The 230686-nt window shown below is 38.1% G+C and carries 207 protein-coding genes, 2 tRNA genes and 2 pseudogenes (1 of these 211 running past the window's edge); 101 read left to right on the top strand and 110 right to left on the bottom strand.

All coding sequences use genetic code 11. The features are described 5' to 3' along the window. Positions 1–389 carry the 5' portion of a C40 family peptidase gene (locus tag ABD000_RS13065; protein ID WP_343768396.1) on the bottom strand. The gene continues 217 nt to the left of window position 1, outside the view, so only the first 389 of its 606 coding nucleotides appear in the window; its start codon is at positions 387–389; its stop codon lies beyond the left edge, outside the window. Between the two features lie 150 nt (positions 390–539). On the opposite strand from ABD000_RS13065, the gene ABD000_RS13060 reads away from it, so the two are divergent. Genes ABD000_RS13060 through tssO form a run of 5 tightly spaced genes read left to right on the top strand, consistent with a single transcriptional unit; the run spans position 540 to position 5509 of the window. Beyond that, complete coding sequence (locus ABD000_RS13060) at positions 540–971, top strand: GPW/gp25 family protein (RefSeq protein ID WP_343768393.1); 432 nt, start codon at positions 540–542, stop codon at positions 969–971. Between the two features lie 33 nt (positions 972–1004). Further along, on the top strand, positions 1005–2804 hold the full coding sequence (locus ABD000_RS13055; RefSeq protein WP_343768390.1) for a type VI secretion system baseplate subunit TssF: 1800 nt from the start codon (positions 1005–1007) through the stop codon (positions 2802–2804). 25 nt (positions 2805–2829) lie between these two features. Continuing rightward, positions 2830–3810 carry a PKD domain-containing protein gene (locus ABD000_RS13050; RefSeq protein ID WP_343768387.1) on the top strand — a complete coding sequence of 327 codons (981 nt, stop codon included), beginning with the start codon at positions 2830–2832 and terminating at the stop codon, positions 3808–3810. A 10-nt stretch (positions 3811–3820) separates the two neighbouring features. Further along, positions 3821–4972 (top strand): hypothetical protein, encoded by a 1152-nt coding sequence (locus ABD000_RS13045; protein ID WP_343768384.1) that lies wholly within the window; start codon positions 3821–3823, stop codon positions 4970–4972. 24 nt (positions 4973–4996) lie between these two features. Continuing rightward, positions 4997–5509: a type VI secretion system TssO gene (gene tssO / locus ABD000_RS13040; protein ID WP_343768382.1), complete on the top strand. Its 513-nt coding sequence runs from the start codon at positions 4997–4999 to the stop codon at positions 5507–5509. Positions 5510–5635: 126 nt separating this feature from the next. Here the strand turns inward: tssO and ABD000_RS13035 are convergent, their stop codons facing one another. Next, complete coding sequence (locus ABD000_RS13035) at positions 5636–7483, bottom strand: M61 family metallopeptidase (protein WP_343768380.1); 1848 nt, start codon at positions 7481–7483, stop codon at positions 5636–5638. A 228-nt stretch (positions 7484–7711) separates the two neighbouring features. On the opposite strand from ABD000_RS13035, the gene ABD000_RS13030 reads away from it, so the two are divergent. The 5 genes from ABD000_RS13030 to ABD000_RS13010 all read left to right on the top strand — a co-directional run bounded on the left by ABD000_RS13030 (position 7712) and on the right by ABD000_RS13010 (position 11691). Further along, positions 7712–8335 (top strand): Crp/Fnr family transcriptional regulator, encoded by a 624-nt coding sequence (locus tag ABD000_RS13030; protein ID WP_343768378.1) that lies wholly within the window; start codon positions 7712–7714, stop codon positions 8333–8335. 59 nt (positions 8336–8394) lie between these two features. Next, complete coding sequence (locus ABD000_RS13025; protein ID WP_343768376.1) at positions 8395–9201, top strand: sulfite exporter TauE/SafE family protein; 807 nt, start codon at positions 8395–8397, stop codon at positions 9199–9201. A gap of 91 nt (positions 9202–9292) precedes the next feature. Beyond that, the gene (locus ABD000_RS13020) at positions 9293–10624 is read left to right on the top strand and encodes an MBL fold metallo-hydrolase (protein ID WP_343768373.1); all 1332 of its coding nucleotides are present in this window, start codon (positions 9293–9295) and stop codon (positions 10622–10624) included. A gap of 93 nt (positions 10625–10717) precedes the next feature. Then, positions 10718–11275, top strand: coding sequence for a YeeE/YedE family protein (locus tag ABD000_RS13015; RefSeq protein ID WP_343768894.1), 558 nt, complete (start codon positions 10718–10720; stop codon positions 11273–11275). A 2-nt stretch (positions 11276–11277) separates the two neighbouring features. Continuing rightward, the gene (locus ABD000_RS13010) at positions 11278–11691 is read left to right on the top strand and encodes a DUF6691 family protein (protein ID WP_343768371.1); all 414 of its coding nucleotides are present in this window, start codon (positions 11278–11280) and stop codon (positions 11689–11691) included. An 80-nt stretch (positions 11692–11771) separates the two neighbouring features. Here the strand turns inward: ABD000_RS13010 and acs are convergent, their stop codons facing one another. The 9 genes and pseudogenes from acs to ABD000_RS12970 all read right to left on the bottom strand — a co-directional run bounded on the left by acs (position 11772) and on the right by ABD000_RS12970 (position 22704). Next, the gene (acs, locus tag ABD000_RS13005; protein ID WP_343768368.1) at positions 11772–13682 is read right to left on the bottom strand and encodes an acetate--CoA ligase; all 1911 of its coding nucleotides are present in this window, start codon (positions 13680–13682) and stop codon (positions 11772–11774) included. A 20-nt stretch (positions 13683–13702) separates the two neighbouring features. Further along, positions 13703–14068, bottom strand: coding sequence for a response regulator transcription factor (locus ABD000_RS13000; protein ID WP_343768366.1), 366 nt, complete (start codon positions 14066–14068; stop codon positions 13703–13705). 2 nt (positions 14069–14070) lie between these two features. Next, positions 14071–16752 (bottom strand): ATP-binding protein, encoded by a 2682-nt coding sequence (locus ABD000_RS12995; protein WP_343768363.1) that lies wholly within the window; start codon positions 16750–16752, stop codon positions 14071–14073. 316 nt (positions 16753–17068) lie between these two features. Then, on the bottom strand, positions 17069–18859 hold the full coding sequence (locus tag ABD000_RS12990; protein ID WP_343768361.1) for a sodium:solute symporter family protein: 1791 nt from the start codon (positions 18857–18859) through the stop codon (positions 17069–17071). Positions 18860–18940: 81 nt separating this feature from the next. Next, a complete protein-coding gene (locus ABD000_RS12985) occupies positions 18941–19204 on the bottom strand; it encodes a DUF4212 domain-containing protein (RefSeq protein WP_343768359.1) in 264 nt (87 codons plus the stop codon). A 16-nt stretch (positions 19205–19220) separates the two neighbouring features. Continuing rightward, positions 19221–20465, bottom strand: coding sequence for a hypothetical protein (locus ABD000_RS12980; protein WP_343768356.1), 1245 nt, complete (start codon positions 20463–20465; stop codon positions 19221–19223). Between the two features lie 287 nt (positions 20466–20752). Beyond that, positions 20753–20851: pseudogene (locus ABD000_RS14065) on the bottom strand (helix-turn-helix domain-containing protein); the annotation flags it as partial. A gap of 54 nt (positions 20852–20905) precedes the next feature. Next, a pseudogene (locus ABD000_RS14060) lies at positions 20906–20995 on the bottom strand (transposase-like zinc-binding domain-containing protein); the annotation flags it as partial. Positions 20996–21225: 230 nt separating this feature from the next. Then, entirely contained in the window at positions 21226–22704 is a 1479-nt protein-coding gene (locus ABD000_RS12970; RefSeq protein WP_343768351.1) for a helix-turn-helix domain-containing protein, read from the bottom strand. A 117-nt stretch (positions 22705–22821) separates the two neighbouring features. Between ABD000_RS12970 and aceB the strand changes: the two genes are divergently transcribed. The 6 genes from aceB (at position 22822) to ABD000_RS12940 (ending at position 30124) form a co-directional block, all read left to right on the top strand. After that, positions 22822–24420, top strand: coding sequence for a malate synthase A (gene aceB / locus ABD000_RS12965; RefSeq protein WP_343768348.1), 1599 nt, complete (start codon positions 22822–22824; stop codon positions 24418–24420). An 81-nt stretch (positions 24421–24501) separates the two neighbouring features. After that, a complete protein-coding gene (locus tag ABD000_RS12960; protein ID WP_343768344.1) occupies positions 24502–26133 on the top strand; it encodes an isocitrate lyase in 1632 nt (543 codons plus the stop codon). A gap of 375 nt (positions 26134–26508) precedes the next feature. Then, positions 26509–27336, top strand: coding sequence for a DUF2490 domain-containing protein (locus tag ABD000_RS12955; RefSeq protein WP_343768341.1), 828 nt, complete (start codon positions 26509–26511; stop codon positions 27334–27336). Positions 27337–27347: 11 nt separating this feature from the next. Beyond that, complete coding sequence (locus tag ABD000_RS12950) at positions 27348–28184, top strand: MORN repeat-containing protein (RefSeq protein WP_343768339.1); 837 nt, start codon at positions 27348–27350, stop codon at positions 28182–28184. A 176-nt stretch (positions 28185–28360) separates the two neighbouring features. Beyond that, complete coding sequence (locus tag ABD000_RS12945; protein ID WP_343768336.1) at positions 28361–29266, top strand: helix-turn-helix domain-containing protein; 906 nt, start codon at positions 28361–28363, stop codon at positions 29264–29266. A 90-nt stretch (positions 29267–29356) separates the two neighbouring features. Further along, a complete protein-coding gene (locus ABD000_RS12940; RefSeq protein WP_343768335.1) occupies positions 29357–30124 on the top strand; it encodes an SDR family NAD(P)-dependent oxidoreductase in 768 nt (255 codons plus the stop codon). Between the two features lie 68 nt (positions 30125–30192). Here ABD000_RS12940 and ABD000_RS12935 read toward each other — a convergent pair whose 3' ends face one another. From ABD000_RS12935 to ABD000_RS12875, 13 genes are all read right to left on the bottom strand, one after another. Continuing rightward, complete coding sequence (locus ABD000_RS12935) at positions 30193–30546, bottom strand: SnoaL-like domain-containing protein (RefSeq protein WP_343768334.1); 354 nt, start codon at positions 30544–30546, stop codon at positions 30193–30195. Between the two features lie 59 nt (positions 30547–30605). Continuing rightward, positions 30606–31226, bottom strand: coding sequence for an SRPBCC family protein (locus ABD000_RS12930; RefSeq protein WP_343768332.1), 621 nt, complete (start codon positions 31224–31226; stop codon positions 30606–30608). A 20-nt stretch (positions 31227–31246) separates the two neighbouring features. Further along, positions 31247–31750 (bottom strand): SRPBCC family protein, encoded by a 504-nt coding sequence (locus ABD000_RS12925; RefSeq protein ID WP_343768329.1) that lies wholly within the window; start codon positions 31748–31750, stop codon positions 31247–31249. Positions 31751–31924: 174 nt separating this feature from the next. Then, entirely contained in the window at positions 31925–32446 is a 522-nt protein-coding gene (locus ABD000_RS12920; protein WP_343768324.1) for a DinB family protein, read from the bottom strand. After that, positions 32446–33324 (bottom strand): RNA polymerase sigma factor, encoded by an 879-nt coding sequence (locus ABD000_RS12915; RefSeq protein WP_343768321.1) that lies wholly within the window; start codon positions 33322–33324, stop codon positions 32446–32448. The genes ABD000_RS12920 and ABD000_RS12915 overlap by 1 nt, the downstream gene beginning before the upstream one ends. 321 nt (positions 33325–33645) lie before the next feature. Further along, the gene (locus ABD000_RS12910; protein ID WP_343768318.1) at positions 33646–34644 is read right to left on the bottom strand and encodes an alpha/beta fold hydrolase; all 999 of its coding nucleotides are present in this window, start codon (positions 34642–34644) and stop codon (positions 33646–33648) included. A gap of 87 nt (positions 34645–34731) precedes the next feature. Next, positions 34732–35733: a zinc-binding dehydrogenase gene (locus ABD000_RS12905; protein ID WP_343768315.1), complete on the bottom strand. Its 1002-nt coding sequence runs from the start codon at positions 35731–35733 to the stop codon at positions 34732–34734. Positions 35734–35785: 52 nt separating this feature from the next. Further along, positions 35786–36298, bottom strand: coding sequence for an SRPBCC family protein (locus ABD000_RS12900; RefSeq protein ID WP_343768312.1), 513 nt, complete (start codon positions 36296–36298; stop codon positions 35786–35788). An 18-nt stretch (positions 36299–36316) separates the two neighbouring features. Further along, positions 36317–36679 (bottom strand): helix-hairpin-helix domain-containing protein, encoded by a 363-nt coding sequence (locus tag ABD000_RS12895; protein WP_343768310.1) that lies wholly within the window; start codon positions 36677–36679, stop codon positions 36317–36319. Next, on the bottom strand, positions 36680–37165 hold the full coding sequence (locus ABD000_RS12890) for an SRPBCC family protein (RefSeq protein ID WP_343768307.1): 486 nt from the start codon (positions 37163–37165) through the stop codon (positions 36680–36682). It abuts the gene before it with no gap. 54 nt (positions 37166–37219) lie between these two features. Beyond that, the gene (locus tag ABD000_RS12885) at positions 37220–37636 is read right to left on the bottom strand and encodes an SRPBCC family protein (RefSeq protein ID WP_343768304.1); all 417 of its coding nucleotides are present in this window, start codon (positions 37634–37636) and stop codon (positions 37220–37222) included. A 67-nt stretch (positions 37637–37703) separates the two neighbouring features. Then, complete coding sequence (locus ABD000_RS12880; RefSeq protein ID WP_343768302.1) at positions 37704–38186, bottom strand: DinB family protein; 483 nt, start codon at positions 38184–38186, stop codon at positions 37704–37706. Continuing rightward, positions 38186–38767, bottom strand: coding sequence for a TetR/AcrR family transcriptional regulator (locus ABD000_RS12875; protein ID WP_343768299.1), 582 nt, complete (start codon positions 38765–38767; stop codon positions 38186–38188). The genes ABD000_RS12880 and ABD000_RS12875 overlap by 1 nt, the downstream gene beginning before the upstream one ends. Before the next feature lie 148 nt (positions 38768–38915). Here ABD000_RS12875 and ABD000_RS12870 point away from each other — a divergent pair, with 148 nt between their 5' ends. From ABD000_RS12870 to ABD000_RS12860, 3 genes are all read left to right on the top strand, one after another. Then, positions 38916–39425, top strand: a complete 510-nt coding sequence (locus ABD000_RS12870) for an SRPBCC family protein (RefSeq protein WP_343768296.1) — start codon at positions 38916–38918, stop codon at positions 39423–39425. Between the two features lie 68 nt (positions 39426–39493). Next, positions 39494–40243, top strand: coding sequence for an alpha/beta hydrolase (locus ABD000_RS12865; RefSeq protein WP_343768293.1), 750 nt, complete (start codon positions 39494–39496; stop codon positions 40241–40243). Then, positions 40240–40851 (top strand): DinB family protein, encoded by a 612-nt coding sequence (locus ABD000_RS12860; RefSeq protein ID WP_343768290.1) that lies wholly within the window; start codon positions 40240–40242, stop codon positions 40849–40851. The genes ABD000_RS12865 and ABD000_RS12860 overlap by 4 nt, the downstream gene beginning before the upstream one ends. 14 nt (positions 40852–40865) lie before the next feature. Here the strand turns inward: ABD000_RS12860 and ABD000_RS12855 are convergent, their stop codons facing one another. The 10 genes from ABD000_RS12855 to ABD000_RS12810 all read right to left on the bottom strand — a co-directional run bounded on the left by ABD000_RS12855 (position 40866) and on the right by ABD000_RS12810 (position 51395). Beyond that, the gene (locus ABD000_RS12855; protein WP_343768288.1) at positions 40866–41741 is read right to left on the bottom strand and encodes a helix-turn-helix domain-containing protein; all 876 of its coding nucleotides are present in this window, start codon (positions 41739–41741) and stop codon (positions 40866–40868) included. A gap of 4 nt (positions 41742–41745) precedes the next feature. Continuing rightward, complete coding sequence (locus tag ABD000_RS12850) at positions 41746–42906, bottom strand: SRPBCC family protein (protein ID WP_343768286.1); 1161 nt, start codon at positions 42904–42906, stop codon at positions 41746–41748. A gap of 122 nt (positions 42907–43028) precedes the next feature. After that, the gene (locus ABD000_RS12845; RefSeq protein WP_343768283.1) at positions 43029–43556 is read right to left on the bottom strand and encodes an SRPBCC family protein; all 528 of its coding nucleotides are present in this window, start codon (positions 43554–43556) and stop codon (positions 43029–43031) included. A 265-nt stretch (positions 43557–43821) separates the two neighbouring features. Next, complete coding sequence (locus ABD000_RS12840; RefSeq protein ID WP_343768281.1) at positions 43822–44919, bottom strand: DUF2652 domain-containing protein; 1098 nt, start codon at positions 44917–44919, stop codon at positions 43822–43824. Beyond that, a complete protein-coding gene (locus tag ABD000_RS12835; protein ID WP_343768279.1) occupies positions 44910–45293 on the bottom strand; it encodes a hypothetical protein in 384 nt (127 codons plus the stop codon). Before ABD000_RS12835 ends, ABD000_RS12840 begins: the two co-directional genes overlap by 10 nt. Next, a complete protein-coding gene (locus ABD000_RS12830) occupies positions 45293–46498 on the bottom strand; it encodes a hypothetical protein (protein ID WP_343768277.1) in 1206 nt (401 codons plus the stop codon). The genes ABD000_RS12835 and ABD000_RS12830 overlap by 1 nt, the downstream gene beginning before the upstream one ends. A 200-nt stretch (positions 46499–46698) precedes the next feature. After that, positions 46699–47472 (bottom strand): outer membrane lipoprotein-sorting protein, encoded by a 774-nt coding sequence (locus ABD000_RS12825; RefSeq protein ID WP_343768274.1) that lies wholly within the window; start codon positions 47470–47472, stop codon positions 46699–46701. A 23-nt stretch (positions 47473–47495) separates the two neighbouring features. Continuing rightward, positions 47496–49859 (bottom strand): efflux RND transporter permease subunit, encoded by a 2364-nt coding sequence (locus tag ABD000_RS12820; RefSeq protein ID WP_343768272.1) that lies wholly within the window; start codon positions 49857–49859, stop codon positions 47496–47498. Between the two features lie 13 nt (positions 49860–49872). Beyond that, positions 49873–50766 (bottom strand): hypothetical protein, encoded by an 894-nt coding sequence (locus ABD000_RS12815; protein WP_343768270.1) that lies wholly within the window; start codon positions 50764–50766, stop codon positions 49873–49875. A 47-nt stretch (positions 50767–50813) separates the two neighbouring features. Beyond that, on the bottom strand, positions 50814–51395 hold the full coding sequence (locus ABD000_RS12810) for a TetR/AcrR family transcriptional regulator (protein WP_343768267.1): 582 nt from the start codon (positions 51393–51395) through the stop codon (positions 50814–50816). Positions 51396–51729: 334 nt separating this feature from the next. On the opposite strand from ABD000_RS12810, the gene ABD000_RS12805 reads away from it, so the two are divergent. Genes ABD000_RS12805 through ABD000_RS12795 form a run of 3 tightly spaced genes read left to right on the top strand, consistent with a single transcriptional unit; the run spans position 51730 to position 54302 of the window. After that, positions 51730–52206 (top strand): mechanosensitive ion channel domain-containing protein, encoded by a 477-nt coding sequence (locus ABD000_RS12805; protein ID WP_343768263.1) that lies wholly within the window; start codon positions 51730–51732, stop codon positions 52204–52206. A 2-nt stretch (positions 52207–52208) separates the two neighbouring features. Beyond that, positions 52209–53492 (top strand): magnesium transporter, encoded by a 1284-nt coding sequence (mgtE, locus tag ABD000_RS12800; protein WP_343768261.1) that lies wholly within the window; start codon positions 52209–52211, stop codon positions 53490–53492. 21 nt (positions 53493–53513) lie between these two features. Beyond that, positions 53514–54302 carry a Fic family protein gene (locus tag ABD000_RS12795; RefSeq protein WP_343768258.1) on the top strand — a complete coding sequence of 263 codons (789 nt, stop codon included), beginning with the start codon at positions 53514–53516 and terminating at the stop codon, positions 54300–54302. Positions 54303–54306: 4 nt separating this feature from the next. Here ABD000_RS12795 and ABD000_RS12790 read toward each other — a convergent pair whose 3' ends face one another. From ABD000_RS12790 to ABD000_RS12780, 3 genes are all read right to left on the bottom strand, one after another. Further along, positions 54307–56055, bottom strand: coding sequence for an FAD-dependent oxidoreductase (locus tag ABD000_RS12790; RefSeq protein WP_343768256.1), 1749 nt, complete (start codon positions 56053–56055; stop codon positions 54307–54309). A 24-nt stretch (positions 56056–56079) separates the two neighbouring features. Next, positions 56080–57444, bottom strand: a complete 1365-nt coding sequence (locus tag ABD000_RS12785; protein WP_343768254.1) for an acyl-CoA dehydrogenase family protein — start codon at positions 57442–57444, stop codon at positions 56080–56082. Positions 57445–57520: 76 nt separating this feature from the next. Then, on the bottom strand, positions 57521–58588 hold the full coding sequence (locus ABD000_RS12780; RefSeq protein WP_343768251.1) for an outer membrane beta-barrel protein: 1068 nt from the start codon (positions 58586–58588) through the stop codon (positions 57521–57523). Between the two features lie 424 nt (positions 58589–59012). On the opposite strand from ABD000_RS12780, the gene ABD000_RS12775 reads away from it, so the two are divergent. Beyond that, complete coding sequence (locus ABD000_RS12775; protein WP_343768248.1) at positions 59013–59558, top strand: DUF3124 domain-containing protein; 546 nt, start codon at positions 59013–59015, stop codon at positions 59556–59558. On the opposite strand, the gene ABD000_RS12770 is transcribed toward ABD000_RS12775, so the two are convergent. From ABD000_RS12770 to ABD000_RS12760, 3 genes are all read right to left on the bottom strand, one after another. Beyond that, on the bottom strand, positions 59555–60913 hold the full coding sequence (locus tag ABD000_RS12770; protein ID WP_343768245.1) for a TrkH family potassium uptake protein: 1359 nt from the start codon (positions 60911–60913) through the stop codon (positions 59555–59557). The genes ABD000_RS12775 and ABD000_RS12770 overlap by 4 nt on opposite strands. 122 nt (positions 60914–61035) lie before the next feature. Continuing rightward, the gene (locus tag ABD000_RS12765; RefSeq protein ID WP_343768242.1) at positions 61036–61824 is read right to left on the bottom strand and encodes a carbonic anhydrase family protein; all 789 of its coding nucleotides are present in this window, start codon (positions 61822–61824) and stop codon (positions 61036–61038) included. Between the two features lie 17 nt (positions 61825–61841). After that, positions 61842–62540: a DUF2490 domain-containing protein gene (locus ABD000_RS12760; RefSeq protein ID WP_343768239.1), complete on the bottom strand. Its 699-nt coding sequence runs from the start codon at positions 62538–62540 to the stop codon at positions 61842–61844. 386 nt (positions 62541–62926) lie between these two features. Between ABD000_RS12760 and ABD000_RS12755 the strand changes: the two genes are divergently transcribed. Further along, positions 62927–63982, top strand: coding sequence for an aldose epimerase family protein (locus tag ABD000_RS12755; RefSeq protein ID WP_343768237.1), 1056 nt, complete (start codon positions 62927–62929; stop codon positions 63980–63982). Positions 63983–64160: 178 nt separating this feature from the next. On the opposite strand, the gene ABD000_RS12750 is transcribed toward ABD000_RS12755, so the two are convergent. Together ABD000_RS12750 and galK are read right to left on the bottom strand one after the other, a co-directional pair. Beyond that, complete coding sequence (locus ABD000_RS12750; protein ID WP_343768235.1) at positions 64161–65201, bottom strand: UDP-glucose--hexose-1-phosphate uridylyltransferase; 1041 nt, start codon at positions 65199–65201, stop codon at positions 64161–64163. Then, entirely contained in the window at positions 65198–66337 is a 1140-nt protein-coding gene (gene galK, locus ABD000_RS12745) for a galactokinase (protein ID WP_343768233.1), read from the bottom strand. The genes ABD000_RS12750 and galK overlap by 4 nt, the downstream gene beginning before the upstream one ends. 92 nt (positions 66338–66429) lie before the next feature. Between galK and ABD000_RS12740 the strand changes: the two genes are divergently transcribed. Continuing rightward, positions 66430–67113 (top strand): NUDIX hydrolase, encoded by a 684-nt coding sequence (locus tag ABD000_RS12740; RefSeq protein ID WP_343768231.1) that lies wholly within the window; start codon positions 66430–66432, stop codon positions 67111–67113. 53 nt (positions 67114–67166) lie between these two features. Further along, on the top strand, positions 67167–68270 hold the full coding sequence (locus ABD000_RS12735; RefSeq protein WP_343768229.1) for a formylglycine-generating enzyme family protein: 1104 nt from the start codon (positions 67167–67169) through the stop codon (positions 68268–68270). A gap of 147 nt (positions 68271–68417) precedes the next feature. Here ABD000_RS12735 and lacZ read toward each other — a convergent pair whose 3' ends face one another. The 6 genes from lacZ to ABD000_RS12705 are packed head-to-tail and all read right to left on the bottom strand — an operon-like array spanning position 68418 to position 79013. Then, positions 68418–71624, bottom strand: coding sequence for a beta-galactosidase, LacZ type (gene lacZ, locus ABD000_RS12730; protein ID WP_343768227.1), 3207 nt, complete (start codon positions 71622–71624; stop codon positions 68418–68420). 9 nt (positions 71625–71633) lie between these two features. Beyond that, a complete protein-coding gene (locus ABD000_RS12725) occupies positions 71634–73055 on the bottom strand; it encodes a purine-cytosine permease family protein (protein ID WP_343768225.1) in 1422 nt (473 codons plus the stop codon). Between the two features lie 12 nt (positions 73056–73067). Then, a complete protein-coding gene (locus ABD000_RS12720; RefSeq protein WP_343768223.1) occupies positions 73068–74225 on the bottom strand; it encodes an alpha-hydroxy acid oxidase in 1158 nt (385 codons plus the stop codon). A 4-nt stretch (positions 74226–74229) separates the two neighbouring features. Beyond that, the gene (locus ABD000_RS12715) at positions 74230–75615 is read right to left on the bottom strand and encodes an FGGY-family carbohydrate kinase (RefSeq protein ID WP_343768220.1); all 1386 of its coding nucleotides are present in this window, start codon (positions 75613–75615) and stop codon (positions 74230–74232) included. A gap of 12 nt (positions 75616–75627) precedes the next feature. Then, positions 75628–76902, bottom strand: a complete 1275-nt coding sequence (locus ABD000_RS12710; protein ID WP_343768218.1) for a sugar isomerase — start codon at positions 76900–76902, stop codon at positions 75628–75630. A gap of 5 nt (positions 76903–76907) precedes the next feature. Then, the gene (locus tag ABD000_RS12705) at positions 76908–79013 is read right to left on the bottom strand and encodes a bifunctional aldolase/short-chain dehydrogenase (RefSeq protein ID WP_343768216.1); all 2106 of its coding nucleotides are present in this window, start codon (positions 79011–79013) and stop codon (positions 76908–76910) included. Between the two features lie 214 nt (positions 79014–79227). Between ABD000_RS12705 and ABD000_RS12700 the strand changes: the two genes are divergently transcribed. The 6 genes from ABD000_RS12700 (at position 79228) to ABD000_RS12675 (ending at position 92411) form a co-directional block, all read left to right on the top strand. Next, positions 79228–80274, top strand: a complete 1047-nt coding sequence (locus ABD000_RS12700; RefSeq protein WP_343768214.1) for a GntR family transcriptional regulator — start codon at positions 79228–79230, stop codon at positions 80272–80274. A 432-nt stretch (positions 80275–80706) separates the two neighbouring features. After that, entirely contained in the window at positions 80707–83937 is a 3231-nt protein-coding gene (locus ABD000_RS12695) for a SusC/RagA family TonB-linked outer membrane protein (protein WP_343768212.1), read from the top strand. Between the two features lie 10 nt (positions 83938–83947). Beyond that, entirely contained in the window at positions 83948–85411 is a 1464-nt protein-coding gene (locus ABD000_RS12690; protein ID WP_343768210.1) for a RagB/SusD family nutrient uptake outer membrane protein, read from the top strand. Positions 85412–85595: 184 nt separating this feature from the next. Beyond that, entirely contained in the window at positions 85596–86918 is a 1323-nt protein-coding gene (locus ABD000_RS12685; RefSeq protein WP_343768208.1) for a sulfatase family protein, read from the top strand. Beyond that, positions 86884–90090, top strand: a complete 3207-nt coding sequence (locus tag ABD000_RS12680; RefSeq protein WP_343768205.1) for a glycoside hydrolase family 2 TIM barrel-domain containing protein — start codon at positions 86884–86886, stop codon at positions 90088–90090. Before ABD000_RS12685 ends, ABD000_RS12680 begins: the two co-directional genes overlap by 35 nt. Positions 90091–90092: 2 nt before the next feature. Continuing rightward, a complete protein-coding gene (locus tag ABD000_RS12675; RefSeq protein WP_343768203.1) occupies positions 90093–92411 on the top strand; it encodes an alpha-L-rhamnosidase-related protein in 2319 nt (772 codons plus the stop codon). 5 nt (positions 92412–92416) lie between these two features. Here ABD000_RS12675 and ABD000_RS12670 read toward each other — a convergent pair whose 3' ends face one another. Further along, positions 92417–93862 carry a family 43 glycosylhydrolase gene (locus ABD000_RS12670; protein ID WP_343768200.1) on the bottom strand — a complete coding sequence of 482 codons (1446 nt, stop codon included), beginning with the start codon at positions 93860–93862 and terminating at the stop codon, positions 92417–92419. A 138-nt stretch (positions 93863–94000) separates the two neighbouring features. Here ABD000_RS12670 and ABD000_RS12665 point away from each other — a divergent pair, with 138 nt between their 5' ends. Together ABD000_RS12665 and ABD000_RS12660 are read left to right on the top strand one after the other, a co-directional pair. Further along, complete coding sequence (locus tag ABD000_RS12665; RefSeq protein WP_343768198.1) at positions 94001–95428, top strand: sulfatase; 1428 nt, start codon at positions 94001–94003, stop codon at positions 95426–95428. An 11-nt stretch (positions 95429–95439) separates the two neighbouring features. After that, entirely contained in the window at positions 95440–96258 is an 819-nt protein-coding gene (locus ABD000_RS12660) for an alpha/beta hydrolase (RefSeq protein WP_343768195.1), read from the top strand. A gap of 264 nt (positions 96259–96522) precedes the next feature. On the opposite strand, the gene ABD000_RS12655 is transcribed toward ABD000_RS12660, so the two are convergent. Beyond that, a tRNA-Arg gene (locus tag ABD000_RS12655) sits at positions 96523–96596 on the bottom strand. Positions 96597–96654: 58 nt separating this feature from the next. On the opposite strand from ABD000_RS12655, the gene ABD000_RS12650 reads away from it, so the two are divergent. Then, positions 96655–97170 (top strand): adenine phosphoribosyltransferase, encoded by a 516-nt coding sequence (locus ABD000_RS12650; RefSeq protein ID WP_343768192.1) that lies wholly within the window; start codon positions 96655–96657, stop codon positions 97168–97170. On the opposite strand, the gene ABD000_RS12645 is transcribed toward ABD000_RS12650, so the two are convergent. Beyond that, on the bottom strand, positions 97167–97274 hold the full coding sequence (locus ABD000_RS12645; RefSeq protein ID WP_343768190.1) for an SsrA-binding protein: 108 nt from the start codon (positions 97272–97274) through the stop codon (positions 97167–97169). The two genes, ABD000_RS12650 and ABD000_RS12645, sit on opposite strands and share 4 nt — an antisense overlap. Before the next feature lie 780 nt (positions 97275–98054). On the opposite strand from ABD000_RS12645, the gene ABD000_RS12640 reads away from it, so the two are divergent. From ABD000_RS12640 to ABD000_RS12615, 6 genes are all read left to right on the top strand, one after another. Continuing rightward, positions 98055–99002: a calcium/sodium antiporter gene (locus tag ABD000_RS12640; RefSeq protein ID WP_343768187.1), complete on the top strand. Its 948-nt coding sequence runs from the start codon at positions 98055–98057 to the stop codon at positions 99000–99002. A 73-nt stretch (positions 99003–99075) separates the two neighbouring features. Next, positions 99076–99330: an autorepressor SdpR family transcription factor gene (locus ABD000_RS12635; protein ID WP_343768185.1), complete on the top strand. Its 255-nt coding sequence runs from the start codon at positions 99076–99078 to the stop codon at positions 99328–99330. 2 nt (positions 99331–99332) lie between these two features. Beyond that, entirely contained in the window at positions 99333–99977 is a 645-nt protein-coding gene (locus tag ABD000_RS12630) for an SdpI family protein (RefSeq protein WP_343768181.1), read from the top strand. Between the two features lie 23 nt (positions 99978–100000). Continuing rightward, positions 100001–101113, top strand: coding sequence for an alpha/beta hydrolase family protein (locus ABD000_RS12625; RefSeq protein ID WP_343768179.1), 1113 nt, complete (start codon positions 100001–100003; stop codon positions 101111–101113). 348 nt (positions 101114–101461) lie between these two features. Next, positions 101462–103648, top strand: a complete 2187-nt coding sequence (locus tag ABD000_RS12620; protein ID WP_343768176.1) for a glutamine synthetase III family protein — start codon at positions 101462–101464, stop codon at positions 103646–103648. Positions 103649–103745: 97 nt separating this feature from the next. Beyond that, entirely contained in the window at positions 103746–104924 is a 1179-nt protein-coding gene (locus tag ABD000_RS12615) for an AIR synthase related protein (RefSeq protein WP_343768174.1), read from the top strand. Between the two features lie 484 nt (positions 104925–105408). Here the strand turns inward: ABD000_RS12615 and ABD000_RS12610 are convergent, their stop codons facing one another. Beyond that, positions 105409–106056, bottom strand: coding sequence for an ATP-binding cassette domain-containing protein (locus tag ABD000_RS12610; protein ID WP_343768172.1), 648 nt, complete (start codon positions 106054–106056; stop codon positions 105409–105411). A 346-nt stretch (positions 106057–106402) separates the two neighbouring features. Here ABD000_RS12610 and prfA point away from each other — a divergent pair, with 346 nt between their 5' ends. The 3 genes from prfA to ABD000_RS12595 are packed head-to-tail and all read left to right on the top strand — an operon-like array spanning position 106403 to position 109107. Then, positions 106403–107479 (top strand): peptide chain release factor 1, encoded by a 1077-nt coding sequence (prfA, locus tag ABD000_RS12605; RefSeq protein ID WP_343768169.1) that lies wholly within the window; start codon positions 106403–106405, stop codon positions 107477–107479. Positions 107480–107484: 5 nt separating this feature from the next. Next, positions 107485–108303 carry an orotidine-5'-phosphate decarboxylase gene (gene pyrF, locus ABD000_RS12600; protein ID WP_343768167.1) on the top strand — a complete coding sequence of 273 codons (819 nt, stop codon included), beginning with the start codon at positions 107485–107487 and terminating at the stop codon, positions 108301–108303. Between the two features lie 12 nt (positions 108304–108315). Continuing rightward, entirely contained in the window at positions 108316–109107 is a 792-nt protein-coding gene (locus tag ABD000_RS12595; protein ID WP_343768165.1) for an ABC transporter substrate-binding protein, read from the top strand. 2 nt (positions 109108–109109) lie between these two features. Here ABD000_RS12595 and ABD000_RS12590 read toward each other — a convergent pair whose 3' ends face one another. Together ABD000_RS12590 and ABD000_RS12585 are read right to left on the bottom strand one after the other, a co-directional pair. Next, positions 109110–109820 carry a DUF4197 domain-containing protein gene (locus ABD000_RS12590; RefSeq protein WP_343768163.1) on the bottom strand — a complete coding sequence of 237 codons (711 nt, stop codon included), beginning with the start codon at positions 109818–109820 and terminating at the stop codon, positions 109110–109112. 80 nt (positions 109821–109900) lie between these two features. After that, entirely contained in the window at positions 109901–110794 is an 894-nt protein-coding gene (locus ABD000_RS12585; protein WP_343768161.1) for a T9SS type A sorting domain-containing protein, read from the bottom strand. Between the two features lie 134 nt (positions 110795–110928). On the opposite strand from ABD000_RS12585, the gene ABD000_RS12580 reads away from it, so the two are divergent. From ABD000_RS12580 to ABD000_RS12570, 3 genes are all read left to right on the top strand, one after another. Next, a complete protein-coding gene (locus ABD000_RS12580) occupies positions 110929–114372 on the top strand; it encodes a methylmalonyl-CoA mutase family protein (protein WP_343768159.1) in 3444 nt (1147 codons plus the stop codon). Positions 114373–114592: 220 nt separating this feature from the next. Next, a complete protein-coding gene (locus ABD000_RS12575; protein WP_343768157.1) occupies positions 114593–114823 on the top strand; it encodes a hypothetical protein in 231 nt (76 codons plus the stop codon). A 68-nt stretch (positions 114824–114891) separates the two neighbouring features. Beyond that, positions 114892–115497 (top strand): DUF1684 domain-containing protein, encoded by a 606-nt coding sequence (locus ABD000_RS12570; protein WP_343768154.1) that lies wholly within the window; start codon positions 114892–114894, stop codon positions 115495–115497. On the opposite strand, the gene ABD000_RS12565 is transcribed toward ABD000_RS12570, so the two are convergent. The 4 genes from ABD000_RS12565 to ABD000_RS12550 form a co-directional block, all read right to left on the bottom strand. Next, positions 115494–116726 carry an ammonium transporter gene (locus tag ABD000_RS12565; protein ID WP_343768152.1) on the bottom strand — a complete coding sequence of 411 codons (1233 nt, stop codon included), beginning with the start codon at positions 116724–116726 and terminating at the stop codon, positions 115494–115496. The genes ABD000_RS12570 and ABD000_RS12565 overlap by 4 nt on opposite strands. Before the next feature lie 2 nt (positions 116727–116728). Further along, positions 116729–117067, bottom strand: coding sequence for a P-II family nitrogen regulator (locus ABD000_RS12560; protein ID WP_343768150.1), 339 nt, complete (start codon positions 117065–117067; stop codon positions 116729–116731). Positions 117068–117192: 125 nt separating this feature from the next. After that, positions 117193–117561, bottom strand: coding sequence for a fluoride efflux transporter CrcB (crcB, locus tag ABD000_RS12555; protein WP_343768148.1), 369 nt, complete (start codon positions 117559–117561; stop codon positions 117193–117195). 24 nt (positions 117562–117585) lie between these two features. Continuing rightward, positions 117586–118623, bottom strand: coding sequence for an SRPBCC family protein (locus ABD000_RS12550; protein WP_343768145.1), 1038 nt, complete (start codon positions 118621–118623; stop codon positions 117586–117588). Between the two features lie 84 nt (positions 118624–118707). Here ABD000_RS12550 and ABD000_RS12545 point away from each other — a divergent pair, with 84 nt between their 5' ends. Beyond that, entirely contained in the window at positions 118708–120735 is a 2028-nt protein-coding gene (locus tag ABD000_RS12545; protein ID WP_343768143.1) for a dipeptidyl-peptidase 3 family protein, read from the top strand. Between the two features lie 72 nt (positions 120736–120807). On the opposite strand, the gene ABD000_RS12540 is transcribed toward ABD000_RS12545, so the two are convergent. Beyond that, the gene (locus ABD000_RS12540) at positions 120808–121854 is read right to left on the bottom strand and encodes an Ig-like domain-containing protein (RefSeq protein WP_343768141.1); all 1047 of its coding nucleotides are present in this window, start codon (positions 121852–121854) and stop codon (positions 120808–120810) included. Positions 121855–122127: 273 nt separating this feature from the next. On the opposite strand from ABD000_RS12540, the gene ABD000_RS12535 reads away from it, so the two are divergent. Next, the gene (locus tag ABD000_RS12535; protein WP_343768139.1) at positions 122128–122514 is read left to right on the top strand and encodes a pyrophosphohydrolase domain-containing protein; all 387 of its coding nucleotides are present in this window, start codon (positions 122128–122130) and stop codon (positions 122512–122514) included. A gap of 50 nt (positions 122515–122564) precedes the next feature. Here the strand turns inward: ABD000_RS12535 and ABD000_RS12530 are convergent, their stop codons facing one another. Then, on the bottom strand, positions 122565–123380 hold the full coding sequence (locus tag ABD000_RS12530; RefSeq protein WP_343768137.1) for a T9SS type A sorting domain-containing protein: 816 nt from the start codon (positions 123378–123380) through the stop codon (positions 122565–122567). Positions 123381–123507: 127 nt separating this feature from the next. On the opposite strand from ABD000_RS12530, the gene ABD000_RS12525 reads away from it, so the two are divergent. The 7 genes from ABD000_RS12525 to dnaG all read left to right on the top strand — a co-directional run bounded on the left by ABD000_RS12525 (position 123508) and on the right by dnaG (position 132153). Continuing rightward, positions 123508–123636, top strand: a complete 129-nt coding sequence (locus ABD000_RS12525) for a hypothetical protein (protein WP_343768134.1) — start codon at positions 123508–123510, stop codon at positions 123634–123636. After that, a complete protein-coding gene (locus ABD000_RS12520; RefSeq protein ID WP_343768132.1) occupies positions 123629–126172 on the top strand; it encodes an alkaline phosphatase family protein in 2544 nt (847 codons plus the stop codon). Before ABD000_RS12525 ends, ABD000_RS12520 begins: the two co-directional genes overlap by 8 nt. 34 nt (positions 126173–126206) lie before the next feature. Beyond that, positions 126207–127184, top strand: coding sequence for a polyprenyl synthetase family protein (locus tag ABD000_RS12515; RefSeq protein WP_343768130.1), 978 nt, complete (start codon positions 126207–126209; stop codon positions 127182–127184). A 249-nt stretch (positions 127185–127433) separates the two neighbouring features. Then, positions 127434–127997 (top strand): RNA polymerase sigma factor, encoded by a 564-nt coding sequence (locus tag ABD000_RS12510; RefSeq protein ID WP_343768128.1) that lies wholly within the window; start codon positions 127434–127436, stop codon positions 127995–127997. Continuing rightward, positions 127984–128742, top strand: coding sequence for a hypothetical protein (locus tag ABD000_RS12505; protein ID WP_343768126.1), 759 nt, complete (start codon positions 127984–127986; stop codon positions 128740–128742). The genes ABD000_RS12510 and ABD000_RS12505 overlap by 14 nt, the downstream gene beginning before the upstream one ends. Before the next feature lie 139 nt (positions 128743–128881). Next, complete coding sequence (locus ABD000_RS12500) at positions 128882–129973, top strand: porin family protein (RefSeq protein ID WP_343768123.1); 1092 nt, start codon at positions 128882–128884, stop codon at positions 129971–129973. Between the two features lie 173 nt (positions 129974–130146). Continuing rightward, positions 130147–132153, top strand: a complete 2007-nt coding sequence (dnaG, locus tag ABD000_RS12495; RefSeq protein ID WP_343768121.1) for a DNA primase — start codon at positions 130147–130149, stop codon at positions 132151–132153. A gap of 9 nt (positions 132154–132162) precedes the next feature. Here dnaG and nadE read toward each other — a convergent pair whose 3' ends face one another. After that, a complete protein-coding gene (nadE, locus tag ABD000_RS12490; RefSeq protein WP_343768118.1) occupies positions 132163–132960 on the bottom strand; it encodes an NAD(+) synthase in 798 nt (265 codons plus the stop codon). 136 nt (positions 132961–133096) lie between these two features. Here nadE and gldB point away from each other — a divergent pair, with 136 nt between their 5' ends. From gldB to ABD000_RS12475, 3 genes are read left to right on the top strand one after another with little or no spacing between them, the layout of a single operon-like run. After that, a complete protein-coding gene (gldB, locus tag ABD000_RS12485) occupies positions 133097–134035 on the top strand; it encodes a gliding motility lipoprotein GldB (protein ID WP_343768116.1) in 939 nt (312 codons plus the stop codon). 32 nt (positions 134036–134067) lie between these two features. Beyond that, positions 134068–134388, top strand: a complete 321-nt coding sequence (gldC, locus tag ABD000_RS12480; protein ID WP_343768114.1) for a gliding motility protein GldC — start codon at positions 134068–134070, stop codon at positions 134386–134388. A 40-nt stretch (positions 134389–134428) separates the two neighbouring features. Then, on the top strand, positions 134429–134788 hold the full coding sequence (locus ABD000_RS12475; protein ID WP_343768112.1) for a GTPase: 360 nt from the start codon (positions 134429–134431) through the stop codon (positions 134786–134788). Between the two features lie 91 nt (positions 134789–134879). Here the strand turns inward: ABD000_RS12475 and yihA are convergent, their stop codons facing one another. Beyond that, complete coding sequence (yihA, locus tag ABD000_RS12470; protein ID WP_343768110.1) at positions 134880–135497, bottom strand: ribosome biogenesis GTP-binding protein YihA/YsxC; 618 nt, start codon at positions 135495–135497, stop codon at positions 134880–134882. A gap of 9 nt (positions 135498–135506) precedes the next feature. After that, positions 135507–136271 carry an alpha/beta fold hydrolase gene (locus ABD000_RS12465; RefSeq protein ID WP_343768107.1) on the bottom strand — a complete coding sequence of 255 codons (765 nt, stop codon included), beginning with the start codon at positions 136269–136271 and terminating at the stop codon, positions 135507–135509. A 326-nt stretch (positions 136272–136597) separates the two neighbouring features. Here ABD000_RS12465 and mraZ point away from each other — a divergent pair, with 326 nt between their 5' ends. The 15 genes from mraZ to ABD000_RS12390 all read left to right on the top strand — a co-directional run bounded on the left by mraZ (position 136598) and on the right by ABD000_RS12390 (position 152847). Continuing rightward, positions 136598–137065: a division/cell wall cluster transcriptional repressor MraZ gene (gene mraZ / locus ABD000_RS12460; protein ID WP_343768105.1), complete on the top strand. Its 468-nt coding sequence runs from the start codon at positions 136598–136600 to the stop codon at positions 137063–137065. Next, complete coding sequence (gene rsmH / locus ABD000_RS12455) at positions 137052–137957, top strand: 16S rRNA (cytosine(1402)-N(4))-methyltransferase RsmH (protein WP_343768102.1); 906 nt, start codon at positions 137052–137054, stop codon at positions 137955–137957. Before mraZ ends, rsmH begins: the two co-directional genes overlap by 14 nt. A 20-nt stretch (positions 137958–137977) precedes the next feature. Continuing rightward, a complete protein-coding gene (locus ABD000_RS12450) occupies positions 137978–138295 on the top strand; it encodes an FtsL-like putative cell division protein (RefSeq protein ID WP_343768100.1) in 318 nt (105 codons plus the stop codon). Positions 138296–138300: 5 nt separating this feature from the next. Beyond that, positions 138301–140283: a penicillin-binding protein gene (locus ABD000_RS12445; RefSeq protein ID WP_343768097.1), complete on the top strand. Its 1983-nt coding sequence runs from the start codon at positions 138301–138303 to the stop codon at positions 140281–140283. Then, on the top strand, positions 140280–141743 hold the full coding sequence (locus ABD000_RS12440; RefSeq protein ID WP_343768095.1) for a UDP-N-acetylmuramoyl-L-alanyl-D-glutamate--2,6-diaminopimelate ligase: 1464 nt from the start codon (positions 140280–140282) through the stop codon (positions 141741–141743). Before ABD000_RS12445 ends, ABD000_RS12440 begins: the two co-directional genes overlap by 4 nt. Before the next feature lie 11 nt (positions 141744–141754). Continuing rightward, positions 141755–142984 (top strand): phospho-N-acetylmuramoyl-pentapeptide-transferase, encoded by a 1230-nt coding sequence (gene mraY, locus ABD000_RS12435; RefSeq protein ID WP_343768093.1) that lies wholly within the window; start codon positions 141755–141757, stop codon positions 142982–142984. Continuing rightward, positions 142985–144316, top strand: coding sequence for a UDP-N-acetylmuramoyl-L-alanine--D-glutamate ligase (gene murD / locus ABD000_RS12430; RefSeq protein ID WP_343768091.1), 1332 nt, complete (start codon positions 142985–142987; stop codon positions 144314–144316). 3 nt (positions 144317–144319) lie between these two features. Beyond that, on the top strand, positions 144320–145537 hold the full coding sequence (locus tag ABD000_RS12425; RefSeq protein ID WP_343768089.1) for an FtsW/RodA/SpoVE family cell cycle protein: 1218 nt from the start codon (positions 144320–144322) through the stop codon (positions 145535–145537). Next, positions 145537–146631 carry an undecaprenyldiphospho-muramoylpentapeptide beta-N-acetylglucosaminyltransferase gene (murG, locus tag ABD000_RS12420; RefSeq protein WP_343768892.1) on the top strand — a complete coding sequence of 365 codons (1095 nt, stop codon included), beginning with the start codon at positions 145537–145539 and terminating at the stop codon, positions 146629–146631. The genes ABD000_RS12425 and murG overlap by 1 nt, the downstream gene beginning before the upstream one ends. Further along, positions 146631–147992, top strand: a complete 1362-nt coding sequence (gene murC, locus ABD000_RS12415; RefSeq protein ID WP_343768087.1) for a UDP-N-acetylmuramate--L-alanine ligase — start codon at positions 146631–146633, stop codon at positions 147990–147992. The genes murG and murC overlap by 1 nt, the downstream gene beginning before the upstream one ends. After that, complete coding sequence (locus ABD000_RS12410) at positions 147979–148692, top strand: cell division protein FtsQ/DivIB (protein ID WP_343768085.1); 714 nt, start codon at positions 147979–147981, stop codon at positions 148690–148692. Before murC ends, ABD000_RS12410 begins: the two co-directional genes overlap by 14 nt. Before the next feature lie 3 nt (positions 148693–148695). Next, positions 148696–150033: a cell division protein FtsA gene (ftsA, locus tag ABD000_RS12405; protein WP_343768083.1), complete on the top strand. Its 1338-nt coding sequence runs from the start codon at positions 148696–148698 to the stop codon at positions 150031–150033. A 90-nt stretch (positions 150034–150123) separates the two neighbouring features. Beyond that, a complete protein-coding gene (gene ftsZ / locus ABD000_RS12400; RefSeq protein ID WP_343768081.1) occupies positions 150124–152085 on the top strand; it encodes a cell division protein FtsZ in 1962 nt (653 codons plus the stop codon). 82 nt (positions 152086–152167) lie between these two features. Further along, positions 152168–152617 (top strand): GatB/YqeY domain-containing protein, encoded by a 450-nt coding sequence (locus tag ABD000_RS12395; protein WP_343768079.1) that lies wholly within the window; start codon positions 152168–152170, stop codon positions 152615–152617. A gap of 156 nt (positions 152618–152773) precedes the next feature. Next, positions 152774–152847, top strand: a tRNA-Arg gene (locus ABD000_RS12390). 783 nt (positions 152848–153630) lie between these two features. Here the strand turns inward: ABD000_RS12390 and ABD000_RS12385 are convergent. Beyond that, positions 153631–153879: a hypothetical protein gene (locus ABD000_RS12385; protein WP_343768077.1), complete on the bottom strand. Its 249-nt coding sequence runs from the start codon at positions 153877–153879 to the stop codon at positions 153631–153633. Positions 153880–154036: 157 nt separating this feature from the next. Further along, positions 154037–155470, bottom strand: a complete 1434-nt coding sequence (locus ABD000_RS12380) for an SLC13 family permease (protein ID WP_343768074.1) — start codon at positions 155468–155470, stop codon at positions 154037–154039. 179 nt (positions 155471–155649) lie between these two features. Here ABD000_RS12380 and ABD000_RS12375 point away from each other — a divergent pair, with 179 nt between their 5' ends. The 3 genes from ABD000_RS12375 to ABD000_RS12365 all read left to right on the top strand — a co-directional run bounded on the left by ABD000_RS12375 (position 155650) and on the right by ABD000_RS12365 (position 158023). Then, positions 155650–156633 (top strand): LacI family DNA-binding transcriptional regulator, encoded by a 984-nt coding sequence (locus ABD000_RS12375; RefSeq protein WP_343768072.1) that lies wholly within the window; start codon positions 155650–155652, stop codon positions 156631–156633. Between the two features lie 65 nt (positions 156634–156698). Continuing rightward, complete coding sequence (locus ABD000_RS12370) at positions 156699–157232, top strand: RNA polymerase sigma factor (protein WP_343768069.1); 534 nt, start codon at positions 156699–156701, stop codon at positions 157230–157232. After that, a complete protein-coding gene (locus ABD000_RS12365) occupies positions 157229–158023 on the top strand; it encodes an anti-sigma factor (RefSeq protein WP_343768066.1) in 795 nt (264 codons plus the stop codon). The genes ABD000_RS12370 and ABD000_RS12365 overlap by 4 nt, the downstream gene beginning before the upstream one ends. Positions 158024–158180: 157 nt before the next feature. On the opposite strand, the gene ABD000_RS12360 is transcribed toward ABD000_RS12365, so the two are convergent. The 7 genes from ABD000_RS12360 to ABD000_RS12330 form a co-directional block, all read right to left on the bottom strand. After that, complete coding sequence (locus ABD000_RS12360) at positions 158181–159029, bottom strand: RNA polymerase sigma factor (protein ID WP_343768063.1); 849 nt, start codon at positions 159027–159029, stop codon at positions 158181–158183. Positions 159030–159041: 12 nt separating this feature from the next. Next, positions 159042–159629, bottom strand: coding sequence for a hypothetical protein (locus ABD000_RS12355; RefSeq protein WP_343768061.1), 588 nt, complete (start codon positions 159627–159629; stop codon positions 159042–159044). 5 nt (positions 159630–159634) lie between these two features. Beyond that, the gene (locus ABD000_RS12350; RefSeq protein ID WP_343768058.1) at positions 159635–160630 is read right to left on the bottom strand and encodes a quinone oxidoreductase family protein; all 996 of its coding nucleotides are present in this window, start codon (positions 160628–160630) and stop codon (positions 159635–159637) included. 354 nt (positions 160631–160984) lie between these two features. Next, a complete protein-coding gene (locus ABD000_RS12345) occupies positions 160985–163204 on the bottom strand; it encodes a TonB-dependent receptor (protein WP_343768052.1) in 2220 nt (739 codons plus the stop codon). A 1-nt stretch (position 163205) separates the two neighbouring features. Beyond that, on the bottom strand, positions 163206–164486 hold the full coding sequence (locus ABD000_RS12340) for a tetratricopeptide repeat protein (RefSeq protein WP_343768046.1): 1281 nt from the start codon (positions 164484–164486) through the stop codon (positions 163206–163208). 114 nt (positions 164487–164600) lie between these two features. Next, positions 164601–165218, bottom strand: coding sequence for a DUF4331 family protein (locus ABD000_RS12335; protein ID WP_343768044.1), 618 nt, complete (start codon positions 165216–165218; stop codon positions 164601–164603). A gap of 23 nt (positions 165219–165241) precedes the next feature. Further along, entirely contained in the window at positions 165242–165937 is a 696-nt protein-coding gene (locus tag ABD000_RS12330) for a DUF4331 family protein (protein WP_343768036.1), read from the bottom strand. A gap of 156 nt (positions 165938–166093) precedes the next feature. On the opposite strand from ABD000_RS12330, the gene ABD000_RS12325 reads away from it, so the two are divergent. Then, positions 166094–167710 carry a SulP family inorganic anion transporter gene (locus ABD000_RS12325; RefSeq protein WP_343768890.1) on the top strand — a complete coding sequence of 539 codons (1617 nt, stop codon included), beginning with the start codon at positions 166094–166096 and terminating at the stop codon, positions 167708–167710. Positions 167711–167727: 17 nt separating this feature from the next. Beyond that, the gene (locus ABD000_RS12320) at positions 167728–168543 is read left to right on the top strand and encodes a mechanosensitive ion channel family protein (protein WP_343768034.1); all 816 of its coding nucleotides are present in this window, start codon (positions 167728–167730) and stop codon (positions 168541–168543) included. 45 nt (positions 168544–168588) lie between these two features. Here the strand turns inward: ABD000_RS12320 and ABD000_RS12315 are convergent, their stop codons facing one another. Next, positions 168589–168816 (bottom strand): DUF2905 domain-containing protein, encoded by a 228-nt coding sequence (locus tag ABD000_RS12315; RefSeq protein ID WP_343768032.1) that lies wholly within the window; start codon positions 168814–168816, stop codon positions 168589–168591. An 81-nt stretch (positions 168817–168897) separates the two neighbouring features. On the opposite strand from ABD000_RS12315, the gene ABD000_RS12310 reads away from it, so the two are divergent. Together ABD000_RS12310 and ABD000_RS12305 are read left to right on the top strand one after the other, a co-directional pair. Next, a complete protein-coding gene (locus tag ABD000_RS12310) occupies positions 168898–169356 on the top strand; it encodes a DUF2237 family protein (RefSeq protein ID WP_425545364.1) in 459 nt (152 codons plus the stop codon). A gap of 106 nt (positions 169357–169462) precedes the next feature. After that, complete coding sequence (locus ABD000_RS12305; protein ID WP_343768030.1) at positions 169463–170050, top strand: hypothetical protein; 588 nt, start codon at positions 169463–169465, stop codon at positions 170048–170050. Here ABD000_RS12305 and ABD000_RS12300 read toward each other — a convergent pair. Both ABD000_RS12300 and ABD000_RS12295 read right to left on the bottom strand, forming a co-directional pair. Continuing rightward, the gene (locus ABD000_RS12300) at positions 170047–171141 is read right to left on the bottom strand and encodes a heparan-alpha-glucosaminide N-acetyltransferase domain-containing protein (RefSeq protein WP_343768028.1); all 1095 of its coding nucleotides are present in this window, start codon (positions 171139–171141) and stop codon (positions 170047–170049) included. The genes ABD000_RS12305 and ABD000_RS12300 overlap by 4 nt on opposite strands. Then, positions 171141–172244 carry a serine hydrolase domain-containing protein gene (locus ABD000_RS12295; RefSeq protein WP_343768026.1) on the bottom strand — a complete coding sequence of 368 codons (1104 nt, stop codon included), beginning with the start codon at positions 172242–172244 and terminating at the stop codon, positions 171141–171143. The genes ABD000_RS12300 and ABD000_RS12295 overlap by 1 nt, the downstream gene beginning before the upstream one ends. A 121-nt stretch (positions 172245–172365) precedes the next feature. Here ABD000_RS12295 and ABD000_RS12290 point away from each other — a divergent pair, with 121 nt between their 5' ends. Next, positions 172366–173172, top strand: a complete 807-nt coding sequence (locus ABD000_RS12290; RefSeq protein WP_343768024.1) for a zinc-dependent peptidase — start codon at positions 172366–172368, stop codon at positions 173170–173172. Here the strand turns inward: ABD000_RS12290 and ABD000_RS12285 are convergent. From ABD000_RS12285 to rpsO, 7 genes are all read right to left on the bottom strand, one after another. Next, a complete protein-coding gene (locus tag ABD000_RS12285; RefSeq protein ID WP_343768022.1) occupies positions 173169–174155 on the bottom strand; it encodes a YpdA family putative bacillithiol disulfide reductase in 987 nt (328 codons plus the stop codon). The genes ABD000_RS12290 and ABD000_RS12285 overlap by 4 nt on opposite strands. Beyond that, positions 174152–174811: a ribulose-phosphate 3-epimerase gene (rpe, locus tag ABD000_RS12280; RefSeq protein ID WP_343768020.1), complete on the bottom strand. Its 660-nt coding sequence runs from the start codon at positions 174809–174811 to the stop codon at positions 174152–174154. Before rpe ends, ABD000_RS12285 begins: the two co-directional genes overlap by 4 nt. Positions 174812–174848: 37 nt before the next feature. Then, positions 174849–175250: a BLUF domain-containing protein gene (locus ABD000_RS12275; RefSeq protein WP_343768018.1), complete on the bottom strand. Its 402-nt coding sequence runs from the start codon at positions 175248–175250 to the stop codon at positions 174849–174851. Positions 175251–175408: 158 nt separating this feature from the next. Continuing rightward, complete coding sequence (locus tag ABD000_RS12270) at positions 175409–176272, bottom strand: sigma-70 family RNA polymerase sigma factor (protein WP_343768016.1); 864 nt, start codon at positions 176270–176272, stop codon at positions 175409–175411. A gap of 103 nt (positions 176273–176375) precedes the next feature. Next, positions 176376–177233 (bottom strand): putative capsular polysaccharide synthesis family protein, encoded by an 858-nt coding sequence (locus tag ABD000_RS12265; protein ID WP_343768014.1) that lies wholly within the window; start codon positions 177231–177233, stop codon positions 176376–176378. Between the two features lie 102 nt (positions 177234–177335). After that, complete coding sequence (locus tag ABD000_RS12260) at positions 177336–179564, bottom strand: polyribonucleotide nucleotidyltransferase (protein ID WP_343768012.1); 2229 nt, start codon at positions 179562–179564, stop codon at positions 177336–177338. A gap of 224 nt (positions 179565–179788) precedes the next feature. Further along, the gene (gene rpsO / locus ABD000_RS12255; protein ID WP_343768009.1) at positions 179789–180058 is read right to left on the bottom strand and encodes a 30S ribosomal protein S15; all 270 of its coding nucleotides are present in this window, start codon (positions 180056–180058) and stop codon (positions 179789–179791) included. Positions 180059–180204: 146 nt separating this feature from the next. On the opposite strand from rpsO, the gene ABD000_RS12250 reads away from it, so the two are divergent. After that, entirely contained in the window at positions 180205–181029 is an 825-nt protein-coding gene (locus tag ABD000_RS12250) for a hypothetical protein (protein ID WP_343768006.1), read from the top strand. Positions 181030–181074: 45 nt separating this feature from the next. Here the strand turns inward: ABD000_RS12250 and accD are convergent, their stop codons facing one another. From accD to tamL, 3 genes are read right to left on the bottom strand one after another with little or no spacing between them, the layout of a single operon-like run. Further along, positions 181075–181929 (bottom strand): acetyl-CoA carboxylase, carboxyltransferase subunit beta, encoded by an 855-nt coding sequence (accD, locus tag ABD000_RS12245; protein ID WP_343768003.1) that lies wholly within the window; start codon positions 181927–181929, stop codon positions 181075–181077. 40 nt (positions 181930–181969) lie between these two features. Next, complete coding sequence (gene fbaA, locus ABD000_RS12240) at positions 181970–183043, bottom strand: class II fructose-bisphosphate aldolase (RefSeq protein ID WP_343768001.1); 1074 nt, start codon at positions 183041–183043, stop codon at positions 181970–181972. Positions 183044–183089: 46 nt separating this feature from the next. Continuing rightward, a complete protein-coding gene (tamL, locus tag ABD000_RS12235) occupies positions 183090–185672 on the bottom strand; it encodes a translocation and assembly module lipoprotein TamL (protein ID WP_343767999.1) in 2583 nt (860 codons plus the stop codon). 37 nt (positions 185673–185709) lie between these two features. On the opposite strand from tamL, the gene ABD000_RS12230 reads away from it, so the two are divergent. After that, on the top strand, positions 185710–186429 hold the full coding sequence (locus tag ABD000_RS12230) for a TrmH family RNA methyltransferase (protein WP_343767996.1): 720 nt from the start codon (positions 185710–185712) through the stop codon (positions 186427–186429). Positions 186430–186431: 2 nt separating this feature from the next. On the opposite strand, the gene porT is transcribed toward ABD000_RS12230, so the two are convergent. Next, positions 186432–187142, bottom strand: coding sequence for a type IX secretion/gliding motility protein PorT/SprT (gene porT, locus ABD000_RS12225; protein WP_343767994.1), 711 nt, complete (start codon positions 187140–187142; stop codon positions 186432–186434). A gap of 4 nt (positions 187143–187146) precedes the next feature. After that, entirely contained in the window at positions 187147–187875 is a 729-nt protein-coding gene (gene ubiE / locus ABD000_RS12220; protein ID WP_343767992.1) for a bifunctional demethylmenaquinone methyltransferase/2-methoxy-6-polyprenyl-1,4-benzoquinol methylase UbiE, read from the bottom strand. A 117-nt stretch (positions 187876–187992) separates the two neighbouring features. Between ubiE and trkA the strand changes: the two genes are divergently transcribed. Further along, on the top strand, positions 187993–189342 hold the full coding sequence (gene trkA, locus ABD000_RS12215; RefSeq protein WP_343767990.1) for a Trk system potassium transporter TrkA: 1350 nt from the start codon (positions 187993–187995) through the stop codon (positions 189340–189342). After that, positions 189342–190838, top strand: coding sequence for a TrkH family potassium uptake protein (locus tag ABD000_RS12210; RefSeq protein WP_343767988.1), 1497 nt, complete (start codon positions 189342–189344; stop codon positions 190836–190838). The genes trkA and ABD000_RS12210 overlap by 1 nt, the downstream gene beginning before the upstream one ends. Positions 190839–191271: 433 nt before the next feature. On the opposite strand, the gene ABD000_RS12205 is transcribed toward ABD000_RS12210, so the two are convergent. From ABD000_RS12205 to ABD000_RS12195, 3 genes are read right to left on the bottom strand one after another with little or no spacing between them, the layout of a single operon-like run. Further along, complete coding sequence (locus ABD000_RS12205; RefSeq protein WP_343767986.1) at positions 191272–192075, bottom strand: M23 family metallopeptidase; 804 nt, start codon at positions 192073–192075, stop codon at positions 191272–191274. Positions 192076–192080: 5 nt separating this feature from the next. After that, entirely contained in the window at positions 192081–193265 is a 1185-nt protein-coding gene (locus tag ABD000_RS12200) for a pyridoxal phosphate-dependent aminotransferase (RefSeq protein WP_343767984.1), read from the bottom strand. Between the two features lie 14 nt (positions 193266–193279). Further along, a complete protein-coding gene (locus ABD000_RS12195; RefSeq protein ID WP_343767981.1) occupies positions 193280–194377 on the bottom strand; it encodes a fatty acid desaturase family protein in 1098 nt (365 codons plus the stop codon). Between the two features lie 152 nt (positions 194378–194529). On the opposite strand from ABD000_RS12195, the gene rsmG reads away from it, so the two are divergent. Then, the gene (gene rsmG, locus ABD000_RS12190; RefSeq protein WP_343767978.1) at positions 194530–195159 is read left to right on the top strand and encodes a 16S rRNA (guanine(527)-N(7))-methyltransferase RsmG; all 630 of its coding nucleotides are present in this window, start codon (positions 194530–194532) and stop codon (positions 195157–195159) included. A 110-nt stretch (positions 195160–195269) separates the two neighbouring features. Here the strand turns inward: rsmG and ABD000_RS12185 are convergent, their stop codons facing one another. The 5 genes from ABD000_RS12185 to ABD000_RS12165 form a co-directional block, all read right to left on the bottom strand. Continuing rightward, on the bottom strand, positions 195270–197429 hold the full coding sequence (locus tag ABD000_RS12185) for an HYR domain-containing protein (RefSeq protein ID WP_343767975.1): 2160 nt from the start codon (positions 197427–197429) through the stop codon (positions 195270–195272). 267 nt (positions 197430–197696) lie between these two features. After that, on the bottom strand, positions 197697–199325 hold the full coding sequence (pruA, locus tag ABD000_RS12180) for an L-glutamate gamma-semialdehyde dehydrogenase (protein ID WP_343767973.1): 1629 nt from the start codon (positions 199323–199325) through the stop codon (positions 197697–197699). A gap of 90 nt (positions 199326–199415) precedes the next feature. Then, the gene (apaG, locus tag ABD000_RS12175; RefSeq protein ID WP_343767969.1) at positions 199416–199802 is read right to left on the bottom strand and encodes a Co2+/Mg2+ efflux protein ApaG; all 387 of its coding nucleotides are present in this window, start codon (positions 199800–199802) and stop codon (positions 199416–199418) included. Positions 199803–199804: 2 nt separating this feature from the next. Further along, positions 199805–200917 (bottom strand): DUF3667 domain-containing protein, encoded by a 1113-nt coding sequence (locus ABD000_RS12170; protein WP_343767966.1) that lies wholly within the window; start codon positions 200915–200917, stop codon positions 199805–199807. A gap of 34 nt (positions 200918–200951) precedes the next feature. Then, positions 200952–202136, bottom strand: coding sequence for a type IX secretion system plug protein (locus ABD000_RS12165; protein WP_486323394.1), 1185 nt, complete (start codon positions 202134–202136; stop codon positions 200952–200954). Positions 202137–202367: 231 nt separating this feature from the next. Between ABD000_RS12165 and ABD000_RS12160 the strand changes: the two genes are divergently transcribed. The 8 genes from ABD000_RS12160 (at position 202368) to ABD000_RS12125 (ending at position 209759) form a co-directional block, all read left to right on the top strand. After that, positions 202368–203711: a Na(+)-translocating NADH-quinone reductase subunit A gene (locus tag ABD000_RS12160; RefSeq protein ID WP_343767961.1), complete on the top strand. Its 1344-nt coding sequence runs from the start codon at positions 202368–202370 to the stop codon at positions 203709–203711. Positions 203712–203725: 14 nt separating this feature from the next. Beyond that, positions 203726–204892: an NADH:ubiquinone reductase (Na(+)-transporting) subunit B gene (locus tag ABD000_RS12155; RefSeq protein WP_343767958.1), complete on the top strand. Its 1167-nt coding sequence runs from the start codon at positions 203726–203728 to the stop codon at positions 204890–204892. A gap of 1 nt (position 204893) precedes the next feature. Beyond that, positions 204894–205622, top strand: a complete 729-nt coding sequence (locus tag ABD000_RS12150) for a Na(+)-translocating NADH-quinone reductase subunit C (protein ID WP_343767956.1) — start codon at positions 204894–204896, stop codon at positions 205620–205622. Between the two features lie 10 nt (positions 205623–205632). Then, the gene (locus tag ABD000_RS12145; RefSeq protein ID WP_343767954.1) at positions 205633–206376 is read left to right on the top strand and encodes an NADH:ubiquinone reductase (Na(+)-transporting) subunit D; all 744 of its coding nucleotides are present in this window, start codon (positions 205633–205635) and stop codon (positions 206374–206376) included. Positions 206377–206395: 19 nt separating this feature from the next. Next, entirely contained in the window at positions 206396–207010 is a 615-nt protein-coding gene (nqrE, locus tag ABD000_RS12140; protein WP_343767952.1) for an NADH:ubiquinone reductase (Na(+)-transporting) subunit E, read from the top strand. 17 nt (positions 207011–207027) lie between these two features. After that, on the top strand, positions 207028–208317 hold the full coding sequence (nqrF, locus tag ABD000_RS12135; RefSeq protein WP_343767950.1) for an NADH:ubiquinone reductase (Na(+)-transporting) subunit F: 1290 nt from the start codon (positions 207028–207030) through the stop codon (positions 208315–208317). Positions 208318–208391: 74 nt separating this feature from the next. After that, positions 208392–208748, top strand: coding sequence for a Na(+)-translocating NADH-quinone reductase subunit F (locus ABD000_RS12130; protein ID WP_343767948.1), 357 nt, complete (start codon positions 208392–208394; stop codon positions 208746–208748). Positions 208749–208751: 3 nt separating this feature from the next. Continuing rightward, a complete protein-coding gene (locus ABD000_RS12125; protein ID WP_343767946.1) occupies positions 208752–209759 on the top strand; it encodes an FAD:protein FMN transferase in 1008 nt (335 codons plus the stop codon). Here ABD000_RS12125 and ABD000_RS12120 read toward each other — a convergent pair. The 9 genes from ABD000_RS12120 to gpmI all read right to left on the bottom strand — a co-directional run bounded on the left by ABD000_RS12120 (position 209749) and on the right by gpmI (position 219307). After that, the gene (locus ABD000_RS12120) at positions 209749–210522 is read right to left on the bottom strand and encodes a class I SAM-dependent methyltransferase (RefSeq protein ID WP_343767944.1); all 774 of its coding nucleotides are present in this window, start codon (positions 210520–210522) and stop codon (positions 209749–209751) included. The genes ABD000_RS12125 and ABD000_RS12120 overlap by 11 nt on opposite strands. Before the next feature lie 112 nt (positions 210523–210634). Beyond that, on the bottom strand, positions 210635–211453 hold the full coding sequence (gene map / locus ABD000_RS12115; RefSeq protein WP_343767941.1) for a type I methionyl aminopeptidase: 819 nt from the start codon (positions 211451–211453) through the stop codon (positions 210635–210637). After that, entirely contained in the window at positions 211450–211866 is a 417-nt protein-coding gene (locus ABD000_RS12110; protein ID WP_343767938.1) for a BT0820 family HAD-type phosphatase, read from the bottom strand. Before ABD000_RS12110 ends, map begins: the two co-directional genes overlap by 4 nt. A 36-nt stretch (positions 211867–211902) precedes the next feature. After that, on the bottom strand, positions 211903–213339 hold the full coding sequence (locus ABD000_RS12105) for a TolC family protein (protein WP_343767935.1): 1437 nt from the start codon (positions 213337–213339) through the stop codon (positions 211903–211905). After that, positions 213317–214672 (bottom strand): HlyD family secretion protein, encoded by a 1356-nt coding sequence (locus ABD000_RS12100; RefSeq protein WP_343767932.1) that lies wholly within the window; start codon positions 214670–214672, stop codon positions 213317–213319. Before ABD000_RS12100 ends, ABD000_RS12105 begins: the two co-directional genes overlap by 23 nt. After that, complete coding sequence (locus tag ABD000_RS12095) at positions 214665–216344, bottom strand: peptidase domain-containing ABC transporter (RefSeq protein ID WP_343767929.1); 1680 nt, start codon at positions 216342–216344, stop codon at positions 214665–214667. Before ABD000_RS12095 ends, ABD000_RS12100 begins: the two co-directional genes overlap by 8 nt. Positions 216345–216348: 4 nt before the next feature. After that, positions 216349–217020 carry a TetR/AcrR family transcriptional regulator gene (locus ABD000_RS12090; RefSeq protein ID WP_343767926.1) on the bottom strand — a complete coding sequence of 224 codons (672 nt, stop codon included), beginning with the start codon at positions 217018–217020 and terminating at the stop codon, positions 216349–216351. A gap of 122 nt (positions 217021–217142) precedes the next feature. Further along, positions 217143–217784, bottom strand: a complete 642-nt coding sequence (locus ABD000_RS12085) for a thioredoxin family protein (RefSeq protein ID WP_343767924.1) — start codon at positions 217782–217784, stop codon at positions 217143–217145. 5 nt (positions 217785–217789) lie between these two features. Continuing rightward, entirely contained in the window at positions 217790–219307 is a 1518-nt protein-coding gene (gene gpmI / locus ABD000_RS12080; protein ID WP_343767922.1) for a 2,3-bisphosphoglycerate-independent phosphoglycerate mutase, read from the bottom strand. Positions 219308–219939: 632 nt separating this feature from the next. On the opposite strand from gpmI, the gene ABD000_RS12075 reads away from it, so the two are divergent. Next, on the top strand, positions 219940–220344 hold the full coding sequence (locus ABD000_RS12075; RefSeq protein ID WP_343767920.1) for an ankyrin repeat domain-containing protein: 405 nt from the start codon (positions 219940–219942) through the stop codon (positions 220342–220344). 71 nt (positions 220345–220415) lie between these two features. Here the strand turns inward: ABD000_RS12075 and ABD000_RS12070 are convergent, their stop codons facing one another. From ABD000_RS12070 to ABD000_RS12050, 5 genes are read right to left on the bottom strand one after another with little or no spacing between them, the layout of a single operon-like run. After that, positions 220416–221183, bottom strand: coding sequence for a M48 family metalloprotease (locus ABD000_RS12070; RefSeq protein WP_343767918.1), 768 nt, complete (start codon positions 221181–221183; stop codon positions 220416–220418). Between the two features lie 34 nt (positions 221184–221217). Further along, positions 221218–221967: a M15 family metallopeptidase gene (locus ABD000_RS12065; RefSeq protein WP_343767916.1), complete on the bottom strand. Its 750-nt coding sequence runs from the start codon at positions 221965–221967 to the stop codon at positions 221218–221220. Between the two features lie 2 nt (positions 221968–221969). Beyond that, on the bottom strand, positions 221970–222911 hold the full coding sequence (locus ABD000_RS12060; protein WP_343767914.1) for a GNAT family N-acetyltransferase: 942 nt from the start codon (positions 222909–222911) through the stop codon (positions 221970–221972). Beyond that, complete coding sequence (locus ABD000_RS12055) at positions 222908–223198, bottom strand: GNAT family N-acetyltransferase (RefSeq protein ID WP_343767912.1); 291 nt, start codon at positions 223196–223198, stop codon at positions 222908–222910. Before ABD000_RS12055 ends, ABD000_RS12060 begins: the two co-directional genes overlap by 4 nt. Positions 223199–223215: 17 nt before the next feature. Then, positions 223216–223773 (bottom strand): ClpP family protease, encoded by a 558-nt coding sequence (locus ABD000_RS12050; RefSeq protein ID WP_343767910.1) that lies wholly within the window; start codon positions 223771–223773, stop codon positions 223216–223218. A 177-nt stretch (positions 223774–223950) separates the two neighbouring features. Between ABD000_RS12050 and ABD000_RS12045 the strand changes: the two genes are divergently transcribed. The 3 genes from ABD000_RS12045 (at position 223951) to ABD000_RS12035 (ending at position 226336) form a co-directional block, all read left to right on the top strand. Further along, a complete protein-coding gene (locus ABD000_RS12045; RefSeq protein ID WP_343767908.1) occupies positions 223951–224730 on the top strand; it encodes a hypothetical protein in 780 nt (259 codons plus the stop codon). A 126-nt stretch (positions 224731–224856) separates the two neighbouring features. Beyond that, positions 224857–225585 carry a peptidase associated/transthyretin-like domain-containing protein gene (locus tag ABD000_RS12040; protein WP_343767906.1) on the top strand — a complete coding sequence of 243 codons (729 nt, stop codon included), beginning with the start codon at positions 224857–224859 and terminating at the stop codon, positions 225583–225585. Beyond that, positions 225575–226336, top strand: coding sequence for a peptidase associated/transthyretin-like domain-containing protein (locus tag ABD000_RS12035; RefSeq protein ID WP_343767904.1), 762 nt, complete (start codon positions 225575–225577; stop codon positions 226334–226336). Before ABD000_RS12040 ends, ABD000_RS12035 begins: the two co-directional genes overlap by 11 nt. A 183-nt stretch (positions 226337–226519) precedes the next feature. On the opposite strand, the gene ABD000_RS12030 is transcribed toward ABD000_RS12035, so the two are convergent. Beyond that, entirely contained in the window at positions 226520–227839 is a 1320-nt protein-coding gene (locus ABD000_RS12030) for a sialidase family protein (protein ID WP_343767902.1), read from the bottom strand. A gap of 38 nt (positions 227840–227877) precedes the next feature. Between ABD000_RS12030 and ABD000_RS12025 the strand changes: the two genes are divergently transcribed. Next, the gene (locus ABD000_RS12025) at positions 227878–228378 is read left to right on the top strand and encodes a DUF6702 family protein (protein ID WP_343767900.1); all 501 of its coding nucleotides are present in this window, start codon (positions 227878–227880) and stop codon (positions 228376–228378) included. A 55-nt stretch (positions 228379–228433) separates the two neighbouring features. Continuing rightward, positions 228434–230686 (top strand): M1 family metallopeptidase (locus ABD000_RS12020; protein WP_343767898.1); only part of this gene is annotated, 2253 nt, incomplete at its 3' end.

The following is a 230686-nucleotide window of genomic DNA, read 5'->3' as shown; positions in this document are numbered from 1 at the left end:
TTGAAGAAAAGCAGATCTCCTTGTTCAATAAATTCCTGACCAAGGAACTTATCGGTATCTGGTGCATCAAATTGTTTTTGAGCTGTACGTTCTATGAGATTCTTATACACGTCATGATATAAATACTGTGTAAAGAAGGAACAATCAATCCCTTCTTTTGTTTCTCCTCCCATTTTATAAGGTGTATTGATCCATTCATCAATAAACTCAAATAATGCGATAGGTTCGATTTTTTTAGGCTCAATATTTAAGATCGTACCGTATTTGCGTTGTATAGGCAGCACAGTTTCTTTAGGTTCTGGAAACTGCGGGATCACCACATCTTTTGATGGGCATGCTGTTAATGTAAGTAACACAACAAGTAATATGGCATAGATTCTTTTGGGCATAGCGCAATCTTTACTGCAAATATAGCAAGATCAATGTTTTTTTAGGTATTTTAGTGAGTTACATCTATGTAGCTATTTAATTTGATGACGTATTCAATAAAAACAGTATAAATAAGTTTTAACTTTGACTACATTAATTCACGCGATACTATGAATTTTTCCTACTATGATATTCCCTTGTCGTTTGATAAGATGCTCTCAAAGAAAGAACCTGATCTTTGCTCAATAAAAGAATCTATCGCAAACTATATCCATCTTATTGCCACTTCTTATTTTGGTGAATGTACGTTTGATGAGCGTTTTGGATGTGCTATTTGGAATATTGATTTTGATAACCTCACGAGTGCAAATAAAATGAGGGATAAAATAGCCTCTTCTATCAGCAGCAGCATACGTCTTAAAGAAAAACGATTGAGTAAAGTAAGCGTTGAAGTATCTATTAAGCAAGAGGAGTTTACAAATAAAAGAAAACTAAACAGGATCAAAAAAAGAGTTGATATAACCATACACGGGACTGTAAAGCAAACTAATGAGCCTTTTGCGGCGCTTGAACAGTTTTACATTGCTCCATTATCCTATTGAATGATGGAAAGCAGTACGCAAATAAAAAATAGGATGATAAAAAAGGCCGCCCAATTATGGGGGGTTGCTCCTAATGAGATTGAATCTTCTTTTGATCCATTGATCTCATTACTCATTGAGGCCTGTGCAAATGAAATAGAGAAAATCTCACGCCAGGTGGGTAATTCGCAAACCAGGATTACAGAGCGTTTAATCGAGTTAATGACGCCAGAGACACTGTATGGCCCTAAACCTGCTCACGCTATCGCTCAAACTAAAGCAGTAGAAAAGGAGACCTTGATTGAAGAGAAAAAAATGTTCTACGTCAAAAAACGCGTTAAGAGCAAAGCGAATAAAACTGAGATGAAAAACATCTTTTTCTCACCAGTAAAACCAACTAAGCTAATCAACGCGAGTATTAGAAAAATGGTTTTCGCAGATCGATGTATAGCTAAAGCCGAAGGGAAGAAACAAGCCGAAGATTTAGTGATCTTACCAGGCAAACAACTCTCATTTAATACGCTTTTTTTAGGAATTGAAACCGAAGCGGAAGGAATTAACCTCAAGAACGTATCCCTGTACTTTGAATTTTCAGACTTGGAATTTAAGGATCTTTTTTACTACCAATTGGCTAATATACGAGTGTATTACAATGATAAATTACTTCAGGCTGAAAATGGATTTGATAAAGAAGAGGCGTTAGATCGTAATAACCTAGCTTCAGTATTTAAAAATATGTCCCGAAAGACGCTAACGGTTGAAACCCAGGTGATGGACTTATACAAAAAGTATTTCGTAACTCTTTCTTCTGCTCAAAAACTACACAAACAGTCAAAGTTGCCTAAAGAGCTTTTAGAATGTGTGGACGTAACCAAACATAAGGATTTTAATGATTTACACTGGCTTAAAATTGAATTCCCAAAGGTGATCTCGCCTAAAATGTTGGAGCAAACAGATTGTGCCTTGAATGTTTTTCCTATCCTTAATCGTAAAATAGAAACACTTTCCTATCAGCTCAAGAATTATATAAACATCATTCCTATTAGTACCACTCAATTATTTCTTGATATTGATGAAATTACAAATACTGCCGGTCAAACCTATAACGTGAGAGATTTTGATACTACAGATGATCAAAAGGGAACATACGTTTTGAGAAGGGATAATGTAGGTAAACTCGATTCTCGTAAAGCACAAGAATACTTGATGCAATTAGTAGAATTGCTCAAGAATGAAAGCGCATCATTTTCTTTATTTGGAAACGACTTTTTACAAGAAAATATTCAGGATCTCAATCAGCGTATTACCTTGCTTGAAAAGAAAGTGATGGACAGTACGGCTAAGACTATTGAAACTAATTATATTTCGGTTAAACCTTACAAAAAAAGAGATACCATACTGGTGGATTATTGGGTGACCAACGGGATAGATGCAAACGGAATAAAATCTGATACACCTCTACAAATCTACAAAGGCGCAGAGCTGGATCAAAAATTTACCAGGATTCGCAGCGTGTCTAATCAAGGTAAGGATGATTTAACTAGTGATGAGCGATTGTACGCCTATAGAAGAGCGTTACTTTCAAGGAACAGGATTGTTACTCGCGAAGATGTCAAAGCATTGTGCTATGAACTTTGTGCTAAAAAGATATCTCATGTTGAGGTCACAAAGGGATACAAGACAGATTTACATCTTGCCAAAGGTAAAATCCCGTGCATTATGATTAACCTAAAACAAAATAAAGCAGTTAAAACTAATGCAGAAGAGTGGGAATCCATAAAAAGTAATATTTTAACTATTTTGGCACAAGAATCAACGGCTGTTTTTCCGTATGAAATAAGAATAAACCACTAATTTTATCCTACGGAGTAATTGAAGAATGGAAGAATCAAAAAAAATAGGATCCTATCACATTGACAAGAACATCTTGTTGTTCTTTATTATAGTGATTATTTTGTCCACCAGTATTTTTGCTTATCGCTTCGCGGAATATCAACCTTGTGATACAGTAGATTTTAAGGTCATTGCAAAAAACTATAGAGCAGGCGAGATTATAAGGTTTAGAGATCTTTCTAACGAGAACTATACGAGAGAATGGGACTTTGGAGATACTACAAAGGTCACCGTAGGCGTTTCAACCTTTCATACCTACGACTCTCCTGGGCGTTATTTAGTTGCATTAACCGTTAACGGAAAATGTGAAGGCGTGCAGGAACTTACGATCCAGGAGCGTGTTTTTGTGATTGACTCCAGTAAAATACCTAAGATCAATGTACCGGCAAGTATTAAGGTAGGCGAGACCTTGAGCTTAAAAGATACGACAGCCAGAGCCACCAGTTGGGAATGGCGTTTTGGAGAAACAGCTTCAATCAATTCTACACGACAAAATCCCGCATATACCTACGAAACACCCGGATTAAAAACCATCACGCTCATTATTAACGGAGATCAAAAACATGCCGCCGTACGTAAAATAGACGTGTTGCCTAAAGAAAAGAAAGTTACAGGACCAGAGGAGTATACGTATACACCAGTCACCTCTGGTGGGATACCTTACGCTCCCACTAGTGAGACAGATAAGTTTAGCGATGAGTACACCGCACCAAATATATCAAAAGAGAAATTAGAGCAGCTCATTCTTTTGGTTTCTAAAGAAGAGGCGACCGCAAAGGATTTTGATGAATATATCTGCAGTAACTTTGATTTACCTGTTTACGCCAGTAAAAAGCGAATGACATTTTATGAATTTTGTCAACGTATCAAAGGAAAAAAGATTCGTATCAAAAGCATTCAAGTAGAACGTGCAGAAAATAACTGTATTAACAGAATGGCAATCGATTATTCCAAACGACTCCTTTAAGCATTGAACTATGAAAGACACGTATAATTTTAAAGTCAACTGGATTGATGGAATGAAAATCAATAAAGGACATTTTGTTGAAACAGAAAATGCCTTAATACAGTTTGCTCAAACGGCGGGAGCAAGAGATATCAATGTACTTAATTATGGATTACTCGCTCAGGCAGATGCATCTGATGCTGTTGAAATGATTCTTTCAATGGATGGGCAAGATACAGTGAATGTTACCCTAAATAAATGTAGAGCCATTACACCCGGTGGATATATTATTGATATAACCCCAGACATAGCGAGTCATCTCAATCAATTGGGAAGTGTTTTAGAATCAAACTATAAGCGTAAAGAAGAGGATGATGAATGTTATATTATTCTAGGCGTTAATCCTTATGAGCGTGTTCCTTTTGGTGAAGCAGATCCGCAGGAAGAACCACCAAGGCATCCCCATGTATTACCGGGATATCAATTGCATATTGTTTCTAAGGCAGAAATAAACAATGAAGAATTTGGAAAATATCATTTGACCATTGGAAAGATTTTATTTGAGGAAAATGGCGTCCAATTGGCCGCAGACTTTATTCCACCTTGTTGTTCTATTCAAAGTCATCAAGACTTGAAGTATACGTTTGCAGAGATTCACACCTTTTTTAATGCGATGGAAAAATATTCCATGGGAATCATTCAAAAAATTCATCAAAAAAAACAAGCCAATGATCTTGCCAGGATGGTAATGACCATTTCTGAGAATACCTTGCAGCATCTTGGAGGAATGATCCCCGCCTTTAGGACACATGATCGTCATCAGCCCCCTGTGGTTATGGTCACTCGCCTCATGAGTCTTGCTAGAGTTATTAAAAACAGTATTGACGTCTATGTAGGAACAGGTAAGGAAGAGCTGCTAAACTATCTTTCTGATTGGTGTGACCTAAATCAAGGAGCATTTGAGAATGTAATGGTAGAAATGATTGAGGTAGATTATCAACACACAGATATTAATAAAACGCTGTATCATATTTCAGATTTCACTAAATTGATGTTATCTCTCTTTAAAAAACTGCATGAATTAGATTATATTGGTAAAAAATCTGATTCTAATATTTTTGTAAAAGAAGAAATTTTAGCAAAACAGGATGTAAAGAACAGAAGGAGCTTTCTGTTGGACTAACGATTAATTTGAGTACCATCATATATGAAATCAAAAAATTACAAGGAGCGTAGGCAAAGTATTCTCAAGTTTGCCTTACTATTTATAATCACCATGGCCATCATTGTTACAGCTTTTTACTTTGACTTTGATCGTGTTCCTTTCAAGGAAAATAAATTATTGCGCGAACAGTCTGTAGCAATTCAAAATGAATTTCAATTTCAAGAAAAGTTCTCTACCGAGATGGAAGAAATTTCTTCTCTGTTAGATTCTTTAGATATTCCCGGACAAAATCTTTCGTATATCAATTATCAAATTGATACCAAAATAGTTGACCTGCAAAATTCAATTCCTAAAGAAGATAGCACCTATAGATACGATATGTATGCTAACATCGTCAATTCGTTCGTTAATATGCAGGAATACAAAAATAAGCTCAATGAATACAGTGACGTGGACGCACGTTTGGTAGAGTTCAAAGAGAAACTAGAAGAAGCAAGAGAAGACCTTACAGAATGTAATCGCACCTTAGATATTTATCGTCTAAAAAATAACTAAGCCGTTTTAGGATATTTGTTTTTAAAAGCATTAAGTATATAATCCGATGCTCAATAAAGTCAAAATTTTACACTACAACTAGTTAGGAGTAAAGGGTTCTCCCTTTTGTTTTGATCTAATAAAAGTTTAATTCTTTTCTTCTTCTTGAGGAACTTCAGTTTCTTCTGCTTCTACGATATTAAGCCACTTAGCTCTATTTAGGAGGGCTTTTTCAGTAGGTTTGGTATAAGGTACGATTTCTTTAGTGGGGTTTTCGGCTAAACGAACTTCGGCTTTCTTTTCTTCTCCCCTACGCAAATAGGTTACCATTACTTCTTTGCCCGGTTTTAGTCCCGCAAGCACTGCTTCGTATTGTTCTTGCGTAGAAAAGGTTTGATTGCCTATGGCCAGGAGTACGTCACCCTTAGTGAGTCCGGCTTTATAAGCGGGAGAGTTTTTCTTAACGTAATCTGTTATAACCGCCATGTCCTGATCATTAAACTTTAAAGCCAGACCCATATATGCTTTTTTTGCGTTCGACTTTAAAAAATACGCCATAGAATTTAAGCCTTTTTTAAGATTGGGAACTTTACTGTCATAAATATAATTTTCAAAGAAATTATCTGCCAATGTTTCACCCGCATATTCCCGAAGCGTTAAGTATAAATTTTCGATTGTATAAAAGGTGTTTGTTTTACCATATTTAGTCCATAAGAGCTTCATATAATCATCAAGTGTGAGCTCATCTTTATCTGATCTCAGGGAGAGATCTAATGCTAATGCGAGCATACTTCCATAAGAATAATATGATACAAAAGTATTGGTTCTATTCATGGCATCAATAGACGTAGCGGCATCATAAAAAGGAGCCTTTTTACTCATTTCAATGGGATTGTAGTATGCCAGAGCAGGAGAATTCCACACGTAGTTATACGTACGGGTTAAATTTTGTATGAATGTCTCTGGCGTAATGATACCTGCGCGACAAAGGACAAGGTCATCATAGTAACTGGTGAAGCCTTCTCCAAACCAAAGTTCACCTGATAGATTGGCTTCTTCATAATCAAAAGGTTCTAACGAACCAGGGCGAATTCGCTCAATGTTCCAGGCATGAAAAAACTCATGAGATACGGTCCCTAAATTTCGGTAGGTCGTGTCATTTGCTAATGCAGTAGTACTCGTTAAAACAGTTGAATTTCGATGCTCCATTCCATCTCCACTTACATGGGGTAGGTAACAGGCTAGAAAGACATATTCACCGTATTCAAAGTTAGGGAGATCACCAAAAATCTTTTGTTGTTCTAAAACCACCTGTTCAATTTGCGCTATGTATTGATCGGCTTCTTCTTCTGTACCTTCATGATGAAGCGCTAATTTTATCTCGTATTCGGCATTTCCAGACGTTACATTAAACGACCTAATCGTATGATTACTTAACTCTACAGGGCTATCCATAAAATAATCAAGATTTGGGGCTAAAAATGAATCGCCTCCTAGGATGATTAATTGCGTTGCAATTTTCCAGTTAAGATCCTGCCGATTGTTAAAAGTAACTTTTACAGGTCGTTCTCTCAGCATAGGCGCATACATAAAAGTCGCCGGGATGTTGAGATGTGCGTGAGTTTCATCAATTTGTGAATAGGTACCATCAGCGCGATCTCCAAATAAGGTATAGGTTACGATTACTGTGCCGTCATGTCCTGTGATATCCCATTGATGTAAATTTGGGCGGGTATACAAGAGTTCATTTCCGCTACCATCAGTTACTTTTACGTCGTACACATTTTTAGCAAATTCATGCAGTGCGTATCTTCCCGGTGAAGTTCTGCTCATACGCACACTAAACGTTCCCGGTTGGATGTTGGGGAAAGTGGCTTTAATCTGGGCTTCGTGGTGAACTGCATTCTCAAAAGAAACCACATATTCATTTTGAACCTGTGCATTAAGGATCTGTGATATAGATAAAAGAATAAAAGTTACTATTGAAAATTTCATATTAACATATATGTGTTGAGCGGATAATTTAGCAATGATCAAAAATACAATAATAGATTCAGAAAGAAAATTGATGTGTATTAATTCATTAAACGTACGATTTGAAACATTTCTCATAGGTTAGTTTGTTTGAACGTGTTATTTTCACTTTTGGAATGGTTAAGGACGACAAAATTCAAATGAACAAAATCTACGAAGGAAAGTAGCTTTAGGATATGTATTAAACGTATGAATGAACTCAAGCAGCAATTTGGAAAACAGTTTGAACCGGCACTTATTGAGGAGATGAATCGGGTGGGGACCTTTATGGAATTAGACGAGGGGAAAGATCTAATACGACCGGGGCAGTATATCAAATCCATGCCACTACTACTTAGTGGAAGTATCAAGATCTTGCGACCAGATGATGACGGTGAGGAACTTTTACTGTATCATTTAGAAAAAGGAGATACTTGCGCGATGACCTTAACCTACGGTTTAGAGACCACTAAGAGCGAAATACATGCAGTGACAGAGACACCCGTAAAACTTCTTATGATACCCTTAGGGAAAGGTGAAGAATGGGCGGGCAAATATAAATCATGGCGCACCTTTGTATTTTCTAGCTATCACGAACGTATGATGGAAATGTTGGAGAGTATTGATAATATCGCATTCAATAATATGGATGAACGTTTGCAAAAATTCCTTGAAAGCAAAATAGAGGTACTACATAGTAAACATATTTACATGACACATAAAGAAATAGCTGCAGATCTACACACCAGCAGAGTCGTGGTTTCCAGGTTATTGAAGAAAATGGAGAATGATGGTAAAATAAAGCTGCATCGTAGTTTTATTGAGGTACAGTAACAAGAGTTACACCCAATCGTATGTGCGAACATTAATTTTGCTTTCATATTGAATACATTATGGAAATTATTGAACTATTAGGATATATAGGCGCATTGCTTATTGGACTGGTATTAGGACTCATTGGAGGTGGCGGTTCTATTCTAACCGTTCCTATCTTAGTTTATGCACTAACACTAAATCCTGTTGTAGCAACAGCATATTCCCTATTTGTAGTGGGAGTCACTTCACTTGTAGGAGCAATAAAAAATATGCTGAAGGGAATGGTCGACTACAAAACGGCAATTATTTTTTCTATTCCGGCATTTATCGCAGTGTACGCAACCCGTAGATTCTTGATCCCAGCAATTCCTGAAGAATTATTTACGCTGGGTGATACGGTCATCACCAAGAATCTGGGGATCATGCTGTTCTTTGCGATCATTATGTTACTGGCTTCCGTTTCGATGATTCGAACCAAAAGAAAAGGAAAAACCAATGAAACTAGTGAAGTACATTATAATTATCCTTTGATTATCATAGAAGGATTAGTTGTGGGGGTTATCACGGGAATTGTTGGTGCGGGAGGAGGTTTTCTTATTATTCCGGCATTAGTTTTATTGGCTAAATTGCCTATGAAGAAGGCGGTCGCAACCTCCTTATTGATTATTTCCATAAAGTCCTTAATTGGTTTTTTAGGTGACGTTGAAAACCTTGATATCGAATGGCCTTTTTTGCTCACGTTCACTAGTATTTCGGTTATCGGAATTTTTATAGGAATATGGCTTAATAAATTTATCGCAGGAGATAAGCTCAAGAAAGCATTCGGCTGGTTTGTACTTATCATGGGAATATATATTCTCTATAAAGAGTTATTAAACTACTAATTTGTTTTCTTCATTAAACAATTAAAGGAGTGTATCAAAGGTTACCATTTATATGTTTAGGCTTTTGTATTTTTGAACTAAATTTTTACATATGCAAATCAAACAATTTGAATATAAGCCGTTGGCACATTACTCGTATGCGATTGTAAGCCAAGGTAAAATGGCAGTGATTGATCCAGAGCGTGATCCTATGCACTATTACGCTTACGCGGAAAAAAATAATGCAACGATAGTTGCCGTGTTAGAAACACACCCACATGCTGATTTTGTGAGTTCCCACCTTCAGATTCATGAAGAAACAGGAGCAACGATCTACTGCAGTAAAAAATTAGGAGCAGATTATCCGCATCAAAGTTTTGACGACGAAGATTCCTTTCAATTAGGTGGGGCTACTATTTCTGCTATTAATACCCCGGGTCATTCACCCGATAGCATCTCTATTGTAGCAAAAGAAGGCGATGAGGTAGCTGTTTTTACAGGAGACACCTTATTTATAGGTGATGTAGGTCGACCAGATCTAAGAGAGAACGTGGGTAATATGACCGCTAAGCGCCAAGAGCTGGCAGAAATGATGTATCACACCGTGCAACATAAATATAATGATTTACCCGATGATGCTATCGTATATCCGGCGCACGGAGCCGGTTCACTGTGCGGAAAAAACATGAGCAGTGATAATAGTAGCACAATGGGAAATGAACGTATGAGCAACTGGGCGTTTAAAGACCAATCTCAAGAAGAATTTGTCAATACGCTGCTTGACAGTCAGCCGTTTATTCCGTCGTATTTTGGATTTGACGTAGATGTGAATAAAGCCGGAGCAAAGAACCTGCGAAAAGCAAAGGCAAATGTGACGATAAAACTTCATGATAAAGCCGAAGGATTAATCGTAGACGTAAGAGATGAAGCTGAATTTAAAAAGGGACATCTCCCCAATAGCATTAATATTCAGGCGGTATCAAAAAATGCGAAGTTTGAAACTTGGTTAGGATCTGTAATTCAGCCCGAAGAAGCTTTCAGCATTGTTGTAAAATCTTCCGAAGAAATCGATTATATACTCAATCGGGTAGCAAAAATAGGCTATGAAGGTCAGCTTGACCAGATCATTACTTTAGGGGAGGTAGCACCAGAAAAAACACCAACCTTAGATCTTGGTGATTTTAAAAAGAATCCGTCTAAGTTTACGATTGTGGATATTCGAAATCAAAGTGAAATTAACGAAGGTAAATTCTTTGAGAACGCGTTACCCCATCCATTAAACGAACTACGCGATACAGCAAAAAATATACCAATTGATAAGCCTATCGTAGTGCACTGTGCCGGCGGTTACCGCAGTGCCGCAGGGAGTAGCATTTTAGAAACCATCCTTGACGATGTACAGGTGTATGATTTAAGTGATGCAGTAAAAGAATTTCAGGATTAAAAACCTGACAACATGATTTATTCCTACAAACGGTAACCTAGGTTACCGTTTGTAGTTTAACTACGTATCATCTTTGCATAAAAATTAAGCATGATGAATTGGATCGTAGAACCCTGGCCCTGGTATGTTGCCGGCCCATTGATTGCATTGACCATGTTTTTACTACTCTATATAGGAAAACAGTTTGGAATGTCCTCAAATTTAAGAACTGCATGTGCCGCTGTAGGTGGTGGTAGAGTCGCAGATTTCTTTAGGTTTGATTGGAGAGCCCAGCGCTGGAATTTAATCGTTGTTGTTGGAGCAGTTATTGGCGGATTTCTGGCCAGTGCGTACCTCTCAACGAATACTGTAGAAATCAATCCAGAACTAACCCAAAAGCTGGAAACTCAATATAATATTAAAAGTGCCGGCGAAGCTTATTTGCCACCAGAGCTTTTTGGCAATGAAGTCCTTACCAAGCCATTTAACCTGGCTATTTTACTTATTGGAGGTTTATTCGTTGGATTTGGGGCACGCTATGCAGGCGGGTGCACCAGCGGTCATGCCATTTCGGGATTGAGTAATTTACAAGTACCTTCTTTAATTGCGGTCATTGGATTTTTTATTGGTGGATTGGTAATGATCCATTTCGTTTACCCGATATTATTTTAGCGATGAGATACATAACATTTTTAGTAATTGGAGTATTTTTTGGCATTGTGATGTATAAATCTGAAGCTGCTTCATGGTTTCGCATTTATGAAATGTTTGAGTTTGGGAGTTTCCATATGTATGGGATCATTGGGTCAGCCTTAGCCATAGGAATCATTGGAGTACAAGTGATTAAGCGTAAAAACATTACTCCTATAAATGGGAGTGAGATGAGTCTAGCACCCAAAACCAAAAGCGTTGCCAGGTACTTGTTTGGCGGGATTATCTTTGGATTAGGCTGGGCACTCGCCGGCGCATGCCCGGGGCCAATGTACGTATTGGCAGGTGCAGGATACGCGTCTATTTTGATTGTGATCTTTGGAGCGTTAATAGGAACATTTTTATATGGACTACTCTGCAAGTATTTGCCGCATTAAAAAGCATTTTGCTTAGACATAACCTAACTCTTTCCTGTAATTTCCTAAGAAAGAGCATAAAGAATAAATGTAACGATCAGCTACACCAATGCATTATTTTTTATGCTTTTTACTACTTCGGGATTCAACAGCGTACTAATATCACCTAGATTCTCTGTATCCTTACCGGCAATTTTTCTTAAAATCCTGCGCATGATCTTTCCGCTTCTTGTTTTAGGTAAACCTTCAGTAAATTGAATTTTGTCTAATTTAGCTATAGGTCCAATTCTGGTTGCGATAAGTTGATTAATTTCGTTGCGCAGATTATCCTGGTCTCTGCCTTCTCCGGTTTCTTTTAACGTAATATATCCGTAAAGTGCGTTGCCTTTAATATCGTGAGGGAAGCCTACGATGGCACTTTCAGCCACTGCAGGATGTTCATTAATGGCGTCTTCAATAGGAGCTGTACCCAGGTTGTGACCACTCACTATAATGACATCATCTACTCGGCCAGTAATGCGGTAGTAACCTACAGCATCTCGTCTTGCGCCATCACCCGTAAAATACATGTCTTTATACGCGCTAAAGTAGGTGTCGCGGTACCTGTCATGATTACCGTAAATGGTTCGCGCAATAGAAGGCCAGGGAAATTTTATAGTTAGTCGACCTTCAACTTGATTTCCTTGGATTTCTTTTGCATTCTCATCCATTAAGGCTGGTTGAATACCGGGTAATGGTAGTGTTGCAAAGGTGGGAATAGTTGGGGTGGAATAGGGTATGGGGCTGATCATAATCCCACCGGTTTCGGTTTGCCACCAGGTATCTACGATTGGACTGTTTTTTTTACCAACATGGTCGTTGTACCAATGCCAGGCTTCTTCATTGATAGGTTCACCAACGGTTCCTAAAACTTTTAGACTTGAAAGATTATACTTTTCGACAAAATTTAAATTCTCTTTTGCAAGAGCACGAATTGCTGTAGGCGCTGTGTAGAACTGCGTAACCTTATGTTTTTCTACAATTCCCCAAAATCTACCATAATCGGGATAAGAAGGTACCCCCTCAAACATTACAGTAGTGGCACCGTTTGCTAGGGGACCATACACGATATAACTGTGACCCGTAATCCACCCTATATCTGCTGTGCACCAGTAAATATCGTCTTCTCTGTATTGAAATACATTCTTAAATGTATACGCTGTATACACCATATAGCCACCTGTGGTATGAACCATTCCTTTAGGCTTTCCGGTAGAACCAGATGTATATAAAATAAAAAGAGGATCTTCAGCATCCATAACAGTTGCCTTACAGACATCTTCGGCTTTATCAAATAAATCATCCAGCCATACATCGCGACCTTCTTTCATCACTACCGTTGTGTTGGTTCGCCTCACGACGAGAGAAGTTTTTACTCCAGGGGAATTTTCAAGTGCCTTATCTACAATGTCCTTTAAATCCAGCGTTTTGTTTCCTCTAAAGCTTCCGTCAGCACAAATGATAATCTTGCAATCACAGTCATTGATTCGTGTCGATAATGCTGAAGCAGAAAACCCTGCAAATACAACGGAATGCACGGCACCAATTCTGGCGCAAGCCAATACTGAAATAGCCAATTCTGGAATCATGGGTAAATAAATGCACACACGATCTCCTTTTTTTACTCCCTGTGACTTCAATACATTGGCCATTTTTGAAACTCTGCGATGCAAATCGCGATACGTGATATGTTCTGCTTTTTCATCAGGATTGTTAGGCTCAAACAGGATAGCTGTTTTATCGGCGCGAGAAGCTAAATGTCGGTCCAGGCAGTTTTCAGTAATGTTTAATTGTGCACCTTCAAACCATTTTATTTCAGGTTTGGAAAAGTCCCAGCTTAAAACATTATCCCATTTTTTTCGCCATAAAAAATGTTCTTCTGCAATTTCTTCCCAAAAGCTTTCAGGATTTCGTACAGATTTACGGTAAACTTGCCAGTATTCTTCTAAGTGTTTTATGTGATAATTACTCATGACTATAGATTTTAATGGTTCTAGTTTTTCAAAAGGTCGTTGACTGCTATGATTAATTTTTTAACTGAGAATGGTTTGGTAAAATAAAGGTCGGCCCCTAAACGTAGTCCTTTTTCAATATTTTTAGTTTTACTTTTTGCCGATAAGAATATGACTTTAATGTCATTGAATTTTGGATTTTTTTTCAATGTTGTTATCGTCTCATAGCCGTCTACTTTTGGCATCATGATATCTAAAACAACTAAATCTGGTAACTCATCATCGATGATTTTTATTGCCTCACTACCATCGCGTGCTATAAATACGAGATACCCTTGTTTTTTGAATGCATATTCAAGCGACATTACTATATTGGGTTCATCATCAACTATGAGTAATTTCTTCATTTTTACGTTATTCTTAATTTAATAATAAATCTCGCTCCATTTACAAACTGGCGATCTATGTAAATTATGCCATTATGACTTTCTATAATGTGTTTACTTATAGCTAGACCAATACCGCTCCCTAAGGGTTTTTTGATGGTTTGATTATTGGATTGGTAAAATTTATCAAAGACATAATCAATATCTTCTATTGGAATCCCTTTTCCATTATCTTCAAACGATAGTACTACAAATTCGCCGTCGATTTTTGAATTAATTATGATTTTTCCATTCTTTTCTGGAACAAATTTCAAACTATTGCTTAATAAATTAGTAAAAACCTGAAGGATGCGATCTTCATCGTACATGAGGTTAATATCTTCTACTATTCGTATTTCTACATCAACTCCTTTTTTTAATGCGAGTTGGTAGATACCGTCTTTGGCTTTATGAATAGTCATTTTGAGGGAATTTTCCGTTTTATTCATTATCTCGCGACCGCTAGATAATTTTTCCAAATCAAGAATATTGTTGATGAGAATACTTAGACGGTCTGCATCTTTAACGATATTGTTTAGGAACTTTTGTTTTAATTCAATTGGCATGTCATCACTATCTGCAATGACCTCACTGGCGGCACGAATAGATGCTGTGGGAGTTTTTAATTCGTGTGCTACAGTGTCTAGAAAGTCATCTTTTTGTTTATCTTGTTCTATCAGTTTGTTGTTAGCATCCTGTAGATTTTTGGTAAGGCGTTTCAAATCATAAGATTGCTGCTGTAGTTTTTTATTCGCATGTATCGTTTCTTTATTTTCTTCTAATATTTTAAGTACTTCAACTAGTGTTACAGGTTGCTCCTTTACTACACTACCGATCATTAGTTTTGCACTTGCTGCCCCAATCGAACCTGTCAAGAGTTTTTCTGAAAAATTTACTAATCTAGCGTCTCCTTGCTCCTGTTTTGGGTCAATTTTATATTTTCTAAAGAAGATGTCTAGAGCACGCTTGGTGCGTTTTTCTCCTAGAAATCTTGTGAGGACATTTTCAATATCAGATTTATTAGCTTGACCTTTCCAAACAAAAGCATTTTCCTGTAGTGCTCCATAGCTGGCAGCGTTTACAACCATTTCAGCATAGTTTCGTTCACGATAATTTCCTTTTTTTAATACTGAAAATATCATATAAAACATAACATTAAATACCATCGACCAAAAAAAGGCGTGTGTTACGGGAGGCATAAAATTTAGGCCCAATAACTGATATGGCTTTAACATTTCAATCCCAAAAGGACCCGCAGAAGTGAAGTTACTATCCTTTAGAAATACATCTGCAATAAAAGGTAATATTAATGTGTAAAATGCAATAAAAAAACCAGAAATGATACCTGTCTTAGCTGCTAAGGCGCTACCACGATTCCAAAATAATCCAATGAAAAATGCTGGTGCTAATTGTGCAATAATTACAAACGCAATAAGACCAATACTAAAGAGGGAAAGTTCTATGTTGAAGTTGAGGTAGAAAAAATATGCACCAATAATGAGTGTGAAAATTACTATTCGTCTGATATTCTTTATTCGTCGCGCATTACGTTTAGGATTTTTATCGTTTAAAGCCTTTAAAAATCCATATGGAAGAATCAAGTTATTACTAATCATAGTACTCAACGCAAGTGTACTCACTACAACCATCGAAATTACCGAGGATAATCCTCCCAAAAAAACGATTAATCCTAATAATTTTTCACCGTGTTCAAGCGGAAGATATAAAGTATAGTAATCGGGATTTAAATCTTCACTTAAAAGTAATTTTCCTGCCCAGGCAATAAATATGACAAAAACATTAAATAACAATAAATAAAGTGGAAATACCCAGCTTGCTTTTTTAAGGTGACTGGCAGATGTATTTTCAATTACGCTTACCTGAAATTGTCGTGGTAAAAGGAAAATCGCAAAAAAAGAAAGCGCAATCATAAAGTACCAATTGATAGTAGATTCTATATTTTGAAAAGTGATCAGTTTTTCAAAACCTTTTATGTCTTCCATCTTGTTATAGATATCAATTGTACCGTCAAAAAGATAAAAAGTCGTATAAATACCAATGATTAAAAAGAATACTAATTTAATCAGGCTTTCTACAGCCACAGTAAAAACAAGTCCGCTTCTACCTTGAGAAGCATCAACCGTTCGTGTACCAAACAATGCGACAAAAATTGCAAGTAAAATAGCAATATAAAAAGTGCTGTCGGTAAAGAGCGATTGACTTTCTTGCCCTGTACTTAAAATGCTAAAAGTTTCAGAAACTGCCTTTAACTGTAAAGCGATATAAGGTAATACTGCAATCACACAAATACCAGTAACAAGTGCACCAATGGAACGATTGTTTCCGTAGCGCAATGACATAAAATCAGCTATACTTGATACTTGATATTGTTTAGAGATAAGAACAACACGCTTTAAAACTATTATCCACAGTGGTAAGGCTACGACGGGCCCTAAATATGTTGTGAGAAAGCTTATCCCTTTAGTTGCGGCAATACCAACACTACCATAGTACGTCCACGCGCTACAATATACTGCAAGCGAAAGAGCGTATACCCATGGATTGTGAACCCAACGGGAAGAGGACTTTTTTTCGGCCCAAATCCCTAAACCAAAGAGCATGGTGAGGTACCCTACAATTACTGCTACTAATGCATAATTAGGCATGGCGTTTAATTATTATATAAGTAATGATAATACTAAAAAACCATACAACGAATAGATAGGTATATAGTACAGGAATTCCAAAAACTGCTTTGGGGATATTGAAAATAACTATAATAGGAACATTTAGTAGGATAACCAGCCCTATTGCTAAAATAACTAGCTTTTGTTGGTGTCGTTTCTTCATTTAGATGGGTACATTTCAATAAAAATAAGGGTTTCTTTCTTTCCTTAAGAATTATTTTAGTAGAGGGTGATTTATTTTAAACATTATAATGAGCTGCATTTCTTTATGGCTTGAAGAAACGCAGCTCATTCCTTAGTGTCCCGTCGCTTCACCTGCGCCGCTTGGAATACGAATATTTTCAACGATTTCCTGAACTTCTTCAGGTGGTGCGGTTGTAAGCTGGCAAACCACCAAACTAACAATAAAATTAATGATCATTGCAATACTACCAAAACCTTCAGGAGATATCCCAAACCACCATTCTTCTTTGCCCGGTAGGGTTTCGTCAAACCATCCTAACTTATATTTCATCATATAAATAAGCATGGTTAAAATCCCTGTAACCATACCAGCGATTGCTCCCTCCTTATTCATTCTTTTGTAGAATATTCCCAAAATAATGGCAGGGAAGAAAGAGGCCGCGGCCAGTCCAAATGCAAGCGCAACTACGGCGGCTACAAAGCCTGGCGGATTTATGCCAAAATATCCTGCAATACATACTGCTCCAACTGCACTTAAACGGGCTGCAACCAGTTCTCCTTTTTCTGAAATGTTTGGGTTGACAACCTTTTTAATCAAGTCATGGGAGACAGAGGACGATATTACCAGTAGAAGACCGGCAGCCGTTGAGAGTGCTGCGGCTAATCCACCAGCAGCAACAAGGGCGATGACCCAATCTGGTAAATTAGCAATTTCCGGATTCGCGAGTACCATAATATCCCTATCTACATAAAGTTCGTTGGCTGTTTTCATGTTTGGATTAGACGTAATGCGATTGCCAACTTCATTACGTAGTTTATCTTTAAAAACAGGTTTATTTTTATTTCCCTCAAAGGCTTCTCCTGGGCCATACTGTATTTTTCCGTCACTATTTTTATCATTCCAAGCAATAAGTCCTAAGCTTTCATAATTCTTAAGCCATTCTGGTTGATCAGCATATGATTTATTCACCACACTATCCATCATATTGGTTTTAGCAAATACAGCCACGGCTGGTGCGGTGGTATACAGGATGGCAATTAATAATAATGCCCAACCTGCACTTTTTCTGGCATCTTTTACTCTTTTAACTGTAAAGAAACGCACTATAACATGGGGCAATCCTGCGGTACCAACCATTAGAGCTAAGGTTATAGCCAAGACATCTATCATAGATTTAGAACCATCGGTATATGCTGCAAAACCTAGATCTATGCTCAAACCGTCAAGCTTATCTAGCAAGTAGGTACCTGAGCCATCGTTTAGGGTGCTTCCCATACCCAATTGAGGTATTGGATTTCCTGTCATTTGGATAGATATAAAAATTGCTGGAACCATAAAGGCGAATATTAAAACACAATACTGTGCTACTTGTGTGTAAGTTATTCCTTTCATACCGCCAAGAACGGCATAAAATAAGACGATGATCATACCAATGATAACACCTGTATTAATTTCAACCTCTAAAAAACGGGAGAATACTAATCCAACCCCGCGCATTTGTCCTGCCACATACGTAAATGATACGAGCAAAGCACAAAAAACCGCAACCAATCTTGCTGTTTTTGAATAATAACGGTCACCGATAAAATCAGGAACAGTAAATTTTCCAAATTTTCTTAAATAAGGTGCTAATAATAAAGCTAACAAGACATATCCACCTGTCCAGCCCATGAGGTATACAGAACCATCGTATCCTGCAAAGGCAATAATACCTGCCATTGAAATAAAAGATGCAGCACTCATCCAATCGGCAGCAGTTGCCATGCCATTGGCGAGAGGCGAAACACCACCACCTGCCACGTAGAATTCTTTGGTAGAACCTGCTCTCGACCAAATTGCAATGCCGATATAAAGTGTAAAAGTTAGTCCTACTAGTATATAAGTCCACATTTGAACATCCATAATATTTGATTTTAAGAGTTGATATTGAGTTTTACAAGTAGCTTACTTGTAAGGCTGTGTTTGCTCATTTTTTAGAAATTTTCATTCTTCGTCGAAACCGTATTTTTTATCTAGCTTATTCATGATTCGTACGTAAACAAAAATGAGTATAACAAAGACATAAATGGAACCCTGTTGAGCAAACCAGAAACCTAGCTTAAAACCACCAAGTCTGATTTCATTTAAAGCATCTTTAAATAATATTCCTGCGCCATAAGAGACCATGAACCATAGCGTTAATAAAATAGAGAGGTATTTGATGTTCTCTTTCCAATAGGCGATGGCTTTTGATTTTTTTTCTGACATAGTCAATAGTTTTTGATTAAAGGTAAATCATTGCTTGGAGCGTAAAAATGTCTACAGCATCAAGATTACCATATTGTTGATTTGAGTATTCTAAAGATAGTTTTGAATGATGACCGCTGAAATAAAGATTTCCTCCTATACCGAATCGATTAGTGTCATCATCGATAGCATTAATACTTCTGTTTGTGTACGATAAGTAAGGCTGAATTTTTAAAAGTTCAGATGTTCCGGGAATAACATACCCCACATGCCCGTAAAGCATAGAACCGCTTTCATACGTTTGACCAAAAGTGAAGTTATCACCATAATCATTATTTTGATAAACGGCATACGCAGTTATTGCTGCGCCTTTAGTACCTATTGGTGCGTCGTAAAATGCATCAATAGAGAAAATAGCCACGTCCTGTCCCTCAAAATTTTCACTTTCGTCTAAAATTGTACTTCCATTGGGATGATAGAAAAAGCCTGCTCCTACGTTAAAAACTTTTTTTCCTCCAATGTAAGAGCCTACTTTGTATGGCAGGAAGTTACTTTCCTGATCCAGAAAATTGTAATCAAAATACCCAGCAAAATTCTTACCGGCATTTTTACCTCCCAGTATGTTTCTCCCGCTATAAGTAGCATTGTTTTGTGTAGGGATGTTTTCTGCGTCTAAGCCATCATTTATTGCTTCATTGACTGAAACGCGGTATTGAAGTTTACCGAATTTACCCTTTAAATAAATTCCCATATGCCTGGCAAATTGGTCACTGAGACCTATTGTTGCCCAACTTTGCCGATTGTTATCCAGCGTAAGCATATTTAATGTGCTTTGATTATTTAGTCTTGAAATACCGTTCCAGTAATGTAATCCGCCACCGATGGAGTGATTTTTATTTAAAGCATATTCGCCCCACACATCATGAAAGAAGAGCTGTGAACTTTCGCTTTTTCCTACAGGATGCATATTGGCTGCATTTTGACTGTTTAAACCAAAATGGGTCAGGATTAAAAAGCGATTTGTAAGCTGTGCGTACATTAATATTCTTGCGCGCCGTATCGAAAAGTTTAGATCACTCTCCTCATTGCCAAAAGCATTAAGTGTTTCGTTATTATTGTATTGTGCCCAGAATTGTGCCCAAGAAATAATTCTAAAGTATTTTGTACCATCCTCATTAAGCTTAACTTTCATTCCGCCGGTGTATTCCGTAGATCCTTGCGCGAATGAAAGGTTAACGCCTATTAAAAAAAGTAAAAGCGAAAGGAAAAGATTATTTTTCATAAGATTAGTGATTAGTTGTTCCTTTTGTGATATTATATTGACAAATCACTCAGCTAACCTCTATAAAATCTTATGTTAAAAAAAATTTAATATATTTTTTTGTTAAATCTATACTTTCAGGCTTTAAAGCGCTCCCATTTGATTAGCATAAATTTATCACCGAGTTCAGTAACTACAGCCCCTGCACCTTTTAAATTATCTCGATTACCAAAATATTCAGAAAGTTCTAAAGCGTTTAGTATTTTATAAGTAGGATGGTAGTTAGAATTATAAGGTCTTTTGATGTTGTATTTTTTGACCCAGTTCATTACACTCACGTGAGAAACTCCTAGAATTCGTTCTATTTCGCGGTAAGTCAAGCCCTCTAGATATAATTGAAGCGCCTTGTTAACGTAGTAATCATCGATTTTTTTTCCTACTTTCTCAACACTAAAATAATAGCTGCATGCTTTACATTTATAACGTTGGCGATTGTTAACTATGCCACTTTTAATATTCTTATCACTTGAGCAATTAGGGCAAAATTTCATAAATATAATAATTTAGCATAAATATAGTAATTTAGCAGTAATTACGTTTTTTATAGAGATATCATTATTAGATGTTTATGAATAGTACTTGGTAACTATTCACAAAATATGTTTAAAGAATAGTTCTAAGATAAGTTATTGAATCTATGAACTTTACTATTATTTCAAGTAAAATAAGCTAGTTATTATTAAAATGATATTTTGATAACTTATTCTTGAATCTATAGTAACTACCTTTGAAATTTTGCGTTTAATTCATCCACTATTTTTGAGATTTCAAGGTCTTTTATGTGTTTGTCTATAATTTTGGCAGGCGCTTGTCTAACAGTGCAATCTGAGATAGAACAACGCTCACAGGTTACTCCGACTTCTCTTGTAGTGATATTGGAATCATTCAAAAAATTGATCTTCTGTTCTAATTGTTTGTTTAACAATAGCCCAATACTAACACTTCTGTATTTATTTTTAGTGAAAGGATCTGGAGTTGCCGAGGAAAAAACTAAGTATTTTTTCTTGACGTCAGGATAATACGAGAATTGAATATCGAATTCATGCTTTTTATTACTCAAACTTATATTATCAAGTGATTTTAACGAAACCCAACGTCTACAATAGTGCTCATGTACTTCATTGGCTTTAGGGGCATGATAGTGTGATAGGTGCAGTTCTTTTTCAAGCTCATAGCTTTTACTGTTCTTGAAATGCGAAAATCTAAGAAAAAAAAGATCTTTAATATTAAAGGCATGTGGTAATACGTTCGTCAAGCGCCTGTAAAAAGTTTCAGGCGAAGCATTAAAACTTTCTAAAGACTTTATGAAAAATTGCTTCTGAAATTTTTTCTTTTTAAAAATGACACGTAGTTTTTCAGTTAAGTTGTTTATCGGGATTACTAAAGCTCCCGCAAAATAAGATGCATAAAAATTATTTAAGACTTCATCAAAAATTTCAAATTTCACCCATGGAAAAGTATACAATCGCTTTTCAATGTTCATATAATTATAAGCTATTTCTTTAGCAAAAATAAATGTTCGCTGGGCTTCGTCAATATCATTGGCTAGAAGTAGCATTTTAGTTTTAGGAATAAAGATCGTCCTAAGACCAACAAGTGCTTTATAATCTGACAAACTATATTCATTAATACTGTAATGGTATTCTTTCATCAATATTTCCAGTAATTCATCAGAGTTGATAATATCATTAATGTCAAAATGATAGTCTTTACAGAACTGTTGCACTTTGGTTTCTATCGCATGAAAATAGTTGTTATTGGCTTCCTGAAAAGAGCGGACTGATGCTAAAAAAAAGCTCTCACGGCTTACATTGTAATGTTTAGTGATCTGTATGATCGTGCTAATAAAAGTATTAACCTTGATCGGAGCATTAGAAACAATATCTATAAGATCACTTTCTTGAATACCAAATAAGTCCAACGGAATTTCTTTGAGTATTCTAGAGCGCAATAACTCCCCCACCGGAGCAAGATTTTTGTCTAATTTAAGAGATACCAGCTGGTCATATGGCACTCCTAATTTTTCTGATAAGGTCAAAACCTTATCAGGCTTGGGATATTTTTTTCCTTTTTCAATTTCGTTAAGATAAGATTTTGAAAGTCCAGATAATTTCGATAATTCTAATAGCGAAAGGCTCTTTTCTGCTCTGATTTGCTTGAGCTTAAGTCCAAAAATAATTTTGATATACTCCTTTTCCATGGTAAATCAAATGTACTAAAATTTGAATATCTTCGTTAATAGCGAATAATTTTTATTAGCGAAAGTTCGCTAAAAGAAAAAAAATTTATATTATTGTACAATCAAAATAGCTTCATTATGGAAAATACAATTGAAAAACATCATCAAATCCGAGTGATCTCTGAGGCGAATGGGGAGTATCCCACAATTTTAAGCAGTAGTGCTTTAAGATTTATCACCTTACTTCATGAAAAGTTCAATGCAAAACGTTTACAACTTTTGTTAAATAGGGAAAATGAGCAAGAACTATTTGTCAAGGGTGACTTTCCACAATTCCCTGCTGAAACTAAACATATACGAGAAAGTAACTGGAAAGTGAAAGACATTCCCTGGGATCTTTTGGATCGAAGAGTAGAGATCACCGGGCCTGTTGATCGAAAAATGATTATTAATGCCCTAAACTCTAGAGCTAAAACATTTATGGCTGATTTTGAGGACAGTAATTCTCCTACTTGGGAAAACGTAATGAACGGTCAGCAAAATCTTCTTGATGCTAATATGCGTACCATCTCGCTGGTAGATAAGGTAAAAAATAAGTCTTACAGGCTTCATGAAAATCCTTCTGTGCTTTTAGTTAGACCTAGAGGTCTTCATTTAGAAGAGCGACACATATTAATAAATGAAGAGAACGCTTCAGGCTCTTTAATTGATTTTGGACTTTATGTGTTTCACAACGCACAAATCCTTATGGACAGAAATACCGCACCTTATTTTTATTTGCCAAAGTTAGAACATTATACTGAAGCGCGTTGGTGGAATGAAGTATTTACGTTTGCTGAAAATTATCTCAATATACCAACCGGCACTTTTAAAGCTACTGTGTTAATTGAGACAATCACGGCCAGTTTTCAATTAGATGAGATTATTTATGAGTTAAAAGAGCATATAGTAGGATTAAACTGCGGTCGATGGGATTATATCTTTTCATATATCAAAAAATTTAGGAATCATACGATTTTTTCTGTACCCAACAGAGATCAGGTTACTATGAGATCACCCTTTATGGATGCTTACTCAAAACTCGTAATTCAACGATGTCATAAAAGAGGAATCCTTGCAATTGGTGGAATGGCTGCGCAAATTCCTATCAAAGACAATCTACAAGCTAATAAGTCTGCATTCGAAAGTGTTAGGAAAGATAAGGAGCGAGAAGTTAAAAATGGTCACGATGGAACTTGGGTGGCACATCCTGCTCTTGTTGAAATCGCTATGTCAGAATTTAATAAGCATATGCGGTCGCAAAATCAATTGCATGTACTTAGAGAAGATGTAAATATTACTGCTAAGGATTTGATTGAAGTTCCTCAAGGAACTGTAACCGAGGATGGTATTAGAAAAAACATTAACGTAAGCATTCTCTATTTAGAAGCTTGGTTGAGGGGCCACGGTGCAGTAGCACTATATAATCTTATGGAAGATGCGGCGACAGCCGAGATATCCAGAACACAAGTTTGGCAATGGTTGAAAAATAATACGATACTACAAGACGGTCGAACGTTCAACGCTTCTCTCTACAAAGATCTTCTAAATGATGAAATCGAAAAAATCTTGAAAGAACATGGCGAACATACATTTGACCCGCAAACGTTGAATTTGGCAATTGAACTTTTTGACAATTTAGTAGTATCAGAAGAATTTCATGAATTTTTGACCCTTTCAGCGTATCAACATATATAAAAAAATAGTCTCGCAACTACTGCAATAGTCCGCGAGACCTAATTACTAATTTTAGAATAAAATAAATAATCAAACAATATCATGGAAAATTTAGCAAAGAGTAAATATAGTTCAGCATTAGAAACGGTCTTAGATTTAAAACAACGATTTGGCAAGACCTGGGACAGTATTAATCCAGAAAATGCAGCCAGAATGAATCTTCAAAATCAATTTAAAACTGGATTGGATATTGCAAAGTATACCGCAGCCCTCATGAGAAGAGATATGGCTCTGTATGATGCAGACCCTACTCAATACACCCAATCTTTAGGTTGCTGGCATGGATTTGTAGCGCAGCAAAAGATGATTGCAATTAAGAAGCATTACAATTCTACCAGTAAACGCTATTTGTATCTTTCTGGTTGGATGGTCGCTGCGTTAAGATCAGAGTTTGGTCCGTTACCGGATCAGTCTATGCATGAGAAAACTGTCGTGCCCGCTCTTATTAAAGAAATTTATGACTTTTTACGTCAAGCTGACGCTATTGAACTAAACGATTTGTTTCGAAGACAGAAAAACGGCGAGGACGTAAAGGCTCAAATTGATAATTTCGAAACGCATGTTGTGCCAATTATTGCAGACATTGACGCTGGATTTGGTAACGAGGAAGCTACTTATTTATTAGCAAAAAAAATGATTGAGGCTGGGGCTTGTGCCATTCAAATTGAGAATCAAGTTTCTGACGCTAAACAATGCGGACATCAAGATGGAAAAGTAACTGTTCCACATGAAGATTTTGTTGCCAAGTTAAACGCTGTTCGCTACGCTTTTTTAGAATTGGGTGTAGATGAGGGGGTTATTGTAGCGCGCACAGATTCTGAAGGTGCCGGTCTAACTCAAAAATTGCCAGTGAGTAAAGAAAAGGGCGATCTAGCTTCAAAATATCTAGCGTTTATAGAAGCTGAGCCAATAACTATTGAAAATGCAAAAGACGATGATATATTGCTTAAGCAAGATGGGCAGTTGGTTAGACCCGTAAGACTTCCTAATGGTTTATTTAAATTTAAAACAAATTCGAATATTGATCGTGTTGTATTGGATTGCATTACGAGTTTAGAAAATGGAGCCGATTTACTTTGGATAGAAACCCCCACGCCTGATATTAAACAAATAGCACATATGATTAATAAAATTCGAGAAAAGATTCCTAGCGCAAAATTGGTCTACAATAATTCTCCATCTTTTAATTGGACTCTTAATTTTAGAAATCAGGTTTTTCATGAGATGATGACAAATGGAGAAGATCTTTCGATCTACGATAGAGATAATCTAATTGATGCCAGATTTGATAATACAAAATTAGGTAGACTAGCCGATCAGCGAATTAAAAAATTTCAAAAAGAATCAGCGCAAAAGGCGGGAATATTTCATCACTTGATCACACTACCTACGTATCATACAACGGCGCTTCACATGAATGATCTTACAAAAGATTACTTTGGAGAGGATGGAATGCTGGCTTATGTAAAAAACGTGCAGCGTGAAGAGATCAGAAAAGGAGTGGACTGTGTTAAGCATCAACGCATGGCCGGATCAGACCTAGGAGATGATCATAAAACATTTTTTTCAGAGGATAATGCTTTAAAAGCAGGAGGTGAAAAAAACACGTCTAATCAGTTTGATATAAAAAACGTAAATAAAAGCGAAAAGCAAATGCTCAGAGCTTCTGCTTAACGGGCGCAATGAACGAGTCAAAAGAGGATACTACTGTATTCTCTTTTTTTATACCGTATTTTGTCATTTTGAAAATCATTTAAAAGTTCAATGCATTGACTCTCCACTAAGAACGACTGCTTTGTTCGATACTTTCACACAATCAATAGTTCATACGTATCTTATTTCTCAGGCAATGTTTACAATCTTTTCAATACGTTTACTTAAAACTTGAAATAAAAATGAGCTTTCCGTTCTTTATTAGTGTGGAGGTAAAAAAAACTTTATTTATTTGTGTATCTAAGTTTTAGACAACTATGATATTATTGCACTATAATAAAAGTAATAAAAAAACATTCTTAAAGTTTCTAAAAGGGATGATATTGACACTAACCTATGATTAACAATACCATATGCCTGCGTGCTTTATGGGTATGCACATTGATGTGTACAGCTATTTCTCTCAAGGCGCAAGAGGCTGAAACTCTTCCGGAAGAATCCATCTACAAAGATCCGGTATCAAAATATTGGATCAACACCTACGGAAACATTCGTGTTTCAAAAAAGCTTTTTTGGGTGGCACAAACTCATTTTAGATTTCAGGAAACCGAGGATGTACCCTTTGCAGGACAAGTAGCCCAAGTCTATAATCGTCATGCGCTGGGATATATTTATGACGAAAAAACCAACTTTGCATTGGGCGGTGTGCTACGATTAAATGCAAATACGAATGAAGAAGATGATGATAAAAGCCTGATCCCAGAATGGCGAATTTGGCACCAATATCAATTTGCCAGTAAGGTTGGTAGAGCGGTGATGTATAATAGGTTTAGAATTGAACATCGCTGGTCAAAAGATTTTGAAGAGGATAGCCAGTTTATCTTTAGAAATCGATGGCGTTATATGTTTCGATTAAAGATTCCTATCAATAAGCCTAAGATTACCTCTAAAGTATTTTATGTCGCACCCGAAGCTGAAATCATTATGCAAAGTGGCGAACCTGTCGTGGCAAGTCCATTAGAAGATTTACGGCTACACACTAGTTTTGGGTATATTTTCTCTCCTCAACTCACAGTCGCTACAGGATTAATGTATAATTTGGGACAAACACTCGATAATGGCGGTATTTACAAACAGGGCTGGACGATACGCATGCATTTGTACTTCTCGCCAGACTTTAGAAAAACTGAAAATAAATTACCCGAAGTTCACTTTAGGGATTAATGTTAAGTATTATGGCTGCAAAAAAAACTATCCTAGTACCTGTTTTAGCGTTAAGCACTCTCGTCGCCAGTGCTTGTGCTATCTATTTTGGTCTTAAAGCAAGTGAGGTTGATATGGTTCAATCTAAAAGCAACAAAGAAGAAATCATAACAAACCAAATAGAGAAAGAATCTGTCGCTAAGGTGGATTCTCTTTTTTTTAATGGTAATTATAAGGAAGCCGCACAATTGGCCCGTGAACTAAAACAAGGTCAACATTTTAGTAACGATAATTCATTAGCCTTACGAATTCGCATGGCCAATTCCCTTATGAAAATGGGAGGTGCAAACTCCTCATTAAGAGATCGATTTAATGAAAATGGAGATTCTATATCTGACTCTTTGAAGATAAAAACCCAAGAGGACTCACTCATCAATTTATTAAAAGATTCGCGAATTGAAGTGGCGCGTTTAAAACAACGTCTTAGAAAAAATCCCGCGAGTGATTATCTCTCTTTTAAAACCTCTAAAGGCACGTTACTTCATTATGTAGGAGCGGTAGAAAATGAGCAGGCCAATGGTTTTGGAATTGCTTTATTAGAAACGGGGAGCAGGTATGAAGGGCAATGGAAGAATAATCAACGCCATGGGTATGGCAAATTCTTTTGGGATGACGGCGAACAGTATGAAGGGGAGTATAAAAACGATAAGCGGGAAGGTCTAGGAACTTATTACTGGGATAATGGTGAAAAATACGTGGGAGAATGGAAAGATGATCGCCGCAATGGAGAAGGTAAATTTTATAATCGCCGTGGAAAACTTAAGACCTCAGGAATTTGGAAAGATGATAAATTGGTAGAAGAAAAGTAGACAACCTTTGGATGTTCAAATTGCTCAAGAGCAGTCTGTAAAATTTATCGAACTTATTTGTCGAATAAAGATGAACAACCGCGGATATCTCACACTTAATTCTCAGGAAAATTCGTTTTGCAGTCCATAAATTTATAACCGATTAATAGTACAAATCAATCTAGTTATATTTGTATATGGTTAAAATCAAATCATATAATTCACTAGCAGCACTTTATGATGATAACGAAGTGGCAAAACCTATAGAGCAAGCCATAGATTTTACTATTCATAGAATGGAAGAGGTGCATCCTAATCCAGTAATCTCACCAGTTTTTAGAGCAAACTATTTTTCGTTTTTGGTGATTAGAACTGGTGAGAGTTTCTATACTATTGACAGCCATAAGTTTGATGTAACTGCTAATACATTATATTTTACTAATCCCGGACATCTAAAATCCTTTGGGATAAAAAGTGTGGTGAAGGGCTTTATCATTACTACAAGTGAACAATTTTTAAAAGAAAATGTCAATAATGATGTCTTTAGTGAGTTTCAGTTCTTGCTTTCAGAAACCGTTCCACCTACCCAATTAACAGATTCTCAGCTGGAACGATTGCTCAGCTTTTGTGAACAACTAGAAACGGCTTATACTAATACATCTATCCTAAAGGATAAAATTCTGAGTTCACTATTTGTAGTTTTTCTGCTTAATATAAAAGAAATTTTGATGGCCAATGAGCAATTTGTTATAGCCCTTGATCGCGACAGTGAAATTGTACAACGGTTCAAAACAGATTTAGAACGTGTATTTCGGTCTAAAAAGTTACATCAAGATGAAATAAAGGTTTCCGCTTTCGCGGAAGCACAATTACTTAATGCTGCCTATTTTTCTACAGTTATTAAAACTAAAACAGGTCAAACAGCAAGCCATTGGATTCAACAAAAATTGGTGGAAGAGTCCAAAGCATTACTTAAAAATTCTACACAAACCATAAAAAGTATAGCGTATAAATTGGGATACAGTGAGCCAACGCACTTTACAAAATTCTTCAAAAAGGCTACTCAAACCACTCCGCGGCAATACAGAAGGTCGATTTCCTAAAAGTTCGTCGTTTTTCCTATAAATCGCGCCTTTAATTAGGCGTAGAATGTTTACATCTTTGTATCAAACAAACAAATAAAAAAAACTATTATGGAAATTACGAAAAACAAAATCGCATTAGTAACCGGCGGAAGCCGGGGATTAGGAAGAGATATGGCTTTATGTATTGCTGATAAAGGTGTAGACGTTGTAATAACATTCAATTCTAACAAAACGGCTGCGCAAGATGTCGTGAACTTAATTCAAGAAAAAGGCCGCAAAGCAGTTGCTTTACAGCTGGCAGTTGAAGACAGTAAATCTTTTACGCGATTTAAAAGTGACTTAGAACATTCTCTTAAAAATACGTTTGAAACCACACACATTAACTATCTCGTCAACAATGCCGGGATTGGAATACACGCAAATATTGCTGACACCACATTGGATCAATTAGATACCTTATACGACATACATTTAAAAGGACCATTTTTTCTTACTCAGGAATTACTTCCTCTGCTTGCTGATGGTGGTGGAATTGTAAATGTATCCACAGGGTTGACGCGATTTGCTCTACCCGGATACGGAGCATATGCTGCGATGAAAGGAGCCATGGAAGTCTTCACAAAATACCTTGCCAAAGAACTTGGCAATCGTAAAATCAACGCCAATATTGTGGCTCCTGGTGCTATTGCTACTGATTTTGGTGGTGGAGTGGTTCGTGATAATGAAGAGGTGAATGACTACATCAGTTCTACCATAGCCTTAGGGCGCGTGGGTGAAGCTTATGATATAGGTGGTGTGGTTGCTTTTTTATGTACAGATGAGGCAAAATGGATTAATGCACAGCGTATTGAAATCTCCGGAGGACAAAGTATTTAAAAGCGTCATTCATAAAACCCTGAAGCATTAACGCCTCAGGGTTTTTCAATCATGGTTATTTCCTACTTTTAATAGAAAAACTGTTCCGATAGGATTTTTGCGTTTTCAACCCTGTAAACGATAATCTCATCTAAGGGCCATTTGTTACCGTCTTTCAATATCACTGTCATCTTGTATGGAATTGCGATGTAATTTTTGGCAACGATAGCATCACCCACTTCTAGACCTTCTGCACCAGCAATATTTTCTTGCATTGCTTTATCTTTTGCTCTAATCGCTTCTAGGCCTTTTACATCTGCAAAATGCTCAGATTGCGGTTCGATGTGATGCGCATCTTCGTGAAAGAGTTCTTCATAAACGGTTTCAAATTTTCCTTCTCTTAAAAGGCTTACCAATCTATTTGCTACTTCTTGATTTGTCATTTTATTTCTGTTTTTAATTTTATTTAAATTGACCATTCTCAAATGTTGACAAATAACCATTATTTTGTTTTCAAAACGGTTGCCTTCGGATATTTATCCTTAATTTCTTTGTACTTATCCGTACCGCCTGTAACACGTTCTCCTGTTTCAATGTAATGTTTGAGGCCTACTAGCGTACCGGACATCTGTTTTTTAAATCCTCCTTTTGCAATAAAGCCTAAAATTGCTGGTTTTGTGCGAAATTGAAATTCGTAAGATGCTGTAGATGTACCATCTCCATTATTTCTTACGCGATAAAACGCTTGGGAATTATCAAAATTTAATGGCAGTTTTGCGCCGTCAAAAACGACATTTCGCATGACCATATTTTCCCTGTCTATTTCTACAATGCGTTCGTGAGACCATTGTGTTCCTTTTTCGTTGAAGTTGCACTTTCGCTTAGCGCCTACTTCTCCTTTTAGAGAACCGTTTGTGTATTCAGAAGTGTAGATGTAAGGAGAAAAATTTGATATTTCTCCGTAATCCAACACCATTGCTTCCCACACACGTTCTGCTGGTGCATTAATTTTCATTTCTACTTTTACGGTGCGGAAACTCTTTTCCATATTTTGTGCTGTTGCTACTGTGCTGAAAAGCGCCAGAACGGCAACTGCAACTACTGATTTTATTGTTTTATTCATCTTCATTTAATTTTAAAAAGTTATGCGGCTTTTTTGCCTTTTTTCTTGAAATATTTTGCGTCAGAATTGATTTTTACTTCAGATTGTTTTCCAGTTTCGATATAATATTTTAAATCCTCAAGGGTTTGGTAAATATCCTTTCGCATTTTTGGCCTGATCATCCATCCCATCAACAATGCTGGTATGGTTGCAAGTGTGACGTCTAAGTCCATTGTTACCTCTGATGCGTTAATGCTTGTTGGTTTAACCTTCCATTTTGCAGTCGCTGCCTTCATTATAAAAGGTGTGTCATCCAGGTGGTATTGTAGTTCCATCTTTTCTTCATCGGCTCTGTCAATGATTTCACTCACATCTCCAAAAACTGTTGAACAGGTTCTGCCTATGTAATCGCTACCGGCTACTTCACGTTCTTTAGACTCGTTAACCGTACTTGCCCAATGGCAGGCATCTCCATAATTGGTATAGAGCACTTCCCAAACTTTGCTGGCAGGTGCGTTTACTTGAAGGGTTTTGTTAATTTTCATTATTTTCTAAGTATTTATTTGCTTTCGCGAAAGCGTAATCTTCATTGCTTTTTGCGTTATTGTTTATACTTAGATTCAGAATATGTAATGGTGTGACAACTTTAGCCGAGAAATCCCATAAAAAAACCTGAACAAACGTCCAGGTATTTCGAATATAGGGTGACTATAAAATTATTACCAAGCGATATAGCTGGGTGCTTTTATTCCTTTCATTCGCAGATGAACGATTGCTTGAGCACGGTGATGTGTACAGTGATTAAAAACGATATTCAAAATCTTTCTACGACTCATCCGGCCAGCCCAAAAGGATGTGGTTTCTTCAAAATAAGACGCATCTTTGGTTTCAGCAGCCTCACTTAGCGCATTGTATTGCTTCTTGAGATAAGTGATAATAGCATCCTTATCATTCGTATTTGCGGGCTGCGGCACTGTCTGGAAATCCAAAGCTGAGTTTCCTATGTAGGCCATTCCCTCTCCTATGTGTACCATTTGCTCCCCAAAAGAACGAACGTCTTCTGTGGGCTTATAGCTATAGGATGATTCTGGCATTTTTTGGGCTACATCAATTGTATATTCCAGACTGTTTTTCCACTTCTTTGAAAATTCTTTCTTAAACGATGATTGTTGCGCTGTCATAGGCATCCAAGAGGTACATAATAAGGTTAGTATTGCAGCTATCTTTTTAGTCAATTTCATTAGTTCAATTTCATTAAATTCTTAATATGGTCATCATTTACGATGTCTGCCAAAAAAGTCTTTTTATCAAAATCTTTTTTATAAGGCAACTGCCCATAGAGTTCTGCATATTTGTCATCAATGATTTCCATCATATCATCGGCATCTCCTTTTATTTCATTTTTAAACTTAGAAAACTCTTCACGATTAAATAGTAGATTTTTACTATCAATTACTTTATTGTTTAAAGCAAAAGTTACCTTTTTATGACATCTGCAAGGATTTGATTTATTCACAAGCCCACATTTTTCATTCATAAAATTAAAGATGTCCTTACGCGCTCTTGATAAACGCTGTCTGAAATTGTCTTTTGAAATTTCAAGTATTTCAGAACCCAGATTATGGTCAGCATTAAACATCTCTCCCAATATATAAACTAATCGTTGCTCTCTAGTCAGGCAAAGTAACATACCGCTCATACAGCTGTAGTTCATTTCTTTGATGAACTCTTTATTTTCCTTTTGTTCCTGTTCAGTTAGTGAATGGTCTGGTGTCATATCGAGACCTTGCGCCATTTTATCGAAGCTCTCAAAAACAGACTCATTAGGGCGTCGTTTGGACATTAAGAAATGATTTGCCACTATTCGATACGCCCAAGTTCTAAACGAACTTTTACCCTGAAACTGAGCAAGGGTTGTAATAATTTTTATCGTAGCCTCTTGAGTTAGGTCTTCGGCATCAGAAGGATGACGCACCATTTTCCAAGCGACGTTATAGATATAGGGCTGATGTTTGAGAATGAGGTCTTCCAGCGCTTTTTTGTTGCCATTTTGCGCTTCTTCTACTAATTGTATATCAGTTTTGTCGCTTCTATATTCTTTTAAGAAAGGATTGTCCATAGAAATGTCTTTTTACTTAGATGCAGCTATTTGGAATATGTGACAACTTTTAGAAAAATCATTTGTAACATAAGTTGTCGACGTTCTTTCTTCAATAAATCTAGGTATCAATATATAAGAATCTTAAATTACATCATATAAAATTACTTTAATTCCGAGTAAAAGGCATCAGAAGTATCTTAAAAGCTTTTTTTTATATGAGCGTTAATTTTAAGAATTCAATCCTCATAGTTTGCGACAACAGGATCAAGGGTGATAGTTAAACAACTACAAACCAGAACCTTTATCAAGTTGATTATTTGCAGAATAATCTGATTCTAATTAAAACGCCTCATCCAAAAATTCCACAACCGCATTGATATACTCATCTGGTGCTTCTTCCTGGATATAATGTCCGGCATTAGGCACAATAGTAATTCTATTTTGTGGTACAGCAAATTGAGCTTCATAGCGCGCTGCCACAATATTGACATCGAAAAAGGCGTCATCTTGTCCCCAGATAATGGCAACGGGTTTATTAAAGTTTTGTAATAATTCATCTGTTCCTGATGGATCTCCTAAAATACCACCAATAGTTTTAAAAAAGTCAATGTAAGCTTGAGATGCACCCTCGTTAATGGGAATCGTGTAGGCTTCCAAAAATTCGTCAGTGATGAGCGCATCATTGGTAAGACCCATTATTAGAAATTCATTAGTGGTGAATTCTGCAAACTCATAATTATTTAATTGGGACCATACTTCTTCTGGAGTGGCTTGTCCTGAAAATATTTGGGCATTAGTAGCACTAGGTGTAACACCTTCGAACCAAACTGAAGTGTCGGCAACGATAAGTCCATCAATTCTCGATGTATCTTGTTTCATCATTTCAGTGCCTATGACACCGCCAATGTCGTGAAGTCCTAATACGAAATTATCGATATTAAGAGCATCTGCGAACTCGTACATCCGTGTGGCCTGAGCACTTAGCGTATACAAACCTGCTGTTTGTGGTTTATCGCTGGCGCCAAAACCTAAGAAATCAGGTGCAATCACTCTGTAACCACTCTGAGATGCTATTTGCTCTGCAACGTTTCTATAAAGAAATGATGATGTAGGAATCCCGTGAAATAGAATCAACACTTCACCATTAGTCGGACCATATTCTAAATATGCCATTGTATTACCGGATACTTCAACAGAATTTAGGTTAGCCCTATGCTGTAAAAGGAGTTGGTTTTCATTACCCGCATTATTGTCATCGTCGTCACTACAGGAAATTACGGCAAATGCACTGACTAGGATGATTATAAGACTTCGTAAGTTGTTTATTTTATTTTTCATTCTTTTGAATTTTCACTTTTACTATTGTAGCTATTTAGTAACTGAAATTTGCTAGCATTCCGCTTTCGCGAAAGCGGAATCATTATTTTAATCTATTTTGATGATAACCTTACCTTTTTGAACACCAGATTTCAGGTATTGATAAGCTTGTATTGTTTGTTCCAGCATAAAAACCTTGTCTAAAACAGGCCAATATTTCTTGTTTTTTAAACCGTCCAATATTTCTTTTTTGGCTTCTTCGAATATTCTGGGCTTTCTGAATAAATGAAAAACTACGTGAAAACTCGTCAGTTTTAAATTCTTCATTACCAAAGGAAAAAACGGGATTTGTGGAACTTCCATAGATAAAAGACCTCCAGCAATAATGGTTGCCTCAGTTGCGGCCGCGTTTGCAAGTTCCGCAGTAAAGTCTCCTAACACGAAGTCTATTGCAATATCAAATCCATCTTCATTTGTATATTCAAAGATTTTTTCTGTTAAGTTTTCAGTATCCGTATGAATTATAAAATCTGCTCCATTTTCTTTTAGAAAATCATCCTTTGTATCTTTTCTAGATGTTGCTATTACAGTTGCTCCATATCTTTTTGCCATTTGTATAATAGCAGCACCTATGGCGCTACTTGCGGCAGTCACCACAACTTTTTGATTCGCATTTTCTTTGAGACCACCGTTGATAACCAATGCACAATAGGCCGTGGACAACGACATCCAAATGGATGCAGCTTCAGTATAATCCAACCCTTCTGGGATGCTTACTACGGCTTCCTTTGGTGCCACTATATAGTTACCTAAAACACCATATTCATTCGGTAGCATATTTGGGGTAACGCAAACTTTATCGCCAATTTTGAAATCGGTAACATTCTTACCAACGCTATGAATAATACCTGCTCCTTCTGTTCCAATTTTAGAGGGGAATTCTGGCTGTATCACGTAAACTCCACTCATATACATATGTTCGGAACGATTGAGTCCGGCTGCTTTCATTTGTACGATAACTTCATCCTGACCAGGAATAGGAATCGCCTCGTTTATGGATTTAAGACTTTCCGGACCTTCAGCCTTGTTAAATTTTATGATAGTGTTCATAGAATTAAGATTAAAACAAAGAGGATGCTACAAACATCCTCTTTGACAACTATTACTTTGCAGCTACGGCCATATTACCCGTCCATTCTTGAATTGCGCCATCCATAAACGCAATAAATTGTTCTTCTGTCATTTGAGGATTTTCTACAAAAGACTCGTAATTAGACCACCATACAATCATACTCTTGTTATAGCCAAGGTCGACGACTTTAAAGTTATTGACCATATTTTTTGTCGGCGTACCTTCTACGATAGCATACGAGTAACTACGTTTATCATCATCAAACGCAATAATATTTTCTTTGAAAAATCCAGATTTGTCTGGTGTATAGCATACACGTGTGGCACCTGCTTGGTTTCCACCTTCGAGTGTTAAGCTTCCTATAAGCGACGAATGGTCTGCCACGGCATCAAGGTCGCGCACAACTTCCCATACGGCATCTACACTTTTGTTTACGATTTTAGTTTTAACTAGCCTAGCGTCTGGGTTTTGTGCATTCAATTGATTAAAACCGAATACCAACACTACGGCTATTAATAGGTTCACCATATTTACTTTTTTCATTTTACTTGTTTTTAATTATTATTTAGATTTTGCTTTCTGGGAAGTGACTAAGATTCCCAATTCATTTTGAATGGTCTCTAGCTCACTAACACATTTAGGGTTCTTTAAGTCGTTCCAATAAAACCACTGTAGTTTTTCTTTCTCGCGAAGTTGTTCTGGTACACAAGACACATAAATTCCACAACGCACAATGTACATCAGGGCGCGATTGCCTTTCTTACCAATTAATGTGTTATAGCGTTCGTACAATTCCTCAGCACTTTGAAACTTTAGGTCGCTTATCGAGTGAATTCCAATACGCCATAAAATACTGGCTAGTTTATCGCCTATACGTGGCAGGGTTTTTAACTCTTTGATGCCATCTTCACGATTGAAAGTCATTTAGCTTACTTTCTTGAGTTCTTGTTTGGTGATTTTTCGTCCTGTCTTAAGATAATGCTCCAATCCGTTTAGGAAATTCTCTGTTCCTTCAGTCATCTTCGGCTTTACCATTATCGGATTCATTATCTTACCCATCAACCCTTTAGTTTCATAGTGAAATGTAAAGGAAACATTAGTGCGATTGCCTACTTCGGTTAGCGTGATAACACCACCCATATTCTTAATTGGTGGTAGTTTAGCGCCGTCATAAATCTCAATGACCATTTTTTCGTTGGGAATATATTCCGTGATTCGTTCTTCAAATGAACCAAAAGGTGCCAGGTCGCAGTGTCTTTGTGCTGCTAAACCTGTTTTTTTGTCAGAAGATGTACTATAAGAATCCTTTAATCCTGGGTTCCAAATGTGGATATTGTCAAAGTCATCCAATACTGCCCAAACTTCTTCCTTTAAAAAGGGCATTGTAAGTGTTGCGGTTATTTTTTCCATTCATTTTGAGATAAATTACCGTCTACATTAAAGCAGACGGTATTTAGTTTATAATTATGCATTTGCAAATTCTGCAAGGCTTACTGCGGCCATTTGATAGATTCCCTCAATGTTTTTCTTTATTTCAGGAAAAGCTGGCTCATTTTCTTCAGAGATTTCAAAATCAACATCCCAATGCATCGTGGTATTGTCTCCATTTTCTCTTAGGGTAATGGTCCCTTCAATATCGCTTATAGGCATAAAATCTTGCTTGTCGATACTGTATTTAAAGACTTTATTTTCGGCATCGGCCTGAATAGTTTCATATAAAGTGGCACCTTCTGGTGTGGTACAAACGCGTTTGTTACCTTCTACAGAACAGGTTTCAATAATAGGCATCCATTTGTCCATATGGGTTCCTGGCTCCACTTTTGCCCATACTTTAGCTAATGGCGCATTGACTTGATTTACGGTTTCAATTCTTTTTTTCATTGTTTAAGATTTAAATTAGGATTAATTATATAGATTGGTCTGTCTAATTGAATAGTAAAAAAATATATTACCACCCCAGATACGATGGCGGTTTTACATTTTTCAGTCTTAAATAAACAACCAGTTGTCCTCTATGATGCGATAGATGATTGTCCATTACGTTGGCAATTTCATATCGCGTTCGTTTCCCATACCAAACATCGACTGTCTCGTTAAGTTGTTCATCGGTCATTTGCTCAAGTTTTTCTAAGAAAGCATCAAAAAATTCTTCTAGGGCTGTTCTGATTAAATCCTTTGAGGTGAGTTTCGCTTTACCGCTGCGCTCTCCCGTTGGTCGTGAATCTCGCAAACTCGATTTCGCGAAAGCGTTATCCGTTACAAATCGACTATGCGTGCGTAACCAACTTGTGATATGGCTCAATTGTGATTTATAGCTCTTTACTTCTGATGAAGGTTTAAAATCAAAATCCTCTTTTGGCAACGCATCCACAAATTTTAAGGTATAGCGTTTATTACCTTTCCATTTTCTGACTAATTCTTCGTTTCTCATTAGGGTTTCAGCATTAATTCCAATTGATTTTGAAACGCAATAAGCGGTTCTTCGTGCATTCCAGATTTCATCAATACCAGTGCACCGTTGTACATCGCAAGCATAGCAATCGTCAAACTTCTAGCATCTTGTGCGGTTGAAATAGTTCCATCTTGCTGACCTTCCTCAATACAGTCCTGAAAAACATAGATGAAACTTTCAAAATTGGTGGAGCAGGCTTCAGTCAACTTTGGATTGATTTGCCCAACTTCCTGACTCATTCCCACGAGCAAACAGCCCCATTTAAAATTATCTCGTTTGTAACCTTGAACGAATATATCGAACAGATGAATCAGTCGCTTTCTAGGATTTAACCTCTTATCACGCAATAATTCCTTCATATAATCGGTGCTCCATACGCCATAATAATCCAAAACCTGGGCACCAAAATCATCCTTATCCTTAAAAAAATTATAGAATGAACCTCTTGATATTCCAGCCGATTTCAAAATTTCATTTGTTCCGGTATTGTGATATCCATTAAGCCGGAAAAGCTCCATTCCCGCCTTCAAAACATCATCTTTACTGTGTTTTACATTCATACTACTTCAATTAGACCAATCAATCTATTTACAAATATGCACACAATTTTTCAATTAGACAAATCAATCTAATTAATTTTTTGTTCAATGTTGTCACAGCTTACATAATTCTGAATCTAAAGGGTATAATCTTTAAAACAAAAACAAGATGAAACGATTAAAAAATGTAATGGTCATTGCGATAGCCCTATTTGGATTCAACCAAATGAACGCACAAAACCCAAATGCAAAAATTACCAATACCTTAGTAGTTGAGGCATCTGCAGATGATGTTTGGGAAGTATTGAGAGAGCTTGATAATATTGATGAACTGTCAAGTTTAGTCGCAAAAGTTGAGTATACTGGTAACAAAGCTGTAGGTGGAACAAGGGTGTGTACGTCTCCCGACGGACAAGGTAAATTCAAGGAGAGTATAGTTGCTTTTGATGATGCTGGTAGAACGTATACCTATGCCGTAGTCGAAGGAGTCCCTGCAGCTGGAATGGTTAACAATTTTAAGGTAGTTGATTTAGGGTACAAGAAATCAATGATTGTATGGACGTCTACTTATGAGAAATTTATGAAGAATCCACAGATGAACGAAGAGCAGTTTAATGGTTTTTTAAATACGGCATCTAAGGAAATGATGGCCAATGCAGCAAAAATGGCTTCAAAATAGTATTAAGTCTATTTTCCAAGTATTCAAAGGGTTGTGCTAATCGTACAACCCTCATTTAAAATGATGATATGAAGTTTAGAATTGTAATGGTAGTGATAGCAGTAGTGCTTTCGGGACGATTGTTCAGTCAACCGGATACTGAAGATGACAAACTATCTTCCTTTACCATCAATAGTAATATTCTTTCCGAAAGCATTTCGGTAACAACGTATAATGCATTTTCCAATGACTACATATCGAACATTATTTACATCACAGATGGTCAAAAAATGATTGACAATGGTGCTTTGGATACGATAAAAACACTAACTGCAAAAGGAAAAATTCCGGAGGCTACCTATGTGTTTGTAAGTACTATTGATGCTCAAACAAAAGAGGATAAACGCAACACCTATTTTTTCTGTAATGCCGATTATATTCGTTTTTTTGAAGAAGAGCTAGTTCCTCAAATTGAAGGTACGCTTTCGCGAAAGCGAACACCAGAACAACGTAGCCTAATAGGTATTTCTTTTGGTGGATTGAGCGCTGCCTATTTCACGGGAAAGACTGATTTATTTCAGAATTATGCTTTGTTATCTCCCATTACCTATCCTTGTGATGATGCGCTTAAGGCCATCGCATTTTCAGAAAACAAAAACCTGAATATCCTAATTTCAACAGGAAAAAACGATGCTGAAAATTACGTGACACCGCTGACCAACCTATACAAATCAAAAGGATATACAGTAAAAAACATTACGACTAAGGGTGCTCACGATTTTGAAAATTGGAACCATCAATTAGAGGAAGTGTTGAATTTCTTAATTCAGAAAAAATGAAAGTATCACAGCTCATTTCTATAATCATTCTAAGTATACAGTCAATGGCTTGTCAAAATAACAAACCCATAAATCTAGATTCAAATATGTTAATCGATAGAATACCACGTAGCGAATACAATACGAATATGACTTATTATACTGATAAGTCATTGCCAGGCACTTCGCTTGAAGAAATGTTGAGTAATACAACTACCGAAATGATAGCATTTATCAATGCCATCCCTGAAGACAAGATCGATTATGCCTATGGTTCTTTTAAATGGACGGTTGGTGAGGTATTGCAACATATTATTTCATACGAAGAAATAATGCTTGAAGTTGCTTTATTGAATGCAGGGGTCATCTCAGAAAAAAAACATACCGTTTCTTACAATCAAAATACGACTGTGGCAGGGGCAAAGGATAAAAGTAAAGGCGATTTGCTTGCCGAATTTAAAAGTGTACGTCAAAAAACAGAAGATGCCTTTAATTCATTAACAGACGAACAGCAAAAGCGTATGGGTACTTTAGATGGAAATAAGACCTCGGTAAGGGTTATTGCATTCTGTATTTCAGGTCATCAAACGCATCATTTTGATGTGATTAGAGAGCGGTATTTAGATTAGCTACTAATTTACTGTTATTGAGCCTTCCAATCTAAAATTGTTTGGCTCAAGGTGTCATCCCGAAACAACGTAGGTGATTTTCCGTACTGCTTTTTAAATGACTTGGTAAAATAAGCTGGGTCATTAAAACCACAGTCATACGCAATTTCAGAAATCGATGCTTTAGATTTCTTTACTAATAATTCACTTGCCTTTTCTAAACGCCTTTTCATTACATACCTAGAGAAGGTTGTATCAAACTCTGCTTTAAATTTTCTTTTGAATGTTGATGCACTCATATTAGCAATGGCAGCCATCTCATCAAGTGATAGGTCTTCCAATAGGTTAGCATCTACAATCTGTTTTAAGGTGTATTTATCTTTTCTAAAAAGAGAAGAGAGCAACTCAATAATAGGATTTGGATTCCCGCTGTTGATGAGTAGTAAGGTAAGTTCTTTAATTTTTAGCTGAATCAATTCCTCTGTAGCCAACTCTTGATTGTCAAAGTAAAAGAACAAACCATCTAAAAATTTTGAAAGTAGCACATCCAATTCTACTACAGCATTCATTGAGTCTGCCGTTTCTTCACGTTCTAAGGGTGGGATTTTAGTAGATTCCAGAACCTTCTGCATAAGCACAGGATGAAGTCTTAATATCACAACCTCGCTTACTTTGTCTTCATCAATACCTTCCCATTTGTTTACATACGTCCCACACTTCATCAGCACGCCTTGTGAACTGGACACCTGTGTCTTTCCATCAGCACGATAAAGATTACCTTGGGTTTGTATAGGGAATATAAAACAGGCCATATTATCCAGATGAGCTGCGGCAATCAATGGCGGTGTAAAGGTGAAATGGCTGATAACAGCCTTTCCACCTAATTCTAAATGTCGTTGTGTTAAAATCACAATCTTACTTATATAAATGCTTTATTTCTTTCCACTTTTCTTCGTCAACAATCTCGCCCGTTTTGGCGTGATAGTCTATCCCGTAAGCGTATTTTTGAAATGCCTTTCGCATACTACCTTTGGCAAAACCTTTTAAAAAACGTGGTTTTGTAAGATAGTTAAAACGGATTTTTAAAATACTATTTTCAGAATCAATTTCCACTACATCCATATTTACCCAAGAGTATTCTACATTTAATGTTCCGAAACCTTCTTCGTTTGCAATCTCGATGGTGATATGTCTGTTTTCAGGGTCGTATTTTGCAATCTCGTCCACAAAATATTTATTGTCTCTTTTGTCTGTCATATACATTATACGTTTCGCACCAACTTCGGCGGTATCAAATCCTTCTGCCCATTCTGAGTAAGGGCAATCTGGGTTACTGTCCGAAATTTTTTCAAAATCCTCGCCGATGATTTGCCAGACTTTATCCGCAGACGCACCAATTTTTTGCTCAACTTCTACAGTAACCATTTTCTTGCGCATTTTGGCATCTTTTTTAGCTACTCTTTCGTTTGATTTAATTTTATCAGGATGCAATTCACCAGTTTCAACATAGTGCTTTAATTCACGAGTCATACTTTCTAATGCCTTGCGTGTTGCTCCTTTCATAATACCTTTCATCATCCATCCCATAACTCCAGTAGCACGCATCGTAGTTTTACCTTTGATGAGCGTGCCTTCTGCGGTTTCTTCCAGGGTCCAAATATTAATGGCATCCTTTACAAAACCTGGTAAGCCATCAGCAAGTTCATAACGGATTAAATAATTTTCAGCATCATATTCCAATATCTCTTCTTTGGTATCATCAAAGCCAGCAGCGGTAATTTCGCAAGCTCTAATGGTATAATCTGAGCCTCCAATTGGTTCTCCGAAACCTTGGGAATGCGATACACCAGACGACCATTTACCAATACCTGCCCAATCTTCAGCCAATACCGCCCAAACTTCATCTAAGGGCGCATTAATAACTTTTTCTGCGGTAGCAATAACATTAGGTTCTTTTTCATTAGTAATTGACTTATTTGTTTTTGCTGCAGCCTGTGCCGAACAGAGTTGAGGTACGAAAGCCGTATAACTTACCAACAGAAGTAGTAACATTGTATTTTGAAGTAACTTTTTCATGTGTTTGTTTTTATTGTTTTTTAATTGTCACATGTAACCTTTGATGATTCAAATAATCATTGCTCTGTATGCTTAAGGATTATTTTAATCATGTCGGTTTCATTTTTCTATTTTATAGGGTTTTATTTCTTTTTACGACTATACTTTGCTATTGCCTTTACCTTATTTAGGTGCGGTTCTCCATTCTCGACGTAATATTTGAGTTCCTCACACATTGCATTTAATACTTTTTGTGTGTTTTTGATCATAAAGCCTTTCGTTAGAGAGCCCATAAGGCCCGTCGCTCGCATTTCGGTATGAGCCTTTATGTGAGTATTATTATCTTTTGAAAAAAGTTGCCAGGTATTAAAGGCATCTTTTACGAAACCTGGAAGTCCGTGGAACAGCGTGTATTTTAAAAGGTGGCCATCCTCATCGTAGATAGTAATTCGCTCTTTGGTATCACTGAAACCTGTTGCATTGATTTTACAAACTCTTTCTGGACAGCTACTGCCATTAATAGGAGCACCTGAACCTTCTGACGCATCAACGCCCGATGCCCATTTGCCAATGTCACCGAATTCTACTGCAAGTACTTGCCATACTTCGTCTATTGGAGCATTGACTACAATTTCAGCCGATGCATTTACGTTTGGAATTTTATTCTTCATAGCCTTGAACCAGTATTAATCGCTGAATACAAAACTATTTCATAGGTGTATCTAAGGTTTGTAGTATTGGGTCATTAAATTGGAAAATAGGACCGTTTTCATTTTAAATAATGTCCAAAAAGGTCAGTATGCCACCTAATGTATTTCTGCTCATTGTAAATCCTAAATAAAGTTTTTTGGTATGATTCACATTGTACTTCTCCTCATATGGAACGTAAGACGAGTTCATTGAAATCTATATATGATAAAAAATCAAAAGGTTCATTTAATTCAAGGCGATTTGCCTTGAACTAATAAGTTGATATAGTTTATTTATAGATGTAGTTAGACCATTGCTGAATTGTTTTTTACCTACTAATGCCATAAGAATCTTTTGAAAAAAAGTCTTGGTTTTCCAGTATTGTTCTACTCGTAAAATAGAATGGTTTTCATCTATCGGCTCAATAATGTAAAACTGATAGAGCTTTTCTACAGGAGGTGGGTCTGTAGTGAGTTCGCCGTAAACTAACTGCTCCATAGGGACTTGTTTAATTACCGTAGTGAAGTTGAAATGCTTTCCATTAATCACGCATACGTGTTCTGTGCCTTCACGAGTTACTTCATTTTCGTTAAACTGAAATTCTTCTACTCCATCAACCCATATATGACGGTAACGGTAGTTTGTTATCAATTCAAATAGACTATAAGCATCAATCGGCATCTTACGTTTCAGCACGAAATCAGGTTCGCTCTTGGTAACGATAATCTCTGGCGGTTCAAAACCCAATAATTGAAGTTTGTTTGTATCTATTTCAGCAAATAGATATGAAATGTTTTTCCCATCGTAGGTATCTACGCTTTCGCGAAAAGTGAACAAATTACTTTCATACGTGGCATTAAGACCTATGACATTTGCCAGTTGCTCACTTATCAAAACGTAATTATCAGAATCGATTGAATTCTTGAGAAGTCTATGCGCTTGAATGACCATTTCGCCAAAAGGCTTTCTGTTTTTCTGAACAGTCATAAACTGAAGTTCGCCACAATGCAATACAATTTTTAATTTGAGGTTAGGTGCAGAAGCGCAAGCCCTACACGGACAGATTCTATTTGCTTCCATCATTTTTAAATGACTGTAGAAAGCGGTGTACATCGTTTCAATTTGCGCGAGCAATTTTTCTTGCGATGGAATTTGATTTTCTTTGTAAAACAAGAGCGCGTCGCCCTCAACTTCGGCTAGGCGCATTGATTGTGTGTTTGCAGAAATAAGAACTTCAAGAAGTTCTGCAATAACGTGTTCACTATGTCGTACCTCCGTGGTTTGAACAAAGTGTGTAAAACCAGAAATATCAGGAATAAATAAAAGCGATTTTTTTACATCCATTTTTCCACACGATATTTGAAGTCTAGCAATAACATTTGAGAACGATATTTTACAATAGGCTTAAAAGTAATATTATTGTAGAACTTTTCTATAACACCAATTTTATCTGACTCATAATCAATAATATAATTTAATTCGGTTTGATTCTTACTTTTCGAATGTTGTCTTGTGGTTACCGTTACAAAAGCCGAATTCACTTTGGGACATAACAGACTTATAGCAAATTGAGCAGAATGCTTATGGGAAAAAGGAAAATAATTGACAGTTTCAATCATTCCCATTTTTTTATGCATATTAAATCCTTCTGTAAGCGCTTCTTCAACTATTTTGATGGGCTTATTTATGGTTTGATTTATTTCAAGAAAACGTTCCATTAGAAAAATCTTGAGATACTTAAACGCAAGAAACTATCATCTTGAAAATTAGATAGAATTAATTCGGAAGTATCAATATCACTAAAGATCCGTGCTTCAACTTCGGCAGTCCAACTGTTTCCAAATCGTCTTGATGCCTCTACGCTGAAAATAGTACTCGACTGTTCCAAGTCCTTAATACCACCAAAAAGAATCGAAGTATCCTGAATATCATTAAAGGCTATTCGACTTCCGAAGAAAATATCATTCTGAAGTGCGGTAAGGGCAAGTTCATCACGTTCGTCATACAAGTATTCTGTCAATAACCCGATGTCCAAACCATTTCCATCGATATTAGCGAAGGTATATTCCAGTCCTGCTACTACTGCCAAAAAATCCTGTGTATCTGCGTTGCGATATATAGATTCAAATTTCCATAAAAAGGCGTTGTGCGTTATCTGTACGTCTAGTCCAGTTTGGTTGATTACAGGGTAAAAGGCATTGATATCTCCTGTTGATGTGAATACAAAAAGTGGCTCTCTGCCATTACCATAAAAGTGTGACAATCCTATGTCAAAAGCACCCACAAAATACTTCCACCGAACTGCAAAATCCTGTCGAAATTCTTCGGCGCTACTTTCATAATCTAAATCGTCTTTGTCAATGACAACACCAAAGCGTAATCTGCCTTCTTCACCCGGAAATGTCCTTTTCCTGTGATAGGGTAAATAGAAAAAATTAAATGTGCCCCATTTATCTGTAATCCAACTGAATTGCACCATAGGCTGCCCTAGTTTTTCTTCACCATCAAAAGTTTCTACAGCGTCGGTTTGATTGATAATGTCAACCAAATGGTTACTTTCAGCAACACCCCAATATATTTTTTTAAGTCCAACGCTAAGCTCCCAATTGTTCTGAGCCTTTTGATAATAAAGTTCCCTGATGTCCCAATGGGTACGAGAATCGTCTCTATCTAAACGGGCAAATCCTTTAAAGTTGATACTCTCGTAGCCTTTGTTCCAATCTATTGAATACTCTGGTCGTAGCGCGATGGATGGATAGTGATTTTCTTGTCCGCTAAATTGAGCTTCGTCAAAGAAATATCGATACTCCGCTTCGAGTTCAAATTGTAAATCTTGGTTGATGGTTTTGGAAGTATCAGATTGCGCTTTCGCTAAAGCGGAAACAATTAACAGAAGTATGTAGAATGTTTTAGTTTTATTCATAATTAGTATTGTGCCAAAGCATCACACCACCCATTAGAGTGATGTGATTTCTTTGGACTTGCTAGCAAAATAATGTTCAAGGGGATGAGATTGCTCTCTTTGTCAATTCTGCTATGTTATTTAAAGTTTTAAAACTGGCGATGTCATTTGCATTTTCTCACAGCAGTCGCCAGCCCTAAAAACTAACCATCTATAAACTCTTATTTACCAGCTCTTTTTAAGGCTACTTGGCTAAAGTCATCTTCAGTAAGCGCTACGTCAAAATCATAGTTACTGAATTCAAGAACAGTTTCTTTGTTGCTCTGATGATTCACCATATTAAAGGTACTTGCTCTCCAAAACTTGTCTTTATAAAGCTTGTAGTCGCTATAGGTCAAAGTTTTGAGCAATGCGTTTTTTCGGTCGTAAAATTCGATTTTTTCGATTCGGTATCCTTTGTCCTTATTGTAGGTTACCAACCTTCTTGTGTATCCAGATTTTGGGTCTACTGGGTCTTGCTCAACAATTAGATTACTACCATCTTCCTTGATGAATTTATAGGTGTATTTTTCAACTTCCTGCGAAGAAAGGTCTTCGTAAGCAAACTCACTACCCACAAATGGACCAGATTTGTTGTTTGAAGAAATACGTTTTACCCTAGCTATCGAAGGCAGGTACAACCATTGGTCGTCACTACCTACTTTATGAGTAAACGTCAGTGTAGCGGTACCTTTTACATCTTTTGGACTATTAAAAACGATAAGTGATTTGTCTCCATCTTCGGTAAGCTCCAGCGTTTTGTTTACTAGATAACGTTCACTGGTTTGACCATTCTTGTTCTTGAGAGTCATTTTGAGTTCTACTGTACTACTACCGAAGCCTAAATCTGCTTTTTCGGCAGCTTTGGCAATCTGTAAACCTCTTTCTTCAGCTGTTTGACCATACGAAACGATACCTGCAAGTATAGTTATTGTTGTTATAATTGATTTTTTCATTTTTATGTATTAGGTTTTGATAATTAATTTTTCGCTTTAAGCTGAATTTGACTTTCCTTTTTACTTGCTAGTATGAGAAGTGATGGGAGTAAGATGAAGTCTATAACGAGAGCAGCAATTATTATAATTAAGGTAATTCTGGCCATATAACTGTTAAGTGCAAATGGCGAAGTAGATAGAATGGCAAAGCCAGCTACGAGGATAATGGTTGTTGTAACTAAAGCTTTTCCTACCGTTTCAAAAGCGTATATCACAGCCTGTTTTGCATCGTAGCCCAGTTCTCTACGTGCTCGTAAAAACTTGCTCATAAAGTGTACGGTATCATCTACGATGATTCCGAGAGTCATCCCGAATACGATTACCATTCCTGTATTGATCTCTCCTTTATAGATCCACCATAAGCCAAAGCCTACCAATACCGGAGCCACATTTGGTATAATACTTAGAAGTCCTAGTTTAAAATTGCGTAAGGCTATCATTAAAATAATGGAAATGAGTAACAATGCAACGATGTTTCCATTGAACATACTATCTGCCTGACGAAAGCCAAGTTTTGAAAACATCAACGTGGGACTTACACCTAGGGCGTGCATAGGTTCTGGTGTATTTTCTTTAAGCCAGTTTTCTGCTCGTTCAGTAAATGCTATCATTTCAACACTTGATGTATTTTCTAAGGTGGCTGTAACTCGCGTTTCAGACTTATCTACATTAATTTGATTATTCAAGTCAAGACCGAAGGGTAAAGAGAGTTCATACAGCAACAAGTATTGCGCAGCTTCTTCTCTGGAATCTGGAATTCTGTAATAGCTTTCATTATCTCCGTGCATTGAACGATTCACTCTTCTGGCTACTTCGCTAAAGGCATTGGTATGAATAACCTCTGGTTGCTCATTCAACCAATTTTCAAAAGCATTTAGTTTCTGGAGATACTCTGGATTGTTAATACCACCGCTTTCTCCACTTCCTACGGAAAACTCTACATTATAGAAACCAGTAAGGTTTTCATTAATGAAGTCACTGTCTTGTCTAAATTTTACTGAAGTATCAAAATACTCTACAAACTCATCGTTGAATACATTAAATGTGGCTAAGTAGGTGAGGACTCCAATAAACACTAAGGAAATTACTGAAAGACGAACAGGTTGTTTAACCACCCAATGACCAAAGCGTGTGTACCAGCTATTTTCCTTTATAACATCACTAGTAACGTCCTTAGATTTCTTTCGTTTCCAAAGCGGCAAGACGGCCATAAAGGCTGGAAGGAACGTCGTTGAATATAAGAATGCCATTGTCATACCAAAAGCAACAATGTTTCCTAGATCCCAGAATGGTGGTACGTCTCCAAAGTTCATCGTTAAGAAACCGATAACGGTTGTGATACTCGTAATGAAAACAGGCATAAAATTTAGGCGGATACTTTCAATGATGGCGTCTTTCTTTTCATAACCTTCGTTGCGAGCTTTCTGTAGATATGTAATGAGAATGTGGATACTATCTGCTACTGCCAGCGTCAGAATCATTGTCGGGAATACTGAAGAAGGCGGCGTTAATTTAATACCCATTAGACCTATGAATCCAAAAGCCGACATTGCAGAGAACATAAATACGAGCATTGTAGCGAGCATCGCAAAAACATTCCGCGTAAGCAAAAACGTAAGCAGCAAGACTACCAGCACCATAAGGCCTACAAGCGCAAAACCTTTTTCAGAATATTCAAAAAAGGCCGTATTCAACGGAACTAAACCAGTTGTATACACATCAAAGTTGGGGTGCTTTTCTTGAAAATCTGCCACCATTTTTCGCGTTGCTGCTGTAACCTCTGGTATTTCTACAGCACTATCCTTTCCAGGTAGCCGAACAGTGATATTTATGGCGGTGACACTTCCTTCATAATTGATAATTCTATCCACGAGTAAGGGTTCCTTTAGTGCTTTTTCCTTGATTGCAAGAATTTCAGCATCTGTTTTTGAACCTGACTCGTAAGAAAGGTCATCCACATACAAATCATCTTCTTCAGCACTTGTATGTTGAAAATTCGTGACTGCATCTACACGCGATGAATAAGGTGTGTTCCAAGCTTCAGTAGTAAGCTCTTCGATAGCTATCAAATTTTCTCTAGTGAAGATATTCTTATCCTTAGGAGCAAGAACCAATACGATGTTATCATCCTTTGTGTACTTATCCTGAAGAGCATCAAAGGCTTCTAATTCTGGATTCGACTCACTAAAAAAGACGTGATAATCTCCGTCAAATTGCATTTTTCCCTGAGAGGCAAGTCCCATTGCGAGGACGATAGATAAGATGAGAACTGGCCATTTGTATCGGATAACGAATTCTGCCCAACGGGTTGCAAAAGATTTTTTGGAGTTTTGATCAGGTTGTTTCATTACAAAAATGTGTTTATTTATCGTTTAGTTTAGTAAATCCTATAGGTTCTATATCGTCTAAAGGATATAGGAGTGCTTTATCAAAAGCGTCGAACTTGTAATCACTCAAAGCAAAACTGTAGACTTTAGATTCTATTTTTTTCGGACCTTTTAATTGAATAGTGATGTTACTAGGCAAGAATGCACCTATGCTGGTTTCTTTTCGCTCGTATCTAGCAGTTGCATGCTGCAACCCTTTAGGCATTGGTAAAAAGAAATCGTTTATGGTAACTTCAAGTAAATCAATGAATTTTGTAGCAGGATTAATATAAGCTAAGAAGCGATCATATTTTTTATTAGGTACCTCGCTTCCCCAAGTGACATATACAGTTTCGTAATTAATTCCTTCAAGTTCTTTTTGTCCTGCATAGCGAATAATTTCTGCATCGGGCAAATGCATTGGTGCCTCTAGAAGATAATGATAAGTTGCTAAACCCCAAATATATCGGTCGTGTTCATGACGTTTTATATAATCGCTATTTGTTTCTTTTTTGTAACCTTGCCAAGACTGAACTCCCTGAATAGTATTTGTTTTTCTGCCTTCTAAATATTCTACCTGTCCATCAAAAGAATTTGTGGCCAGTCTTAATTTTAAAGCATTATTATTATTACCAGGAAATGCATTCATAGGCATTAAGAGCCATATACCTTTCCAGTTAAATAATGCATCAACTTCATAAACTTCTGTTTCTGAAAGCTTATCATAACCCATGGCTATTTTAGCTTCGTTAAGTAGATCTCTACCTCTTTGTTCTGGATTTGTAATAGAATCGGATTGCAAAAGTTCTGAGCGTAGATCTACAGATTTACAAGATTGTAATACACTTACAGCGATTACAATAATTAAAAATTTAAAAAGATATTTCATATAATAAATAAATTAGACTGTTCTGTTTATTTTAAGTTTAAATTTTTTTAGACTGCAATGAATTTAAATGTCATTTCGAACCAGATATCCATATATACTCGATTTCGAGTTACCTTGGTTCTAGTTAACACACCATAAAAGCCTGCATGCATATATTCGGCAAGTTCAAGTGCCGAAAAATCTTTTGTTATTTCTCCCGAGTTCTGGCCTTTTGTAATTTCCATTGCTAGGACATTGAGCCAGCCCATAAAATGCTGATTCGCCTCTGAACCTATGATGTCACTTTGTCTTCCTACTTCGATACTCATATTATTTACCAAGCATCCACCCTTGTATTCATCCTTTTCGTTCAAGCTTATCATAAACGTGTAAAAAGATTTTAAACACTCTATAGGCGACAAATCACAGTCTTTAAAAAAGTCCTGCATCCAACAGTAATTTGATTCCCCATACTGCTTAACAACCTGCTGAGCAAAATCTTCTTTGGATTCAAAAAAATTATAGAAAGAACCCTTTGGAATACCAGACTCCTTGAGTATTTGATTGATACCTACATTGTGATATCCATTCGTTCGAAAAACTTCGTAACCAACTTTTAGTATATCTTCTTTGTTATGTTTATAACCCATATCAGTGACAAATATATAAATTATTTTTAAATTAGACTGACTGGTTTAATTTTTTTCAAACATATCGCAACTAAAGATTAAATCCATCCCTACCTTGAAAATCTCATTTTAGTGATAATATGAATATTATCCAGAATCTTAGATCACCAGCAGTTACAATGTTATTTTTATATCATTAAATTTCTCTTAACTAATCCTTTTTCAACATTTAAATCAATTAATTTGTTATTCAATAGATGAAGATTATCGAAAGCATATTTGTATGGAATTATATTATACAAAGGTCATAGAATCAATTGTAGTTATCAGCATTTTCGTGGTGATAAGAATCATTATGACAAGGCTTATCGACAAAACTATTACCGATAAAGTAATTCAAAAATCCAGGATACAACTGATTAGAAGAGCGATCAATTTTATCATCTTCGTTATCGGACTCATCATCCTAATGATAATTTGGGGTGTTAAACAATCTGAGTTAGCCGTATTTGTAGGTTCTATTTTGACCATTGTTGGTGTCGCCTTTTTTGCACAATGGTCACTTTTATCCAATATTACATCAAGTATAATCTTATTTTTTGGACATTCTGTTAAGGTTGGGGATAGCATCATCATTATGGAAACAAAGGATTATGAGATACGAGGTGATGTTGTGAATATTGGGTTATTTTTTACAAAAATTAAATTAGCAGAGGTTGAAGATGAGATAACCTTACCAAACAATTTATTCATTCAAAAAACGGTAAGAAAAGTACTGGGCGTAAAGAATGAAGTGCAAAGCGAAGAAGAAATACCATTAGAACAGCAATAGTTATGTTAAACAAAGAATTCTCAGTAAAGACGCCAAAAGAGATAGCCACCGACTTAGAAGAATTAGGCACTCAAGAGATCATTTCTTATCTGGAAACATCAACAAAAACAATTGCTCAGCAGGTGTTTTTTGAATTCTCTCCTCATGTGATTGTAGATATTTTTCCGGCGATAACTGACGATTTATTTAAAAAAATCTTTACAAAGTCAGATACACATAAGGCTGCGCGAGTACTTTCCAGGCTTGATCGTAGTAGAGTTGAAAAAAGATTAGTAGTACTTCCTAGAGTTACATCCAGAGAGATTAACGACTTTTTAAGCTATAATGAGAACACCGCGGGATTCTTAATGGAAACAAATTTGCTTACAGGTTTCAAAGAGGATACCGTAGACAATATACTCTCACAGCTACGCAAATTAGGCGATAGAAGAATTCTTACAGTTTATGTAATCGATGACGATGATAAACTTATTGGTCGTGTACCGGTAAATTATATCGCCATCGCCACACCAGAGCAACAGCTTGAAGAATTAATGTATCAAGCGCCCAGCGTTCAAGCGATGGCGACGAGAGAAGAAGTAGTGAATGCCATTCAAACACATGCTCTTTTGCAGATTCCCGTGGTGGATATTCACAGTCATTTACTGGGAATTATTAGAAATGATACTGTTCTATCTGCTTCTAGAGAAGAATTAAGTGGAGATTTGCAAACGTTGTTTGGTGCTGGTAAAGAAGAACATGCTCTTTCTAAGGCTTCATTTGCGGTTAAAAAACGCTTACCCTGGCTTCAAATAAATCTTGTAACCGCATTCTTAGCCTCCATGGTAGTTGGTTTTTTTGAGGATACTATTGCCAAAATTACCATCTTGGCTATATTCCTTCCTGTTGTTGCGGGTCAATCTGGTAACACAGGTTCACAGGCTTTAGCAGTTACTATACGAGGTCTGGCACTTAAGGAAATTAGAATAGGGCAGTGGGTGCGAGTTGCAAAAAAGGAATTGTTGGTAGGTTTAGTGAACGGCATTGCAGTTGCAATCACCACAGGTATAGTAGTATTTTTTTGGGCTAACTCACTAGGTATAGCGGTAGTCATTGGAATTTCGATGATTCTTTCAATGGTGATTGCAGGTTTAGCAGGTGCAGTTATTCCTATCGGGTTGAAAGCAATAGGGCAAGACCCGGCAACCTCTTCATCTATAATTTTAACGACAGTGACTGATATCTGCGGATTTTTGAGTTTTCTTGGACTAGCCGCGGCTTTATCTTCGGCCTTAGGTATTGTCTAGCTGGGATAAAAAATGATGTAAATGATCTTACTTCCATTAAATATTCCAGAAATTAACGTATTAAAAATGAGTCAGATAGAGCTTGAAATACGTGCTATTTACAGGTTGATCACATTTAGTAGAAAACATCTCGCAGACGACTTATTAGATACTTTCCTATCACATACTCAAGACCTTAAAGAGCTACTTAGCATAAAGAACGCTCAAATGGAAGCACAGGATGAGGACGAAGCAAAAGAATATGTATTAAATCTCAATGAAACCTTGAGATTTGTCACACAAGAGATTAATAAGAACATCACGTTTTCTACACAGGTACAGCTTTTTCAACTTTTTAGACTAATTTCTCCAGAATCACACCGCGAACATCCTAATAAATTTAGAGGTACTCATGTACAGATTGGTTCATACCTATGCCCTGAGCCATCAAAACTAAACAGTTTAGTTGCGGATCTTTTTTATAGAATGCTGCAGATCAAACACCCTATTTTGAGAGCAATATATTTTCACCATGAACTAATTCGAATACATCCATTTACTGATGGAAACGGGCGTACTACTAGAATTGCAAAAAATTGGATGTTGATGTATAATCTATATCCACCAATTTTTATCAAGGACGACGAAGAAAAATACGAATATATTCAAACCTTAAGTGCTAGTTTTAGTCAGCTGGAAAAAAGTCCTAATCATTGGAATGAGCACACCATCAATTTCTTTAAGCAGGAAATTAATCGAATATACCGAAATACGAATATGATCTATAATAAAGTGCACCATATAGGCCACTTAAAATCTAATCTTTCCTAAGTGGCTATTCCAATAACTTACCTTTGAAATTCTTTATTTTTTCCGTATTCTCTATGACCTCTTTAAGTTCGCTGCTAATAGGTTCCAGTTCTTTTCTAGTGATCTCTAGTTGATGATTGCTATTTAATGTTGCAGTGAAGTTTATTTTCATTTCCTCCTTCATTTCGGTATAGTCTGTGCGTTGGTGAGCCCCACGACTTTCTTTTCTTTCAATCGCTCCTAAGATCGTTGCCTTTGCAGAAAGGATAGAACCCTCTAGATCAAAGGCTAACATGACATCTTCGAAACCTTCAGAGTCTGGTCTTACATCCAAGTGTTTTGCCGCTTCTTCAAGTGCATCAATCTTAGATAGACCTTCTTGCAATTTTTCTTCGCTTCGCACTACACCACAGTGCGCCCACATAATGTTCCTAAGTTCCCTTTGTAAAGGTCTGGCAACTTCACTCCCGTTTTTAATCAAAGAATTAATTTTTTCATGGGCGAGTTGAATGACCTTTCTAGAGCGGTACTGTACATCCATGTGTAGAGATCGTTCTGCGGCATACTTACCTGCTCGCTTCCCAAAAATTAATATTTCTGCTAATGAGTTTCCACCTAGTCTGTTCGCTCCATGTAATCCGCCCGTCACTTCCCCTGCGGCATACAATCCCTCAATTCCCGTAAAGTGATCATCGGCATGCACTAAGATGCCACCCATAGAATAATGAGCTGTTGGTGCGACTTCCATCGGTTGTTTAGAAATATCCAGCATCAACGTATCCAAATATTGGCGATACATTCTGGGGAGTTTCTCGATGATAAAATCTTTTGATTTATGACTTATATCCAAGTAAACACCCCCATTTTTGGTCGCACGCCCCTCCATAATTTCGGTATAGTTTGCCATAGCAACGCGATCGCGGGTAGAAAGTTCCATGCGATCAGGGTCATAATTTTTCATGAAGCGTTCACCGTTTCCATTGATGAGATAACCACCTTCGCCGCGCACAGCCTCCGTGACTAACGCACCGGCCATTTCTTCGGGGATGACCATACCCGTGGGATGAAACTGTACTAACTCCATATCGGTCAAGGTACATCCGGCTTTGAGACCTAAGTAATAACCGTCTCCTGTATTTTCATTACGCCGCGATGAGCTCTTACGCCAGATACGGGTATGGCCTCCGGCTGCTAATATTACGGCATCAGCCAAGAAAACGGTACGTTCTCCGTTTTTTATGTCAAAAGTCATTGCACCAAAACAAATTTCATTGTGTACCAGTAGCTCTGTTACGTATTGAGAATCATGTATAGGAATTTTAAGACTTTCAGCTTTTTTTATCAAGGCATATAAAATTGAACGCCCTGTGTAGTCACCAGAGTAGCACGTTCTACGATAGGTATGGGCTCCAAAAAAGCGCTGATCCAATTTACCATTGTCTAAACGGGCAAAATTGGCTCCCCATTCATCAATCTCTTTCACCAGTTCAGGACTTTCTTTAGCCATCAATTCAACCATTCTAGGTTCAGATAGTTCATACCCTTCTAGCATAGTATCTGCATAGTGCTGCTGCCATGAATCTTCTGGGTCGACATTGCCTAAGGCTGCATTAATTCCGCCAGCGGCTAAAACTGTATGTACATCTTCTTTTTGACGTTTTCCTATCACAGTTACTTCTACACCTGCTTTTTTTGCTTCAATAGCAGCTCTTAATCCTGCGCCGCCGCTTCCAATGACCAGAACATTGGATACGTTTGTGGTATGTGTATTCATCTTATTGGTTTTTAAATGTTATTCTTATACAAACGCACTATATCCTGTAATAGCTCTACCTACGATAAGTGAGTTGATTTCTTTGGTTCCTTCATACGAATAAATAGCCTCTGCATCGGCTACAAATCGCGCAACATCATATTCTAATAAAATTCCATTTCCTCCCAATACTTCTCTTGCTCTGCTCACCACATCGCGGGTTCGCATAGAGCAAAATACTTTAGCGAGTGAGGCATGTTCATCGGTAAGCAAGCCTTGGTCTTGCAATTCAGAAAGACGATAAACCATGGCTTTCATCGCGGTGAGGTTGGCCAACATTTCAACTAAATGATCTTGAATTAGTTGAAATTTAGCGATGGGCTTTCCAAATTGCTCTCTTTTTTTTGTATACTTTAATGCACTCTCATAGGCGCCTCGCGCACAACCCATTGCTTGCCACGCCACACCGGCTCTGGTCATTCTTAGTACTTTGGCTGTATCTCTAAACGAGTTAGCTTTTTGTAGTCGATCTTGCTCTGGTACTCGGCAATCTGTAAGCGTAATTAAGGCATTTTGTACGGTACGTAATGCCATTTTGTTTTCAATCTTTTCGGCTTTAAAACCGGGATTTCCCTTGCGCACTAAAAAGCCTTTTACTTGATCAGTTTTAATTTCTCTTGCCCAAATAATGGTCACGTCTGAAAATGTGGCGTTTCCAATCCATTTTTTTTGTCCGTTAATGATCCAGTGATCTCCTTCTTTTCTACAGGTGGTTTCAAGACCACCGGCAGCCCCACTACCCACATTAGGTTCTGTAAGACCAAAAGCTCCAATAGCTTCTAACCGCTGCATTTTAGGCAGCCATTCTTGTTTTTGTTCTTCACTGCCGCATAGATAAATTGATCCCATGGCCAGCCCGCTGTGTACTCCAAAAAAGGTAGAAATTGAAACGTCTACCCGTGCAATCTCTTCGGCAATAATTCCCTCCATCACAAAAGGTAAGTTTGGACAATCGTAGCCCTCATACGCGACACCGCAAATATTTAGTTTGGCGAGTTTAGGAATAATTTCCATGGGGAACTCAGCTCTATTCCAATATGTATTAGCGATAGGTTCAACTTCAGTTTCCATAAAATTTCGCACCTTAAGCTGTATGTTTCTTTGTTCTTGAGTAAGTTTTAGGTCATAGTCATAAAAATCACCATCGATGGGAGGTAATTTATGCTGTCCTTTTTTAGCTTTTTCAGTCAGCATCTTAGTCAATCCATTGAGTTGGGCATCATTTAATTCACCCACAGATTTCATAATCTTGGCTAGATCAATTTTTTCAGAAATCTCTACAAGTTGCTTAAAATCAACCTCTTTCATTAGGTTGATAATCTGCTTCATATTTTTGAATAGCTGTAACATATTTATTTACATTAAAATTAGTAGCGTTTTGTATTCTTTATTAGTGCGCTTCCGCGGAAGCGAAAAAAAGTAACATTTAAAAACCAAATAATTGTTCAAATGCAATGCCCATGGTAAAAAGAACCTCAAACCGATTATTTGTTAATTCGTCATTTTTCATGAAAATCTCCAGGTCGTCTGACGCACGTGTATTCCTAACTTCTGCCCGCAAGTAGGAATTCTCTAGGGGTCGATACTCTGTTCCCAAGGTAAATCCGGTTAATTCTATGCCAGCTTCGTTTCCATTCGCGTCTATAACAGTTCCACTTATGAAACCATTTTTGTCGTTAAAAATCTCTGCTCGCCCTGTTACACTAAATGTAGGGTTGAACTGGTAGCGTGCTGTTATCATACCACCGTACATTGAAGCAGTCTCATTTGTTTCTTGCAAGTCACTGTTGGTTTGAAAACCATAATCAAAACCTGCTATGAGGTATATTTTCTCATTCCAATGATGATTAATATAGATGTTTTGATAAAAGCGGTCTTGATCTATTGGGCTGCTGTCTTCACTTTCCCGACCGTAGAGGTTTGTGTAGGTTATCGAAGTATTTTTACTTATAGTATAGTTAATCAGCGTTCCCAGCGATTTAGCATCATTATTGTCCACAAAATTATTGTACCCGTTAAGGGCCCACAATTCGATATACCAGTTCTCCAGGGTGTCGTAACTTAATTTTGCTCCGGCTTGATAAAATGGTTCATTAAAGGTGAGGTACATAGTATGACTCAACAGGTTGTTTTTAGGTAAAAAACTTTCTGTCCCTATATGGGTTGCAAAAAAACCGGCATCCAACCACAATCCATCTATGATCTTAACCCCAACGTTAGCCTCTTGAATGGCGTTGAACTCATCAGACCAGGTAGCTTGCGGGATATCGCCGTAATGAAGAATAAAATTTCCACGAATCTTTTCGTGCATATAATTTAACCCGACTTGGGCAACATTGACCCCAAAGGTATTATCTCTTGCTCCAACAGTAATAAAGGGTTGAAATTCCTGTTGGTTAAGGTCATTATCATAGCCGGCAAAGTACGTATCAACGTAGGCCGAAAGGCTGAGTTTATGTTGAACAGAAGCATCCTTTTGGCCGAAAATTGACATTGAAAAAATTAGCAGAAGAAGAAAAAATAAAGTTTGGCGTATAGGTTTCACAAGTAGGAGTTATAGTACCTTATAAAATTAATCGTAATTTTAGGATCCAAACTAATTTTAAGGATTCGTTGGGATTATTTGACGTGATATGCAAGAAAATTTTTATGTATTTAATGATCCAGAAACTCGTTCTTACACATTGCAGCTTAGTACCCTAAGCTTTTTTTAAAAGCGATGTAACGTATTCACTATAAGGTTATAATCACACCAGATAATCATTGAAATTATCGCTTTTAGGTTAAGTGGACTTGTGAAGATCTATCGGTAGGATTCATTCTTGATGTTGATGAGAAAACAGATTTGGTCATGACCTGGATTAATTAGTTTAAGAAAGCTTAATTTTGGGAGATTCTTACCGATAATCATTTATCATATGAAAAGGTTTCTTCTTCTATTCTTGTTATTCATCACGACATTGAGCATTAGTTGCGTTGAATCTAACCCAAATCAACGTACCGAAGCTATTGTTGAAGCCCAAACATTACAGTATACAAACAATAAGGAAATTGATTCTACCTACCGCAAGCGTAAAATTTATGTTCCCATTTACTCTGACATATACCGAGGAACACGAGCAGAAAAAACTTTACTTACTGCCACACTCAGCATTCGCAACACCAGTGAAAGGGACTCGTTGTTTATTAATCGTGTAGATTATTTTAATACACAAGGTCAACTGGTACGTCAATACTTAAATGGTGAAATCTATCTCGATCCTTTGGAAACACTGGATTATATTATTGAGGAGAGGGATACTTTAGGAGGTTCTGGAGCAAATTTTATTATCGAATGCTATGGAAAAAAACATGTATCCCCTGTATTTCAAGCTATAATGATTGGGGGTTTAGGGAATAGAGTATTTGCGTTTACAGCTAACGGAATTGAAATTGAAGAGCCTTCACCTGCTCTGGAGGATTAAACTGCGATGTCATCTTCGGGGATTTCAAGATCATCAGATTCTTGATTGACGCGTTTAGACCAAATTGCTAAACCAAAGGTAAGTACTCCCAGACGACCAATAAACATTAAAAAAATCAAGGTGATTTTTCCTGTGATGGACAGATCACCGGTAATTCCCATACTTAATCCTACAGTACCTAATGCCGAGGCAACTTCAAAAATGATCTTTTCAAGGTCAAAACCTTCAGAAAAGCTAAGTATAAATACTCCTAAGAATATCAAAGACGTATAAAATATAAAAGAAGAAGTAGCAATATAAAGACGTTCAAAAGGTATTACTTTACCAAAAAACGTTATACGCTTACTGCCACGCAGTCTGCTTTTCATAATCGATAGGACTGCGGTGAGTGTAGTTATTTTCATTCCTCCCGCTGTACCCGAGGGTGATGCACCAATATACATTAAAAAGACTGTCGCGACCAGCATTGGCATGACAAATGTGCCAAAGTCAACTGTATTAAAACCTACCGTAGTCATAGCCGTCATAGATTGAAAAAATGCAGCGTATAATCTGGAACTTCCTTCTAAAGAGGTAACTGTAGGCTCATAAAAATAAAAGAAACCAAACCCAAACGATAAGAGAATTGCAAAACCAACGAGAACGATTTTTGTGGTAAAACTTATGCTGTGTGACTTGTTTTTAAACCACAGTACAAAATCTGTTACTACAATAAATCCAAGAGAGCCCGCGATGGCTAAAAATGATATAATAAAATTCACCAGCCCATTATCAACGTACTCTGTAAAACCACTATTGAACAAGCTAAAGCCAGCAGTGCAAAATGCACTAACACTATGAAATACTGCATTCCACAAAGCGTTTCCAGTTGCCATTCCTTCAACCTTAAACGCAATAAAAAATAGAATTGCTCCAAGAACTTCCATAATAGCTGTAAAAAGAATCACTGATTTTAGAAAGTCTTTAATCTTAATGGTTACGGGTAGAGTAAATTCTGAATTTAAAATAGACTTGTGCCAACGTGTAATTTTTCGTGTGGTCGACAAAAGCATAAATGTAGTAAATGTGAGGTATCCAATACCGCCTAGTTGAAATAACAGCATCACAATAAGCTGTCCTCCAAAATTATATGTATCAAATACGCTAATGGTGACTAATCCTGTTGTAGATACAGCAGAAGTAGCGATGAAAAGATGATCTAAAATAGAAGAAGAAGTTTTTTGAAAAAAAGGTAAACAAAGCAAAATACTGCCGATGATCACATAAGACAAAAAACCGTAAAAGAGATTTTGTTGCGGTGTTTTACCTAGTTTAAATCGCTGGTATTTTCTGGTTAGTTTTTTAAAGAGCTGCATATACGACCAATTGAATCTCGAATATAATAAAATGAATGTTTTGAAAGATATTATTTGCTACCAATATTTAAACCCCTTAAAGGTAACTCTAAGGGGTTGTGATAAACTGTTGTAATGAATATTTAATCCTTATTGAAGGAAACTTTTCCGGTTTCCATATCGTAGATGGCTGAAACGATAGCGATTTTACCTTCATCTTCCATTTTAGCCATTGTAGGAGAAGCATCTTTAATGTTTTTTACCGTCCTCATGGCATTCTTGGTAATCACTTCATTGGTGAACTCAGTATTTTTTGAGCTCTTTTCACCGCTGGTTTCCACACCTTCAATGGCAGGGCGTATTTCCTCCATAAGATCTGCTAATGAGTTCATGTTCATAGAACGCGCATCTACATTGTCAATGGTTGATTTGACTGCACCACAGGCAGTATGTCCCATTACAATAACCACTTTAGATCCTGCTACGGCGGTAGCAAATTCCATTGAGCCCACTATCGCCTCATTTTCAATGTTGCCGGCAACACGCGCTACAAAAATATCGCCTATTCCAAGATCAAAAACATCCTCTACAGGAACGCGACTATCAACACAGGATAATACAATGGCTTTAGGAAATTGACCAATCATGGCTTTTCTACGTTGCTCAGAGTGGTCGCGTTGAGTGAGATTATTATTCATAAAATTCTCATTCCCTTTTTTCAAGCGACCGATAATTTCCTGAGGAGTCATCTCGGCCTGCTCTTCTGCTGTAAGAATACTTTTTACCACGCGTTCGTCAACTAACTCTTGCTGAGTACTATCCGATTCTTGTTGATTTGAAGTTGAGGTGGTTTCATTTTCTTTGGCTTCTTGACAAGATGCCAAGCATAGAAGAGTTGATACTGCAAATAATGATAATTTAATTGATTTCATAAGTGTAAGAATTGTTGTTAAAAAGTATGGTGTAAACTAAATTGAAGCTGACCTTTTTGCCAATTGACTGTGGTTTGTTGCATCCATCCCAATTGTAGTCTAAGTCCGTCAGTAAGACTATAGCCTAATCCTAAATAAGTTCTGTTCCTATCAAAGTATTGTACGCTTGCTCCGTCACCAATATCACGTTCTCCATTGATAAAAAGTTCATTATATGTTGCCAGATATAACGCTCCCTTTGATAGATCAAGTTTATTGAACGGAACATTTACAAATAACATATAACGAAATCTGGTTCTAAAGTCTTGGTTTTCTACCCATCGTTGCTCATACCTCATTCGATGAGTAAGCAATAAGCGTTTTAGTAGCGTATTTGAAAATAACGCTTCTTGATAGATCCTGTTTTCAATCGAAGGATTGTCTCTTTCTGTCCCATATATCCCAGTTGATATATTCGCATACCCTAAAGTGAATTTTACATTGGATTCTGTGGGGACATACGTAAGACCAGAACGCAATAATAACTGTTCTCTGTCTCCAAGTCCGCGCCAATCCCGATATTGGAAATCTCCCTGAACGCCCCAATTCGAATCTTTAAACGTAGCGTTGTAAAAATACATATACCATGCACCTAGCTGATCTTCATCTGGACTTTGAGCCATAGATTGAGTTACACAGGCGATCGAGAAAACGAGTAATAAAAAATGTTTTTTCAATGAATTAGTTTTTGTTGTGCCAAATATATTTAGATAAAAACCAGGGAGATGTCAATTTAACAATTATTTAATAGCATTACTATTATTATAAATAAGTAAAGCTTTCAAATTTGTGGTTCATTACATTTAGTCTCCGCTAAAGATATTTTAAAAGTTATTGACAGGATCATGGGTTTATCAAAAATTTAACCTAGGTGATTTTTAGAATTTAAATTACTTCATTGAAATATTCTTTTATTTACAGGCATGTGAAAGAATAATAAAAGTATCTTTCATGCACTAAAGGGAGGTCGGAGCTGGCCAAAAGATTATCAATCTATGCCCATTGTTTTCATTATTGTTATATTACGATTTAGTATTTCAATCTTTCAAAATTCTTTTTTAAGGTGGCTTTTTCCATAGAAAAATTTATTCAGAATACTGAAAATAAATTAGTTGACGTCTTTACGCTTTATAATAGTAATGGACTTACCGCCACCTTTACTAACTACGGGCAACGACTTATTGAATTACTTACACCTGATCGTTATGGAATCTTTAAAACGATAGTACTTAGATATAATACATTAGAAGAATATTTAAATCAGGAAGAGAAGTATCTAGGGGCGGTAATAGGACAATATGCAAATAGGATTGCTAACGGCGAATTCCAACTAGATGATCAAGAAATAGTGCTAGATAAAAACAACCAAGGCAATCATCTCCATGGGGGAGAGCACGGTTTTCATAATACGGTTTGGGAGGTAATTGATCATGGCAAAAATTGGATTGAATTTGCAACGGAGTTCCCAGAAGATTTGAATGCTTACCCAGGAACCTTAAACGTAAAGACACGCTATACTTTGACAGACGAAAACGAATTGATTATTCAATACAGCGCAACTTCAGATAAAACGACTATCGTAAATCTAACGCATCATTCTTATTTTAACTTATCATTAGATACGAATAATTCAATTTTGGCGCATGAGCTTCAGATTAAGGCAGACAACTTTACACCAATTAAGGACAATCTAATTCCGACAGGAGAACTAAGATCTGTTGAGAATACACCTTTCGACTTTAGAAATTTCACGGCTATCGGAAAGCGAATTAATAACCAAGAGGAGCAGTTAAGATATGCTGGTGGTTATGATCATAATTATGTACTAAATTCAAATAAATCTAACGCCAAATCGTTGGTACATGCCGCAAGTTCCAGGGCAAAGGATAGTGGCAGAACGTTAGATGTTTTTACTGATAAACCTGGAATGCAGCTGTATACCGGTAATTTTTTAGAAAACTCAAGAGGTAATTCAATTCATAAAAACAGAACAGGGTTTTGTTTAGAAACCCAATATTATCCAGATTCCCCTAATCATCCAAACTTTCCATCTCCAGTACTACAGACTGATCAAAAATATGGATCTACGACTATTTACAAATTTGGGATTACTGAGTAGAGTTTCGTTTAACAAGATGAGTTTTGAGAATGCTGATGTTAAATTGGAAATCAGTATTGCTTTCTGCTGGTTCGATTAGGTTTGGTGTAAACAATACACCAAATTTTACATCGGGAATCATTCTTTAAGAGTAATTTTTATTTTGCATCGTCCTAAGTGGTTGATGAAAAAATTTGCACTATCTCTTTGTGTAATGCACATTAGATAGTTCTTTTAACCGGTTTGCAGCTTGCTCTGCTGTGATGTCACGTTGAGGTTCTGCAAACAACTCGTAGCCAACCATAAATTTCTTTACGATAGCTGATCGTAGTAGAGGAGGGTAGAATGACATGTGTAGATGCCATTCTGGATGATCTTCACCATCTGTAGGAGCCTGATGAATCCCGGCCGAATAGGGAAAACTGGTTTCAAATAAATTGTCATAAATCGTAGTGAGATGCTTGATGGCCTTAGCAAAAGATTTCTCCTGCGATGTGCTAAATTCATTGAGGTGAGCCACGCGTTTTTTGGGGATAATCATTGCTTCAAAAGGCCATACTGCCCAGTATGGAACGATGATCACCATATAATCATCCGCATACAACACACGCTTATCTTCTTTTAGTTCTAGGGAGAGATAATCTTCTAATAGATTTCTCCCAGATTCTTGGAAGTGACGCTTAAAATGAGTTGTTTTCTTTTGTACTTCTAATGGAACAGATTCTTGCGCCCAAATTTGCCCGTGAGGGTGAGGATTACTACAGCCCATCATTTGCCCTTTATTTTCAAATATTTGGACATGATTAATATCAACATGATCTCCAAGAATTTTGTACTCCTGCTGCCAAAGTTTGATAACCGCTGTAATATCTTCAACGCTCATGAGCGGTAGGGTTAAACTATGATCAGGTGAAAAACAAATTACTTTACATATACCGCGTTCACTCTTCGCTTTTAGTAGTTCCTGATCGTATTTTTGTTGCGGAGTATCGTTGAGTAAAGCCGAAAAGTCATTTACAAAAGAATACGGTGAGGTATAGTTAGGATTTACTTCACCACTTGTTCTTTTATTTCCCGGGCATAAGTAGCAATTCTCATCATGGGGAGGGCGGTGATCATCGATTTTCTTTTCTACTTTTCCTTGCCAGGGTCGTTTTGTGCGGTGAGGAGATACCAGTATCCACTCTCCAGTAAGAATATTAAAACGACGATGTGGGTGCTGATGAAGAGACATATTCATGAGTTTAGCTTTTGTATTCGTGTACCAGATGTTGGTTGTACAATCATTGAATCCAGTTTTAGGTTGAATTCTTTTTTATACGCGTTATAGGCTTGATCTATAAAGAATGACGAGATCCCTTTTTCTACTAAACTAATGGTACAGCCTCCAAATCCACCGCCCATCATACGGCTTCCAAGTACTGCTTTATTGTATCTACTAAAATCGACTAAAAAGTCCAGTTCTTTACAACTCACCTCATAGTCATGTTGTAAACCATTATGTGATTCGTACATAAGATTCCCAAGCGCATAGAAGTCTTTTTGATGTAATGTTTCTGCCGCTTTAAGAACACGAGAATTTTCACTAATGACAAACTTTGCTCTTTTAAATAAGGTTGGAGTAAGGTATTCTTTAAATTCATTCAGCATAGGTAGCGTTACGTCTCTTAGAGCATTAACGTCATCATATTTTTTTCGAAGAGTAGTAACGACTTTTTCGCATTCAGCTCTTCTGGTATTGTATTCACTTGACGCCAGTGAATGAGAGACTTTTGTATTGAGCAGCACCAAATTATAATTGTCTAGATCTACCGGGATATATGTAGCTGCTAAAGAACGACAGTCTAATAAAATAAAGGTGTTATCCTTACTCATAACAGATGCATATTGATCCATAACACCGCACTGAGTTCCCACAAAAGTTTGTTCAGCTTTTTGAGCCATCTTAACAATATCTTCTCTAGGGATATGAAGCTGAAACATTTCGTTTAACCCCATGCCTATACCACATTCCAATGCAGCCGAAGAACTTATTCCTGATCCAGAAGGGAGATCACTTTCAATACTAACATCAAATCCCTTTAGGTTAAATCCGTTTTTCTGAAGCTGGTCAATAACTCCTAAAACGTAGTTTTCCCATTCAACAGTACTCTTTTGTATGTTTGTAAGATCAAAAGAGAATTTCTTGTTTAATGATTGGCTGTATACACTGCAAATAGAGGGATGAGAATTTTCTTTAAAATAAAGCTTGATTTCTTTATTGATGGCCGAAGGTAATACCCATCCATCATTGTAATCAGTATGTTCACCGATCAGATTAATTCTTCCGGGGGAGTAAACAATATAATCTGCTGAGAGATGTTGAGTGAGCGACATACAAGAAATGAATTTACCTTTCAAATATAATAATTGTAATTTGTACTTTTATTATTATCGTCATCTAATTTTTCAGACACTATAAAATGACAATGTACCCACAAGTTTTAAAAACTCTTATCGCCACAGACTGTATTATTGTTGGGATCGAAGAGGGTACTTTAAAGCTTTTAGTTATAAAAAGACCCATTCCCCCGTTAAAAGATCGCTGGTCGTTAATAGGAACATTTTTGGGCATAGAAGAAACGGCTCATCAAGCCGCACACCGCGTATTATATTCTGCAACAGGATTGAATAATATCTATTTGGATCAATTGCACACCTATACGCGTCCAGATCGTGATCCCGGGGGTAGGGTCATTTCAATAGCGCATTTTGCCTTAATTCGTATTGCAGACTATCACAATAATTCGTCAAAACAAGTGGGGTCAAAGTGGTTTGCATTGAATGATCTGCCCAAGCTAATTTTTGATCATGATAACATGGTTAACGATGCGCTGGCAAAATTAAGAGAGCGTGCTAAATTTAATCCCATTGCATTTGAATTGCTCTCTGAGTATTTTACATTAAAGCAGCTACAAAATTTTTACGAGGAATTATACCAACAAAAATTTGATACCGCTAATTTTAGAAAGAAAGTGCTGTCGTATTCGTTTTTAGTAAAAACAAACAAAAAGGTAAAGGATACCTCAAAAAAAGGATCTTTTCTGTATAGGTATGATCGAAAAATTTATGAGGAGTTACGATCGAAGGAATTCAAGATTAGGTTTATATAACTGCTGTTTGGCTATGATTTTTTAATGAATAGGATTAATAAATAATTGCACGTATGAGAAGGTTTAAGCTTATTGCAGGAATGGTTGCACTATTTTTTTGTTTTAGTTGTAAGCAGAAAATTATGCCTAGTGAGGATGAATTAGATTCAAAAAAAACCTACGACATTATAATAAACCAGCCAGATTCAATTCAGACTCCGAAGGGAATGCAATGGGTACAAGGCAAAACTTTTATAAAGGGTGCAAAAGTAGGTGATGCGTACGCGATGGATCGGGAAAAACCGGCTCATAAAGTTATTGTCGATGGTTTCTTTATGGATAAAACTGAAGTAACTAATAGTGAATTTGAAGAATTTGTTACTGCTACCGGGTATGTTACTGTTGCTGAACGGCCTATTAATTGGGAAGAGATGAAAAAGGATTTACCACAGGGAACTAGAAAACCCGTTGATTCTTTATTACTACCCGGAAGCCTGGTCTTTAATCGAAACATCTCTGGTCGCCCAGATATGAGTAATTATGGGAATTGGTGGACTTGGAAAATAGGCGCAAACTGGAGGCACCCTCAAGGACCTAACAGTTCAATCCAAGGCAAAGAAGAATATCCGGTGGTCCATATCGCCTATGAAGATGCTCTGGCGTATTGTGCCTGGAAAAAAAGAAGATTACCTACTGAAGCGGAATGGGAAGCTGCTGCACAGGGGAATTTCACTCATACAATTTATACGTGGGGGAATGACCCTGAACAATTAAAAGATCATGCAAATACCTGGCAGGGGGAATTTCCAATAAAATCCACCACTAGAGATGGTTTTGAATACCTTGCCCCAGTTAAATCTTATCCACCCAATAGTATCGGTCTCTACGATCTTTTGGGTAATGTATGGGAATGGACTAGTGATATCTACAATCCTATGTACTATAAAAATTTAGAAGGTGATCAACCCATAGTTAATCCAGCAGGAGCTACTGAATATTATAATCCTCAAAATCCTTTTCAGGAAGAAATGATTATTAAGGGGGGGTCTTATCTATGTCATGCATCTTATTGTGCCAGCTACAGAATTTCTGCACGAATGTCTACAAGCCGAGATTCAGGGTCAGATCATGTAGGATTTAGAACAGTAGTTACACCAGCGATGATTGTTCAACAATGATGAGTTTATTTTGATTCCATCCTACACCGATCAATTAATCAACCATATTTTACACAATAAACGTCTCAATAAGACCCTCATTCTACATTGATCTTATACTTAAAGGAAGTCAAAATAAATCATATTTTAAAGCATCATTCAACTTTACTAGTTTTCTTGTGTTTGCAATCTGTGAGGCTCAGGATTCCCACTTACGGGTCGTAGTATAAAATGATAACTCTTGTTGGTTGGTTTGACCCTAAATTCAGGATGGGGTAGGGCATTTTTGGACCAGCTATCGTCTCCGCCTACACCCATGTGTTCCAAGTCAATATGTAGCATGATATGGTCAGATTCTTTTAAATCGTAGGTATGTAGCGCATCATCAATCATTTTCGTTGAGTAAGGGGATGGATTTACATGGAGCGTACCATCTAAACTATTCACTTCGAGTCCTTTGTTTTTGTTATTGATAAGTGCAAACCATTCGACATTAGAACGATTTCCACTTTCTTGAGGTCTTATATATCCTTTGTAATCGTCATATACATTCATAGAAAATTTATCCATATAGGCTCCATATTTACGATCTGGATAGGTTTCATGAGGTCCAAGTCCAAACCAGGTAAATGTATCTAAAGAGGTATGCATAGGGAATACCATACCATATCGCGGCAGCATTGGCAGATCTGCATTTTCCATAACATCGAATTTGTTTCTTATATGAAGTGCGCCATCACTATAAACCGTGTAGGTAATTTCTACTTTGGCCTTACCTTCGGCAAAACTTAATACACTAACAACTTCAAAACCTTGATCGTCCGAACTGTTCACTTCAAATTTCTCCAAGAAACGTTTTTCGCTGGCTTCTTTCCATACGTGTAGTGTTTTTGGTGTGCGCCCACCGCCGCGATCATTATCTGTAGTCGCTCTCCAAAAATTGGGGACAACCTCACCGTCAATAATATCTTTTCCACCGCTGGTATACTTTACTAAAGTTCCTGTAGTTTTATCAAACCTAACTGTAAAGGATTTCCCTGTGATTGTAACCTGTTCATTATTTTCGCTCTTTTCAAAACCTGCTTTTTTATTCTTTTTGAACACTACGGGCTGTGTATTGAGAGGTAACTCAAATTGACCCCAGGCTACTTCATGGCCTTTTTCAGCCCATTTCATTTCTTTATTTGATTGTGCAGATATAAACAAATAATAGGATTTTCCGGGCTTGGTCTTAATCGTTGAAAATGGTATTTCTACCGTGCGGGTTTCTCCTGCAGCTAAATTAATGAGATCAAGTGTGCCTTCTCGTATCGTTTTTCCGCTTTCTTCAATCTTCCAATGAAACTCGTACGCATTCAGTGAATTAAAATGGTGCCTGTTTTTTATGAGTACTTTCTTATTAGCCAGATCAATTGCTTCAAAAGCTAGAGGCTGAAAAATTTTCTTAACTTCCCATAAAGCAGGCTGTGGACTGCGATCTGGATTGACAATTCCGTTTAAGCAAAAGTTTTTATCGTTGATTTTAGTATCACCCATATCGCCACCGTATGCATAAAAGGATTCTCCCTTAGCAGTTTGTTGAAGCAATCCCTGATCTACCCAATCCCAGATGTATCCACCGATCATGCGTTTATTTGATCTTATGGCATTCCAAAATTTAAATAAATTCCCCGTAGAATTTCCCATAGAATGTGCGTATTCACACCAAATTACAGCTCTGTTATCATCAGGTAGATTGGCCAGTTTAATCATAGGTTCAATGGGCATATACATCCTGCTAATCATATCTACATACGGCGGATCTTTCAAAAAATCTTTTCCCTTATGATTTAGTGTTTGCGCACCTTCGTAATGAATAAATCTGGTTTCATCATAATTATCAATCCAGCCTGCCATGGCCTGATGATTAGGGCCAGATCCTGATTCATTTCCCAAGGACCAAAAAATAATGGAAGGGTGATTTTTATCACGTTCAACCATGCGTGTTGCACGCTCTAAATGCGCTGCACCCCATTCTGCTTTGTTGCTAAGAAAACCACCTAATTGATGCGTTTCCAGATTAGCTTCATCCATGAGGTATAATCCGTATTGATCGCAAAGTTCATACCATCTGGGGTCATTGGGATAATGCGATGTCCGCACGGCATTGATATTAAACTGCTTCATGGTTTTAATATCTTTGATCATCAATGCTTCTTCAATCACCTTACCGGTAACAGGATTATGATCGTGCCGATTGACGCCGTAGATCAAAACTGATTTCCCATTTACAAATAACTCTCCGTCAATTAATTCAACTTCTCTAAAACCTATTTTGGCACTGCGATATTCAACAGCTCTTTTATTCTGGTCTTTTAAGGTTAGAACAAGGGTGTAAAGGTTGGGTTGCTCTGCACTCCATTTTGAGGGTTTTTTGACGGTAGTTTCAATTAAACCAAACTTAGGCTTGCCACGTTGATTATAATATTCACGTAGGATTCCTTTGAGTGGAAGAGATAATACACTATCTAATACAGGCTTGAGATTTGCATCATACAACTGAGCTTCAAGTGTCCAGTCATCCACATTCGTTTGATCGTACCTTTTAATTTTGGGTCGTATAGAAAGTGTTGCATCCTCATAATTTGCGTCCAAATCTGTTTTAACAAAGAAGTCGTATAGCTGAACTTTCGGCGAAGCCGAAAGATACACATCCCGGTGAATACCGCTTAACCGCCAGTGGTCTTGGTCTTCAAGATAGACCCCGTCACTCCAGCGATAGACTTGTACAGCGAGTAAATTTACTCCGTTTTTAATATGTGAAGTAATGTCAAATTCTGAAGGCAGCATGCTATCCTCACCATAACCCACCTCTTTTCCATTCACCCAGACCTTAAAGGCAGAGCTCACTCCGCCAAAATTCAGGCTGATCTGTTGACCCTCCCAGTTTTGGGGAACAGTAAAGGTGGTTCTGTAGCTTCCCGTAGGGTTATCATCATCTGGTACATAAGGAGGATTTACCGGCTCAAATGGATACCTCACATTGGTGTAGATCGCGGTGCCATAGCCATGCAATTCCCAGTTCGATGGCACGGGAATGGTCTTCCAATTCTTATCGTTAAAATCTTGAGTGTAAAACTTTGCTGGGGCTTCTTCGGGGATAGGTACCCACTCAAATTTCCAATCTCCATTAATTGATCTGTAGCGGGTAGATTGTTTACGATCTGCCTGCAGTGCTTTTTCTTCGGAAGCATACGAAATGCTGGTAGCTTTTGCGGGCAAGCGATTAATTGCGGTCACCTTAGGATCTTCATAATAGTGATAGTCCTGCTGCTGAAAGGCTAACGCAGTATTGAAAAACAGAAGTAAGCTGAAGATAAAAAATAATTTTTTCATGCGTGTAGATTATGAATAGGCGTATGATTTTTTCTGAAGGAATTTGCTGAATACTAAATAGAATATTCCGCAGGATAGCCAAGCCGGAAGTGTTACAAAAGATAGAAAAATATCGAATTGTACCGAAATTCCGTAGAATATCATAAAACTGATCAGCCATGCTAGCAAAACTGAAAGATTAAAGGATTGATGCGCCTTTTCAGCATAAAAAGGGATAATCCCGGCTTTTTTGGCAAAAAAGTGATCAAATACAATAATGGCTCCTATAGGTGCGAGAATAAAGCCGTACAGTGCTACAAAGTTCAATAATTTCATGGCAAAGGCAGGAAAAATTCCCGCAATTGTGGCGATGCTACCTGCCAGGATGGTTACCCAAAACGTTGAGGCTTTAGGAATGATGGCTTGAAAAGCCAAACCCGCACGATACATAGTGGGATTTGCCGTGGTCCATCCTGCCAGCACAACGGCAATGATCCCAAAAATTCCAATCGCATTATACGCCAAAGGTCCCGGAGCTACCGGCGGAGCTTCACCATTAGTTAAAAATGCTTGAGCCTCAGGTGTTTTTAGATATACTGCGTATAATAATGCGGCAGCGATCCACGCCATATAGTGACCTACGTACATCCCGGCAGCGGTTGTCCATCCTGATGAGGAGCTCTTCGCAAATCTAAATACTGAAAGGTCTGACATCCCAATATGCATGGCAGCATTACAAAACCAGCTCCAAATTACTACGTGCCAAAAGGTAAATTTTGTTTGACCGGGGAACGGTGCCGATCCTTCTCCCCAGATATTCCAAAAGTCAGTAAAGTTTGAGACATTAAGTTGTCCCAACGCTACAATACCACAAGCAATAAAAGCTGTAACAATGACGGGAGACATCCAATTAGCGGCTTTAGAAACGGTATCGTAGCCGCTGCCGGCGATGATAGAGATCACCGCTCCAATGCTCAAGACAATTATGATCCAGGTCATACTATTGGGCATGGTATCAGTAAGTTTTGGCATTTCTATCTCAAACGGAATTCCTACTGCTGTGGCTGATACGGTTATCATGGCCCCGGCTAAAAAACAGAATAAAATACCATTGGCGAGATTATAAGCGGTAACTAATTTTTTACCACAAATTTTTTCAAAGTGGTAATACAAGGTAAGACGATGTTTTATAGCAATGCTAGCGGTCAAATATCTCCAGCTTAATACTGCCAAAAAGTTCCCGATTAATAATCCCACAATTAAGTCAAACGCACTTACCCCGGCGGTTAAAAATAGAGGTCCTATCATAAATTCAGTTCCTGCGGCATGTTCACCAGCATACATGCCTAAAAAACTTTTCCAGCCTTTTAGTGCTTTTTTAGGAACGGGAGTACGCTCATATTCACCCCCGGTAATTTCTTCTATTTCTTCTTCTATATTAAATTGAGACATTAAAGGAATGAGTTAAGGTGTGTGATCAATTAAATGTTCATAGAGATCTACTGTCTTTTCACAGCACAACTGTTCCATGACTTGTTGTAGTTGAGTTTTGAGAATACTTATGGTATGATTTCCTCCTTCTTTACCCAGAGCTGCAACGCCATACATAAAGGCACGACCCAAGAAGGTAAATGACGCTCCAACGGCAAGGGCTCTGGCAATATCAGGTCCTGATCGTAAGCCACTATCCATCATTACAGTCATTTTTGAACTATACTCTGCTGCAATTTCTTTTAGAGGTTTGATGGTTGATTCGCCTGCATCTAGTTGTCTACCCCCGTGATTAGAGACAATTATGCCATCCAATCCTAAGTCATATGCTTTTTGAGCATCTAAGCGATTGGCTACTCCTTTAAGAACAATTTTACCTTTCCACTGTTCTCTGATGGGTTTTATTTTTTCTTCATCCAACCTTCCTGAAAATGTTTGGTCCATAAACGCTCCTAATTGAGACATATCCAGATTATTCGGCATGTACGCTTTGAGGGTTTCAAAGTTGGGTTGACCGTGTTGTAAAGTTTTTAATGCCCACTCTGGTCGACCTAAGATTTGAAGAATATTGTTTAAAGTCATTCTGGGCGGCATGGATAACCCGTTCTTAATATCCCTGGGGCGATAGCCAAACGTAGGTACATCACACAACAACACCAAGACGTTGCATCCAGCATCCTGAGCGCGCTTTAAGATGTCATCCCGTAATGAATTCTCTGTTGGGTGATAAAGCTGAAACCAAAACTTTCCTTCGGTCAATTGAGCCGCACGTTCTATACTCGTGGTGGTTACGGTGCTTAATACAAAAGGGATGTTGTGTTGGTGAGCTGCTTTAGCTAGAATCTCTGCTGCATTAGGCCACATTAATCCCTGTAAGCCCACAGGTGCAATTCCAAAAGGTGCATCGTATTCATGACCGAATAATTGCGTTTTAAGACTGGAGCCTTTATGTTTTTTTAGGTATTGAGGTTTTAGCTGGACTTCTCTTATTTCTTGTGTATTTCTTCTTAGATTGACGTCATCGTTACACCCTCCATCCAGATACTCAAAGGCAAATCCGGGAATTTTTTTCTTCGCTTTAACCCGAAGGTCATCTACAGATGGATATGATGTATTATACACTAATTGCATAGGATCAAGCTGAAACTAGTTCAATTGGAACCAGTTTTTGCATTTTATAATTTTTCTTTAGAAATTTTTTAGGGAGTTTATCATCACTCATTACCATGGCTGCTCCTAAGGCAGATCCTAAGGATGAGATCGTAGTGCGTACTTTATAGGCAGAAAAATGATACGTAACTAAGGTGATAAATATATAATTGTCTGTAAATCCTCCGTCAATGTAAATTTTCTTTATCGTGCTTTTTTGAATTACATTTTTAAGCGCAAAGGTTTGTAACTCTATTAACTCAATCATTAATTGATGATAGGCCTCTTCAAACGATTCAAAATGTTCTAATGAAGTTTGCCCGGGAGAATCTCGTTTTAGAACTATGGTTTCAAACTTAAATCTTGACGCCTTTTGCTGGATTAAACGCTCATAGATGTCTTGATTAAATACTATATCACGATGATACCCATAAGGTTTTTTAAAATAGTGCGATATTTTTTCTACCTGAATTTTATATTCATTTCCCATAAAGAAGCGCGCCGCTTTTACACGCTCACCATTAACCTGCATATAATTGAGGCAATTATTCGCAAGATCATTTTTTGTAAGGGGTTGGTCGTTAAAAGGATTTAGGGCAATACTCCAGGTACCGGTAGATAGCAGGATAAAAGGTTTTTTATCACTTAATAAGTAAGGAAGCATCGCGGCAGAACTATCGTGTATTCCCACGCCAATCCTCATACGTTTGGTTTGATAGGTCATGTTAATACTGGTTTGAGCAGAAACTATGGGAGGAAGAATATGTGTAAGCTGTTCTTGATACACCCATTGGTGATAATCCTTTGTTTCATAATTCCACAACCCTGTGTGGCAGCCTATGCTGGTATATTCGCTTACAGCAATACCGGTAAACAGAAAAGATAAATACTGTGGAAAGCTAAGGGCATACTTTACCTTTTTGAAAACTTCGGTTTGCTCATACTTAAGCCAATATAATTGTAATCCGGCAGTAAGCATGGTAGGAGTTAGAGGAGTGCCAGTAGCGACTTCAAAGGAACCATCCTGAACATAGGTTTGCTTGAATTTTTCTAATATTTTCTTTGGAAGAGGTTTAGTGTAGTTGTAAAGTGGAGTTAGCAATTGATCATGTTCATCTAAATAGACCATGCTGGCTCCGTACGTACTAAAATTTATGGCAGTAATATCGTATTCTTCTGAAGCTAAAATGCGGTCAAAAAGATCTTTTAACCAATGTGATAAACCCGGTAAATCTTCCGTTGGGTAGCCGTCTTCATCTATAATCTCCTTAATATTGGTATACTCGCGCCATACTTCTTGATAGTTTGCATCAAAAAGGAAGAACTTTTTATTGGTTTTACCAATGTCAAATATGGCAGTAACTTGTTTCATTCGGCAGTCATCTTAAAGTCCGGTAGCAGCGGTTTTTAGACCACGTTCTTTGATTAACTGTTTTCTTACGTTAAGCGATCTATATGCTTCTAAGGGATGCAGCGCAGCACTTACATTTAACCGGGCTTGTTGAACGATGGGACGTACATCAGTAAGGTAGGCGTCTTTTAGGATTTCCTGGCAACGACTCACATCATTACTTTGTTGTGCTTCACTAAGTTTTTTTTGATCAATCAGCATTGCCTTAGCATAAGCAATCATGGCAGCATCCAGGCTTTGTAACAAATCTTCAAGCGGATCTTTTATATTATGACTTGCGTCAATCATCCACGACGGAGTTGGATTATTGGTGTTGTGTTTCATTCCATACACCAACTCATTAAAAATCAAGAAGAGGGCGTAGGGTTTTATCGCTCCAACGGTAAGATCATCATCGCCATATTTGCTATCATTAAAATGAAATCCTCCTAATTTACCGTGTAACATCAAGGTTGCAACGATTTGTTCAATATTGGTATTAGGTAAATGATGTCCCAAATCTACTAAGGTAAAGGCTCTTTCACCGCAAGCATTTGCCAGAAGGAGTGAAGTTCCCCAGTCCTGGATCACGGTGCTGTAAAAATTAGGTTCATAAGGTTTATATTCGATAAATAACTTCCAATCTTCTGGCATATAATTGTATATATCCACAATGCTTTCACGCGTATGGCTAAAAGCTTTTTGAAAATTATGTTGGCCGGGAAACGAAGATCCGTCAGCTAACCAAATGGTAAGGCTTTTTGAGCCTAATTTAGTGCCTATATCAATCACTTCTTTATTGTGGGCAATAGCTTGGTTACGGATATCCCGGTGTATGTGGCTCAAGGAACCAAACTTGTAACTATGTTGGGCATCTGGCTGATCTTGGAAGGTGTTTGAATTGACTGCATCAAACTCAATGTTATGAGAGCTTGCTATTTCTTTGATAGCCTTATAGTCTTCAGGGATATCCCATGGAATATGCAAGGATACGGCTCCTGCGCTACCTGTAAGCGAATGCAATACCCCAATATCATTCAGTTTTTGTGCTAATGTTGCAGGCTCACCACCAAATCGAAAACGACCAAAGCGAGTTCCACCGGCACCAAGTGCCCAACTGGGGATAGCAATTTGAAATTCTGCCAATGTGCTTATGATATCCTCTACATCAATATGTTTAATTGTTGACGCCAGGTGATCAAAGGCTTCGTTATGCTGTTGCCAAGACGTTTTATTGATAGTCGATATTTGATCCTGTTCTATTTTCATAGTCGTTATCGTACAAATGCATTAGGCATTCCTCCATCTACATTAATTGTGTTACCAGTGGATTTATCCAGAATAGCTACAAGAGCAAAAACTGCATTGGCAATGTCTTGCGGAAGAATTATTTCATGAAGTAAATTGCGTTTCGCATAGTGTGCTGGCAAATCTTCAACATTGATGTCGTGTGCTTTGGCCCTGCCTTCTGCCCAGTCTCCTTCCCATATTTTGCTACCTACGATGACTCCATCGGGATTTACCGTATTAACCCTGATTTTAAGTGAGCCTAATTCTGCAGCTAATAATCGGGTCATGTGCTGTTGTGCAGCTTTTGCGGTACCGTACCCCACATTATTTGGACCAGAAACTAATCCATTCTTGCTGGCAATGTGAATGAGATCACCTCCTAAATCCTGTTTCTTTAGGATATCTACGCTGTGTTTTGCCAGTAGGAATTGTCCCTTGACCAATACATTTTGAAGTAAATCCCATTCTTGGATAGAGGTAGTTTCCAGGGATTTAGAAATGGCCAAGCCAGCAGAATGCACAACAATGTCAACACCTCCATAATTCAGGCAAGCTTTTTTAAACGCTTCAGCAATAGAAGATGAATCTGTTACATCGCAGGAGATTGCGGTCGCCTGATCTAAAGAGTAATCTTTAATGGCATCATCCAGATTCTTTTGATCGAGATCTGTGATGATAGCATTGGCTCCTTCAGCAATTAACTTATCGGCAATAGCCTTTCCTATTCCTCCTCCGCCTCCGGTGATAAATGCAATTTTCCGCGAAAGCGATTGCTCTTTTGGCATTCGCTGTAATTTTGCCTCTTCAAGCAGCCAGTACTCAATATCAAAGGCTTCTTGGCGGGGTAAGGCGGTGTAGGATGAGATTGCTTCGGCACCACGCATTACATTGATGGCATTTACATAAAATTCAGCGGCAACCCGTGCAGTTTGCTTATTCTTGGCAAAAGTAAACATACCTACTCCCGGATAGAGGATGACAATGGGATTAGGGTCACGCATTGCCGGACTATAATCATGCTTATGTTTTTTGTAATATAAAACGTAATCTGTTCTGTATTGCTCAAATTGAGGAGTAAGCTGATCCATCACCAGTGTAGCATCGCTAAGATCTGTGTTTTTATCAAGATCCAGGACTAAAGGTTTGATTTTAGTCCGTAAAAAATGATCAGGACAGGAAGTTCCCATAGGCGCAAGACGGTTTAAATCCTTACTATTGATAAACGTAAGCACACGCTCCTGATCTGTAAAATGACCTATCATTCGTTGTTCACTACTGCATAAGCCCCTTAGGTAAGGAGATAATGAACTAGCTTGAGCTAGGCGCTCTTCCTTTGGTAATGCCTCTATTTTTTTACCTCCAAAAACGGATTGATTTTTTTCTATGTCTTTTTCAATATAAGCTGAAGCTTCTTCAATCACTTTCAAGCTATTCATGTAACATTCATACGAGGTATCTCCCCAGGTAAATAAACCGTGACTTTCAAGTATGATTCCTTTAATATGAGGATTTTTTGCATAGCATTGTTCCAGTTGGATTCCAAGATCAAATCCAGGACGTTGCCAGGGAATCCAGCCAATTGAATCTCCCCAGATCTCCTGAGCAATTTTTTTTCCATCTTTAGCGGCTGCTATAGCGATTAAGGCATCGGGGTGTAGATGGTCAATATGTTTAAAAGGCAGTAAACCATGTAAAGGTGTGTCTATAGAAGGTGCTTTGCTATCTAAATCGTAGAGGCAGTGATATAGTAGAGCGACCATTTCATCTTCATGTTCTAACCCACGGTAGACCTTCTTTAAGTCATGGAGTTTTTCGGTATAAAGACCGGCAATGCCATTTTTGGTAAGGGTTCCTATATCTCCACCAGATCCTTTAACCCACATGACTTCAACTTCTTCATGAGTTAGCGGGTCTTTTTCTAAGGTTTTGCAGCTTGTGTTTCCCCCACCATAATTGGTGATACGTAAATCTGAGCCCAGCAGGTTAGAGCGATATAAAAAAATTCCTACTTCGTCATGTTCAAAGGTTTTTGCCTTTTCGTGATCCCATAGATAATCGACGTATTTAAAATGTTGAGTTTTTGACGGCATAATGTCACATTAAAGTTGGCTAGCTTGAGAAATATTCTGAGACCAATGTAAGCACATCGCTGACAACGACTATCCTGTGCTATGCTGTTAAATTAACTTTTAATCTGATAATCTATTAAAAATTATGAGTAAACATTATAAATTTAGCGATATTGAGCGCTTAAATTAATAATTCAACAGAACAAAGAGCATTGTTCCTCATACTAAATAGGTTATGGAAGTAATGATAAATATAAAAATTGATCACAATTCACGAAAACCTAAATACAAGCAGATCGTAGATTCCATTATCGATGATATTGCCGCCGGAAATTTAGAAATAGGTCAAAAAATTCCCTCTATTAATATTATTAGTGCAGAGCTTTATTTATCGCGTGATACAGTTGAAAAAGCCTATAATAAACTTAAGGAGAAAAAAATTATCGAGTCGGTTAAAGGAAAGGGTTTTTATATTGTAAAGACAGATCTTGAACGAAAGCGGTCTGTATTCTTTTTGATCAATAAACTAAGTTCCTATAAAATGGCAATTTACAATGCTTTTGTAGATCAAATAGACAACGATACAACTATCGATCTTCAAATTTATTACTGTGACCAGGAGTTGTTCGTTAAACAAATAGAACAGGCATTAGGAAAGTACGACCACTATGTAATCATGCCGCATTTTAAAGATGCGTATCAAACCTATACCAGATTAGAAGACCGGGCACTAGAGGTAATGAAAAAAATACCTCATGAAAAACTCCTTTTATTGGACAATTTTGTACAACAATTCCCTGAAAAGGTCAGTCAGGTATATCAAAATTTTGAAGATGATATTTTTAACGCACTTCAAGATGCCGCGCATAAGCTCAAGAAATATAAAAAACTCATCTTGGTCTATCCCAGTAAGTCTATTTACCCTTATCCTAAAAACATCTTTATTGGGTTTAGAAAGTTTTGCGTGATTCATTCATTTGATTTTGAAGTATTAGATGTCATCTATGATGATATGGAACTTCAGCAAGGAGATGTATATATTACCATTACAGAAACTGATTTAGTTCATCTTGTGAAACAAATCAGAGAGACAGATCTAGTGAAAGGAAAAGATATTGGTATCATATCATATAATGAAACTCCCTTAAAAGATCTACTGGGAATTGCCACTATTAGCACAGATTTTAAACAAATGGGGCAGACTGCGGCAGAACTTATCCAGCTTAGTAAAAAGGAACAGTACGCAAATAGCTTTAATTTTATAGATCGAGAATCCATTTGATAGGAGTAGTATTCTCGTCCTGATATAATGAACAGTTGGTATATTCTTTTTAACTAGCGGGATAAAGTCAATTTATCTCCACAGGAAAAGTTCTTTTTTTTACTCAAGCACCTTAATTCATAACGTATTTCGTTCAAGCATTGGATTTTATTGTATCAAAGGCGAGGGTGTATGTGTTTATTCTTACAACATCCCTGTGAGCTTTTAGGTATTTATCAATAAACACCTTGAAATACTAAAAACATTGAATTAAATACGTGGTTAAATTATCAAATAAGTGATTTTTTATCATTTTTTACAGCATAGTACAGGATAGATAACTCTTAACCTTATCTTAATATTGGGTCAAATTCGTGTTGACGGAATATAGAATTACAACGATTTCGTAGCACCCTCACGAAGTATTAATTCAAACTAACTAATCTGTAGAGGATGAAAAAAAAGTTACATTACTCGATCCCCAAATGGAGAAGGCTTCTGATGATATGCGGATTACTCTTTTTAATTCCGTTAGGGACTTTTGCACAAACTAAAGAGATAACCGGTACGGTTACCGGGTCTGATGGGATCCCTATCCCCGGCGTAAACATGTTTTTAAAGGGAACTTCACGCGGGACGTCCACCAATTTTGATGGAGAATATTCCATTACTGTTCCTCAAGAAGGAGCCACGCTAGTATTCTCGTACGTGGGATTTAAAAAACAAGAAGTAGCCGTAGGAGAGCAAAATGTCATAAATGTTTCGCTTGAAGAACAAACCAATGCCTTAGATGAGGTAGTGGTGATTGGATACGGGCAGGAGGAGCGAGAAGATTTGATAGGTGCCGTATCTACTGTACAAGGAGAAAGTATTGAACGGCAACAGGTTGCCTCCTTTGAACAGGCATTAATAGGTCAAGTATCTGGCGTTCAATTTAGAGAAAACGGTGGGCCGGATGGTGGACCAGAGTTAATTATTAGAGGATTATCAACGTTTGGGAATAATACGCCATTGTACGTAGTTGATGGATTTATTATTGGAACAAATGTGGGCGAGCAGCGTGATAACTACATTTTAAATGCGATTAACCCTGCTGATATAGAGTCCATAAGTATACTTAAGGACGCTGCTTCTAAGGCGATTTATGGATCTAGAGCTGCGGCTGGTGTCGTTATAATAACAACTAAGAAAGGTGCGTTTAACCAAAAACCCACAATTACGTTTGGATCTAACTTAGGGATTCAATCCGTACCCGATTATGAAGCACCTCCTACATTGAATGCTCAAGAGCTTTATGAATATCAGCTTGACTTTTACGATGATATTGATTTCTATCCAAATATAAATCTAGGACCAGCGCAGCAGAATCAGCGGGCTTTTTTATTAGGTCTGGAGGACATAGGGCCAAATACTAATTGGTGGGAATTAATTACTCGAGATGCCTTAGTAGAAAATTATAATATTGGAGTACAAGGGGGAACTAATCAAAGTAGGTATAATATATCTTTGGCTACTCAGGAAAGAGAAGGTGTTTTAAAAAATACTGATTTTACCAGATACTCATTTAATTTTAACTTTAATACTCAAATATCCAAAAAATTACAGTTAGGCCTAAATATCGCTCCCACAAGAACAATAGGTACTGGTACAGGAACAAATTCAAACTCTGGTGATTTCAGAATTTACAGTGTTCCTGCTTTAGCCTATTGGACGGATCCAACGGCTGAAAATAGAGATGAAGATGGAGAATTAATTCCTGTCGCTCAAGGTAATCTAATTTGGCGCACTAGAAATGCAAATCCATTAGCAAAACTTGAGTTAAGAGAGGCGGAGCGTAGAAATGACTTATATAGGATTAGTGGTTTTCTAGATTATGAGATTTTAGATGGATTAAAATTTAGAACTTTCCCACAAGTTCAAATTATTGATCGTAGAATTACATTATTTACACCCTCTAGATTGCCAGGGGATAATCTATTTGTAAATCCTTTAGGTACACAACGTGCTTCTGCTAGTGTGGATGAATCAAATTTTGTTAATGCCATTTGGGAAAATACATTAACATATAATAAGCGTTTAGGTAGTGACAAGAAGCATAGTGTCAATGCACTAGCAGGTTATATACTAGAACATAGGGAGTCTAGAACTGCCAGAGCAGCTTCTAATTTTTTAGTAGATGAAGAAATTCAGCTTCCCAGTGCATCAAACTCTGTAGAACCTCAAAACTTTACCGGTGGATCTGGTGGAGAGGCAAACGCATTAATTACATACATGGGACGCTTAAATTACGATTTTGACCAACGGTATTATTTAACAGCTACCGTAAGAGTTGATGGTTCATCCAAGTTTGGTCTTAATAATCAATACGCTCTTTTTCCCTCAGCAGGTGTGGCATGGAGAGTAAGTAATGAGTCCTTTTTTAAGTCTATAAAGGAAACTTTTTCGGAGCTCAAATTGGAAGCTGGCTATGGAGTCAGCGGTAATAACAATATTGGAAACTATGTGTATCAGGGATCTGTTGGTGTAAATCAAGATTATAATTTTGGCGGCGTTAATGCTCCTGGAGCAACGGTAAGTGGTCTTCCTAATTTTGATACAGTATGGGAAGAAAGTAACGAAACCAATTTTGGAATAGATTTAGGTTTTTTTAATAATAGAATTTTTCTAGGTGCTGATTATTATCGCATTAATACAACTGATTTTCTTTTTCCTAGAGAATTACCAATCGTAAGTGGATTTGGATCGGTCATTGACAATCTTGGTGAAATTAGGAATGAAGGCTTTGAAATCGAATTTAAAGCCGAAATTATCCAAAAACAGGATTTTAATTGGTACGTAGGATTTAATTTCTTTACCAATGAGAATGAGGTCATTGATGTGCCGCAAGAATTAGGATTTTTCTTTCCTGCAGGAAGTGGTATGTCTGGTATAAATATCACAGAAGTTAGAGAAGGTCAAGCATTAGGGATATTTAGAGGTCTTGAAGTAACCGGCTTATTTACGCAAGAAGATTTAGATAATCCGGATCAACCTAAATATCCTGGCGATGATCAGGAAGTTGGCTCTCTAAAATTTAAAGATCAACTTACTATTGATACCGATGGTGATGGTATTCCTGATCAAGCTGATGGTGTATTGAATAAGCAAGACGTTGCTATTATAGGAGATCCTAATCCGGATTTTGTTTTCGGTTTTAATACACGTATTAATTATAAGAATCTGGACTTTAGTATTACTGCAGATGGTGCGATTGGTCAACAAATACTTCCCGGGCAAAATCAATATTTATGGAATCAGGATGACGGACAATTCAATATAGATCGCGCTATTTTGGATCGTTTTAGACCGGGAGACGATCCTACTACTAAAGTTTTTCCTGGAACGGGAAGTATTCAAAGTCGCAGATTCTTTAGAACTCCAAATACACTGTGGATTCAAGATGCAGACTATTTTTGGATAAGAAATATAACGTTAGGATATCGATTACAAGATAAAGTATTTGAAAAATTATTCAATTCTGCGCGTATTTACGTAAGTGCTCAAAATCCGTTTTTATTTACAGAATATGAGTATGGCGCGCCCACTGTAAATAGAGCCGCTGACGTGTCAGCCGTGCGTAATGTCGATAATGGAGCTTATCCATTGTCAAGAACGATCACCGTAGGTTTTGATGTAACTTTTTAATATAAACATGATGAAAAAATATATTATATTAACACTTTTATCTTTTATCGCATTTTCATGTGAAGATTTTTTAGATGAGGAACCCATTGGTTTTAGAACTCCCACAAGCTTTTACCAAACTGAAGACGAAATTGATAGAGCATTAGCCGGAGTTTACAAGCGACATAGAGACTTATATGGCGCTGGCGCAGGAACAATGTTGCGCTTTGGTGAGTCTAGATCAGACAATACGAATATAGAGATAACCGGAGATGGCGGTGGAATAGCAGAGGATGAGTTAAACGAATTCACTATGATTTCTACCAATGGAAATATTGGAACATTTTGGACTATAAGTTATAATGCTATTGCAAGAGTTAATTTCTTGTTAGCTAATATTGATAACGTAGATTATGTTGTAGAAGAAAGAAGAGACGCAAGACTGGGAGAGGCACTATTTCTTCGATCCGCTTTATATTTTAATTTAGTAAGAATTTACGGAGATGTACCATGCATTGTTAATCCAGGGCTAACCCCTGATCAAATATTATCTGATGAGTTCTTAGAGCGAGATCCTGAAAGTGAGATTTACTCAAGTATCCTCGAAGAAGCACAAGAAGCAATTGACTTTCTTCCTGTAACAACTGATGCTCCCGGTAGAGCTACAAGGGGTGCAGCCTTAATGTTAAAAGCAAAAATCCACATGACTTTACAGCAGTACACTGAAGCCCGATCTTTATTAGAAGAAATAACAACCTTAGGCTATTCACTTTTACCTAATTATTCAGATGTTTTTTTTACTAAAAATCATGCTGAGGGGATTTTTGAGCTTCAGTTTTCACCTGCCTTAGATCAAGGCGCAAACTATTTTTCTAATTTTGTCCCATTTTCTAGTGGTCAGGATATTTTAGGATCTAATTCAAATCCTAATAGTCGAGGAAATCAGTATCAACCTACGCAAAGTATTATCGATTTATACTCTGACGATGATGACCGTAAAGCTCACAATATTTCCAATTATATAGATGCTAATGGTATTGAATACCAATGGGTAAGCAAGTTTGCATTTCCGTTTGATCAGGTTCAATTTAATCAACAGAATATCAACTGGCAGATGTATCGTTATGCTGATGCCTTGCTTATGCTGGCAGAATGTTATGAGCAAGTTGGCGGAGGAGATCCGGTAGCCATTTTAGAGCAAATAAGGGAAAGAGCTGGCTTGGATGATCCTTCACTTGGTGCAGATGAATTAGCAGATCTGGAGCAAACCATTGCCGACGAGAGACGTAGGGAATTAGCTTTTGAAGCGCATCGCTATTTTGATTTGTTGAGGACAGGAAAATTAGTTGAAGTAATGTCTTCGCACGGTCAAGATCAGATCGCCCAAGGACAAACAGTTACCGCTAATGCTTATCAGGATATTAGAACAGTAATAGGAATTCCTTTTGCAGAGGTTGTTGAATTTGGAATGGAGCAAACTCCAGGATGGGAATAGTAAAATATTAAATTAGCCAAAGTCAAGGTGTTACTGGTTGTAAAAAAGCAGTAGCACCTTATTCATTAATGATATGATAAAGATTGTTAATTTTCTTTTTTTTGGATTGATGCTGATTTCAGCTTCGTGTAAAACATCCGTTGAGAAAAAAATCTCTGAGAAGAACAACTCAACTCAAACTACTATGCCAAACATCATCTTCCTGTTGGCAGATGATCAAAGGTGGGATGCATTATCTATTGCAGGAAATAAACATATAGAAACACCTTTCTTAGATAAATTAGCGAATCAGGGGACATACTTTACTAATGCTTATGTAACGACTTCAATCTGTGCCGTGAGTAGGGCTAGTATACTTACAGGTCAATATGCCAGAAAACACGGGATTTGGGGTTTCGATAAAAATATTGAAGGCGATCAGTTAACAAATACATATCCTCTACAACTAAAAAAACATGGCTATACGATTGGATTTATAGGGAAATACGGCGTAGGGTACGAATTGCCGTCAAAGCAGTTTGATTATTGGAAAGGATTTGGAGGACAAGGTTCGTTCAAGTCTAAAGACGATTTAGATCAACCAATCCATCTTACAAAAAGAATAGAAGGTCAAATCCTTGAATTTATCGATTTACAAAAAGATGCTCAAAAGCCCTTTTCTCTTTCGGTTAGTTTCAAAGCACCTCATGTAGAGGGAGATCCCGGCTATTTCTTACCAGATCAGCATTATGATTCCCTTTACAGTGATAATGAAGTGGCCACTCCGCCTACGTCTTCGTCAAAATACTTTGATCATTTCCCAAAAGAATTTACGCAAAATAATGTCGCCCGTAATCGATGGGAAACGCGTTTCGCCACAGATAGTATGCAGCAGGCGAACATTAAAAAATATTATCGATTAGTTCACGGTATTGATCAAACCGTTGGAGCACTTCTAAAGAAACTAAAAGAAACCGGATTAGATAAAAATACGATCATTATTTACAGTAGCGATAATGGATTTTATCTGGGAGAGTACGGATTTGCTGGTAAATGGTATGGAAGTGACCCGTCGATAAGGGTTCCATTAATTATCTATGATCCCAAAAATACTGAACGTACTCCTAAGCAAATCAATCAAAAAGCATTAAATATTGATATCGCCCCAACTATATTAGCAATGGCTGGGACACCAATTCCATCGAGGATGCAAGGAAAAGATCTTACCCGGTTGATAGCGGATACCACAATATCCTGGAGGGATAGATTTTTTTATGAGCATATATGGCAATCTTCAGAACGATATTATATACCCAGTACTGAAGGTGTGGTGGTTTCAGACAAAAAATACATGCGCTATTTTAAAGATAAAGATACAGCGAACATCATTTTTGAAGAATTGTATGATTTAAAACATGATCCCGAAGAAAAGAATAATCTTATCGGGAAAGAGGAGTTTTCAGCCTTAGAACAAGAACTTAAAAATACCTACCGTGAGGTCAGAGCATTCGCAGCATCAAAAGAGTAGAGGTCTACGTTACAACTTGTTAATCGTGGCGATCGTATCAGGATGCTTTTTAGGGTATGTCCAGAGGTTTCAGGCCCAAACCATCCCCCATTACCAAAATCCAGACGTGGTTAATGTCAACAAACTCCCGGCGAGAGCAACTTCTATTTCTTATCCTTCGTATCAATTAGCTTTAAAGGCAAACAGAGATGCATCGCCCAGAAAAATGTCCCTTAATGGTATGTGGAAGTTTAGCTTTGCAGAAGCTCCTGCCAAATCTCCTAAAGATTTTCAGCGTATCAATTATGCTGATGAATCCTGGGATGAAATTACCGTTCCATCTAATTGGGAATTACAAGGCTATGGTAAACCCTATCACCGTCTTACCCATCAGATCTGGGAGAAGCAGGGCATAGGTCCGCCCCAAATACCCACTGATTATAATCCCACAGGGAGTTATCGAAAACGAGTTAGGCTTCCCGCAGATTGGAACGGTATGCAAATTACCTTGCATGTAGGTGCAGCATCGTCAGCTTTATACGTTTGGGTTAATGGTCAAGAAGTAGGATACAGTGAGGATAATCGTTTACCGGCAGAGTTTGATATTACTCCTTTTCTTTCTGCAGGAGAAAACCTTATTGCGCTGCGAGTCATGCAATGGAGCGATGGGAGTTATATTGAAGACCAGGATCATTGGCGCATGAGCGGGATCACTCGTGAGGTGTATCTTGAAGCCGCGCCAAAGGTTCAGTTATATGATTTTGCCGTTAGAACAGATCTGGATGAGAATTATCAGGATGCGATGCTTCAGATAAGACCGAACATTAAAAATTATGATACCATTACTACTGATCAATGGAAAGTTTCGGCTCAGTTATACGATGCTTCCAATAATCCTGTTTTTTCGGAAGAAGAGGAACTTGCGGTCCAACAAATAACTTCAGAATATTATCCTCAGATTGGAAACCGACCTTTTTATAATTTGATGAATATACCTGTCAAAAACCCAAAAAAATGGTCAGCAGAGTTTCCTTATTTATACACCCTGGTGCTTTCGCTTACAGATGAGGATGAGAATCTAGTAGAAGCCCGAAGTACTAAAGTAGGTTTTAGAGAAATTGATATTGGTGATGGGCAATTTAAAGTAAACGGAGTACCGGTGCTACTTTATGGGGTAAATCGGCACGATTGGGACGCTGTAACGGGTAAAGCCGAAAATAAAAAAGCCATGGAACGGGATGCGCAACGTATGAAACAGCTTAACGTTAATGCATCACGATCCAGTCATTACCCTAATCCACCCTACTGGTACGAACTCTGTGATCAATACGGTATTTACGTGATGGACGAAGCGAATCTGGAAAGCCATGGTAAGGGATCCTTGTTTAGTAATCTTCCGCAGTGGCATACTACCTTTATGGAACGTGGCATTCGTATGGTAGAGCGAGATAAAAACTATCCCAGTATCGTGAGTTGGTCTTTGGGAAATGAATCCGGATTTGGTCCTAACCATGCAGCACTTTCCGCCTGGATCAAAGAATATGATCCTACGCGACCCATTCATTATGAGGGAGCACAACATATCTATGGCTATAACTGGCCTGATCCTGAACCTAAAGATAGAATGTATACCGATTTTATCAGCCGTATGTACCGGCCGGTAGAAAAAATGATTGCGTTAGCCGTTAAAAATGATGATAATAGACCCATCATTTGGTGTGAGTATGCTCATTCTCAGGGTAATTCAACGGGAGATTTACAAGGGTATTGGGATGCGATTTATACCTACCCAAGATTGGTAGGTGGTTTTGTATGGGATTGGCGCGATCAACTAGTAAAAAAAGAATCTACTGATCATAAACCGCTTTGGAAACATGGGCCTGATTTTAATCAGGATCAAGATGATCTAAACCCTGTGCAAAAGGGATTAATTTCTGCCGAAGGCAAAGTAAAATCGGGAGGATGGCAAGCAAAATATGTTTGGCAGCGAGTAAAAATTACAGCCGATTCTATTGGTAAAGGAAAGTTTACTGTATTTAATCGCCATGCGCGAACAAATTTAAATTACTATGATCTTAGGTGGGAAATCTTAGAAGAAGGTAAAGTTATTTCGAGTAAACAAATTGTGGCTCCAGATGTTCCTGCGGGAGAGAAAGCGCAGCTAAAGTTAGATTTACCTAACATCGACATTAAAGAAGGCAAGCGTTACCATGTCACAATACACGTTGTGTTAAAAAAGGATACACCCTGGGCTAAATCAGGTTTTGCTGTTGCGACAGAGCAGTTTTTGTATCAATACATTCCAAGATCCATAGATGCAGATACGAATAGCGCCTCGTATACAATCGATGAAACTGAAGCAATCCTCAAAGTGTCTACCGGAGAAACTACCTTGGTTTTTGATAAGAAACTGGGTTACCTATCCAATTATATTCATCAGGGCGATACGATCCTGGTAAGCGCTCTAAAGCCAAACTTTTGGCGGGCAGCAACAGATAATGATTTAGCTTCGGGGATGGAGGAGCGTTTGGGTGTTTGGAAAGTAGCTTCAGAAAAGCAACATCTCCTTGAGTTCGCTTCCGCGGAAGCAAAAGATCACGTAATCATCCAAATAGTACATCGACTTCCTGAGGATGTAGGTTTAATCCATACGAAGTATTCGATTTACCCTAACGGAAAAATTTGCATTAATTTTCAACTTAAGCCTTCAGCTAATCAAGCTAATTTACCGCGTGTAGGTTTACAGACCTCACTTAACAAAAAATACGATGACATGACTTGGTTTGGGCGCGGTCCATTAGAAAGCTACGCCGATAAGAAGTCGGGAGCATTTTTTGGGCAATACGAAGCTTCTGTAAAAGACGATTTTACGTATTATGTACGTCCACAAGAAAGCGGTAATATTTCTGAAGCATTTTGGGCATCATTCAAGGATAGTACAGGAAAGGGAATTAAAATCGAAAGCGTGAATACACCTCTGAGCATGAGTGCCTGGCCGTATACACAACAGCAGATTGATAAGGCAAATCGAATAGAAGATCTAACCCTGTCAGAACATATTACGCTAAATATAGATCATCTACAAATGGGGGTAGGTGGAGATAATACGTGGAGTTTAAGTGCCAGACCTCATGAGCCTTACAGAATAAAGGCGAAGTCCTACAACTATTCTTTTACACTAACACCACTATAATAATGAATAGTAGAAAAGCATATCACTTATTTATAATTCTCTGCGGCTTGTTGGTGATTTCTTGCAGATCAACATCTAAGCAAACTGATTCTGCACCTGTTCAAGAAATAGATGCTCATTTAAAACCGGCGTGGATCACTTCTCAAGATTCGCTCCCTAAGGAGAATGCCTGGTTGATCTTTAGAAAAAAAGTTAACATTGAACGTCAAGATGACGTGAGCATAAAAATTGCCGTAGATTCTAAATACTGGTTGTATATCAATGGAGAAATGGTGGTTTTTGAGGGCGGACTTAAACGCGGCCCTTCTCCTGATGCTTATTATTACGATGAAATAGATATTTCAAACTATCTAAAGAGAGGAGAAAATACCCTGGGGATTTTAATGTGGTATTTCGGTAAAGATGGGATGTCGCATCAATCCAGCGGATATCCTGCTTTGATGTCCGAAGTTTCTAACCAAAGCAAAAAACTGGTCGTTTCAGATGCTTCATGGAAGGTGATGCAACATCCTGCGTATCTTTCAAAAAGCGAACCGCCTTATCCCAATTGGCGTTTACCGGAGTCTAACGTAGTTTTTGATGCCAGAAGAGACATCAAGGACTGGTATACCCCTGATTATAGTACCAGCCAATGGTTAAATGCAAACATACTGCCAGATGTCAATGCTGACTGGTCAAACATGAGAAGTCGCCCCATTCCTCAATGGAAAGATTTTGGGTTAAAAGCATATCAGGATTCAGTTATGTTTCCATTTGAAAGTGATGGCGATACATTAATTGTTGATTTACCCTACAATGCGCAAATTACTCCCTACCTCAAGGTTCAGGCGAATGAAGGTCAAAAGATTAGCATTCTTACAGATCATTATAAAGGCGGTAGTGCGTATAATGTAAGAGCAGAGTATATTACCAAACAAGGAGTTCAGGAATACGAATCTATGGGCTGGATGAACGGTGAAAAGGTTTTCTATGTAATCCCGAAAGGTATAACCGTTTTAGATCTTAAGTATAGAGAAACAGGATATGATACCGAATTTTCAGGTAGTTTCTCTTGCGACGATGCATTTTACAATAAATTGTGGAAAAAGGCCAGAAGAACCCTTTACGTCACTATGCGTGATACCTATATGGACTGTCCTGATCGTGAAAGAGCGCAATGGTGGGGAGATGTAGTATTAGAAAGTGGTGAAGCATTTTATGCTTTAGATCGAAAAGCTGATGCCTTGATGAAAAAGGGAATGTACGAACTGATGAACTGGCAACGTAAGGATAGTACGATTTTTTCTCCTATTCCCGCAGGTAATTGGGACAAAGAACTCCCGGGTCAAATGCTGGCCAGTATAGGATACTACGGCTTCTGGAATTACTATTGGCAAACGGGAGATCTGCAACCCCTTAAAGAATTATACCAGCCGGTAAAGGAGTACCTATCGGTTTACACATTGAATGCTTCGGGTACGCTTGATATACGTCAAGGCGGATGGTTTTGGGGAGATTGGGGAGAGCATAAAGAAATGGAACTCCTCCAAAATACACAGTATTACCTCGCCTTAAAGGGATTGTTACTCCTGGCTGAAGAACTGGGTTACAAAAAAGATGCCGATCAATTAAGTGCGAATATGTCATCGTTTAAAAAAGCATTTAATAAGCACTACTGGAAAACAGACCATTACCGATCTGGGGATTATACGGGCAAAATTGATGATCGTTCTCAAGGTCTTGCGGTTGTTTCAGGATTGGCAGCTGAGGATAAATATGATGCTATTTCTAAAGTGCTTCAGGTAGAAAAGCACGCCAGTCCCTATATGGAAAAATATATCCTGGAAGCTCTTTTTCAAATGGGAGAACCAGAGCTTGCCTTACAACGTATGAAAGAACGTTTTGGTGTAATGGTGAATCATCCTACCATTACCACCCTTTGGGAAGGTTGGGGAATAGGAGCAGAGGGTTACGGCGGCGGAACTACGAACCACGCATGGAGTGGGGGCGGACTTACTTTGCTATCACAGTACGTCGCTGGGATAGCTCCAACTTCGCCCGGGTATCAAACGTTTGATGTCAAACCCCAACCAGGATTTTTAAAATACATAAAAGCCGTTGTTCCTAGTATTAAAGGTAATATCCATTTCGAATTATCCAAGGGGGAAGATTATAAGCTTATTATTGAAGTGCCAAAGGATTCTGAGGCTAGTATTTATATTCCGAAACAATTTACCAGCATAAGTATTAACAATGGAAAGGTCGATTATAGCACTACTGATACACACAATATAGTTATTGTAAAGTCAGGGAAATACATCATAGAAGGTAAGGGCAATTAAATAAATTACTTCTTTAACTCAACGCTCCATTCATCGGTCCATTCAAGAGATTGAATTGATCCATCCGGATTAAAATTTAAAGGTGTGCTCCAGTACTGATAATCATGTCCTTTAATATTATCACTTGCAGATCCCCATAAATCACCAATCCAGATAAATTGCTCCCCTTTTGTGGTAGGTAATGCCATAATATAGGACTGTTGAGCCGGGATAATAGGTTTTTGGGGAATATTATCTAAGGTGATGTATGCGGTCAAAACCGAATTTGAAATTTGATCTGTTTTCCTACTTAGGACAATTTCGTTAAGAAAGATATCTTTCATCGTATATTCTAGAGGTGTAATTCTGATTTTAGTGGTAGAAATTTCAGAAAAAGAAAATATTATCTCCTGTTGTAGCGCAGTGCGCTCCATATTTTGTTCAACATCTTCTATTGTTATCCATTCTTTTCCATTATGGTAAGAAAGTTCAACTACTGGTGAAGTGATATCTGGATGCACATATGGGATTGAGGTATCTCCACAGTTGTCAGGCTTGTTTCCGGTAAACTTATAAAGCGTTAATTGATCCAGGGAGATAGGGCTAGTGGTATGAACTTGTATGTTTTGAAAGGTATTTTCTTTTTGAGATTTTGTTAATGTTGCGTACTGTGTTCCTCGTTTTACTCCATCTATAAGCACTGGAGTAAAAATACCCGGATATCGATTTATGTTGCCGGTAAGCGAGAATCCTTTCATAGGATCTGTTGATCTATAAACTCTGGCCCCGGAACCTTCATCACAAAAACAGCAGGTGTAATCTGTGAGTAAATAATAGTTATTTTTACGTTTGAACATGGCACCAGCTTCCATATATTTTGCGATGATTCCGCCATTTTCAAGCGTAGAACTTACATAGTCATCACTCAATTTTTCTATTGAAACTTGATGATCTTGAATCGTATTATAACTGATGTAGCCTGTACCATCATTATCCACAAAAAGACCAAAATCACCAACTCCTACCGCCGAATTAGCCATCTTAACATCTTTATTTACTATTTTGAAAGGACCAGTAGGGTTTTTACTCACGGCTACACCAAATTTTCCATCCCAAAGCGTAGGATACCAATTATACCACAGTACATAGTGCTTTGTTTTCTCATTGTAAATAACATGAGGTCGATAGTATACACCTGTGGGTTGTTCCTTCAACAAGGACCCTTCATGCTTCCAACTCATTAAGTCTTTTGAGCTATAACACTGGTATTGATTAGCTTTTGTGAATCCATTACTGTCACCATAAGCGGTGCCGTACCAATAAAAAGTATCTTCAAACAGAATAATTCTACCGTCATGAGCGTCTACGATTTCTCCATTAAGATCCTTTCTTGGTAGCGTATTGTTAATAGTGATTTGTTGGGCAAAGCTGGTGAGGTAAATAAAGAATAAAAGCAACAGGCCAGTTTTCATATAAGTCATTTGGTAGTAGAAATATGAGAATAATTTATGAGCTGTGTATCCTGCTCCATGCTGTATTCAAACATACAGGAAAGTACATGATGAGAACATAGCGAAAAAGAAATAGATTTAAACCTTAACTTTAATCCAATGAAATTCAATTTTAGCTTTCTTCTATTTTTATGCCTACTACTTGCATGTGACGATGTTAGAGAGAAAAAAGAAGTACATCATTCAAAACCAAATATTATCATGATCGTTGCAGACGATTTAGGTTGGTTTGATCTGGCTTCTTATGGAAATGATTTTATCGAAACACCACACCTGGATCAACTGGCTTCCCAAGGCATTAGATTCACTAATGCTTACGCAGCTGCCCCATTATGCAGTCCATCCAGAGCTAGTTTAATTACAGGGTTGCATCCGGTTTCAGTCAATATTACAGAGCATATTCACGGCAATCAACCTGCTGGACCAAATCAAAAATTGATCACACCACCTATCGCTCAACAGCTAGACACGACTTATATGACCATTGCCGAAATGTTGAAAAAAAAGAACTATCACACTGCGTTCATAGGGAAATGGCATTTGGGAGGTGGAAAATACAAACCAGAGTACCAAGGGTTCGATGTAAATATTGCCGGGGCGTGGAATGGATTACCTAATAGCTTTTTTTATCCCTTTTTCCCAATAGGGCAAAAGCCCGAATTACAAGATACGTCGAAAGAGGGTGACTACCTTACCGATGTATTGACCGATCACGCTATATCCTATATCAAACAAAAAAAGGATAGCTCATTTTTTTTGAGCTTAAATTATTACTCCCCACATGTTCCTATTGAAGCAAAAGATAGTTTAGTGAAAAAATATGCTGCAAAGAGAGGTGATACAACAGTGAACAAAATGCCTGATGTACACTATGCGGCCATGGTAGAAAGCATAGATTTTAATGTAGGAAGAATTTTAGCACGACTGGATGAATTGGGTTTATCAAAAAATACTATTGTTCTGTTCACTTCAGACAATGGCGGACTTTCAGTTCAAGAAGTTCCTGCGTTTGCCAAGCATACCCCTCCCACGGATAATGGAATGTTGCGTGCCGGTAAAGGTTATCTTTATGAAGGGGGTATACGGGAACCGCTTATAGTTCGTTGGCCCAAACAGATAGTTTCAGGTCAGGTCAATAACACACCGGTGATTGCACAGGATTTTCTCAATACCATTAGTGATATTACCTCTAGCGCGTATAAAACGACTGATGGGGTAAGTCTTCTCCCATTGTTTGGAGGAGATACGATCAACACTCGCGGACTCCTATGGCACTTGCCGCATTATAGTCCGCAGCATGGTAAACCTTCTTCAGCTTATCGTGAAAAAAACTATAAGATTATTCATTTTTATGAAGATGATCACTACGAATTATATGACCTTGAGCAGGACGTTTCAGAATCTACAGATCTTTCCTTACAACAGCCTGACGTTTTAGATCGCTTAACGCGGAAAATGAACGACGAACTTGAGCGGTTAGATGCTAAATTACCATCGCCTAATCCTGCATATACAGGTAAAAGATAAAACAAGTTAACGTGAACCATTTTAAACAGATTATAGTCTTATTTATCTACAGTATTGGAGCAGGTGTTTTTGCACAATCTGAAAAACATGTACTACAATCAAATATTTTCTACTACCCTGAAGAGGTATCCCAGGCAGATTCCTATAAAAAAGAAAGATGTCGATTAGACGTATACTATCCAACAAAAGTAGATTCGTTTGCAACATTGATTTGGTTTCATGGAGGGGGATTGACACAGGGAAATAAATTCATTCCAGATCAACTAAAAAATCAAGAAATTGCCATAGTTTCAGTCAATTATAGATTACACCCTATGGTCAAGAATCCCACCTATACAAAAGATGCAGCTGCAGCTACAGCCTGGGTAATGAAAAATATTAAGCGATATGGTGGAGATCCAAATAGGGTATTCATTTCTGGACATTCGGCAGGGGGATATTTAGCGGCGATGGTCTCCATGGATAAAGCTTTGTTAGAGGTACACCAAATAGATGCTAATGATTTAGCAGGAGTGATCCCGCTCAGCGGGCATGCCATAACCCATTTTACGATTCGAAAAGAACAAGAAATAGTGGGAACTCAACCTGTTATTGATCAATTTGCGCCCTTACATCACGTAAGAAAAGATGCTCCTCCTATTCTTCTAATCACTGGCGATCGGAACTTGGAACTATTAGGACGATATGAAGAAAATGCGTATTTCTATCGTATGCTCAAAGAAAATAAACATCCAGATGTACGACTCTTAGAATTACAGGGCTATAATCATCAAATGACTCAACCGGCTTTTCCGTTGATGCTTAAATTTATAAAGGAGAAGAGTTTTTAGTGATCTACTCAAACTTAAGCATGAACAGTCTGGTGCGGCTGGAGTATCCCGCAAGGTCAGTTTCAGTACTACCTTCGGTGATCCTGACAGAGCTCCGCTTTGAGAAACATTTGAAAAAAAGTTAAGGCATAATAAGAAGTATAGAAGGTAATCATCAAAGTAGTGCAGGATTGCTGCGCATCCTTAAAGCTCCGCTTTGAAAATATCTCAAACAAAAAACGCTCAAGCAAGCTTGGCGTTTTTCCTTATTGAAATATTCATTCGTGACCTCGGCAGGATTCAAACCTGCAACCTCCACAGCCGTAATGTGGTGCACTATTCAGTTATGCTACGAGGCCTTTTAAAGGGCAGCAAATATAATTCTTTTTATCTTGTCGGCAAAAATAAGCTGCTAAAATGATAGACTTAGATCAATATATTAGAGATGTTCCTAATTTTCCCTCTCAGGGCATTATGTTTAAAGATATTACTCCGCTATTAGCTGATCCAAATGCTTCGGCAAGTTGTGTTTCTATGTTAGCAAAATCGCTTCGGGAAAAACGAATTGACAAGGTCATTGGCATTGAGGCACGTGGTTTTTTCTTTGGTAGTCGACTGGCAGCCGAATTGAACGTAGGATTTATTCCGATAAGGAAAAAAGGAAAACTTCCGCATAAGACACTAAGTCAATCTTATGGATTGGAGTATGGTGAGGATCAGATTGAGATCCATGCAGATTCAATTCAACCAGGTGATAGCGTAGTGCTACATGATGATGTATTGGCTACCGGTGGAACAATGGAAGCTGCCATTAAAATAGTAGAGAAATTAGGGGGAGAAGTTGTGCAGTGCAATTTCTTACTGGAATTATCTTTTTTAAACGGCCGAGATCGAATAGAAAAATTTTCTATCCATTCCTTGAAACAGTATTAGTCTAATGCATTTTTGGTAACCCAATAACGATAGGCAATCAAGGCAAGTTGTGCTTTAGTCGCATTAGCTAGATCCAGCTCTTTTTTAGTATAGCTGGGAAGCATCTTTCGATTTAAACCAGCTAAAAGTGTGAAAATCTTTTTTTTTTCATATGATGTAATGTTAGAATCATACTGCGCGCGCTTACAGTATTTTCCAGTTCTTATTAAAGAACAAAAATAACATCCAATAAAATATTTAGTAGTGTAATCATACATATAAACGTTAAAAGTTAATTATTTAGTCAGTGGCACAACGAATAAGTCATGCCATAAAGGTCAATCTGATCATTAAAAAATCAGTTCAAGAAGTTGTTGGATGAGTGAAATCATGGTAATAAATTAAGCAAGGTGAATTAAAAGGCTTAGTGTATAACTCACAAAAAAGGAACTCACCGTAAGGAGGTATACGCCTAATATTCGATTTCTTTTGGATACTTGTTTTGTTGTAGTTTTCATAATAATAGTTTTGATTTATTAGTTGTTTTTTGTTTTGATGGGGGCAATATGAAAGAAGGATTTGGTTCCCACAAAAGAAAAAGAGAAATTCTATGAAATTGAATACTAAATTGTAAGTAAATTAATACAATACATATTGGATTTTATAATAGAGCCTTGTAAAATGTTTAAAAAATTAGTTTATTTTGACTTATGTATTATGGACTGTAATAATTCAAGAGGCTTTTTAAGGTTGTTTTTCTAAACCAAGGTAGATTTCGTTTGAAAAAGAAGATATTTTGAGGATTTCATCATTAGAGTGGTTCCAAAAATATCTTTTTCCATCTTATGTATTAATGGGTTTTATTCTATTCAACACCTATCTTCGCATTCAGATTAAAATAGATTATGGGTATCGTTTGGATGTTTATAGGATTAACACTTTTGGTGGTGGGGGGTGAGTTTTTGGTTCGCTCTGCTGTTGCATTGTCTTTTAAGCTCAATATTTCTAAAATGGTCATCGGTCTTACCGTGGTTTCTTTTGCAACTTCGGCTCCAGAGCTTTTGGTAAGTTTAAATGCCGCTCTTAATGGATTTTCAGATATTTCATTAACCAATGTCATAGGGTCCAACAGTGCCAATATTGGATTGGTTCTGGGAATCACAGCAATCATTTCCAGTTTAGCGATTGATCGCGATTTTTTGCGTTTTAATTGGCCGGTAATGCTTCTTTTTTCAATTGGATTGTACGTGTGCTTGCATAATGACGGAGTGCTTTCTCGCTTAGAAGGAGTACTTTTACTTATTGCATTAGCATTGTATTTGGCATTGCTTATCAAAAGATCAAAAAACGCACCCACAAATCATGAAGATATTAATGAAGAGTTATCTGGTATATCTAATATAAAAATAACACTATGGTTAGGTATAGGTGCAACAGCCTTATATTATGGATCAGAGTGGTTAGTTGATGGAGCAGTAGGTATCGCTACGTATTTAGGAGTGAGTGACCGCGTCATAGGAGTCACCATGATTGCAATGGGGACCAGTGTGCCAGAGCTGGCCGCATCTGTCATTGCAGCACTTAAAAAAGAACGCGCTTTATCCCTTGGTAATTTAATAGGATCAAATATCTTTAATATAGGTTCTGTATTAGGAATTACAGCTATAATACATCCCATTTCAATGAAATCGCAAGCTATTTTATCCAATGATATTCTGTGGATGCTAGGTTTTGCGGTTGTATTGCTTCCGCTGGTTTTTTTGCCAAAAGCCCACTCCTTAGGTCGCTATAAGGGGGCTATCCTTTTTGGAGGGTATGCTATTTTTATTGCGTTGGCGTTTATTAAAGGTTGATCAATCAAAGTTTATGTATTATACATTTGCTTTTTCAATTTATTAATTAGATATTTATCTAAATATTAAATTAATGCAACAGCTTTTTAAAGCACTGAATGACCCTACGCGAAGAAAAATTTTAGAAATGCTCAAAGAAAATGAATTGACTGCAGGAGAAATAGCCGACGGTTTCAATATGTCAAAGCCCAGTATTTCCCATCATTTAGATTTATTGAAAAGAGCCGAACTTGTCGAAGCGGAAAAAAAAGGGCAGTTTGTAGTCTACTCGCTTAATACAACCATTTTAGAAGATATGCTCACCTGGATATTAACCTTAAAACATTAGCGATGCAATTTAACTTAAAACGTGAATTACCTCTTATCGTCATTATTCTTCTTCCTTATCTCTACCTTGGCTTTATTTGGGGCGACTTGCCTCAAACGGTTCTTACGCATTGGAATGGTGCAGGAGAAATTGATGGCTGGAGCAACAAATCAACTTTATTGTTTCTGCCTCTCCTTACCTCAGTGTTAACCTATGTCCTTTTTTTAATTATTCCCTATATAGATCCAAAGGGTCAACTTAAAAAAATGGGAAGTAAGTACCATTCATTAAAAATGTTCATTGTGGTTTTAATGACGGCAATCACCCTTTACATACTCTATTCTACTAAACAGGAATCACTGTCAAATCCAAATACACTTTATTTCTTAATCGGTCTTTTATTTGCGGTGTTGGGCAATTATTTCAAAACCATAAAGCACAATTATTTCATTGGGATTAGAACACCCTGGACACTAGAAAGTGAAACGGTATGGAAGAAAACCCATCAGTTAGGAGGCAAGCTTTTTCTGATCTCTGGAGTAGTATTAATTTTGACAAGTCTACTTTTTTCACCCCAGCTAAACTCAACATTAGTTTTGGTCGTTACCACGGTACTTGTCCTTACCACAGTAGGATATTCGTACATTTTATTTAAACAAGAACAGTAAAAAAAAAAATTAACCAACGACACATGGATACTTCATTTTCACCTCAAAAAGTACTCATTAGTACAGTAGTAATATTTCTCGCTTTCGCGGAAGCTTTTTCTCAAGATGTTAAACCTCAAACTCCTGTTGCACCTTTCCCGTACACGGTAGAAGAAGTAGTGTTTAAAAATGCTGATGCCGAAGATATTCAACTCGCCGGAACTCTTTTTCTACCCGAAAAATCTAAAAAAGCTCCGGTAGCCATTATCATCTCAGGCTCAGGACCCCAAAACCGCAACGGAACCTTACTAGGACATGAATATTATTTGGTGCTGGCAGATCATTTAGTGCGTCAAGGCATTGCTGTTTTGAGGTATGATGAACGCGGAGTAGCAGAAAGCGAAGGAGAATTTAAAGGATCAACCTCGGCCGACTTCTCCACAGATGTTGAAGCAGCTATCTCATATTTAAACACACGCAAAGACATCAATAAAAAGAAAATCGGCTTAATTGGTCACAGTGAAGGTGGCCTCATAGCTCCTATGGTGGCTTCGCGCAATACCGATGTTGCCTATGTTGTGATGATGGCAGGCCCCGGATTAGATGGTGGTAGAGTACTTAGCACACAAGTCGAAAAAAGTACTGCCCTACAAGGAGCAAATCCAGAAGTCGCAAAACTCAATGCGGATTTTATTGCTATTATAGCACATAAAATCCGTCAAAAAAATGACACATTAGGATTAGATAAAGAAATAAAAAGCGCCTGGAAGCAAAAAAGAGACTCGCTCTCTTCTTTTTTACAACAGGCATATAATATGGATTTGTTGTCTGCACAAATGAGCTTTCACAAAGATCCGTGGATGTATGAATTTTTTAGATTGGATCCACAAGAATATTTAAAGAAAATTACTGTGCCGGTATTGGCTATTAATGGATCACTTGATGTGCAGGTAATTGCAGAGGTGAATCTTCCACAGATTAAAAATGCTTTAGCTTCATCTCCTAGTAAGGATGTTACGGTAAAAGAATTAGAAGGCTTGAACCATTTGTTTCAAGAAGCGACAACGGGCTCCGCCCTTGAGTATGCTCAAATCAAACAAACCATTTCGCCTTCGGTACTAGAGTTAATCGCAGCATGGATTAATGAGCGGTTCTAGGGTGTAGAATTTTATCATACCCGCATAGGCGGGTATCTTTTCAAGGGATATATGATTATCCAAGATATCTACCTGCGCGGTTAATATTTATTGTAAAATACCTCTGTTCTAGAATAGGGTAAATAAGAGATTCTTTCTCATCAGAACATGCTAAATCCCAAATCCCAAATCCCAAAATCTAAAATCTGCATTCAACACTCCAAATTATATACTCTACCATCTTAAAAAGGGGGTCTGTTGAAAAATAAGCATATTATTTTAATAACTTAACATTAAAATAAAGGGGTCTAATTCAATAAAATGTATTTTTGCGCCGTATTAACCTAAAAATTGATAAATCAATACACCATGGCTACAATTAGATTTCAGGCATTAAAAGAAAGTCAAAATAGAACTCCGGTGCATATTAATGAAGACCGCAGAAGGTCAGAGTTTTACGGCGATAATGTATTTAACAATACGACTATGCGTCAATTTTTGACGAAAGATTCCTATAACGGGGTACTTTCTGCTGTAGAAAAAGGAGATAAAATTGATAGAAATCTTGCCGATCAAATTTCTACCGGGATGAAGGAATGGGCGATCTCAAAAGGAGCTACTCACTACACCCACTGGTTCCAACCCCTTACAGGTGCAACTGCTGAAAAGCACGATGCGTTTGTAGAAGCTATGGAAGATGGTCAAGTAATTGAAAAATTCGGTGGGGGGCAATTAGTACAACAAGAACCCGATGCATCTAGTTTTCCAAACGGCGGAATCAGAAATACCTTTGAAGCACGTGGATATACTGCCTGGGATCCAACTTCACCTGCATTTGTTTTTGGAACTACGCTTTGTATTCCAACCATTTTTGTAGCTTACACCGGGGAGGCTTTAGATAATAAAACCCCGTTATTAAGATCTTTACAAGCCTTAGATGGTGCCGCAACAGCGGTTGCAAAATATTTTGATAAGAATGTCACTAAGGTAACTGCAACCTTAGGGTGGGAGCAGGAGTATTTCTTAATTGATAGTGCATTGGCGCAATCTCGACCAGATATTACACTTGCAGGAAGAACTTTATTAGGTCACTCATCTGCTAAAGGGCAACAATTAGATGATCATTATTTTGGTAGCATTCCAACGCGTGCATTAAACTATATGCGTGATCTTGAAACAGAATGTATGTTATTGGGAATTCCTGTGAAAACCCGTCACAACGAAGTAGCACCTAATCAATTTGAGCTTGCTCCCGTTTTTGAAGAAGCTAACCTTGCTGTAGATCACAACTCCTTAATTATGGACGTGATGGATAAGGTGGCAGAGCGTCATCACTTTAAAGTACTTTTTCATGAAAAGCCTTTTGCTGGGATCAATGGATCTGGAAAACATAATAACTGGAGTTTAGCAACCAGTACCGGAGTTAATCTCTTGAGTCCTGGGAGCACACCAATGAAGAACCTTCAGTTCTTGACCTTCTTTGTAAATACCATTAAAGCGGTTTATGAATACGAAGAGCTAATAAGATCTGCCATCGCAAGTGCATCAAATGATCACCGTTTAGGAGCAAATGAGGCACCTCCTGCAATCATTTCAGTATTTATTGGTTCTCAATTGACCGAGGTTTTGGATGAGCTGGAAAAAGTGACTGATGGCAAGCTTTCTCCGCAAGAGAAAACAGACCTCAAATTAAATGTTGTAGGTAAGATTCCTGAAATTTTATTAGACAACACAGACCGTAACCGAACTTCACCTTTCGCCTTTACAGGGAATAAATTTGAACTACGTGCGGTTGGTTCTACGGCAAACTGTGCTAAACCCATGACCGTATTAAATGCGATTGTTGCTAAGCAATTAAAAGAATTTAAGGTAGAGGTTGATAAGCTCATCAAAGACAAGAAGATGAAGAAAGATGACGCGATCTTCAATGTCTTAAGAGAATACATCAAAGACTCTAAAAAGATTCGTTTTGAGGGCGATGGATACGGCGAGGCTTGGGAAAAGGAAGCTAAAAAACGCGGACTGAGCAACAACAAAACCACTCCGCAGGCACTCAAAGCCAGCGTAGCTAAAAAGACGATTGATTTATACGATGAGCTCAATGTAATGAGCAAAGTAGAGATTGAAGCCCGTCATGAAATTGAGGTAGAAGAATATGCGATGCGTATTCAGATTGAAGGTAGAATTCTTGGTGATATCGCAAGAAATCACGTGATTCCAACTGCAATTCGCTATCAAAATATGTTAATCGAGAATGTCAAAGGATTAAAAGACATCTACGGTACCAGCTTTAAAAAGCACGCCAAGGAACAAATGGAAATTATTGAAGAAATCTCTGGGCATATCGCTAAAATCAATAGCGGTATTACAGATATGATTGAAGAGCGTAAAAAAGCGAATAAGATAGACGATGCTGAAAAACGTGCCGTAGCCTATTGCGACAAAGTAAAACCATACTTTGAAGAAATTCGATATCACGCAGATAAATTAGAATTATTGGTAGACGATGAGCTTTGGCCATTGACTAAGTACAGAGAATTATTGTTTACACGATAACCTCTGTAAAAACTACTTTAAGTCCTGATAGCAATCTGTTATCAGGATTTTTCTTTTTGATGAAACCTATCTTCTTCGGTTTACTTAAGTTTGTACTATGAATAAAGAATCTTCAAATCGTTATGCACAACGCGGCGTTTCTGCTCAAAAAGAAGATGTGCACAATGCCATTCAACATGTAGATAAGGGATTATTTCCAAAAGCATTTTGCAAGATTGTTCCAGATTACCTTACAGGTGATGAGGACTACTGCCTGGTCATGCATGCAGATGGTGCGGGCACCAAATCTTCATTGGCCTATATGTATTGGAAAGAAACTGGAGATTTATCCGTCTGGAAAGGCATTGCTCAAGACGCGCTTATTATGAATATCGATGATTTGCTTTGCGTGGGGGCTACAGACCATATTATGCTGTCGAGTACCATTGGACGGAACAAAAACCTGATTCCTGGTGAAGTGCTTTCAGCCTTAATTAACGGTACCGAAGAATTGATTCAAGAACTAAAAGGTTTCGGAGTGACCATTCACTCTACCGGTGGTGAGACGGCAGATGTTGGTGATTTAGTGAGAACCATCATTGTTGACTCTACGGTAACTGCGCGTATGAAGCGTAGTGAGGTGATTGACAATAAGAACATTCAGCCTGGAGATGTGATTGTTGGCTTAGCTAGTTTCGGTCAAGCCGAATATGAGTCAGATTACAATGGGGGGATGGGTAGCAATGGTTTAACATCCGCCAGACACGATGTGTTTTATTCCGCTCTTGCGGAAAAATACCCTGAAAGTTTTGACCCATCGGTTCCTAGTGACTTAATCTATTCCGGAAGCAAGCGTTTAACAGATCAGGTGGACGGAAGCCCAATCGATGCAGGAAAATTAGTGCTTTCACCCACCAGAACTTACGCACCCATCATTAAAAAAATTCTTTCTCAATATACTTCTAACGACATCCATGGGATGGTTCATTGCAGCGGAGGTGCGCAAACTAAGATTCTACATTTTGTCGATGAGCATCATATCATCAAGGACGATTTGTTTGAAACTCCGCCACTATTCAAACTTATCCAGGCAGAAAGTCAAACCGATTGGAAGGAGATGTATCAGGTCTTCAATATGGGTCATCGTATGGAGTTATACGTGAATCCAAAAATCGCTCAAGACATTATTAATATTTCCACATCATTTGGAGTGGACGCAAAGATTGTGGGCCGGGTTGAAGCTTCAGCGACTAAAAAGCTTACGATTAAGAGTGAATACGGGGAGTTTGAGTATTGATTTATACCCACTTTTGTCATTCCTGCGCAGGCAGGAATCTTATGTCGTTAACTAAATTATTCTAGAGCCTGCCAACGCAGGCATGAAAGTCCCTTGGCGTATTCTCTTCTATTATTTCTGCGTCTGCGTTTTGCCAAAGTTTCAGCGGAGGAGCAAAGCATTAAACTCAGACATTAACAAAACTATTCTAGATGCCTGCCTTTGCAGGCATGACAGAACCTCGTTAGGTTTTTATTATTTCACTCTTGTCATTCCTGCGTCCTCGTGCCGCCAAAGCTTCAGCGGAGGAGCAAAGCATTAAACTCGGTCGTTAACAAAATTATTCTAGACGACTGCCTTCGCAGGCATGACAGACCCTAAGTGTAGTTCTTGTCATTCCTGCGCAGGCAGGAATCTCATGTCGTTTACCAAATTATTTATTTCTCTCTACACAGGCAGGAATCTCCTAAATAAAAAGCGAAGTATCAAAAATTGGATATTCTACTCAAACCAAATACCCAAACTCCCGCAACTCTTCATGCTTTTTGACTAAACGGATATTTCCTCCTTGTAGATAATACAAATCATTAGCCAGGGTTAATATATGCTCATATAAATGATCAGTACAAATTATAGCCTTAGTGTTAGATTCAGTCCTGATAATATCCATAAAACGCTCTACATACACCGGGGCAACATGAGAAAACGGCTCATCCAGCAAAAGGAGTTGTGCAGGCTTTTTTGCACACAAATAAAATTCAACCACGCGTTGCTCCCCACCAGAGAGATGCTTTATCTTTGAATTGGTGTATTGCTTAAATCCCGGAAATTCCCGAACAAACTCGTTCCACGATACGTGATATAAGCTAAAGGCAATTTTAATTTTAATATGCCTAGGTAAAACATCATGTTGGGGCAGATAACTCACTATCTTGGATTTGTACAAAGGCTTCAGGGTACCTTTATTATTGATGCGAACCAATCGATTATGTGGTGTGAGCGATCCAAAAAGAATTTTTAATAATGAGGTTTTGCCACAGCCATTTCTACCCAGTATTCCGGTGATTCGATTGGTTTCGGCTTTAAGATATATTCCGCTAAGGATGCGTTTATCATCAAAATACAACTCAACGTTATCTAATTCTACTCTCATACCATTCGGGATATAACCAGTAGAATAAGATAAATGCTAATATCAATAATTAAACCTATAAGCAACATCTTGCGGAGTGAATAGCTCAAGTTTTGATAAAAAATAAGCTGTGCCTTATCATCAGGAAATACGCGGTAATATACATACAGGCCCAAAAAACAAAGTAATTTAAATAGCAAAACAGGTTCTGGTCTGGTGCCAAGTAAAATCAATGTAATCGTACTCGCGAATAGGAAAAAGAAATAAGGTTTTAAAAAGAGAAAAGTGGTACGTATTAACTGCATGAGGTAAACATAAGAAATTATAATTTATCGTAAATTCGCGTGATTATAGCCAAGGAACACCAATGTTAGAGAAATTACAGATTGTAAAGCAACGTTTTGATGAGGTGAGTGATTTGATCATTCAGCCGGATATTATTTCAGATCAAAAGCGATACATCGAATTAAACCGAGAATACAAGGATTTGAGCGCACTCATGGAAGTGCGAAAAGAATACATCAAAATTACGCAACGTATTGAGGAGGCTGAAGAGATTATCGCCGATGGCTCTGATGATGAAATGGTTGAAATGGCCAAGATGCAACTCGATGAGACCAAGGAGCAAGTGCCCGTATTGGAGGAGAAAATCAGAGTCATGCTCATCCCTAAAGATCCTGAAGACGCCAAAAATGTGGTGATGGAAATTAGAGCCGGTACAGGTGGTGATGAGGCGAGTATTTTCGCCGGAGATTTATTTAGGATGTACACCAAATACTGTGAAAATCACGGATTTAAAACCCAGGTAGTTGATTTTAGCGAAGGTACCAGTGGGGGGTATAAAGAAATTCAGTTTGAAATCACCGGTGATGATGTGTATGGCACCCTAAAGTTTGAAGCAGGTACACACCGTGTGCAACGCGTCCCCCAAACTGAAACGCAGGGTAGAGTACATACCAGCGCTGCAACGGTAATGGTACTCCCGGAAGCCGAGGAGTTCGACGTGCAGATTGACCCAAAAGATATTCGTATTGATTATTTCTGTTCTTCGGGACCAGGGGGGCAATCGGTAAATACCACCTATTCTGCAGTGCGAATTACTCACGAACCTACCGGGCTGGTGGCGCAGTGTCAAGATCAAAAATCTCAGCATAAAAATAAGGACAAGGCGATGAAGGTACTTCGTTCACGTCTCTATGATCTTGAATTGGCTAAAAAGCAGGAAGAAGATGCGGCAAAGCGAGGTTCACAGGTAACTAGTGGGGATCGAAGCGCAAAAATTAGAACCTATAACTATCCGCAAGGTCGAGTGACAGATCACCGTATAGGTTTGACCCTCTATGACCTGTCAAACATTATTGACGGAGATATTCAAAAGATTATTGATGAGCTACAACTAGCCAGCAATACCGAAAAACTTAAAGAAGCCGGCGAAACTTTTTAAGAGCGATGAAAGAACAGGATCTTGTAGCTCAAATAAGAAAAAAGCAGTCCTTTTTATGCATTGGGCTTGATGTAGATTTGGAGAAAATTCCGCCGCATCTTTTACAAAAAGAAGATCCCATTTTTAGCTTCAATAAAGCGATTATTGATGCAACCCACGATCTGGCTGTAGCCTATAAACCCAATACTGCGTTCTATGAAGCTTACGGTTTAAAAGGATGGAGGGCTCTTGAAAAAACCATTAATTACCTTAATACCAACCACCCAAACATATTCACCATTGCAGATGCCAAGCGTGGTGATATAGGCAATACCTCTACCAGATATGCCAAGGCGTTTTATGAAACCATGGCATTTGATTCTATTACAGTAGCGCCTTATATGGGGAAGGATTCCGTTGAGCCATTTCTTGAGTTCGAGGATAAGCACGCAATTTTGCTAGCCTTAACCAGTAATCATGGTGCCTATGATTTTCAAACCAAACAGGTAGAGGGGACTCAATTATATAAAGAGGTCCTTAAAACCTCGACCACCTGGAAAAATGCAGACAGACTAATGTATGTGGTGGGCGCAACAAAAGCAGAGTATCTTAAAGAAATACGTCATATCATCCCAAATAATTTTTTGCTGGTTCCCGGAGTTGGCGCTCAAGGCGGAAGCTTAAAAGAGGTGTGTACATACGGTCTCAACGATCATGTTGGCTTACTCATTAACTCATCTCGCGGAATCTTATACGCATCAAATGGAGAAGACTTTGCCGAAGCTGCAAGAACGAAAGCCGAAGCACTTCAACAGGAAATGAAGGATATTTTATCTAAGGCGTAAATTTCATTTTATATGAGCTTCACTGACCAGTTAGGACGAGAGATAACTCTTAACGGGGCACCTCAATCCATCATAAGCCTAGTTCCCAGTATTTCAGAACTTCTTGTGGATTTGGGGTTAGAAGATCACTTAGTCGGAGTTACGAAATTCTGTGAGTATCCCGCTTATCTTAGAAAAACTAAAACAATCGTTGGCGGAACCAAACAAGTAGATTATGACAAGATTAAATCCTTATCTCCAGATTTGATCATTTGTAACAAAGAAGAAAATACCCTAGAAATGTTGCGAGAGCTTGATACGGTTGCTTCTGTATACGTATCTGATGTTAGAACCTTGGAGGATGCATGTACCATGATCCAAGATCTGGGTGAAATCTGTGGAGTGCAACAAAAGTCTATTCAATTAATTGATGATATAAATTCAGCGTTTGATTATTTAAAAGTCTCTATTTCAAAAAAACCAACGCTGAAAGTAGCCTATTTTATCTGGAAAGATCCCTGGATGGTGGCAGGAGGAGATACCTTTATTCAAGACATGCTAGAGCATTCAGGATTTGAAAATCTTTTTGACCACCAAGAGCGATATCCAGAGGTTTCTATCGCTCAGGTAAAAGACCTCAATCCAGATCTTCTGCTGTTTTCTTCAGAGCCCTTTCCTTTTCAACCTAAATTTTTAGGTGAGGTATATGTTCATTTTCCAAAAGAAAAAATCGTGTTTGTAGACGGTTCTTATTTTAGCTGGTATGGTTCAAGATTACTTAGGGCTGCGACTTATTTTAAAAAATTAAGAGATCAACTAGCCTAGTATTATTGACCATCTTGCAAGGCAAATACACGTTTTAATAAATCTGTAGTTCGTTCATTAATATTTGTCCTAATTTGCTTTTCCTCTACTGCAATCATCGTATACACACCTTGCAACGCTTCCTTAGTGACATAATCGGTTAAGTTGGTGTTTACGTTCTCTGTCAGCGGAATGGAATTATACCGCTGAATAAGATTTTCCCAGATTTTATCAGCACCCACCTTAGCGAAAGAACTTTCGATCTGAGGATAAAATTTAGTATAAAGTTCTCCTTTGGTCTTATAAGAAAGGTAATTGGTGGCAGCGTCATCTGCTCCTAAAAGGATGTTACGGGCATCTGCAAAGGTGATTTCTTTTACAGCATTCACAAATATAGGAGTGGCTTCTTTCACCGCATCTTCGGCGGCGCGATTCATTAGTTTTAATCCTTCATCAGCTAAGTCTCCTAAACCTATTTTTCGCAAGGCATTGTCAACTTTTTGAAGCTCTTCGGGCAATAAAATTTTGACTAATTCATTTCTGTAAAATCCATTCTTTTGGGTCAGTTTACTCACTTGTTGGTCAATACCTTTGTCGAGAGCTTGTCTGAGTCCGCCTGCAATTTGATCATTGGTCAGAGCAACTCCATTTTGGGGTAAAGAATCAACAATAGTTTGAAGTTCTGCACAGGATGTTGCGCAAAATATAATGATGAGGGCAAGAGCTTTTTTCATGATTGAGTTTGCTTCAAAGATAAAAAAATAGCCCACATTTTAAAGTGGGCCAATGTACAAGTATGTATTTTAAGGAGTAATTATTTCTTTACAATTTTTTTAGAAATTGAGCCACCTTCAAAAATTACTTTTACGATATAAACACCGCTTGATATAGTATTCATATCAATATTTGCGGCATCTTTATTTACCGAACTAGTATGAACAGTTGAGCCAAGTATATTAAATATTTCAATAGATCTAATATTATTTAAAGCACTTACCCTTAGCATTTCGCTTGAATTATCCATAACAATGTCTAAATCAGATGCTTCAAATTCTTGATTATCTAATACTAAATTTTCGTCAGTGAATACTACGTCATCAATAAAATATCTGTTATTCGCATCAATTGAAAAGAAATCAATAGATCCAAGTTGTGTAGCAGGATTACCATCAGTATCTATGTAAGGAACTGCATCAAGCGAAAGGTCTCCATCAATAGCAATTGATATAGTCAAGTTATCCAAATCAATAACTGTTAGAACATCAAACCACTGATCAAATGGAAAGGGAGTTTCAGTACCGTCAAAATCATAGGTAATATTCCCAGCGGTACCACCACTAGCGGTATTACTTACAAATACTTGACCATTAAATTGCCCGCCCGGATCAGCTTCAATTTGTTGATAATTCCAGAAACCAGTTTTTCCATTAGGGACATACATTTGCCATCTAATACTCCAAACCCCACTCGTTTGATCTCCTAAAAGAAGCAACATATCCACAGTTCCTCCTTCAGGAACTAACATGGAATTGGAACCTGAAAATGCTTCTTCATCAGTAACAATACTAGATTCACCCCCTGGCCATACATCCCAAAGTGTGGATTGTGGATCTAAGTCTCCCAGATTGTAGCTGTCAAAATCGTCAGTAAATTGCGCCTGCATCGTAAATACAGATAAAGCAAATAAAAATAAGTAAATTTTCTTCATGATTATTATTTTTTAAATTATTTAAAGTTACGCAAAATATTTGAATTTGGACTTGATTTAAAACTTCATAAACAATTGAATGATCCAGTGAGAATTCCGTAATTTTACACTTTAAATTGATTTAAAAAATAGCAATGCAACAAGCCACTCCGTATACGCCTAAACATAAAGTAAGAATCGTTACCGCTGCTTCGCTCTTTGATGGACATGATGCTGCCATCAATATTATGCGTAGAATCATTCAAAGTACCGGGGTTGAGGTCATTCACCTGGGTCATGATCGAAGTGTAGAAGAAGTAGTAAATACAGCTATTCAAGAGGACGCAAATGCTATTGCGATGACCTCTTATCAAGGAGGGCATAATGAGTACTTTAAATATATGTACGACTTGCTTAAGGAGAGAGGAGCGGGGCATATTAAGATTTTTGGTGGAGGCGGAGGAGTTATTCTGCCGTCAGAAATCAAAGAACTCATGGATTACGGAATCACTCGTATCTATTCACCAGATGATGGTAGAGAACTGGGCTTGCAGGGAATGATCAATGATTTGGTCAAACAGTCAGATTACGCCATTGGTGATCAGCTTAATGGAGAAGTAAATGAGTTAGAAGAAAAAAATCCTAAAGCCATTGCGCGTTTGATCTCTTCTGCCGAAAATTTTCCCGAGGTCGCCAAAGATGCGCTGCAAACCATTCATAAAAAAAACAAAACTAGTGTAACTCCGGTACTGGGAATTACGGGAACAGGCGGATCTGGTAAGTCCAGTTTAGTAGACGAACTAGTCCGAAGATTTTTAGTCGATTTTCCAAACAAAACCATCGGATTGATTTCTGTCGATCCCTCTAAACGAAAAACCGGCGGAGCGCTGCTAGGTGATCGTATTAGAATGAATGCGATCAATTCTCCTAGAGTATATATGCGCTCCTTGGCCACACGTCAATCTAATTTGGCTCTTTCAAAATACGTAGCAGAAGCCATTCAGGTGTTAAAAGCAGCCAAATATGACCTGATTATTTTAGAAACTTCAGGAATTGGGCAATCTGATACCGAAATTCTTGAGCACAGCGATACGTCGCTCTATGTGATGACGCCAGAATTTGGCGCAGCTACGCAGCTTGAAAAAATTGACATGCTTGATTTTGCAGATCTGGTTGCCATCAACAAATTCGATAAACGCGGAGCTTTAGATGCCCTGCGTGATGTAAAAAAGCAGTACCAGCGAAATCACAATTTGTGGGACGCTAAAGCGGAAGATTTGCCAGTTTATGGAACGATCGCATCACAATTTAATGATCCGGGAATGAACGCACTGTACGGTGCTATCATGACTAAAATCGCTGAAGAAACGGAAGCCGATCTCAATTCAACGTTTGAGATTTCAAAAGAGATGTCTGAAAAGATTTTCGTGATTCCGCCTGCACGAACACGTTACCTTTCAGAAATTGCGGAAAATAATAGAAGCTACGATGAGAAGGCGACCACACAGAGTGACGTGGCGCAAAAACTTTTCGGGATATACCAAACTATACGATCTGTAAGTGGAGTGGGGTCTAAAGAAGAATCCTACTTAACTCAAAATGGACTTGCCGAGGAAAAGATTTCCGCGCAAGCGAAAAAAGAAGATCATTCTTTCTTAGAGCTGTTATTCGCAGAATTTAATAAAGTCAAAATGGACCTAGACCCATACAATTGGGAGACGATCTTGCAATGGAATGAAAAAGTAAACAAGTACAAAGCACCGGTATATTCATTTAAAGTAAGAGACAAGGAAATCAAGATTGAAACGCATACAGAGTCGCTATCACATCTTCAAATCCCCAAAGTTGCCCTACCAAAATACGAGGCTTGGGGAGATATATTAAGATGGTGTTTACAAGAAAATGTACCGGGAGAGTTTCCCTACACGGCTGGTTTATATCCATTTAAACGAACGGGTGAAGACCCTACTCGTATGTTTGCCGGTGAGGGCGGACCAGAGCGAACCAACCGCAGATTTCATTATGTGAGTCAGGGAATGCCCGCAAAGCGCCTTTCTACGGCATTTGACTCGGTTACGTTGTATGGAAATGATCCAGATTATCGCCCTGATATTTATGGAAAAATCGGGAATGCAGGAGTGTCAATCTGCTGTTTAGACGATGCTAAGAAACTATATTCCGGGTTTGATTTGTCTGATGCCATGACTTCGGTCTCCATGACCATTAACGGTCCTGCGCCAATGTTGCTGGCATTTTTTATGAATGCAGCGATAGATCAAAATTGTGAGAAGTATATCAAAAAAGAAGGACTGGAAGATCAGGTAGAGCAAAAGATCAAGGACATTTATGTACAAAAAGGAATCGAACGCCCGGCATATCAAGGTGATCTACCAGAAGGTAATGATGGTCTTGGGCTTATGTTATTGGGCGTTACCGGCGATCAGGTATTAGATAATAAGGTCTATGAAAAAATTAAAGCTGAAACCTTAGCGCAAGTGAGAGGGACCGTACAAGCTGATATTTTAAAAGAAGATCAAGCACAAAATACTTGTATTTTCTCCACAGAGTTTGCACTCAGATTAATGGGAGATGTACAAGAGTATTTTATCACGAATAACGTGCGTAATTTCTATTCGGTTTCGATAAGTGGGTATCATATCGCTGAAGCCGGTGCAAATCCAATTTCGCAATTAGCATTCACTCTGGCTAATGGATTCACCTATGTGGAGTATTACCTAAGCAGGGGGATGGACATCAATAAATTTGGTCCCAACCTGTCGTTCTTCTTTTCTAACGGGATCGATCCAGAATATGCGGTAATTGGTAGGGTAGCGCGTAAAATTTGGGCAAAAGCGTTACGCCATAAGTACGGCGCCAATTCAAGAGCGCAAATGTTGAAGTATCATATCCAAACTTCAGGAAGATCATTACATGCTCAAGAGATTGATTTCAATGACATACGTACGACCTTGCAGGCACTTTACGCGGTTTATGATAACTGTAATTCGTTACACACCAATGCCTACGATGAGGCCATCACCACACCTACAGAAAATTCGGTACGTAGAGCCATGGCAATACAATTGATCATCAACAAGGAGCTTGGTTTGACCAAAAATGAAAACCCATTACAAGGATCATTTATCATCGAAGAGTTGACGGATTTGATAGAAGAAGCTGTGTTGCTAGAGTTTGATCGTATCACAGAAAGAGGCGGAGTCTTGGGTGCGATGGAGACTATGTATCAACGCAGCAAGATCCAAGAAGAGAGTTTGTATTACGAAACACTTAAACATACGGGGGAATTCCCAATTATTGGAGTTAATACTTTTTTAAGTAGTCAGGGCTCTCCAACCGTAATCCCGGGTGAGGTGATTAGAGCAACAGAAGAAGAAAAGGAAAACCAAATACAAACCTTAAAAAAACTTCACGATGCTTATCCGCAAGAGTCCAAGGAAGCCTTGGAGCAACTTCAAACAGATGCGGTTCAAAACAAAAATACCTTTGCCCGTTTAATGGAGGTTGCTAAAAAAGCATCTTTAGGTCAAATTACTTCTGCCTTATTTGAAGTAGGCGGGCAGTATCGTAGAAATATGTAGGAAAGCGTTAACCTTTATACAAGCTACATCATAAACTATAGTGGAACGCTTTGTGTGAGGACATTAGCAACATGATATCATGATGCTAAAGAGAGTACAGAGTGAAACAGTTAAACGAAGAACCTTAACATAAGATTCTGTATATGCGTTAAATAACGGCTAATTGAAACTTTATTAACACTTGCGCCAATGGTCATATAGTAATTTTCAAAGAAAAATTATGAGGACGTTATTGTTGCGATTAGCCCTATTAACAGGTGTTTTAAGTTTAGCTAGTTTTAGCGGTTTGGAGTTTTACGGTGTGGCCATCCTTCAGGTTGTCTCCTTGGTGCTGGTGAACCTTCTCTTTATTGTGTTATGTATTCATCTATTTATGCAATTGACTCTTGTGCGCGATTCTCAGGATATCATTATTCAACGCAATCCTAATCATTTTCCGCGTAGGGATTAAGAATTCTTTAAGCTACAATTGATTACTATATCTAATTGCTTTATTACTTTTGCAGAAAAATAGATATAATGCGATATGCGCATCTTTTAGGCTTACTTTTCTTGTCTTTTTTTAGCGTTGCTCAATCCAGCAAGCAAATTGATAGTGCGCTTGCGTACCAACGTCAATTGGACTTATCCTATTCAGATTGTGAGGATTCCCCTCTAACAGAAGATGACTTAGAGCATTTTAAAGGTTTACCCTTCTTTAAGGTTGATACCAATTACATCGTTAAAGCAAAGTTTGAAAAGATTGAAGGTCAGAAGCCCTTTGTTATGCCAACCACTACGGAGCGCAAACCGCTTTATTTAAAATATGCCAAGCTATCTTTTAAGCTGAAGGATTCTATTTACGCGCTGTATGCCTATCAAAACCAGCAGTTAGTGCAGGATTCGGCTTACGTAGATTATTTATTTTTGCCGTTTACAGATCGAAGTAATGGAGTGAGTTCTTATCGTGGTGGAAGATATCTGGACGTAAGAATTCCTAAAAAAGACAGTTTAATCCTAGATTTCAATCGCGCCTATAATCCATATTGCGCCTATAACCCTAAGTACAGTTGCCCTATCCCGCCAGAAGAAAACGATCTTCCGGTTGCAATTAATGCCGGGGTGAAATATAGGATGTTATACTAGTGCTGATTTAGTCTAAAATCAGAGTAGGCAGACATGCCGTGCTCGTGAATGTCCAAGCCCTCAATTTCTTCCAGTTTACTTACACGTATTCCGAAGAATTTCTTTAACGGAAAGAGGATAGCAAAGGTAGCTGCACTGCAAAATACTCCGACAATTCCTACCCCTATTAACTGACTTCCTAATTGTGCCCATCCTGAAAGATTTCCAAAAATCCCAACGGCAAGGGTTCCCCAGATTCCGCATACCAAATGAACAGAAATCGCTCCCACCGGGTCATCTAATCTTAATCGATCAATAAATGACACGGCAAGAACGATGAGCAGACCACTCACTAAACCTATTAAAATGGCATCTGTAACGCCCATTTGATCTGCTCCGGCGGTTATTCCTACCAGTCCACCGAGTACTCCATTAAGTACCATGGAGAGGTCATTTTCTTTATATTTTAGGTACGAGAGTGCAAAAGCTCCCAGACCACCTGCGGCTGCAGAGATGCATGTGGTGACTAATACTAATGAAGTTGTACCTGGATCTGCAGATAAAACACTCCCGCCATTAAAGCCGAACCATCCAAACCATAATAAAAATACTCCCGCTGCTGCCAACGGCATACTGTGACCCGGGATCACATCGATTTTTCCGTCTTTATATTTCCCCAGCCGTGGTCCTAATAAATAAACAGCAACTAATGCTCCCCAGCCTCCAACAGAATGCACAATGGTTGAACCAGCAAAATCATAAAAACCTAGCTTAGCTAAGAATCCGCCGCCCCAATGCCACATGCCCACTACGGGATAAATGACTCCAACGTAAATTAGGGAAAATAAGATAAAGCTAGACAGTTTAATGCGCTCTGCCACTGCTCCAGATACAATGGTTGCTGCTGTAGCTGCAAACATCGCTTGGAATAGGAATTCTGCATAAAAGGTATATTGTCCATTAAAATAAGATGCGCTTAAGCCATTTTGAGGTAGTTCAATTCCAAAATTTGAAAATCCAAACCAGGCTCCGGCAAAAGACTCACCGGGATACATCAAACTAAACCCTATGGTGGCGTAGCTTAATAAGCCTATGATGATAATCATTACATTTTTAAAGAGAATGTTAATGGTGTTTTTAGCTCTGGTGAGACCTATTTCTAACATAGAAAATCCCAGGTGCATGATAAAGACCAATGCGATACACAGCATGATCCATAAATTGTTGGCGGTGAAGAGAGCTTGATCCATGATTAATTAATTGATTGGATTCCTTTTTCTTTTGTTCTTATGCGATATGCTTCAATAACTTCTGAAACAAAAATTTTACCATCACCAACATTGCCGGTATACGCAGAGTCAAGAATGGTTTGAATGGTTTTTTCAAAGAAAGGCTCAGAGACTACGATAGAGAGGTATCTGCGTTGTATGTCACTGGTGCTGTAGGGAACTCCTCGGTAAACGTGACCTTGTTTTTCATTGCCAACTCCGGTAACATCCCAATAACTAAAGAAATTCACCTCAATTTCATGCAGGGCTTTTTTTACTTCGTCAAACTTTGACTTGCGAATAATAGCTTCTATTTTTTTCATCGCTAAAAAATTATTGCGCTAAAGTATAAAAATAGGATCATACCCCTATACTAAAACAGTATTAGGCGAAATATTTACGATATTTTCAGAATAACCCCTATAAATTTATGGGGTATGTATAAATACTAGATGATTTTGGATAGAAGAGTCCCTAAAAAAACAAATAAAAAGCATAAAAGTAAAGTGCCCAACGTATAGATGCCAAATTGCATGTAATTTCCTGCCTTCAAAAGCACCTGATTTTCATAAGAAAATGTCGAAAAGGTTGTAAATCCACCACAAAATCCAGTAGCGATTAGAAGAGATAGGTTATTACTAGAGCTGGGGTGTTTAAGCGTATAGCCCAGAAAAAGTCCAATGATTAAACATCCTAATGTATTTGCTAATAAGGTGCCGTAGGGAATTTGACCAGAATCATTGAACCATTTGCCCAACAAATAGCGCAGCGAACTTCCTATTCCTCCTCCAATAAATACAAGTACAACTGCTTTCATGCGCTTTTGTAGCTCAATTATTCCTTATAGTTCTTGAGCTTTTAATGGGATATAAATGTGAGTTATCCAATTCGCGGGGTTGGCTACAGCAGCGGGATCAGTAACATACACCTCAAAGGGGAAACTGGTTTGCGAAACGTCAAGATTGTTTTGCTCTGCATAGGTTTTCGCTTGCTGCCAGGCTTCGGCTAAATTTTTATAATCACCTTTAAGTGTTGCTTTAAGTACTTTTTGAGCGGGCATAAAGCCACATAATACGGGGCTTTCTTGAGGTGTGATTACTCGTGTAGCAACAGGAATGGCTGCTGAGAAAATAGCCGTTTTATTCATTTCATCCCATTCATTGACGATGGTCATGGGATTCCCTGCCATTGCAATATTATTTTCACTCATGTATTGGGATACGGTTTGCATCATAGGAGCCATCTTTTCGGGAATTGCACTCTGCCGTGCAGCGGTTGTTGTGTACATATAATAACCCCCGCTTTGATCTGTGATCCCGTCAACAGTAATGGTATACTTGCTCATTTTTTCTTCTACAAATTCTTCAAGATTAGATAAACCTTTGGTGAACATACTGCTCATTTGACTGTCAAAATCCATACCGCTGATCCCAAAAAAGATTTTATCAATAAGTGGATGTTCACCGGTAATTTTCCAGGTGGTTTTTATGGCATCTTCGGTTTCTTTAAAATACCAGGTAACATTAGAGATTCGTTCACCTAGTGGAGTTTGAATCATTAATTTTTGAACTAATGAATCTGTTGGATGAGTCGAGATCGTTTCTATTTTACCTTCATACTCACCATCCCAGGAATAAGAAGCTCCTTCGCCTTGGGTTTTTTCAGGATAGGTAAAGGTCATTTCGGGATCTTCTTCTTTCCAGGGTCCCCACTCCTCCCAGGTTTTTAATTCATTCACGGTTTGGTAAACGAGTGCTTTAGGTGCATTGATAGATTCATCTTCAGCAATAGCATAAGAACCATTTTTTGTCGCAAAATAGATGCAGGCACCTATGACGACGATGAGTAAAAGGAAGAAGATATATTTTAAAATTTTCATGTAACGTACTCTTAAGTGTTTAAATATAAATTAAAGATGAGCGCAAGATTTTATACATTTGGCTCAATTTTAAATATTTAATAGATGAAATTACTTAAAGTATCACTATTTCTTAGTGTATTTATACTATTTTCTTGTAAGAATGATCAACAAAACGTTGATAACTCTACAAAGAAAGAGCAAGAAGTAACTAAAACTTCTACAGTAGTTGACGAGTTTGCTGATCTCAAGATTCTACGTTACCAAATTCCGGGATGGGAGGATTTAGGTCTTGATCAACAAAAACTTGTTTACTATCTCACACAAGCCGGACTTAGTGGTCGGGATATCATGTGGGATCAAAACTATCGTCATAACCTTAACATTCGTAAGGCCTTAGAGAATATCTACACGAATTACGATGGTGATGAAACCACTGCCGATTGGGTAAATTTTAAAACCTATGTAAAACGGGTTTGGTTCTCTAATGGAATTCATCATCATTATAGCAATGACAAAATTGAACCTGGATTTGATCAAGCATATTTCGATGAACTCCTTAAAAGCACCAACACTTCTTTGACCGGGGATGCCTATGATGTGATTTTTAATGATCAGGATATGAAAAAAGTTAATCTGGACGAAAGTAAAGGTTTGCTTAAAGGATCGGCAGTCAATTTTTACGGGCCAGATATTACGGCAGAAGATGTAGATAATTTCTATGCCAACATGAAATCTCCAAATCCAGATCAGCCATTAGCCTATGGTTTAAACTCTAAATTGGTAAAAGAAAACGGAAAAGTGGTCGAAAAGGTATACAAAAGTGGAGGTCTTTACGGCACTGCAATCGATAAGATTGTGTATTGGTTAACGAAAGCGGTAGATGTTGCTGAAAATGAACAACAAGCTAAAGCATTACAACTTCTTATTGAGTATTACAATACAGGTGATCTAAAAACCTGGGATGAATATAACATAGCCTGGGTGAATGCTACCGAAGGAGATATCGATTACATCAATGGGTTTATCGAAGTGTATAATGATCCTAAAGGGTATCGTGGCTCCTATGAGACTATAGTTCAAATCAAGGATTTTGACATGTCTCAAAAAATGAAAGTCCTAGAAGATAATGTACAGTGGTTTGAAGACAATGCCCCATTAATGGATGAGCATAAAAAGAAAAATGTCACCGGCGTAACCTATAAAACAGTAATAGTTGCAGGAGAAGCGGGAGATGCGTCACCCAGTACGCCAATTGGCGTAAACCTTCCTAATTCTAATTGGATTAGAAAAGAACATGGGAGTAAATCAGTGTCACTAGGAAATATCATCAACGCCTACAACAGCGCAGGTGGGACAGGCAGATTAAAAGAGTTTGCTCATGATAGCATGGAGATTGCACTAGAAGAGCAATATGGCAAGCAAGCAGACAAATTACATACCGCTTTGCATGAAGTGGTAGGGCATGCATCCGGACAACTAAATCCCGGAGTAGGAGAAACTAAAGAGACCCTTAAAAGTTATGCTTCTACGTTAGAAGAGGGAAGAGCAGATCTTGTAGGATTGTATTATCTCATGGATCCAAAGTTAAAAGAATTGGGACTTACGGATGATGTTGAAAAACTGGGTATGGCGGCCTACGACGGCTATATTCGTAATGGCTTGATGACGCAGCTGGTGCGTATCGATGTAGGGAATGATATTGAAGAGGCACACATGCGTAACCGTCAATGGGTAAGTGCGTGGGTTTTTGAAAAAGGGAAAGAAGATGGAGTCATTAGTAAGGTTTCAAAAGATGGAAAAACCTATTTTGAAATTAACGACTATGAGAAGTTGAGAGAACTCTTTGGAAAATTACTTAAAGAGACTCAGCGTATTAAATCTGAAGGAGACTATGAAGCGGTAAAAGCGCTAGTCGAAAAATATGGCGTCAAAGTAGATCAAGAGATTCATAAAGAAGTGAAGCAGCGTAATGCTCAGTTTAAGAGTGCTCCTTATTCAGGTTTTGTAAATCCTGAATTAAAAGCAACGATGAATAATGCTGGTGAAATCACCAAGATTGAAGTCATTCAGCCAAAGGATTTTGAAACGCAAATGCTAGATTACAGTAAGAAATATCACTTTTTAAAGTAATTACTTTCTTAATAGAAAAAACTCCCTCGTGATCATCACGCAGGGAGTTTTAATTTTAAAAAGAATGTTATACTAGTAGTCGATGTTATCTACACACAATACAGAAGAAAGTATAGTGTCTGAAACGTCTGTAACCGTAAATACGATGTATGCAGGACTACCTACACTAGCAAAGCTTTCATTATTCGTAAACCAACCTACTGCGCCGGCATAACCGTCACCTCCATCTGGCATATTGGGAAAACTAGAGCAATCTGAGTTGTCGACTCCAAATCCATTAACACTGGCAATAACCTCAGAATAAGCTCCGTTTGGTCCATAAATAGTGATAATAGCAGTATCATCATAACCAGTATTTACATAGTCATTAAATTCTGAAGAGATAAAATTAAATTGATAAGAAATCGAATTAATAGATTCGTCTATAGGTCCTAATAACATAATAGAAGAAACATTGCCAATTGCTGTACCATCTGATATAAGCTTATCTCCACTTGTAATAGCTGCGAAGTTATCACCTTCAGGAGCAGTTATACATCCTTGTTCTCCCGACATGATGTTTCCATCACCTAAAAAAGTAACTCCATTGAGACCATCTTCAAAACCGCCATTTCCATCGGCGAAATTTGCAACCGCGGCGGCGCCGGCTGTGTACTGTAGTGTAAATTCTTCAGCAAAAGTATTTCCTCCGTCATCTTGTAGACCTTCTTCCAGAACGATTTCGATAGTTGTATCAGGAGAGAATGTTTTTGCTGGCACATAAGTCAATACGGCAAATCCAGTTGATGCTTCATTGACAAAAATTGTTCCTCCTATAGTTTTACCGTTTTCAGTTACTTTAAAGTTATCCTCAATACTGCTTAGTAGGAGCTTATCGTCCATAAACATTATAATGGGAGTGTTACCTGGGTAAGTTTGGTCAGATACTGCGGGTACAGCTTGAGCAACATTTAGAGCTACATCATCAGTATCATCAGTTATACTAGAAACTGCACCGTTTCCATTATTAATAACGGTATACTCATCTGTTACTCCGTCGCTATCTCCATCGTCATCTTTGTTACATGATGCAGCAAGTATTGTCATTGCTATGAGAGATAAAAGTTTTAATTTTTTCATTTTTGTTCATTTTGGTTTATACCTTTTATGAACGCAAATGAGAAAGGTTAACTACTCTTTGATATAAATTTTAAATAAAAAGAGTCCGACGATAAAAAGTATAAATCCTATAAGCACAAAAATGCTTCCTTTGTAATATTTGGCGTGTAGCTTAGTATCCTTTCGATAGGAAATGATTAAAATTAAAATAAAGCCTACAAGGAAAAGTGATGCAAAGATGAGCTGACCGGTGGAAAACATTTTTCTATTTTTACACAAAAATACAGTTTATCCATGAAGAAATATACCAACGCCGTAAGCCAGTTTCACGAAACTTTTGGATTAGATCAAAAGGAAATGCCAACCGCCGACTTAGGAAAAGAAAAAAATTTACTTCGTTATAAATTAATGCGGGAGGAAAATGAAGAATACTTGGAAGCGGCAAATAATAACGATCTTATAGAGGTGGCAGATGCACTGGGCGATATGTTATATATTCTTTGCGGAACGATTATAGAACACGGCATGCATGATGTTATTGATAGTGTCTTTGATGAGATACAAGATAGCAATATGAGTAAATTGGGTCAAGATGGTAAACCTATTTATAGAGAAGACGGTAAGGTGTTAAAGGGGCCAAATTATTTTAAGCCTGATATTTCAAGTATTCTTGAGAAATAAAAAACCCGGGGATTTCCCCGAGTTTTTGTTACATTTATGTTGTGGTATTATTATCGTTTCGTAATTTTGAAAGATTTATTTCTACCCTCGATAACGGCGTTAACGAAATAAACACCACTTTCTAATGAATTAATTTGAATAGTTTCAGTTTGATTATTTAATAATTGAGAAGTAACTTTTTGTCCCAATACATTAAAAATTTCTACCTTTTCTAAAGAATTACTAGCTCTTAGTGTAAGCTCATCGTTATTATTAAAATAATCAAATCCTTCAAAAACAGAGTCTTCAATACTAAGATCTCCTTGATCACCTGCGTTAATAGCAGTATCTGGAGTAGCATTAAAGGCAAAATCTTTAATAATCATATTGGATGCATCACCCGTAAGGTCAAGTCTTACCCATCCATAGTGAGTATTCCCATCAACGACAAATTTTAATCCAATAAAACCGTCAATAGTGTCATCGCAAAACTGACTATTAGAGTAAGCGCATCCGTAAAAATTTAGATCACCTCGATTACCTTCAACTATAGTAGCATTTCCATCGATCACAGCGCCACTTGAAAGGTTAGCAGGATACGTATAATTACCCGCAGTAAAACCAATAAAACCATTACTTGAGTTCACAGAACCATTGATTCCTGGAAAAATAACTGCCCCAGGTCCACCGGCAGCATCGAAAATATCTAAACTAAAATCATCTATTCCATCATCATTTAAATCAAACGGAAAAGCATCGCCTGTTTGACTATCTTGATCAGGATCTAAATCGGTATAAACGATTTGACCTGTAGCGCTTGAAGCTCCAAGTATAGCTGCAGACATAGCGCCGTACTTAAGTAACTTTTTAGAAGTAATTTTTTTCATAATAATAGTGTTTAAAGTATGATCCATGAGTAGTTTTATTATTTTAGCTACTCTTTTCAAGGGGGTAAGTTAGAATTTTCTGATTAAACAACCAAACTATGTTAATATGGATTCCATAAAGAAGAAAATGGCAATAGAAAAAAAAATAGATATTCCCATAGAAAGTTCACTTGGTCATTTGGCCTATGGGGATTTGATTTTTGAAAGATGGAGAGCACTGAAAAAGAAAAATAATAAAGACATAAATTTTGAATAGAAAAAAATTATTACTCATTGGTTGGGATGCGGCAGATTGGAAAATAATCGGTTCTCTATTAAAAAGCGGTCATATGCCAGCTTTGAAAAGCTTAATTGATCGTGGTGTTTATGGGAATATGAGTACATTAAACCCTCCATATTCCCCTATGTTATGGTCGACAGTAGCTACGGGAAAAACTCCAGATAAGCATGGTGTCCTTGGATTTGTAGAGGTAATGCCTGATATGTCCGGAGTTCGTTCGGTCACAACTAATTCTAGGAAAAGTAGAGCTGTTTGGAATATTTTACATAACCAGGGATTTACTAGTAATGTCGTTGGTTGGTGGCCTAGTTATCCCGCTGAGCCTATTAATGGAGTAGTTGTTTCAGATAAGTTTCAAAAGGTAAGTGCAGATCCCAAAAAACAAACACCAATTGAACCATCTACTATTCATCCGCAAAACATGAAAGATGAATTAAAGGATTTGCGAATGTTCCCTTTTGAAATTACAAAGGAACACATATTGCCGTTTTTTCCTTTAGCTAATAAAATTGATCAAGAAAAGGATAAAGGCTTAAAGAGCTTTTCAAAAATAATGGCATCAAACGTTTCCGTTCATAACGCGGTAACTAAATTACTAAGAACAACAGATTGGGATTTTACCGCTGTATATTATGATCTTATAGACCACTTTTGTCATTCTTATATGAAATTTCATCCTCCTAAGTTAGATGGAATAACATCAGAGCTATTTGAAATTTATAAAGATGCTATTTATGGAGCTTATCGTTTTCAAGATATGATGCTGGCGAGAAAGCTTGAACTCATTGACGCTGATACTACCGTTATTGTGATGTCTGACCATGGATTTGAATCGGGTTATAAAAGAATTTTAAATATGCCTAGTGTTCAAGCTGCTCCTGCCTTGGAACATAGACAGTTTGGAATATTTGTAGCAGCCGGACCCGGAATAAAGAAAAATGAAAAAGTCTTTGGATTAGGATTAGTCGATATTGCTCCAACTATTTTGCATCATTTTGGACTTGCCATAGGAAAAGATATGGATGGAAAAGTTCTTTCCGAAATATATAAAGACAGAATAACTCCCACTTTCGTCGATAGTTGGGATAAGTTGAAAGGTGATTTTGGAGAAATAGAAAAAGAGGAAGGTAGTAGTGTACTGTCAGATAGCGAAGCCATGCAACAGCTAATAGAATTGGGATATATTGACAGCTTAGATGAAGATAAAGAGAAGGCAATATTTAAAACTCAATCTGACCTCAAGCACAATTTGGCCAGGGTTTATTTAGGTCAACGAAACTTTATAGAAGCAAAAAAAATTCTAAATGATTTGATGAACGAGGATAAACTAGAAGAAAAAGGACCTGTTCTAATGGATTTAATTTCTTTGTCTATTAAATCAAATGAGTTTTTAGATGCTAAAAGGTACTTAGAAGATCTAAAAAAGAGTAAAACTAAGGTACGATATAATCTGTTCTTCCCAGAATCTGATATTCTATTGGGTCTAGGGCAACCATTAAAAGCCTTAAATATACTGGAGTCTCAAAAAAGTAAAAGAAATTCAGGAGAACTTTGGTTTAGGATAGGTAGGTTGCATTATGGATTAAGAAATTATGATCAGTCTAAAGAGGCATTCTCAAGAGCAATTGAAATTGAACCTGATAAAGCACAGTACCATCGTGGTTTAGCCGAAACACTATTTATGTTGAAGGATTATGAGTCTGCAGTAGATCATTCTCTTACAAGTATAGAACTTGTGAAAAATTTTCCAAGCGCACATTATATTCTTGGAAGATCGTTAGAGAAATTAGGAGATATTGAAAATGCCCGGCTAGCTTTCCAAACTGCTGTCAGAATTAAATCTGATATTTCAGAAAAAGCTAAAAGAGCTATAGAGAATATTGAGGATAAGAGAAATATATCTTTAAAGCTATCTAATAAGACCACCAATAAGTTCATCGAAAATCAGATCGTAATTGTTTCTGGACTGCCAAGATCTGGAACTTCTTTGATGATGCAAATGTTGGAAAGCGGAGGGTTAGATATCCTTACAGATAATAAGAGAGAAGCAGATATTTCGAATCCAAAAGGATATTACGAATTTGAACCCGTAATGTCGATTCATAAAGATAATTCTTGGCTTGCAACTGCTAAGTCAAAAACTGTAAAAGTTGTAGCTCCACTGCTTAAATATTTAGATCCTAAGTACCGCTATAAAGTGATCTTTATGAAAAGAGACATTAATGAGGTCATCCAATCTCAGCGAAAAATGGTTGGCAAGAATATAGATACAGTCCCGTTGAAATTATTCAACGCATTTCATAATCAACTAGAAAGTATTGACATATGGAAAGATACAGAGCCAGGGGTTGAGTTAATATACGTAGATTATAAATCTTTAGTGGATTCTCCAGAAGAGGCAATAAAACAGGTAGAGAACTTTGTAGGAATTAATCTAGATAAATCACAAATGATTACTCGTGTGGATAAATCATTATATAGGAACAAACCTCAACAGTCAAGTGTCGATTAAAGTTCATCTGATTATAAACTACCTTTGCCTCTAAGTGAAAGTAATCTCACAAATAAAACTTCCCATTGAGCAGGAGATGGATCTTTTTGAAAAAAAGTTCTATCAGTCCATGTCCTCTCAAGTCGCACTACTCAACAGGATCACTCATTATATTGTAAATCGCAAGGGCAAACAAATGCGACCCATGTTTGTGTTTTTAGTGGCTAAAATGGTGAGTAATGGTACGGTCAATGAACGAACGTATCGCGGAGCATCAGTGATAGAGCTAATTCACACTGCTTCACTGGTGCATGACGATGTGGTCGATGACAGTAACCGCAGACGCGGATTTTTCTCTATCAATGCGTTATGGAAGAACAAAATTGCCGTTTTAGTTGGGGATTACCTGCTTTCTAAAGGAATGTTGCTTTGTATTGAACACGAAGATTTCGATTTACTCAAAATCATCTCGGTGGCTGTTCGTGAGGTGGTCGAAGGGGAATTACTTCAAATCGAAAAAGCCCGAAGACTGGACATTACCGAGGAGGTCTACTACGAAATCATTAGGCAAAAAACAGCAACCCTTATCGCATCCTGCTGTAGCTTAGGCGCAGCATCGGTCAATAGTGACGCTAATTGTGTGGAGGACATGCGCCATTTTGGTGAACTCATTGGGATGGCGTTTCAAATCAAAGATGATTTATTTGATTACGGCGAAGAGAAAATTGGTAAGCCCACCGGGATCGACATCAAAGAACAAAAAATGACGCTTCCTTTAATATATGTCCTCAATAAAGTTTCTTCTAAAGAGCGTAACTGGCTCATTAATTCGATTAAGAACCACAACAAAGATAAAAAAAGGGTAAAAGAGGTCATCAGCTTTGTAAAAGAAGAAGGCGGTTTAGACTATGCCATCGCAAAAATGCACACCTTCAAAGATAAAGCCCTTAAGCTCCTAGAGCAATTCCCGACGTCTCCTTATAAAGATGGACTGGAACTTATGGTGAATTATGTTATTGACCGCAAGAGATAAGCCGGGGCAAATTTCAACATACTAAATTCCAAATTCATTTGCGTCTAGTTTAGATTTGCCTTTAAGTTTATTTTTCTTAATACTCATAGACTTAAAATATTGGAGATGAATATACTCATACAATTTATTATTTTTAGAATATTGATTTTCAATTAGTTGAAACAAAATATAAATTTTTTTCTACCTTCAGGCAACCCTTTTACATCGATTTGCGTCTTTATGTATAGAAGGCCGTACTAACTCATTAAGGTGAAACTAATTCAATTACATACTAACGAAAAGCAGCTCATCAAAAGAGCCCAAAAAAACGATCGGCATGCACAACAGTGCATTTACGATCAACATGCGGCAAAAATGCTAAGTGTATGTCGGCAGTATGTCAAAGACATTCAGTATGCTGAAGAAGTATTGAACACCGGATTTTTAAAAGTATTTACTTACCTTAAATCGTTTAAACATGCGGGAAGTTTTGAAGGTTGGATTCGTAAAATTATGGTGCGCGAATCAATTTCTTTTCTGCGGAGTAATAAAGCTTTAAGATTTTGGGATGAGGAAGTAGAAGATCACGCCGGTATAAGTGAATCACCTGTGATGAGTAGTGACACAGATTATATCCAACGATGTATTGATGAGCTGCCACAGGGATATAAAACGGTCTTTTTAATGTATGCGGTAGAAGGCTATAAGCATCACGAAATAGCCACCTTATTAGAGATCAAAGAAAGCACCTCAAAATCTCAATTATTTAAAGCAAGAAACATGCTTCAGCAAAAACTGAATGCACAAAAAAATAGCGAACATGGAATCAAATAATCTAGATAGAAAAGTGAAGGAGGCGTTGGATAAGCGCAGCATTTCACCTTCTGCAGGGAATTGGGAGAAGCTTTCCCAACAATTAGACTTGCAAGAAGAAAAGAAAAAGCCAACGTATTTCTTTTGGTACGGTGTAAGTGCGGGTATCGCAGCGATGTTGGTGGTAGGGTTATTTGCGTTTAACTTCTTCTCTCAATCACAGGCCACTATAGGAGATACCCAACCTAAGGAGCAAATAGAAGAAAAAACAACTCCTATCACGAATACACAAGAAGCGGTGGTAAATACTACACCTAAAGATCAATCAGAAAATAAAGCAATAGAAATAGTAGAGAATCCTACCCGTATGAAAACTACCATAAAAAAGAGTTCTTCTTCAGAAAGTGTACTAGCTCAACACTCAACGCCAAAAGCGTTCAACAAAGAACAAACTCTGGTTGATACGTTAACTTCAGCTTCGGTTGGGATAGCACAAACTAATTTGGTGCAAGAGTTTCAGCAATCTATAATTAAAGAAGCGAATACAAATGCAGTAAGTGACGCCGAAATAGATGCACTACTTGCAAATGCTATGGCTGAGCTTCCGCAGAAAAAAGAAAACACCTCTTACGCACAAGTAAATGCAAAAAAACTTTTGCAGAGTGTAGAAGTTGAAACCGAAGAATCGTTCAACAACAAAGTGTTTGAAGTATTTAAAGAAGGATTCAAGACCGTTCGAACCGCTTTTATAGAGCGCAACGATTAACCTAATTAGCCAGCTCTCATCCCGGGTAAAGAGCAGTTAATATCAATCAAAAATCAACAGTAATTAATTATTCATCAATCAGCCTAAGGTCTTTTCCCCTTACGGGGAAGAGGTTCTGCGGGCATCAACATCAAACATCATGAAAACAATTGTACTTTACATTGCAGTAATCACCGCGGGCTTCATAGGTCTATCAAGCAACGCGCAGACTAAAACAGATTCGACTGAAGTTTATCGCGTAGAACGCAGGATAGAAAATCTCAATAAAGAGAAAGAGACTATAAAAGCCGAAGAGCGCGAAGCCCTAAAAAAAGAAGTTGAAATGATTGAGGATCGTCTTGCCAAAGGGGAAATCACCCTGGCTGAAGCCGAAACTCAAAAGAAAGAAGCAGCACGTCGACGTGCCCTAAACATTGAAAATAGAATTTCTATCGTAGACAGCAAAATAGCCTTGCTAGAGCGCAATGGATTAGAAGGGGCAGACGGCGTGGGCCGAATAGAAATTAACTTGGGCGGTGATGAGGATGACGATCATCAAGTCTTTGGTGTATTCTATGAAAAAGACGAGGATCGACCTGTAAAATATGATCGCCGCACCACCTCAGATTTGGTGATTGGGATAGGCTTCAACAATGCCATTGGTGATGATCAATCTTTGGAAGACTCTGATTTTAAAATTGCAGGTAGCCGCTTTTTTGAACTGGGAGTAGCTTGGAAAACGCGGGTATTTAAAAACTCAAACTGGTTAAGGTTTAAGTATGGGTTCTCCTTTCAGTTTAATGGATTAAAACCCACCGATAATCGTATTTACGAAGAAAACGGAGATGTGACTGAGCTAGTTGAATTTCCGCTAGACCTGGATAAATCTAAATTTAGAAATGACAACTTAGTTTTTCCCATTCATTTTGAATTTGGCCCCTCAAAAAGAATCGAAAAAGAAGATCGCATTCGATACTCGACCGATAATAAGTTGCATTTTGGAATAGGGGGATACGGCGGATTACGATTATCCAGTAGAATGAAATACAAATTTGATGACGAAGACGGGGATCGTGTAAAAGAAAAGGTTAAAGGAAACTTTAATGCTAACGACTTTGTATATGGATTGAGTTCGTATGTGGGATGGAATGGTGTAGCACTCTACGCTAAATACGATCTCAATGATATTTTTGAAAACGATCCAAACGGACTCAAGAACATCTCACTAGGCGTACGCTTTGATATTGATTAAATAAATCCTTGTTCTATTAGATGGACAATAAGCTTGTCGAATTGCGTGTGAAGAAGATTTAAAAAATACACTTTAAATCTTTGCATTAAGACCTGCAAGGCTAGTTTTAAGGAATTAAAAATGGCATACCTTGTAGGTCTTTTTGTATTTTAGCACCTCAAGATTCAATTGCCTTGATTAGCAAAACCACTATAGATCGCGTATATGAAGAATCCCAGGTAGAGGAGGTGATTGGTGATTTTGTGCAGCTCAAAAAGTCTGGGAGTAATTACAAAGGCTTAAGCCCGTTTACTCAGGAGCGAACCCCGAGTTTTATGGTATCTCCGGCAAAGCAAATCTGGAAGGATTTCTCTAGCGGAAAAGGTGGTAACGCGGTTGCATTCCTGATGGAACATGAACACTTCACTTATCCTGAAGCCATTAAATACCTCGCCAAGAAGTACAACATTGAAATCGAAGAGACCGAGCAAAGCGATGAGCATAAGGAAGCTGCCAATGAGCGTGAAAGCATGTATCTGGTCAATGAATACGCTAAGGAGTATTTCAAAAAAATCATGCTGGAGACCAATCAAGGTCAGGCGATCGGATTAAGTTATTTTAAAGAAAGAGGTTTTACGGCAGAGACCATTGAGAAGTTTGATCTGGGTTACTCGCCAGATGAATGGGAGGCCTTTACCAAAACAGCCTTAGATAAGGGATATCAATTAGAGTTTTTAGACAAAACGGGCCTCACTATCGTCAAAGAAGCCGAAGGCGATAAGCCCAAACGCACCTTCGACCGCTTTAAAGGTCGGGTAATGTTTCCTATTCATTCGATGTCTGGTAGGGTATTGGGTTTTGGCGGAAGGATCCTCACTAGTGATAAAAAGGCTGCAAAGTATTTAAACTCCCCAGAGAGTGAGGTTTACCACAAAAGCAAGGTGCTGTACGGTATTTATCACGCCAAGCAGGCCATCGCAAAAGAAGATAACTGTTATTTGGTAGAGGGCTATACCGATGTGATTCAGTTTTATCAAAGTGGGATTGAGAATACGGTAGCATCATCGGGTACTGCATTAACCCCGGAGCAAATCCGATTAATTAATCGGCTTACGAAAAACATAACCGTGCTGTTCGATGGAGATACTGCGGGGATGCGGGCATCGCTTCGCGGAATAGATCTCATACTAGAACAAGGCTTAAACGTAAGGATTTGTACCTTCCCGGATGGGGAGGATCCCGACAGTTTTGCAAAAAGTAATACAGAAGAAGACCTTAAGGAATACTTAACTGAAAATGCACAGGACTTTATTCGGTTTAAAGCGTCTCTATTGGTGGCCGAAGCTAAAGATGATCCTGTAAAAAAGGCAGGCTTGATTCGGGATATGGTTGCGAGTATTGCCAAGATTCCAGATACCATTAAGCAGGAGGTTTACGTCAAGGAGTGTTCTGCCATCATGGACATTAGTGAAGTAGTGCTCTTTAGTACCTTGGCACAACTTAACGCAAAAGAATCTGCAGATCAGGCAAAAAGAAAAAAACAAAACCCACAAGCGTTTGAAGTTGTAAAGCAGCCTACCACACCACGGGTTAAAGTAGATCAGCTCTTTGAGTTAGAGCGTAAGATCATGAGCATGCTGTTGCTTTACGGAAAAGAAGAAGAAGACTTTGAGGACTTTGTCTTAAAACAAAATGAGTTTGAAGAATTAGAATTGGTTCCTGAAACACACCGCGCTAAAGTATTTGAAAAGATCTATCTGGATCTGCAAGAAGATGAGGTCGAATTTACTAATGAGCACTTTCAACAACTCTATTACACCATCATTTCAAAATTGAATGAAGATGAGGAGTTCAAGCTGGAAAATATCATCAATGAACTGGATCCTGAGCAATCCCAACATGTCACTAATATTTTGATGGATGATGATAAGTACGCGCTGGCACGATGGGATACCAAAGACATTTTTGTAAAAAGCAAAAAGGAAAATTTAGTCAAGGAACTCAGCCAGACAATTCTGTCCCTCCGATGTTACTTAGTCGCTTCTAAAATTGAAGAATTGAAGCAGCAAACCAAAGCAGAGGAGGTTAAAAACCCCATGGACGTACTTCAAGATGTGATGGATTATCATAAACTCCAACAAACCTTATCCAAAAAATTGGACCGGCATATCGCAGTGTTTAACGTGGGGATGGGGAGGTAAAAAATTGAGTTAAACCCTCATCCTTAATTCCTGCGGAATCTCACAAACCGGGATAGGCAGCATTTTATGTTGATTCGCAGTATTAAAACGCGTAAAAATCTCAAACACCTGGCGTTGTCTGCCTTCAAAATCTGTAGCAGTTTTCCCGTTATCTTTCATGTGCATGGCCCATTCAAGTTCATCATAACTGGCTCCAATTTGATCCTCATCGGTACGGCTGTCGCCCCATAAACCATCTGTAGGAGCAGCATTAAGAATAGATTGAGGTACGTCTAATGCTTTACCTATCGTGTATACTTCGCTTTTCATTAAATCAGCGATGGGACTTAAATCTACGCCGCCATCGCCGTATTTGGTATAGAAACCCACGCCAAAATCTTCGACTTTATTCCCCGTTCCTGCCACCAAATAACGATGTAATCCGGCAAAATAATATAGAGTCGTCATACGTAAGCGTGCACGTGCATTTGCTAGTGTCAAAAACAGGGTTTCGCTTTGTGGGGTAGTTGGTAACGTAGTTTTAAAGGATTCAAAAACCGGCGTAAGATCCACCCGCGTATCGGTTACATTTGCAAAGCGCTTCTTTAATTGATCTATATGCTCTTGTGCTCTGGTTACTTGGCTGGCGTGCTGGTGAATAGGCATCTCTACGCATAAGGTGCGTAAACCGGTCTTTGCACACAATGACGAGGTGACCGCAGAATCAATTCCGCCACTTATACCTACGACAAAACCTTCCATTTTAGCTTTTACTGCATATTCTTTAAGCCAGTTTACGATGTAATCAATTGTCTTTTCGGGTTGCATACGTCTTTCTTTAAAAGTTACCTTTGCAAACAAAATTAAAGCATAGGGTTTGGGAAGTACAATTTTTCAGCAAAAAATAATAAGGAATATCATCAAGAATAGTTTTTTACATCGCTTTATACAAATAAGTCTTCTTATGTGGTTGAGTTTGCAGGTGGTGAGTTGCAACGAAAATGACGCGCTTGAAAAGGAAATTCAACAAGTTGACGTCCGCCTAGAAATGGTGAGGTTCGATCAGTTGTTTGCAGATGCGACTCCGCAGACCTTAGGTAGCCTTAAAGCAGAATTTCCCTATCTGTTCCCAAAGCAAATCCCGGATAGTGTTTGGGTTGCTACAATGAGAGATACGCTCCAAATTCAATTGCAAGAGGCCTTAGATAAGACCTTTCCTGCCAATGAGGAGTTAGGAGATGAGCTGCATGATACTTATCAACACCTTAAGTATTATTTCCCTGAGTTTACCGCACCTAAGGTAATCACCATGACGACCGATGTGGACTATAGGGAAAAGATCATTTATACCGATAGCTTGGTGTTGGTTGGATTGGATACGTATATGGGTGATGGGCATGAAATGTATCAGGGTATCCCGCTGTATATTCAGCAGAATATGAAGCCCTCACAAATCACCCAAGATATAGTTGAGCAGTTTGCAAGACGTGCAATTTCTCAGCCAAAAACACGGAATTTCTTGGATCAAATGGTGTATTACGGTAAAATACTTTACCTCAAAGAAAAAATCCTTCCGCAGTCCACAGATGCCGAAAAAATAGGATATACGCAAGAGCAATTGGAGTGGGCAACAGAAAATGAAGGGCAAATCTGGAAGTATTTTATTGAAAATGAGGTCTTGTATGATACTGACCCAAGATTAAAAGAGCGATTCATTAACATGGCTCCCTTTTCAAAATTCAATCTGGCACTAGATCCTGAAAGTCCGCCACGATTGGGGCAATACATAGGCTGGCAAATTGTAAAGGAATACGCCGAAAAATCAAATGCTCGTTTAAAACCTCTGCTTATTACAGATGCCGAAACCATCTTTAATCAATCAAAATTTAAACCCGGCCAATAAGTTCACGTATCAACGAATAGAAATAAAAAAGCATGAAAAAATCTGATATAACCATACACGTACAGGTAGATGAAAATAACGTTCCTGAAAAATTAAACTGGACGGCAAAAGATGGCGGAGTTGACTCTGCAGAGGCTAAAGCCATGATGTTATCGATTTGGGATCACACGCAGCAGGAATCTATGCGTATAGATTTGTGGACAAAAGATATGCCGGTAGACGAAATGAAAGTCTTTTTTCACCAAACCTTAGTTGCCATGAGCGATACGTATTTTAGAGCTACCAACGATGAGAAAATGACAGCGACCATGAAAGATTTTTGCCAATATTTTGCCGAAAAGCTTTCGCTTTAAGACGGTTGAATGAAAGTCACATATAGTTTTAGCTTTTAGCATGAACAAACTCATCTTTGTATATAACGCAACTTCAGGTAATGTAAATGCTATGATTGACGTAGCACACAAAATACTCTCTCCCGCAACCTATACTTGTGATCTATGTGCCATTACGCATGGGAAATTTCACGAACGAAAAGAATGGAGAGCCTTTAGAGAATCTTCCGATATTGACATGGAGTTTCTTCATAAAGACGAATTTGAACAACAATACGCCTCAAAATTTGGGGTTTCGTATGCATATCCCGTTATTCTAAAGCCCGAAGGCTACGAACTTTACGAGTTACTTTCCGCGAAAGCGATAGAAGAAATTACTTCACCACGAGAATTGATCGCTGCAATCAAAAGAAAAAGCTGATTCTTAAAATAATACTAGATACCTGCATTGTGCCACCGCTAAAGCTATGGCGACACGCGGTCTCAAGCATGACAGCACAAAATAAAATAAATTACTCCGTTAAATCCACTCCGCTAAGCGATTCATTGATCTCATGAATATAGTGAAGCAATTCCTCTTGCCCGGTATTGTTGGATGAGGAGGTGATGAATATTGGTGGTAGAGCCTCCCAAGTTGCTAACAAAGTAGCTTTGTAAGCATCAACATTTCGCTGTAAGGCATTCGGCTTTAATTTGTCTGCTTTAGTAAAAACAATACCAAAGGGTATGGCATTTTCTCCAAGCCACTGCATAAACTCCAAATCTATGGGTTGAGGTTCATGGCGACAATCCACTAGTACAAAACCTGAAACCAGTTGCTTTCTTGATCTAAAATAATGTGTAATGTATTTTTGAAAGGTCTTCTTATCCTTTTTGCTTACGCGTGCATAGCCATAGCCGGGTAAATCGACCAGGTGCCAGGTCTCATTAATTAAAAAATGGTTGATCAGCTGAGTCTTACCGGGTCTGCCAGACGTCTTTGCCAAACTCTTTTTATTAGTCAGCATATTAATGAGCGAGGATTTACCCACATTACTGCGCCCTATAAACGCATATTCAGGTAGGTTGGAGCTGGGACACTTGCTGGCGTCACTATTGCTCATCACAAATTTGGCAGAAGTAATTTTCATGATGGGTATCTAGAAGTTGCGCTTCTTTAACCAGTCGTGGAGTAGGCTATTGAAGGTGTCAGGATGTTCCATCATCGCCGCATGACCGCATTTGTCAATCCAAAACAGTTCTGCGTCTGGGAGCAATGCCTCAAAATCTTCGGCTACATTAGGTGGAGTGACAGTATCTTGTCTACCCCATATAATGCAGGTAGGAGTCTTCATTTTAGGAAGATCCTTCCCCATATTATGGCGAATCGCGCTTTTTGCAATAGCTAGCGTTTTAATTAACTTATTACGGTCATTAACGGTTTCATAGACTTCATCAACAATTTCTGGTGTGGCGATCGCAGGATCATAAAAGACGCCTTCAGCCTTTTTCTTAATGTAGTCGTAGTCTCCCCGTTTAGGATAACTTTCGCCAAAAGCACTTTCATACAGACCGCTACTACCAGTGATGACGAGTGCTTTAACTACTTCTGGATAAAGCTTAGTAGTAAGGAGAGCGATATGTCCCCCAAGTGAATTACCTAGTAAAATCACATCGGTAAGGCCTTTATGATCAATAAAATCTTTGAGGTATTTCGCAAACGTACCGATGCTGGTTTTAATCAATGAAGTATCATAAATCGGAAGCTGAGGAATAATCACTTTATAGCCGTGCTGAGGGAAATAGTCTGTAACTCCTTCAAAATTACTTAATCCACCCATCAAACCGTGTAAAATCAATATGGGTTGTCCCTCTCCTTTTTCTAAGTACGTAAATTTTCCTTCAGAGATTAATTCTTCGTTCATCTAGTCTGTAATTCGTGCAATTGCAAAAATAAGCAATTGAGGATGGTTAGTTCTAGCAACATTGTATGCTCAACTTATTAAGAATATGCAGCAATGTAATTTTTACAAGTATAGTGAATTTTAACGTAATCACATAAGCGTTTAAGATACCAATAAATTGTTCAATCAATTGATTCTATACCACTTCAAATGAAAGTATAACGCTCTTTGACACAGCATTTTACAAGCTCATAAATTTTTAGATTTCTTAAAACTTATTAACAAAGTGGTATAATGTGGTAAAATGTGGTAAAAATTATAATATATTTGAGTTGTAAAGCAAAAAAGTGGTACATCTCATTGGTTCATATGATTGTAAAGTAGATGCAAAAGGGCGTTTAATGATGCCGGCTGCGTTGAAAAAACAGTTGGCGCCTGCGCTTCAGGATGGCTTTGTTTTAAAACGTGCCGTTTTTCAGCCGTGCCTTGAATTGTATCCTATGAGCGAGTGGAATTTGCTTATGCAAAAGGTGAATAAACTCAATCGATTCAAGAAAAAGAACAATGATTTTATTCGGCGTTTTACTGCGGGTGTAAAAATGGTTGAGGTTGATGCGAATGGCCGCCTGCTCATCCCGAAGAACCTTGCTGTATTTGCGGCGATCTCTAAAGATATCGTGCTTAACTCAGCCATCAATATTATAGAGATTTGGGATAAAGACAGGTATGAAACCGCAATTGATGATGCCGTAGGGGACTTTGCAGATTTAGCTGAAGAGGTAATGGGAGATGATGATGCCAATGAATTATCATAATCCCGTACTGCTTAAAGAAACAGTGGATGGATTAAATATCGATCCCAACGGAATTTATGTGGATGTCACTTTTGGCGGTGGCGGACATTCAAAAGAAATTTTGAGTCGGCTGGGTGAAGAAGGAAAGCTCTTTGGATTTGATCAAGATGAAGATGCGCAAGCGAACGCGATCGATGACGTGCGTTTTAAATTGATTCCTGAAAACTTTAGATACATTAAGCGGTTTTTAAGGGTAGAGGGCATTAGAAAAGTCGACGGAATTCTGGGGGACTTCGGGGTTTCTTCTCATCAATTTGATGTGGCAGAACGCGGATTCTCTACCAGGTTTGATGCAAAGCTGGATATGCGCATGAGTAAACGCGGTAGTTTAAGCGCCTTTCAGGTGGTCAATGAATATGAAGTTGAAGCGCTTAAAAAGGTTTTTCTAACCTACGGCGAACTCAAAAATGCCTGGAAATTAGCAAACGCCATCGTGAATGCCAGGGCAGAAAAATCCATTGAAACCGGTGACGAGTTAAAGGATGTGTTATATCCTTTTTTACAAAAAGGCAAAGAGAATAAAGGCTTGGCGCAAGTATATCAAGCTATCAGGATTGAGGTAAATCAAGAAATTGAAGCGCTTAAGGAGTTTTTAGAGCAAACATCTCTTTTAATAAAACCGGGAGGAAGATTAAGTGTGATCTCATATCATTCTCTAGAAGATCGATTAGTGAAACGATTTATTAGGGACGGAAAATTTGAAGGTGCAGCAGAGAAGGATTTCTTCGGAAACATTTCTGTGCCTTTTAAAAAAGTAGGAGGTTTAATAGTGCCAACAGCTGAAGAGATTGCGCAAAATAACAGAGCAAGAAGTGCTAAGCTGCGCATCGCAGAGCGATTAGAAGACAGGTAAGGAGAAGAGATAAGATAAAGATGAAAGAAGGAATTTATAACATATTAAAAGGAAAATTTCTCATCAATGATGATGCACTAAAGAACTGGCAGTTTATTCTGTTTTGTACACTGCTGGCCATTATCATGATTGCAAGTTCACACAGCGCAGAACGAAAAGTACATGAAATCGCTGCACTCAATAGGCAGGTAAAAGAATTGAGAAGTCAGTTTGTGGATGGAAGAACCCGTCTTATGAATGCGAAGATGGAATCTGATCTTATCAAACGACTCGCATCAACCGGAGTAAAACCTTCGGCGCAGCCACCAAAAAAAATATTAATTAAATCCAAGCAATAGGTTAAATGGACAACGAAAAAAACATCCTTAGCAAACTTTACTTTATCGCCGGGTGTATGTTCATCTTTGCTGTTTTGATCTCTCTTAAGCTTCTTAATATTCAATTTATTGAAGGGGCTAAATACAAAAAACTCGCGCAAAAGACAGTCTATAAAGATTTTACGATTCCGGCAAACCGGGGTAATCTGTATGATGCCAACGGGAACTTACTGGCGACTTCAGTATCTAAGTACGACATACGTTTTGATGCAGTAACAGTATCTCAAAAGAATTTTGAGGAGAATGTAGTCTCGCTATCCAAAGAGTTGTCGGCAATGTTAGGAAGACCATCTTCGTACTATACTAAAATGCTGCGTAGTGCACGTATCAATAAAAACAGGTATTTGTTGGTGGCAAAAGGATTGGGGTATTCTGAATATATCAAAATCAAAACCTTTCCCATGTTCAATCTTGGAGCCTATAAAGGAGGGTTTATTACAGAGCAGCGAACCGTTCGTGAGCATCCTCTGGGTAAAGTTGCACAGCGAACCGTTGGGTATGATACTAAAGGAAAGACCCAAGTTGGTCTTGAAGGTGCATTTAGTCAATACTTGCGTGGCGAAGATGGTCACCGCAAAAAACAGCGTATTGCTAAAGGCCAGTGGAAGCCTATAAGCGACGCCAATGAGATGGAGCCGCGTGATGGATTAGATGTGATGACCACTATAGATGTTAAGATACAGGATATCGCGCATCATGCCTTACTCGCGCAACTTGAAAAATACGAAGCAGATCATGGCACGGCCATCGTGATGGAAACCGCTACAGGTGAGATTAAGGCTATGTCCAACCTAGGTCGTGGTGCATCTGGTTTTTACTTTGAAAAAAGGAACTATGCGGTGTGGGAATCCCATGAACCCGGTTCTACGTTTAAACTTATGGCGTTAGTAGCAGCTTTAGAAGATAAGGTGGTAGATACTAGTACTGTGTACGATACAGAGGGTGGAAAGATCAAATACTTTGACCGTATCGTAAGAGATTCTAAAAAAGGAGGCTATGGCGAGATCTCTGTAGGTCGTGCTTTTGAAGTTTCTTCTAACACAGTATTCTCAAAGTTTATCTACGAAAACTATAAAAATAATCCCAAGAAATTCATCAATCGATTGGTGAACATGGGATTAGATGAAAAATTAGGATTAGAAATTGTGGGTGAGGGGAATCCTAAAATTCCGCATCCAAGTGATAAAGATTGGTATGGTACAACCTTACCTTGGATGTCTTTTGGATATGGTGTTTCTATGACTCCGCTACAAACCTTGGCGTTCTATAATGCGATTGCCAACGATGGTAAAATGGTTAAACCTAAGTTCATCAAAGAGATTAGAGCCTGGGATAAGTCAGTAAAAACGTTTGATAAAGAAGTGATCAATCCGTCGATCTGTTCTCAAAGTACAGTCGATAAAGTAAAAGTTTTATTAGAAAACACGGTTAAAAGAGGAACGGCAGATAACATTTATACGCCAAGTTTTTCTATGGCCGGTAAAACAGGCACCTGTTTAATTGATTATGGGACCAAGGGAGATCGTCCCAGTTACATCTCATCCTTTGCTGGATACTTTCCGGCAGATACGCCTAAGTACTCGTGCATAGTTGTAATTCACAAGCCCAATAATGATGTGGGATATTACGGGAATACTGTCGCCGCGCCAGTCTTTAAACGCATTGCGCAAAAAATTTACACTGATACTCCCGTTACAGATGAATTAGAATCTGTAGAGCCTGTCTTAAAGAAAGAGGCAAAGAGTTATGAAGCCTATTACACCAAGGCACAAAAATATAAAACCATTATGCCAGATGTAAAGGGGCTGCCAGTGATGGATGCCGTCGCTTTATTAGAAAATATAGGGATACGCGTAGTAGTAAACGGTCAGGGAGTTGTTAAGTCTCAGTCCATCGATAAAGGAGAAAAAATACAAAAGAATCAAGAAGTAACGCTTAGTGTAGGATGATCTTGCTCAAAGACATATTGTATAAAGTTTCGCTTAAAGAAGTGGTCGGTAATACGGCTGTTGCGATTAAGAATGTCGAATTTGATTCGCGTAAGGTATCTCTTAATGATGTTTTTGTAGCCATCGTTGGCACACAATCAGATGGGCATGCATTCATTGATACTGCGGTAAACAACGGAGCAATTGCTGTGATCTGCGAACATCTACCAGACCGTATTGTCAACGGTGTGACCTATGTTTTAGTGAAAGATAGTCAAGAAGCCTTGGCTTTGATGGCATCTAACTTGTATGAAAACCCATCTAAAAACTTAAAGCTTGTTGGGGTAACCGGCACCAACGGTAAAACTACGGTTGCCAGCTTACTGTATGCCTTATTTTCTAAAGCGGGATATAAAGTAGGATTACTTTCTACGGTAAAAGTAATGGTGGCAGACAAGACGTATCCGGCAACCCATACCACGCCAGATTCCCTGGCGATCAATTACTACCTGTCCTTAATGAATGATGCCGGGGTGGAGTTTTGCTTTATGGAAGTGAGTTCTCATGGTATCGCACAGCAACGTATTAAAGGACTTCATTTTGAAGGCGGAATATTCACAAACCTTAGCCATGATCATCTTGATTATCATAAAACATTCGCCGAATACCGGGACGTAAAAAAATCTTTTTTTGATGGTTTGCCTGCCTCAGCATTTGCGTTGACCAATGCAGATGATAAAAATGGAGCGGTAATGCTTCAAAATACAAAAGCGAAAAAATACAGCTATGCGCTTAAAAGTATGGCAGATTATAGAGCACAGATTTTAGAAAACCAGTTTAGTGGTCTTCAGCTTAAAATCAATGGGCAAGAAGTATGGAGTAAACTGGTAGGGAATTTTAATGCCTATAACATCGTATGCATTTATGCCGCAGCAGATTTGTTGGGATTAGAAACGCTTGAAGCGCTAAGACTAATAAGCGAATTAGAGTCGGTAAGTGGTAGATTTCAATACATGGTGTCACCAAAGAACATCACGGCCATCGTGGATTATGCACATACTCCGGATGCACTTAAAAATGTCTTGGAAACCATCAATACGATTAGAACTAAAAACGAAGAATTAATTACAGTAGTAGGGTGTGGCGGTGATCGTGATGCTGAAAAAAGACCAAAGATGGGTCATATCGCTTCGGCCTTAAGCACTAAGGTGATTTTCACCAATGATAATCCGCGTAGTGAAGATCCTGAAGCCATTCTACAAGACATTGAAAAAGGCGTAGAGCCGCAACACAGTGCGAAGACGTTGTCAATTTTAGATCGCAGACAAGCCATAAAAACGGCCTGTTCCACGGCGCAAGAAAATGACATCATTCTCATTGCTGGCAAAGGCCATGAAAACTATCAGGAAATTAAAGGAGAACGAAAAGAATTTGATGATTATAAAACCGTAAAAGAATTATTAGACCAGCTCAATAAATAGACCAACCACCTATGCTTTATTATTTATTTCAATATTTAGAACAAGAGTACCAATTCCCGGGTGCGCAGCTCTTCCAATTTATCACCTTTAGAGCGGCGATGGCAATTTTATTAGCGTTGGCAATCTCTACGATTTATGGTAAAAAAATCATCAATCTGTTACTACGTCAACAGGTAGGTGAAACTGTTCGGGATTTAGGTCTGGCGGGTCAAAGCGAAAAAGCCGGTACACCAACCATGGGTGGACTAATCATCATCTTTTCAACGATCATTCCTGTGTTGCTTTTTGCAAAGCTGGAGAATATTTACATCATCCTGTTATTGATCACAACATTATGGATGGGGGCTATTGGATTCTTAGATGATTACATCAAAATTTTCAAAAAAAATAAAGCAGGCTTACACGGTAAATTTAAGGTAGTAGGTCAGGTCGGGCTTGGGATTATTGTTGGGGCTTCCCTTTACTTTCATCCCGGTGTAACGATTCGTGAGGAGGTCAAGAATCCCGTGCCGGTGGTATCTAATGAAAACATAGAACAGCAGTTCACACCAGAGGAAGCTAAATCTACTAAAACCACAATTCCTTTTGTTAAGAACAACGAGTTTGATTACGCAGATTTAATCACTTGGATAAGTCCTGATCTTAGAGATTATGCGTGGCTCATTTTTATCCCCTTGGTGATTATTATTGTTACAGCTGTTTCTAATGGAGCAAATCTTACCGATGGCATTGATGGTCTGGCGGCGGGCTCATCGGCGATTATTGTCATCACCTTAGGAATATTCGCCTGGGTGAGCGGTAATATCATATTTTCAGATTACCTCAATGTGATGTACATCCCCAATTCTGGTGAAATGACTGTGTTTATAACAGCTTTTGCAGGAGCGTTGATCGGTTTTTTGTGGTACAACACCTTTCCTGCACAAGTATTTATGGGTGATACCGGTAGTTTAACCATTGGAGGCATCATTGCCGTTTTGGCGATTGCAACGCGTAAAGAATGGTTAATTCCTATTCTCTGCGGAATTTTCCTCATGGAAAACGTATCGGTGATCATGCAAGTAAGCTGGTTTAAGTACACGCGAAAGAAATTTGGAGAAGGCCGAAGAATTTTTCTCATGTCTCCGCTGCACCATCATTACCAAAAACGAGGCTATCATGAAAGTAAGATCGTTGTACGTTTTTGGATCGTAGGCATATTGCTCGCCATTTTAACCATAGTCACCCTAAAAATCAGATAGATGAAGCGACTGGTCATACTTGGTGGAGGCGAAAGTGGAGTAGGTACTGCCGTGCTTGGAAAAAAGCAGGGGTATGACGTGTTTGTTTCAGATGCAGGAGAAATTTCAGCGGTAAAAAAAGAAATCCTCACGCAACATGAGATTGAATTTGAAGAAGCTAAACACAGTAATGAGCAGATCTTTTCCGCAGACATTGTAATGAAAAGTCCGGGAATACCAGATTCAGTTCAACTGGTAAAAGAGTTGAAGGCGAAGAATATTCCTGTGATTTCAGAAATTGAATTTGCAAGCAGATATACCAACGCTACCATCATTGGTATTACCGGAAGCAATGGTAAAACAACCACCACAGCCTTGACTCATTACATTCTCAAAAATGAAGTGAATGCAGTGATGGCAGGAAACATAGGTGATAGTTTTGCTATGAGTGTAGCCATAGAGTCACCAGATTATTATGTCTTGGAGCTAAGCAGTTTTCAGCTTGACGGGATAAAAGCATTCAAACCGCATATCGCAGTTATCACTAACATCACACCAGATCATTTAGATCGTTACAATAACAATTTTGAAGAATATATAGCCGCTAAATTCAGAATTACCATGAATCAGGATGAAAACGATTTCCTGATTTACGATGGAGATGATCCAGTTATCACAGATTGGATCTCAAGCCACACCATAAAAGCGAAACAATTGCCCTTTTCTCTAACAAAAACTATTGAAGAAGGCGCCTACGTTACGAATAACACAATCAATATCAACCTTAAAAACAAGTCATTTGTTATGCCAACAATTAATCTAGGATTACAAGGAAATCACAATGTCAAGAATGCTATGGCAGCTTCAACCGTTGCCAAGCTTTTAGACATTAGAAAGCAAACTATACGGGAGAGTATGGAGCATTTTCAAGGGGTTGAACATCGCCTGGAAACTGTGCTAAAAATTAACCATGTGCAATACATCAACGATTCAAAAGCCACGAATGTAAACGCGACGTTTTATGCGTTGGATAGTATGCTTTCAGACACCGTCTGGATTGTGGGTGGAGTAGATAAGGGCAACGATTACGATGAGCTGCTTCCATTGGTGCGCGAAAAAGTAAAAGCCATTGTGTGTTTGGGAGTGGACAACACTAAGCTCATGAATGCTTTTAGTCCCTGTGTAGATCTTATGATAGAAACACAATCTATGAGCGAGGCGGTTAAAATCGCCTATAAAATTGCAGAGCGCGGCGATAATGTGTTGCTTTCTCCTGCATGTGCAAGCTTTGATTTGTATGAAAATTATGAAGACAGAGGGAATCAATTTAAACAAGCCGTACGTTCACTATAATCAATGAGTAATAGCTTTAAACATATCATCACCAATATAAAGGGCGATAAAGTTATCTGGGCCGTAGCAGGATTGTTGGCAATATTTTCTTTTATACCTGTCTTTAGCGCCAGTAGTAACTTAGCCTATTTGTATGGAAATGGAAGTACTCTCAAGTATCTGGTAAAACATTTTACGCATTTGTTTTTAGGTTTTACCATTTTATATGCGATCCATAAAGTGCCCTACAGATATTTTAGAGGGCTCTCTATCATTATGGTGCCTGTGGTGATTTTATTATTACTTTTTACATTGGCTCAAGGCAACACTATTGGTGGGGCAAACGCCAGTAGGTGGATACAGCTCCCCATTGTAAATATGACCTTTCAAACCTCTACGCTGGCAGCGGTGGTATTGATGGTGTATGTTGCGCGCTATTTATCTAAAACCTACGATAAAAAAATTAGTTTTAAAGAAAGTCTTTTGCCTTTATGGTTACCGGTTTTTTTGATTTTAGCATTAATCTTACCGGCAAACCTCTCTACCGCATTAATTATTTTTTCGATGGTGTGCGTGTTGGTATTTTTAGGAGGTTATCCCATACGTTACTTAGCAACAATTATCGCCGGTGGTGTAGTCGCTTTATTGCTATTTGTACTATTAGCGAAAGCCTTTCCGGATCTTTTCCCCAACCGCGTAGATACGTGGATGAGCAGGATTGAGTCCTTTACAAATCCAGACGTAAAAGCCGAAGACTATCAAGTTGAAAAAGCCAAAATAGCCATTGCACGCGGCGGAGTAACCGGTACAGGGATAGGTAAAAGCGTACAACGAAATTTTCTGCCTCAATCTTCTTCAGATTTTATCTACGCCATTATTGTAGAAGAAATGGGGCTGGTGGGTGCCTTTGGGGTAATGTTAGCATATCTCTTACTGCTCTTTAGATTCATTATTGTGGCTACAAAAGCACCGACCATTTTTGGAAAATTATTAGTGGTAGGGGTGGGCTTACCCATCATCTTTCAAGCATTAATCAATATGGCGGTTGCGGTAGAGCTCTTTCCGGTGACTGGTCAAACCTTGCCACTGATCAGTAGTGGGGGATCTTCCATTTGGATGACATGTATGGCATTAGGTATAGTCATTAGCGTGAGTGTGCAAAGAGAAAAAATTAAGAGTGAACAAGCTAAAGAGGTGATCAATGAAGAAAACCCCTTAGAAATTTTAAGCGAAGCAATTTGATGAAGCCCTTAAGTGTTATATTATCTGGAGGAGGTACTGGTGGCCATATCTACCCCGCTATTGCTATTGCGAATGAAATCAAACGCAGGCATCCGCAATCTAACATTCTATTTGTAGGCGCTAAGGATCGTATGGAAATGCAAAAAGTACCCAAAGCAGGTTATCCTATACAAGGATTGTGGATTAGTGGAATACAGCGTAAGCTTACACTTAAAAACTTCATGTTCCCGTTTAAATTGATCAGCAGCTTGGTTAAATCCAGAAGAATCATCAAAACACATGCACCAGATATCGTAATTGGTACGGGGGGCTTCGCCAGCGGACCTCTACTTAAAGTGGCGAACAGCATGGATATAGGTACTTTGATTCAAGAACAAAATTCGTATGCCGGCATCACCAATAAATGGCTGGCGGGTAAAGCCAATACTATATGTGTGGCGTATGATGGGATGGAGCGTTATTTTCCTTCGGAAAAAATTGTACTTACCGGGAATCCCGTAAGACAAGATTTATTAGAGATCACCTCAAAAACTGTTGAGGCAAACACATACTTTAATCTTGATCCTACTAAAAAAACGGTATTGGTACTGGGCGGAAGCCAAGGCGCAGGCAAAATTAATCAATTAATCGCAGGACATTTATCTGCGTTTAAGGAATTAGATATTCAATTGATTTGGCAAACGGGATCTAATTATTATACGCAATTTAAAGATCATGAAACGGGTCAAGTCTTAGTAAAAGAATTTATTTACCGCATGGATCTGGCCTATGCCGCAGCAGACGTTATTATCAGCAGAGCAGGTGCTGGATCGGTATCAGAGCTTTGCATCGTGGGTAAGCCTGTAATATTTATTCCGTCGCCCAATGTGTCTGAAGATCATCAAACCAAAAATGCTCTAGCTATTGCCAAAGAACATGCAGCCCTGATGCTTAAGGAAGCAGAATTAGAAGAGAAATTTTTGCCCGAGTTTAAAAGGCTTTTAGAAGATTCATATTTACAGACATCACTTTCAGTAAACATTAAAAAATTAGCCAAACCCAATGCAACAAAAGAGATTGTTGATGAGGTGGAAAAATTAATTACAGGAAAATAGTGAATATCAGTAAGGAACATATCACACGTTTTTATTTCCTCGGCATTGGGGGAATAGGGATGAGCGCGCTTGCCCGTTATTTTAACGCAAGTGGATATGATGTTGCGGGATATGACAAAACGGCTACGGCACTTACTACTCAGCTAATTTCTGAAGGGATTGAGGTTAATTTCGCTCCAACAGCAGATGCTATTCCGGCACGTTTTAAGGAAAAAAATGAAACGATGATCGTGTATACTCCTGCAGTACCCGCAGATATGGAGCAGTATATGTTTTTCCTGAATAATGGTTTCGGAATCAGAAAAAGAGCTCAAGTCTTAGGCATGATCAGTCATGCGATAAAAACTTTAGCCATTGCCGGCACACATGGTAAAACAACCACAACTGCGATACTGGGTCACTTGCTCGCTTTCGCGGAAGAAAAGGTAACGGCTTTCTTGGGTGGAATCAGCGAAAATTATCACACCAACCTAATTCTAAAAGGTAATGATCTAATGGTGGTTGAAGCAGATGAATTTGATCGATCCTTTCTCACCCTATCACCTTCGATCGCTGCGATCACCTCAATGGATGCAGACCATTTGGATATTTATGGAGAGGCTGATGCACTTACAAAATCCTTTGGCGAGTTTGCCCAGTTAGTCCAAGATGACGGAGAACTAATCATTAGAAAAGGTCTTCCGCTTGACGGCAAAACCTATGGCATTGATGAAGATGCAGATTATAATGGCACTAATCTTGTAATTAAAGAAGGTGTCTATGAATTTAACCTACAAACACCTTATGGTGTTTTAGAGCAATTGAGGTTTTCCTTACCGGGAAAGCACAACGTTTTAAATGCAATAGCAGCTATGGCAGTGGCGATTGAATATGGTATTTCCCCAAGTACTATTTCAGTCGCCCTGCCTTTTTTTAAAGGCGTAGAACGCCGGTTTAGTTATCGAATCAAGACAGAGGACTTAGTCCTTATTGATGATTACGCGCATCACCCAACCGAAATTAATGCGGTACACCAGGCAATTCGTGAAATGTACCCAGATGAACAGATACTGGCGATTTTTCAGCCACATCTTTATAGCCGAACCCGTGATTTTATAAATGAATTTGCTAGTGCATTAGGTCAATTTGATCAAGTTGCACTATTAGATATTTACCCTGCACGTGAGAAACCTATCGCAGGGATTACCTCTATGGCTTTACTCCATAAAATGGATCATAAGGATAAAAAACTCGTTCAAAAAGAAGAGTTGAAAGACGTAGTGTCTGATTCAGACTGTAAAATTGTGGTCATGATGGGCGCGGGAGATATAGGAATTGAAATTATGAACCTCACAAAAACATTACAGAATGAAGTTCATTGATTATATAAAAATTATAGTATTGATAGGTGTTACCGGCTTTTTATTTGGTTTTGCCAACCTTAGAAATGAACAGCGTATTAGCGATGAAATTGACATCAATTTTACGAATGGAAACAACCTTTTTGTAACTGAAGAGGTCGTTAATAAAATGTTGATACAAAATAAAGCCGACCTTGAGAATAAGGTAAGAGAACCCTTAGTTTTGAATAGGTTGGAGCAGGCGTTAGACGATCATGAAATGATCAAAGCGTCAGATGTTTACCTTTCGATAGATGGAAAATTAGGTGCGATCTTAACCCAACGTCAACCCATTGCACGGGTGATGGATCGATCTGCGTATTATATCGATGATGAAGGATTGGTAATGCCATTATCCAACTATCATTCGGCCAGAGTGGTAACGATAAGCGGGATAAATGAGAAAGAGGCAAAGGAGTCATTTCCTTTGCTGAAGCGAATAGATGAAGACCCATTTTTGAAAAAGACGATCACGCATATCACCAAAAGAACACATGGTGGATATATATTTTCGCTAAGGACACTGGATATGCAAGTAGCTTTTGGAGCACTAACAGATCTTGATAAAAAGATAAATAATTTTAAAGCATTTTATAAAAAAGCACAAAAGGATGACCAACTAAATACTTATGCGTTGGCAGACTTACAATTTGGAAACCAGGTGGTGTGTACTAAAAAATAAACCATGGCAGATCAGGAAATTTCGGTAGGACTAGACATTGGAACCACAAAAATTGTGGCCATGATAGGCAAGAACAATGAGTATGGAAAGATGGAAATTCTTGGGATAGGAAAATCCAAAAGCCTTGGTGTTCACCGTGGTGTGGTCAATAACATTACCCAAACCATTCAATCTATCCAACAAGCTGTTCAAGAGGCAGAGGCCAATTCTGGTTTAGAGATTGATCAGGTTACCGTGGGTATTGCTGGGCAGCACATACGTAGTCTTCAGCATAGCGATTACATTACACGACCTAACTCAGATGAAGTCATTAACCATGATGATATTGATCGCTTATGCAACCAGGTACATAAACTGGTCATGTTGCCTGGCGAAGAAATCATTCATGTGCTTCCGCAAGAATATAAAGTCGATGGCCAGGCAGAGGTAATGCAACCTATCGGGATGTACGGTGGGCGATTAGAAGCCAATTTTCACGTCGTAGTAGGACAGGTTACTTCCATTAGAAACATTGGTCGTTGCGTTAAGAGTGCAGGACTCAACCTTTCAGCCGTAACGCTGGAACCCCTCGCTTCCGCGGAAGCGGTATTAAGCCAGGAGGAGAAAGAAGCCGGTGTAGCATTAATTGATATAGGAGGTGGAACGACCGATTTAGCCATTTTTAAAGATGGCATCATTCGGCATACCGCAGTAATCCCGTTTGGAGGTAATGTAATCACCGAGGATATTAAGGAAGGCTGCTCCATCATTGAAAAACAGGCAGAATTGCTTAAAACCAAATTTGGATCAGCTTGGCCGGGAGAGAATAAGGAGAACGAAATTGTCTCTATCCCAGGACTAAGAGGGCGTGAACCCAAAGAGATTAGCCTGAAAAACTTATCTAAGATCATTCATGCGCGCGTCGTAGAAATTGTAGAACAGGCGTACTTAGAGATCAAAAATTACGGGCATGAAGAGCAAAAGAAAAAACTGATTGCCGGCATTGTATTAACGGGTGGTGGTGCACAGTTAAAACACCTTAAGCAATTGGTAGAATACATCACGGGCATGGATACGCGCATTGGATATCCCAATGAGCATTTGGCAGGTGATAGTGATGGCGAATTAACCAGTCCGTTATATGCTACTGCCGTTGGTTTGGTGATGAAAAGTATTGAATCTAAGACAGAAACGCCAGAGGAGGATGAAGAATTACCTCAGACAGATCAGGTCGAAGAACAGGAGCAAGACGAAGCTGAAGAATTGATGAACAGCGTAGAAGAAAATCGTCAAAAGGAACGTAAAAGCATTTTTGAAAAGTGGAGCGATAAGTTTAAAGACTTTTTAGATAATGCCGAATAAGCCGAAGGCTAAAACAGGCTTTCACAGAAATGTAATTCGTCGTAGACCGAAAGTAGTAAAAGTAGCACAACACAATATTAAATAAAACGTATGAGCAGCGGAGAGATAGATAACATAGCCTTTGATTTACCTAAAAATAAATCTAATGTCATCAAGGTCATTGGTGTAGGTGGTGGAGGTAGTAATGCCATTAACTACATGTTTCAGCAAGGAATTAATGGGGTTGACTTTGTAGTGTGTAATACAGATGCACAAGCGCTTCAAAACAGTCCGGTTCCTAATAAGATTCAGCTGGGTGTTGCCCTGACAGAAGGTTTAGGTGCAGGCGCCAATCCACAAGTAGGTGAGGAGTCTGCGATCGAAAGCTTTGAGGAAATTAAGAACATGCTCAGTATTAATACCAAGATGGTATTTATCACTGCCGGTATGGGCGGTGGTACGGGTACAGGTGCTGCACCAATCATAGCGAAGCTTTCTAAAGAATTGGATATCCTTACGGTTGGAATAGTCACTGTGCCATTTCAGTTTGAAGGAAAAATGCGAAATGAGCAGGCGCAATTGGGTGTAGAAAAGCTGCGTCAAAATGTGGATTCACTCATTGTCATTAATAATAATAAATTGCGTGAGGTCTATGGAAATTTAGGTTTTAAAGCCGGATTTTCTAAAGCAGATGAGGTGTTGGCTACGGCCTCAAAAGGGATCGCAGAGGTAATCACGCATCACTATACCCAAAATATTGACCTTAGAGATGCCAAAACGGTGTTGAGCAATAGCGGTACAGCGATTATGGGTTCTGCAACAGCTTCAGGATCGAATCGTGCGGTAGAAGCAATTACAAAAGCTTTGGATTCACCGCTATTAAACGATAATAAAATCTCTGGTGCCAAGAACGTGCTATTGTTAATCGTTTCGGGGTCGGAAGAAATCACCTTAGACGAAATAGGAGAGGTAAATGACCATATTCAGGCAGAAGCCGGTCACAGTGCGAATATCATCATGGGTGTTGGTGAGGATGCTGAATTGGAAGGATCAATTTCGGTTACTGTAATTGCCACTGGTTTTGATGCCGAAGCACAAAACATGATGGTCAATACAGATCCTAAGAAAATTATCCATACCCTAGAAGATGAGCAGCGCGCAGAACATGATTTAACTCCGCAGGCAACGACCACACCGGCACATCAACCCTTACAGGTAGAAGAAAAGATCGTGCACGTTTTAGAAGAGGATCCTGAGCCTATTGAGGAAAAGATGATGGACGTTGAAAAGGTAGAGATGGATCTTGTACCTACATCATTATTGCTTAAAAATATGGATGTGGTGTATGAAGAAGTCTTGGCTAAAGCCGAAGAAGAATTCACCATCACAGAACGCACAGATATTATTAGTAACATAGAGGTGCATGAAGCTGAAGAAGTCACTGCCAGTCAAGCAGAAATTGAAGAACAACAAGCGGCATTTTCCTTTGATTTCCCTGTGGAGATAGAGCAGTCTAATACAGTTGTGCAGCAGGAAACTAAAGAATATTCCTCTGCTCAACCCGAAGTTCAAGAAGAAGAGGAGCGTGTTGTGTTTACTTTAGAGGATGATACCAGAGAAATTGAGGTAAAAGACGCAATGGAGGTTAAGCCTACCATTAAGAATCATTCAGAGCGTATCGTACGCTACAGTTTGGAAGAGGACATGCCTTCAAAGCCATCGGTCGTAAATGAAGAGGATGCAACACTTAACATGCAAACCAAAACCTTGCCTATGGAGACAGAGGTAGAAGAGGATCAGCAAGACCCCTTTAATCAACCTTTGTCAGAGGAGTTAGTGCGACGTGCTGCAGAGCGAAGAGCTAAAATGAAGGAGTTTAATTATAAGTTTAGAAACGCCAATGCGCAGATTGATGATATAGAGAAACAACCTGCGTACAAAAGAGCCGGAGTTGATTTAGAGAATACACAATCTTCTGAAGATGGTAACCTTTCTCGTATCACGTTAAACACTGATGAAAACGGAGAGGATTTTAGAAGTAACAATTCTTTTTTACATGATAATGTGGACTAGTTGCCACCTTTTGGGGAGAAGTATGAAAAGAGGAGCACAAAAGTGTTTCTCTTTTTTTATCTTCGCGGTCTAAAATGTGAACATGAGTTTAGAAGTAAAAATTACGGGCGCCATGAAGGAGGCGATGAAGGCAAAAGATCAAGTTCAATTGGCTTCATTAAGAGCGATTAAATCTGAACTTTTACTGGCTAAAACTTCTTCTACGGCAAGTGAATTATCGGCAGATGATGAAATAAAACTCCTTCAAAAATTGGTAAAGCAACGCAAGGAGTCTGCGCGTATCTATCAGGAACAAGGTCGTGAAGATTTAATGCAGCCAGAGTTTGAACAGGCAGGTGTCATTGAGCAATTTTTACCAGAGCAAGCCAGTGAAGAAGAAATTGAACGCGTAGTAGATAATGTGATTGAGACAACAGGAGCTTCAGGCATGCAGGATATGGGCAAAGTGATGGGTATGGCCTCTAAACAACTTTCTGGCAAGGCAGATGGAGGTGCAATCTCTAAAATTGTAAAGCGTAAATTGGCTAATTAATTGAATTACCTACTTGCGCTGTCACATTAAGGGTTGAGATTGAAACACGCTTTTAATAAAATGATATGTAATGCTGTCACATTGAGCGGAGTCGAAATGTGAATCTAATAATGAAAGTTTTAAAGAAATAAGATTTCTGCTTTCGCAGGAATTAACGGCCACGTAGCTCAGCTGAATAGAGCACTGGATTTCGGCTCCAGCGGTCGGGGGTTTGAATCCCTCCGTGGTCACGAATGAATAAAAGCCGGGAATGTAAATACTTAAGTGAACTTAGATATTTACATTCCCGGATTTTATTATCATATTGCATCCGACGAACGCAGATTCTGCGTGAGAGGAATGCACGGCGTTGTAGGGATCACCGCAGGTAATCCCGTTTTTAAAGACATAAATTTCTAAACGGATGGTGCTTGCTCAAGTATTTTTGCTAGGGTATTTTATTGTCATAATGCATCCAACGATTGAAGGAACTGCAAGAGAGGAATGCACAGCGTTGTAGGGATCACCGCAGGTAATCCCGTTTTTAAAGACATAAATTTCTAAACTGATGGTGCTTGCTCAAGTATTTTTGCTAGGGTATTTTATTGTCATAATGCATCCAACGATTGAAGGAACTGCAAGAGAGGAATGCACAGCGTTGTAGGGATCACCGCAGGTAATCCCGTTTCTAAAGACATAAATTTCTAAAATGATGGTGCTTGCTCAAGTATTTTTGTTAGGGTATTTTATGATCAAATTGCATCCGACGAACGTATGAAATGCGTGAGAGGAATGCATAGCTTCGTAGGTATGCGCGAAGAATAAGCGCAGGTAATCTTACATCCTTACCCCAGCCCCGATGTCTTCCTCTCGTTCCTAAGTCACTCGTCGGAGACAAAAAAAGGAGAGGGACTTAATCTCAGTGTTGTGATGGGGAATTTTATGATCAAATTGCATTTGACAAGTGCAGGCACTGTAAGAGAGAAACGTACGGTGTTTTGAGACGTGCTATGAACGATATCTTTCTGTCGTAACTATGCCGTAGCATTTAGCGGTGCCCAGTGAGAGCAGAGCATACCGGGGGCTGCTTTTTTTGGATTTGCGCATTCAGATTCTTCATATTTAGCACACGTAACACAGCTTGGGTCATTCTTCAGTGCAGCTTTCATACTGAAAGTGTCACAGGTATACTCCGCATTTACCTTTACACCGTGAACACTACAGATACCATTAACTTTATAATTTTCACAGTTTGCACAACTATTTCCTAATCGAATTGCCATAAGTTCTATATTTTATTTGAAGATAAAGTCTATTGTCAACATATTGCGTTATAAATATGTGAAATTCAATAATTTGAGTTTAGACTAAGTATAAATAAAGTAGTAATTTTTAGAATCTACTCTATTAATGTAAGATCTCCAGATAAATTTTAAGGTATCATTGAATATCCCAGAGCAAGGGCAAAATAAAATAAACAAATGCAGTTAGTATAAGGATAGAAATCATGTTCATCCAGATTCCCTTTTTTACCATATCACTCATGTTAAGATAGCCGGATCCAAAGACTACGGCATTTGGCGGCGTGGCAACCGGAAGCATAAATGCACATGAAGCCGCTACGGTGGCGCTTACTAACAATATATACGGATGAACTTCTAGTACCACAGCAACAGGAACCAAAATAGGTAGTAACATCGCGGTCGTGGCAAGGTTTGACGTGATTTCTGTGAGAAAATTTACCGCTGTGATGATAATCAACAAGAGCAACAGGAGTGATATTCCAACAAAAGAGGTTAACTGACTCCCGATCCAAACGGCCAGTCCACTTGAATCAAACCCCGATGCTAATGCCATACCCCCACCAAAAAGTATAAGAATCCCCCAGGGGAGTTTAACTGCATCTTCCCATACGATCAGTCGACCTTCTTGTTTTGAAGGTAGTATAAATAAAAGCACAGAAGCAATGATAGCGATGATGGTATCATCAATAGCGGGTAAAACTTTTACTAAAAGAAATGAACGGCATATCCATGCAATGGCGGTTAAACAAAAAACGATGAGAATGAGCTTTTCTTCGTATGAAACCTTACCCAATTTTTGGAGTTGATTTACTATTTCTGCACGCCCACCGGGAAATGTTTTCTGCTTGAATGTAAATGCAAATCTCGTGAGATAACCCCATGAAATGAAGAGTAAAATAATACTTAATGGAAAGCCAAACATGAACCATTGTCCAAATGTGATTTCAGTGTCATAGGTACGTTCAACAACTCCGGCAAGAACTAAATTTGGCGGAGTTCCAATTAATGTTGCCATGCCACCAATACTGGCACTGTAGGCGATAGCCAGCATTAGTGCTTTTCCAAATGTTTGGTGCTCATTCTCTACCGTTAACGGGTTGTCTTTAAGTTGTAAAACAATAGCAATCCCTACCGGCAATATCATTACGGCTGTCGCGGTATTAGAAATCCACATAGAGAGAAAAGCAGTTGCAACCATGAAACCAAGAATGATCCTGTTGATATTAGTACCTACCAGCTTAATGATCGTTAAAGCAATACGCTTATGTAAATTCCATTTCTCAATCGCGATCGCTAAAATAAATCCACCAATGAATAAAAATATATACTTATGACCATAAGAGGCTGTGGTTTCGCTAAGCGACAAACCACCGGTTAGCGGAAATAAGATAATGGGTAATAATGCGGTAACAGCGATTTGAACTGCCTCAGTAATCCACCATACCGCAATCCATGCCGTAGAAGCCAAAATAGCATTGGCACTATGTTCTAAACCTTCCGGATAAAAGAAGAGCCTAATCAATATAAAAAGTGATGGACCAAGAAACAGCCCGATTTTTTGTTTCGACATTAAAAATTATGCATTAATTCAGTCTTAATGTTTTTATAAGAACTCATTTTCTGCTGCAATATAAAGAGCTATTTTATAGTAAAAAGATACGATGTACAATTAATCGATGTATTTTGTTTGTCTTTAAATAGGCTAGGCTTAGTATTTCAATGTATATTTAAACAACCTAACAACCGCTCATGCCTAAACCAACGATGACCTTAAAACAGTTGGCAGGAATTTTAAATGTCTCTGTTTCTACCATAAGTAAAGCCCTTAACGATAGTCCAGAAATTAGCGATGCAACCCGTGCACGTGTTAAAGAGGTGGCGCATTTTTACAATTATCAACCTAATCGCATTGCCCAAAATCTTAAATCTGGTAAGACTAATATCATAGCGCTGATCATACCTAGTTTACAAAATTTCTTTTTTAATGATGTTCTTAATGGCATAGAGGAGGCGCTGCGAGAAACGCAATATCACTTAATGATTAATCTTACTAATGAGTCTTCTGCCAAAGAGGCCCAGTTGGTAGAAACACTCAGCCACGGTTTGGTAGATGGCTTAATTATTGCCATGGCAGAGGAAACGCAAAAACAACAAGCCTTTGATCATTTTAGCCCTTCTAAACCCATTGTATTTTTTGATCGAATTGAAGAAAACTTAAATGATTTTGTAAACATCAAAACTAATGATGCTATCGCCGTAGAAAATGCGGTGGAGTATCTTATGGATAAGGGCCGGAGTACTTTTGCATTGATATCAACGATCCATAACTTAAATGTTGGTAAAGAGCGCAAAGCTGGTTTTGTAAAGGCTCATAACACACACGAAAAAGCCATCGCGCATGATTTAATACTTGAATCAACTAAAGAAAATGTGTCTGCTCAAACACTGGCCTTACTCAAAGAAAACAAGGTAGACGGTATTATAGCGTTAGACGAGGAATCTTCAATTGCTGCTGTACAGGCGTGTAAAACGCTAGGGATTGAGCGTAATAGAGACATTGATGTTATAGGTTACGCAAGTCAAAAACTAGCCGAAAATATGACTCCGCAGCTATCCACGATTGATCAGCATGGCGATCGTATAGGTAAGGAGAGTGTGCAAATTCTGTTAGATATCTTGCAACTAAAAGATTATGATCTCACTCATATCAAATCAGAGCTTGTGATTAGGTAAAAAAAGTAACATATCTCTAGCTATAAGAATATTTAAACAACTATTTTAGAGGTATAAAGCCATTCATGCAACCAGACTTACTCATTACTCAGCTCCAGGATAAAAACGAAAAAGCATTTCGGCGTATCTATGAAATGTATTCAGAAAATGTATTGGGGATCATTCAAACTATTGTACGTGATGCAGAACTAGCAGAAGAAGTCATGCAGGATGTCTTCATTAAGGTTTGGAACAATGCCACTAGCTACGATGCCTCAAAAGGTAGATTTTTCACTTGGATACTCAATATTGCACGCAACGCGGCCATTGATAAAACGCGTTCAAAAGCATATAAGAATAAAAAACAAAACCATCAGGCTTCCTTTTTCGTAGATATCCTAGAAGCAAAAGATTCATTTGTTGCCAAAGTAGATGCGATTGGGATCAAAAAATACATCGGCAAATTAAAACCGGTCTGTAAAGAGATTATAGAACTTATATTTTTTAAGGGCTATACCCATAAAGAAACTGCTGAAGCCCTTACTATGCCATTGGGCACGGTTAAGACTAGAAATAGAAATTGCATCAAAGAACTTAGGGCAGCATTAAATTTGACATGATCAATATTGAAGAATACATATCATCTGGAATACTGGAGCTTTATGTTGCCGGTGCTCTTAGCCCACAAGAAGAGGTTGAGGTCACTGCTTTAGTGAACCAGCATCCAGAGCTTCAACAAGAAGTAGAAGAAATTGAGGCTGCCTTGTTGCAATTGAGCGCAGCTGCTTCACCCGGTGTTAATCAAGAATCTTTTTCTGCTATTCAAAAACTATTAAGAGAGACTAAGGTTGTCGCGCTGCCTTCGGCTACAAGTTCTAGTACAAAAACGACCGCATTTATTGGTTGGGCGGCGGCCATCTTGGCACTAGTAGGTCTTTTCTTTATCTATCAAGAGAACCAAGCGTTAGAATCTCAACTCTCTGATCAGTTGGATGAAAAGGAGCGCCTGCAAGACAGTATTCAAGTGGCAGCAAAGCAGCTAGAAGAATTAAAAATTTATACGAATGCGATTCGCCGTGAAGAAACGGTGAAAGTTAAATTGGCCGGGCAAGCCGTATCGCCAACTTCTGTCGCTACGGTGCATTGGGATAAAAAAGAAAATAAGGTGTACATTGATGCCAGCGGACTGCCAGAGCCACCACCGGGCAAGGTATATCAAGTTTGGTCGCTTAAACTGGAACCACTTACCCCAACCAGCATTGGATTATTAGATGACTTTGCCAGTGATGATAATAAGGTATTTATTCTACCAAATGCAAATACTTCAGAAGCCTTTGGAATCACGCTTGAACCCGCCGGCGGTAGCGATGCCCCAACTATGGAGCAGTTATATACGCTAGGCGCAGTATAATTTGGGCGTTCCCTCAACTGGGTTGAGGTCGGGCTATTCATTGCAATTCCGCTTCCCAACATGTTGGGAATGCGGGATTTTCATTGCTATCCCTAACGCGAAAGATCTATGATGATGAATTTAATTTTAGCTCCGTAAGAGAGAATCTAAGTTCAATTCAGATGATTGAATTATTAATATCAATTTCACCCATCGCCATCTGGTTGCACTTTAGAAGGATATTCTGCAATTCATGACCATCTGACTTAAGTGGGTCAATAGCTTTGACCAAATTTGTACGAAGTTTGAATAGTTCTTCTCGATTATATTTTTTAGACTTCTTGACTAAGTCTAATTTCAAAAGTTCTTGTTGTTGATTTTGTTTTGGGTTGAACCAACCGTTAAGTTCTGAGCATTGGTTACAAGCCCCTTTTTTATTGACTAGTGCGCATCGATTATCAAAAATATCCGTCATAGAACCTCTTGCGTTCTGTAGCAGATATTTTACAATTCCTTCGCTTTTTTCGAGTATGAGGCAAATATCCTTGATCGAAAAGTCGTAAATATCTTTTAGAATTAAAGCAATCTGGTTTTCGATGGGCAGATTCTTCGCAATACACGTAAAACAGGTATCGATATGTTCCTTGATTTCGTATTTGCCATACTCGGAAGTCTGCGCAACTTTGACAATCTTACCTGCAAGCTCTTCATTATTTTGAACCAGACTTTTCGCTTTTTCAGAAACATTGGGAACCCACCGTTGCCTTCGTTTTAAGTAATTGTAGGCAATACTGGTAGCAATTTGAAATACCCAAGTTTTTAACGATGCTTGACTTTTAAAAGTCTTCAATTTATCATAGGTCTTGATAAAGGTGTCGTGCGTAATATCCTCAGCATCGTTCCTGTTCGCTAACAAGCGATAGAGATACGATTTGAGCTGAGGCTGGAATTCTGCAAACAAGGATTGAAATGCGTTGATGTTGCCATTCAACGCATCCAATAGTAAATCTTCTTTAGGATTTTTCATCATCTAAAAATACTAAAGTTTAACAACTGCCGACGTTAACGCTGTAGGGCGCTTATCTGCTGTACACATATCATTGTCAGGCGGGCGTACACCAAAATATAGTTTGCCCTCATCGTCTAATTTTAACAAGTCGTGGTCTTCTGAGCACTCGGCAACTGATTTCCACAACGAGCAACCGCTTTTTGAAATATCCTTCTCGACATCCTTGGTCAAATCACAATTGGAAAAACCAAAGCCTTGAGTAACATCCGGAATATCGGTTTTAAGGGTCACGAACTTTTTATCTTCTATGAACAAGGCATTATAGGCGCCTTCAACGAATTTTGATTTGTCCAGTACAGTATATGTACCCACTGTCCTGAAATTAAAAATGGGATTCTTCATCTGTGGGTCGAAGGCCAACGTAAACGTTAACGACCATTTGCCGTCATCAAAGGTAAATTCACGCTTCCCGAACGTTCCCTGACCCCAATCCACACCTTGTGGGTCTACATACGTACCGCTAAGGTTTTCCAAGACTTTTTTTCCTTCTTTGGAAGTGTTCTGTGCACTGGCAACACTAAAGATTGCCAAGGTGCATATTAAGAGTATTCGTTTCATAATATTTAGTTGTTTGTGGTTAAGATTACTTTACCCGTTGTTTTTCTGTTCTCAATATCGATGTGCGCTTGTTTTGCTTTCGCGAAAGCGTAACGGGTAATATTTACCTGCAATTTACCTTGCATTAAAAGACCGATTACCGTTTCCAAGGCTTGTTGCCAGAGTTCCATTTTATTGTTAATGAAATAAGCCAAATTAAAGCCCGATTGCGTGATGTTCTCATCGACAAAAAATTCTGGATGAATGGTTCCCTGGACACCACCTGCACAGCCAAAAACGATGATATGTCCACCTGGTTTCAAACTTTTCAAGCTTTGGTTATACACGTCACCACCGACCATCTCGAAAACTAGGTCCACACCTTGTCCATCGGTCATTTCCTTCACTTTTTTTGACCAGTCAGATTTTGAATAGTTGACCGTTAAATCGGCGCCCAAATTCTTTGAGGTTTCCAGCTTGGCATCGGAACTTCCTGCGCCTATAACGGTCGCACCTTTCAATTTTGCCAATTGCACTAAGAGCGACCCAACACCACCTGCCGAAGCGTTGACGAGAACCGTCCTGTCTTTTAAATCTTTTGCCACTTGCGAAATCATCAGTTGTGCAGTCGTTCCTTGAACAAAAATCGCGGTAGCTTTTTCGATATCTATTTCAGGCGGTAATGGAACGCAATATTGGGCAACGGCGGTAACATATTCGGAATAGCCACCGGAATAGGGCAAAATTGCCAAAACTGTTGTACCATCGACATAGGGAACGGTCACGCCCTCGCCTACGGCCACGATTTCGCCAACGGCTTCGGTGCCCAGAACATAAGGAAGCGGTGTCTCCTGAAAATAGGTGTTCTCTCTGCGAAGGATATCGGAATAGTTGACACCGATGGTCTTTACCTTGACTAAGACCTCACCAGCATTTGGGGAAGGGATTTCTGTCTCAACGATTTTCAGGACTTCGGGCGAACCGTAGTCCTCAATTCTTATTTGTTGCATTTTGTTTTTCATATCGAGTATAATTTTAGTGGTTATACTCTTTAGACAATTGAGCGGGAAGAAACGGATGAAAATTATCTGGTTATTTCTTAAATAATTTTGATCATTACTAAATCCTTAAAGCAAAAGAATCTATCGCTAAAATACCTGCAAGGTCAAAATAAGACCCTGCAGTATAGCTACTGAGATAATAGCATAAAATTATAGTAAATAAGAAATAATTAAGAAATTTAGAACACCTGGTATATCTTGGTTTATCTTATCCTTTAAACAAAAAAGAACCCATCTGGATATCTCATCCTAGACAGGTTCTTCAAACAAACAAACTCAACCATAAAAGGGTTAAAAGGCTAATTCAAACGCTACTTAAAACGTATAGGTAAGTCGTGTTCTAACGTTAATTGGGTTACCGGGCGTAAAATGAATTTCTTCTACTGCCACAGCTTCGTTTTGTAATCGTGAATTGGTTAAAAATTGCGCTTCATTCCATTCTCTATCAAAAATATTCTCTACAATTACTCCCAGTTCAAATCTCTTCCAGGTATAATTCGCGGTAAAGTCTGTGATAAAATAGCCATCGGCTTTGATCGTATTAGACTCATCTGCCGGGCGATCGGTAAGTAATCTGCTTCTAATACTGCCTGAAAAATTCTTAAATGCTTTGAGCGTCAATCCTCCACTGGCAGCGAATTGAGGAGCTAATGGGATATAATCCTCACCATCTTCTGCCTCTAGGCTTCGTGCGTGGCTGTAAGTAAAGTCACTATCTAAAAAAAGCACTTCACTAAGTTGATAGCGTGTGGTTAAATCTGCACCAAAACGGCGGGTTCTTCCGCTGGGTTCTACAACACCCTCATCGCCTACGTATACAAATTCTTGATCTAACCCTAAATACCAAAGCGTTGAATTGATGAACAGTTTAGGTGTAGGTTTAAGGTTTAATCCGGCATCAACTCCGTAGGCTCTGGGTAAAATAGTTTGTCCACTTTGAGCCACAACGACTCTCGTATCATTGCTGTGAAAACCCGTTCCGGCTTTTAAGAACAGATCGGTTTGTGGGTTCGCAGCATATCCTATAGAAAGCTTAGGATTGAGCATGGCTTTTTGCTGAGTAGCAGTGATGTTATCCTCTAATGCATTTGTATACGTGTTAGAGAAATAATCCAGACGCAAACTTGGCGTAATGGTAAATTTACTTGGCTTATACGCCAGCTTTACATAACTAAATGAATTGGTTTCACGAATATCACCCAAGCTTCGTCGCAGGTTAATTGTCGTTCTATTGATGGTTTCAGAAAGTTCTGAATCCTCCACATAGTCTGAACGAACTCCGATGCCAGCTGTAAATTCGGCATCTACATCTAGAATTAAGAGGTCCTTTTGCCAACTTAATTTACCACCGAATAAGTTTCTGTTTTCCTGCTGAAAGATTTGATCACCAACCTCGGGATTATTGAGAAAGAAAGTAAAATTTGAATACAGACCAAACTCGTATGCCGAGTAATACGCTGAGGCTTTCAACATACTATCATCTGCCAAGAATGTGCGGTACTGTATGGATGTATTAAAACGACTGGTTTCACCACCCTCTGTATCATCAATTGCTCCAAAGCGTGAAATAGTTCCGTCTTGAACTGCTCTCACCGGGATTTGTCCTGATGCATCCCATTCACTGCTAAAATAAGAAGAGGTTAAGGTAAGTTGATCACTAGCCGAAAGCGGGATGGTAAATTTACCAAACACATTCACCCGATTAAAGTTTTGAGGAGACTCAAACGCACCGTTACTGCTCAAATATTCGGCTGATAGAACCGTATGACTTTCACTTTTTTCACCATTAATTCCAAAAAGACCTAGGGTTCTAAAGGTGTTGAACTCTCCAATTTCTTGTTTGAAGGTGTTGGTATATACTTGGTCTATGGTATTCATAGAAGCATATCCCGCAGTAGCAAAATTACCTCGGTCTGCCTTATGTGGTCCTTTACCAAAGTCTATATTCTGAATGGTTTCCGGTATGACAAAATGCAGGTCTGAATATCCTTGACCGTGCGCATGAGAAACCATATTTACCGGAATGCCATCCACATCTAGTGCAATATCAGTCCCGTGATCAATATCAAAGCCACGTAAGAAAATCTGTTCGGCTTTTCCACCACCGGCGTGTTGAGCAATAAATAACCCCGGAACAAGACGCAATACTTCTTGCGAAGATTTTACAGGATTGATCGCTACGTCGTATCCAGAGATCACCTCTAAGGGATTCTCTTTTTGGGTCAGAATAACTTCATCTAACGTGTAATTTTTTTGAAGAAGCGTAATGGAAACTTTCTTTGATGGATTAACCACTATTTTAGCATCTGTAAAACGCTCTGATTGTACGTACAATGTATCTGTTGATTCAACTTTAATGCTAAATTCTCCCTTAAAGTTCGTTTTGGTTGAGGTCTGTTGATTCAAGGCGTATACATGAGCTTCGGCTACAGAATTTCCTTGATTATCAGTAATTACTCCCATAAGTTTTTCTTCTTGTGCAGCTACCATAAAGCAGGTGAACAGAAAGAGATATGTAATTAAATTCTTGAACATATTATAGATATAATTTTTTAATATTTCTAGCCATGGCAGGTCCTAATTCAAAACTACTTGCCAATAGATCATCTTTATAAGATTGTGCCTGGTCTACATTCCCGCTGGCAATGTAAATTTGTGCTAAATAGTATGCTGCGAGTGGCTCTTCGGTTTTGTCTTTTACGTGTGCTTCGGCAATCTTCAAGGCTTTTTTAGTATCTCCTTTAAGGTGATAAATATGAGCCAAGAGTCCGTACGTTTCAGCTGTAGGTCGTGCCGCTACATCTTTTTCGGCATAATGCAAGGCAGTGTCATAATCTTTAAAATTTTCGGCATACAGATTTGCTAAATAGGCATCATACATAGATCCGTATTCAGGTTTGTCTACAGTAGTAACAAATTCTTTTCGCAGTTGCTTGGCTTCCGCGGAAGCGCTTAACGACTCAGCTAGATCAGCACGAAATAACAACAGATCAGGACTTTGATTTTTGATTGAGGCCAGGATACGTTGGGCTTCACTGGGGTTATGTTCGTGTGAATAGGTAATCCAAGCAATGCGCTTTTTTGCGTAGGTATTTTGATCATCCAGCGCTAAGGTCCTTAAAAAGTAATCATAGGCGCGATCAAGTTGACCATCATGGCTGTAGTAGTCACCAAGATTGGTGTATGTCCAAATTAGTAAGTCTTGTTTCTTTGAAGCTTCAGCATATAACTTTGCTCGTTCCATATAGCTAATGGTTGCAGCTAGATTGCCTTGATGATCACTCCATTTGGCTAATCGTATGAGGTAATCAAAATCACCATAATTTTCAATTTGGTCGAGGTATTGTTCTGCTTTTTCAACCAAGCCCAACTCCATGGAGACGTCGAATAAAAGCATAGCCGTCGCTTTACGTTTACCTCCAATTTCTTGTGCATTTAAAAGTGTTTGATGTGCCTTTTTAAATTGGTGTTGGGTAATGTAGTTTTGGGCTAAGGCAAGCAAATAACTATCTTTAGAAATGGCAGCCTTATCTGCCGCTTTTTTTAATGCTTTTTCTGCCTTTTTTAAGGCATTAATGTCACCCGTTCTATTGAATAAGTTGGTGTAGGAATTACCGGCTGCTGCTAGTGCTACGATTTGTGTACTGTCGGTAGTAATACGGGAATTCCAAAAATCATTTTTTTTGTAAACAGCATCGAGTTGATCTGTTTTGGTTGAGATGAGATAGCTATTATAGTCTGATGCATCTGTAATACTTTGTTGATCACAGCTAAGGAGCATCAAACTTAATACGGTTGTGATATATAGCGTTTTCATGAGTTTGGTGTTTGTTTGTTTATAAAAGAAAGAGGACACAACGGGGGGCTTTTGTCATGCCCTCATTTCTTAACCACATAGCAGGACTATTGGTTCTATTTTGAATGCACGTTATTAGTTGTGCGGATTCTCTAGGTATGGAAAGCTTGAAAGCGGTGTTTCACCAGATGCATTTACATTATCGGTAACTAAAATGGGTAAATTTGGCTCACCGTCATTATCAGTGTCTTGGCCGTTAAAGCGATCTCCTGTTTCACCTCCAAAAAGTAAGATAAGAGAGACATCAATTACGTCATCGGTTAACTTCCTTCCGGTCAAAATTGTTTCAGGAGAAAGTCCACCAAAGTATGTGGTTGGTCCATCGGGAGCCACTTGCAACACATCTGTTGCCAAAATAGTGGTCAAGGTTGTAGCATCAAGATTTAAAATATTTGTTTCATACTCGACTCCAAAGGCTGCATGCAATGCCACAGCGCGATCCAAAAATTTAGGTTGGAAAATTGCCGTTTGTTCAGATGGAATAGTGAGGTTAAATAAATCTTTGTCTGCACTTGTTCCGCTTAATACGGTGTTGATTCCTGGTCTTCCCATTTGATCTTCTTGCGAAAAGGTTCCGGAAAAATCAAGTTCTGCCATAGGCTCTTCCATCATTACATCATCATCATTACCACAACTGGTAAGGGTGAGCGCAGCAGCTGCAATAAGCACGTAGGTATATAATATATTTTTCATTGTTCTTGTTTTTTAAATTAGTTTTACTGCTTTCTTTTAGCTTCTACCCACGTATTAAATACCTGTACTCCGGTACCGGCAGGATGTGCAAATGTTCCGCCTAATAAGGCATTAGGAACTTCTACCACGATAGATAAAACGTTTGTACCATCAAATGTATCTACGGCTTTATCTTCTGTCTTGAAGCCACCATTTGGTCCAGATGCATCGGCATCTCCGCCAATGACTGCGTTAAAGGTTCCAAAATCAAAAAAGAAAGGATCTTCTCGCAGACCTGCGAAATAAGAAAGTCCGTTCATGGTTTCTACGGTCGCATTCCCATTACCACTAATCATTACTTCACCTTGTAAAGTTGTATTAGCGTCGATAGTGCTATTGAGGCCTGTTGAGCCCGGTGCGTAAGGTCCAAAGAAGTACATTTTTCCGTTTCTTGGAATAGCTTGGATGACTAAATCTTCTACTAAATCTCCATTGTTATCAATGTTGATTTCTACCAAGACGTTTTCATCAAAGTCTGGATCTTCTCCTGTTGGAGCCAGGGTACTTTGCACATTAGCTACAAAAACAGTGTTATTTGAGTCTGCTCCTTCAAATGCAAAGAAATCTGTAATGTCTGCTGTTGTTCCGCCAACTGTTGGAGCATCCAAGTGATCGGCGGCGATAAAGGCAGCAGTTCCTAACAGGAAAGCCGCGATTAAAAAGAGGTTTGTTTTTTTCATTATTATTAATTTATTGTTCGCTCATACTTACGCGTGCTTTTAAGCAGTGGTTTTCGTTTTAGTGTTAAAGTAATGTTAATGAAAAAAGGATTAGGGCTTAATCAATCTAAATCGGTTGATTACCTTATCTTTGCGCACTTTTTAAGGAAGGCTCTCATGATCGAACGCATATTTAGAAATTTTACCTTTAATCCTAAAGACGATATCCTATCCGGATTGACTGTGGCTCTGGCTTTAGTGCCAGAGGCTGTGGCGTTTGCCTTTGTTGCGGGGATTGATCCATTAGTAGGTCTTTATGGTGCTTTTATGATGGGGATCGTGACAGCCTTATTTGGAGGTCGACCCGGGATGATATCTGGAGCGACCGGTGCTATGGCGGTAGTAATGGTGCATATGATCCAAAAAGGTAATGAAGCCGGTCTTGCCTTAGCAACGCCTATAGAAAATCTTGGTTTACAATGGTTATTTATCACCCTGCTATTTGTAGGTGTGATTCAAATTTCTGCGGGAGTACTCAAATTAGGAAAGTTTGTACGGCTTATACCACATCCTGTGATGATGGGATTTGTGAACGGTTTAGCCATCGTGATCTTTTTATCTCAACTTGGTCTTTTTAAGAAAACAATAAATGGCGAGACGCAATGGCTTTCAGGTTCTGCGTTATACATTATGCTGGGCTTAGTATTGCTCACCATGGCGATCATGTTTTTATTACCAAAACTTACTAAGAAGATTCCGGCAGCATTAACAGCTATAATTGTCGTTGCGTGTATCACCATTTTTGGAGATTTAGATGTAAGTACGGTAGGATCTTTTATCCGAGATGGAGGAGGGGAAGGGCTTCAAGGTTATTTACCTAGCTTTCAGGCACAAATCTTTACGCTGTTTGATACCCTCAACGGGCATTGGGATCTGATCATTTCAACAGCATTTTTATTGGCAGCAGTGGGTTTAATTGAGTCTTTAATGACCTTAAATCTTATTGACGAAATGACAGAAACCCGGGGTAGCGGTAATAGGGAGTGTATTGCGCAAGGTAGCGCCAATATGCTTAACGGTCTTTTCGGTGGGATGGGTGGTTGTGCCATGATCGGTCAATCCATTATCAATGTAAATGCAGGAGGTCGTGGTCGACTTTCCGGAGCTGTGGCGGCAGTTTCCTTGCTTTGCTTTGTATTGTTTGGAGCACCGCTTATAGAACAAATCCCTATAGCCGCGCTGGTAGGCGTAATGTTTATGGTGGTTATTGGCACCTTTGCCTGGAGTAGTTTTAGAATACTTCATAAAATACCGCTATCTGATGCGTTTGTGTTGATCGCAGTTTCTGCGATTACGGTTTGGCAAGATTTAGCGATTGCTGTTATTGCGGGAGTGATTATGTCTGCATTGGTTTTTGCCTGGGAAAATGCCACCCGAATTAGAGCTAGAAAACACGTAAAACCAGATGGTACCAAAGTGTATGAAATATGGGGGCCACTATTTTTTGGTTCTGTACAAGCTTTTAATAATAAATTTGATCCTAAAACAGACCCTGATCACGTTGAAATAGACTTTATTGAGTCTAAGGTGAGCGACCATTCAGGAATTGAAGCGCTACGTGGGATAGCAAATAAGTATCTTGATTTAGGAAAGAAAGTAAAGCTTACGCATCTCAGTCCAGAGTGTAAAGAATTGCTGTTAAAAGCTAATCCGGGATTTGAGCAGGTGATAGAAACCTCTATTGATGACCCGCGCTATTATGTAGTGACCGATACTGTAGATCAAACCGTATAATTAAAAATTGACAAGACATGGATAATGCACAGTTGTGGATAGACGAGGGAATTAAACTAATTGCTTATTATACTCCTAAAGTATTGGCAGCTTTGGTTATACTCATCATTGGTTGGTATTTGATCAAGAAAGTACTTAGGGTGATTGATCGGGTCATGGAAAAGCGAGAATATGACCTATCGCTAAGAAAATTCCTACATAATCTGGCTTCTTGGGCACTAAAGATATTTCTAATTGTTACGGTAGTTTCTACCTTAGGAATTGAAACAACCAGCTTAGCTGCCGTTATCGCTGCTGCCGGTTTAGCCATTGGATTAGCCTTACAAGGTTCACTGTCTAATTTTGCCGGCGGAGTCTTGATCATGGTATTTAAACCGTATAAGATCGGAGATTTCATTGAAGCTCAAGGTGTAAAGGGAACAGTAAAGGAAATCGAAATTTTTACCACCAAGCTAAATACGTTTGAGAATAGACTGGCGATAGTACCCAATGGTCAACTGGCTAATGGCAATATCATCAACTATTCTGCTGAAGAAAACCTGCGACTAGAATTAGTCGTTGGAGTGGGTTACGGTGAAAAAATTGATGAGGTTAGAGCCACGTTACAAGATATTATTCAGGCAGATGAACGTATTCTCGCTGATCCGGCTCCGCAGATTTTGGTCAAAGAATTAGCATCAAGCTCTGTAAACTTTGGGGTGAGGATGTGGACCTTTAGAGACAATTACTGGCCCTTAAACTTTGACCTTACAGAACAGGTGAAGAAGACCTTTGATGCAAAAGGCATTGAGATTCCTTATCCCCATCAGGTGGAGATCCATAAGCAGGAGTAATTCCTAAGCTTATCAAAAGTATAAATCCCGCTTAGGTGGGATTTGTTATTTCAGGTAGTTGAGCAAATAAAGAATCTTTGAAATGAGCACACTAAGTACTACACAGGAAACAATGAGGAAGTAAATGCTTCCGCTTTCACGTTTTATGATAATATCACCGGGGAGTTTAAACAAACTCAAACCAAAACGCTCTGCGACTAAGCTGATCAATCCAATGAGCACAACTAAAAGTCCAATTCCTATTAAAGTTTTTCCGGTAGAAGAAGAAAACATAGCCTTTACCTTTCTTCAAAATTAGCATTTTATTACCACCTGCCAGATTCATTCTTCAGTATCTTTAATAGAAAATAAAGCATGAAATCACCTCTTAGAGTATTGTACATGATGGTGGCGCTAGGCATGAGTGCTTTTTTAATGAGTATGATAGCTATGAAACATAAGGCCGAAGAGAACCCCCAAAATGTATTGGGAAGCGAACTAAAAACTTGCTGCATAGACCCCATGACGGGATTTTACAGAGACGGAAGCTGTAAAACAGGATCTGAAGATCAAGGAACTCATGTAGTGTGTGCACAAATGACCGAAGAGTTTTTACGTTTTACCAAATCAAAAGGGAATGATCTCTCTACGCCAATCCCTGCCTATAATTTTCCCGGATTGAAACCCGGCGACAAATGGTGCTTATGCGCACTGCGATGGAGAGAGGCACTCAAGGCAGATAAAGCTCCGCCGGTTATATTAGAACGCACCAATGCTAAGGCGCTGGACTATGTAAGCATGGAGGAATTAAAGGCGAATGAATTAGTTGAATGACAAAACTATTCTGAATGAAGTGAAAAAATCTTTTAAAGCTGCACTACTGCATTTTTAGTAAATCGATTTTATAACACATAACCTAATAACTCTTAACGTAAAAGCCATGACCCGCGTACGCTTAGAAATAGATGAAGTAATGATCCACCGCCCCAAAAAACGATGGAAATTATATTTTGTAATTGCAGCCAGCCATCCAGATGATAAAAACAAGATGATTGTTACTGCATTGCCTTCTGAGCCTTTTAAACTAAGTAAACGACACGATAATTCGTTTATGTTTGATACTGATGAAGTGGGGTCAGAGGGATTATTTGTGTTAAGTCAAGAAATCCCAAGAAACAGAGAATTGAATGTACATATTCATTTGCGGCATACCCGCAGATCTTCCCGAAACTTAGGGGAAGTGCTTAAAGATATTCAAAATGGAATGGGAAAACAGGCCTTTGATATTGTCACTGATATTGTTGGAACAGCCAGTGTTCCCTGGTTGGTGATTGCCAAAAAAGCAGTGCCGCTCATCGGTCAAATTTTAAGTGAACTGCCAGACCGTGACTTTGGGTTTTTAAGTGCGTTCGAACGTTTTGGACCAGAGTTTGAAGACCAAACTGAAATTGACCGAATAAAAGATTTTACCGGCGACGCTTCGCTAGTGTACAGCTGGTCAGTTGACGAGGAACCTATGATCGCCTAGTCTTTTGAATAGTTTAAGATTTTTCGGGCACCTTTATAAATCCATTCGTTTGTTCTCACCCTATTTAACGCGATCACGGTAATAAAAAATAAAAATAAAATAGCTCCAAAAATGGCTTGAGTTCCTGTAAGTTCTTTCGAAAAGTAATTAGACAATCCTATTTGAAATATTCCGCCGTATAATACGATATAATGGATCATATAGATGGAAAGGGTTTTTTGACCAATAGAAGTGATCCATGGTTTATTGAGATAATTTTCTGCTACATATAAAATGGCCATAATCAATAAGACATTACCCAGTCGTGTAAAGAGGTAGTTAAAATTGGCAGAATCGCTAAAAATTTGAACACCCGTAGCGTAATGTAATTTCATCAATATAGCTGAAGAGTACCATAACAGAGTGGCGCCCAAAACTCCAAAAAGGCTAAGAGCTACAACCTTCAAATATTTTTTTGTATTAAAATAGTAAAACAGAAGCCCTATTAACGCACCGTAAAAGACATAACCAATCCACGGAATAATAGTAAAAACAGAACCCTGTGCTTTTGTAACGTAATTTGCAATAGCTAGCGGAATATAACTGGGAATATCTAAATTTCTATATGCCGGTTCATATAAAAATAGTACCGTTCCTAAGAACAGCAACAATCCCGAAAATAAATAAGGTACTCTATTGAAGCACCAAAATAAAAAAAGTAAACATAAAATCGATAATCCTATACAGTGCAGGACATCAACCTTTAAGAATAAATCAAGATTTATATCTCCCCATATCCATGAAAATAACTGAACCTTAAGTAAATATCCCAGCAGGATAAGTAGAAATCCACGCTGAATACCTTTTTTAAATCGCTTGGATAAAGTTTTATTTTCTTTTGCACGTAATAACAGATACATAAACACCACTCCAGAAATGGTAAAAAAGGTAGGTGCCGTAATACCTCGTATGTATTTCCAAATCAAAAATATCCCGTTGGTCTCGTCCCTATAGGCAGTGGACATTAGCGTATCAACAAAATGTCCTTGCAACATCATCAAGATCGCGAATGCTCTGGTGAGATCAATAAAGATTAGACGTTTAGGTTGCATTAAATATCACGATTTGACACAATGGATTGAACAATAAGGGCCAGGTATTCTCGTGTAATAAGAGAATTACAATTCGTATTCGCTAGAAAAGAAATGACAAGTTCCTCATTAGGGTATATTAGTAAATATGTAGAGGCACCTACACCACCGCCGCTGTGACCATAGTATGGTCTATTGAACTGATCTGTACCAATCTCCCATCCAAGTCCGTAAGAAATAGCTTTATCATCAATTCGTTGTTTTGAAACAAATTGCTTTTTAATTGGGTTTAGAACAATACTATTATTTCGCCAGGAGTTGCCAAAAGAAAGTATGTCACTTACGTTAGCGTAGAAACCACCACCACCCAGCTTGTAAAAGTTTTCAACGGGTTTAGCCTCACGAACTTTTTTGGATTTTGTTTTTTGATAAAAAGAAGTAAGGTTTGCGTTAGGAATATCACTTATATTATGGTAAACATGTTCTAGCGCTAAAGGTTTTATAAGTTTTTGTTGAACGATTTCCTCAAACGGAGTTTTGGTCTCTTCCTGTATCGCCAGTGATATCAAGTTAAAACCAAATGTACTGTAAAGGAACTTTGTGCCGGGTTGATATTCCAATGAATCGTTTATAAACAAATTAATTCCTTCCCTTATGGAGCGGGATTCATTGAGCATAAATTCATTTCCTCGGTATGATCGAATGCCACCTGTATGAAAAGCTAATTGTCTAATTAAAATAGGATAATTTTTTTTAGGAAAGTAGGGGATATATTCATGCACTGATTTGTCAAGCTCCATGATCCCCTCATTAACTAATACAGCAAGAGTTGCAGCTGTAATGGCCTTAGAAATGCTAGCCAATCTAAACACGGTAGTAGAATCTACTTTTTGTTTTTCAGCTTTATTTGCATATCCTAAATAATCCTGATAAACCAGCGAATCTGCAATACTAATTTGTAATGCCAGTCCTACTAATTTTTCCTTGCGTTTTAATTTTTTAAGGATACGATGCTGTTCCTTAAATATGACAGGATATTGTTTTTGAGCAAATACCCGGTTTGAGTTAGAAAATAATATACCGATGCCCAAAAAAATGAGCAAATACGAGTTGATCCTTTTCATTTAAAGACGAATATACTATTTCCTTAAAAGATTTGTTACCTTATGCAACCCGTTACGACCAAATCTTCATGAAACCTTATAAGCTACGTTTCTTATTTTCCTACAGCCAAATCTTTTTCACATGGTAGGAATAATAATTATTATTATAGTCTTCACGGCAATGCTGATTTTTTTTTCAATAAATGCTGTTGAATCATTATATGTTTTAAAAAGACAGCGTCCTCTTTATGTACACTTTTACATTAGATTAAAAGATATATCTGTGCAAGAACAGCAGTTTTTACTCAAGGAGTTTACATTTTACGCTAACCTTTCTCAAAGATACAAGCGTTTTTTTAGACATCGATTAGCAGTGTTTATGGAAGATAAAGTATTTGTTTCAAGAGAGGGTCAAGAAATTACTTCGCAGGTAAAGCTTTTAATAAGTGCAACTGCCATAATGCTCACGTTTGGGATGCGCAACTATACGCTGGATATTTTAGAACGTATTATTGTTTACCCTTCATCATTTTTTAGCCGAACGAATAAACATCAACATTTGGGCGAGTTCAATCGCGCATTTAAGTCGCTAGCCTTGTCATGGGAGGGAGTTCAAAGGGGATTTGAGAATGAACACGACAATTTAAATTTGGCTATCCATGAGTTTACGCACGTACTTCATTTTAATAGCCGAAAATTTAAAGATGTAAGTAGTACAATCTTTTCAGATGGATATGATCAATTAGAAAAGTATCTTTCTAACAAAAAAAATTTAGCTAAGCTGAAGGGATCTACACACTTTAGAACGTACATGTATACCAACCAATTTGAATTCCTGGCGGTGCTCATTGAACATTTTATTGAATCTCCAGTTTACCTGAAGCAAAACTTTCCAGAGCTTTATACCTTATCCAAACGTATGCTCAATTTTAGATTCGCGGGATACTAGTTTTTTGTGTCCAATACCGTATGCTTAGAAGAGATATCTTCTAAAATCTTTTTGGCATGAACCCTTGAGTTTTCGATGAACCATTTATGGGTTTCCATCCCACCACAAATGACTCCGGCAAGATAAAGACCTTTTACATTCGTTTCCATAGTTTCTTCATTGTATTCGGGTATTTGGCTGTCATCATTAGATAGGTTTACGCCAAGATGTTTTAAGAAATGAAAGTTTGGTTTATATCCTGTAAGCGCTAAAACAAAATTATTTTCAAGTGTTTTTTCACCTTTAGGAGTATCAATGATAATAAAAATAGGTTTTATCTCTTTTACGGTACTGTTGTAGAAAACGTCAATACTCCCTTCTTTAATGCGATTTTCAATATCTGGCTTAACCCAGTATTTAACGCGGTCGCTAATTGATTCACCTCGAATGATCATGGACACCTCTGCACCTTTACGATAACATTCTAAGGCCGCGTCAACAGCTGAGTTACTCGCACCGATTACAGCGACTTTTTGCATTGCGTATAAGTGAGGATCATTGTAATAATGGCTCACTTTAGGTAAATCTTCCCCCGGAATATTTAATAGATTTGGTATGTCATAAAAGCCTGTAGCGAGAATTAAAAAACGGGAAGTATAGGTACCTTTGGTAGTGTTTACTGTAAATAATTCTTCGGTTTTATTGACTTCTTTTACGGTTTCAAATAAATTAATATTGAGCTGATTGCTGGTGACTATTCTTCTGTAATACTCTAACGCTTCATCTCTTTTTGGTTTAGCCTCTTTACTTATAAAAGGAATAGAATCAATCTCCAATTTCTCTGAAGAGGAGAAAAACTGCATATTCACAGGATAATGATATAAAGAGTTTACGATGGTCCCTTTTTCAATAATCAGGTAATCAATTCCCTTATTATTTGCCGCTAGGCCACAGGCGATTCCAATAGGACCACCACCAATAATAATAAGTTCAACGTTTTTCAAGATACCAATGCCTTTAGGTGTTTAATTATACCTAATTGATCTTTGCTTTTAAATACATAGCTTCCGGCTACAAGAACATCAGCACCAGCCTCAATCAACTTCTCAGCATTTTGATCAGTAACTCCGCCATCAATTTCAATTTTAGTGGTTGCCCCAGTTTTATGAATAAGTGCTTTGAGCTTCTTAATTTTTGCGTACGTATTTTCAATGAATTTTTGACCACCAAAACCCGGATTGACGCTCATCAAACAAACCATGTCAATATCTGTGATGACATCTTCTAATAAATCAATATTTGTATGAGGATTTAGTGCGACACCGGCTTCCATTCCTTCAGCTTTAATAGCTTGTAGCGTACGATGTAAATGGGTGCAGGCCTCATAATGAACGGTGAGTATATCTGCACCCAATCCAGCGAACGTACTTATGTAACGATCCGGATCAATGATCATTAAATGAACATCAATTGTTTTGGATGCATGTTTAACGATATCCCTTAACACTGGCATTCCAAAGGATATATTGGGAACGAATACACCATCCATGATATCAATATGAAACCAATCGGCTTCACTTTGATTGACCATTTCAACATCACGTTGTAGGTTGGCAAAATCAGCTGCTAGGATAGAAGGAGCAATAATTTTTGGAGTCATGAGGAGTTCTTTGACCACAAAAATACTGTTCTATCCCTTAAATCGCCATAAATTTATCTAAAAGGTAGGAAACTGCTTCTCTAGATTGATTTTGTTTGGACGTTTCTCTTAAGTGCTCTTTTAGGGCATACATGCTTTGCTTGCTGTCAGCAATGGTGAATGAGGATTCATATTGATCAAAGGTGTACTCCTCAATCTCCTTTTCATATAATTTGATAATCATGTGGTGGCGATCATCAGATTTAATATTTTCAAATAATGGTTTGACTAGTTCTTTGGGACCCTCTAAAATTTGAAAAAAATTACCATCGGTATAAATGAAAGCACCATGTATGTCATGAGCTTCATTCCATGTAACACTATCTACCATAAGCTGTTTGATCTCCTGTGGAGTTATGGTTGCTGATGCGGTACTGCAATAACAGATAGTATAAATCATAATACATTTACGAATTTGTAAATATATCAATTAAACAGATGTTAATAAAGAAAAACCTCCGGTAATCAGCCGGAGGTCATTCATCAATCAAAAAACGAACAGTATAATTCCCACATGAATGGGAATCTGGTACCGTCGTACTCGTCTTAGGATGTTGTCTATCCTAAATAGGTCTTTAGTATTTTACTTCTGGACGTATGTTTTAAACGTCTAATTGCTTTTTCCTTGATTTGTCTCACACGCTCACGTGTCAAGTCAAAGGTTTCTCCAATTTCTTCAAGTGTCATTGGATGTTGATCTCCTAATCCAAAATACAGTCGAATCACATCTGCTTCACGAGGAGTAAGTGTTTCTAATGCACGTTCTATCTCAATACGTAGTGATTCATGTAATAAATCCTTATCTGGATTTGGTGATTCACCTGATCGTAAAACATCGTACAAGTTAGAATCTTCTCCTTCAACAAGAGGTGCATCCATACTTACGTGACGGCCAGAGTTTTTCATAGACTCTTTCACATCACTAATGGTCATATCCAATTCCTTTGCAATTTCCTCAGCACTTGGTGGACGCTCATTAGCTTGCTCAAGATAAGCAAATGTTTTATTAATTTTATTAATCGAACCAATCTTGTTTAAAGGTAAACGAACAATACGAGATTGCTCTGCCAGTGCTTGAAGAATAGATTGTCTAATCCACCACACCGCATAGGAGATAAATTTAAATCCTCGGGTTTCATCAAAACGTTTAGCCGCTTTAATTAATCCTAAGTTTCCTTCGTTAATTAAATCTGGAAGTGTTAATCCTTGGTTTTGATATTGTTTAGCAACGGATACTACGAATCTAAGGTTCGCTTTAGTGAGCTTCTCTAGTGCACGATCGTCACCAGCTTTGATTCGCTGAGCTAATTCTACCTCTTCTTCAGCAGTGATTAGATCTACTTTACCTATTTCTTGTAAATACTTATCTAAGGAAGCGGTTTCACGATTGGTGACCTGCTTCGTAATTTTGAGCTGTCTCATTTACGATATGATTGTTTGAAAGATTATTGTGAAAAGTGTTCTTTGGGGCATTTACATAATTATACGTAAAACAACAGTAAAAAGTTACAATTTGGACAAAATTTTAAATATTCCACCTTTTCTTAAATTCAATTCTCTTTTCTTCACTATAAAAATGAGCCATTAATTTTGAACTGTATACACGATCAAGAATTTCATTGGGAATCTTCACGTTTGAAACAGCGTCTTTATAGGTTGAATTTTGCTGCACATTTGATCTAATAGAAGTCAACGAATTTTCTACACTAAGAAACTCAGAGATTACAGTAGGCATTAACGCATCAATTTTTTCCATGTGTAGAACCAGTAAATTGACATTTCCCTTTCGTATGATGACATACCCTTGTTCAGGGTCAAAGGAATGCTCAAAGACATCAATATCAAAACATGCCTTAACTTCTTTATCAAACCAATTGAGGGGATAATGAAAAAAATTAGGTCGCTTTAATACGAATTCATTAAAAAATTTTGACACTAGCTGACTATTGGCTTGACCTTGCTCATCCTGTATATTCTTTTCGGCAATGGTAGGAAGTTTATATAATGAAGATATTTGACGCGCAATTACATCTCTAACACTGGAAATAATATAAATATCTCGTTGAGGTAAATTCTTCAACACCCTACGCAATCTATTCACCTCTAATAAATGATACGGTATGCGTTTAGATTTAAAATTATTAGTTTCAGTAATCCAATTATTTTTAATCCCTGATTTAGATAGAAAGTGCGTGTGAAATACAGCTAATGAAGCATCTTGTTTAAGCGATCTTTCTAGAGTTGTAGATCCTACCTGCCCCATGGTATGTACAATTACGGGTATTTTACCCTGCTTAATGGGTAAAATAGCTGCTCTGGCTTTTTTTTCTGCTCTAAGGTATTGTTTAAAATTCTTTCTTAGGTAAATGTATTTTTTGATCAAAAGGAGCTGTTTGAATAGAAATTGAAAGCTCTAAAAAAAAAATGATTCCTCCAAATAATTGCTATTTGAAGGAATCGTTCTTATAAACTAAAGAAATTGGTTTTACTTATCTTCTCTAGGTTTTCTATCGTCTCTACGATTGTCTCTACCGCGATTATCACGACCACCTCGACCTTTATCATCTCTGGGCGGGCGTGCTACATAACCTTCAGGTTTAGGTAAAATAGCTTTACGAGAAACTTTTTCTTTGCGGGTTCTTGGATCTAATCCAAAGTATTTCACATCAAGTACATCACCAATATTCACGATATCAGTAACATTATCTGTACGTTCCCACGCTAGTTCAGAAATGTGTAACAACACTTCATTCCCCGGAGCTTCGACATATTCTACCACGGCGCCAAAGTCAAGTACTTTAATCACTTTAACTTCGTAGATACTTCCTTTTTCTGGCTTAAAGGTGATTGATTCAATTTTAGCTAAAACTGCATCAATTCCTTCTTGGTTTGTACCAAGAATTTCTACGATACCTTCTTCGGTCACAGGATCTTCATTGATCACAATTGTGGTTTTGGTCTCTTTTTGTAGTTCTTGGATTACTTTACCACCTGGTCCAATTAAGGCGCCAATATATTCGTTAGGAATAGTTCTGGTGACCATTTTAGGAGCATGTGCTTTTACATCATCACGTGGAGTCTCAATCGTATCTGTTAGTTTTTCAAGGATATGTAAGCGTCCATCACGGGCTTGCTTTAAGGCGTTTACCAGAATTTCATATGAAAGTCCTTTCACTTTGATATCCATTTGACAAGCAGTGATACCATCTCTAGTACCTGTTACCTTAAAGTCCATATCTCCCAAGTGATCTTCATCACCAAGAATATCAGACAGTACAGCATACTTACCAGAATCTCCATCACTAATTAATCCCATCGCGATACCAGAAACAGGTTTTTTAAGATTAACACCAGCATCCATTAATGCCATCGTACCAGAACATACAGTCGCCATTGATGATGACCCATTAGATTCTAATACTTCACTTACCACACGTACGGTGTACGGGCAATCTGCGGGAATCATACCTTTAAGGGCACGTTGCGCCAGGTTACCGTGTCCTACTTCTCTACGTGAAGTACCTCGAATTGGTCGCGCTTCACCCGTTGAGAACGGAGGGAAGTTGTAGTGTAAGTAAAAGGTTTCTTCACCCTCAAATGATGGCATATCAATTTGATTTGCTTCACGCGAAGTACCTAAAGTTACGGTAGCTAACGCCTGAGTTTCACCACGGGTAAAAATAGCAGAACCGTGCGTAGATGGCAGGTAGTCCACCTCACACCAGATTGGTCTGATTTCATCTGTTTTTCTGCCATCAAGACGTTTACCTTCAGTTAAGGTAAGGTCTCTAATCGCAGCTTTTTCAGCTTTATAGAAGTATTTTGAGACTAAATCACCAAAATCTTCCAATTCCTCTTCAGTAAAGGTAGCTTTTACCTCTTCTTTTATTTCCGCGAAAGCGTTACTGCGTTCTTTTTTCGAAGAACCTGCTTTAGCAATTTCATATACTTTATCATAGGTAAGGTCATGTACTTTCTTCTCAAGATCTGCATCCTCACGCTCAGCATCATACTCACGCACCTCTTTTTTACCAAAAGCCTCAGCAAGCCTTATTTGAGCCTCACATTGCTTTTTAATCGCTTCGTGGGCAAATTTGATGGCTTCTACCATTTCTTCTTCAGAAATTTCTCCCATCTCACCTTCAACCATCATCACAGAATCGGCAGAAGCTCCAATCATCATATCGATGTCAGATTCTTCTAATTGCGCTCTGGTGGGGTTGATGATAAATTCACCGTTTACGCGACCTACACGGGCTTCAGAAATCGCACATTCAAATGGAAAGTCTGAAAGCTGGATCGCAGCAGATGCGGCTAGACCTGCCATTGCATCTGGCATAACATCATCATCATGAGACATCAATTGGATCATTACCTGTGTTTCTGCATGGTAATCCTTAGGGAAGAGTGGGCGTAATACACGATCTACTAAACGCATCGTCAACACCTCACCATCACTTGGACGTGCTTCACGCTTAAAGAAACCACCCGGGTAACGACCCGCAGCAGCAAATTTTTCGCGATAATCCACCGTAAGGGGTAAGAAATCTACATCACTTTGTTTGTAATTGGAAACAACGGTACACAATAGCATACACTTTCCTGATTGTACCACAACACTCCCGTGGGCTTGCTTGGCTAATTTTCCGGTTTCGATAGAAATTTCTCTACCGTCACCAAGGTCAATGACCTCTTTGTAAACTTTTGGAATCATACTTTTTAATTCAGCAGGAGTATTTTCCTACTATTAAACAATGGTCTTTTGCTTGAATAAGCAGTTGTTGTTGTGTTGTGAAGGTTTAGACCAATGAGAAATGCTTTATGCACTTTTAAGCTAATTATTACATCGTAATAATCGGTACTATGTTGAAGCGAACTGCTCCAGGATATTTCAATAAACTAAAAAGAGAGGGCGCGCCCTCTCTTTTTCTATAACTCTTACTTTCTTAATCCTAATTCTTTAACAATCGCACGGTATCTGTTGATATCCTTTTTAGTTAAATAATCAAGCAGAGCTCTACGCTTACCTACTAGCATTACCAGCGAACGCTCTGTGTTGTAATCCTTACGATTTTTCTTTAAATGCTCAGACAAGTGAGCAATTCGATGCGTGAATAACGCAATTTGTCCCTCAGCAGAACCGGTATCCTTTTTACTGCTACCGTGCTTAGCGAACATTTCTTCTTTCTTTTCTTTAGTCAAATACATGCCAATATTTATTTAAATGATTTTTATGTATGTTTTTTCAAACAGGGTGCAAATATACTCTTTTTTAGAGAAACCGAAATAAATATTGTCCTCATTAAACTTTTTACGATTGATTTAGTCCTACTACAAAACAAAACATACGTATTATGAAACAAATATCTAAAATTTGGGCCCTACAAATCACCTTGGGTGCTCTACTATTGAATTCTTGTGAGCAATCTCAAGTTGAAGTTGCTGCAATCTCTGCCGAAGAAGTCGCCGTGGAGGCAAAAGCCAACCAAATTTCTGATCAAAGTGTCGATATTGTTGATCAATTTGTACAGGAAGAAGAGAATAAACAAGCAGGGAAATCCATAATCAACTCCTTTTTTAATCCATGTGTAAGTGCAACCATAAGTAATGATACTAATGTAACGTCAATTGAACTTGATTTTGGCGATGGATGTACACTTGAAAACGGGCATGTTGCTGCCGGGCAAATTTTTATAACCGTAATGACGGAGTCTCAAGTATCGCGTGAGATTAACTATACCTATCAAGATTTTTCTTTAAGTGGCAATCTCATAGAGGGTGGAGGAAAGATTATCAGAGTAAAGGAAAATGCTAATGCCAATCCGCAAAGTACATTTACAGCTGACGTTGCCATTCAATTAGAAGACAGCGGAGTTTTAGTGAACCGAAGCATAGCAAAAACCAGAGAATGGATTGCCGGAGTAGGAACAGGCACGTGGACAGACAATGTTTATCTCGTAACAGGTAGCTGGACGTCACAGACCAGTAACGGATTTAGCAAAAGCGCAGAAGTAACACAAGAATTGACCAGACGATTAGACTGCCCCATATTTGTAAGTGGTGTTGTTTCGCTTGCGCGGAATAATAGAAGCGGTGAACTCAACTATGGTGAAGGGGAGTGTGACTCATTGGCCACATTAACCGTAAACGGAAACGATTACACCATTTATATTGACTAAGTTGGTATAGTAAATCAAAAAAACCGCCGATCGGCGGTTTTTTTATTATCTCAAATGTTGATTTAAAATAAGGTCAATGTATTTATTGACATTGTCTTTTAAGTTTTTACGGTGGGAGATAAAATCTAAAAAACCATGCTCTTGCACAAACTCGGCTGACTGGAAGCCTTCAGGTAACTCTTTGCCCGTTGTATCTCGCACTACACGTGGCCCTGCAAATCCAATTAATGCGCCGGGTTCACTAATATTAATATCTCCCAGCATCGCAAAAGAGGCTGTCGTTCCACCGGTGGTAGGATCGGTACATAAGGAGATGTAAGGAATTTTAGCATCATCTAGTTGAGCTAGTTTCGCAGAGGTTTTTGCCAGCTGCATCAATGAATAGGCTGCCTCCATCATACGTGCTCCACCAGATTTAGAGATCATCATAAATGGAGTTTTGTGTTCAAGTGCATACGCTGCAGCGCGGGCAATCTTTTCTCCCACAACAGAGCCCATTGATCCACCAATAAACCTAAAATCCATACAGGCAACCACTAAATCTTTTCCTTTAGATTTTCCTACCGCGGTTCGCACAGCATCTTTTAAGCCCGTTTTTTTTTGAGCTTCTTTTAAGCGGTCAACATATTTCTTACTGTCCTCAAATTTTAAAGGATCCTTAGACGTAAGGTTTTTGTCTAATTCTTTAAATTTATTATCATCAAAAAGAATTTCAAAATATTCTTCACTGCCAATTCTTACATGATAATCATCCTCTGGACTTACATAATAGTTCTGCTCCAGTTCTTTAGATTCAACGATTTTACCTGTTGGAGATTTATACCATAATCCTTTAGGAACATCTTTTTTATCTTCAGTAGGAGTTTGAATTCCTTTTTGCGTACGTTTAAACCAAGCCATATTTTACGATTGTATTAATTGAACGATAAGCCTGGATCCTCTATTTAGAAAGGGTATCGACATTGTTCAAATCTTCAAATGCTTTTTTGAGACGATTGATGAAGGTAAGTTCACCTTCTCTTAACCATTTACGGGGATCATAATGTTTTTTATTGGGTTGATCCTCCCCATCTGGATTTCCAATTTGAGTGGCAAGATAATCTTTCTTAGCATGCATATACTCAAAAATGCCTTTAGTAAAGGCAAATTGAAGATCAGTATCAATATTCATTTTAATGACACCATACCCAATGGCTTCTCTAATTTCTTCCAGAGTTGATCCGCTTCCGCCATGAAAAACAAAATCAATGTGATTTTCTTCTACGCCATATTTTTTAGTCACAAACTCCTGAGAATTCTTGAGAATTTTCGGCGTTAATTTTACATTTCCCGGCTTGTATACACCGTGAACATTTCCAAACGCTGCGGCAATGGTGAATTGATCACTTACCTTGCTTAATTCTTCGTATGCGTATGCCACTTCTTCTGGTTGGGTGTACAATTTTGAATCATCAACATCTGTATTGTCTACGCCGTCCTCTTCACCTCCCGTGATTCCCAATTCTATTTCTAACGTCATACCCATTTTAGACATGCGCTTAAGGTATTTTTTACAGATCTCAATATTTTCTTCGAGTGGTTCTTCACTCAAATCGATCATATGAGAGCTATATAATGGCTTACCGGTTTCTTTATAATGTTTTTCGCTGGCATCTAAAAGGCCGTCTATCCAGGGTAATAGTTTTTTAGCACAGTGATCAGTATGTAGAATTACTGTAGCACCATAAGCATTTGCAAGCTCATGTACGTGCCTTGCACCGGCTACACCACCAGCTATAGCAGCTTGTTGATTTTCATTTGATAAGCCCTTCCCCGCATTGAATTGAGCGCCACCATTAGAAAACTGGATAATTACCGGAGAATTTAATGCTGCGGCTGTTTCAAGGACACTATTTATGGTGTTTGAACCAACAACATTGACCGCCGGTAAGGCATAACCATGTTTTTTAGCGTGATTGAAAATAGCTTGAACTTCTTTTCCGGTGGCAACACCAGGTTGAATAGAATGACTCATTTTATTGGTTTAGTTGTAAGATTACAAAAATAACAAATTCTGTCACTTAGAAGGGGTAATTAATTCCAAAATGGTATACGGTATTTGCAAAATTATAATTAGCAAACCATTGGTTGCCTTCACGACCCGGTTCGTAGGTTTTAAATCCGGCATCTGCACGTATCACAAAAATGTTTACATCGTACCTTATTCCAAAACCTGATCCAATGGCAAGTTCTTTTAAATCTGTAAAAGAGTCAAACACGGCTTCGGTATCATCGACATTATCATAAATATTCCAAATATTCCCAATATCGGTAAACAGCCCCAGATTAAAACTCCCAAAAAGATTAAAACGATATTCAGCATTAAATGCCAATTTCATATTAGCTTCATTAAATTCATCTGGTCCACCTGTACTACCCGGTCCTAAGGTGTATGCTTGCCAGCCTCTGTTATCATTAGGCCCACCTGCAAAGAAACTACGTGCAAACGGGATACTGTTTGAGTTTCCATAAGGTAGGGCCAGTCCACCCAGAGCACGTACAGCAATTACCTGCTGCTCACCTATTTCCCAGTGTTTAATAAAATCCAATTCCAGTTTGGCATATTGTGAGAATTGGACCCCAAATAAATCATACGTTTCGTCTTGATTTTGCTCAAGACCAATAAGTGGAGCTAATAAAGCTAAAGAATTGCCGGCAAGTTCAAACTGTGCTCTAAAACGGGAATAATCCTCATCATTGATTCCTCTACGTGTGTTCTTTAGGTAGCTAAAGTTTGATGCAAGGATAAAGTTATCTTCGGTTAGTCTGTCCCTACGTTCATCAATGGTATTTAATGTCTGCTCTTCATCATTTGTTAACCCGCTTAAGAGCTCATTTTCAAAGTCTGAAAGCAGGGAGGAGGTACCAAAGGGGATGCTAAGCTCCAACGGATCTTCTAATTCTCCTGTCTCATCAGTCTTGAAATAACTTTCATTGATTGATTCAAAATTTTCCGCTGCGATTTCATTTAAACGGGTAAAAGAATTGGTGTATACATTAAAATAATTCTCCACATTTAAATTACGCACATACTGCAAATTAACCAAATCAAAATTAAGTCTAAGAATTGGTTTGGGTTTCCAGTTATAGCTAAATCTTCCGGTGACGTTTCGTTTGTCAAGTCCTATGTTTTGCTGCGAACTTACCCCGGTGCTTACCTGAGTAAACGGAGACATGGATTTCTTAATAAATTTTTCAGTATTGATAGGGAAGAGTATCCGGGGAATAGAGAGGGTGAGATCTGCACCAATTTCAGAAATATTGAAAAATCTGTCCTGGCTGCTGGTTGCAGCATCGTCTGAAGAACCAAAACTCCCCCTACCTGAAAGTTCCAATGTTTCCAGTCTGTTGAATACATTTCTAACTAACACGGATCCTCCAAGTGCGATTCCTAAATCCTGAATATTACTTCTGGAGACATCAAAATTTACGCTAGCACCAAAGCGTTTTCTAGGTTCTAAAAATATATTGCTGATTAATTTTGTTCCCGTACTATCTCTGGGATCTGGTTGATAAATAATATTGCCATAACTCAAATTAAACGTGCGCAGTTCTGCAATGCGTTGAGCGGTTAGCGTTCGGTTTAAATCAGCATAAACATCTCCTTTTTTAATAAAAAGAACATCAGTAAGTGATTTAGGGGTGTATTTTATCCCGTTATAGGCATAAAAATTGTAACCTTCATAACTGGTCGTATCGGTTAAGAATTTGTTTCGGTTTTCAAAAGAATAGTCGGTAAACACATTCACCTCACTTATTTTATGGACTTTATAAGGTACTGTAAAGGTAGAATCCCCACGTGTGATGCTTCGGTTATCAACGATAAGCTTTACGTCAATCTTATTACCAGTTTGAATAGTATCTGCCTCAAATTTTATGGCTTCCTGATCAAAATGATACAATCCATTATTCCTAAATAAGGTCGTAATACGATCCCTTTCAATATTAAAATCAAGGGTTTTATATTGAGTATCTTCTTTTATGAACGATTTGCGTTTTGCACTAGAATAAATGGAATCTGCCACGGAGCTTTCAATTGCTCTGGAGATACTATCAATGACATAAGGTTTGCCGGTGTCAATGTTATAATCTATGCTTCCACGTTGATCCTCCTTATATTCGATCGTATAATCTACAGCCGCATCAAACCAACCGTGATTATAATACCACTCCTTTAAACGATTTGCAGAATTCTGTGCAGCTTCATCACTAATAATACTGGGAGCTTGACCACTGGTTCGTTTAAATTCATTCCAGTTTCGATATATTACCCCAAGTCGTTTTACTTGCTTTTGAGAAATTAGACTATTGAGCCTATCAGGTCGTTTTGGCTTTCGGTATAACCATTCATTAAAAAGGCTATCAGGATTCTTTTTAGCTTCATTAAATAAAAATAGTTTAAGTGGAAAAAATCCTATCCCCGCATTTGGTTTGAGCGAAAGTTGACTGTTTATACCATAATCGGTTACCTTATCGCCATTTTCGAGAATAGTATTTTTAGTAAGGAGATATTCGTCATCATCCAGCTTTTTTACAGCATTACAAGATTGTACGAGTATAACTATTACGGCAAGAAGTAATATTTTAGCTGAAAATCTTTTCAACAAGGAGTCATTATTCATTCAAAAATACATTTTTTGCATGGTTAGCAAAAGCCAAATTAAGTTAATACTAAGTCTGTCTCAAAAAAAGTACCGTAATAAGCATGGACTGTTTGTAGCCGAAGGAATTAAAGTGATTAATGAGTTGATTAACTCCTCTTTTAAATTATCCTTGCTCTTAACAGCTGAAGGTTTTTTTGAAGAAATTTCCACTCGTATTATTATAACGGATCGTGAACTTAAATCAATATCTAATTTAAGCACACCGCAAAAAGCTTTAGCCATTTTTGAAATACCTCAAGCTAGTGCGATTAAGGTAGATACACTCGTAGTCGCCTTAGATGGAGTTAGGGATCCTGGTAATTTAGGAACAATCATTCGATTGTGTGACTGGTTTGGCGTCAAACAGCTACTTTGCTCTCATGATACTGTGGATGCCTATAATCCTAAAGTGATACAGGCTACAATGGGATCTATAGCAAGGGTAGAAGTGCATTATCTTGATCTTAAAGCGTTCGTAATAAATTCATCAATCCCGGTCTACGGTACGTTTATGGATGGCGTAGCTGTACAACATGAGGAATTGAGTTCTCCGGCGGTATTGGTTTTGGGCAATGAGGCAAATGGAATTTCTAATGAGGTTGAAGACGCAGTAACTAGCCGCATTAGTATTTCACCTTATGGTAAGAACCCACAGACCGAAAGTCTCAATGTCGCAACAGCTGCAGCAATCTTCTTACACGAATTTAGACGTGGATAAATCTATTGAAATGTAAAGTTTAGGAATATTCCACGCGTTCCCATTTTTTGTATTCCGCTAGTGAATAAACTATTGGGGTCATTATCTCTCACCAATTCGTCATTTAGGGCAAAGATTCCACGTATGGATGGGGTAAGCTTGAAAAAATGTAAGTATAAATCTACACCAAATCCTATTTCGTAGAAATAATTATTTGTGGTCATTCTAAATTGCCCCGCCTGGTTATCATCAGGGTTGTCTTCATTACTTGATAGATTAATCGCTGTAGACAGACCGCCGATTATAAAAGGTTTAAAATTGTTGATTCGCTTTGTAGAAAACTTAAGGAGTAAGGGTAGATGCACGTAAGTTGACTTTACTTCTCGTGCGTTAGCTTCATCATTAGGAAAAATAACTTCTCTGTTGGCAAAAATGACTCCGGGTTCAAATCTCAAATCTACATATTTGTTGATCTTCAGATTTCCCAGAAGACCTACATTAAAGCTCAGATTGTTATTGACTAAAATTTCTTGTTGCTGCTGTCCTAGAGCGTTTTCAGCTTCATAATCAAAATTAAAATCAAATTGATTGAATCCAAGATAATAACCCCAGGTCCACCTCTTTTGATCAATATTATCAACTGTATTAATAATTTTGTCTTTACTAAATAATCGCTGGCTATACGTGGTGAATCCCAATAACATACAAAGGGAGAGTAGTGCGAGACTGCGCATAAAATTACTTTGTGGCAACATAAATTGAAGCAGATCCAAAAGTTTGAGGTTTATCTATCACATTGGTAAACCCAATTTCTCTTAAAATATTGTTGAATTTTTCTCCATACGGAAAAGCTGAAGCACTTTCACTTAGATAAGAATAGGCAGACTTATCTTTAGAGAATATCTTACCTACCAAAGGTAGTACAGCTTTAGAGTAAAATTGATATCCTTGCTTAAAAGGAAATTTTGTTGGAACCGAAGTTTCTAACACAACCAGCCTCCCGCCAGGTTTTAATACCCTAAGAATTTCTGCCAGTCCAAGTTTAAGATGTTCAAAATTACGTACACCAAAAGCAACTGTAACCACGTCAAAAGAGTTTTCTTCAAAAGGCATGTTTTCACTATCTGCTTGTATCATCTCAATGCGATCAGAAAGGTTAGCATGATCAATTTTAGTACGGCCCACATCCAGCATGCCTGCGCTAATGTCAAGACCTACTACGTTCTTGATTCCGCTAGCTGCAAGACTAATGGCTAAATCGCCGGTTCCCGTTGCAACATCAAGAGCGTATTGAGGCTTATCTTGAGTGGCTAGCGCAATTACTTTTTTACGCCATTTAACATCGATTCCAAAAGAAATTACTCTGTTTAAACCATCGTAATGTTCAGAAATATTGTCAAACATTTGTTCGACTTGTTCTTTTTTGTCTAGCGTTGAATCTTTATAAGGGGTAACCTTTTTAGACATCCATTTTTTTGGTAAATATAAAATATCTTCGACAGTTTTAACCCTTTATTATAAGGACTTGTTAAGAGCGTGTGATAAAATCATTTATCTTTACAGTCTTGAATTTTTAATTCTTCTATGAAGATAATCATTGCTGGCGCAGGGGAGGTTGGTTTTCACCTCGCAAAATTACTTTCTTACGAATCGCAAGATATTACGCTTATTGATACCGTTTCTGGTAATTTAGAATATGCAGATTCTCATTTAGATATTAGAACGATAAAGGGTAATGCAACCTCTATCTCCGTACTGCGCGATGCACAAGTGCAGGATATCGATTTGTTAATCAGTGTTACAGCCAGTGAAACTACTAATATCACGGTGTGTGTATTGGCTAAACAATTGGGAGCCAAGCGAACCATTGCCCGTATCTCAAATAATGAATTTCTAGAAAATAAAGATGAGGTTGGATTCAAGAAGTTTGGTATTGATGAACTTATCTCACCAGAGGTTCTTGCTGCTAAAGAAATTGAGTTATTGCTTAATCAGTCTGCTTTCAGCGATACTTACGAATTTGAAGACGGTGCACTTACGTTAATTGGAACTACGTTATCCCGAACAGCTAGTTTTGTAGGGAAAACAGTCAAAGAAGCTGCACAAATTTTTCCTGAGCTTCACTTCATGCCGATTGCTATACAGCGATTTGGAACACAATATACATTAATACCTCGGGGTGACACACAGTTTAAAGAGGGTGATCAGGTTTACTTCACAACCATCACCGGGGGTGTGGATGAGCTGCATAAACTTACCGGAAAAAGTAAACAGACCATTAAGAATATTATGATCTTAGGTGGCAGCAGCATTGGTGACAAAACGGCCAAAGATTTGTGCGAAGCTAAGTTCAATATCAAACTTATCGAAAGTGATAAAGAAAAGGCCTTTGATCTGGCAGATCGATTGCCTAAAGCCATGGTAATTAATGGTGATGGTCGTAATGTAGAATTACTTGAAGAAGAGAATATTCATGACATGGACGCATTTATTGCTGTTACGGGTAATTCTGAAACAAACATCATGTCTTGCCTGGTAGCTAAGTCTAAAAGCGTTCAAAAAACAATCGCTCTGGTTGAGAACATGGATTATTTTCAGTTGAGCCATTCTATTGGGATTGATACCTTGATCAATAAAAAATTATTGGCGGCAAATAATATCTTCAGGTATATACGCAAAGGAGAAGTTGTGGCCATGACTAAGCTCAACAACATGAATGCAGAGTTGCTAGAATTTGAAGTAAAAGCTACGTCTCAAATATGCGATCAGTACATTCGTGATATTGATATTCCAAGATCTGCTACGATTGGCGGAGTGGTACGTGAAGGTAAAGGCTATATTGCTTTAGGTGATTTCTTAATCAAAGAAGGTGATCGCATTGTGGTGTGCTCATTGCCCAGATCTATCAAAAAAGTCGAAAAGCTGTTCGATTAATGTCTAAGCTCAACATAAAAATTATTTTGTACATCATGGGATTACTGTTGGTTTTCAACGGTGGGTTCATGATTTTAGCTTCTACGGCCAGTTTTCTGTACGATGATGGGGTTGGTATTCAAATGGCCATTGCTTCACTCACTACGATGTTCGTAGGTACTCTAGTGATGTTTTCCACCAAGAATCACCGCAAAGAAGTTAAGCAGCGCGAGGGATATATCATCGTTACTTTTGGCTGGATTTTCATGGCGTTAAGTGGAACGCTTCCCTATGTATTTACAGATTCTATTTCTAATTTTAGCAATGCTTTTTTTGAAACGATGTCTGGTTATACCACCACAGGGGCAACTATTTTAAATGATATTGAGGTTATACCAAAAAGTGTATTAATCTGGCGGAGTCTCACGCACTGGATCGGTGGAATGGGAATTATCGTATTGGCTGTTGCTATTTTACCTCTTTTAGGAATTGGAGGGATGCAACTTTTTGCTGCGGAAGCTCCCGGTCCTAGCGCTGATAAGCTTAAACCTAGAATTACAGATACCGCGAAACGACTTTGGCTCATTTATGTAGGATATACGATATCTGAAGCGATCTTACTGCGAGTAGCCGGGATGACTACTTTTGACGCAATCAACCACGCACTTAGTACGCTAAGCACTGGAGGATTCTCCACTAAAAATGCAAGTATTGCCTATTGGAATGATAGTCCGCTCATTCAATACATCATCATTGTGTTCATGTTTTTAGCCGGGACGAATTTTGTTCTGAGTTATTTTAGCTTTAAGGGAAGGTTTAGACGAGTGTTTAGTGATGAAGAATTTAAATGGTATGCATTTGCTATTATTGGATTTACTGCCATTGCAGCAACGATCATTTATTTTAACGCAGATGTAACGCTATCATCAATCGAACACCCGGAAGTATTGGGCAAAGCCGAAAGCGCAGTAAGGCATAGCTTATTTCAAGTACTAGCTATTATAACCACTACGGGATTTGTAACGGCGGACTATACCATGTGGACGCCTTTTTTAACGATCTTATTTTTTGGGATGTTTTTCTTAGGAGGATCTGCGGGATCAACTGCCGGCGGAGTCAAAATTGTACGTCATCTGATTCTCATTAAAAATGGGATTATCGAATTTAAGCGCACCCTACATCCCAATGCAGTGTTGCCCATTCGTTATAGAAATAAATCTATAAAGACTGAAATTGTATATACTGTACTAGGCTTTTTTATTCTCTACATGTTATCCTGGGTGATAGGATCTGTGGTACTGGCTTCTATTGGATTGGATTTTGAGACAGCTATAGGCGGTGCTGCGGCAACCTTAGGGAACGTAGGACCGGCGTTTGGAAATCTGGGTCCTACCGATAATTTTAGTGCACTCCCCGCGGCCGGTAAATGGTGGTGTAGCTTTTTAATGCTGATCGGTCGACTGGAACTCTTTACCGTATTGATTTTATTGACTCCTTTCTTTTGGAGGAATAGGTAGTGAAGATGAAGATGAAATTGAAACTACAAAGAATACTAAGCAATATACATTGATAGAATAAAAAATTATTGAAAGCACTTACAGAATACATGCTCCAGTACTCATTCGTTTTCGGAAGCATAGCTTTAATAATGTCACTGCTATTATTCTTTGTAATAATCTACAGTAAGTCTAAGAGGATGAACGATCATGACGTCATGTCTTGGAAAGCATATGTTAATACATGGGCAGTTGCAATAATGCTTTTTGTTTTAGGGATTTTTTTAGTGTTGAGATAATGAGATAAATAGATTTTATCTAGCGTAGAATTGTATTCCGTGCGAATGTAAAGATCCCAAAGGGTTGCTGAAACCTTTGGGGTCTAAGTATGTTAAAAAATCCTATAAAGTATTAGATTAAACTTGAAAATTCCTCGCATGCTGTCCGCTTTAGATTACTTTTTCCTGTAATACTTCCCTTCCGTAAGCAACTCGGTTTGTTTGTTTGTAGAAATTTCGAACTTGGTAGGAATGGTTTTAGTACCGTTTATGGTAGGTACGGCTACTTCAAAATGTAGATGAGGCCCACTGCTGTAACCAATGTTTCCGCTTTTAGCGATGGGTTGATTTGCTTTAACCTGATCACCTGGTTTGACTAAAGCGCTATTGGTATTTATGTGGGCATACTCACCAATAGTTCCATCTTCATGATATATACGAATTACATTATTAAAATCTTCACAGCCCGGTCTATAGCACGTTTTATCAAACTCATCAATTACCTTAAAAACTGTTCCGCCACGTGCGGCTACTACAGTCGTATTGATCGGCATGGTAAAATCGAGTGCATATTTAGCGCTATGTGTGCCACTGCTTAAATATCCCTGGGAAAGCTTAAAAGACGCACCTGTTTCATAAGGTAAAAGGTAGGCAAAATCAGGATCAATCTCTTTATTATTGAGGTCACCGTAAAAATAATTATACGAGGATTTATAACTGTATTTTCCCTTTCGCGTTGGCATAAGGGTTGCCACATTGATATTCTTAGATTCTGCAGGAACGAGAGCTGTAAATGCGCTTCCTTTAGAAGATTTCATGTTGGTAAATTCATAACTAAAGGTTACTGATACAGGAATTACTTCAGGATTATCGACCAGAACCTCTATACCTGCTTCGGTAGAAACGGTATGTATTTTTGCTTTTTGAGCGAAAACAGAAAGTACACTTAACAAAAGAGATAAGAAATGGACTATTCGCATTCAGATCAGGAAACTGCGGCTTTAATTCGGCTTAAGGCTTCTTTAATTTGGTCTTCACTGGCAGCGTAGCTTATCCTGATACAATCAGGATTTCCAAAAGCATCGCCGGTTACGGTTGCCACTAAGGCTTCTTCTAATAAATACATAGAGAAGTCGGTTGCATTTTTAATTTCTTTTCCGCCTAAGCGTTTACCAAAAAATGCCGAAACATTGGGGAAGACATAAAAAGCACCTTCGGGTTCATTGCATTCAAAGCCATCAATTTTTTTAAGAAGATCTAAGATGAGTGTGCGTCTTTCTTTAAACTTTTCCACCATGTATTGAATACTGCTCACCGGGGCTTCTAGCGCAGTGATTACTGCCCGTTGCGCGATACAATTAGTGCCGCTGGTAATCTGTCCTTGCATCTTGGTGCAGGCTCTTGCAATGGCAGTTGGTGCGCCAATATATCCCACACGCCAGCCCGTCATCGCAAAGGCCTTAGATACGCCATTTACGGTCACCGTGCGATCGTACATATCTTCAAATTGTGCCATAGAGGCATGACCGCCTACAAAATTAATGTGTTCGTAAATTTCATCACTTACGATAATAATATTGGGGTGTTTTTTTAACACATCTGCCAGTGCTCTTAATTCTTCTTTGCTGTACACTGAGCCACTTGGATTACACGGTGAACTGTACCACAACATTTTAGTTTTTGGTGTTATCACAGCTTCAAGTTGCGCCGGAGTCATTTTGAAATCAGTATCAATAGAAGTTTCTACTTCAACCGGAACACCTTCTGCAATTTTCACGATATCGCGGTAACTTACCCAATAGGGGCAAGGCAGGATCACTTCATCACCGGGATCCAAACAAACAAGGGCAACGTTAGCCAGGGATTGTTTTGCCCCGGTAGAAACCACAATCTGTGAGTGATCATAGCTTAGGTCATTATCACGTTTAAACTTAGTGATTACGGCGTCCTTCAATTCGGTATAACCATCAACAGGCGTATAGCTATTGTAATTGTCGTCAATCGCTTGCTTTGCAGCTTCTTTGATGAAATCTGGTGTATTAAAATCAGGTTCACCCAGACTAAGGCCTATGATGTCTTTTCCTTCTCCTCGTAATTCTCTGGCTTTTGCGGCCATGGCCAAGGTAGCCGAAGTCTCAAGGCGATTGATACGGTCTGATAAAGTTTGCATGAACGGTAGATGTATTAAGCGTTTAATACCGGTTTTTGACCCATTTGCTTCAGGTAGCTAAAGTGGGCTTTTAGTGCGGCGCGAGTTGTTTTATATTCCAAATACGGCAAATCAAATTCTTTTGCTGTTGATTTTACAATTTTACTAATCTTATTGTAATGAACGTGCGAAATATTTGGAAAAATATGGTGCTCTACCTGATGGTTTAACCCGCCGGTAAACCAGTTCATGATGGGATTTTTAGTTGAGAAATTAGTCGTGGTAAATAATTGGTGTATCGCCCAAGTATTTTTCATATTACCTGACTCGTCAGGGATGGGCATATCAACCCCTTCTACCACATGCGCTAATTGAAATACAATACTAAGGATTAGACCTGCCACATAGTGCATGATAAAAAATCCTAGTAGCACCTTCCACCAGATAATCCCAACAATCATGGGAATCGCAATCCATAATGAAAGATATACCACTTTTGTAATTGCCACCGTGCTCCACTGCTTTACCTTACTCGGCATTTCACCATAAGAAAGCTTTCGCGCTAAATAACGCTTAGTTTGTTTAAAATCTGCTACTAAAATCCAATTAAAGGTGAGCAAACCATATAAAAATACAGAATAATAATGTTGATACTTTTGAAAGCTATACCAAGGGGCATGTTTTGAAAAACGTATCACTCTACCGGCATCTAAATCTTCATCATGTCCATGAATATTGGTATAGGTGTGGTGTAATACATTATGCTGAACTTGCCAATTATATACACTACCACCTAGTAAATACATGGAGCCACCAATAATTTTGTTGACCCATTTCTTGTTCGAGTACGAACCGTGATTGCCGTCGTGCATTACATTCATCCCAATTCCTGCCATCCCTACACCCATGATGATGGTGAATAGGAGCTTCCACCAATCAGATACATCAAGCGTTAAGATTAGAAAATAAGGTGCCAGGAAAACGCAAAACATAATTACCGTTTTAAGGTGTAGTTTCCAATTGGCCGTACGTTTTATGTTATTCTCTTTAAAATAAGTATTGACGCGTTTATTTAGCGTGCGGAAGAAATTTTGAGTATCTCTTCGTGAAAATTTTACTGTTGGAGTATTCATGTGGTGGTATTATCGTAGTGCCATATTAGGCAGATGTATCTTCTGAGTTTCAACAAAAGTAAGCATTGTTTTTTGAACATCTCTTAAATTTATTCTTCCGGAAAATGAATCACAACGAGAGGATGTTTACTTTTGCAGTAAAACGGTGTCTATTGAAGATTATTTCAACTTATTTCCCAGATCTTTCTGAAAATCAGCTACAGCAATTCAAACAATTAGAAGAGTTGTACCAAGATTGGAACCTTAAAATCAATGTGGTTTCCCGAAAAGATATTGATGAAATATACTTAAGACATGTCCTACATTCATTAGGGATAGCAAAAATCCAGCCATTTTTACCTAAAGCTAAAATTTTAGATGTTGGAACCGGCGGAGGTTTTCCCGGGATACCTTTAGCAATACTCTTTCCTGAAGCTAATTTTCACCTCGTCGACAGCATAGGTAAAAAAATTAAGGTGGTTGATGAGGTTGTGGAAGGACTTGGTCTACAAAACGTGAAAACCAGTAATTGCAGGGTAGAAGAGCTAAAGGAACAATACGATTTTATTGTGAGTAGGGCAGTAGCCCAAATGCCCACTTTTGTGCGCTGGGTAAAAGGAAAGATACTAAAAAAGAGTAATCACGAACTACGTAATGGAATTCTCTACCTAAAAGGAGGTGATCTTACGGAAGAACTTCAACAATATGCAGCAGCCAAAATTTACCCTCTATCTGATTATTTTACAGAAGATTTCTTTGAGACAAAGAAGGTAGTTCATCTCCCAATGAAGGTGAGATTATAGTCCTTAAGTATAGCCTAAAAATTTTACAAATAAATTAGGATGGAATAAAAAAAGACCCTAAAGGTTTCTAAAACTTTTAGGGTCTTATGTGTATACTCACATTGGATCTACTATTCTTTGATCAAACGTTTTAAAACGCTTCCGGTAGATGAATTAATTTTCACTAAATACACTCCACTTTGCCACAATGATGTGTTGATAGCATTAGATGAAGTTGTTAAGATTAATTTTCCGCTAATATCAAAAACAGTTGCTGTAAATGGAACGTTTACACCATCGATTAGAATTTGATCCTTAGCAGGATTAGGAAAAATTGAAACGTTCGCTAGATCAACATCAATTGTACTTAGGTTCTCCTCAACCGTTAACTCAAAGCTATACGTGGTTTCATTTCCAGATGCATCTGTTGCAGTAAGTGTTACAGTGTAGACTCCCATGGTGAGTTCTGTACCCTGAGCAATAGACTGTGTAACGGTAGCATCACAATTATCATTTGCGGTCACTCCAAGGGTAAAATCTTCTACTTCATACCCTGTGTCTGTGGTGTAAGATACGGTTTGGTCTAGTGGTAAACCAGCATTGTCAAATTCTGGAGCCAGGTCATCAACAACGGTAATAATAGCAGTACCGGTAGCTGAATTACCATTGCCATCCTGTACGGTAAGCGTTACAGTATTTTGACCAATGTCCTCACAATCAAATGAGTTTTGATCTAAATTTCTAAATATTGACCCACAATTGTCATTTGATCCATTATCAACTTGAGAGCCTGTTATAGAAGCTGATCCATTGGCGTCTAATGAAACGGTAAGGTCTTGAGTGATTACTGTTGGGGCAGTATCGTCAACAACAGTTACTACAGCTGTTTGAGAGGCGGTATTTCCACTGGTATCGGTTACAGTTAACGTTACCGTATTATCTCCCAGATCATCGCAATCAAATTCTATTTGACTTACATTAATCCCGTTAATACCACAATTATCATTAGATCCATTATTCACTTGTCCAGGATTAATATTAGCAATTCCATCATCGTCTAGTGAGACCGTTATATTTTGTGTTATAGCTACCGGATCAGAATCATCCACTACGGTTACTATTGCGGTTGCAGAAGCAGAGTTACCGCTGGCATCGCCAATTGTTAGGGTCACCGTATTCGCGCCAAGATCATCACAGTCAAACGTGTTTTGACTTAAACTAATACTTGTGATTCCGCAATTATCTGATGAGCCATCATTGATTGCAGAAGCACCAATGCTTGCCGTTCCATTAGATCCTAAGGAAACGGTAATATCTTCTGTAACGACATTTGGTGCAGTAGTGTCTACTACCGTAACCGTAGCGGTGGTAGATGCGGTGTTTCCACTGGTGTCGATTACCGTGAGTGTGACGCTGTTTGCTCCTAAATCATTACAATCAAAATCAGTTTGATTTAGCGATATGTCTGCGATACCACAATTATCTGAAGATCCGTTGTCCACGTCTGCAGCAGTAGTAGAAGCATTTCCACTGTCATCTAGTACTATGGTTACGTTTTGTGCTGCTGCGTTAGGATCTTCATTTTCTGTCACGGTAACATCAAAAGAACACGTTGAAGTATTCCCGCTAAAGTCTGTAGCAACAAATGTGTTAGTTGTTGTTCCAATGGGATAAACTCCACCTGATGCAATACCTGCGGTTTGAACTAAAGTTCCAGAAAACTCAATCACGTAAGGATGATTACCAAAATTTTCATCGTTCCAACGTCCATTAGCAAGCATCTCTACTTCGTCTTCATTCCCAGAGTTGTTGGGTTCACCTGCATCCCAGTTCGTATAAACTACATCAGTTTCATTTTGCCAAACAAAAGTTCCTTCGATATCACGATCATTTAAGCCAATCCAAAGAACACCCGTAAACCCAGCTGCATTAGCTTGATTTCTAATAAAGTCATTTTCTGCTTGAGAGTCAATAGAAACTAATCGATAACCGCTTACAGCAACTTCATCATATACCTCTGGCCCAAGAAAAGTGGAATCAGAAATATAGTAAGTTTTCCCGCCAAAACTTCCTAAAGAAGTAAAGCCAGAGATGTCTCCTAAAAATGCAGAGCAGTTGTCAGTGGCTGAGATCGTAAAATTGACCGTCGCAGAGCAAGACCCAGGATCTGCGGTTTCAACTAAATCTCCCGGGCAATTAAGAATAGGAGCTTCAGTATCTACCTGTGCATACATAAAACTTGTAACAAGTAGAAATAAACCAATTTGAATAGTAAGTAGATTTTTCTTCATAATAAAGAATTTAGGTTAAAGTAGATTTGATTATTTCAAAACGTAACGAATTTAGCATTTTAACGATTACGAATGAATGTGTATTAACAAAATATTAACATATTAATATTTGATAATCCCAATTATTCGGCTTTTTTCGATTAGTAATGATTAATGGTTTTATGTCTAAATCATCGCTCTAATCAGATTTATATCCAATTTTCATGGTATAAGACCAAAAAAGCCCGATTTATTAAAATCGGGCTTTTAAGAATTGCTTACACGGTATTACTCTCCTAAAAAAGGATATCTGTAATCGGTAGGACTTACAAAAGTTTCTTTGATCAATCTGGGAGAGACCCAACGTAATAAATTTAGTTTAGAGCCTGCTTTATCATTGGTGCCACTGGCTCTGGCTCCGCCAAAGGGCTGCTGTCCAACCACCGCCCCGGTAGGTTTGTCGTTAATGTAAAAATTACCTGCGCAGTTTTGTAAGGCTTTGGTCGCTTCATCTATCGCATAACGATCTCCAGAAAGTACCGCTCCAGTTAACGCATAGATGCTGGTTTCATCCACCAGTTTTAGCATATCAGACCAATCTTTATCTTCATATACATATACTGTGACCACAGGACCAAATAGTTCAGTCTCCATAGTCGTGTATTTTGGATTGGAAGTTTTGATAATTGTAGGATCTATAAAGTAGCCTTTGGATTTATCATAGGTCCCACCTGCTACAATTTCGGCATCCTTATCTTTCTTTGCCTGATCGATGTACTTTGCTAACTTGTCAAATGAGTTTTCATGGATTACAGCCGTGATAAAGTTGCTCATATCTTCTGGTGATCCCATGTTAAAGGATTCTATATCTTTTTTAACGAGTTCCAGAATTTCATCTGCCGTTGATTTAGGCAAATACACTCTGGATGCAGCACTGCATTTTTGACCTTGAAATTCAAAAGCTCCGCGGCTAATGGCGGTTGCCACAGCTTTAGGATTTGCTGTAGGATGGGCTACGATAAAGTCTTTTCCTCCTGTTTCTCCTACAATTCTAGGATACGTTTTATAGGTAGTTATGTTTTCTCCAATTTGTTTCCAAAGGTGCTTAAATACATCTGTGCTTCCGGTGAAGTGTATTCCTGCAAAATCAGGGCTATCTAATACGGTATTAGTAATCATTACAGGATCGCCCATGACCATATTTATGACTCCATCTGGTACGCCTGCTTCTTTGAACACTTCCATGATAACATTGGCCGAAAATACCTGATGATCACTTGGCTTCCAGATCACCACATTTCCCATAAGCGCTGCACTTGCAGGGAGGTTTCCGGCGATAGCCGTAAAATTAAAAGGTGTGATGGCGTATACAAAACCTTCTAAGGGCCGATATTCAACGCGATTCCAGGCATCGTTGGTTGAAGCAGGTTGCTCCTCATAAATCTCAGTCATATATTGTACATTAAATCGTAAGAAATCAATAAGCTCACAGGCTGCATCAATCTCTGCTTGATAAATAGTTTTAGATTGAGCTAACATGGTAGCAGCATTGATTTTTGCACGATACGGTCCGGCGATGAGTTCAGCAGCTTTACTAAAAATTGCTGCACGCTGTTCCCAAGTCAAATTTACCCAGGCTTCTCTAGCCTCTAGTGCGCTGGAAATTGCAGTTTCGATATGTTTTTTTGAAGCTTTGTGATAGGTTCCTAAACTATGACCATGTTCGTGTGGTGGATGCATGGTAGCTGTATCTCCTGTTCTTACTTCTTCGCTCCCAATAAAAAGAGGTACGTCCACACTCGTTTTGTACTGAGATTGATACGATGTTAGTACTTCTTCACGCTCTGGTGTCCCGGGAGCATAGGTTTTTATAGGTTCGTTTACGGCAGGTTTTACTTGAAAAAATCCTTTTCCCATAGTGATATGATAATAATTTTGAATGAAATTTTTAAACGCTTAAAGGTAAAAAATATAGCGGAATAAAATGGAGTAGTACGCGTAAAGCTTTTAGTTAAGAGCGAAAGGACTGCTTAGCTTGAACGAGGGGATATGAACTCTAAATTTTCTAGTGGAGGTAAAATTTACCATGTTGTAATAGCCTCGCATTGCTCCAAAGGGAGAAGTAAGTAAACAACCACTATTATAGGTATGGGATTCACCTGGTTTAATTACTGGTTTTTGACCAATCACGCCTTCACCCTCAACGATTTCTTCGTTGTTAAGCGCATCTTTAATCTTCCAATGGCGAGAAGTTAGCTGTACAGAGTCTTTACTTTGATTCTCAATGGTAATACAATACCCAAAGGCGAAGTGCATTTTATAGTTTTTATAAAATGTACCTTCAAAGGTGGTTTCGACCGAAATTTTAATTCCTCTAGTGACTTGCTGAACCATAATTAACCAAAAATCGCCATCGTAAATAGCGAAGCTACAAACGTTATCCCTGCTAAAGTAATAAATATAAAGCTTAAAAGCATAAATTTTAGGATTGTTTTGATGCGTCCCTGCTGGTAGAAATTTCGCAATGCTTTATAGAGATAGAACATAAACAATAGGAAAATAATATCATCTATCCATTCGACCGAAAAAATAAACCCAAAAAGGACACTGGGGATTAACATAATAAACAAGGCAGTTTGAACGTGAAATGTAAACACCAAATGCTCCATGTAGGTGAACGATCGCCTTATGTAAATTAGTTTGATGAATAGAGCGAATATTGGCAGGTAGAAAAAAATGAGAAATGGCAATTGATCTACGATAGTTTTTAATTCTTCGAGATTATTGATATTAGTATCGAATTCTGCAAAGCGCCTGGCTTTTTTATAGATATTTCGGTTGGTGTAGGAGTATTCATGATTAAGAGAGTCCAGCGCGACTTTTGCATTGATGATGTTAGAATCCTCGTAAAATTTATTGTACAACACAGCTTTCTTCCAGGTTCTGTCAAAAAAACCCATACTATCCATTTCTCGTTGGGTGTAATACTCTTTAAGGTAAGAAGTGTCTGCCTTTCGGCGGAAGTTGCTTTTTAAGGATTTAATCAAAGAGGTTGAATCTCTTTCTGAAGCTTTTACGAGGGAATCCAATACGTAAGGACTCTTGGCAGCTTCTTTAAAATCAAAACCCAGCTCCTCAATATGAGCTTCTTCCTTATAAATTTTTGATGAATCCTCCCACGAGGCTCCCAATCCAATAAGAATAAAAAGTATAATACTTGCGCTAAGGTAAAATCTAAAAGGGTTGGCATACTTCATGCGTTCCCCTTCAATGTAGCGTTTGCTAATAGTGCCCGGTTTAAATAAAAGGTCTTTTAATGTTGTCCTAAATTTAGAATCAACAATGATGATATTTTGAAAAAACTCAGCAAAGAAATCATTAAAAGTAAGTCGCTTCGTAGTATTGAGCTGACCGCATTTAAAGCAGTACTTGTCGCTTACATCAATATGAGCGCCGCAGTTGAGACATTCTTCACTTCTATATTTTCGTAAAAAACGAGAATCTTCCATAGATGCATTATCACGCTAATGCGTCAAAAATACATTAATTTGTAATAGATGTGCTATTGGCTGTACCTTTTCCAACAATGCGATCAAATCTCTCACCAATATCTCTGTAGTAGGCCAATATGGTGTATTCATTTTCGGTTTGCCAAAAGTTTCCGCTAATGAATCCGGGAGCAATTATTCCTTCAGTACTTAATAATACGTACTTATAATTATAGAACCCTTGTTTAAACAAGCGTTGACCAATATATGTGCCTGATTTTTGGTCATAAGTCAAGCGCGTTGAATTATCCAACGAGTAATTATTGAAGTTACCATAGATGTGTAATTCGCCGCCACCTAATTCTGCCTCTGGTTTTACGGTAAAGTGCATATTGATATATTCTGATTCCAACACAGGATCGTCTCCTTGATTAGAATTTACGAGAAAATACCCGTTAATATCAGGATTGAATGTGTAAACATTATTTGCTCTGTAAGGATCCCTGTACAAATAATGTTGATAGATATCATCCAATTCTACTCTTGAGATATTGATCGTAGGAGCACGTAAACTCTTGCTGTCAAAAAATAAAAATTCATTTCCTCCCCAAAAGGCGCTTTCTTCGTCGTAGCGATATACCTGTTCGTTTGCTATATTAAATTGAGGCTCAAGATTATAAATAGCGGTATTGAGATCGTTATTTTGAAAAATCAACGTATGTAGGTTTTGTTTGGGATTTCTAAACAGGATTTGTTCAGAGTCAATACTAAATCTCAAGCTTTGCTTTTTATCAATGGTTTGAATGTTTCGGCTTCGCTTTACTTCGGCTTTTACTGTGGCTAGATTTTGATACACAAAGAATTTACGTGAGAATACGAGATCGCCATCATCATTAAAAATTTTCAGCATGTAATTACCACTTACCTTTAAACGTCTTGTATCTGCATTAGGGATGGAAAGTGTATAATGAGAGTAATAAATGAGCGTACCAACAGAATTTTCATAATTGACAATACGCACATCATCAAAACCATCCAGATACTCATTTTTAGCCAGAGCAGATGGTTTCCAATCAAAATTATAATGTTCAATGGTATAATAGTAATCAGCTTCGTCACCATTTATATCATCAAACGTAAGATTAAGAGGTTCTCCTAATTTAATAACAGGCGTTCCGGCATACGTATTATTACCCTTAAATTGAATGGTTCTAATATTATCTGGAGCAATAACTTCCATTTCCTGAGCTAGGGTTGGAGGTATAAAAAGGATACAAAGTAAATATGGTAAATATTTCACAGCAAGAAGTGCTTTAGTTAAACAGTGAAGACCAAATATAGTGCCTAAAATACAAATGAATATTTAACAGTTTTGTTTAAGGAAAAATACTCCGATGGATTTAGAAATTAATCTTTTAATTGTTAAATTTGCACGTTTTTTAACGAGTAAGATTTTATTTAAATCCACCCTATGTCGATAGACTTAAAAATTAAGAAAGGACTTCGTTTGAAGCTTAAAGGTGAAGCTGAAAAAATTCTTTCTGATGCGCCCCGATCAAAATCGTATGCCATCAAACCCGCCGATTTTCATTCTGTTGTACCAAAAATGGTTGTCAAAGAAGGAGCTAAAGTACTAGCAGGTGATGAGTTATTCTTTTCAAAGTATAGTGATACGCTTCGGTTTACTTCGCCTGTAAGTGGGACAGTAAAAGAAATTGTTAGGGGTGAAAAAAGAAGAGTGCTTTCTATTATCATTGAAGCAGACGCTCAAAATGCCTACAAGGATTTTGGTAAAGTTGATCTCTCTTCCGCCACCGGTGACGAAATAAAAAATCATATTTTTAAAAGTGGTTGTGGTGCTTTTATCATTCAGCGACCTTACGATATTGTGGCAAATGCAGAGGATACTCCAAAATCTATCGTAATTTCCACATATAATTCTGCTCCATTAGCAGCAGATTTAGAGTTTGTACTTAAAAATAAACAGGAAGCTTTTCAAGCTGGAATAACTGCACTTTCTAAATTAACTCCGGGTAAGGTTTACTTGGGAGTAGAGAAAAATACAGCATCATATCTAGCCGACGTAGCCGATGCTGAAATTGTGAAAATTAAAGGGCCGCATCCCGCAGGCAATGTTGGCACTATCATTCATAAGGTTGATCCGATCAATCCTGGTGAACGCGTTTGGACTATTGGGGCCGAAGATGTCGCTACCATTGGGAATCTTTTCTTAACGGGTAACTTCAAAGCAGATCGTACGATTGCTGTGGTGGGTAGCGAAGCACATGACCCTAAATATTACCATGGTACTATTGGAATGTATGCCCCAGACCTTGTTGGAGATGTTTCTAATGAAGTGCGGTTAATCTCTGGTGACGTATTTACCGGTGATCAGTTGAGTGCCCACGATTATGTTGGATTTTACGACAATGAATTAACGTTAATTCCTGAAGGAAATAACTATAGAATGTTTGGTTGGATGCCATTTAAAGATAATCACATTCATTCTAATTCGCCCACCTCTTTGGCATGGTTATTTCCTAATAAAAAATATGCTCCAGATACCAATCTTAATGGTGAAGAACGTGCTCTTGTAGTAACCGGGGAGATGGAGGAAGTAATGCCAATGGATATTTATCCAATGCAATTATTAAAGGCATGTATGGCCGGTGATATTGAAAAGATGGAGAACCTTGGAATATACGAAGTTGCTCCTGAAGATTTTGCACTGGTGGATTATGTCAATACCTCTAAATTGGAAGCACAGGAAGTGATACGAACTGGATTAGATTTAATGATTACTGAAGTTGGTTAAAAAGAAATAATGCTATGAATTTTTTAAGAAAACAACTAGACAAAATTAAAGCCCCTTTTCAACCGGGTGAGAAGTACGAAAAATTTGCTCCTGCAGTAAATGCATTTGATACATTTTTATTTGTACCTAATCACACGACAAAAAAAGGAGCACATATTAGAGATGCTGTAGATTTAAAGCGTACCATGATTACTGTTGTACTTGCTTTAGTACCCGCTCTGATATTTGGAATGTGGAATGCAGGATATCAATACTTACATCAAATCCAAGCCGAAGTAGGTTTTTGGGAAGCATTCTCACATGGCGCATGGAAAATTTTACCTATGATTGCCGTTTCTTACGGAGTCGGGTTGGGAATTGAGTTCTTATTTGCAATATATAGGGGTCATGAAGTAAATGAAGGATATTTGGTTACAGGGCTGTTGATACCAATGATTATGCCGGTAGATATACCATTGTGGATGGTTGCATTATCTGTTGTATTCGCTGTGTTAATAGGGAAAGAAGCTTTTGGAGGAACAGGGATGAACATTCTTAATCCTGCGCTTACTGCCAGAGCATTTGCCTTTTTTGCTTATCCTACCTACATGTCTGGTAACCAAGTATGGGTGAGTGAGGCGGCATCAGTTGATGCAGTTTCGGGAGAGACTATATTAGGGTCACTTGCTGCAGGAAATAGTAATATAGAATACAGTTCGTTAGATATGTTTAGCGGTTTAATCCCTGGGTCTATCGCAGAAACATCAACCGCTTTTATTTTGTTAGGAGCGCTGATTCTCATTCTTACTAAAGTAGGGGACTGGAGAATTATTTTAAGTGGATTTATTGGAGCGGCAGTGATGGGAATGATATTTAACGCAGTTGACGCAAATGCACTTACCAATTTCCCATGGTACAATCACCTTATCGTTGGTGGCTTAGCATTTGGCATAGTGTTTATGGCGACTGATCCCGTATCTGGTGCACAAACTTTTAAAGGAAAATGGATTTATGGTTTCCTTATCGGGTTATTTGCGGTGATGATAAGAATTTTCAATCCGGCATATCCTGAAGGGATTATGCTTGCGATTTTACTAATGAATGTCTTTGCTCCAACAATCGATCACTACGTCGTTCAAGGTAATATTAAAAAGAGAAAGAAACGAGCAGCAAAAGCTCAGGCTAATTTAAAAACAGCGTAATATGAATACAAACAGTAACGGATACACGTTTTTCTTTGCCGTAGCTATGGTGCTAGTGGTAGCTGCAACTTTAGCATTTACAGCTACTTCCTTGCAAGAACGTCAATATGAAAATGTACGCCTGGAGAAGATGCAAAATATCTTGATGACCGTTGGTGTTGAGACTGATCGTGAAGGTGCCGAAGCTTTGTTCAATCAATATATTACCCAACAAGTGTCTTTAAATCCAGATGGGAGTATTGATGAAGAGGTAAATGCATTTGAACTTGATTTAGCAAAAGAGCTTAAAAAACCAATAGAGGAACAACACTTTCCGCTATATGTTGCAGATATTGAAGGTAAGAATTATTATATTATCCCTTTGCGTGGAGCAGGATTATGGAATGCTATCTGGGGGTATATTTCTCTTAAAGACGATATTAATACTATCAAGGGAGCTACCTTTGATCATTTAGGTGAAACAGCAGGTCTGGGAGCAGAAATCACTCAAATGTGGTTTAGAAAGCGTTTTGAAGATGAACGTATTTTTGATGAAAGTGGAGCTCTTGCAGGAGTCTCAGTAATAAAAGGATATAAAGGTGGAAATGCTAAAGATGATAACGCAGTAGATGCAATTTCTGGAGCAACTATAACCGGTGACGGAGTAACAGATATGATTACAGAACGTTTAGAACATTATTTACCTTATTTCAAAAAACAACCAACGTTTAAAGTAGCTTCAGCTTACTAATTAATGCATCATGAAGAAAGACCAAGAAAATTTATCAGCACAAGAGGCCAAGAAAAAAGAAATGATTCTTTTTCTATCCAGTTCTGAAGAAAAAGAACATTTTTTATCTAAAAATAATCGAAAGTTACTTTCAGATCCTTTAGATGACAACAATCCCATCACTGTTCAAGTATTAGGAATATGTTCGGCTTTAGCGATTACAGTTCAACTTAAACCTGCTATCGTAATGTCATTAGCAGTAGTGGCTGTAATGGCGTTTAGTAATATGATCATTTCGATTTTACGTAATGTCATACCTTCACGTATTCGTATAATCGTCCAGTTGGTAGTAGTAGCAGCAATGGTAATCTTGGTAGATCAAGTACTTCGGGCATTTGCGTATGATGTAAGTAAAGAGTTATCTATTTTTATTGGTTTGATTATTACAAACTGTATCGTAATGGGTCGTTTAGAAGCCTTCGCACTTGGTAATGGTGTATGGAAATCGTTTCTTGATGGCGTTGGTAATGCAGCGGGATATGGATTAATTCTAATAATCGTGGCTTTCTTTAGAGAGTTATTTGGCTCAGGAAAATTATTAGGATTTGAAGTTTTAGGACATAAGGGAGTAACCCTGGCAGAATCAACTGGATTATATGCATTAGGATATGAAAATAATGGACTAATGTTATTATCGCCTATGGCACTTATTGTTGTGGGGCTTATTATCTGGGTTCAGCGGGCACGCAACCGTAAATTAATCGAAGAAAACTAAACAGCTAGAAATCATTATTATGGATTTAGTTAATCTATTTGTAAAAAGTATTTTTGTAGAGAACATGATCTTTGCCTATTTCTTAGGCATGTGTTCCTACCTTGCCGTTTCAAAAACGGTAAAAACGGCTGTTGGTTTAGGAGCGGCAGTAATTTTTGTTTTGGTGGTAACAATACCTGTAAATTATTTGCTGGACACCTATTTGCTTCGCCCTGGGGCGTTAGTCTGGCTTGATCCAGAATATGCCAGTGTTGATTTGAGTTTCTTGAGTTTTATCATGTTTATTGCAGTAATTGCCTCTATGGTACAATTGGTAGAAATGATTGTTGAAAAATTTGCTCCTGCCTTATATGGTGCGTTGGGGATTTTTCTTCCACTTATTGCTGTGAACTGTGCTATCTTAGGGGGTTCATTATTCATGCAACAAAAAGACTTTAGTGGTATTGGTGAATCTGCAGTTTATGGATTAGGTAGTGGGATTGGTTGGTTTTTAGCGATCATCGGTATCGCTGCAATACGCGAAAAAATTGCATACTCTAATGTTCCTGCTCCATTAAAGGGACTTGGGATTACATTTATTATAACAGGTCTAATGGCGTTGGGTTTTATGAGTTTTATGGGTATTAAATTGTAAAAGAAAAAGAAAAAGCTATGACAGTAATTATCGCAAGTGTAATTGTTTTTCTCATGTTAATGCTGATTTTGGTGAGTATCCTACTAGGGGCTAAAGCTAAGTTGGTACCTTCAGGTCCGGTCACTATTAACATTAATGGAGAACGTGATATGGAGGTTGACTCTGGAGCTACTCTGCTTAATACCTTAAGTAATAATAAATTGTTTTTACCTTCTGCATGTGGTGGTGGAGGAACCTGTATCCAGTGTAAATGTATCGTTGAAGATGGAGGCGGAACGATTCTTCCTACAGAAGAACCTCATTTTACCAGAAAAGAAATTGCCGAAGGTTGGCGTCTTGGTTGCCAGGTTAAGGTAAAGCAAGACATGAAAATTGAAATTCCTGAAGAAATCTTTGGAATTAAAAAGTGGGACGCTGTGGTAGTGCGTAACTATAATGTGGCTTCGTTTATTAAAGAATTTGTGGTTGAAATCCCCGAAGATATGGACTATGAAGCAGGAGGGTATATCCAAATAGAAGTGCCTAAATGCGAAGTAAAATATCAGGAAATGGATATTACGGCTCACCCAAAAGAGCACCCGGGTGAACCTGAAAAGTTTAAAGCAGAGTGGGATAAGTTTAACCTGTGGCCACTAGTGATGAAAAATCCTGAAGTTGTAGAACGTGCTTATTCTATGGCATCTTTCCCGGCAGAGGGTCGTGAGATTATGTTAAATGTTCGTATTGCAACTCCGCCATGGGATCGTGCTAAAAATGGATGGATGGATGTAAATCCTGGTGTAGCTTCATCATATATCTTTGGATTAAAAGAAGGAGATAAGTGTGTGATATCCGGACCTTACGGTGAATTTTTTATCAACCACAGTGAAGCAGAAATGTTGTACGTAGGTGGTGGAGCAGGAATGGCACCTATGCGTTCGCATTTATATCACTTATTTAGAACCCTACAAACAGGACGTAAAGTTACCTTTTGGTATGGAGGGCGTTCAAAGCGCGAATTGTTCTATACGGAGCATTTTAGAGCGTTGGAGCGTGATTTTCCTAATTTTAAATTCTATCTAGCTTTATCTGAACCTATGGAAGAAGACAACTGGAAGGTAAAAGATAGTCTAGATGGCGATGGCGATGGGTTTGTAGGATTTATACATCAGGTGGTAATTGACAATTACTTATCAAAGCATGAAGAGCCCGAAGATATTGAACTTTATTTTTGTGGACCTCCTCTTATGAACCAGGCGGTTCAAAAAATGGGAGAAGATTTTGGAATTCCAGACGAGAACATACGTTTTGATGATTTTGGTGGATAATCAAGTCGTTAAAATTCAATTAAGATCAAAGCCGGCAGTACTGTCGGCTTTTCTATTTACGTACCTTTAGCATTATGTCAAAAGAGCTGTCAAAACAAGAACTTCATAACCTGGCGATGAATATTGTAGGTAAAGATTTAGAGGATCAGGGCTATGAGTTTTTGGGGGTAAACAGTAAACTCAAAAAAGATCCTCAATTCGTTGCGCTAAAGAATAAAAAACTTCATTTTGTGATCGTAAGGCATATCACGTATCCAGAAGATCCTAAAAAATACGATGCGGTTTTTATGGAAACTATTAAAGAACACGCCTTAAAATTTAAAGCCAGAACTTTTTTTGCAGGAGTGGGCATTGCCAACTCAAAAGATTATGAATTACCCGTATTAGCAGACGAATACGTAATTAACTATGACGGACTTCAAGAAATATAACCGATGAAAAAACTCATTTTTCTATTCGCATTAACGCTCCTGGTAGCCTGCGGCAAAGCACCAAATAAACAGGTGTTAAGTGGCAGAGCGCTGGGTACGACTTATAACATAAGTTACTTTGACTTAGAGAATACGCTAGTTGAGCGTAAGGTGGATTCTGTGATTGATGCTGTTAATCAATCCATGAGCACGTATATCGATAGCTCTGATATTTCAAAAATAAACCGCGGTGATTCTACTATTAAAGTAGATCGTATGTTTAGAGAAGTGATGGATGTGTCTAAAGATATTCATCAAAGAACGCAGGGTATATTCGATCCTACAGTCGGTAATCTTATCAATTTTTATGGATTTGGTGCCGAAGAAAAATCAGTGCGGGTTGATTCTATCTTGGTTGACTCACTTATGAACTACGTAGGCTTTGAAAAAGTAAGCATATCAGCTGAAGGTTATATAAAAAAAGAAAATCCCGAAATCTATTTAGAATTTAATGCGATCGCAAAGGGTTATGCCATTGACCGAATAGGACATTCACTTAGAGATCTTGGAGCAGATCATTTTTTGATCGAGTTGGGTGGCGAACTGTTGGCTCAAGGAATTAATATTGAAAAAGACAAGCCTTGGGTTGTAGGAGTAGATGATCCAATTACGGCAGATCGGGAACGAGGAACACAGACCGCGTTGAATTTACGTAACCGTGGGATGGCAACCAGCGGGAATTATAGAAAATTTAAGATAGATTCTATCACAGGTCAACGATATTTGCACATCATCAATGCTAACACAGGATATCCCGAAAAGACAGACGTTCTCAGCGCATCGGTGCTCGCGGTTACCTGCGCAGAGGCAGATGCTTACGCCACAGCATTTATGGCAATGGGAGTAGAAGAGTCCAAGAAATTACTCAACTCCTTGGCGGGAATACAAGCTTATCTTGTTTATATAGATGACGCTGATGAAACGCAGGTCTTCGTAACACCGGGATTTGAGAAGGAGATCGTTAATCCTTAGGTTTATAACATATCGGTAAAATCTCCCCGGGAGCTAATCGATAATGATCTACCTTTTCCGCGGTAAGCGAAACAGATAAGTTTACTTCTTCTACTGTAAAACCAATACTTCTTAGTGTATCAAAATAATCTTTGCCATAAATCCTTACATGATCATACTGGCCAAAGATTCTGCTGCGTTCTGCGCGATCGGTGATGCTGTCATCTTCAAACGTCTTCTCGCGATTTAGGTCTTGAGGAACTTGCAGAATAGCCATTCCGCCGGGTTTTAATACGCGATATAATTCCTGCATCGCCTTTTTATCGTTTGGAATATGTTCTAAGACATGATTACAAAAAATGGTGTCGTAGCTATTATCATCAAAAGGTAAGTCACAAATATCTGCTTTTACATCGGCTAGTGGAGAGTTGAGGTCTGTGGTAGTATAGTCTAAATGTATTAAGTTTTTAAATCGCCTGTAAAATGCCTGCTCTGGTGCAAAATGCAGGACCTTTTGTGGCTCACTAAAAAAGTTAGTGTGATTTTTTAAATAGAGCCATAATAATCTGTGCCGTTCCAAAGAAAGGGTAGAGGGAGAGAGCACATTATCGCGCTGATGAACATATCCATACGGCAGAAATTTTCTAAAGCTTCTTCCATCAATGGGATCTGTATAGGTGTTGCCGCGTAAAAAGAATGAGACTATCGGCCTTATAAGATAGCTTAGGCTGATAAGCCAAGGCCTGGGGATTGTATTGAGGAAATATTTAAAGATTTTTTTCAATCGGTTTTAATATAGTTTTCTATAACATCTCCCTTAATACCTCCTTATTAGACGGGAATAATCCAAGTAAATTTTGAAGTTTCCTCCAAAAATAGGGGGATTTAGGAGTGTGTTATAATTCATTTAAAACCTTTCTAAACTCATCTTCTTCATCACTAGCTATACCCAAAGCTTCATATACATAGTCGAATGTAGATAGTAGTTCTGGTTGACCATTGACTAATGCCACATTATGTTCAAAATGCGCGCTGGGCTTTTTGTCTGCGGTAATGATTGTCCACCCATCTTTAAGTTGTTTTACACGGTGGGTGCCCAGATTAATCATAGGTTCAATGGCGATGGTCATCCCTTCTATGAACTTTTTACCCCTACCTCTTCTTCCAAAATTAGGAATCTCTGGATCTTCATGTAACTTTTTACCTAAGCCATGACCTACTAATTCTCTTACCACGCCATATCCATGCGCTTCGCAGTAGGCTTGTATCGCATAGCCAATATCACCGGTTCGATTTCCTGCTTTAAAAGCTCTTATGCCAACATATAGGGATTCTTTAGTAACTTGAAGAAGCTTTTTAGTCTCAGGTGCCACTTCACCAATTTCAAAGGTGTACGCATGATCTCCATAAAAAGTATCTTTTATCGCACCGCAATCCACAGAAACAATGTCGCCTTCTTCTAGAGGAATATCGGTAGGTAAACCGTGTACTACAGCCTCATTTACACTGGTAAGTAGCGTAGAGGGGCAACCGTATAATCCTAAAAACCCCGGTTTTGCGCCTTGATCTCTAATAAACTCCTCTGCTCTTTTATCAAGTTCTTTTGTGGTGACTCCCGGTTTTAATTCTTTTGCGATCATGCCTAAGGTTCTAGAAACTACTAACGCAGCTTCTCTCATCAACACAATTTCTTCAGCAGTTTTAGGTATAATCATAGCTTTTTGATCCAGCTTAACATTTTGTTTTCTTTTTTAGTTACAGTTGGTACCTCAGGTTTTGTATGAGTCAAACGTTGATACACATCACCCCATTGCATAAGACCTCCAATATTGCGATCATCAATGAACAAATCGGCGTGAATTTTTCGGCTTACGTCTTGTTCAAACTCCTCTTCGGGATAACTTTTATTCACTGCATAAAACTCTAATCCCTGTTGTTTACAAAAGTCAACAGCTTCATCTAATTTACTCCCATGACGATATGTCCATAAAATGAGTTGGTGTCCTTCTTCTTGAAGCTTTTTCAGAGTTTCAAAGGCAAACAAAATAGGCTTGCCAATGGCTGGAAACGCATTTTCAACGATGGTTCCATCAAAATCTACGGCTATGGTTAAGGTCTTATTTTGCATTGGTGCAAAAGTAGGAATATTTTGGCAGAAGGAGGCTTAGAGATTCTCTGGATTAATCGCAAGGCTTTTGAACAATTTAGCCTTAGCTTCATAGAATTTATTCTGTTGATCGATCTGCTTTAGTTTAGATTCTATGAGCTTCTGTTCTCGCGTATTGACCAAAAATAGGGAGCTCTCTCCAAAGCTGAATTTGCGTTCCTCTGCCGCAACTAACCTGGAATAGTTGTCAACTATATTTAAAATCAAGTCGTTTTGCAGCACGTAGGAATCCAGTTCCTGATAGATTCCAAGAATGTCATTTTTTATCGTTATTTCTGCCAGAGATAAATCTAATTCTGCATCCTGAACTTTAATTTTAGCTAGTTTTAAGTCTCCACGTTCTTTACGTAGAAATAATGGCACGCTAAAGACAAATCCGCTTTTATAGTTCGCGGTATTGAATGATTGAGTTTCTTCAGGTGTCTGACTAAGAAAATTATATTCTAAGTCTAAAGTGGGTAAAAGTTTATTCGCTTTTAAGCGCCTATCCACGTTAAGTTGATCTAATTTAAACTGAAGCGACAGTAATTTAGGATGATTCTCAATATTGAAATCGCTCAAGGGTCGCCCCGCAATTTCTAATGAGGTATCAATTTCTTCCGAAATAAAAATATCTGGAACCACACCGGGTTGTAGTTCTACCGGAAGGTTATCTGCTAACCATAAATAATTGGATAAGGCTAAACTCGCCTTCACAAATCGAATACGTGCTTTTTCTAGCTCTAAGAAACGATTTTGCACCGTAATTTTTGCTTCCAGGGTGTCGATAATAGGGCGATCACCTGCAAGGGCAGAGGATTTAATTCCTTCAAATCGTATTTGAGCATTTTCTACAAAATTATCAAATACAAGAACCTGCGAATAAGTTCGAACCCAATCAAAATACGTAAGCGATGCCTCAAACAGAATTTTGTTTACCGCTAAATCCCGATCGGCTTTAGATTGTTCTCGCATTATTTTTGCCTGTTTTAAGGTTGCCATGCGATCATTAATCAAAAATCCTTCTAAGGCAGAAAAAGATATACCGGCATTATACAGTCCCTCCTGCGGAACATCCAATTGCGGATTTAAAAAGACTCCTTCATTTTCTTCAAATTGTGCTTTGAGCTCAATCCCATACCAGGTAGGAATTTTAAAGGTAGCATTAAGAATGTCGTAATATTCTGTATTCTTAAATTTTTTACGGGAATAGTCTACATCAATTTTAGGGTCAAAGCTTCCTCTTGACTTGAGCAAGTTTGCTTCAGCCTGATTTAGAATTAAAGCGGCTTGTTTTGCAACCGGGTGAAATTCTTTTACCAGTCCTAAATACTCATTATAGGAAAGCACCGTAGTATCTGCCACAGCGATAACTTCTTGAGCAGCTAAGGTGTTGCAGGTCAAAAGAATATTTATGAGGAAAAAGTATGCTTTATTTTTTAGACTGTGAAGCATCCTTGCTATTTTCAGGTTGATAATAGTTAGGTGGGAATCCATTTAGGCGACGCCATAGTTCAAACCAAATAGGAACATCTTCTAGTAGTGCCATGGTAAATGCTCCAGATCCTACTCTAATCTCATCTGGCCACTCATGATCTGCGGGATCAGGTTTGATTAAGACGCGATATTTTCCATTTTCACTGATAAAAGTTTCAATTGCCACTACTTGACCACCGTATGTCCCATAAGATACATTGGGCCAACCTCTAAAAATGATTGCCGGCCAGCCATCAAATTGAATACGAACTTCTTCCCCTAAATGAATAAGTGGTAAATCTATAGGCGCTACAAAGGTTTCAACGGCAACATCATAATCTGATGGCATTATTCTCACTAATTTGTCTCCCTCTTTAAAGGTTTCGCCCACCCCGGATATAATAGCCCTATTAATAAAACCATTTTGAGGGGCTAGTACGAAATAAAGTGAATTACGCATTTCATAGTTGGTATATTCACTTTCTAATTTGGTTACTTGAGCTTCGGCATTAAATTGATCAGATTGAGCGGTTAGCTGGTCGCTTTCAGCTTTAGATATTTTATTCGTGTATTCTGCCCCGATTCTGTTGAGCTCTACTTTAGCGTTAAGGACTTCATTTTTGCTGGCGTATAATTTGTTTTCTTGAGAAATCCGTTTTGCCTGAGTTTCTTGAAGCTTTAGTCTTTTTTCTTCAACATCTGTTACTGCTTTTAGACCCTCACTTTCTAATTGTGAAGTACGCGCAAATTGGCGTTCAGCAATAGTCAGGTTTGTCTTGGCGGCTTCTAGTTCGATGCTGTCGCTCTGCACTTTTAGTTTGGCCTGGATTAGTTTATTTCGGGCTTGCTCAAGTTTTAATTGAAGTTCGTTTCTAAGTGCACCAATATTGGTTCCTAAAGCCCTAACCTTATTTTCATAGGAATCAACAGACATGTTTTTTGCTAGGATCTGTTTTCCCGTACGCTCAACCAGTGCCGGATCAAAATATTCATTCTTAACTTCAGATATTCGCAAAATGGTATCCCCTTTTTTTACAAATTGTCCTTCTCGTACATACCATTTCTCAATTCGCCCAGGTATGGGAGATTGTATCGTCTGGGGCCTATGATCAGGTTGTAGCGTAGTGACGAACCCTTCACCCGTAATATTTTGTGTCCAGGGTAAAAACAAAATAATCAATGCAATGATAGAAAATATAATCAAAAACTGATTGAAATGTTTGAAGTGGCGCTTATGAAAAACCCGCTCAGACGATTTGTAGCTAGAAATATCTACCTTGTCATTAAGACTATTGTTAGAAATATTAAGCATTATTATCAGATTTTTTATTCAACAATCCATCACTCAATGTATAGACTGTTCCGCATTTTCGCGACCATTTTTCGTTTTGACTTACAACAACTAACGCCCATGGACGATCGTTATTAGATAAGAAATTCATGATACGTTCAGCTTCATTTTCTTCTATTTGATCTAATGGATCTTTAAGAATAAGCATGGTTGGTTTACGTACAATACTTCTAGCTAAGACTATTTTTTTTGCTATAGTATAGGGTATTTGTTTGCCTTCAGGATAGATCATAGTCTGTAAACCTTTAGGTTGGCTCTTTAGAAATTTCATTAAGCCCGCATGTTTTATTGCCCATCGAATATCCTCTTGTGAAATATTCTTATCGCCAAAAGTGATATTATCCTGTAATGTACCTTCAAACGGGCTCTCATCTGTAAGAGACTGGCCAAGATGAGATCTGTAATAGTTTAAGTTCAGTCCTTGTAATGCCACATCGTTTACGTAGATGGTTCCGCTTGTTGGCTCTACTAAGCCTGCCACTAACTTAAGTAAGGTAGCCTTTCCTGATCCGTTAGGTCCCTGAATTAATATACTACAGCGCGGCGTGATATTGAAGGAAATATTCTTCAATAAAGGACTTGTCGAATCAGGATATTGAAAACTTATATTATCTAATTCTACTTTAAAGGATTCATTATCTTCAAAAGGTTCCTCACCTTCTTGCGGCTCTAATTTTTTATCGACTACCTGTCCTAACTTTTCTAAAGATGTAAGCACATCATAAAAAGATTCTAACCCAACGATCAATTTTTCGACAGATCCTATTACAAGTAAAATAATTATTTCAGCCGCGACAAATTGTCCTATATTCATTTGTTGATTAAGTACTAAAAATCCACCAATAAATAAAAGACCGGCAGTTACTAACACCTTAAAACCAATCATTTGTGCGAACTGAAGGATTAAAATTTTGAAGTGACTTTCACGATGCTTTAAATAGCCATCCACCAAATAATCATTTTTTTTAAGTGCTAAATTACTTTTGCCCGAAAGTTTAAAGCTAATAATAGTTCTAGCAATCTCCTGTATCCAGTGGGCTACTTTATACTTAGACTTTGATTCCATTAAACTGGTATCCAAACCTCTTTGCGCAGTGAACTTGAATACAATATAAATGAGAACTACTAGTAGTAAACCGTAAATAATAAAAAATGGGTGGTAAAATGATAATAATGCCAGACCAAAAATGATTTGAAGAATGGCGGCAGGATAATCTACTAAAATTTTTGAAAGACCTTTTTGAAGTGTTAATGTATCAAAAAATCTATTTGCTAGCTCTGGTGGATAAAAATTTCGTAATTCACTCATTTGAATTTTGGGAAATCGATACGCAAATTCAAAAGAAGATCGGGTAAAGATTTTTTGTTGCACATTTTCAATAATTCTAATTTGCATCAATTGTAAAATTCCTACAAAAGCAACACCCAATGTGACTATTATGGTTAATACAATCCATGAAGTGCTGATTTGAGCTCCTTGTAGGAGATTTATAATGGCTTGAATACCTAGCGGAAGTGATAAATTCACTAATCCAGCAAATACAGCATAGTAGAATATTTGAAGAATATCTTTTCGGTCAAGTTTTAGCAAGCCTGCGAGACGTTGCCATGAAGTTAGAATTTTTTTTTCCATAGCTTTATTTCAAAACATTTGTTGTTAAATGAACGAAGTACGCAGTTGGGGACACATGCTCATTACAATCTGTGATAGAAGTAAAATGATCCTGTAAAAATTGCTGGTGTAAAGATCCCTCTAATATTGTACTAGCTAGACTTGAAGGATAAGGATAGGTTGAATTCACAGATTGAATCATCTTGCTTAAGTGCATGGCGAGACGTTTATAAACCATAAAATAGCCTTCTTTATTTTCTTTATCCACCTCTTTGGTCAAAAAGGATTTTGAATATTCTTCAATTAAAATTTTATGTAATTTACTTTCATTAATATGCCCGTATGACGAATCTTGTTGAATCTCTTGAGTAAGAATTTCAATGGCTTTATGTAGTTTTTTTTGAGAATTATCTATGCTGTTTGTAGCTAATACAAGCTGAAGTTCCATCCATCCCCAGTACCAGTTTGTAAGGTAGAGGAGGAGTTTATGTTTGTTTTCAAAATAGCGATAAATTGAACTTTCATTAGACCCAATAGCCGTACCTAGCTTTTTAAAGGTGAATTGTTCAAAGCCCAATTCATGAATCATCTCAATACTGGCAGATAAGATACGTTTACCCAAATCAGAGGATTCAGGGTCTTTCACGTATAATTTATCAGTAAGTTCAATTTTTAACGAGTCTAGTAAGGTATTCATGCCTGCAAGTTACAGACAAACCTGATAGTAGTACTATCGTAAAAAGTAAGTTTAGCTTTTATTTAACGAAAAACGACTCCTTTATTTAAGGAGCCGTTTTATTCATTAGGAATAAGTTGTTATTACTCAGCGTAACTATTCTTGTAGTCTTCACCAGATACGATCTTTAGAATATCTTTAGCCAAGGTTTCTTGTGGATACTCTACAAAGCGATTAACTTCTTGACCATCTTTATAAAATATTAAGGTGGGCACACGCTTTACATTTGATCCTTGGGGTAGTCCACCAGGAATTGTTTTTTGTCTGTTTACGGCATAAAAGGTCAAGTTATCCATGTTATACCCTGTTTTTTCTAACAGGCTGTAGATTTTTGGGGTTTCACGTTTGCTATCGCCACACCAGGTACCCATATACAAGGTTAAATTATAGTCATTGATGTTTTGTGCGATTTGTTCTAGGACATCAGCTTCAGGTGTATATGCATTTGCGCGGCCCTCAAACCATGTATTAAATGGTGCTTTGGTGAGTTGTTCTATATTTCCTTCGCCTACTAGCATTCCATTTTCTAACATTGCTTCTCCTTCTATTAATTGTTTGTCAACAACCTCTTCAATAGAGGCTTCCTGTTCTACTTCAATCACTGTGGGTGGTGAAGGAGGAGTTGGGGATGGGCTAACATTTTCTGCAGTATTTTGAGTTGTTTTTTGTTGGCTTCCGCAAGCGATCAGCGCAAGCGAAAAAAATACATATGCTACTTTTTTCATTGTTTTTAAATTAAAGGATGTTGAGTCATTTCTTGAGGTTGTTGTACGCCCATCAAAGATAATACTGTTGGCGCAATATCACCAAGGATACCGTCTTTTACCTTGTTAATCTCTTTATCTACGAGAATAAAAGGAACCGGATTTGTAGTGTGGGCAGTATTGGGTGTGCCATCTGGATTAATCATTGTATCACTATTCCCGTGGTCTGCAATAATAATTGAGGTGTAACCCTTCTCATTGGCTATCTCTAGAATTTGTTTTAATGAAGAATCTACAGTTTCACAGGCTTTTACGGCGGCATCAAAATCACCGGTGTGACCCACCATATCAGCATTAGCAAAATTGAGACAAATAAAATCTGGTGTTTCTTCCTGAATATGTTTCACGACTTGTGCGGTTAATTCTGGCGCACTCATTTCTGGCTGAAGGTCATACGTGGCAACCTTTGGTGAATTCACTAAAATACGACTTTCTCCTTCAAAAGCGTCTTCACGACCTCCCGAAAAGAAAAATGTTACATGAGGATATTTTTCGGTTTCGGCGGCGCGCAACTGAGTTTTACCCTGTCGTTCAAGAACTTCACCCAGCGTATTAGTGATATTGTCTTTTGTGAATACCACATGTATGTTTGTAAAACTTTCATCATAGGTAGTCATAGTGACATAATAAAGATCCAATGCTAACATATCCTGACTGGCGAAATCTTGCTGTGTCAACGCTTGTGTAAGTTGCCTGCCGCGATCTGTTCTAAAATTGAAAAACACTACAACGTCTCCCTGTTTAATTTTTGCTACAGGATTATTAGTATTATTCGTCAAAACAATCGGCTTGATAAATTCATCAGTAATGCCATTATCATAGCTTTTTTGCATTGCTTCAAGTGGATGCGTAGTTTCTTCTCCTTGACCGTTCACCAGCGCATCATACGCTAATTTTATGCGCTCCCAGCGCTGATCACGATCCATGGCATAATATCTCCCTGTGATTGTAGCTAATGCAGCGTTGGTTTTGGATAAGTGTGGCAGAAGCTCCTCAATAAATCCAATGCCCGATTTAGGATCTACATCGCGTCCATCAGTAAAAGCATGAACATATTTTTTAGACACGCCAAAATCTTCGGCTGCTGTGAGAAGACCTTTAAGGTGATTAATATGTGAATGGACTCCGCCATCACCTAATAATCCTAAAAAATGAACCGGACGATTGTTTTCTTTCGCGTAAGCAAAAGCCTTTTTAAGCACATGTTCATCTTTAAGTGTATTTTCAGTCACTGCCTTATTGATTTTAGCTAAATCTTGGTAAACAATTCGACCAGCACCTAAATTCATATGTCCTACTTCACTATTTCCCATTTGACCTTGAGGCAGCCCTACATTCATACCATCTGTGCGCAGGGTTGCATTGGGGTAATTTGTATAAAGGCTATCTATAAACGGAGTTTTTGCCTTATCAATGGCAGATATAGAGGGATCTGGTGAAATTCCCCAGCCATCAAGAATAGCTAACAGTACTTTTTTGCTCATGAGATTGATCTATGTTTCAAAAGTACAAAATGCTTTATGATCTATGGACTATTCTTAGCAGATAGTCATTTGAAAGGTTGCTGACGATTTAATTTGAAGTTTGTTACAAGATTTACCGTTAATCTTAGGTGAAACTTTTTTAGAATAAATTGATTTTGACGATAAAATCGGGAAGTTTCATGTGTTTGATAACTAAAGTGTTAATCTTAGGTTATTCACGGTAGTATATTGTAACATTTAACAATTGTAGAGGTCTATTAAGAAAGGAAATCAATCAAATAACTTTTCTGCCAATGAAAAAAACCTGTATTAAGTAAAGGTAAGGATGATCAAGAAACCGGGTATATAAGTTTACAGTTTTAAGAAATAGCCTACTAGTAAATTTCATACATATTGATAAACGCAGCGTACATTTTCTATTTTTTGTCGACCACTGCTAAAGGATTCTCAGTAATCTTTAATCATTGCTAAAAAGATCATAAAATTACGTAATTAGGCTCATTAACATATTTGTTGAGTCTACGTTAAGACTAAGTTATACTTAGGTTGTAAGTAGAATTTATACACTAAAAGATATCATCTTTACACCATCAAAATCATCATTCAATCAAATCAATAAACGAACAGAAATTATGAAAAATCTAAAAAAAAGTATCGTAGTTGTTTTAATAGCAACTACACCACTCTTTGCTGTAGAAGATTACACTTCTTCAACACCGGCAACAACAACAGATATTGCTTCTTATGAAGTAGTACAAACTGAAATCACTACAGTATCGCCATTTTGCCTTGCGATAGCTAAAGGAGAATATGATACCGTTAAACGCATGATAGAGTTAGGTACAAATGTAAACAAACTCTCTAATGACATGAGTCCTTTGATGTATGCGGCCCGGTATAATAATGTTCGCATTATGAAACTTCTTATCGCCAATGGAGCGGAATTAAAGAAGAGAAACAGCAAGAAAAAAACTGCTTTAAATATTGCCAAACAGTCCAATGCAACTGATGCGGTTAGCCTGCTGGAGAATCTTTAGATCTAACGTTTTCACAGTTTAATTAGAATTAGCCAAATTCTACAAAGCCTTGATGAATATCAGGGCTTTTTTTATGCAGCCTCATATTCTTTGATCGCCTCTTCAATCTTTTCAATGCGATTATCAGGATCTGGATGTGTATTTTGAAATTCTGGCGCACGATTTGGACCTGCTGCTGCTTTGAGAATTTTCATCACTTCAATCATAGCATAGGGATCGTAACCCGCTCTAATCATAAAGAGAACGCCTAAATTATCACTTTCTAATTCGTCATCACGACCGTTTTTTAAAAGTGTATTTTGACCAATACCCGTTACGAGTCCGCCGGCATCTGCGCCAACTTGGGCACCTTGGGATAGTGTCTGCCAGTATTGACTTTCTGCAATGCGCTCTGCAGAGTGTTTACCAAGCACATGACCAATTTCATGACCGAGAACTCCCGCAACCTGATCTTCATTTTGTAATCGCGAGAGTAAAGCGTAGGTGATAAAAATTTGTCCGCCGGGTAAAGCAAATGCATTAACGGTTCTATCATCTGCCAGTACATGAAAATCATATGGATATGGTGATTCTTTTGCGATGGTAGATTGAACCAGTTTTTTTCCAATGGCATCAACGTAAGCTTGTACTGTATTATCTGGATGCAATCCCCCGTGTTGTTCTGCCATAGTGGGAGCATGTGCCAGTCCAATTTGAATTTCCTCTTGAGTTGTCATGCTTATATTTTGAACACGACCGGTGTAGGGATTTTCAGTTTGATTACTGCAGCGCCTTATAAAGGCAAAGGCTACAATCGCCAATCCAATAAGTATTCTAAATTTCCAACTTCCTCTTCTCATACGTAATCTATTTTAAGGAGTTTTTAGTAATGCGTTAATCTTTTTCCGGAAGTAATACCGGATTGATATCCATGATATTTTCATTGATATACCGGGTCAAAAAATCAGTGGTGAAATGTTCTGATCCTGCGAAATCTTCTGTAGATAATACAGAAAATACATCTAAATTGCGGTATGCCTTTAACATTGGCTTAGAGGTCGGTGAATAACTAAAATGCCACGGCTCATACTTAAATCCTTTTCGTTGGGTCTGGTTTGTGTATACTTCTTCAAAACCAAAGGTAGTGGCAAATTTAGTTAGCCATTGTTTGAGTTCATAAAATGCCCCTCCTTCTTCAAAATGTTTTTCTTGGAGTACATCATCGGTGATACCAGTATCTCCCATGATGATGTCGATATCTGTACCCCAATGGTGACGAGATGTGCCGGGAATTGTGCTGTATTCAATGATTTTGTTCATTGCTTCCAATGGATTCATTCCCTGTGCTGTAAATCGATTGTATTTGTTGGTCCAGATACGTTTTTGATCCTCAAAGGATCTATAGCTGGACACCGCCTGGATGGTAATCCCTTTTTGTTTTGCTGCTTTGTACATCATTATATAAGCACCAAAAGCATCTTTACGCAATCTTATTTTATTAGAACCATAGAGTTTGATATCAGCCTTGCCCATGAGTTCATCTTTTGAGAATTCGCTAAGGCCTGGAAATGAAAATCCCGATAAGGGCATCAAGCTCATAACGGATAAGGCAGTGGTTGAGGTAATAAATTTTCTTCTATCCATTATTAATAGAGTGTTCGCACCATACAATGATGCATTCCAATACCTTCAATCTCAAAACGCTCTCCTATAGTTTTGTAACCGGCGCGCTCATAGAATGGAATGGCTTTTTCACGCGCATTAAACCAGATAATATTGGTGAGCGCTTTTGTTAATCTAATCTCGCTTTCTTTGAGGAGTAAATTTCCTAATCCTTTTCGTTGATATTCTTCTATGATAGCCATTCCTCGTAATTGATATTGACGTCCAAACGGTAGCGTTGGATTACGTCTGTCAATCAAGGTAATAACACCAATCATTCTTTCTTTAAAAAATAATGCGAGATGTAATGTGGTTATTTCATCGTCGCCCTCAAAAGCACAATCCTCAATGGGTCGACCTTTCCTAAGTACAGGGTGACGCACAGGATACGTCTCCTTACTATCTACAGCTTTTATCGATAAGTAGGGATTATCTTTTTTAAATAAAAAAGCTTCTACACCATCATAAATAATTTCTTTTTGAAGGGTGAAACCGATTTTTTCTAAGACAGCGGCAGACCCTGTGTTGCGAACATCTGTATGTGCATAGATGCTAGGATAAACTTTAGTAGAAAATCCATATTCTACTGCTGCAGTAGCTGCTTCTTTTGCGTATCCTTTACTCCAAAAATGCTTCAAAAGTCTAAAACCTACTTCAACATACCGTTTTTCTCGAAGATATTTTAGTCCGCAAAACCCAATAAATTCATTGGTTTCTTTAAGAACCACTGCCCATCGACCAATGCCGTAATCCTGATAGGCAGTATACTTTAGAATAAAATCTCTGGCTTCTTCAATCGATGCAAAGGGTTTGTCTCCCGTATACCTAATTACTTCTTCATCCAGGTTAAGGCGGTAGAATGCCTCAGCATCTTCAGAAATAAATTCTCTTAGGTAAAGTCTGGGAGTAGTAATGATTTTTTTCATGATGCTCTTACATCTTGATACTCATCATTTTCTTCAAATTTAATTTCGGCAAAAGGACAAAGAGGATCAATTTTTAAGGACTTTTCACGGGCGTATTCTACAGCTCTTTCTACAAGTTTTGATGCGTAGCCTCTACCTTCTTTTGGGATTTTAGTCTCAGTATGATCAATGACTATAACTCCCTTACGATCTTTATCTCTTATATAAGTGAGTTCTGAAATTACGGTCGAATCATGCTTGATGTAAAATATCCCGCGATCATCGGTCTCTTTGTGTTCTATAGTCATGACGTAAGCCTGTTAGTTTAGTTGTTAGGTTGATAGATCCCATCAACAATCCCGTATTCCAATGATTCGTTAGCATCCATCCAGTAATCGCGATTGAAATCCTTCATTACTTTATCAAAATCCTGTCCGCAATTTTTAACGTAGATATTCGCAATGATTTCTCTGGTTTTAAGAATTTCAGCAGCCTGAATTTCAATATTAGAAGCCTGCCCTTGAGCCCCGCCACTAGGTTGATGGATCATAACTTTTGCGTGAGGTTGAATGAATCGACGTCCTTTTTTTCCTGCAGAAAGTAATACCGAACCCATAGATGCCGCCAAACCAGTACAGATAGTAGAAACCGGACTTTTAAGACTCATGATCGTATCGTACATAGAAAATCCCGAAGTCACATAACCTCCAGGGCTATTGATAAAAAATTGAATTTCTTCATTTCCCTGCGCATCTAAGTACATGAGGCGGTCAACCACGTGCTTGGCGGTTTTGTCATCAACCATACCCCATAAAAAAACCTGGCGTTTTTCCAGCAATGACTTTTCAATTAAATCTTGTGTTTTATTATTCGATGTCTTCATCAATTTTTGTGTATTTGAAACTAAAATAGTATTATTTAGTCTAATTGAGACTACAATAGTATTGTTTTCACTCAAATTTAAGAAGAAGCTTTTCTAATTTATTCCGTGATGTTTTTTAACATAAAATTGGAAGGTTTTTATGTTGTGGCATCGTTAATTTACTCAAAACGATTTGTCATGAAAAATGTTCTTTTATTCCTCATACTTTTAAGTTCTGTTTTGACTTTTTCTCAGGACAACAGAGTTCTTATAAATGGTCAGATCATAGTACCAGTAGGGGATGATGCCGGTGGTATTGAAATTTACAATGCGACTTCTCAACGAGGGACAATATCTTTAAATGACGGATCATTTATCATTGCGGGAAGAAAAGGGGATATACTACTCTTTAGAGGCGTTCAATACGAGAAATTTGATGTAGCTCTTAACGAACGCGTCATCAACAATAAAAAAATTACCGTTTATCTTTATGATGATGTTAATGAATTACCAGAGGTCGTCGTAAGAAAATACGATCTTACTGGTGATATTAGTGTAGATGCACAACGTATTGAAACTACGCCCATTGAAGCACCGGTAACCGGTAATACGTTTGATGTTGTGTATAGTATGGAAACCGATTTTTTACCAGATGATCAGACTTCTCCCGAAATTTTATCCATGGATACGCAAGAGCAAGCTGCCAGTATTCGATTCCTTAATATATTTAACGCATTAGTAAAGGATCGGTATAATCCAAACAAAAAATACGTAGACTTAAGTACTGATCTTAGAAGGATAATTGATGATGACTTCTTTAAAAATTACCTTAACATCGAGGAAGAGAAAATACCAGAATTTATAATCTTTCTTGAAGACAATGGGCTTACAAAACGCATGATGAATAAAGGAAAGAGTCTCAAACTAGTTGATTTTTTGATTAAGCAAAGCAAAGTATTCAAAAAATCCATGGATTAGACTGTAACGTTAATGTTTCTGCACCGTCTTTATATATAGATTTTAGCCATTAGCGCTACATTTATATTTATGAGATATACGCTCTTTCTTCTCCATTTTATTTTAACGCTACTACATTCTGTTAGCGTGGCATCCCAGGAATTGCGAGGAATAGTCGTAGCAGACTCAATTGAAAAGGTTGAAATTAATATTGTTAATATTACGAAGCAGTTAGGAACGACGAATAATCAACAAGGAGAGTTTAGCCTTGCGGCGGAAGAAGGTGACCAAATACTTTTCTCTTCGTTACCGTACGAAACTTACGAAATTAAAGTGACCAGTGCCATGCTTTCTGCCCCGCGGAATGTTATTTACCTCGCTCCAAAAGTCAACGAACTGCCTGAAGTAGATATCTCAGATTTAGCTTTAAGGGGTTTTATTGAATACGATGCTGATCTCATTGAAATTTATCCAGAATTAGATACCAAAAAGCTAGGACTTCCTCAAAGAACCAAGCCCGTTCCCACACAAGCCCAGCGTAAATTATATACTGCGACAACCGCGGGGGGAATATCAACAGGAGGAGGAGCAGGACTTAGTTTGGCACTTGATCCAATCATCAATATAATGTCTGGCAGATTAGCGATGTTGGCGAAAATGAGAAGAAATGAAATAGAGCAAGAGCATTTTGAGAGGATCAAAGATGTTCTTCCTAAATCATTTTATACACTAGAATTAGAGCTCCCTGATGAAAAAATCATCCCTTTCTTAGAATATTGTCTTCTACATGAGGATTTTTCGGCTTCATTATTGCGTAAAAATAAATTAGATCTGGTTGATTTTTTCACACTTAGACATAAAGAATATGATAAATAATAAGATCGTATTTGTACTCTCATTTTTCTTTGTCGTAGCTAAAACTAACGCACAACAGTTTCGTGGGGTTATTGTAGCAGACTCAATTGAAAAGGTTGAAATTAATATTGTTAATATTACGAAGCAGTTAGGAACGACGAATAATCAACAAGGAGAGTTTAGCCTTGCGGCGGAAGATGGCGACCGAATACTATTCTCTTCGTTACCGTACGAAACTTACGAAATTAAAGTGACCAGTGCCATGCTTTCTGCCCCACGGAATGTCATTTACCTCGCTCCAAAAGTCAACGAATTGCCTGAAGTCAAATTAAACAAATACGGATTGTCTGGTAATCTGGGAGATGATATTGCTGCACTTCCACCTGCCATTACTCCGGGAACGCTGGGATTACCCCAACGCACAAAACCGGTTCCTACGCAAGCAGAACGGCGATTATATACCGCTACAACATCCTCGGGCGGAGTCCCCTTGGATTTACTGATTAATATAATCTCGGGTAGATTGAAGATGCTAAAAAAAGTACTTGAAAATGAACGTCAGCAAACGTTGGTTATTCGATCCAGACAAGCATTTCCAGAAGGGTATTTTAAAGAGCAGTATGAACTAAAAGAAGAACAGGTTGATGAGTTCTTGTATTTTTGTGCAAAAGATAAAGATCTCAATAAATACCTTCGTTTTCAGAACGTATTAGCCTTGATTGAGTTTTTTGATGCTAAAATTGAACCCTACCGAGAATATCTTAAAAGCTAGCTTTCCAATACAGAAATTAGTTTCAGTTTTCATTTCTTAAAGATATCTATTCGATGCCTTATCCGGTTTTACTACAGTTTTAATCTTAGTAATTTCAATGAAAATCCTTTTGGATTTATGAGAAAGCAACTTACTTTCTAACCTCTAACCTCTAACCTCTAACCTCTAACCTCTAACCTTACCTTATTTCTCTTCAATCAGTGCCGTCCAAACGCTCAATTTTCCACTGTCATATCGTGTCCAAATCGGTCTAACGATTCCGTTGGAAGCGTGAATATTAATATAATCTCCAAAAAATGAACATTCCGTGGGATCAAAAGAAGTTTCAGAAATAATAGTATTTGTAAATGACGCTCCGCCATCTTTCGATACGGCTAGCATGACATCAGTTTTATTGCCTTCTTGTAGGCTTCGGTCATAAAAAAGAACATACACAAATCCCGTTTTTTCGTCCACACTCATCCAGGTTAAAAATTGATGAGATCCGTTGTCATTATTGAGAATATTCTTCGGCGAAGACCAGGATAAACCACCATCAACAGATTTAGATATATAAACATTGGTATCATCCGGATTAGTTTGATCAGCCCAGTTCACGTAAATGGTTCCTTGATGTGGTCCGTTTGAATTATCTACCATCGTGACCGGCATGCCGTTGGTACGATTAATTCCGGGCACGGTAAATTTCCAGCCTGCTTTTTGTTCTGCTAATACAATGTCGTTTTCTAACCAGCTTTTTCCATCATCTGTACTTTTATCAAACCATATCTTGTAATCATAGGCCCATGCGACATAAATTGTTCCGTCTTTAGCGACGGCAGGCACGGCACCTTCTGTCGTTAAGTCACCATCTAGCGCATTTCCCATTTTTTGATTAATGGCTATCGCGTTGGTCCAGTTCTCTCCATAATCACGTGAGGTAGAAAACAGGATGCGGCTATTATCCTTAGGATTTGAACTTCCATACGCATCAAATTCTGTCCAGGTAACGTAAAGCTGATTAGAGTCTGGATGTACCGTAGCCCATGGCTTATCTTGTTGTTTAGGTGAATTTAATCCAATGCCGGTTCCAGATGAAAATGTCTTTCCTGCATTACCACTTCGTTGCACCACGATGCGGTCTAGGATTTTTTTACTCTGCCAGTTGGTTCCTTCGGGATCGCTTAGATGAAAATAGTAAAAATTATTGCGCTTATCAGCTACAATCACAGGATCTCCCCATACACCCAAGGAGGAGCTAAGTCGATCCGTAATCCAGGTTTTACCGCCGTCTTTACTGCGATGCGCAAAGTTAATGATGCTACCCGCCACAATCTCATCTGGATTGAGTGGATTAATGTAAATAGATGGTTCACAAGGGCCTAAATCAAATGAAGAGGATTCGTAGATTTTGACATTTTCGCCAAATTGAGTTTGGACTGTTTTTTGTTCTACCGTAGGGGTTGGAGTTTTGCAGGAGAGACTAACAAGGAATGTGCTTAGACCAATTAAAAATTTGTTCATCGAAAAAAAATATAGTAATGTTGTCAAAAATAACACTATTGAAGAAGACTCTCTTACCCGTTTTCTTTCTCTTTATAGTAAGTTCATTTACAGCGCATAAATTTTATGTAAGCCTGACTGAAATAGAATATGTAGAGGAAAAAAAAATGCTTCAGATCATTTCAAAAGTATTTCTGGATGATATTGAGGCTGTACTGGGGCAACGCTATGAAGAAGAAGTATCCTTTACGAAGGATGAAACTTCAAATGCTTCCGCAGAAAGGCTTTTAGTGCGCTACTACACTCAAAAACTTCAGCTTAAGGTAGATGATAAAGATGTTACATTAAATTATATTGGAAGCGAAATTGAGGCTGATCAACTGGTAGTCTATTTAGAAGTCAATAAAGTGAACCCATTTTCGGCTATACGTATCACCAATCATGTCCTCATGGATCTATTTGAAGATCAGCAGAATATCGTTCATGTAACTGCAAGAGGAACAACAAAAAGTATGATGGCTGTGCAAGAACGGGAATCGCAGCTGTTAAAATTTCGTTAAGTAAAGTTTGCCCTTAGATTAATTAATATTTTAGAGACTTAATTATACCTATCACATGAAGAAGTTTAGTTTTTTGTTTTTAGCCGTATTCCTTTCGGCTTATACTACCGGTTTTTCTCAAGAAGAAGACCAAAAGGATGATGCTCCGCAAGAGGGTCATATCAACAATAATAAGTTTAGGCAACTGTATCAGGAATTTTCTACTCCCAATCAGTATAGAACGGGAGCTGGAGCACCCGGACCTGAGTACTATCAAAATACAGCTGACTACAAGATGGACATAGAGCTGGACGATAAAAACCAAAAAATTTATGGCGAGGAAACGATAACTTATACCAATAATTCACCTGATCCATTAGAATATTTATGGGTGCAATTAGATCAAAACATTCGTAAAAAAGATGCACCAGAAAAGAACGGTAGTGGGATTGCAGCTGTATCTCAACCCGGATCATTTGTGGCTAATTATATGGAAGAGCCTTTTGATGGAGGATTCAATGTCGAAAAAGTCTCAAAAGATGGAAAGCCCTTAAAATATACAATCAATCAAACCATGATGCGTGTTGAAATGCCAAAGGTATTAGCGCCCGGGGGTAAATTTTCATTTGATATTAAATGGTGGTTTAATATCGTTCAACATACAAAAAATCGTGCACGATCAGGATATGAACATTTCCCTGAAGATGGTAATAACGCCTATGTCATCGCACAGTTTTTTCCGCGAATGGCGGTTTATAATGATGTAGAAGGTTGGCAAAACTATCAGTTTTGGGGGAATGGCGAATTTGCACTTCCTTTTGGGAACTATGAAGTTAACTTAACGGTACCTGCTGATCATGTCGTTGAGGCAACCGGTAGTCTTCAAAACCGAAAAGAAGTATACAGCAAGCAAATGATGCAACGTTATGAGCAAGCTAAATCTTCCTACGATAAGCCAGTTGTAATTGTCACTCAAGACGAAGCTGAAAAAGCCGAAAAAGGATTTTCTGAAAAGAATAAAACCTGGAAGTTTAAGGCAGAGATGGTTCGTGATTATGCCTTTGCTACATCGCGAAAGTTTATCCTGGATATGCAAGCCGTTAAATTTCCTAAAGGAGATGTGATGGCAATTTCTGTATATCCTAAAGAAGGTAATCCATTATGGGAAGAATATTCAACTAAAGCAGTAGTACAATCGTTAAAAACCTACTCTAAATTTACCTTTGACTACCCCTATCCAAAAGCGATTTCTGTTCATGCAAAAAATCAAGGGATGGAATATCCTATGATCTGTTGGAACTACGGACGTCCCAATAAAGATGGTAAATACAGCGACCGAGTAAAATTTGGGATGATTAGTGTGATTATTCATGAAGTAGGACACAATTATTTTCCTATGATCGTTAACAGCGATGAGCGCCAGTGGGGATGGATGGATGAAGGATTAGATACATTTATGCAGTATTTGACAGAGCAGGAATTTGGACAAACCTATCCCGAAGCAATTGAAGGGCTGGATGCTTATCCCTCACGTCGTGGAGCTCCTTCAAAGATTGTGAATTACATGAAAGGAGACCAGGATTTTATTTCTCCCATTATGTCGAACCCAGAGAATGTGTATCAATTAGGTGCTAATGCCTACGGAAAACCAGCTACTGGCTTGAATATTTTGCGTGAAACAGTCATGGGACATGAACTATTTGATTATGCATTTAAGACCTATGCACAACGCTGGATGTTTAAACATCCAACGCCCGAAGACTTTTTTAGAACGATGGAAGATGCTTCTGCCGTAGATTTAGATTGGTTTTGGAGAGGATGGTTTTACACCACAGATTATGTAGATATAGGGGTTAAGGGAGTGAAAAAATATTTTGTTACTGATCAGCCTACTGCTGCCGGCAAAGAAATGCTTTCTCGCTATGGCATCACAGATCCAAGTACCATTGAGGCAGTCTACGTAGTTGAGGAGGACAGTGATGAATTTGATGCCGCCATGAAAGACAAAAATCCGTTAGATAATGCTCCAACTTTAAAAGAGTATATGATGGATAATTTTTCGGCAGAGGAGCGCGAAAAACTTGAATTACCAAAGTACTTGTATGAAGTGGTGTTTGAAAAACCCGGCGGAATGTTAATGCCTTTGATTGTAGAATATACCTACGAAGATGGAACCACGAAAAAAGAAAAGTACCCGGTTCAAATATGGCGTAAAAATGATTTCGAAATGAAAAAAGCCATCGCGTCAAATAAAGCTATTACTAAAATAGTTGTTGATCCAGATTTAGAAACGGCAGACGTCAATACAGAGAATAACAGCTGGCCAAAA

The organism is Gangjinia marincola, assembly GCF_039523415.1.
Taxonomy (GTDB): Bacteria; Bacteroidota; Bacteroidia; order Flavobacteriales; family Flavobacteriaceae; genus Gangjinia; species Gangjinia marincola.
The sequence above is the reverse complement of the archived record's forward strand: the minus strand, read 5'-3'. Positions and strand labels throughout refer to the sequence as shown.

What these genes read in the sequence shown, in the direction of transcription:
- ABD000_RS12950 (WP_343768339.1), top strand. Translation starts at nt 27,348, where the DNA reads ATGGCTGCAAAAAAAACTATCCTAGTACCTGTTTTAGCGTTAAGCACT.
- ABD000_RS12790 (WP_343768256.1), bottom strand. Translation starts at nt 56,055, where the DNA reads ATGAATACACATACCACAAACGTATCCAATGTTCTGGTCATTGGAAGC.
- ABD000_RS12715 (WP_343768220.1), bottom strand. Translation starts at nt 75,615, where the DNA reads ATGAAACAAGTTACTGCCATATTTGACATTGGTAAAACCAATAAAAAG.
- ABD000_RS12320 (WP_343768034.1), top strand. Translation starts at nt 167,728, where the DNA reads ATGGATAATGCACAGTTGTGGATAGACGAGGGAATTAAACTAATTGCT.
- ABD000_RS12900 (WP_343768312.1), bottom strand. Translation starts at nt 36,298, where the DNA reads ATGAAAAAAGTAAATATGGTGAACCTATTAATAGCCGTAGTGTTGGTA.
- ABD000_RS12315 (WP_343768032.1), bottom strand. Translation starts at nt 168,816, where the DNA reads ATGTTTTCTTCTTCTACCGGAAAAACTTTAATAGGAATTGGACTTTTA.
- ABD000_RS12380 (WP_343768074.1), bottom strand. Translation starts at nt 155,470, where the DNA reads ATGTCGAAACAAAAAATCGGGCTGTTTCTTGGTCCATCACTTTTTATA.
- ABD000_RS12630 (WP_343768181.1), top strand. Translation starts at nt 99,333, where the DNA reads ATGCAATTTAACTTAAAACGTGAATTACCTCTTATCGTCATTATTCTT.
- ABD000_RS12865 (WP_343768293.1), top strand. Translation starts at nt 39,494, where the DNA reads ATGAAGTTTAGAATTGTAATGGTAGTGATAGCAGTAGTGCTTTCGGGA.
- mraY (WP_343768093.1), top strand. Translation starts at nt 141,755, where the DNA reads ATGCTTTATTATTTATTTCAATATTTAGAACAAGAGTACCAATTCCCG.
- ABD000_RS12860 (WP_343768290.1), top strand. Translation starts at nt 40,240, where the DNA reads ATGAAAGTATCACAGCTCATTTCTATAATCATTCTAAGTATACAGTCA.
- ABD000_RS12575 (WP_343768157.1), top strand. Translation starts at nt 114,593, where the DNA reads ATGAGGACGTTATTGTTGCGATTAGCCCTATTAACAGGTGTTTTAAGT.
- ABD000_RS12125 (WP_343767946.1), top strand. Translation starts at nt 208,752, where the DNA reads ATGAAAAAACTCATTTTTCTATTCGCATTAACGCTCCTGGTAGCCTGC.
- ABD000_RS13010 (WP_343768371.1), top strand. Translation starts at nt 11,278, where the DNA reads ATGAGATACATAACATTTTTAGTAATTGGAGTATTTTTTGGCATTGTG.
- fbaA (WP_343768001.1), bottom strand. Translation starts at nt 183,043, where the DNA reads ATGAGTCATTCTATTCAACCTGGTGTTGCCACCGGAAAAGAAGTTCAA.
- ABD000_RS13045 (WP_343768384.1), top strand. Translation starts at nt 3,821, where the DNA reads ATGAAAGACACGTATAATTTTAAAGTCAACTGGATTGATGGAATGAAA.
- ABD000_RS12775 (WP_343768248.1), top strand. Translation starts at nt 59,013, where the DNA reads ATGAAAAGGTTTCTTCTTCTATTCTTGTTATTCATCACGACATTGAGC.
- ABD000_RS12980 (WP_343768356.1), bottom strand. Translation starts at nt 20,465, where the DNA reads ATGAAAAATAATCTTTTCCTTTCGCTTTTACTTTTTTTAATAGGCGTT.
- ABD000_RS12890 (WP_343768307.1), bottom strand. Translation starts at nt 37,165, where the DNA reads ATGGAAAAAATAACCGCAACACTTACAATGCCCTTTTTAAAGGAAGAA.
- ABD000_RS12635 (WP_343768185.1), top strand. Translation starts at nt 99,076, where the DNA reads ATGCAACAGCTTTTTAAAGCACTGAATGACCCTACGCGAAGAAAAATT.
- ABD000_RS12690 (WP_343768210.1), top strand. Translation starts at nt 83,948, where the DNA reads ATGAAAAAATATATTATATTAACACTTTTATCTTTTATCGCATTTTCA.
- ABD000_RS12340 (WP_343768046.1), bottom strand. Translation starts at nt 164,486, where the DNA reads ATGAAAACGCTATATATCACAACCGTATTAAGTTTGATGCTCCTTAGC.
- ABD000_RS12305 (WP_343768030.1), top strand. Translation starts at nt 169,463, where the DNA reads ATGACCCGCGTACGCTTAGAAATAGATGAAGTAATGATCCACCGCCCC.
- ABD000_RS12705 (WP_343768216.1), bottom strand. Translation starts at nt 79,013, where the DNA reads ATGCCGTCAAAAACTCAACATTTTAAATACGTCGATTATCTATGGGAT.
- ABD000_RS12645 (WP_343768190.1), bottom strand. Translation starts at nt 97,274, where the DNA reads ATGCTTCCCAGCTATACTAAAAAAGAGCTGGATCTAGCTAATGCGACT.
- ABD000_RS12185 (WP_343767975.1), bottom strand. Translation starts at nt 197,429, where the DNA reads ATGAAGAAAAATCTACTTACTATTCAAATTGGTTTATTTCTACTTGTT.
- ABD000_RS12535 (WP_343768139.1), top strand. Translation starts at nt 122,128, where the DNA reads ATGAAGAAATATACCAACGCCGTAAGCCAGTTTCACGAAACTTTTGGA.
- ABD000_RS12750 (WP_343768235.1), bottom strand. Translation starts at nt 65,201, where the DNA reads ATGAATATGTCTCTTCATCAGCACCCACATCGTCGTTTTAATATTCTT.
- ABD000_RS12740 (WP_343768231.1), top strand. Translation starts at nt 66,430, where the DNA reads ATGTACCCACAAGTTTTAAAAACTCTTATCGCCACAGACTGTATTATT.
- ABD000_RS12915 (WP_343768321.1), bottom strand. Translation starts at nt 33,324, where the DNA reads ATGGACAATCCTTTCTTAAAAGAATATAGAAGCGACAAAACTGATATA.
- lacZ (WP_343768227.1), bottom strand. Translation starts at nt 71,624, where the DNA reads ATGAAAAAATTATTTTTTATCTTCAGCTTACTTCTGTTTTTCAATACT.
- ABD000_RS12160 (WP_343767961.1), top strand. Translation starts at nt 202,368, where the DNA reads ATGTCGATAGACTTAAAAATTAAGAAAGGACTTCGTTTGAAGCTTAAA.
- ABD000_RS12165 (WP_486323394.1), bottom strand. Translation starts at nt 202,136, where the DNA reads ATGGAAGTTATTGCTCCAGATAATATTAGAACCATTCAATTTAAGGGT.
- ABD000_RS12410 (WP_343768085.1), top strand. Translation starts at nt 147,979, where the DNA reads ATGAAGTTCATTGATTATATAAAAATTATAGTATTGATAGGTGTTACC.
- ABD000_RS12810 (WP_343768267.1), bottom strand. Translation starts at nt 51,395, where the DNA reads ATGGGTTATAAACATAACAAAGAAGATATACTAAAAGTTGGTTACGAA.
- ABD000_RS12065 (WP_343767916.1), bottom strand. Translation starts at nt 221,967, where the DNA reads ATGGATAGAAGAAAATTTATTACCTCAACCACTGCCTTATCCGTTATG.
- ABD000_RS12035 (WP_343767904.1), top strand. Translation starts at nt 225,575, where the DNA reads ATGATAAATAATAAGATCGTATTTGTACTCTCATTTTTCTTTGTCGTA.
- murG (WP_343768892.1), top strand. Translation starts at nt 145,537, where the DNA reads ATGAAGCCCTTAAGTGTTATATTATCTGGAGGAGGTACTGGTGGCCAT.
- gldC (WP_343768114.1), top strand. Translation starts at nt 134,068, where the DNA reads ATGAAAAAATCTGATATAACCATACACGTACAGGTAGATGAAAATAAC.
- ABD000_RS12060 (WP_343767914.1), bottom strand. Translation starts at nt 222,911, where the DNA reads ATGAAAAAAATCATTACTACTCCCAGACTTTACCTAAGAGAATTTATT.
- ABD000_RS12875 (WP_343768299.1), bottom strand. Translation starts at nt 38,767, where the DNA reads ATGAATGTAAAACACAGTAAAGATGATGTTTTGAAGGCGGGAATGGAG.
- ABD000_RS12325 (WP_343768890.1), top strand. Translation starts at nt 166,094, where the DNA reads ATGATCGAACGCATATTTAGAAATTTTACCTTTAATCCTAAAGACGAT.
- tssO (WP_343768382.1), top strand. Translation starts at nt 4,997, where the DNA reads ATGAAATCAAAAAATTACAAGGAGCGTAGGCAAAGTATTCTCAAGTTT.
- ABD000_RS13020 (WP_343768373.1), top strand. Translation starts at nt 9,293, where the DNA reads ATGCAAATCAAACAATTTGAATATAAGCCGTTGGCACATTACTCGTAT.
- ABD000_RS12835 (WP_343768279.1), bottom strand. Translation starts at nt 45,293, where the DNA reads ATGGAACGTTTTCTTGAAATAAATCAAACCATAAATAAGCCCATCAAA.
- ABD000_RS12620 (WP_343768176.1), top strand. Translation starts at nt 101,462, where the DNA reads ATGGCTACAATTAGATTTCAGGCATTAAAAGAAAGTCAAAATAGAACT.
- porT (WP_343767994.1), bottom strand. Translation starts at nt 187,142, where the DNA reads ATGCGCAGTCTCGCACTACTCTCCCTTTGTATGTTATTGGGATTCACC.
- ABD000_RS12615 (WP_343768174.1), top strand. Translation starts at nt 103,746, where the DNA reads ATGAATAAAGAATCTTCAAATCGTTATGCACAACGCGGCGTTTCTGCT.
- ABD000_RS12350 (WP_343768058.1), bottom strand. Translation starts at nt 160,630, where the DNA reads ATGAAAAACAAAATGCAACAAATAAGAATTGAGGACTACGGTTCGCCC.
- ABD000_RS13050 (WP_343768387.1), top strand. Translation starts at nt 2,830, where the DNA reads ATGGAAGAATCAAAAAAAATAGGATCCTATCACATTGACAAGAACATC.
- ABD000_RS12625 (WP_343768179.1), top strand. Translation starts at nt 100,001, where the DNA reads ATGGATACTTCATTTTCACCTCAAAAAGTACTCATTAGTACAGTAGTA.
- aceB (WP_343768348.1), top strand. Translation starts at nt 22,822, where the DNA reads ATGGAAAATACAATTGAAAAACATCATCAAATCCGAGTGATCTCTGAG.
- ABD000_RS12570 (WP_343768154.1), top strand. Translation starts at nt 114,892, where the DNA reads ATGCGATATGCGCATCTTTTAGGCTTACTTTTCTTGTCTTTTTTTAGC.
- ABD000_RS12345 (WP_343768052.1), bottom strand. Translation starts at nt 163,204, where the DNA reads ATGTTCAAGAATTTAATTACATATCTCTTTCTGTTCACCTGCTTTATG.
- ABD000_RS12095 (WP_343767929.1), bottom strand. Translation starts at nt 216,344, where the DNA reads ATGGAAAAAAAAATTCTAACTTCATGGCAACGTCTCGCAGGCTTGCTA.
- ABD000_RS12500 (WP_343768123.1), top strand. Translation starts at nt 128,882, where the DNA reads ATGAAAACAATTGTACTTTACATTGCAGTAATCACCGCGGGCTTCATA.
- ABD000_RS12230 (WP_343767996.1), top strand. Translation starts at nt 185,710, where the DNA reads ATGGTTAGCAAAAGCCAAATTAAGTTAATACTAAGTCTGTCTCAAAAA.
- ABD000_RS12445 (WP_343768097.1), top strand. Translation starts at nt 138,301, where the DNA reads ATGGACAACGAAAAAAACATCCTTAGCAAACTTTACTTTATCGCCGGG.
- ABD000_RS12580 (WP_343768159.1), top strand. Translation starts at nt 110,929, where the DNA reads ATGCAACAAGCCACTCCGTATACGCCTAAACATAAAGTAAGAATCGTT.
- nqrF (WP_343767950.1), top strand. Translation starts at nt 207,028, where the DNA reads ATGACAGTAATTATCGCAAGTGTAATTGTTTTTCTCATGTTAATGCTG.
- ABD000_RS12670 (WP_343768200.1), bottom strand. Translation starts at nt 93,862, where the DNA reads ATGAAAACTGGCCTGTTGCTTTTATTCTTTATTTACCTCACCAGCTTT.
- ABD000_RS12935 (WP_343768334.1), bottom strand. Translation starts at nt 30,546, where the DNA reads ATGACAAATCAAGAAGTAGCAAATAGATTGGTAAGCCTTTTAAGAGAA.
- ABD000_RS12610 (WP_343768172.1), bottom strand. Translation starts at nt 106,056, where the DNA reads ATGAGAGTAGAATTAGATAACGTTGAGTTGTATTTTGATGATAAACGC.
- ABD000_RS12335 (WP_343768044.1), bottom strand. Translation starts at nt 165,218, where the DNA reads ATGAAAAATATATTATATACCTACGTGCTTATTGCAGCTGCTGCGCTC.
- ABD000_RS12145 (WP_343767954.1), top strand. Translation starts at nt 205,633, where the DNA reads ATGAAGAAAGACCAAGAAAATTTATCAGCACAAGAGGCCAAGAAAAAA.
- ABD000_RS12590 (WP_343768163.1), bottom strand. Translation starts at nt 109,820, where the DNA reads ATGAAAAAAGCTCTTGCCCTCATCATTATATTTTGCGCAACATCCTGT.
- ABD000_RS12595 (WP_343768165.1), top strand. Translation starts at nt 108,316, where the DNA reads ATGAGCTTCACTGACCAGTTAGGACGAGAGATAACTCTTAACGGGGCA.
- ABD000_RS12550 (WP_343768145.1), bottom strand. Translation starts at nt 118,623, where the DNA reads ATGAAAATTTTAAAATATATCTTCTTCCTTTTACTCATCGTCGTCATA.
- prfA (WP_343768169.1), top strand. Translation starts at nt 106,403, where the DNA reads ATGTTAGAGAAATTACAGATTGTAAAGCAACGTTTTGATGAGGTGAGT.
- ABD000_RS12970 (WP_343768351.1), bottom strand. Translation starts at nt 22,704, where the DNA reads ATGGAAAAGGAGTATATCAAAATTATTTTTGGACTTAAGCTCAAGCAA.
- trkA (WP_343767990.1), top strand. Translation starts at nt 187,993, where the DNA reads ATGAAGATAATCATTGCTGGCGCAGGGGAGGTTGGTTTTCACCTCGCA.
- rpsO (WP_343768009.1), bottom strand. Translation starts at nt 180,058, where the DNA reads ATGTATTTGACTAAAGAAAAGAAAGAAGAAATGTTCGCTAAGCACGGT.
- nadE (WP_343768118.1), bottom strand. Translation starts at nt 132,960, where the DNA reads ATGCAACCCGAAAAGACAATTGATTACATCGTAAACTGGCTTAAAGAA.
- ABD000_RS12055 (WP_343767912.1), bottom strand. Translation starts at nt 223,198, where the DNA reads ATGACTATAGAACACAAAGAGACCGATGATCGCGGGATATTTTACATC.
- ABD000_RS13035 (WP_343768380.1), bottom strand. Translation starts at nt 7,483, where the DNA reads ATGAAATTTTCAATAGTAACTTTTATTCTTTTATCTATATCACAGATC.
- ABD000_RS12780 (WP_343768251.1), bottom strand. Translation starts at nt 58,588, where the DNA reads ATGTCAATTTTCGGCCAAAAGGATGCTTCTGTTCAACATAAACTCAGC.
- ABD000_RS12200 (WP_343767984.1), bottom strand. Translation starts at nt 193,265, where the DNA reads ATGCAAACTTTATCAGACCGTATCAATCGCCTTGAGACTTCGGCTACC.
- apaG (WP_343767969.1), bottom strand. Translation starts at nt 199,802, where the DNA reads ATGGTTCAGCAAGTCACTAGAGGAATTAAAATTTCGGTCGAAACCACC.
- ABD000_RS12815 (WP_343768270.1), bottom strand. Translation starts at nt 50,766, where the DNA reads ATGAAATATCTTTTTAAATTTTTAATTATTGTAATCGCTGTAAGTGTA.
- mgtE (WP_343768261.1), top strand. Translation starts at nt 52,209, where the DNA reads ATGTTAAACAAAGAATTCTCAGTAAAGACGCCAAAAGAGATAGCCACC.
- ABD000_RS12545 (WP_343768143.1), top strand. Translation starts at nt 118,708, where the DNA reads ATGAAATTACTTAAAGTATCACTATTTCTTAGTGTATTTATACTATTT.
- gpmI (WP_343767922.1), bottom strand. Translation starts at nt 219,307, where the DNA reads ATGAGCAAAAAAGTACTGTTAGCTATTCTTGATGGCTGGGGAATTTCA.
- ABD000_RS12785 (WP_343768254.1), bottom strand. Translation starts at nt 57,444, where the DNA reads ATGTTACAGCTATTCAAAAATATGAAGCAGATTATCAACCTAATGAAA.
- ABD000_RS12870 (WP_343768296.1), top strand. Translation starts at nt 38,916, where the DNA reads ATGAAACGATTAAAAAATGTAATGGTCATTGCGATAGCCCTATTTGGA.
- ABD000_RS12825 (WP_343768274.1), bottom strand. Translation starts at nt 47,472, where the DNA reads ATGAAAAAATCAATTATAACAACAATAACTATACTTGCAGGTATCGTT.
- ABD000_RS12270 (WP_343768016.1), bottom strand. Translation starts at nt 176,272, where the DNA reads ATGAGACAGCTCAAAATTACGAAGCAGGTCACCAATCGTGAAACCGCT.
- ABD000_RS12700 (WP_343768214.1), top strand. Translation starts at nt 79,228, where the DNA reads ATGGAAGTAATGATAAATATAAAAATTGATCACAATTCACGAAAACCT.
- ABD000_RS12385 (WP_343768077.1), bottom strand. Translation starts at nt 153,879, where the DNA reads ATGGCAATTCGATTAGGAAATAGTTGTGCAAACTGTGAAAATTATAAA.
- ABD000_RS12840 (WP_343768281.1), bottom strand. Translation starts at nt 44,919, where the DNA reads ATGGATGTAAAAAAATCGCTTTTATTTATTCCTGATATTTCTGGTTTT.
- ABD000_RS12330 (WP_343768036.1), bottom strand. Translation starts at nt 165,937, where the DNA reads ATGAAAAAAACAAACCTCTTTTTAATCGCGGCTTTCCTGTTAGGAACT.
- ABD000_RS12990 (WP_343768361.1), bottom strand. Translation starts at nt 18,859, where the DNA reads ATGGATGTTCAAATGTGGACTTATATACTAGTAGGACTAACTTTTACA.
- ABD000_RS12820 (WP_343768272.1), bottom strand. Translation starts at nt 49,859, where the DNA reads ATGAAACAACCTGATCAAAACTCCAAAAAATCTTTTGCAACCCGTTGG.
- ABD000_RS13025 (WP_343768376.1), top strand. Translation starts at nt 8,395, where the DNA reads ATGGAAATTATTGAACTATTAGGATATATAGGCGCATTGCTTATTGGA.
- ABD000_RS12275 (WP_343768018.1), bottom strand. Translation starts at nt 175,250, where the DNA reads ATGATTTATACTATCTGTTATTGCAGTACCGCATCAGCAACCATAACT.
- murD (WP_343768091.1), top strand. Translation starts at nt 142,985, where the DNA reads ATGAAGCGACTGGTCATACTTGGTGGAGGCGAAAGTGGAGTAGGTACT.
- ABD000_RS12885 (WP_343768304.1), bottom strand. Translation starts at nt 37,636, where the DNA reads ATGAAAAAAAGAATTGAAACCGTAAATCAAGTCAATGCGCCATTAGCT.
- ABD000_RS12355 (WP_343768061.1), bottom strand. Translation starts at nt 159,629, where the DNA reads ATGAAACGAATACTCTTAATATGCACCTTGGCAATCTTTAGTGTTGCC.
- ABD000_RS12440 (WP_343768095.1), top strand. Translation starts at nt 140,280, where the DNA reads ATGATCTTGCTCAAAGACATATTGTATAAAGTTTCGCTTAAAGAAGTG.
- ABD000_RS12805 (WP_343768263.1), top strand. Translation starts at nt 51,730, where the DNA reads ATGACAAGGCTTATCGACAAAACTATTACCGATAAAGTAATTCAAAAA.
- accD (WP_343768003.1), bottom strand. Translation starts at nt 181,929, where the DNA reads ATGGCTTGGTTTAAACGTACGCAAAAAGGAATTCAAACTCCTACTGAA.
- ABD000_RS12425 (WP_343768089.1), top strand. Translation starts at nt 144,320, where the DNA reads ATGAGTAATAGCTTTAAACATATCATCACCAATATAAAGGGCGATAAA.
- ABD000_RS12030 (WP_343767902.1), bottom strand. Translation starts at nt 227,839, where the DNA reads ATGAACAAATTTTTAATTGGTCTAAGCACATTCCTTGTTAGTCTCTCC.
- ABD000_RS12525 (WP_343768134.1), top strand. Translation starts at nt 123,508, where the DNA reads ATGGCAATAGAAAAAAAAATAGATATTCCCATAGAAAGTTCACTTGGT.
- acs (WP_343768368.1), bottom strand. Translation starts at nt 13,682, where the DNA reads ATGAGTAATTATCACATAAAACACTTAGAAGAATACTGGCAAGTTTAC.
- ABD000_RS12910 (WP_343768318.1), bottom strand. Translation starts at nt 34,644, where the DNA reads ATGAAAAATAAAATAAACAACTTACGAAGTCTTATAATCATCCTAGTC.
- ABD000_RS12850 (WP_343768286.1), bottom strand. Translation starts at nt 42,906, where the DNA reads ATGAAAAAGTTACTTCAAAATACAATGTTACTACTTCTGTTGGTAAGT.
- ABD000_RS13030 (WP_343768378.1), top strand. Translation starts at nt 7,712, where the DNA reads ATGAATGAACTCAAGCAGCAATTTGGAAAACAGTTTGAACCGGCACTT.
- ABD000_RS12375 (WP_343768072.1), top strand. Translation starts at nt 155,650, where the DNA reads ATGCCTAAACCAACGATGACCTTAAAACAGTTGGCAGGAATTTTAAAT.
- ABD000_RS12725 (WP_343768225.1), bottom strand. Translation starts at nt 73,055, where the DNA reads ATGTCTCAATTTAATATAGAAGAAGAAATAGAAGAAATTACCGGGGGT.
- ABD000_RS12675 (WP_343768203.1), top strand. Translation starts at nt 90,093, where the DNA reads ATGAATAGTAGAAAAGCATATCACTTATTTATAATTCTCTGCGGCTTG.
- ftsA (WP_343768083.1), top strand. Translation starts at nt 148,696, where the DNA reads ATGGCAGATCAGGAAATTTCGGTAGGACTAGACATTGGAACCACAAAA.
- ABD000_RS12205 (WP_343767986.1), bottom strand. Translation starts at nt 192,075, where the DNA reads ATGCGAATAGTCCATTTCTTATCTCTTTTGTTAAGTGTACTTTCTGTT.
- ABD000_RS12530 (WP_343768137.1), bottom strand. Translation starts at nt 123,380, where the DNA reads ATGAAAAAAATTACTTCTAAAAAGTTACTTAAGTACGGCGCTATGTCT.
- ABD000_RS12895 (WP_343768310.1), bottom strand. Translation starts at nt 36,679, where the DNA reads ATGACTTTCAATCGTGAAGATGGCATCAAAGAGTTAAAAACCCTGCCA.
- ABD000_RS12795 (WP_343768258.1), top strand. Translation starts at nt 53,514, where the DNA reads ATGATCTTACTTCCATTAAATATTCCAGAAATTAACGTATTAAAAATG.
- ABD000_RS12940 (WP_343768335.1), top strand. Translation starts at nt 29,357, where the DNA reads ATGGAAATTACGAAAAACAAAATCGCATTAGTAACCGGCGGAAGCCGG.
- ABD000_RS12540 (WP_343768141.1), bottom strand. Translation starts at nt 121,854, where the DNA reads ATGAAAAAATTAAAACTTTTATCTCTCATAGCAATGACAATACTTGCT.
- ABD000_RS12640 (WP_343768187.1), top strand. Translation starts at nt 98,055, where the DNA reads ATGGGTATCGTTTGGATGTTTATAGGATTAACACTTTTGGTGGTGGGG.
- ABD000_RS12880 (WP_343768302.1), bottom strand. Translation starts at nt 38,186, where the DNA reads ATGAGAAACGAAGAATTAGTCAGAAAATGGAAAGGTAATAAACGCTAT.
- ABD000_RS12210 (WP_343767988.1), top strand. Translation starts at nt 189,342, where the DNA reads ATGTCTAAGCTCAACATAAAAATTATTTTGTACATCATGGGATTACTG.
- ABD000_RS12365 (WP_343768066.1), top strand. Translation starts at nt 157,229, where the DNA reads ATGATCAATATTGAAGAATACATATCATCTGGAATACTGGAGCTTTAT.
- ABD000_RS12710 (WP_343768218.1), bottom strand. Translation starts at nt 76,902, where the DNA reads ATGAAAATAGAACAGGATCAAATATCGACTATCAATAAAACGTCTTGG.
- galK (WP_343768233.1), bottom strand. Translation starts at nt 66,337, where the DNA reads ATGTCGCTCACTCAACATCTCTCAGCAGATTATATTGTTTACTCCCCC.
- ABD000_RS12450 (WP_343768100.1), top strand. Translation starts at nt 137,978, where the DNA reads ATGAAAGAAGGAATTTATAACATATTAAAAGGAAAATTTCTCATCAAT.
- gldB (WP_343768116.1), top strand. Translation starts at nt 133,097, where the DNA reads ATGTGGTTGAGTTTGCAGGTGGTGAGTTGCAACGAAAATGACGCGCTT.
- ABD000_RS12150 (WP_343767956.1), top strand. Translation starts at nt 204,894, where the DNA reads ATGAATACAAACAGTAACGGATACACGTTTTTCTTTGCCGTAGCTATG.
- ABD000_RS12250 (WP_343768006.1), top strand. Translation starts at nt 180,205, where the DNA reads ATGAAACAAATATCTAAAATTTGGGCCCTACAAATCACCTTGGGTGCT.
- ABD000_RS12765 (WP_343768242.1), bottom strand. Translation starts at nt 61,824, where the DNA reads ATGAAATCAATTAAATTATCATTATTTGCAGTATCAACTCTTCTATGC.
- ABD000_RS12565 (WP_343768152.1), bottom strand. Translation starts at nt 116,726, where the DNA reads ATGGATCAAGCTCTCTTCACCGCCAACAATTTATGGATCATGCTGTGT.
- ABD000_RS12310 (WP_425545364.1), top strand. Translation starts at nt 168,898, where the DNA reads ATGAAATCACCTCTTAGAGTATTGTACATGATGGTGGCGCTAGGCATG.
- ABD000_RS12960 (WP_343768344.1), top strand. Translation starts at nt 24,502, where the DNA reads ATGGAAAATTTAGCAAAGAGTAAATATAGTTCAGCATTAGAAACGGTC.
- ABD000_RS12695 (WP_343768212.1), top strand. Translation starts at nt 80,707, where the DNA reads ATGAAAAAAAAGTTACATTACTCGATCCCCAAATGGAGAAGGCTTCTG.
- ABD000_RS12650 (WP_343768192.1), top strand. Translation starts at nt 96,655, where the DNA reads ATGATAGACTTAGATCAATATATTAGAGATGTTCCTAATTTTCCCTCT.
- rpe (WP_343768020.1), bottom strand. Translation starts at nt 174,811, where the DNA reads ATGACTCCAAAAATTATTGCTCCTTCTATCCTAGCAGCTGATTTTGCC.
- ABD000_RS12045 (WP_343767908.1), top strand. Translation starts at nt 223,951, where the DNA reads ATGAAAAATGTTCTTTTATTCCTCATACTTTTAAGTTCTGTTTTGACT.
- yihA (WP_343768110.1), bottom strand. Translation starts at nt 135,497, where the DNA reads ATGAAAATTACTTCTGCCAAATTTGTGATGAGCAATAGTGACGCCAGC.
- pyrF (WP_343768167.1), top strand. Translation starts at nt 107,485, where the DNA reads ATGAAAGAACAGGATCTTGTAGCTCAAATAAGAAAAAAGCAGTCCTTT.
- crcB (WP_343768148.1), bottom strand. Translation starts at nt 117,561, where the DNA reads ATGAAAGCAGTTGTACTTGTATTTATTGGAGGAGGAATAGGAAGTTCG.
- ABD000_RS12090 (WP_343767926.1), bottom strand. Translation starts at nt 217,020, where the DNA reads ATGAATACCTTACTAGACTCGTTAAAAATTGAACTTACTGATAAATTA.
- ABD000_RS12290 (WP_343768024.1), top strand. Translation starts at nt 172,366, where the DNA reads ATGGTAGGAATAATAATTATTATTATAGTCTTCACGGCAATGCTGATT.
- ABD000_RS12110 (WP_343767938.1), bottom strand. Translation starts at nt 211,866, where the DNA reads ATGCAAAATAAGACCTTAACCATAGCCGTAGATTTTGATGGAACCATC.
- ABD000_RS12830 (WP_343768277.1), bottom strand. Translation starts at nt 46,498, where the DNA reads ATGAATAAAACTAAAACATTCTACATACTTCTGTTAATTGTTTCCGCT.
- map (WP_343767941.1), bottom strand. Translation starts at nt 211,453, where the DNA reads ATGATTATACCTAAAACTGCTGAAGAAATTGTGTTGATGAGAGAAGCT.
- ABD000_RS12845 (WP_343768283.1), bottom strand. Translation starts at nt 43,556, where the DNA reads ATGAAGAATAAAATTCCAAACGTAAATGCATCGGCTGAAATTGTAGTC.
- rsmH (WP_343768102.1), top strand. Translation starts at nt 137,052, where the DNA reads ATGAATTATCATAATCCCGTACTGCTTAAAGAAACAGTGGATGGATTA.
- ABD000_RS13015 (WP_343768894.1), top strand. Translation starts at nt 10,718, where the DNA reads ATGAATTGGATCGTAGAACCCTGGCCCTGGTATGTTGCCGGCCCATTG.
- ubiE (WP_343767992.1), bottom strand. Translation starts at nt 187,875, where the DNA reads ATGTCTAAAAAGGTTACCCCTTATAAAGATTCAACGCTAGACAAAAAA.
- ABD000_RS12735 (WP_343768229.1), top strand. Translation starts at nt 67,167, where the DNA reads ATGAGAAGGTTTAAGCTTATTGCAGGAATGGTTGCACTATTTTTTTGT.
- ABD000_RS12720 (WP_343768223.1), bottom strand. Translation starts at nt 74,225, where the DNA reads ATGCAATTAGTGTATAATACATCATATCCATCTGTAGATGACCTTCGG.
- ABD000_RS12070 (WP_343767918.1), bottom strand. Translation starts at nt 221,183, where the DNA reads ATGAGAAGAGGAAGTTGGAAATTTAGAATACTTATTGGATTGGCGATT.
- ABD000_RS12955 (WP_343768341.1), top strand. Translation starts at nt 26,509, where the DNA reads ATGATTAACAATACCATATGCCTGCGTGCTTTATGGGTATGCACATTG.
- ABD000_RS12925 (WP_343768329.1), bottom strand. Translation starts at nt 31,750, where the DNA reads ATGAAAATTAACAAAACCCTTCAAGTAAACGCACCTGCCAGCAAAGTT.
- ABD000_RS12465 (WP_343768107.1), bottom strand. Translation starts at nt 136,271, where the DNA reads ATGAACGAAGAATTAATCTCTGAAGGAAAATTTACGTACTTAGAAAAA.
- ABD000_RS12665 (WP_343768198.1), top strand. Translation starts at nt 94,001, where the DNA reads ATGAAATTCAATTTTAGCTTTCTTCTATTTTTATGCCTACTACTTGCA.
- ABD000_RS12370 (WP_343768069.1), top strand. Translation starts at nt 156,699, where the DNA reads ATGCAACCAGACTTACTCATTACTCAGCTCCAGGATAAAAACGAAAAA.
- ABD000_RS12105 (WP_343767935.1), bottom strand. Translation starts at nt 213,339, where the DNA reads ATGCTTCACAGTCTAAAAAATAAAGCATACTTTTTCCTCATAAATATT.
- ABD000_RS12300 (WP_343768028.1), bottom strand. Translation starts at nt 171,141, where the DNA reads ATGCAACCTAAACGTCTAATCTTTATTGATCTCACCAGAGCATTCGCG.
- ABD000_RS12945 (WP_343768336.1), top strand. Translation starts at nt 28,361, where the DNA reads ATGGTTAAAATCAAATCATATAATTCACTAGCAGCACTTTATGATGAT.
- ABD000_RS12195 (WP_343767981.1), bottom strand. Translation starts at nt 194,377, where the DNA reads ATGAATACTCCAACAGTAAAATTTTCACGAAGAGATACTCAAAATTTC.
- nqrE (WP_343767952.1), top strand. Translation starts at nt 206,396, where the DNA reads ATGGATTTAGTTAATCTATTTGTAAAAAGTATTTTTGTAGAGAACATG.
- ABD000_RS12130 (WP_343767948.1), top strand. Translation starts at nt 208,392, where the DNA reads ATGTCAAAAGAGCTGTCAAAACAAGAACTTCATAACCTGGCGATGAAT.
- ABD000_RS12985 (WP_343768359.1), bottom strand. Translation starts at nt 19,204, where the DNA reads ATGTCAGAAAAAAAATCAAAAGCCATCGCCTATTGGAAAGAGAACATC.
- ABD000_RS12295 (WP_343768026.1), bottom strand. Translation starts at nt 172,244, where the DNA reads ATGAAAAGGATCAACTCGTATTTGCTCATTTTTTTGGGCATCGGTATA.
- ABD000_RS12395 (WP_343768079.1), top strand. Translation starts at nt 152,168, where the DNA reads ATGAGTTTAGAAGTAAAAATTACGGGCGCCATGAAGGAGGCGATGAAG.
- ABD000_RS12905 (WP_343768315.1), bottom strand. Translation starts at nt 35,733, where the DNA reads ATGAACACTATCATAAAATTTAACAAGGCTGAAGGTCCGGAAAGTCTT.
- pruA (WP_343767973.1), bottom strand. Translation starts at nt 199,325, where the DNA reads ATGGGAAAAGGATTTTTTCAAGTAAAACCTGCCGTAAACGAACCTATA.
- ABD000_RS12560 (WP_343768150.1), bottom strand. Translation starts at nt 117,067, where the DNA reads ATGAAAAAAATAGAAGCTATTATTCGCAAGTCAAAGTTTGACGAAGTA.
- ABD000_RS12475 (WP_343768112.1), top strand. Translation starts at nt 134,429, where the DNA reads ATGAACAAACTCATCTTTGTATATAACGCAACTTCAGGTAATGTAAAT.
- ABD000_RS12155 (WP_343767958.1), top strand. Translation starts at nt 203,726, where the DNA reads ATGAATTTTTTAAGAAAACAACTAGACAAAATTAAAGCCCCTTTTCAA.
- ABD000_RS12085 (WP_343767924.1), bottom strand. Translation starts at nt 217,784, where the DNA reads ATGAAAAAAGTAGCATATGTATTTTTTTCGCTTGCGCTGATCGCTTGC.
- ABD000_RS12930 (WP_343768332.1), bottom strand. Translation starts at nt 31,226, where the DNA reads ATGAATAAAACAATAAAATCAGTAGTTGCAGTTGCCGTTCTGGCGCTT.
- ABD000_RS13055 (WP_343768390.1), top strand. Translation starts at nt 1,005, where the DNA reads ATGATAAAAAAGGCCGCCCAATTATGGGGGGTTGCTCCTAATGAGATT.
- ABD000_RS12360 (WP_343768063.1), bottom strand. Translation starts at nt 159,029, where the DNA reads ATGAAAAATCCTAAAGAAGATTTACTATTGGATGCGTTGAATGGCAAC.
- ABD000_RS12585 (WP_343768161.1), bottom strand. Translation starts at nt 110,794, where the DNA reads ATGAAGAAAATTTACTTATTTTTATTTGCTTTATCTGTATTTACGATG.
- ABD000_RS12170 (WP_343767966.1), bottom strand. Translation starts at nt 200,917, where the DNA reads ATGGAAGATTCTCGTTTTTTACGAAAATATAGAAGTGAAGAATGTCTC.
- ABD000_RS12685 (WP_343768208.1), top strand. Translation starts at nt 85,596, where the DNA reads ATGCCAAACATCATCTTCCTGTTGGCAGATGATCAAAGGTGGGATGCA.
- ftsZ (WP_343768081.1), top strand. Translation starts at nt 150,124, where the DNA reads ATGAGCAGCGGAGAGATAGATAACATAGCCTTTGATTTACCTAAAAAT.
- ABD000_RS12050 (WP_343767910.1), bottom strand. Translation starts at nt 223,773, where the DNA reads ATGAAGACATCGAATAATAAAACACAAGATTTAATTGAAAAGTCATTG.
- ABD000_RS12995 (WP_343768363.1), bottom strand. Translation starts at nt 16,752, where the DNA reads ATGCCTAATTATGCATTAGTAGCAGTAATTGTAGGGTACCTCACCATG.
- ABD000_RS13000 (WP_343768366.1), bottom strand. Translation starts at nt 14,068, where the DNA reads ATGAAGAAATTACTCATAGTTGATGATGAACCCAATATAGTAATGTCG.
- ABD000_RS12920 (WP_343768324.1), bottom strand. Translation starts at nt 32,446, where the DNA reads ATGAAATTGACTAAAAAGATAGCTGCAATACTAACCTTATTATGTACC.
- ABD000_RS12770 (WP_343768245.1), bottom strand. Translation starts at nt 60,913, where the DNA reads ATGCAGCTCTTTAAAAAACTAACCAGAAAATACCAGCGATTTAAACTA.
- ABD000_RS12505 (WP_343768126.1), top strand. Translation starts at nt 127,984, where the DNA reads ATGGAATCAAATAATCTAGATAGAAAAGTGAAGGAGGCGTTGGATAAG.
- ABD000_RS12075 (WP_343767920.1), top strand. Translation starts at nt 219,940, where the DNA reads ATGAAAAATCTAAAAAAAAGTATCGTAGTTGTTTTAATAGCAACTACA.
- ABD000_RS12260 (WP_343768012.1), bottom strand. Translation starts at nt 179,564, where the DNA reads ATGATTCCAAAAGTTTACAAAGAGGTCATTGACCTTGGTGACGGTAGA.
- ABD000_RS13060 (WP_343768393.1), top strand. Translation starts at nt 540, where the DNA reads ATGAATTTTTCCTACTATGATATTCCCTTGTCGTTTGATAAGATGCTC.
- ABD000_RS12100 (WP_343767932.1), bottom strand. Translation starts at nt 214,672, where the DNA reads ATGCTTAATATTTCTAACAATAGTCTTAATGACAAGGTAGATATTTCT.